At 72.1% G+C, this 225,132-nt stretch carries 213 protein-coding genes, 4 tRNA genes, 4 pseudogenes and 1 riboswitch (2 of these 222 running past the window's edge); of the genes and pseudogenes, 95 read left to right on the forward strand and 126 right to left on the reverse strand.

Features of this window, described 5'->3' with window-relative positions; all coding sequences use genetic code 11:
- Positions 1-979 carry the end of a chromosome partitioning protein gene (locus tag O7602_RS28405; protein WP_281585661.1) on the forward strand. The gene continues 1,295 nt to the left of window position 1, outside the view, so 979 of the gene's 2,274 nt are visible here — the last part of the coding sequence; its start codon lies off the left edge, out of view; the stop codon is at positions 977-979.
- A 48-nt stretch (positions 980-1,027) separates the two neighbouring features.
- On the opposite strand, the gene O7602_RS28410 is transcribed toward O7602_RS28405, so the two are convergent.
- Positions 1,028-1,456 carry a DUF3151 domain-containing protein gene (locus O7602_RS28410; protein ID WP_281585662.1) on the reverse strand — a complete coding sequence of 143 codons (429 nt, stop codon included), beginning with the start codon at positions 1,454-1,456 and terminating at the stop codon, positions 1,028-1,030.
- Positions 1,457-1,717: 261 nt separating this feature from the next.
- Between O7602_RS28410 and O7602_RS28415 the strand changes: the two genes are divergently transcribed.
- Positions 1,718-2,929: a hypothetical protein gene (locus tag O7602_RS28415; RefSeq protein WP_281585663.1), complete on the forward strand. Its 1,212-nt coding sequence runs from the start codon at positions 1,718-1,720 to the stop codon at positions 2,927-2,929.
- 98 nt (positions 2,930-3,027) lie between these two features.
- Here O7602_RS28415 and fbaA read toward each other — a convergent pair whose 3' ends face one another.
- Positions 3,028-4,050, reverse strand: a complete 1,023-nt coding sequence (gene fbaA, locus O7602_RS28420; protein ID WP_281585664.1) for a class II fructose-bisphosphate aldolase — start codon at positions 4,048-4,050, stop codon at positions 3,028-3,030.
- A 132-nt stretch (positions 4,051-4,182) separates the two neighbouring features.
- Positions 4,183-4,566, reverse strand: coding sequence for a phage holin family protein (locus tag O7602_RS28425; RefSeq protein ID WP_281585665.1), 384 nt, complete (start codon positions 4,564-4,566; stop codon positions 4,183-4,185).
- 139 nt (positions 4,567-4,705) lie between these two features.
- Between O7602_RS28425 and O7602_RS28430 the strand changes: the two genes are divergently transcribed.
- The gene (locus O7602_RS28430; protein ID WP_281585666.1) at positions 4,706-4,918 is read left to right on the forward strand and encodes a hypothetical protein; all 213 of its coding nucleotides are present in this window, start codon (positions 4,706-4,708) and stop codon (positions 4,916-4,918) included.
- 84 nt (positions 4,919-5,002) lie between these two features.
- Complete coding sequence (locus tag O7602_RS28435; RefSeq protein WP_281590590.1) at positions 5,003-5,785, forward strand: DedA family protein; 783 nt, start codon at positions 5,003-5,005, stop codon at positions 5,783-5,785.
- Between the two features lie 324 nt (positions 5,786-6,109).
- Here O7602_RS28435 and O7602_RS28440 read toward each other — a convergent pair whose 3' ends face one another.
- The 13 genes from O7602_RS28440 to clpB form a co-directional block, all read right to left on the reverse strand.
- The gene (locus tag O7602_RS28440) at positions 6,110-6,487 is read right to left on the reverse strand and encodes a metalloregulator ArsR/SmtB family transcription factor (RefSeq protein ID WP_007073957.1); all 378 of its coding nucleotides are present in this window, start codon (positions 6,485-6,487) and stop codon (positions 6,110-6,112) included.
- Between the two features lie 57 nt (positions 6,488-6,544).
- Positions 6,545-7,084 carry an orotate phosphoribosyltransferase gene (gene pyrE / locus O7602_RS28445; protein WP_281585667.1) on the reverse strand — a complete coding sequence of 180 codons (540 nt, stop codon included), beginning with the start codon at positions 7,082-7,084 and terminating at the stop codon, positions 6,545-6,547.
- A gap of 157 nt (positions 7,085-7,241) precedes the next feature.
- A complete protein-coding gene (locus tag O7602_RS28450; RefSeq protein ID WP_281585668.1) occupies positions 7,242-8,042 on the reverse strand; it encodes an SDR family oxidoreductase in 801 nt (266 codons plus the stop codon).
- Positions 8,039-8,755, reverse strand: coding sequence for a hypothetical protein (locus O7602_RS28455; protein WP_281585669.1), 717 nt, complete (start codon positions 8,753-8,755; stop codon positions 8,039-8,041). Before O7602_RS28455 ends, O7602_RS28450 begins: the two co-directional genes overlap by 4 nt.
- Positions 8,756-8,827: 72 nt before the next feature.
- On the reverse strand, positions 8,828-9,640 hold the full coding sequence (locus O7602_RS28460; protein WP_281585670.1) for a hypothetical protein: 813 nt from the start codon (positions 9,638-9,640) through the stop codon (positions 8,828-8,830).
- Positions 9,641-9,761: 121 nt separating this feature from the next.
- Positions 9,762-11,330, reverse strand: coding sequence for a polyamine aminopropyltransferase (locus O7602_RS28465; RefSeq protein ID WP_281585671.1), 1,569 nt, complete (start codon positions 11,328-11,330; stop codon positions 9,762-9,764).
- On the reverse strand, positions 11,327-12,103 hold the full coding sequence (locus tag O7602_RS28470) for a hypothetical protein (RefSeq protein ID WP_281585672.1): 777 nt from the start codon (positions 12,101-12,103) through the stop codon (positions 11,327-11,329). Before O7602_RS28470 ends, O7602_RS28465 begins: the two co-directional genes overlap by 4 nt.
- Positions 12,103-12,525, reverse strand: a complete 423-nt coding sequence (locus tag O7602_RS28475) for a DUF350 domain-containing protein (RefSeq protein ID WP_281585673.1) — start codon at positions 12,523-12,525, stop codon at positions 12,103-12,105. Before O7602_RS28475 ends, O7602_RS28470 begins: the two co-directional genes overlap by 1 nt.
- Positions 12,526-12,556: 31 nt before the next feature.
- Positions 12,557-12,982 carry a DUF4247 domain-containing protein gene (locus O7602_RS28480; protein WP_281585674.1) on the reverse strand — a complete coding sequence of 142 codons (426 nt, stop codon included), beginning with the start codon at positions 12,980-12,982 and terminating at the stop codon, positions 12,557-12,559.
- The gene (locus O7602_RS28485; protein ID WP_281585675.1) at positions 12,979-13,473 is read right to left on the reverse strand and encodes a DUF2617 family protein; all 495 of its coding nucleotides are present in this window, start codon (positions 13,471-13,473) and stop codon (positions 12,979-12,981) included. The genes O7602_RS28480 and O7602_RS28485 overlap by 4 nt, the downstream gene beginning before the upstream one ends.
- A gap of 2 nt (positions 13,474-13,475) precedes the next feature.
- The gene (locus O7602_RS28490; RefSeq protein WP_281585676.1) at positions 13,476-14,108 is read right to left on the reverse strand and encodes a DUF4178 domain-containing protein; all 633 of its coding nucleotides are present in this window, start codon (positions 14,106-14,108) and stop codon (positions 13,476-13,478) included.
- A gap of 82 nt (positions 14,109-14,190) precedes the next feature.
- Positions 14,191-14,565: a hypothetical protein gene (locus O7602_RS28495; RefSeq protein WP_281585677.1), complete on the reverse strand. Its 375-nt coding sequence runs from the start codon at positions 14,563-14,565 to the stop codon at positions 14,191-14,193.
- Positions 14,566-14,753: 188 nt separating this feature from the next.
- Positions 14,754-17,345, reverse strand: a complete 2,592-nt coding sequence (gene clpB / locus O7602_RS28500; protein ID WP_281585678.1) for an ATP-dependent chaperone ClpB — start codon at positions 17,343-17,345, stop codon at positions 14,754-14,756.
- Between the two features lie 143 nt (positions 17,346-17,488).
- On the opposite strand from clpB, the gene O7602_RS28505 reads away from it, so the two are divergent.
- The 4 genes from O7602_RS28505 (at position 17,489) to O7602_RS28520 (ending at position 20,433) form a co-directional block, all read left to right on the forward strand.
- Positions 17,489-18,049 carry a hypothetical protein gene (locus O7602_RS28505; protein WP_281585679.1) on the forward strand — a complete coding sequence of 187 codons (561 nt, stop codon included), beginning with the start codon at positions 17,489-17,491 and terminating at the stop codon, positions 18,047-18,049.
- Positions 18,050-18,106: 57 nt separating this feature from the next.
- Positions 18,107-18,607, forward strand: coding sequence for a cation:proton antiporter regulatory subunit (locus O7602_RS28510; RefSeq protein WP_091062123.1), 501 nt, complete (start codon positions 18,107-18,109; stop codon positions 18,605-18,607).
- A gap of 5 nt (positions 18,608-18,612) precedes the next feature.
- Complete coding sequence (locus O7602_RS28515) at positions 18,613-19,824, forward strand: cation:proton antiporter (protein ID WP_281585680.1); 1,212 nt, start codon at positions 18,613-18,615, stop codon at positions 19,822-19,824.
- A gap of 180 nt (positions 19,825-20,004) precedes the next feature.
- On the forward strand, positions 20,005-20,433 hold the full coding sequence (locus O7602_RS28520; protein ID WP_281585681.1) for a hypothetical protein: 429 nt from the start codon (positions 20,005-20,007) through the stop codon (positions 20,431-20,433).
- Between the two features lie 186 nt (positions 20,434-20,619).
- On the opposite strand, the gene O7602_RS28525 is transcribed toward O7602_RS28520, so the two are convergent.
- From O7602_RS28525 to dnaK, 5 genes are all read right to left on the reverse strand, one after another.
- A complete protein-coding gene (locus tag O7602_RS28525) occupies positions 20,620-20,826 on the reverse strand; it encodes a hypothetical protein (RefSeq protein WP_281585682.1) in 207 nt (68 codons plus the stop codon).
- Positions 20,827-21,032: 206 nt separating this feature from the next.
- Positions 21,033-21,473, reverse strand: coding sequence for a MerR family transcriptional regulator (locus tag O7602_RS28530; RefSeq protein WP_281585683.1), 441 nt, complete (start codon positions 21,471-21,473; stop codon positions 21,033-21,035).
- Between the two features lie 24 nt (positions 21,474-21,497).
- Positions 21,498-22,685, reverse strand: coding sequence for a molecular chaperone DnaJ (gene dnaJ / locus O7602_RS28535; RefSeq protein WP_281585684.1), 1,188 nt, complete (start codon positions 22,683-22,685; stop codon positions 21,498-21,500).
- A gap of 79 nt (positions 22,686-22,764) precedes the next feature.
- On the reverse strand, positions 22,765-23,520 hold the full coding sequence (gene grpE, locus O7602_RS28540; protein WP_281585685.1) for a nucleotide exchange factor GrpE: 756 nt from the start codon (positions 23,518-23,520) through the stop codon (positions 22,765-22,767).
- A 48-nt stretch (positions 23,521-23,568) separates the two neighbouring features.
- Positions 23,569-25,449, reverse strand: a complete 1,881-nt coding sequence (gene dnaK, locus O7602_RS28545) for a molecular chaperone DnaK (RefSeq protein WP_281585686.1) — start codon at positions 25,447-25,449, stop codon at positions 23,569-23,571.
- 211 nt (positions 25,450-25,660) lie between these two features.
- Between dnaK and O7602_RS28550 the strand changes: the two genes are divergently transcribed.
- The 9 genes from O7602_RS28550 (at position 25,661) to O7602_RS28590 (ending at position 39,196) form a co-directional block, all read left to right on the forward strand.
- Positions 25,661-27,496, forward strand: a complete 1,836-nt coding sequence (locus O7602_RS28550) for a GTPase domain-containing protein (RefSeq protein ID WP_281585687.1) — start codon at positions 25,661-25,663, stop codon at positions 27,494-27,496.
- Positions 27,493-29,178: a GTPase gene (locus O7602_RS28555; RefSeq protein ID WP_281585688.1), complete on the forward strand. Its 1,686-nt coding sequence runs from the start codon at positions 27,493-27,495 to the stop codon at positions 29,176-29,178. The genes O7602_RS28550 and O7602_RS28555 overlap by 4 nt, the downstream gene beginning before the upstream one ends.
- A 52-nt stretch (positions 29,179-29,230) precedes the next feature.
- Positions 29,231-30,457: a hypothetical protein gene (locus tag O7602_RS28560; protein WP_281585689.1), complete on the forward strand. Its 1,227-nt coding sequence runs from the start codon at positions 29,231-29,233 to the stop codon at positions 30,455-30,457.
- A gap of 11 nt (positions 30,458-30,468) precedes the next feature.
- Entirely contained in the window at positions 30,469-31,125 is a 657-nt protein-coding gene (locus O7602_RS28565) for a hypothetical protein (RefSeq protein ID WP_281585690.1), read from the forward strand.
- 611 nt (positions 31,126-31,736) lie between these two features.
- Complete coding sequence (gene pdhA / locus O7602_RS28570; protein WP_281585691.1) at positions 31,737-32,915, forward strand: pyruvate dehydrogenase (acetyl-transferring) E1 component subunit alpha; 1,179 nt, start codon at positions 31,737-31,739, stop codon at positions 32,913-32,915.
- Positions 32,915-33,904, forward strand: coding sequence for an alpha-ketoacid dehydrogenase subunit beta (locus O7602_RS28575; RefSeq protein ID WP_281585692.1), 990 nt, complete (start codon positions 32,915-32,917; stop codon positions 33,902-33,904). Before pdhA ends, O7602_RS28575 begins: the two co-directional genes overlap by 1 nt.
- Positions 33,905-33,909: 5 nt before the next feature.
- A complete protein-coding gene (locus O7602_RS28580; RefSeq protein ID WP_281590591.1) occupies positions 33,910-35,376 on the forward strand; it encodes a dihydrolipoamide acetyltransferase family protein in 1,467 nt (488 codons plus the stop codon).
- 214 nt (positions 35,377-35,590) lie between these two features.
- Complete coding sequence (locus O7602_RS28585) at positions 35,591-35,728, forward strand: hypothetical protein (RefSeq protein ID WP_176730560.1); 138 nt, start codon at positions 35,591-35,593, stop codon at positions 35,726-35,728.
- Between the two features lie 345 nt (positions 35,729-36,073).
- Positions 36,074-39,196, forward strand: coding sequence for a hypothetical protein (locus O7602_RS28590; protein ID WP_281585693.1), 3,123 nt, complete (start codon positions 36,074-36,076; stop codon positions 39,194-39,196).
- Between the two features lie 64 nt (positions 39,197-39,260).
- On the opposite strand, the pseudogene O7602_RS28595 reads toward O7602_RS28590, so the two are convergent.
- A pseudogene (locus tag O7602_RS28595) lies at positions 39,261-39,477 on the reverse strand (DUF397 domain-containing protein).
- Between the two features lie 35 nt (positions 39,478-39,512).
- On the opposite strand from O7602_RS28595, the gene O7602_RS28600 reads away from it, so the two are divergent.
- From O7602_RS28600 to O7602_RS28610, 3 genes are all read left to right on the forward strand, one after another.
- Positions 39,513-39,710 (forward strand): hypothetical protein, encoded by a 198-nt coding sequence (locus tag O7602_RS28600; protein WP_281585694.1) that lies wholly within the window; start codon positions 39,513-39,515, stop codon positions 39,708-39,710.
- On the forward strand, positions 39,707-40,111 hold the full coding sequence (locus tag O7602_RS28605; protein WP_281585695.1) for a type II toxin-antitoxin system VapC family toxin: 405 nt from the start codon (positions 39,707-39,709) through the stop codon (positions 40,109-40,111). Before O7602_RS28600 ends, O7602_RS28605 begins: the two co-directional genes overlap by 4 nt.
- Positions 40,112-40,194: 83 nt before the next feature.
- Positions 40,195-42,036, forward strand: coding sequence for an NHL domain-containing thioredoxin family protein (locus O7602_RS28610; RefSeq protein WP_281585696.1), 1,842 nt, complete (start codon positions 40,195-40,197; stop codon positions 42,034-42,036).
- A 61-nt stretch (positions 42,037-42,097) separates the two neighbouring features.
- On the opposite strand, the gene O7602_RS28615 is transcribed toward O7602_RS28610, so the two are convergent.
- Genes O7602_RS28615 through O7602_RS28625 form a run of 3 tightly spaced genes read right to left on the reverse strand, consistent with a single transcriptional unit; the run spans position 42,098 to position 44,290 of the window.
- Complete coding sequence (locus O7602_RS28615; protein WP_281585697.1) at positions 42,098-42,847, reverse strand: 5-oxoprolinase subunit PxpA; 750 nt, start codon at positions 42,845-42,847, stop codon at positions 42,098-42,100.
- A complete protein-coding gene (locus O7602_RS28620; protein WP_281585698.1) occupies positions 42,831-43,679 on the reverse strand; it encodes a biotin-dependent carboxyltransferase family protein in 849 nt (282 codons plus the stop codon). Before O7602_RS28620 ends, O7602_RS28615 begins: the two co-directional genes overlap by 17 nt.
- Positions 43,676-44,290 carry an allophanate hydrolase subunit 1 gene (locus O7602_RS28625; protein ID WP_281585699.1) on the reverse strand — a complete coding sequence of 205 codons (615 nt, stop codon included), beginning with the start codon at positions 44,288-44,290 and terminating at the stop codon, positions 43,676-43,678. The genes O7602_RS28620 and O7602_RS28625 overlap by 4 nt, the downstream gene beginning before the upstream one ends.
- Before the next feature lie 75 nt (positions 44,291-44,365).
- Here O7602_RS28625 and O7602_RS28630 point away from each other — a divergent pair, with 75 nt between their 5' ends.
- Positions 44,366-45,043, forward strand: coding sequence for a hemolysin III family protein (locus tag O7602_RS28630; protein ID WP_281585700.1), 678 nt, complete (start codon positions 44,366-44,368; stop codon positions 45,041-45,043).
- 149 nt (positions 45,044-45,192) lie between these two features.
- On the opposite strand, the gene O7602_RS28635 is transcribed toward O7602_RS28630, so the two are convergent.
- Positions 45,193-45,483: a DUF6458 family protein gene (locus O7602_RS28635; RefSeq protein WP_281585701.1), complete on the reverse strand. Its 291-nt coding sequence runs from the start codon at positions 45,481-45,483 to the stop codon at positions 45,193-45,195.
- Positions 45,484-45,599: 116 nt separating this feature from the next.
- On the opposite strand from O7602_RS28635, the gene O7602_RS28640 reads away from it, so the two are divergent.
- Positions 45,600-46,133, forward strand: coding sequence for a histidine phosphatase family protein (locus O7602_RS28640; protein ID WP_281585702.1), 534 nt, complete (start codon positions 45,600-45,602; stop codon positions 46,131-46,133).
- A gap of 104 nt (positions 46,134-46,237) precedes the next feature.
- On the opposite strand, the gene O7602_RS28645 is transcribed toward O7602_RS28640, so the two are convergent.
- The 4 genes from O7602_RS28645 to O7602_RS28660 form a co-directional block, all read right to left on the reverse strand.
- Positions 46,238-46,507, reverse strand: a complete 270-nt coding sequence (locus O7602_RS28645) for a DUF6458 family protein (protein ID WP_281585703.1) — start codon at positions 46,505-46,507, stop codon at positions 46,238-46,240.
- 159 nt (positions 46,508-46,666) lie between these two features.
- Positions 46,667-48,523, reverse strand: a complete 1,857-nt coding sequence (locus O7602_RS28650) for an acyl-CoA dehydrogenase (RefSeq protein WP_281585704.1) — start codon at positions 48,521-48,523, stop codon at positions 46,667-46,669.
- Between the two features lie 116 nt (positions 48,524-48,639).
- Entirely contained in the window at positions 48,640-49,767 is a 1,128-nt protein-coding gene (locus tag O7602_RS28655; RefSeq protein WP_281585705.1) for a PP2C family protein-serine/threonine phosphatase, read from the reverse strand.
- A gap of 68 nt (positions 49,768-49,835) precedes the next feature.
- Complete coding sequence (locus O7602_RS28660) at positions 49,836-50,477, reverse strand: septal ring lytic transglycosylase RlpA family protein (RefSeq protein ID WP_281585706.1); 642 nt, start codon at positions 50,475-50,477, stop codon at positions 49,836-49,838.
- Between the two features lie 161 nt (positions 50,478-50,638).
- Between O7602_RS28660 and O7602_RS28665 the strand changes: the two genes are divergently transcribed.
- Entirely contained in the window at positions 50,639-51,196 is a 558-nt protein-coding gene (locus O7602_RS28665) for a phosphoribosyltransferase (RefSeq protein ID WP_281585707.1), read from the forward strand.
- Between the two features lie 47 nt (positions 51,197-51,243).
- Positions 51,244-51,657: an ASCH domain-containing protein gene (locus O7602_RS28670; protein ID WP_281585708.1), complete on the forward strand. Its 414-nt coding sequence runs from the start codon at positions 51,244-51,246 to the stop codon at positions 51,655-51,657.
- A 53-nt stretch (positions 51,658-51,710) separates the two neighbouring features.
- Here the strand turns inward: O7602_RS28670 and O7602_RS28675 are convergent, their stop codons facing one another.
- The 3 genes from O7602_RS28675 to O7602_RS28685 form a co-directional block, all read right to left on the reverse strand.
- Positions 51,711-52,589 carry an LLM class flavin-dependent oxidoreductase gene (locus tag O7602_RS28675; protein ID WP_281585709.1) on the reverse strand — a complete coding sequence of 293 codons (879 nt, stop codon included), beginning with the start codon at positions 52,587-52,589 and terminating at the stop codon, positions 51,711-51,713.
- Positions 52,590-52,637: 48 nt separating this feature from the next.
- Positions 52,638-53,690, reverse strand: a complete 1,053-nt coding sequence (locus tag O7602_RS28680) for a MerR family transcriptional regulator (protein WP_281585710.1) — start codon at positions 53,688-53,690, stop codon at positions 52,638-52,640.
- A 70-nt stretch (positions 53,691-53,760) separates the two neighbouring features.
- Positions 53,761-54,315 carry an NUDIX domain-containing protein gene (locus O7602_RS28685; protein WP_281585711.1) on the reverse strand — a complete coding sequence of 185 codons (555 nt, stop codon included), beginning with the start codon at positions 54,313-54,315 and terminating at the stop codon, positions 53,761-53,763.
- Positions 54,316-54,373: 58 nt separating this feature from the next.
- On the opposite strand from O7602_RS28685, the gene O7602_RS28690 reads away from it, so the two are divergent.
- Positions 54,374-54,865 carry a GNAT family N-acetyltransferase gene (locus tag O7602_RS28690; protein ID WP_281585712.1) on the forward strand — a complete coding sequence of 164 codons (492 nt, stop codon included), beginning with the start codon at positions 54,374-54,376 and terminating at the stop codon, positions 54,863-54,865.
- Here the strand turns inward: O7602_RS28690 and O7602_RS28695 are convergent.
- Entirely contained in the window at positions 54,850-55,500 is a 651-nt protein-coding gene (locus O7602_RS28695) for a 2'-5' RNA ligase family protein (RefSeq protein ID WP_281585713.1), read from the reverse strand. The two genes, O7602_RS28690 and O7602_RS28695, sit on opposite strands and share 16 nt — an antisense overlap.
- Positions 55,501-55,574: 74 nt before the next feature.
- On the opposite strand from O7602_RS28695, the gene O7602_RS28700 reads away from it, so the two are divergent.
- Entirely contained in the window at positions 55,575-56,399 is an 825-nt protein-coding gene (locus O7602_RS28700) for a hypothetical protein (RefSeq protein WP_281585714.1), read from the forward strand.
- Between the two features lie 153 nt (positions 56,400-56,552).
- Here the strand turns inward: O7602_RS28700 and O7602_RS28705 are convergent.
- Positions 56,553-56,626, reverse strand: a tRNA-Gly gene (locus O7602_RS28705).
- 234 nt (positions 56,627-56,860) lie between these two features.
- Between O7602_RS28705 and O7602_RS28710 the strand changes: the two genes are divergently transcribed.
- Positions 56,861-57,841 (forward strand): zinc metalloprotease, encoded by a 981-nt coding sequence (locus O7602_RS28710; RefSeq protein WP_281585715.1) that lies wholly within the window; start codon positions 56,861-56,863, stop codon positions 57,839-57,841.
- A 154-nt stretch (positions 57,842-57,995) separates the two neighbouring features.
- Here the strand turns inward: O7602_RS28710 and O7602_RS28715 are convergent, their stop codons facing one another.
- Positions 57,996-58,586 carry a pyridoxamine 5'-phosphate oxidase family protein gene (locus O7602_RS28715; protein WP_281585716.1) on the reverse strand — a complete coding sequence of 197 codons (591 nt, stop codon included), beginning with the start codon at positions 58,584-58,586 and terminating at the stop codon, positions 57,996-57,998.
- A gap of 78 nt (positions 58,587-58,664) precedes the next feature.
- Here O7602_RS28715 and dcd point away from each other — a divergent pair, with 78 nt between their 5' ends.
- The gene (dcd, locus tag O7602_RS28720) at positions 58,665-59,243 is read left to right on the forward strand and encodes a dCTP deaminase (RefSeq protein ID WP_281585717.1); all 579 of its coding nucleotides are present in this window, start codon (positions 58,665-58,667) and stop codon (positions 59,241-59,243) included.
- A 75-nt stretch (positions 59,244-59,318) separates the two neighbouring features.
- On the opposite strand, the gene O7602_RS28725 is transcribed toward dcd, so the two are convergent.
- The gene (locus O7602_RS28725; RefSeq protein ID WP_281585718.1) at positions 59,319-60,353 is read right to left on the reverse strand and encodes a C40 family peptidase; all 1,035 of its coding nucleotides are present in this window, start codon (positions 60,351-60,353) and stop codon (positions 59,319-59,321) included.
- Positions 60,354-60,366: 13 nt separating this feature from the next.
- Positions 60,367-60,502: riboswitch (cyclic di-AMP (ydaO/yuaA leader) on the reverse strand.
- Between the two features lie 233 nt (positions 60,503-60,735).
- Between O7602_RS28725 and O7602_RS28730 the strand changes: the two genes are divergently transcribed.
- Entirely contained in the window at positions 60,736-62,772 is a 2,037-nt protein-coding gene (locus O7602_RS28730; RefSeq protein WP_281585719.1) for a peptidoglycan recognition family protein, read from the forward strand.
- Positions 62,773-62,856: 84 nt separating this feature from the next.
- Here the strand turns inward: O7602_RS28730 and O7602_RS28735 are convergent, their stop codons facing one another.
- The 3 genes from O7602_RS28735 to O7602_RS28745 all read right to left on the reverse strand — a co-directional run bounded on the left by O7602_RS28735 (position 62,857) and on the right by O7602_RS28745 (position 66,342).
- Entirely contained in the window at positions 62,857-63,873 is a 1,017-nt protein-coding gene (locus O7602_RS28735) for a C40 family peptidase (protein WP_281585720.1), read from the reverse strand.
- 164 nt (positions 63,874-64,037) lie between these two features.
- Positions 64,038-65,042 carry a hemolysin family protein gene (locus tag O7602_RS28740; RefSeq protein ID WP_281585721.1) on the reverse strand — a complete coding sequence of 335 codons (1,005 nt, stop codon included), beginning with the start codon at positions 65,040-65,042 and terminating at the stop codon, positions 64,038-64,040.
- Positions 65,035-66,342, reverse strand: a complete 1,308-nt coding sequence (locus tag O7602_RS28745) for a hemolysin family protein (protein WP_281590592.1) — start codon at positions 66,340-66,342, stop codon at positions 65,035-65,037. The genes O7602_RS28740 and O7602_RS28745 overlap by 8 nt, the downstream gene beginning before the upstream one ends.
- An 82-nt stretch (positions 66,343-66,424) precedes the next feature.
- Here O7602_RS28745 and O7602_RS28750 point away from each other — a divergent pair, with 82 nt between their 5' ends.
- A complete protein-coding gene (locus tag O7602_RS28750; protein ID WP_281585722.1) occupies positions 66,425-67,096 on the forward strand; it encodes a GPP34 family phosphoprotein in 672 nt (223 codons plus the stop codon).
- Between the two features lie 66 nt (positions 67,097-67,162).
- Here O7602_RS28750 and O7602_RS28755 read toward each other — a convergent pair whose 3' ends face one another.
- Complete coding sequence (locus tag O7602_RS28755; RefSeq protein WP_281585723.1) at positions 67,163-69,406, reverse strand: (Fe-S)-binding protein; 2,244 nt, start codon at positions 69,404-69,406, stop codon at positions 67,163-67,165.
- A gap of 177 nt (positions 69,407-69,583) precedes the next feature.
- Complete coding sequence (locus O7602_RS28760) at positions 69,584-69,847, reverse strand: cell division protein CrgA (protein ID WP_281585724.1); 264 nt, start codon at positions 69,845-69,847, stop codon at positions 69,584-69,586.
- Between the two features lie 230 nt (positions 69,848-70,077).
- Here O7602_RS28760 and O7602_RS28765 point away from each other — a divergent pair, with 230 nt between their 5' ends.
- Genes O7602_RS28765 through O7602_RS28775 form a run of 3 tightly spaced genes read left to right on the forward strand, consistent with a single transcriptional unit; the run spans position 70,078 to position 72,680 of the window.
- On the forward strand, positions 70,078-70,884 hold the full coding sequence (locus tag O7602_RS28765) for a DUF881 domain-containing protein (RefSeq protein ID WP_281585725.1): 807 nt from the start codon (positions 70,078-70,080) through the stop codon (positions 70,882-70,884).
- On the forward strand, positions 70,881-72,395 hold the full coding sequence (locus O7602_RS28770) for a class E sortase (RefSeq protein WP_281585726.1): 1,515 nt from the start codon (positions 70,881-70,883) through the stop codon (positions 72,393-72,395). The genes O7602_RS28765 and O7602_RS28770 overlap by 4 nt, the downstream gene beginning before the upstream one ends.
- 3 nt (positions 72,396-72,398) lie before the next feature.
- The gene (locus O7602_RS28775) at positions 72,399-72,680 is read left to right on the forward strand and encodes a hypothetical protein (RefSeq protein WP_281585727.1); all 282 of its coding nucleotides are present in this window, start codon (positions 72,399-72,401) and stop codon (positions 72,678-72,680) included.
- 138 nt (positions 72,681-72,818) lie between these two features.
- Here the strand turns inward: O7602_RS28775 and pknB are convergent, their stop codons facing one another.
- The 7 genes from pknB to O7602_RS28810 form a co-directional block, all read right to left on the reverse strand.
- Positions 72,819-74,636 (reverse strand): Stk1 family PASTA domain-containing Ser/Thr kinase, encoded by a 1,818-nt coding sequence (gene pknB, locus O7602_RS28780; protein ID WP_281585728.1) that lies wholly within the window; start codon positions 74,634-74,636, stop codon positions 72,819-72,821.
- The gene (locus O7602_RS28785) at positions 74,633-75,991 is read right to left on the reverse strand and encodes a serine/threonine-protein kinase (RefSeq protein ID WP_281585729.1); all 1,359 of its coding nucleotides are present in this window, start codon (positions 75,989-75,991) and stop codon (positions 74,633-74,635) included. Before O7602_RS28785 ends, pknB begins: the two co-directional genes overlap by 4 nt.
- A 1-nt stretch (position 75,992) precedes the next feature.
- Positions 75,993-77,498, reverse strand: coding sequence for a penicillin-binding transpeptidase domain-containing protein (locus O7602_RS28790; protein ID WP_281585730.1), 1,506 nt, complete (start codon positions 77,496-77,498; stop codon positions 75,993-75,995).
- Positions 77,495-78,874: an FtsW/RodA/SpoVE family cell cycle protein gene (locus tag O7602_RS28795; protein WP_281590593.1), complete on the reverse strand. Its 1,380-nt coding sequence runs from the start codon at positions 78,872-78,874 to the stop codon at positions 77,495-77,497. The genes O7602_RS28790 and O7602_RS28795 overlap by 4 nt, the downstream gene beginning before the upstream one ends.
- 139 nt (positions 78,875-79,013) lie before the next feature.
- Entirely contained in the window at positions 79,014-80,465 is a 1,452-nt protein-coding gene (locus tag O7602_RS28800) for a PP2C family serine/threonine-protein phosphatase (protein WP_281585731.1), read from the reverse strand.
- Positions 80,462-80,950, reverse strand: a complete 489-nt coding sequence (locus O7602_RS28805) for an FHA domain-containing protein (protein WP_281585732.1) — start codon at positions 80,948-80,950, stop codon at positions 80,462-80,464. The genes O7602_RS28800 and O7602_RS28805 overlap by 4 nt, the downstream gene beginning before the upstream one ends.
- A gap of 6 nt (positions 80,951-80,956) precedes the next feature.
- The gene (locus O7602_RS28810) at positions 80,957-81,763 is read right to left on the reverse strand and encodes a DUF3662 and FHA domain-containing protein (RefSeq protein WP_281590595.1); all 807 of its coding nucleotides are present in this window, start codon (positions 81,761-81,763) and stop codon (positions 80,957-80,959) included.
- Between the two features lie 209 nt (positions 81,764-81,972).
- Here O7602_RS28810 and O7602_RS28815 point away from each other — a divergent pair.
- The 4 genes from O7602_RS28815 to O7602_RS28830 all read left to right on the forward strand — a co-directional run bounded on the left by O7602_RS28815 (position 81,973) and on the right by O7602_RS28830 (position 84,734).
- A tRNA-Leu gene (locus O7602_RS28815) sits at positions 81,973-82,058 on the forward strand.
- An 89-nt stretch (positions 82,059-82,147) separates the two neighbouring features.
- Positions 82,148-83,239 carry an NAD-dependent epimerase/dehydratase family protein gene (locus O7602_RS28820; RefSeq protein WP_281585733.1) on the forward strand — a complete coding sequence of 364 codons (1,092 nt, stop codon included), beginning with the start codon at positions 82,148-82,150 and terminating at the stop codon, positions 83,237-83,239.
- Positions 83,236-84,042: a WecB/TagA/CpsF family glycosyltransferase gene (locus tag O7602_RS28825; protein ID WP_281585734.1), complete on the forward strand. Its 807-nt coding sequence runs from the start codon at positions 83,236-83,238 to the stop codon at positions 84,040-84,042. Before O7602_RS28820 ends, O7602_RS28825 begins: the two co-directional genes overlap by 4 nt.
- Before the next feature lie 80 nt (positions 84,043-84,122).
- Positions 84,123-84,734: a hypothetical protein gene (locus tag O7602_RS28830; RefSeq protein WP_281585735.1), complete on the forward strand. Its 612-nt coding sequence runs from the start codon at positions 84,123-84,125 to the stop codon at positions 84,732-84,734.
- Here O7602_RS28830 and O7602_RS28835 read toward each other — a convergent pair.
- From O7602_RS28835 to O7602_RS28845, 3 genes are all read right to left on the reverse strand, one after another.
- On the reverse strand, positions 84,702-85,106 hold the full coding sequence (locus tag O7602_RS28835) for a hypothetical protein (RefSeq protein WP_281585736.1): 405 nt from the start codon (positions 85,104-85,106) through the stop codon (positions 84,702-84,704). The genes O7602_RS28830 and O7602_RS28835 overlap by 33 nt on opposite strands.
- Positions 85,107-85,257: 151 nt before the next feature.
- Positions 85,258-85,479: a DUF397 domain-containing protein gene (locus O7602_RS28840; RefSeq protein ID WP_107158178.1), complete on the reverse strand. Its 222-nt coding sequence runs from the start codon at positions 85,477-85,479 to the stop codon at positions 85,258-85,260.
- Complete coding sequence (locus O7602_RS28845) at positions 85,449-86,330, reverse strand: helix-turn-helix transcriptional regulator (RefSeq protein WP_281585737.1); 882 nt, start codon at positions 86,328-86,330, stop codon at positions 85,449-85,451. Before O7602_RS28845 ends, O7602_RS28840 begins: the two co-directional genes overlap by 31 nt.
- Before the next feature lie 490 nt (positions 86,331-86,820).
- Between O7602_RS28845 and O7602_RS28850 the strand changes: the two genes are divergently transcribed.
- Complete coding sequence (locus O7602_RS28850) at positions 86,821-87,108, forward strand: hypothetical protein (RefSeq protein WP_281585738.1); 288 nt, start codon at positions 86,821-86,823, stop codon at positions 87,106-87,108.
- A gap of 98 nt (positions 87,109-87,206) precedes the next feature.
- The gene (locus O7602_RS28855) at positions 87,207-87,674 is read left to right on the forward strand and encodes a hypothetical protein (RefSeq protein ID WP_281585739.1); all 468 of its coding nucleotides are present in this window, start codon (positions 87,207-87,209) and stop codon (positions 87,672-87,674) included.
- A gap of 3 nt (positions 87,675-87,677) precedes the next feature.
- On the opposite strand, the gene O7602_RS28860 is transcribed toward O7602_RS28855, so the two are convergent.
- A complete protein-coding gene (locus O7602_RS28860; RefSeq protein WP_281585740.1) occupies positions 87,678-88,676 on the reverse strand; it encodes a PASTA domain-containing protein in 999 nt (332 codons plus the stop codon).
- Between the two features lie 132 nt (positions 88,677-88,808).
- Positions 88,809-89,489, reverse strand: coding sequence for a PASTA domain-containing protein (locus tag O7602_RS28865; RefSeq protein WP_281585741.1), 681 nt, complete (start codon positions 89,487-89,489; stop codon positions 88,809-88,811).
- Between the two features lie 112 nt (positions 89,490-89,601).
- Between O7602_RS28865 and O7602_RS28870 the strand changes: the two are divergent.
- Positions 89,602-90,474, forward strand: a pseudogene (locus tag O7602_RS28870) (hypothetical protein); the annotation flags it as partial.
- An 869-nt stretch (positions 90,475-91,343) separates the two neighbouring features.
- On the opposite strand, the gene O7602_RS28875 reads toward O7602_RS28870, so the two are convergent.
- Complete coding sequence (locus O7602_RS28875) at positions 91,344-92,822, reverse strand: glutamate-cysteine ligase family protein (protein ID WP_281585742.1); 1,479 nt, start codon at positions 92,820-92,822, stop codon at positions 91,344-91,346.
- 297 nt (positions 92,823-93,119) lie between these two features.
- A complete protein-coding gene (locus O7602_RS28880) occupies positions 93,120-93,701 on the reverse strand; it encodes a YceI family protein (RefSeq protein WP_281585743.1) in 582 nt (193 codons plus the stop codon).
- A 101-nt stretch (positions 93,702-93,802) separates the two neighbouring features.
- On the opposite strand from O7602_RS28880, the gene O7602_RS28885 reads away from it, so the two are divergent.
- Positions 93,803-94,297: a MarR family transcriptional regulator gene (locus O7602_RS28885; RefSeq protein ID WP_281585744.1), complete on the forward strand. Its 495-nt coding sequence runs from the start codon at positions 93,803-93,805 to the stop codon at positions 94,295-94,297.
- 289 nt (positions 94,298-94,586) lie between these two features.
- Here the strand turns inward: O7602_RS28885 and O7602_RS28890 are convergent, their stop codons facing one another.
- From O7602_RS28890 to O7602_RS28905, 4 genes are all read right to left on the reverse strand, one after another.
- Complete coding sequence (locus O7602_RS28890) at positions 94,587-97,163, reverse strand: helix-turn-helix domain-containing protein (RefSeq protein WP_281585745.1); 2,577 nt, start codon at positions 97,161-97,163, stop codon at positions 94,587-94,589.
- A 101-nt stretch (positions 97,164-97,264) separates the two neighbouring features.
- Positions 97,265-98,419 (reverse strand): acyl-CoA dehydrogenase family protein, encoded by a 1,155-nt coding sequence (locus O7602_RS28895; RefSeq protein WP_281585746.1) that lies wholly within the window; start codon positions 98,417-98,419, stop codon positions 97,265-97,267.
- Positions 98,420-98,537: 118 nt separating this feature from the next.
- A complete protein-coding gene (locus O7602_RS28900; RefSeq protein WP_281585747.1) occupies positions 98,538-100,070 on the reverse strand; it encodes an acyl-CoA carboxylase subunit beta in 1,533 nt (510 codons plus the stop codon).
- Between the two features lie 92 nt (positions 100,071-100,162).
- Positions 100,163-101,083, reverse strand: a complete 921-nt coding sequence (locus tag O7602_RS28905) for a hydroxymethylglutaryl-CoA lyase (RefSeq protein ID WP_281585748.1) — start codon at positions 101,081-101,083, stop codon at positions 100,163-100,165.
- A 198-nt stretch (positions 101,084-101,281) separates the two neighbouring features.
- Here O7602_RS28905 and O7602_RS28910 point away from each other — a divergent pair, with 198 nt between their 5' ends.
- Together O7602_RS28910 and O7602_RS28915 are read left to right on the forward strand one after the other, a co-directional pair.
- Entirely contained in the window at positions 101,282-101,563 is a 282-nt protein-coding gene (locus O7602_RS28910; protein WP_281585749.1) for a hypothetical protein, read from the forward strand.
- Positions 101,560-101,919 carry a ribbon-helix-helix domain-containing protein gene (locus O7602_RS28915; RefSeq protein ID WP_281585750.1) on the forward strand — a complete coding sequence of 120 codons (360 nt, stop codon included), beginning with the start codon at positions 101,560-101,562 and terminating at the stop codon, positions 101,917-101,919. The genes O7602_RS28910 and O7602_RS28915 overlap by 4 nt, the downstream gene beginning before the upstream one ends.
- Before the next feature lie 22 nt (positions 101,920-101,941).
- On the opposite strand, the gene O7602_RS28920 is transcribed toward O7602_RS28915, so the two are convergent.
- The 3 genes from O7602_RS28920 to O7602_RS28930 all read right to left on the reverse strand — a co-directional run bounded on the left by O7602_RS28920 (position 101,942) and on the right by O7602_RS28930 (position 105,267).
- Complete coding sequence (locus tag O7602_RS28920) at positions 101,942-103,279, reverse strand: biotin carboxylase N-terminal domain-containing protein (protein ID WP_281585751.1); 1,338 nt, start codon at positions 103,277-103,279, stop codon at positions 101,942-101,944.
- An 83-nt stretch (positions 103,280-103,362) separates the two neighbouring features.
- Entirely contained in the window at positions 103,363-103,977 is a 615-nt protein-coding gene (locus O7602_RS28925; protein WP_281585752.1) for a TetR/AcrR family transcriptional regulator, read from the reverse strand.
- Between the two features lie 147 nt (positions 103,978-104,124).
- Positions 104,125-105,267: an FAD-dependent monooxygenase gene (locus tag O7602_RS28930; protein WP_281585753.1), complete on the reverse strand. Its 1,143-nt coding sequence runs from the start codon at positions 105,265-105,267 to the stop codon at positions 104,125-104,127.
- An 80-nt stretch (positions 105,268-105,347) separates the two neighbouring features.
- On the opposite strand from O7602_RS28930, the gene O7602_RS28935 reads away from it, so the two are divergent.
- The 4 genes from O7602_RS28935 to O7602_RS28950 all read left to right on the forward strand — a co-directional run bounded on the left by O7602_RS28935 (position 105,348) and on the right by O7602_RS28950 (position 107,595).
- Positions 105,348-105,941, forward strand: a complete 594-nt coding sequence (locus tag O7602_RS28935; protein ID WP_281585754.1) for a TetR family transcriptional regulator — start codon at positions 105,348-105,350, stop codon at positions 105,939-105,941.
- Between the two features lie 25 nt (positions 105,942-105,966).
- Complete coding sequence (locus O7602_RS28940) at positions 105,967-106,743, forward strand: sigma factor (RefSeq protein ID WP_281585755.1); 777 nt, start codon at positions 105,967-105,969, stop codon at positions 106,741-106,743.
- A gap of 412 nt (positions 106,744-107,155) precedes the next feature.
- On the forward strand, positions 107,156-107,284 hold the full coding sequence (locus tag O7602_RS28945) for a hypothetical protein (RefSeq protein WP_281585756.1): 129 nt from the start codon (positions 107,156-107,158) through the stop codon (positions 107,282-107,284).
- Complete coding sequence (locus O7602_RS28950; RefSeq protein ID WP_281585757.1) at positions 107,281-107,595, forward strand: hypothetical protein; 315 nt, start codon at positions 107,281-107,283, stop codon at positions 107,593-107,595. Before O7602_RS28945 ends, O7602_RS28950 begins: the two co-directional genes overlap by 4 nt.
- A gap of 40 nt (positions 107,596-107,635) precedes the next feature.
- On the opposite strand, the gene O7602_RS28955 is transcribed toward O7602_RS28950, so the two are convergent.
- On the reverse strand, positions 107,636-108,538 hold the full coding sequence (locus O7602_RS28955) for a sulfurtransferase (RefSeq protein WP_281585758.1): 903 nt from the start codon (positions 108,536-108,538) through the stop codon (positions 107,636-107,638).
- Positions 108,539-108,633: 95 nt separating this feature from the next.
- Entirely contained in the window at positions 108,634-111,573 is a 2,940-nt protein-coding gene (locus O7602_RS28960; protein ID WP_281585759.1) for a hypothetical protein, read from the reverse strand.
- A 278-nt stretch (positions 111,574-111,851) separates the two neighbouring features.
- On the opposite strand from O7602_RS28960, the pseudogene O7602_RS28965 reads away from it, so the two are divergent.
- Both O7602_RS28965 and O7602_RS28970 read left to right on the forward strand, forming a co-directional pair.
- Positions 111,852-112,061: pseudogene (locus tag O7602_RS28965) on the forward strand (sigma-70 region 4 domain-containing protein); the annotation flags it as partial.
- Positions 112,054-113,262, forward strand: a complete 1,209-nt coding sequence (locus O7602_RS28970) for a hypothetical protein (protein WP_281585760.1) — start codon at positions 112,054-112,056, stop codon at positions 113,260-113,262. The pseudogene O7602_RS28965 and the gene O7602_RS28970, both read left to right, overlap by 8 nt.
- A 17-nt stretch (positions 113,263-113,279) precedes the next feature.
- Here the strand turns inward: O7602_RS28970 and O7602_RS28975 are convergent, their stop codons facing one another.
- The 3 genes from O7602_RS28975 to O7602_RS28985 form a co-directional block, all read right to left on the reverse strand.
- The gene (locus O7602_RS28975; RefSeq protein ID WP_281585761.1) at positions 113,280-113,726 is read right to left on the reverse strand and encodes a hypothetical protein; all 447 of its coding nucleotides are present in this window, start codon (positions 113,724-113,726) and stop codon (positions 113,280-113,282) included.
- 4 nt (positions 113,727-113,730) lie between these two features.
- On the reverse strand, positions 113,731-114,501 hold the full coding sequence (locus O7602_RS28980; RefSeq protein WP_281585762.1) for an SGNH/GDSL hydrolase family protein: 771 nt from the start codon (positions 114,499-114,501) through the stop codon (positions 113,731-113,733).
- A gap of 241 nt (positions 114,502-114,742) precedes the next feature.
- Complete coding sequence (locus O7602_RS28985) at positions 114,743-116,257, reverse strand: DUF1996 domain-containing protein (RefSeq protein WP_281585763.1); 1,515 nt, start codon at positions 116,255-116,257, stop codon at positions 114,743-114,745.
- 309 nt (positions 116,258-116,566) lie between these two features.
- On the opposite strand from O7602_RS28985, the gene O7602_RS28990 reads away from it, so the two are divergent.
- Both O7602_RS28990 and O7602_RS28995 read left to right on the forward strand, forming a co-directional pair.
- Complete coding sequence (locus tag O7602_RS28990) at positions 116,567-118,396, forward strand: sigma-70 family RNA polymerase sigma factor (RefSeq protein WP_281585764.1); 1,830 nt, start codon at positions 116,567-116,569, stop codon at positions 118,394-118,396.
- The gene (locus O7602_RS28995) at positions 118,396-119,007 is read left to right on the forward strand and encodes a DUF305 domain-containing protein (protein ID WP_281585765.1); all 612 of its coding nucleotides are present in this window, start codon (positions 118,396-118,398) and stop codon (positions 119,005-119,007) included. The genes O7602_RS28990 and O7602_RS28995 overlap by 1 nt, the downstream gene beginning before the upstream one ends.
- A gap of 37 nt (positions 119,008-119,044) precedes the next feature.
- Here the strand turns inward: O7602_RS28995 and O7602_RS29000 are convergent, their stop codons facing one another.
- The 3 genes from O7602_RS29000 to O7602_RS29010 are packed head-to-tail and all read right to left on the reverse strand — an operon-like array spanning position 119,045 to position 120,515.
- Positions 119,045-119,560: a putative immunity protein gene (locus O7602_RS29000; RefSeq protein WP_281585766.1), complete on the reverse strand. Its 516-nt coding sequence runs from the start codon at positions 119,558-119,560 to the stop codon at positions 119,045-119,047.
- Positions 119,557-120,135, reverse strand: a complete 579-nt coding sequence (locus O7602_RS29005) for a putative immunity protein (RefSeq protein ID WP_281585767.1) — start codon at positions 120,133-120,135, stop codon at positions 119,557-119,559. The genes O7602_RS29000 and O7602_RS29005 overlap by 4 nt, the downstream gene beginning before the upstream one ends.
- A gap of 44 nt (positions 120,136-120,179) precedes the next feature.
- On the reverse strand, positions 120,180-120,515 hold the full coding sequence (locus tag O7602_RS29010) for a hypothetical protein (RefSeq protein WP_281590597.1): 336 nt from the start codon (positions 120,513-120,515) through the stop codon (positions 120,180-120,182).
- 86 nt (positions 120,516-120,601) lie between these two features.
- On the opposite strand from O7602_RS29010, the gene O7602_RS29015 reads away from it, so the two are divergent.
- Positions 120,602-121,405, forward strand: coding sequence for a helix-turn-helix transcriptional regulator (locus tag O7602_RS29015; RefSeq protein ID WP_281585768.1), 804 nt, complete (start codon positions 120,602-120,604; stop codon positions 121,403-121,405).
- A complete protein-coding gene (locus tag O7602_RS29020; protein WP_281585769.1) occupies positions 121,396-121,587 on the forward strand; it encodes a DUF397 domain-containing protein in 192 nt (63 codons plus the stop codon). The genes O7602_RS29015 and O7602_RS29020 overlap by 10 nt, the downstream gene beginning before the upstream one ends.
- On the opposite strand, the gene O7602_RS29025 is transcribed toward O7602_RS29020, so the two are convergent.
- Positions 121,562-122,335, reverse strand: coding sequence for a class I SAM-dependent methyltransferase (locus O7602_RS29025; protein WP_281585770.1), 774 nt, complete (start codon positions 122,333-122,335; stop codon positions 121,562-121,564). The genes O7602_RS29020 and O7602_RS29025 overlap by 26 nt on opposite strands.
- A gap of 28 nt (positions 122,336-122,363) precedes the next feature.
- Positions 122,364-122,738, reverse strand: a complete 375-nt coding sequence (locus O7602_RS29030) for a VOC family protein (protein ID WP_281585771.1) — start codon at positions 122,736-122,738, stop codon at positions 122,364-122,366.
- 129 nt (positions 122,739-122,867) lie between these two features.
- On the opposite strand from O7602_RS29030, the pseudogene O7602_RS29035 reads away from it, so the two are divergent.
- From O7602_RS29035 to O7602_RS29050, 4 genes and pseudogenes are all read left to right on the forward strand, one after another.
- A pseudogene (locus O7602_RS29035) lies at positions 122,868-124,636 on the forward strand (proline--tRNA ligase).
- Positions 124,637-124,691: 55 nt separating this feature from the next.
- Positions 124,692-125,075, forward strand: coding sequence for a CBS domain-containing protein (locus O7602_RS29040; RefSeq protein WP_281585772.1), 384 nt, complete (start codon positions 124,692-124,694; stop codon positions 125,073-125,075).
- 94 nt (positions 125,076-125,169) lie between these two features.
- Positions 125,170-125,595, forward strand: coding sequence for a SufE family protein (locus tag O7602_RS29045; protein WP_281585773.1), 426 nt, complete (start codon positions 125,170-125,172; stop codon positions 125,593-125,595).
- Positions 125,596-125,615: 20 nt separating this feature from the next.
- Positions 125,616-126,248 (forward strand): DsbA family oxidoreductase, encoded by a 633-nt coding sequence (locus O7602_RS29050; RefSeq protein WP_281585774.1) that lies wholly within the window; start codon positions 125,616-125,618, stop codon positions 126,246-126,248.
- Positions 126,249-126,284: 36 nt separating this feature from the next.
- Here the strand turns inward: O7602_RS29050 and O7602_RS29055 are convergent, their stop codons facing one another.
- The 5 genes from O7602_RS29055 to O7602_RS29075 all read right to left on the reverse strand — a co-directional run bounded on the left by O7602_RS29055 (position 126,285) and on the right by O7602_RS29075 (position 129,836).
- Entirely contained in the window at positions 126,285-126,833 is a 549-nt protein-coding gene (locus O7602_RS29055) for a YbaK/EbsC family protein (protein ID WP_281585775.1), read from the reverse strand.
- A gap of 97 nt (positions 126,834-126,930) precedes the next feature.
- Positions 126,931-127,080: a hypothetical protein gene (locus tag O7602_RS29060; RefSeq protein ID WP_281590648.1), complete on the reverse strand. Its 150-nt coding sequence runs from the start codon at positions 127,078-127,080 to the stop codon at positions 126,931-126,933.
- Between the two features lie 36 nt (positions 127,081-127,116).
- Positions 127,117-127,947 carry an NAD(P)H-binding protein gene (locus O7602_RS29065; protein WP_281585776.1) on the reverse strand — a complete coding sequence of 277 codons (831 nt, stop codon included), beginning with the start codon at positions 127,945-127,947 and terminating at the stop codon, positions 127,117-127,119.
- A gap of 196 nt (positions 127,948-128,143) precedes the next feature.
- Positions 128,144-129,520: an MFS transporter gene (locus O7602_RS29070; protein WP_281585777.1), complete on the reverse strand. Its 1,377-nt coding sequence runs from the start codon at positions 129,518-129,520 to the stop codon at positions 128,144-128,146.
- A gap of 55 nt (positions 129,521-129,575) precedes the next feature.
- Positions 129,576-129,836, reverse strand: coding sequence for a hypothetical protein (locus O7602_RS29075; protein ID WP_282285726.1), 261 nt, complete (start codon positions 129,834-129,836; stop codon positions 129,576-129,578).
- A 159-nt stretch (positions 129,837-129,995) separates the two neighbouring features.
- On the opposite strand from O7602_RS29075, the gene O7602_RS29080 reads away from it, so the two are divergent.
- Positions 129,996-134,465 carry an HAD-IC family P-type ATPase gene (locus O7602_RS29080; RefSeq protein ID WP_281585779.1) on the forward strand — a complete coding sequence of 1,490 codons (4,470 nt, stop codon included), beginning with the start codon at positions 129,996-129,998 and terminating at the stop codon, positions 134,463-134,465.
- Between the two features lie 7 nt (positions 134,466-134,472).
- Here the strand turns inward: O7602_RS29080 and O7602_RS29085 are convergent, their stop codons facing one another.
- Together O7602_RS29085 and O7602_RS29090 are read right to left on the reverse strand one after the other, a co-directional pair.
- On the reverse strand, positions 134,473-135,420 hold the full coding sequence (locus tag O7602_RS29085) for an L-threonylcarbamoyladenylate synthase (protein WP_281590598.1): 948 nt from the start codon (positions 135,418-135,420) through the stop codon (positions 134,473-134,475).
- 93 nt (positions 135,421-135,513) lie between these two features.
- The gene (locus O7602_RS29090; protein WP_281585780.1) at positions 135,514-136,095 is read right to left on the reverse strand and encodes a helix-turn-helix domain-containing protein; all 582 of its coding nucleotides are present in this window, start codon (positions 136,093-136,095) and stop codon (positions 135,514-135,516) included.
- Between the two features lie 64 nt (positions 136,096-136,159).
- Here O7602_RS29090 and O7602_RS29095 point away from each other — a divergent pair, with 64 nt between their 5' ends.
- Positions 136,160-136,750: a dienelactone hydrolase family protein gene (locus O7602_RS29095; RefSeq protein ID WP_281585781.1), complete on the forward strand. Its 591-nt coding sequence runs from the start codon at positions 136,160-136,162 to the stop codon at positions 136,748-136,750.
- Between the two features lie 5 nt (positions 136,751-136,755).
- Here O7602_RS29095 and O7602_RS29100 read toward each other — a convergent pair whose 3' ends face one another.
- Both O7602_RS29100 and O7602_RS29105 read right to left on the reverse strand, forming a co-directional pair.
- Positions 136,756-137,142, reverse strand: a complete 387-nt coding sequence (locus tag O7602_RS29100; protein ID WP_281585782.1) for a VOC family protein — start codon at positions 137,140-137,142, stop codon at positions 136,756-136,758.
- On the reverse strand, positions 137,139-137,441 hold the full coding sequence (locus O7602_RS29105) for a metalloregulator ArsR/SmtB family transcription factor (RefSeq protein WP_281590600.1): 303 nt from the start codon (positions 137,439-137,441) through the stop codon (positions 137,139-137,141). Before O7602_RS29105 ends, O7602_RS29100 begins: the two co-directional genes overlap by 4 nt.
- A 141-nt stretch (positions 137,442-137,582) precedes the next feature.
- On the opposite strand from O7602_RS29105, the gene O7602_RS29110 reads away from it, so the two are divergent.
- On the forward strand, positions 137,583-138,824 hold the full coding sequence (locus O7602_RS29110; protein WP_281585783.1) for a DUF4143 domain-containing protein: 1,242 nt from the start codon (positions 137,583-137,585) through the stop codon (positions 138,822-138,824).
- Positions 138,825-138,996: 172 nt separating this feature from the next.
- On the opposite strand, the gene O7602_RS29115 is transcribed toward O7602_RS29110, so the two are convergent.
- The 3 genes from O7602_RS29115 to O7602_RS29125 form a co-directional block, all read right to left on the reverse strand.
- Complete coding sequence (locus O7602_RS29115) at positions 138,997-139,413, reverse strand: type II toxin-antitoxin system VapC family toxin (protein ID WP_281585784.1); 417 nt, start codon at positions 139,411-139,413, stop codon at positions 138,997-138,999.
- Positions 139,395-139,649 (reverse strand): hypothetical protein, encoded by a 255-nt coding sequence (locus O7602_RS29120; RefSeq protein ID WP_281585570.1) that lies wholly within the window; start codon positions 139,647-139,649, stop codon positions 139,395-139,397. The genes O7602_RS29115 and O7602_RS29120 overlap by 19 nt, the downstream gene beginning before the upstream one ends.
- Positions 139,650-139,867: 218 nt before the next feature.
- Complete coding sequence (locus tag O7602_RS29125; RefSeq protein WP_281585785.1) at positions 139,868-140,182, reverse strand: helix-turn-helix transcriptional regulator; 315 nt, start codon at positions 140,180-140,182, stop codon at positions 139,868-139,870.
- 152 nt (positions 140,183-140,334) lie between these two features.
- Between O7602_RS29125 and O7602_RS29130 the strand changes: the two genes are divergently transcribed.
- Positions 140,335-141,411, forward strand: coding sequence for a hypothetical protein (locus tag O7602_RS29130; protein WP_281585786.1), 1,077 nt, complete (start codon positions 140,335-140,337; stop codon positions 141,409-141,411).
- 185 nt (positions 141,412-141,596) lie between these two features.
- Here the strand turns inward: O7602_RS29130 and O7602_RS29135 are convergent, their stop codons facing one another.
- On the reverse strand, positions 141,597-143,459 hold the full coding sequence (locus O7602_RS29135; protein ID WP_281585787.1) for a hypothetical protein: 1,863 nt from the start codon (positions 143,457-143,459) through the stop codon (positions 141,597-141,599).
- 191 nt (positions 143,460-143,650) lie between these two features.
- A complete protein-coding gene (locus O7602_RS29140; protein WP_281585788.1) occupies positions 143,651-143,983 on the reverse strand; it encodes a hypothetical protein in 333 nt (110 codons plus the stop codon).
- Between the two features lie 70 nt (positions 143,984-144,053).
- Between O7602_RS29140 and O7602_RS29145 the strand changes: the two genes are divergently transcribed.
- From O7602_RS29145 to O7602_RS29155, 3 genes are all read left to right on the forward strand, one after another.
- On the forward strand, positions 144,054-144,302 hold the full coding sequence (locus tag O7602_RS29145; RefSeq protein WP_281590602.1) for a GntR family transcriptional regulator: 249 nt from the start codon (positions 144,054-144,056) through the stop codon (positions 144,300-144,302).
- A 252-nt stretch (positions 144,303-144,554) separates the two neighbouring features.
- Positions 144,555-145,391: an IS5 family transposase gene (locus O7602_RS29150; RefSeq protein ID WP_281585789.1), complete on the forward strand. Its 837-nt coding sequence runs from the start codon at positions 144,555-144,557 to the stop codon at positions 145,389-145,391.
- Positions 145,388-145,786 carry a hypothetical protein gene (locus tag O7602_RS29155; RefSeq protein ID WP_281585790.1) on the forward strand — a complete coding sequence of 133 codons (399 nt, stop codon included), beginning with the start codon at positions 145,388-145,390 and terminating at the stop codon, positions 145,784-145,786. Before O7602_RS29150 ends, O7602_RS29155 begins: the two co-directional genes overlap by 4 nt.
- Positions 145,787-145,841: 55 nt before the next feature.
- Here the strand turns inward: O7602_RS29155 and O7602_RS29160 are convergent.
- The 6 genes from O7602_RS29160 to gyrB all read right to left on the reverse strand — a co-directional run bounded on the left by O7602_RS29160 (position 145,842) and on the right by gyrB (position 153,093).
- Positions 145,842-145,917, reverse strand: a tRNA-Ala gene (locus O7602_RS29160).
- A gap of 9 nt (positions 145,918-145,926) precedes the next feature.
- Positions 145,927-146,055 carry a DLW-39 family protein gene (locus O7602_RS29165; RefSeq protein ID WP_013283222.1) on the reverse strand — a complete coding sequence of 43 codons (129 nt, stop codon included), beginning with the start codon at positions 146,053-146,055 and terminating at the stop codon, positions 145,927-145,929.
- A 43-nt stretch (positions 146,056-146,098) separates the two neighbouring features.
- Positions 146,099-146,172 (reverse strand) — tRNA-Ile (locus O7602_RS29170).
- A gap of 146 nt (positions 146,173-146,318) precedes the next feature.
- The gene (locus O7602_RS29175) at positions 146,319-147,233 is read right to left on the reverse strand and encodes a DUF3566 domain-containing protein (RefSeq protein ID WP_281585791.1); all 915 of its coding nucleotides are present in this window, start codon (positions 147,231-147,233) and stop codon (positions 146,319-146,321) included.
- Positions 147,234-147,236: 3 nt separating this feature from the next.
- A complete protein-coding gene (gene gyrA / locus O7602_RS29180; protein WP_281585792.1) occupies positions 147,237-151,016 on the reverse strand; it encodes an intein-containing DNA gyrase subunit A in 3,780 nt (1,259 codons plus the stop codon).
- 130 nt (positions 151,017-151,146) lie between these two features.
- A complete protein-coding gene (gyrB, locus tag O7602_RS29185) occupies positions 151,147-153,093 on the reverse strand; it encodes a DNA topoisomerase (ATP-hydrolyzing) subunit B (protein ID WP_281585793.1) in 1,947 nt (648 codons plus the stop codon).
- A gap of 548 nt (positions 153,094-153,641) precedes the next feature.
- Between gyrB and O7602_RS29190 the strand changes: the two genes are divergently transcribed.
- Positions 153,642-154,214 (forward strand): hypothetical protein, encoded by a 573-nt coding sequence (locus tag O7602_RS29190; protein ID WP_281585794.1) that lies wholly within the window; start codon positions 153,642-153,644, stop codon positions 154,212-154,214.
- 66 nt (positions 154,215-154,280) lie between these two features.
- On the opposite strand, the gene O7602_RS29195 is transcribed toward O7602_RS29190, so the two are convergent.
- The 5 genes from O7602_RS29195 to dnaA all read right to left on the reverse strand — a co-directional run bounded on the left by O7602_RS29195 (position 154,281) and on the right by dnaA (position 160,730).
- Positions 154,281-154,790 carry a DciA family protein gene (locus O7602_RS29195; protein WP_281590604.1) on the reverse strand — a complete coding sequence of 170 codons (510 nt, stop codon included), beginning with the start codon at positions 154,788-154,790 and terminating at the stop codon, positions 154,281-154,283.
- Positions 154,791-154,914: 124 nt separating this feature from the next.
- Positions 154,915-156,048 carry a DNA replication/repair protein RecF gene (recF, locus tag O7602_RS29200; protein ID WP_281585795.1) on the reverse strand — a complete coding sequence of 378 codons (1,134 nt, stop codon included), beginning with the start codon at positions 156,046-156,048 and terminating at the stop codon, positions 154,915-154,917.
- A 16-nt stretch (positions 156,049-156,064) separates the two neighbouring features.
- Positions 156,065-156,937 carry a phosphogluconate dehydrogenase (NAD(+)-dependent, decarboxylating) gene (gene gnd / locus O7602_RS29205; RefSeq protein WP_281585796.1) on the reverse strand — a complete coding sequence of 291 codons (873 nt, stop codon included), beginning with the start codon at positions 156,935-156,937 and terminating at the stop codon, positions 156,065-156,067.
- Positions 156,938-156,977: 40 nt separating this feature from the next.
- Complete coding sequence (gene dnaN, locus O7602_RS29210) at positions 156,978-158,111, reverse strand: DNA polymerase III subunit beta (RefSeq protein ID WP_281585797.1); 1,134 nt, start codon at positions 158,109-158,111, stop codon at positions 156,978-156,980.
- An 804-nt stretch (positions 158,112-158,915) separates the two neighbouring features.
- Positions 158,916-160,730 (reverse strand): chromosomal replication initiator protein DnaA, encoded by a 1,815-nt coding sequence (dnaA, locus tag O7602_RS29215; protein WP_281585798.1) that lies wholly within the window; start codon positions 160,728-160,730, stop codon positions 158,916-158,918.
- 577 nt (positions 160,731-161,307) lie between these two features.
- Here dnaA and rpmH point away from each other — a divergent pair.
- The 9 genes from rpmH to O7602_RS29260 all read left to right on the forward strand — a co-directional run bounded on the left by rpmH (position 161,308) and on the right by O7602_RS29260 (position 169,796).
- Complete coding sequence (gene rpmH, locus O7602_RS29220; protein ID WP_091061882.1) at positions 161,308-161,445, forward strand: 50S ribosomal protein L34; 138 nt, start codon at positions 161,308-161,310, stop codon at positions 161,443-161,445.
- A gap of 29 nt (positions 161,446-161,474) precedes the next feature.
- Entirely contained in the window at positions 161,475-161,885 is a 411-nt protein-coding gene (rnpA, locus tag O7602_RS29225) for a ribonuclease P protein component (protein ID WP_281585799.1), read from the forward strand.
- Between the two features lie 41 nt (positions 161,886-161,926).
- A complete protein-coding gene (gene yidD, locus O7602_RS29230; protein WP_091567651.1) occupies positions 161,927-162,166 on the forward strand; it encodes a membrane protein insertion efficiency factor YidD in 240 nt (79 codons plus the stop codon).
- A 3-nt stretch (positions 162,167-162,169) separates the two neighbouring features.
- Positions 162,170-163,159 carry a membrane protein insertase YidC gene (gene yidC, locus O7602_RS29235; RefSeq protein WP_281585800.1) on the forward strand — a complete coding sequence of 330 codons (990 nt, stop codon included), beginning with the start codon at positions 162,170-162,172 and terminating at the stop codon, positions 163,157-163,159.
- 216 nt (positions 163,160-163,375) lie between these two features.
- Positions 163,376-163,969: a R3H domain-containing nucleic acid-binding protein gene (locus O7602_RS29240; RefSeq protein ID WP_281585801.1), complete on the forward strand. Its 594-nt coding sequence runs from the start codon at positions 163,376-163,378 to the stop codon at positions 163,967-163,969.
- 374 nt (positions 163,970-164,343) lie between these two features.
- Positions 164,344-165,120, forward strand: a complete 777-nt coding sequence (gene rsmG, locus O7602_RS29245) for a 16S rRNA (guanine(527)-N(7))-methyltransferase RsmG (protein ID WP_281590606.1) — start codon at positions 164,344-164,346, stop codon at positions 165,118-165,120.
- A gap of 243 nt (positions 165,121-165,363) precedes the next feature.
- Entirely contained in the window at positions 165,364-166,710 is a 1,347-nt protein-coding gene (locus tag O7602_RS29250) for an AAA family ATPase (protein WP_281585802.1), read from the forward strand.
- Between the two features lie 27 nt (positions 166,711-166,737).
- The gene (locus O7602_RS29255; protein WP_281585803.1) at positions 166,738-167,790 is read left to right on the forward strand and encodes a ParB/RepB/Spo0J family partition protein; all 1,053 of its coding nucleotides are present in this window, start codon (positions 166,738-166,740) and stop codon (positions 167,788-167,790) included.
- Positions 167,791-168,833: 1,043 nt separating this feature from the next.
- Positions 168,834-169,796, forward strand: a complete 963-nt coding sequence (locus O7602_RS29260) for a hypothetical protein (protein WP_281585804.1) — start codon at positions 168,834-168,836, stop codon at positions 169,794-169,796.
- Positions 169,797-169,835: 39 nt separating this feature from the next.
- Here O7602_RS29260 and O7602_RS29265 read toward each other — a convergent pair whose 3' ends face one another.
- Positions 169,836-170,828, reverse strand: coding sequence for a D-alanine--D-alanine ligase (locus tag O7602_RS29265; protein WP_281585805.1), 993 nt, complete (start codon positions 170,826-170,828; stop codon positions 169,836-169,838).
- 7 nt (positions 170,829-170,835) lie between these two features.
- Positions 170,836-172,149: a PLP-dependent aminotransferase family protein gene (locus O7602_RS29270; RefSeq protein WP_281585806.1), complete on the reverse strand. Its 1,314-nt coding sequence runs from the start codon at positions 172,147-172,149 to the stop codon at positions 170,836-170,838.
- A gap of 292 nt (positions 172,150-172,441) precedes the next feature.
- On the opposite strand from O7602_RS29270, the gene O7602_RS29275 reads away from it, so the two are divergent.
- Entirely contained in the window at positions 172,442-173,107 is a 666-nt protein-coding gene (locus O7602_RS29275) for a GNAT family N-acetyltransferase (RefSeq protein WP_281585807.1), read from the forward strand.
- Positions 173,108-173,113: 6 nt separating this feature from the next.
- On the opposite strand, the gene O7602_RS29280 is transcribed toward O7602_RS29275, so the two are convergent.
- The 7 genes from O7602_RS29280 to murJ all read right to left on the reverse strand — a co-directional run bounded on the left by O7602_RS29280 (position 173,114) and on the right by murJ (position 181,261).
- Positions 173,114-174,274, reverse strand: a complete 1,161-nt coding sequence (locus tag O7602_RS29280) for an N-acetylmuramoyl-L-alanine amidase (RefSeq protein ID WP_281585808.1) — start codon at positions 174,272-174,274, stop codon at positions 173,114-173,116.
- Between the two features lie 165 nt (positions 174,275-174,439).
- On the reverse strand, positions 174,440-174,763 hold the full coding sequence (gene trxA, locus O7602_RS29285) for a thioredoxin (RefSeq protein ID WP_281585809.1): 324 nt from the start codon (positions 174,761-174,763) through the stop codon (positions 174,440-174,442).
- Between the two features lie 29 nt (positions 174,764-174,792).
- Positions 174,793-175,746 (reverse strand): thioredoxin-disulfide reductase, encoded by a 954-nt coding sequence (gene trxB, locus O7602_RS29290; RefSeq protein ID WP_281585810.1) that lies wholly within the window; start codon positions 175,744-175,746, stop codon positions 174,793-174,795.
- A gap of 144 nt (positions 175,747-175,890) precedes the next feature.
- A complete protein-coding gene (locus tag O7602_RS29295; RefSeq protein ID WP_281585811.1) occupies positions 175,891-176,856 on the reverse strand; it encodes a hypothetical protein in 966 nt (321 codons plus the stop codon).
- Positions 176,853-177,557, reverse strand: a complete 705-nt coding sequence (sigM, locus tag O7602_RS29300; protein ID WP_281585812.1) for an RNA polymerase sigma factor SigM — start codon at positions 177,555-177,557, stop codon at positions 176,853-176,855. The genes O7602_RS29295 and sigM overlap by 4 nt, the downstream gene beginning before the upstream one ends.
- A complete protein-coding gene (locus O7602_RS29305) occupies positions 177,554-179,161 on the reverse strand; it encodes a protein kinase family protein (RefSeq protein ID WP_281585813.1) in 1,608 nt (535 codons plus the stop codon). The genes sigM and O7602_RS29305 overlap by 4 nt, the downstream gene beginning before the upstream one ends.
- A 354-nt stretch (positions 179,162-179,515) precedes the next feature.
- Positions 179,516-181,261: a murein biosynthesis integral membrane protein MurJ gene (murJ, locus tag O7602_RS29310; RefSeq protein WP_281585814.1), complete on the reverse strand. Its 1,746-nt coding sequence runs from the start codon at positions 181,259-181,261 to the stop codon at positions 179,516-179,518.
- A 132-nt stretch (positions 181,262-181,393) separates the two neighbouring features.
- On the opposite strand from murJ, the gene O7602_RS29315 reads away from it, so the two are divergent.
- Together O7602_RS29315 and O7602_RS29320 are read left to right on the forward strand one after the other, a co-directional pair.
- The gene (locus tag O7602_RS29315) at positions 181,394-182,863 is read left to right on the forward strand and encodes a CCA tRNA nucleotidyltransferase (protein ID WP_281585815.1); all 1,470 of its coding nucleotides are present in this window, start codon (positions 181,394-181,396) and stop codon (positions 182,861-182,863) included.
- Between the two features lie 162 nt (positions 182,864-183,025).
- Positions 183,026-185,050: a S8 family serine peptidase gene (locus tag O7602_RS29320; protein ID WP_281585816.1), complete on the forward strand. Its 2,025-nt coding sequence runs from the start codon at positions 183,026-183,028 to the stop codon at positions 185,048-185,050.
- Positions 185,051-185,109: 59 nt separating this feature from the next.
- On the opposite strand, the gene O7602_RS29325 is transcribed toward O7602_RS29320, so the two are convergent.
- The 4 genes from O7602_RS29325 to O7602_RS29340 are packed head-to-tail and all read right to left on the reverse strand — an operon-like array spanning position 185,110 to position 188,830.
- Positions 185,110-186,615 (reverse strand): SPFH domain-containing protein, encoded by a 1,506-nt coding sequence (locus O7602_RS29325; RefSeq protein ID WP_281585817.1) that lies wholly within the window; start codon positions 186,613-186,615, stop codon positions 185,110-185,112.
- Positions 186,616-186,641: 26 nt separating this feature from the next.
- Positions 186,642-187,184: a hypothetical protein gene (locus O7602_RS29330; protein WP_281585818.1), complete on the reverse strand. Its 543-nt coding sequence runs from the start codon at positions 187,182-187,184 to the stop codon at positions 186,642-186,644.
- Between the two features lie 42 nt (positions 187,185-187,226).
- On the reverse strand, positions 187,227-188,324 hold the full coding sequence (locus O7602_RS29335) for a hypothetical protein (protein ID WP_281585819.1): 1,098 nt from the start codon (positions 188,322-188,324) through the stop codon (positions 187,227-187,229).
- Positions 188,321-188,830 carry a SigE family RNA polymerase sigma factor gene (locus O7602_RS29340; protein ID WP_281585820.1) on the reverse strand — a complete coding sequence of 170 codons (510 nt, stop codon included), beginning with the start codon at positions 188,828-188,830 and terminating at the stop codon, positions 188,321-188,323. Before O7602_RS29340 ends, O7602_RS29335 begins: the two co-directional genes overlap by 4 nt.
- Before the next feature lie 67 nt (positions 188,831-188,897).
- Between O7602_RS29340 and O7602_RS29345 the strand changes: the two genes are divergently transcribed.
- Complete coding sequence (locus tag O7602_RS29345) at positions 188,898-189,377, forward strand: methylated-DNA--[protein]-cysteine S-methyltransferase (protein WP_281585821.1); 480 nt, start codon at positions 188,898-188,900, stop codon at positions 189,375-189,377.
- Positions 189,378-189,572: 195 nt separating this feature from the next.
- Here O7602_RS29345 and O7602_RS29350 read toward each other — a convergent pair whose 3' ends face one another.
- Both O7602_RS29350 and O7602_RS29355 read right to left on the reverse strand, forming a co-directional pair.
- Positions 189,573-190,652: an inositol-3-phosphate synthase gene (locus O7602_RS29350; protein ID WP_281585822.1), complete on the reverse strand. Its 1,080-nt coding sequence runs from the start codon at positions 190,650-190,652 to the stop codon at positions 189,573-189,575.
- Positions 190,653-190,675: 23 nt separating this feature from the next.
- Positions 190,676-191,314, reverse strand: a complete 639-nt coding sequence (locus tag O7602_RS29355) for a PadR family transcriptional regulator (RefSeq protein ID WP_281585823.1) — start codon at positions 191,312-191,314, stop codon at positions 190,676-190,678.
- 176 nt (positions 191,315-191,490) lie between these two features.
- Here O7602_RS29355 and O7602_RS29360 point away from each other — a divergent pair, with 176 nt between their 5' ends.
- The 4 genes from O7602_RS29360 (at position 191,491) to O7602_RS29375 (ending at position 197,220) form a co-directional block, all read left to right on the forward strand.
- The gene (locus O7602_RS29360) at positions 191,491-191,937 is read left to right on the forward strand and encodes a DUF5318 domain-containing protein (protein ID WP_281585824.1); all 447 of its coding nucleotides are present in this window, start codon (positions 191,491-191,493) and stop codon (positions 191,935-191,937) included.
- Positions 191,938-192,131: 194 nt separating this feature from the next.
- Positions 192,132-194,999: a transglycosylase domain-containing protein gene (locus O7602_RS29365; protein ID WP_281585825.1), complete on the forward strand. Its 2,868-nt coding sequence runs from the start codon at positions 192,132-192,134 to the stop codon at positions 194,997-194,999.
- Positions 195,000-195,121: 122 nt separating this feature from the next.
- Positions 195,122-196,684, forward strand: coding sequence for a glycosyltransferase 87 family protein (locus O7602_RS29370; protein WP_281585826.1), 1,563 nt, complete (start codon positions 195,122-195,124; stop codon positions 196,682-196,684).
- An 89-nt stretch (positions 196,685-196,773) separates the two neighbouring features.
- On the forward strand, positions 196,774-197,220 hold the full coding sequence (locus O7602_RS29375; protein ID WP_281585827.1) for a hypothetical protein: 447 nt from the start codon (positions 196,774-196,776) through the stop codon (positions 197,218-197,220).
- Between the two features lie 83 nt (positions 197,221-197,303).
- Here O7602_RS29375 and O7602_RS29380 read toward each other — a convergent pair whose 3' ends face one another.
- Positions 197,304-199,652, reverse strand: a complete 2,349-nt coding sequence (locus tag O7602_RS29380; protein ID WP_281590608.1) for a hypothetical protein — start codon at positions 199,650-199,652, stop codon at positions 197,304-197,306.
- A gap of 2 nt (positions 199,653-199,654) precedes the next feature.
- On the reverse strand, positions 199,655-200,434 hold the full coding sequence (locus tag O7602_RS29385) for a deoxyribonuclease IV (RefSeq protein WP_281585828.1): 780 nt from the start codon (positions 200,432-200,434) through the stop codon (positions 199,655-199,657).
- 622 nt (positions 200,435-201,056) lie between these two features.
- Between O7602_RS29385 and rpsF the strand changes: the two genes are divergently transcribed.
- The 4 genes from rpsF (at position 201,057) to rplI (ending at position 202,707) form a co-directional block, all read left to right on the forward strand.
- Positions 201,057-201,347: a 30S ribosomal protein S6 gene (rpsF, locus tag O7602_RS29390; protein WP_088643630.1), complete on the forward strand. Its 291-nt coding sequence runs from the start codon at positions 201,057-201,059 to the stop codon at positions 201,345-201,347.
- Between the two features lie 81 nt (positions 201,348-201,428).
- Positions 201,429-201,965 carry a single-stranded DNA-binding protein gene (locus O7602_RS29395; RefSeq protein WP_175441301.1) on the forward strand — a complete coding sequence of 179 codons (537 nt, stop codon included), beginning with the start codon at positions 201,429-201,431 and terminating at the stop codon, positions 201,963-201,965.
- Between the two features lie 41 nt (positions 201,966-202,006).
- Positions 202,007-202,246 carry a 30S ribosomal protein S18 gene (rpsR, locus tag O7602_RS29400; RefSeq protein ID WP_007073789.1) on the forward strand — a complete coding sequence of 80 codons (240 nt, stop codon included), beginning with the start codon at positions 202,007-202,009 and terminating at the stop codon, positions 202,244-202,246.
- Positions 202,247-202,260: 14 nt separating this feature from the next.
- Positions 202,261-202,707, forward strand: a complete 447-nt coding sequence (gene rplI / locus O7602_RS29405; protein WP_281585829.1) for a 50S ribosomal protein L9 — start codon at positions 202,261-202,263, stop codon at positions 202,705-202,707.
- 108 nt (positions 202,708-202,815) lie between these two features.
- Here the strand turns inward: rplI and O7602_RS29410 are convergent, their stop codons facing one another.
- Entirely contained in the window at positions 202,816-204,360 is a 1,545-nt protein-coding gene (locus O7602_RS29410; protein ID WP_281585830.1) for a hypothetical protein, read from the reverse strand.
- Positions 204,361-204,754: 394 nt separating this feature from the next.
- On the opposite strand from O7602_RS29410, the gene dnaB reads away from it, so the two are divergent.
- Entirely contained in the window at positions 204,755-206,158 is a 1,404-nt protein-coding gene (gene dnaB, locus O7602_RS29415) for a replicative DNA helicase (RefSeq protein WP_281585831.1), read from the forward strand.
- Positions 206,155-207,093 carry a helix-turn-helix domain-containing protein gene (locus tag O7602_RS29420; protein WP_281585832.1) on the forward strand — a complete coding sequence of 313 codons (939 nt, stop codon included), beginning with the start codon at positions 206,155-206,157 and terminating at the stop codon, positions 207,091-207,093. The genes dnaB and O7602_RS29420 overlap by 4 nt, the downstream gene beginning before the upstream one ends.
- An 11-nt stretch (positions 207,094-207,104) precedes the next feature.
- On the opposite strand, the gene O7602_RS29425 is transcribed toward O7602_RS29420, so the two are convergent.
- From O7602_RS29425 to O7602_RS29445, 5 genes are all read right to left on the reverse strand, one after another.
- The gene (locus O7602_RS29425; RefSeq protein WP_281585833.1) at positions 207,105-207,785 is read right to left on the reverse strand and encodes a maleylpyruvate isomerase N-terminal domain-containing protein; all 681 of its coding nucleotides are present in this window, start codon (positions 207,783-207,785) and stop codon (positions 207,105-207,107) included.
- A gap of 94 nt (positions 207,786-207,879) precedes the next feature.
- Positions 207,880-208,266: a zf-TFIIB domain-containing protein gene (locus O7602_RS29430; RefSeq protein WP_281585834.1), complete on the reverse strand. Its 387-nt coding sequence runs from the start codon at positions 208,264-208,266 to the stop codon at positions 207,880-207,882.
- Between the two features lie 23 nt (positions 208,267-208,289).
- Positions 208,290-208,922, reverse strand: a complete 633-nt coding sequence (locus O7602_RS29435) for a phosphoribosyltransferase family protein (protein ID WP_281585835.1) — start codon at positions 208,920-208,922, stop codon at positions 208,290-208,292.
- 3 nt (positions 208,923-208,925) lie between these two features.
- Positions 208,926-210,263 carry a glycosyltransferase 87 family protein gene (locus O7602_RS29440; RefSeq protein WP_281585836.1) on the reverse strand — a complete coding sequence of 446 codons (1,338 nt, stop codon included), beginning with the start codon at positions 210,261-210,263 and terminating at the stop codon, positions 208,926-208,928.
- A 53-nt stretch (positions 210,264-210,316) separates the two neighbouring features.
- Positions 210,317-212,788, reverse strand: coding sequence for a bifunctional diguanylate cyclase/phosphodiesterase (locus tag O7602_RS29445; RefSeq protein WP_281590609.1), 2,472 nt, complete (start codon positions 212,786-212,788; stop codon positions 210,317-210,319).
- 849 nt (positions 212,789-213,637) lie between these two features.
- On the opposite strand from O7602_RS29445, the gene moaC reads away from it, so the two are divergent.
- From moaC to O7602_RS29465, 4 genes are read left to right on the forward strand one after another with little or no spacing between them, the layout of a single operon-like run.
- Positions 213,638-214,129, forward strand: a complete 492-nt coding sequence (gene moaC / locus O7602_RS29450) for a cyclic pyranopterin monophosphate synthase MoaC (protein ID WP_281585837.1) — start codon at positions 213,638-213,640, stop codon at positions 214,127-214,129.
- Positions 214,126-214,596: a MogA/MoaB family molybdenum cofactor biosynthesis protein gene (locus tag O7602_RS29455; RefSeq protein ID WP_281585838.1), complete on the forward strand. Its 471-nt coding sequence runs from the start codon at positions 214,126-214,128 to the stop codon at positions 214,594-214,596. Before moaC ends, O7602_RS29455 begins: the two co-directional genes overlap by 4 nt.
- Before the next feature lie 37 nt (positions 214,597-214,633).
- The gene (locus O7602_RS29460) at positions 214,634-215,890 is read left to right on the forward strand and encodes a molybdopterin molybdotransferase MoeA (protein ID WP_281585839.1); all 1,257 of its coding nucleotides are present in this window, start codon (positions 214,634-214,636) and stop codon (positions 215,888-215,890) included.
- The gene (locus O7602_RS29465) at positions 215,887-216,318 is read left to right on the forward strand and encodes a molybdenum cofactor biosynthesis protein MoaE (RefSeq protein WP_281585840.1); all 432 of its coding nucleotides are present in this window, start codon (positions 215,887-215,889) and stop codon (positions 216,316-216,318) included. The genes O7602_RS29460 and O7602_RS29465 overlap by 4 nt, the downstream gene beginning before the upstream one ends.
- 10 nt (positions 216,319-216,328) lie before the next feature.
- Here the strand turns inward: O7602_RS29465 and O7602_RS29470 are convergent, their stop codons facing one another.
- Positions 216,329-217,765 (reverse strand): glycosyltransferase 87 family protein, encoded by a 1,437-nt coding sequence (locus tag O7602_RS29470; RefSeq protein ID WP_281585841.1) that lies wholly within the window; start codon positions 217,763-217,765, stop codon positions 216,329-216,331.
- Positions 217,766-217,969: 204 nt separating this feature from the next.
- Positions 217,970-218,515, reverse strand: a complete 546-nt coding sequence (locus O7602_RS29475; protein ID WP_281585842.1) for a DoxX family protein — start codon at positions 218,513-218,515, stop codon at positions 217,970-217,972.
- 125 nt (positions 218,516-218,640) lie between these two features.
- Here O7602_RS29475 and O7602_RS29480 point away from each other — a divergent pair, with 125 nt between their 5' ends.
- The gene (locus tag O7602_RS29480) at positions 218,641-219,186 is read left to right on the forward strand and encodes an N-acetyltransferase (protein WP_281585843.1); all 546 of its coding nucleotides are present in this window, start codon (positions 218,641-218,643) and stop codon (positions 219,184-219,186) included.
- A gap of 9 nt (positions 219,187-219,195) precedes the next feature.
- Here O7602_RS29480 and O7602_RS29485 read toward each other — a convergent pair whose 3' ends face one another.
- Together O7602_RS29485 and O7602_RS29490 are read right to left on the reverse strand one after the other, a co-directional pair.
- The gene (locus tag O7602_RS29485) at positions 219,196-220,431 is read right to left on the reverse strand and encodes an ATP-binding protein (RefSeq protein WP_281585844.1); all 1,236 of its coding nucleotides are present in this window, start codon (positions 220,429-220,431) and stop codon (positions 219,196-219,198) included.
- Between the two features lie 190 nt (positions 220,432-220,621).
- Complete coding sequence (locus O7602_RS29490) at positions 220,622-221,524, reverse strand: flagellar basal body protein FliL (RefSeq protein WP_281585845.1); 903 nt, start codon at positions 221,522-221,524, stop codon at positions 220,622-220,624.
- 85 nt (positions 221,525-221,609) lie between these two features.
- Here O7602_RS29490 and O7602_RS29495 point away from each other — a divergent pair, with 85 nt between their 5' ends.
- Positions 221,610-222,608: an EamA family transporter gene (locus tag O7602_RS29495; protein WP_281585846.1), complete on the forward strand. Its 999-nt coding sequence runs from the start codon at positions 221,610-221,612 to the stop codon at positions 222,606-222,608.
- 10 nt (positions 222,609-222,618) lie between these two features.
- Positions 222,619-223,254 (forward strand): A24 family peptidase, encoded by a 636-nt coding sequence (locus O7602_RS29500; RefSeq protein ID WP_281585847.1) that lies wholly within the window; start codon positions 222,619-222,621, stop codon positions 223,252-223,254.
- A gap of 61 nt (positions 223,255-223,315) precedes the next feature.
- Here O7602_RS29500 and O7602_RS29505 read toward each other — a convergent pair whose 3' ends face one another.
- Positions 223,316-225,132 carry the 3' portion of a UvrD-helicase domain-containing protein gene (locus tag O7602_RS29505; RefSeq protein WP_281585848.1) on the reverse strand. It continues 1,366 nt past the right edge of the window, so only the last 1,817 of its 3,183 coding nucleotides appear in the window; the start codon falls outside the window, past its right edge; the stop codon is at positions 223,316-223,318.

Genomic DNA, 225,132 nt, shown 5'->3' on the forward strand with positions numbered 1-225,132 from the left:
CGCCCTGCCACCCGGGGTGTACCCGGAGCCCGGCTGGACCCCGCAGCAGGCGGTGCCCCCGACGGCTGAGGACTTCGCCCGGCGACGTCAGGTCCGGCCGGTCGACCCGGTGGCCACCATGGGCGTCCGCGCGGTGGTCAACCGGATGGGGCTGGTCCGGCTCGCGCCCGGCCGGCACGAGCAGGAGATGAAGCGCGACATCGAGATGGTCCGCCGCAACTTCGGTGGGCTGCGCCAGGTGACGGTGGTCAACCCCAAGGGCGGCGCCGGCAAGACGGTGGCCATCCTGCTGCTCGCCATGACGTTCGGCCAGAAACGCGGCGGGTACGTGCTGGCCTGGGACAACAACGAGACCCAGGGCACCCTCGGGATGCGGGCGCAGCAGGACTTCCACGCCCGCACCGTGCGGGACATGCTGCGCGACCTGGCCCAGTTCCAGGGTCCGCACGGCCGGGTCGGCGACCTGTCGCAGTATGTCCGCTCGCAGGGCGAGGGGATGTTCGACGTGCTCGCCTCGGACGAGTCGGCGACCGGCGGCGAGATGCTCACCGCCGCCGCGTTCGCCGAGATCCGCGAGGTGGTCAGTCGCTTCTACAAGCTGATCTTCGTGGACACCGGGAACAACGTCCGGGCGCAGAACTGGCAGGCCGCCATGGACGCCACCGACCAGTTGGTGGTGACCATGTCGGCGCGGAACGACTCGGCCGAGACCGCCGCCCGGATGCTCGACCATCTGGAGCAGAGCGGCCGGCAGCGGCTGGTCCGGCAGGCGGTGACGGTGGTCTCGATGCCGCCGTCCCGCAAGGAGATCGACCTGCCGGCCATCCAGGCGCACTTCGCCGCCCGCACCCGGGCGGTGCTGCTGGCGCCGTACGAGCGGCTCATCGACACCGGCGAGCCGCTGCGGTACGGGCAGCTTTCCGCCGCCACCCGGGACGCCTGGCTGAAGATCGCCGCGTCGGTGGCGGAAGGTCTGTAGGACGGCGCGACGGCCGGCCCGCGGCGGGGCCGGCCGTCGCCTGTGGGATCAGTCGCTCGCCAGCGCGTCCCCGGCGGCCGGGTCACAGTCGCGGAGGAACTGGGCGCAGCGGGCCGCCTCGTCCGCCTCGCCGATCTCGCCCGCGGCCCGGGAGAGCACGTACAGGCAGCGGAGGAAGCCCTGGTTGGGCACGTGTGACCAGGGCACCGGGCCGTGTCCCTTCCAGCCGCTGCGGCGCAGCTGGTCCAGGCCCCGGTGGTATCCGGTGCGGGCGTAGGCGTACGCCGGAACGACCTGGCCCGCGGAGAGCGCGCGGCCGGCCAGCGCCGCCCAGGCCGCGCTGTAGGTCGGGAAGCGGGCCGCGACCTCGGCGTACGCCTCGTCGGTGCCCTGCTCGACCGCGGCGGCGAGCGCGGCGTCGGCCTCTTCGGAGACGGGGAGCAGGGTGGCCGGTGGCTCAGGCAACAGGTTCTGCATCGCCCCATTCAACCCGCTTCGCCCTCGGGTGCGCGAGGGGGGCTGGCCAGCCGGTCGGCTGAACGGCTGAGGGTTTCGTCACGCCTGCGGCGGCACCACACGTACCCGCGGCCCATGCCGCGCGCGTGCATATTGCACTACAACTACAGATCCGGAGCCTCCCCAGGAACCGGTTACGCAGGAGCCCGGCGGCGTGCCCGCCGGGCTCCTGTCCGTACCGCCCGGGTTTGCGGGGTTGCCGGGGCGGGGCAGGATGGCCTGGTGCCGACCCCACCGCCCGCGGACGTCATCGAGCCGCACGCCCCCCACCTCAACGAAGTACAGACCCGGGTCGAGTTCGACCGGCGGCTGGCCGGGGGGACACTCGCCGGCCTGACCGTGCAGGGGCTGCGCCTCGACCTGGACCCGGTCCCCGACCTGCGCGACGTCGACGTCGCCGGCGCCCTCTTCGTGGGTTGCCGGTTCGCCGACCGTGAGGTGGGCGCGGATCTGGTCCGCCGGGGCGCCGACGTCGTCCCGCCCTTCTCCGAGCTGCCCTACCCGACCCAGCCGTCCCACCTCTACACCGCCGACGACCTGGCCGTCGGCTTCGACGAGGGCGGGTTCGCCGAGATGTACGACACCCGGGTGTACGCGCACTTCCGGGCGCACGGCGGCGCGCTGCCCGACGTACGCGAGGCGCTCGGCCAGCGGCTGCACGACCACGGCGTGGACAACGCGCTGGCCGACGCCACCCGGGCGTGGCTGGCCGTGCACGGACCGCAGTCCGTGGTCGGTGTGATGGGCGGGCACGCGGTGCCGCGCGGCAGCGCCGCGTACCGGATGGCCGCGGTGCTGGGCTGGGAGCTGGCGCGGGCCGACCGCCTGGTGGTCACCGGCGGCGGTCCGGGCGTGATGGAGGCGGCCAACCTCGGCGCGTTCCTCGCGGCCTGGCCGGCCGACGAACTGTCGGCGGCGATCGACGTGCTGGCCGCCGCGCCGGACTTCACCGACCACGACCGCTACACGGCGGCGGCCCTGGCGGTGCGCAAGCGGTACGCGGACGGCCCGTCGCTGCCCACGCCCCGGCCGGCAGCGCTCGACACCGGGTGGGCCCGGTCCGGCGGGCTGGCCGTCCCCACCTGGCTGTACGGCCACGAGCCGGCGAACCTGTTCGCCGGCCGGATCGCGAAGTATTTCTCCAACGCCATCCGGGAGGACACGATCCTGCGGATGGCCCGGGGCGGGATCGTGTTCGCGCCCGGCCGGGCCGGCACGGTGCAGGAGGTGTTCCAGGCGGCGACGAAGACGTTCTACGGCACCGACGGAGCGAGCGGCGCGTACGTCTTCCTGGACCGGGCGTTCTGGACCACCGAGCTGCCGGTGGAGGCGCTGCTGCGGCCACTCTTCGCCGGGTCCCCGTTCGGCGACCTGTCCCGCACGATTCACCTCACCGACGACGTCCGCGAGGCCGTCGCCCTCCTGGTGCGGTGAAGTGAAAGGCGGGGGCCCTTCTTAACGCTTCCGGTATAGGAAGGGCCCCTTCTTAACAACGAGTTGTTAAGAAGGGGCCCTTCCTTACATCCGGGATGTCACTTCATCCGGGTGCCGGTGGAACGCAGGTGCTCGCACGCCTCCACCACGCGGGCGGCCAGGCCGGCCTCGGCCAGCTTGCCCCAGGCTCGCGGGTCGTACTGCTTCTTGTTGCCGACCTCGCCGTCGATCTTCAGCACGCCGTCGTAGTTGCGCAGCATGTGGTCGGCGACCGGGCGGGTGAAGGCGTACTGGGTGTCGGTGTCGATGTTCATCTTCACCACGCCGTAGTCGAGCGCCTCCCGGATCTCCTCCAGCAGCGAGCCGGAGCCGCCGTGGAAGACCAGGCTGAGCGGCTTCTCCTTGCCGTACTTGGCGCCGACCGCGTCCTGGATCTGCTTGAGCACCTCGGGGCGGAGCTTGACGTTGCCCGGCTTGTAGACGCCGTGCACGTTGCCGAAGGTCAGCGCCGCCATGTAGCGGCCCTTCTCGCCCAGGCCGAGCGCCTCGACCATGGCCAGGCCGTCGTCGACGGTGGTGTAGAGCTTGTCGTTGATGGCGTTCTCCACGCCGTCTTCCTCGCCGCCGACGACGCCGACCTCGATCTCCAGGACGATCTTGCCCTTGGCGGCCTCGGCGAGGAGCTGCTCGGCGATCTCCAGGTTCTCCGCCACCGGCACGGCCGAACCGTCCCACATGTGCGACTGGAACAGCGGCTCCTGGCCGTTCTTGACGCGCTCCTGGGAGATGGCCATCAGCGGCCGGACGAACTTGTCCAGCTTGTCCTTCGGGCAGTGGTCGGTGTGCAGGGCGACGGTCACCGGGTACTTCTTGGCCACCTCGTGCGCGTACGCCGCGAACGCGGTCGCACCGGTCACCATGTCCTTGATCGACGGGCCGGACAGGTATTCCGCGCCACCGGTGGAGACCTGGATGATGCCGTCGCTCTCCGCGTCGGCGAAGCCCTTGAGCGCCGCGTTCAGCGTCTGGGAAGAGGTCACGTTGATCGCGGGGTACGCGTACCGGCCGGCCTTGGCCCGGTCCAGCATCTCCGCGTAAGCCTCGGGGGAAGCGATGGGCATGTCGAACGCTCCTTACTTACCGCTCTCGGCCGTGCAGGCCGCCGTCTTTCCTCGGGTGCGCCGGACCGCGCTGTCCACCGCGGGAAGTATCCCGTAGGAGCGAACGCCTGGTACAACCGACCCGGGCACCGCTCACCGTTCCTCCAGCCGGTCCGGCACGACGACGCTGATCAGCCAGCTCACCACCGACACCACGATGGCGCCCCAGAAGGCGGCCCAGAAGCCGTCGACGTGGAACGGCAGGCGCAACTGGCGGGCGATCCAGTCGGTCAGCAGGAACAGCAGGGCGTTCACCACGAGCGCGAACAGGCCGAGCGTGAGCAGGTAGAACACGCAGCCGAACACCTTGATGAGCGGCTTCAGCACGGCGTTGACCACGCCGAAGACGAGCGCTACCACGATCAGGGTGAACACGGTGTTGCCGCCGTTGCGGCCGGTCACGTTCACCCCGGGCACGATCAGCGTCGCGATCCACAACGCCACCGCGGTGATCGCCAACCGGATGAGGAAGCCCACGGCACCATCCTGGCACCAGCCGCGCGCCCGGGAGGGGCAATCGCCGACTCGCCTCGTTCCGCCCGGCGCCGAGCGGTGGCCCGGACCAGCCCGTACGGTGGTGGTGACACGATCCGCACCCCAGACGCAGGGAGGGACGATGGGACAGCCCGACGAGGACTTCGCCCCGAGCGACCACCTCGCTCCGGAGGAGCGGGACCCCGAGGCGGAGCCAGCCGACGCGGTCGAGCAGGCCGCCACGGTCGCGCCGGACGACGCCGACGGCGAGCCGCACCGGGGCCTGGAGGTCGGCGACTGGGATGCCATGGAGCAGGCCCGGGTGGTCACCGCCGACGAGGACGACTACCGCTGAGGCATTGCTCCTACCGGGGGTGGGCTGGGGGTGCAGGGCGGGCGGGTACCCTTTGTGGCCGTGGACACAGCTGAGAAGACCCGGATGATCTCCGAGAACGTGGCGTTGAATCCGCTCGACCCGAAGGACCTCATCCACACCTTCGGGATGATCGGCGTCTGGGCCATCCTGTTCGCCGAGACGGGCCTGCTGATCGGCTTCTTCTTCCCGGGTGACTCGCTGCTCTTCCTGGCCGGGGTGGCCGCCTCCCCGGTGGCGGACGCCATCTTCGGCGACGGCACCCGGCTCTCGCTGGCCGGGCTGATGATCGGCGGTCCGATCTGCGCCATCGCCGGCGCCCAGCTCGGGCACTGGCTCGGCGCGCGTTACGGCCGGCGCATGTTCGACAAGCCCAACTCCCGGCTGTTCAAGCGGGAGTACGTGGAGAAGGCGGAATACTACTTCCAGAAGTTCGGTCCGGCGAAGGCCGTGGTGCTGGCCCGGTTCATCCCGATCGTGCGGACCTTCCTCAACCCGGTGGCCGGGGTGCTGGGCATGCCGGCCCGGCAGTTCTTCGTGTGGAACGTGGTCGGCGCGGTCCTCTGGGTGGACGGCATCCTGCTGATCGGCTATCTGCTGGCCCGCCAGATCTACGACGCCATCGGCGACAAGATCGACCGCTACATCCTGCCGGTGGTCGCGTTGATCATCCTGATCTCGGTGCTGCCGATCTTCTTCGAGTTCCTCCGCGACCGGAAGGCACGCAAGCGCGGCGAAGCGGTCGCGGTGATCGCCGCGGCGACCGCCGCCGGCGCCGTGGACGCCGCCCGGGACGCCATCGACGGCGACGACCACCCGCACGGGCACGGCGGTCAGCCCCGCCGCTGACCCGCACCGAGGCCGACAGCCAGCAGACGCCAGGCGCTGGCCGACGCCGACAGCCAGCAGACGCCAAGAGCCGGCCGACGCCGACAGCCAGGACGCCGAAGGCCAGCCGACGCCGAAGGCCAGCCCCCGGGTGGGGGCCGGCCTTCGCTCACGACCTGTCGGGCCGCGGGTGACACGGACGACGGCAGCCGTCATCGCGCGGTGGTGGCGCCACCCCTGACACGCCACCGGTCACCCACACCCGGTCGACACGAGCCGCCGGTCACGGCGCGCGTGTCAGCGCGCCGTCCCCGGCCAGCCCGTCCCCGGAGGACGGGCCCGAACTCAGCGAGCCTTCTTGGTGGCCCGCTTCCGCGGCGGGGTGAGCAGATCCGCGATCGTGGCGATCGCGGTCGGCACCAGCCGGTAGTACGCCCAGACCCCGCGCTTCTCCCGCTCCAGCAAGCCGGCCTCGGTGAGGATTCGCAGGTGGTGGCTGACCGTCGGCTGCGAGAGGCCGAGCGGCGCGGTGAGGTCACACACGCACGCCTCCCCCTCGGGAGCCGACTGGATCAGGCTGAGCAGCCGCAGCCGGGCGGGGTCGGCGAGGGCCTTGAGGACCCCCGCAAGCCGCTCGGCATCGGCGCGTTCGATCGGCTCGCCGGCAAGCGGCGAGATCTGAGGCATGGTCATTTCAGCCAACGCAGTTCCCACGTATTCCATCCTTCCACCAGCAGCATCGATCCGCCTGCATATCAGCAGGACCGAATCGACAAACTTTTACGCCACAAGGCCGAGGTCAGCCAACGTATAGGCCGCCCGATAGGGCAATCCGGCGGCTCGCACCGCGTCGCCGGCGCCTCGATCAACAATAACCGCCACACCCACCACCTCGGCTCCGGCCTCACGCAATGCCTCGATGGCGGTCAACACACTTCCACCCGTCGTCGAGGTGTCCTCCACCGCCAGGACCCGACGTCCGGCCACGTCCGGACCTTCGATCCGCCGTTGGAGGCCGTGCGCCTTGCCCGCCTTACGGACCACGAACGCATCCAGCGGTCGGTCGCTGCCGCTTGAGGCGTGCAGCATCGCGACGGCCACCGGATCGGCGCCCAGGGTCAGTCCGCCGACCGCGTCGTACGCCCAGTCCGCGGTGAGGTCGCGCATCACCCGGCCGATCAGGGGGGCGGCCTGGTGATGGAGCGTGACGCGACGCAAATCGACGTACCAGTCCGCCTCACGGCCGGACGAGAGCACCACCCGACCGTGGACCACAGCCAGGTCAGTGATGAATTTACGCAGGTCGTCGTGGTCCCCCATGGCGATGAGCGTACTTCGCAAGTCTGTGCGCCGTCTGTGGGGTCCACCCGGATCAGCCCTGGGGGCGACCGATGTGTGGCAATGCTCGGCTACGCTGCGCGACCGTCCATCCCGGTCTGCCGGTGAGTCCGGGCCGGTCGGCGACACGGCCGCCGGGTCAGCCGCGGGCCCGGTCGACCTTGCCCCGGGTGTCCCGGGTGAAGCCGCGCAGCAGCCGCTTCGGCGCGTGCCGCAGCCCGGCCACGGCCAGCTTGTATTTCCAGTCCGGAACGCTCACGAGCTTGCCTTTTCGCAGGTCACGCAGCCCTTCGTCGACCACCTCGTCGGCCCGCAGCCAGGCCCACGCGGGCAGTCGCGACATGTCGATGCCGGCGCGCTCATGGTTGCCGGTGCGCGTGTAGCCGGGGCACAACGCCATCACGCGCACACCGAGCGGAGCCACCGATTGGCCGATCGACTCACTGAAATTCGTCACCCACGCCTTGCTGGCCGAATAGGTGGATCCCGGCATGGGAACGCCAAAACCCGCAACCGAAGAGACATTTATCACTGCCCCTTCGCCCCGTTCGATCATCGGGGCGAGGGCCGCGTGCGTCAACCGGAGCACCGCCAGCACGTTGAGCCGGATCAATCGGGCCTCGTCCGAGGTCGCCGACCTGACGAACGGGGTGTTCAGGCTGACCCCGGCATTGTTCACCAGCAGGTCCACCGGCGGGCCGGCGGTCAGCAGGCGTTCCACGGTCGCGCAGCCGTCGTCGGTGGACAGATCGGCCGGGACCGGCGTCACCTCCCCGCCGTGCCGGCCGGTCAGCTCGGCCGCCATCGCGTCGAGCCGGGCCGTGTCCCGGGCCACCAGGACCACATCCCAGCCGTCGGCGGCGAGCCGGTGGGCGAACGCCGCACCGATGCCCAGGCTGGCGCCGGTCACCAGGGCACGGCGTCGGGTGGGGCCGGTCATGGCATGCCCTCAGGTCGTGGCGGGGGCCCGGCCGGCGGCGGGGCCAGGCCCGCCGGCGGTCCCCACGGCGTCGGCCCGGAGACGGGAGCGCCGGACACCGAACCGCCGAAGCCGGTCACCGGGCCGGACGACGGACCCGGCACGGTCGTACGGCGGTGCAGGAAGCCGCCGGCGGACGGCAGCGTGAGCAGCGCGGCGACCACCAGGTAGCCGAGGACCTGCGCCACCGACAGCGCCGCGTTCACCGGGATCCACCAGGCCGGGTACGCGTCACCGACCAGGCCCAGCAGGTCGGCGGTGGCCCGGTCGTCGGCACCGAGCCGGAGCGGTGCGGCCCGCTGCCCCACGAGGGCCGCGAGCCCGCAGCAGCCGCAGAGCAACCCCAGCCCGGCGACCACCCAGGTGGCCATCCGCGCGCCCGGGCGACCGGCGAGCAGGCCGAGGGCGAGCCCGACCAGCAGCAGCGCGGCCAGCACGCCGAGTACGGCGGCAAGCACGGTCGAGCCGCGCAGCAGACCGGCCACCCGGTCGATGTCGCCGCCGCCCGCGCCGGTGCCCTGCGCGGCGGCCCGGAACCGGTCCACCGTGCCGCCGGCGACCACCAGGTTCGTCACCGCGTAGGCCACGGCGCCGACCGCCATCAGCAGCAGCACCGCCACCGCCGCGACGACCGTGGCCGGCCGGCGGGGCGCGGCCCGATCGGGGTACGACACGACGAGTCCCTCCGGTAGGCGTCGGCTTGCAACCTACTCGGAGGGACCGTCGGCGTCGCTGTTATCCGGTCGTCAACTTCCGGCGGGCGGCTCCGGGTCGCGGCGCTCGCCCGGCTGACCGGTCGGCCCGGCCGGCGGCTGCCCACCCGGCGCGGGCGGCGGACCACCAGCCGGCGGACCACCAGCCGGCTGGCCGGGGGTCGACGGGTACGCCGGATCGCCCGACTGCCCCGGCGTCGACGGATACCCCGGGTCGCCCGACTGGCCCGGGGCCGGCGGGTACGCCGGGTACGCGCCGCCCGGGACCGGCGGCTCCCAGCCGGCCTTCGGCTTGCGGAAGAACTCGTTCGCCTTCGGCAGCGCCAGCAGGATCAGCGCGCCCAGCAGGGCGAGCAGCGCGATCAGGCCGAGCAGCGTGCTGACCGGCGTGTGCCAGGACGGCAGCGCGTCCTCCACCCGGCGCTGGACCTCCTGCGTGCTCGGCAGGTCGCCGCTGGTGTTGCCGCCGCTGCCCATCATGCCGCCGGAGGCGCCGCTGAGCAGTCCGCCGCCGGTGCAGCAGAGCAGGATGCCGCCCACCACCCAGGTGGTGATCCGGGAGGCGTTCTTCCCCCGGTTGTTGAGCATCGCGAGGACGACCAGCCCGATCGCGAGCAGCAGCGTCAGCACGGACGAGCCGATGGTGAAGGCGTACGCGATGTCGCCTGCCGACTCGGCCGAGGTGCCGGCGTAGGCGTCCGCCATCACGTCGCGGATCTTGCCGATGACGGCGAGCGTCACGATCAGGTTCAGCACCTGGATGACGGCGACGAGAATGAGCAGCCAACTGGAAAGCGTCACCACACTGGGACGCGCGCGGGGCGTGGTGCCCGGAGCATCGACCATGATTCTCCCTCCCTGGATCAGATGACCACCGTAGCGATCTCTGGCCAGGTGGGCACGGTAGGAAGGGCTCAGTGGTCGGCGGCGCGGCGCAGCCGCCGGCGGCCGGCGCACGTTCCGAAACCTAGTAGCCCCGCCACTCCTCGCGGGCGTACTCCAGCACCCTGGGTCGCAGCAGCGTGGAGGCGGGCACGTCGATCCGGCCGCGGTCGGCGGGGAACGTGGCGGCGGCGGCGAGCACCTCCGGGGTGAGGAAGCGCAGCGGCGGCGCGTCGGCCGGCAGCCCCAGTTCGGGGGCGGTGCCGCCCGGTGCGGCGAGCACGAATCCCCAGTCACCGAAGCTCGGCACGTCGACGTGGTAGGGCACGGTGGCGAAGCCCGCCTCCCGCACCGACCGTTCGATGGACCAGTACGACCGGGGCGCGAAGTAGGGCGAGCCGGACTGCACGACAAGCCGCCCGCCGGGGGCGAGCACCGGGCGGATCAGCGTGTAGAACTCGACCGTGTAGAGCTTCGCGGTGGCCGTCTCGTCCGGGTCGGGCAGGTCGGCGATCACCACGTCGAAGCGTTGCGTGGCGGTCCGCAGCCAGCCGAACGCGTCCAGGTTGAGCACCCGCAGCCGGGGGTCGGCGAGGGACCGGTGGTTGAGGTCGCGCAGTTGCGGTTCGCTGCGGGCCAGCGCCACCACGGCCGGGTCGAGGTCGACGAGCGTCACCGAGCGCACGTCCGGATATTTGAGGATCTCCCGCGCGGCCAGCCCGTCGCCGGCGCCGAGCACCAGCACGTCGCCGTGCGGCCCGCGCATGGCCGGGTGCACGAGCGCCTCGTGGTAGCGGTATTCGTCGACGGAACTGAACTGGAGGTCACCGTTGAGGAACAGCCGCAGGTCGGTGTCGGTGTGGCCGACCTCCCGCACCGACCGGGTCAGCACGATCTCCTGGTAGCGGCTGCGTTCGGCGTGCACCACCGGGTCCCGGTAGAGCTGCTGGCGGGCGGTCACCTCGAAGTCGTGTGCGGTGACCCACGCGTACCCAAGAAGCAGACCGACCACGACGGAGCCGGCGCCCAGACCGACCCGCGCCCGGCGGCCGAGGTCGTCGCGGAACACGGTGAGGACGAGCGCCACGCCGGCGACCGCGTTCACCGCGCCGACCACGAGCGCGCCCTTGAGCTGGCCGAAGACCGGCATCAGCAGGAACGGGAAGGCCAGCCCGCCGAGCAGCGCGCCGACGTAGTCGGCGGCGAACAGGTCGGCCACCGCGCTGCCCGCGGACTGCTCCCGGATGCGTTGCAGCATCACCATGAGCAGCGGGATCTCCGCGCCGATCAGCAGGCCGAGCACGAACGCGGTGCCGACGAGCGCCGGGCCGTAGAGGTCGAGCCAGGCGAACGCGGCGTAGAGGCCGAGCACGGAGAGGCCGCCGAGCAGTGCCAGGGTCAGCTCGATCGCGGCGAACGCGGGCGCCGCGCGGGACTGCAACGGCTTCGCCACGAGCGCGCCGACGCCCATCGCGAAGACCATCACGCCGAGCACGATCGACGCCTGGCCGACCGCGTCGCCGATCAGGTAGCTGCCGAGCGCGACCAGCGCCAGCTCGTACACCAGGCCGCAGGCCGCGCAGACGAAGACCGCGAGCAGGACCGCCGCGCGGGCCGCCCGCCACCGTGGCCGCGCGGGCGCGTCGGTGGTCACGCTTTCTCCCGGGTACGCCCGGCGGCGCCCGCCCCGGCGCGCTTCGCGGGTCCGCCGCCCCGGAGCTGCCGGTTTCTCTGTCGCACGCCCACCGCGATGAACAGCGCGGCGACCAGCAGGAGGACGGCGGCGGCGACCAGCCAGCCCCAACGGTCCCGCAGCAGGTCGTTGCCGGCGTCCGGCAGCGGGGCCGCGGTGCCGGTCGGCGTCGCGGTGCCGGTGGGGACGGGATCGGCCAGCCCGGCCTCGGCGGCGAGCAGCGGCAGCACGGTCGCCGCGCGGGTGATCGCCCAGCCGGGCTCGTCGACGAAGGCGTCCTCGTTCAGCCCGAAGCGGCTCAGCCCCGAGGCGATCGGATAGAGGTCGGCCGGCTCGATGTCGGTGGAGCCGTCGACGCCGATGCTCGCCGAGTCCCGCGACTCGCTGCTGGAGGAGGTGTAGCGCACGACGGCGGAGACCTCGATCCAGCGGGGGCACCGTGGGTCGTCCCGCACCGGCACCTGCTCACCCAGGTTGGAGCCGACACTGATCTCGGTGCTGTAGTCGTGCAGCACCCAGCCGTAGCAGATGCCCTGGCCGGCGGTCGCCGCCGCCAGGAGCGGCACGGTGGCGGTCCGCTGCTCGGTCGTCGGTGTGGGAACGTCGGTGCTCTCGCCGCCGTTGATGATCCCGATGACGCAGGGCACGCCGATGGCAAGCGAGACGATGACCCAGACCAGCACCGTCGTGCCCCGCTTGTTCTTCGCCTTCGCGGCGGCGCCCTTGGCGGTCATCAGCTGATCGCGGCGGCGATGATCGCGCCGGTGGCGACGTGCACGGTGGCGGAGATCCAGACCGCCGGGTGCGGTTCCGGGTCGACCAGCAGCTCACCGAGCTTGCCGGGGGTGGCCACGTCGAGCAGCACGAAGGCCGCCGCCATGATCACCAGGCCGAGGAATCCGTACGCGGCGGAGCCGACCAGGCCGAGCACGAAGTCGTCGGCGCTGGACACGATCGCGGCGACCACGACGGTGCCGACGCCGAGCAGGTTGGAGGCGAGCAGCAGCGTCGCGTTGCGGTTGCGCTCGGCCCAGATCAGCTCGTGGAGCTTGCCGGGGGTGGCCAGGTCGACAAGCAGGTAGCCGACGGCCATCAGGACCACGCCGACCACGCCGTAGGCGAGGGTGACCAGCAGATCGGTGACGAGATGCTGCACAGGAGACTCCAGGGTGAGGGGGTCGGACGGGCTACTTGCCGGCGCCGGGGCCGCCGCCCCGGACGGTGCTGCCTCGGCCCCAGCCCCAGCTGTTGCCGACAATGCCGTGATAGCGGGGGTACGCCGTGGTCATCCGCTCCAGCAGGATCACCGAGCCGACGGCGAGCGGGAGGATCACCACCGAGTCGTCGTCGTAGCGCAGGTAGACGCCGCTGCCGTCGACGTACTGGTCGGCCGGCTGCCAGGCGTCGGTGATCTGCTTCGACACCTGGCTGGGCGACTTGTTCGAGGTGTAGGCGACCGCCTGCGAGCCGATGTCCCGCCCGGACGCCCGGGAGTAGTGGTCCTTCACATAGCCGCGGGGCGAGAAGTTGCCGTAGAAGATCGAGAAGGCGGCGACGAGCACGCCGACGACGGCGACCGCCACGCCCACCACGAACCACCGTCGGTACGTCACAGCTCTTCCACCACCGTCTCGGTCAGGACCAGCTCGTTTGTCTGCGGGTAGGCGTGCCAGGTGCGCCAGGCGACCGCGCCGTCGGGTGGGTCGGGCCGGACGGCGAGCGCGGTGACCGCGTCCTCGTCGCCGGGAAACACACCGACGAGCGCGTGCGGGTCGTCGGCCAGCTCGGCGCGGAGCGCCGCAACCCGGGCGCGCAGTCCGTCGCCGGTCGGCCGGAGCACCGTGGCGGTGAACCGGTAGCCGGTGGTCGCGTCGTGCAGCGCGTCCGGCAGGTGCGGCCGGCGGCCGGGCAGGCAGGCGACCGTCTCGGTGAGCGCGCCGGCGACGACCTGGTGGGAGGCGCCGAGCAGGCGCAACCGCAGTGGTCGACCGCCGGGCAGGTCGAGGTCGCGGACGGCGAGCGCCGGCAGCTCCGGGCCGCCGAGGGACAGGCTGAGGTCGGCGGCGCGGCTGTCGACGTACGGGGCCGCGAGGGCGATGAGCACGCTCAGTTCACCTGGTCCGCGCCGCCCTGGGGGTAGATCATCACCTCGGCGCGGCGCAGTTCCTCGCCGAGGTTGACCTCCCAGCCGGCCTCGCCGTACGCCTCGAACGACAGTCGGGCCCCGCCGGGCGCCTGGTAGTCGTGGTAACGCATGGTGCCGTGCGGGTCGAGACCGGTGCCCTCGGTCGCGGTGTAACGGGCCTGGCCGGACTCGTCCCAGTTGTAGCGGCGACCGGCGATCTCCAGCGTCGGGGCGCCGGGCGTGACGGTGGCCCCCGGCTCGCTGGCCCAGAGCACCAGCTCCAGGTCCGGATCCGCCTCGACGGAGAGCCAGCGCTTCACCCCACCGGCGTCGTCGAGCAGGTGCTCCGCCCAGCTCCAGCCGCCCTCGACCAGGTGCACCGAGCCACGCACGGTGTACGGCACCTGGCGGATCTCGACGATGTCGCCGGGCTTGAGCGCGCGCGGGTCGCCGCGCAGCACGTCCGTGTCCCGGTCCCGGAACGGGTCACCGGGTGCCGCCTTCGGGCGCGGCGTCGAGCGGGACCTGCGCAGCGCGACCACGGCGATCACCACACCGGCCACCCCGAGCAGGCACCCCAGCGTGGCCACCACGTACGCCACCGAACCGTTCATGAGCGCCTCCCCCAACGTGCATTGGCGGAGACGGTAACAACCCCGCGCACCTCACCTGAACTGCCGTTCGCTGAGTGTGGGATCAGCTACCGTCAGCGCCGGACAGCCGTGCGGCGGCGTACTCACGCAGCGTCGTCCGACCCATCACGCAACCGCTGAACGTGGTGAACTCGCCGTCGTCGCCGCGCAGCCGCTCCCAGGCGTCCCGCCCGGCGGTCGGATCGACCGCTTCGAGCAGCGTCGCCGCGTACGCCCGGCCGGCCGGCGAGCCCTTCCGGAGCAACCGCTCCACCCGCTTCCGGGCCGTCTCCGGGTGCTCGCGCAGCTCCTGCTCCAACCGCCGGTACGCCTCGGTGGCGGGCAGGATCTGCCCCGCGAACCCGACCCCACCGAAGGCCAGGGTGTCCGCGTCGTCAAGCTCCCGCACGGCCTGGTCCAGTTCCCGCTTCCCGCTCATGCCCCACTATGTGCCCACCCCACCCATCTCTCACCCGCCCTGCCCGCTCCCACCTCGGTGATCAAGGAGTTTGTGTCACCTGCCGCGTCCTCGCTGACGCGAAGTCCTTGATCACCGGGGCCGAGGGCGGGACGGGGGCAGCGCGAAGGCCCGGCCGGAGGGCCGGGCCTTCGTCGGGGTGCCGCGGGTCAGGCGCGGGTGACCGTCAGGGCGTCCTTGGTGTCCGCCAGGTCCACCCGGACGGTGTCGCCGTCGCGGATCTCGCCGGCCAGGAGCGCCTTGGCCAGGCGGTCGCCGATGGCCGACTGCACCAGGCGGCGCAGCGGGCGGGCGCCGTAGATCGGGTCGTACCCGTGCTCGGCCAGCCAGGTCCGGGCGGCCTCGGTGGTGTCCAGGCCCAGCCGGCGGTCGGCCAGCCGGCGCCGCAGCCGGTCGAGCTGGATGTCCACGATCGCCCGCAGGTCGGCGCCCTGGAGCGCGGCGAACACCACGATGTCGTCGAGACGGTTGAGGAACTCCGGCTTGAAGTGCGTCCGGACCGTCGCGAGCACACCCTCCCGGCGCTCGTCCTCGGTGAGGGTCAGGTCGCTGATCACCGACGAGCCCAGGTTCGAGGTGAGGATCAGGATGGCGTTGCGGAAGTCCACCGTGCGGCCCTGGCCGTCGGTGAGCCGGCCGTCGTCGAGCACCTGGAGCAGCACGTCGAAGACGTCCGGGTGGGCCTTCTCCACCTCGTCCAGCAGGATCACCGAGTACGGCCGGCGGCGCACCGCCTCGGTGAGCTGGCCACCCTCGGAGTAGCCGACGTAACCGGGCGGGGCGCCGACCAGGCGGGCGACGGAGTGCTTCTCGCCGTACTCGCTCATGTCGATGCGGACCATGGCCCGCTCGTCGTCGAAGAGGAACTCGGCCAACGCCTTGGCCAGTTCGGTCTTGCCGACGCCGGTCGGACCCAGGAAGAGGAAACTGCCGGTCGGGCGATCCGGGTCGGCGACGCCGGCCCGGGCGCGGCGGACCGCGTCGGAGACCGCACCGACCGCCTCGGCCTGGCCGACCACCCGGGAGCCGAGCGACTCCTCCATCCGCAGCAGCTTCGCGGTCTCACCCTCCAGCAACCGCCCGGCCGGGATGCCGGTCCAGGAGGCGACCACGGCGGCGATGTCGTCCGCGCCGACCTCCTCCTTGAGCATCGCGCCCTCGGCCTGGAGCCGGGCCAGCTCCTCCTCGGCCTGCCTCAACTCGCCCTGGAGCGCGGGGATCCGGCCGTACCGCAACTCGGCGGCGCGTTCCAGCTCGCCGTCCCGCTCGGCCCGCTCGGCCTCGCCGCCCAGCCGCTCCAGCTCCTCCTTGGCGGTGGAGAGCTTGGTGATGTGACTCTTCTCGGTCTGCCAGCGCTCGGAGAGCGCGGTGAGCTGCTCGCGCTTGTCGGCCAACTCCTTGCGCAGCCGCTCCAGGCGCTCGGCGGAGGCGGCGTCGGGCTCCTTGGCCAGCGCCATCTCCTCGATCTCCAGCCGGCGCACCGCCCGCTCGATCTCGTCCACCTCGACCGGGCGGGAGTCGATCTCCATGCGCAGCCGGGACGCGGACTCGTCGACCAGGTCGATCGCCTTGTCCGGCAGGAAGCGGTCGGTGATGTAGCGGTCGGAGAGCGTGGCGGCGGCCACCAGCGCGGCGTCGGTGATCCGTACGCCGTGGTGCACCTCGTAGCGCTCCTTGAGCCCGCGCAGGATGCCGATGGTGTCCTCGGTGGTCGGCTCGCCGACAAGCACCGGCTGGAAGCGACGCTCCAGCGCCGGGTCCTTCTCGATGTGCTCGCGGTATTCGTCGAGCGTGGTCGCGCCGACCATCCGCAGCTCGCCCCGGGCCAGCATCGGCTTGAGCATGTTGCCGGCGTCCATCGAGCCCTCGCCCTTGCCGGCGCCGACCACGGTGTGCAGCTCGTCCAGGAACGTGATGACCTGCCCGTCGGAGTTCTTGATCTCCTCCAGCACGGACTTGAGCCGCTCCTCGAACTGGCCGCGATATTGCGCGCCGGCCACCATCGCGCCGAGGTCGAGCGAGACCAGCTTCTTGTCCCGCAGCGACTCGGGCACGTCACCGGCCACGATCCGCTGCGCCAGGCCCTCGACGATGGCGGTCTTGCCGACGCCCGGCTCACCGATCAGCACCGGGTTGTTCTTGGTGCGCCGGGACAGCACCTGGATCACCCGGCGGATCTCCGAGTCCCGGCCGATCACCGGGTCGATCTTGCCCTCGCGGGCGCTGTCGGTCAGGTCGACGCCGTACTTGGCCAGCGCCTGGTAGGTCTGCTCCGGGTCGGCCGTGGTGACCCGCCGGTCCCCGCCCCGGACGGTCGGGAACGCGGCGACCAGGTTCTCCTCGGTGGCGCCGGCGTCCTTCAGCGCGACCGAGACCGCGCCGCCGACCCGGGCCAGCCCGGCCAGCAGATGCTCGGTGGAGGTGTATTCGTCACCAAGTGGCCGGGCGATCTGCTCGGCGGCGCCGATGGCGTTGACGAACTCGCGGGCCAGCGTCGGCTCGGCGAGACTGGACCCGCGCGCGGCGGGCAGCGCGTCGACCGAACGCAGCGCGACCCGGCGCAGCTCGGCGGGGTCGGCCCCGACGGCGCGCAGCAGGCCCGCGGCGGTCGAGCCGTCGGTGTCCAGCAGCGCGAGCAGCAGGTGCCAGGGCTCCACGGTGGCGTGGCCGCGCTGGTTGGCCTGCGCGACGGCACCGGTGATGGTCTCGCGGCTCTTGGTGGTGAGGCGTTCCGTGTTCATGGGCTCCCCCGGGATCGGCGTGTCCACTGGAAACGACACAACCAGAGTTGAGTCTATTCCGCTCAACTCTACCGGCGTGACCCGAGTCACACCCCCGTGGTGTCGGCATCATGGGTGATCAGAGCCGACCGGTGAGGAGAGACGTGCAGGTGGATCTGGGCAGATGGCTGTCGCTGGTGACCCGTGACTCGGTGCGGTCGGCGGTGGCCAGGGTCGAGACGGTCGACCTGACCGTGTTGTCCGAACACCGCTTGCATGCTGACGACCTGCTGCACTGGTCGTACGCCGTCAGGCAGGGCGACGACGACGTGCGACGCTCCTGCGACGGGCGGGAGTTGGTGCAGCCGACGGCCAACGGGAAACCGGTGCGATCCCAGGTGCCGACCGAGCAGATCGGTGACGATCCCTGGTACTTCTACTCCTGGCCGGGGGTCGTGGACGCCTGGTTCGTGGAGATGCTGCGCCCGGTGGACCTCCTCGCCCGGATCGTGGTGTCGGCGGTGGCCGGGCCGGACGACGCCGGGCTGATCCGGATCACGGCCACGCCGATGGGCAACGAGCCCTCGCCGTACAACGGATTCGCCGTTCCCGACGGACGGTCGTTGCGGCTGGTCCTCGATGTCGAGCGGGGCTGTCTGCTCACCGTGACCGTGGACCGGGCCGGCGGACCGACGCTCACCCACCGCCTCACCGAGGTCACGTAAGGCCATACTCCTACGCGAACCCGCCGGTCCGGAACCGCCCCGGGTAGCCTCACCGAGGTGCGAGTACGTGTCGAACAGACCGCCTTACCGGGAATCGGCGTACGTCATGACCTCATGACGGAGTCCGGCCGCCGGCTCGGCGTGGTCTCCCACCGCAATGGCCGCCGCGACCTGGTCCTCTACGACCCGGACGATCCCGACTCCTGTCAGCACGACATACCGCTTACCGACGACGAGGCGGAGGCGCTCGCCGACATCCTCGGCGCGTCGCTGATGCTGGGTCAGCTCTCCGGGCTGCGCGAGCAGGCCGCCGGGCTGCTGACCGAGCAGATCGTGATCCCGGCCGGCTCGAAGTACGTCGGCCGGCGGCTCGGCGACACCAAGGCCCGCACCCGGACCAGCGCCTCCATCGTGGCGGTGCTGCGTCAGGGCGAGGTGAACGTCTCGCCCGACCCCACCTTCCGGTTCGAATCCGGCGATGTGGTCGTCGTGGTCGGCACCCGTCAGGGTCTCGACGGCGTCACCGCGATCCTCGCCGAGACCGATCCGGACGGCTGACGCGTATGCACGAAACCACCGTCCTGCTCATCGAGGTCGGGGCACTGCTGCTCCTGCTGGGCCTGCTCGGCCGGCTGAGCCGCCGCGTCGGTGTCTCGCCCATCCCGCTCTACCTGCTCGCCGGCCTCGCCTTCGGGCACGGTGGCCTGCTGCCGCTCAACGCCAGCGAGGAGTTCTTCGCCGTCGGCGCCGAGATCGGCGTGATCCTGCTGCTGGTCATGCTCGGCCTGGAATACAGCGCCAACGAGCTGGTGGGCAACCTCCGCTCGGCAGCGCCCGCCGGCCTGATCGACGCGGTGTTCAACGCGCTGCCCGGTTTCGCCTTCGCGCTGCTGCTCGGCTGGGGCTGGGTGGCCGCCGTGGTGCTCGCCGGCGTGACCTGGGTGTCCTCCTCCGGCGTGATCGCCAAGGTGCTCGGCGACCTGGGCCGGGTCGGTAACCGGGAGACCCCGGTGATCCTCTCCGTCCTGGTGATCGAGGACCTGGCGATGGCCCTCTACCTGCCGCTGGTCACCGCGCTGCTCGCCGGGGTCGGCCTGATGAAGGGCGGCATCGCGCTCGCCGTCGCGGTGCTCACCGTGGTCGTCGTGCTGGCCGTGGCGATCCGGTACGGGCACCTGATCTCCACCGCGCTCTCCGCGAAGGATCCGGAGGCGCTCCTGCTCGGGGTGCTCGGCCTGACCCTGCTGGTCGCCGGCCTCGCGGCGAAACTCCAGGTCTCCGCCGCGGTCGGCGCGTTCCTGGTCGGCATCGCGCTGTCCGGGCCGGTCGCGCACCACGCCACCGAGCTGCTCTCGCCGCTGCGGGACCTCTTCGCCGCGGTCTTCTTCGTGTTCTTCGGGCTGGTCACCAACCCGCTGGACATGCCGCCGGTGCTGCTGCCCGCGCTGCTGCTGGCCGTGGTGACCATGGCGACGAAGGTGGCCACCGGCTACCTGGCCGCCCGCCGGGCCGGGATCGCCGAACCCGGTCGCTGGCGGGCCGGGCTGGCGCTCACCCCGCGCGGCGAGTTCTCCATCGTCATCGCCGGGCTGGCCGTCTCCGCCGTCTACCCGGTGGAGCCGAAGCTGGCCGCGCTCGCCACCGCGTACGTGCTGATCACGGTGGTGACGGGTCCGCTGCTCGCCCGGTTGCCGGACACGCCGTGGTTCAAGCAGTGGCTACGCCAGCGCGCCGCCGCCACCCGGGCCGCCACCGCGGTACGGGCGAGCGACTGACCCCGGCCGGCCGGATCGGCGACTCAGCCGGTCCGGCCCGGCGGTCCGGCCGAAGGTTGTCAAATTGATCCCGGGAAGGTCTACCACTGCTCCACCGAACCGCGTTAACGTGTCGCCCCAGCAGCCAGGATCTGCGGGTGGCCAGCGGCGCACCCGCCGGGGAATGCGGAAGGTCGGCCGGTGAGCGTGCGGGAAGAGACGTTTCACGGCTTCGCCAACCCGGTCGACCCCTCGTCCGCCGAGCTGCGGGCCTGGGCCTACCAGCCCGACTCGGTGCCGCTGACCTCGATGCCGCCGGACTGGGACCTGCTGGTCGCCGGTGACCACCTGGTGCAGACGCTGTTCGAGCTGGCCATGGATCAGAACTGTCCGGCCCGCCGGTTCGCGCTCCACTGCCTCTACATCTACGCCGCCGACGGCATCCGGACGAACTTCCGCGCCCACCCGAAGCGTCGCTTCCGGAAGCTGGTCGAGCAGTCCGAGCGGTCCGGTGACGACCTGATGCGCAACTGGGCGCACAACAGCCGGGTGCTGCTCGCCCGCCCGGATCTCTTCGTCTACCGGGACTGGTGCGAGGGCGGCCTGGTCCGCGAGAACCGCCGCCTCTGACCCACCCGCAGGGAAGGCAAGCGGATGATCATGAAGTTAGCGGCATCAGCGGAGATCAACACCGCCGCCAACCTCATGATCACGGCATCGAGGGCAGGGCGCGGGCACCCAGCGTTCCGGGCCGTCTGTGTGCGGCGTGCGGGCCGGGACCCCCCGTGGGTCCCGGCCCGCACGCCGACGGATCAGTCAGGTCGATCCGTCCTGCTTCCTGCGCCGTTCGTCGTCCCTGGCCCGGTCCACGCCGTGGTCGGTCTGGTCGGCGAAACGCCCTTCCTTGACCTTGTCGCTGAAGCGGCCCTCGGTGACCCGGTCGAACCGCTCCCGGACGTTCTCGGCCACCTTCTCCAGGCGTTCCTCCGCGCGCTCGGCCACCTTCTTCGCCGGTTCCGTCATGGCTCCCCCCGCCAGCCCGGATTCCGTTTCATGGCTTTTGTCCCTGAGTAGAAGCGTAGTGGAACTCAGCCGGCTTCACCCCACTTTCCGCAACCTCCGCGCTGGCCGGGACGGGTGGAAACGGCAGAAGGCCGGCACCGCCCCGGGAACAGCGGGGCGTGCCGGCCTTCTGCCGAGCAACGAGCGCGGGCGGCGAACGGCGCTCGTCAGCGGTCGGGAGTGCGGCGAGGACGCCACACGACGAGCGCGGTGGAGGTGCGGTTGGTGGGCACCAGGTCACCGCGGGCGAAGCCACCGAGCGACTCCAGCTCGGCGATCCGCCGGTACGCGGCGTCCAGCTCCGCCTCCAGCCGGGCCACCCGCTGGTGCGCCTCCTCCAGCAGCCGCTCCAGCCCGATGATCCGCTTGACCCCGGCCAGGTTGATCCCGTCGTCCTGGCTGAGCCGCTGCACCTCGCGGAGCAGCACCACGTCCCGGACGCTGTACCGGCGACCACCACCGGTGGCCCGGCCCGCCTGCACCAGGCCCAGCCGGTCGTACTGGCGCAGTGTCTGAGGGTGCATGCCTGCCATTCGCGCGGCCACCGAGATCATCAAGATCTTGGCCTCATAGGCCGGGTCACCCGAACCGACGTACTCCTCCGACATGCCCGCTCACCTCCGCTGCCGACGTCAACTGAATCGACGTACCCGCGCTTCGAGATGTTCCCGCGCGGCGGGCGGGGTCTGCTCCGCGAAGGTCTCCAGCGCCGCCCGCGCCTCGTCCGAGACCTTCGCCGGGATCACCACGTCGAGCGTGACCAGCAGGTCACCGGCGCGGCCGTCCTTGCGTACGACGCCCTTGCCGCGGGCGCGCAGCACCCGCCCGGCCGGAGTACCCGGCGGCACCCGCAGGGTCACCGCGCCGTCAAGCGTCGGGACCCGCAGGTCCGTGCCGAGCACGGCCTCGGCGTACGTGATCGGGACGCTCAGGGTGAGATCGTCCCCGGTGCGCCCGAACAGGTCGTCCGGGCGGACCTTCACCTGCACGAACAGATCGCCAGCGGCACCGCCCCGCTCGCCGGGCTCGCCCCGGCCGGCCAGCCGGATCCGCTGCCCGTCGGCCACCCCGGCGGGGAAGCGGACGTTGAGCGTGCGGGTCTTGGTGACGCCGCCGGTGCCATGGCACTCCGGGCACTTCTCCTCGACGACCGTGCCGACGCCCTGACAGTTGCGGCACGGCTCGGAGAAGCTGAACGACCCCTGGTTGCGGGTGGTCACCCCGGCGCCGTGGCAGACCGGGCACGCCACCGGCTGGGTGCCCGGCTTCGCACCGTTGCCGTGGCAGGTGTCGCAGACGCCGGGAGCGCGCAGCGTCAGCGGCAGCGTGACGCCGCGGACCGCGTCGCCGAAGTCGAGCGCCACCTCGGTCTCGACGTCCCGGCCGCGGGATGGGCCGCGGGCCCGGGTCCCGCCGCCGGCACCGCCGCCGGAGAAGATCGTGCTGAACAGGTCGGTGAAGCCGCCTCCGCCGAACCGGCTGTCGCCGGCGCCGGGGCCGCCACCTCCGAACAGGTCGGAGACGTCGAACGGCGCGCCGCCCGGTTGGCCGGCGCCCCGGGCGCCGCGCCGGAAGGCGCCCGAACCGAACAGCGACCGCATCTCGTCGTACTCGCGTCGCTTCTTCTCGTCGCCGAGCACGGCGTACGCCTCGGAGACGGTCTTGAACCGTTCCTCGGCCTTGACATCACCGGGGTTGTGGTCCGGATGCGACTCCCGGGCCGATTTTCGGTACGACTTCTTGATCTCGTCCGAGGAGGCGGACTTGTCCACGCCCAACGCGGCGTAGTAGTCCTTCTCGATCCAGTCCTTGGAACTCACCGGTCCACCCCCTTCCACGGGTCGAATCCCGGTCGTCCCGCCCGCCCGGTGGGGGCGGGCGGGACGTCACGGGTCGGCACTACTCCGGTTCCGCGACCGCGACCATGGCCGGCCGCAGCAGCCGCTCGCCGAGCTGGTAGCCCCGGCGCATGACCTGCACGCAGGTCGGCTCGGTCACGTCGGTGGACGTCTGGTGCGCCACCGCCTCGTGCCGGGTCGGGTCGAACGGGTCGCCCTGCTCGCCGAACGCGGTCAGGCCGAACTTGCCCAGCGCGGCGGTGAGCTGCTCGGCCACGCTGCCGAACGGGCCCACCAGGTCGCCGTGCTCGCGGGCCCGGTCCAGGTCGTCGAGGATCGGCAGCAGCGCGGTGAGCACCCCGCCGGTCGCCTGCTCCTGGACCAGGTTGCGGTCCCGGTCGACGCGCTTGCGGTAGTTGGCGTACTCCGCCGAGACCCGCTGGAGGTCGCGGGTGCGTTCCTCCAGGTCGGAGCGGAGCGACTCCAGTTCGGCGCCGAGCGGCTCCGCCTTGCCGCCGCCGGTCTCCTCGCTCGGCTCGGCCGGCGAGTCGACCACGGGTGGCCCGGGGACCTCGTCCTCGCCGCCGATCTCGTCGACCACGACCTCGGCATCTTCGACCAGGCCCTCGGCGGGCGCGTCGGCGGCGGCGTCGGCCGCCGAGGCGGCGTCGGCCGGCTCCTCGGTCACCTTGCCGAGCTTGCGCTTGTCGCGGATGACGACCCGCGGCTCGTCGCTGGCGTGCTTGCCGGCGCCCGCGGAGCCACCCGGCGCCGACCCGGTGGAGCCCGGGTCGGCCGCTCGTGGCTTGTCCGTCATGCGGTTACCTCATCCCTGTGCGGTGCGAGTCGTGTCGGGGGACCGATGTCACTTCTTGTCCTCGTCCACGATCTCCGCGTCGACCACGTCGTCGGCGCCGCCGGCCTGCGGGCCACCGGTCGCACCCGCACCCGCACCCGCGCCCGCGCCGGCTCCCGGCCCGGCCGCGCCCGGAGCACCCGGCTCGCCCTCCTGCTGCTGGGCGTAGAGCAGCGAACCGGCCTGCTGGGACACCTGGGCCAGCTTCTCGTGCGCGGCCTTGATCTTGTCGATGTCCTGCCCGCCGAGGGCGCTGCGCAGCTCGCCGAGCGCCTCGTTGAGCTGGTCGCGGTTCTCACCGGGCAGCTTGTCGCCGCTCTCGGCGAGGAACTTCTCGGTCTGCCACTGGAGCGCCTCGGCGACGTTGCGGGTCTCCGCCTCCTCGCGGCGACGCTTGTCCTCGTCGGCGTGCTCCTCGGCGTCCCGGCGCATCCGCTCGATGTCGTCCTTCGGCAGCGAGGAGCCGCCGGTGATCGTCATCTTCTGCTCCTTGCCGGTGCCCAGGTCCTTGGCGTGCACGTTCACGATGCCGTTGGCGTCGATGTCGAACGTGACCTCGATCTGCGGCACGCCGCGCGGCGCCGGCGGGAGGCCGGTCAGCTCGAAGGTGCCGAGCTTCTTGTTGTAGGCCGCGATCTCCCGCTCACCCTGGAACACCTGGATCAGCACCGACGGCTGGTTGTCGTCAGCCGTGGTGAAGACCTCGGAGCGCTTGGTCGGGATGGTGGTGTTGCGCTCGATCAGCTTGGTGAAGATGCCGCCCTTGGTCTCGATGCCCAGGCTCAGCGGGGTCACGTCGAGCAGCAGGACGTCCTTGACCTCGCCCTTGAGCACGCCGGCCTGGAGGGCGGCGCCGACGGCGACGACCTCGTCCGGGTTGACGCCCTTGTTCGGGTCGCGGCCGGTGAGCTGCTTGACCAGGTCGGTGACGGCCGGCATCCGGGTCGAGCCGCCGACCAGGATGACGTGGTCGACGTCGGAGACCTTGATCCCGGCGTCCTTGACGGCCTGCTCGAACGGGCCCTTGCAGCGGTCCAGCAGGTCCTGCGTCATCCGCTGGAACTCGGCGCGGCTCAGCGTCACGTCGAGGTGCAGCGGGCCCGCCGAGCCGGCGGTGATGTACGGCAGGTTGATGTTGCTGGTGGTGGCCGCGGACAGCTCGATCTTGGCCTTCTCGGCCGCTTCCTTGAGTCGCTGCATGGCCATCTTGTCCTGCGAGAGGTCGATGCCGTGCTCGCCGCGGAACGTCTTCACCAGGTGGTCGATGATCCGCTGGTCCCAGTCGTCGCCGCCGAGCTGGTTGTCGCCGCTCGTGGACTTGACCTCGACGACGCCCTCGGCCAGCTCCAGCAGCGACACGTCGAAGGTGCCGCCACCGAGGTCGAAGACCAGGACGGTCTGCTCCTTGGAGCCCTTGTCGAGGCCGTACGCCAGGGCGGCGGCGGTCGGCTCGTTCACGATCCGCAGCACGTTGAAGCCGGCGATCTCACCGGCCTCCTTGGTGGCCTGGCGCTGCCCGTCGTTGAAGTACGCCGGGACGGTGATCACCGCGTCGGCGATCTGCTCGCCCAGGTACGCCTCGGCGTCCCGCTTGAGCTTCATCAGCGTCCGGGCGGAGATCTCCTGCGGGGTGTATTTCTTGCCGTCGATGTCGACGGTCCAGTTGGTGCCGATCTCCCGCTTGACCGAGCGGATGGTCCGGTCGGGGTTGGTCACCGCCTGGCGCTTGGCGACCTCACCGACGAGCACCTCGCCGTTGCGGGCGAACGCGACGATCGAGGGAGTCGTACGCGAGCCCTCAGCGTTGGCGATGACGGTGGGCTCACCGCCCTCGAGAACGCTGACGCAGGAGTTCGTCGTGCCGAGGTCGATGCCGACCGCACGTGCCATGTTCGCTTCCTCGCTTCGTAACGGGTGAGCAGGTCGGATGGCCTGCCCGGCTGGGTCGCCCGGAGGCGGCCACGCCATAAGTTGAGTGAACTTGACTCAATAGTGCCACGCCCCCGGCAAACCGCAAGTCGGGGTTGAGTCGACTCGGCGCAACCTGACCGTTATTACCGTCCGGTTGTCTTACCTTGCGTCGGTCGGGCACGCTTTAGCGGTGACGACGCATGGCGATTCCGCCACCCGTGCCGGCGCGCCCGCCGTCGCAGCCCGCACCGGATCCACCGCCGGCGACGACCAGCCCGCCGAAGCCGCCGGCCTGCCCGCCGCGCTCACCGGCCTGCGGGCCGCGATCGACGCGGCTCGCTTCCCGCTGGCCCTTCCCTCGGCCGAGCCGGCCCGGCAGGCGGCCCGGAGCCTCACCGACCAGCTCGACGACTACCTGCTGCCGCGGCTGGCCCGGCTCGACGCCCCGCTGCTCGTGGTGGTCGGCGGCTCCACCGGCGCCGGCAAGTCGACGCTTGTCAACAGCCTGGTCCAGGCGCGGGTCAGCGCGGCAGGCGTGCTCCGCCCCACCACCCGCTCCCCGGTGCTGGTCTGCAACCCGGCCGACGCGGCCTGGTTCCGCCAGGGCGAGCTGCTGCCCGGCCTGACCCGCACCACCGGCCCGAGCGAGCATCCGGGCACCCTGCAACTGGTCACCGCCCCGGCGCTGCCGCCCGGCCTGGCCTTCCTCGACGCACCGGACATCGACTCGGTGGTCGACGCCAACCGGGCGCTCGCCGGGCAACTGCTCGCCGCCGCCGACCTGTGGTTGTTCGTCACCACCGCGGCGCGCTACGCCGACGCCGTTCCCTGGGAGCTGCTGCGCAGCGCCCGCGCCCGGGGCACCGCCGTCGCCATGGTGCTCGACCGGGTCCCGCCCGAAGCCGTCGACGAGGTCGCCGCCCACCTGTCGGAGATGCTGGCCGCGCAGGAGCTGGGCGCCGCGCCGCTGTTCGTGCTGCCGGAAACCTGGGTGGACGGGCAGGGGCTGCTGCCCGACCGGATGACCGCACCGCTGAGCGGGTGGTTCGCCCGGCTCGCCGGTGACGCGGAGGCCCGCTCGGCGGTGGTCCGGCAGACGCTGGACGGCGCGCTGGCCGCCCTGCACCCGGTGGTGGAGGCGATGGCCGACGCCGCCGACGAGCAGGTGGCCGCCGCCGAGGCGCTTGACGAGCGGGTCCGGGCCGCCTACCGCGGCGCGGAGCGCACCGTCGACCAGGGGCTCAAGGACGGCCGGCTGCTCCGCGGCGAGGTGCTGGCCCGTTGGCAGGAGTTCGTCGGCACCGGCGAGTTCTTCCGTGGCTTGGAGGCACGCATCGGCCGGCTGCGCGACCGGGTGGTGGCGGTGGTCACCGGACGACCCGCCCCGGCGGCGGAGCTGCGTACGGCGATCGAGTCCCAACTGGTCACGCTGTTGCGCGGGGTGGCCGCCGAGGCGGCGGAGAACGCGTACACCGGATGGAAGGCCCATCCGGCGGGCGCGGCGCTGCTCGAACCGGAGCTGGCGCACGCCTCGGCCGACCTGCCCGCGCGCGGCGAGCAACTGGTCCGCGACTGGCAGCGCGGGGTGTTGGAGCTGGTCCGCGTCGAGGGCGGCGACCGGCGGTTCGTGGCCCGGACCGCCGCGTACGCGGTGAACGCCACCGGCCTGGTCGTGATGATCGGCGTCTTCGCCTCCACCGCGTTCATCCCGACCGGGCTGGAGGTCGCCGCGGGCACCGGCACCGCGGTCGCCGGCCAGACCGTGCTCCAGGCCATCTTCGGTGACCAGGCGGTGCGCGACCTGTCCCGCAAGGCGCGGGCGGACCTGCTCGACCGGGTCGGCGCGCTGATGGCCGAGGAGGCGGGCCGCTTCCTGGCCCGCACCGAGGCGGCCCGCCCGACCGCCGACGGCGGTGACACACTGCGCCGGGCCGCCGTGGCGGTCGAGCGCGCCCGGCACCACAGCGGCCTCGCCTCCGCCGCCGGCGCCTCGTTGCCCACCACCGAGCAGGACGGTCGCCCATGAGCGCCAGCAACATCGTGGGACGGATGCGCGAGGCGTTCCGGGCCGACCAGCGGGTCGACCCGGACGTCCTGATCGCGCGCCTGCAGGCGGTCCAGCGGTTCCTCGGCGCGGTCGACGGCCAGGTGCCCGACGCGCAACTGGTGGCCGGGCACACGGTGGTCGAGCGGGCCGGTGACCGACTCGCCCTCTCCGGCCGGCACACCGTGGTCGCCCTCGCCGGCGCGACCGGCAGCGGCAAGTCGAGCCTGTTCAACGCGCTGGCCCGGATGGACCTCTCCCCGGTCGGTGTCCGCCGGCCCACCACCGGCATGGCCCACGCCTGCGTGTGGGGGCCGCTCGACGGCGCGGTCCGGCTGCTCGACTGGGTCGGGGTGCTGCCCCGGCACCGGTTCGTGCGGGAGAGCCCGCTGGACGGCGACGACGAGTCCACCCTGCACGGCCTGGTCCTGCTGGACCTGCCCGACTTCGACTCGGTGCAGCACAGCCACCGGCTCGAGGTCGACCGGCTGCTCGGCCTGGTCGACCTCGTGGTCTGGGTGCTCGACCCGCAGAAGTACGCCGACCGGGTGATCCACGCCAGCTACCTGCGCGAGTTCCACCGGCACAAGGACGTGACCGTGGTGGTGCTCAACCAGGCCGACCGGCTGCCCACGACCGAGCTGCCCACGGTCCTGGACGACCTGCGCCGGCTGCTCGACGCCGACGGACTGGGCGGGGTGCCGCTGCTGCCCACGGTGGCGGTGGACCCGGCCGGGCTGTCCGGGCTACGGGCCGAGTTGGAGAAGACGGTCGCCGAACGGCAGGCCGCCCTGCGCCGGCTCTCCGGCGACGTGGACGCCGTGGTGGCCGACCTCGAACCGCTTGTCGGGCCGGAGCCGCCTGGCACCCGGCCGGGTGACGCCTCGTCCCAGGAACTCACCCGGGCGCTTGCCGGGGCGGCCGGTGTGCCGACCGTGGCCGACGCGGTTCAAGGCGCCTACCGGCACCGGGCGGCGAGCAGCACCGGCTGGCCGCTGGTGCGGAGTTGGCGGAAGCTGCGCCCGGATCCGCTGCGCCGGCTGCACCTGCCCGGACGGGATCCGGAAGCGCCGGCCGAGAGCCTGGTCGCGGCCACCTCCGTACCCGATCCGACCGCCGCGCAGCGCTCGTCGCTCAACCTGGCCATCCGCGCGGTGGCCGACCGCTCCAGCGCCGACCTGCCGGAGCCCTGGCCGACCGCGGTGACCGCGGCGGCCCGGTCCCGGCTGGCGGAGCTGCCGGGCGCGCTCGACCACGCCGTCGCCGCCACCGACCTCGGCATGGACGGTCGTCCGGCCTGGTGGCGGGTGGTCGGCGGGGTCCAGTGGCTGGTCACCCTCGCCGCGCTGGCCGGGCTGCTCTGGCTGGTCCTGGGGTACGCGCTGCGCTTCCTCGGCCTGCCGGCGCTTGAGTATCCGAAGCTCGGCGAGGTGCCCTGGCCCACGGTGTTGCTGCTCGGGGGGCTGCTGGCCGGGCTCCTGGTGGCGGCGCTGACCCGGCCGGTGGTCGGGTGGGCGGCCGGGCGGGCCCGTCACCAGGCCGAGCAACGGCTGCTCACCTCCGTCGGCAGCGTCGGCGAGAAGTACGTGTTGGACCCGGTCTGGGCGGTGCTGGCGCGCTACGGCGCGGCGCGGGACGCGCTGCGGGACGCCGCGCGGCGCTGAACCCGGCGCGCTGGCCGATGTGATGGCCGGCGGCGCGGCGTAGGGTCGATGCATGGCCACGCCACAGACCCCCTACGACGCGGTGCTGCACGCCGCGCGCGACGTGACGAGGCTCGACTCCGCCCTGGACGCGGAGATGCTCGGCGCCGCGTTGCTGGGCAGCGTCTACGCCGTCGCGGAGCACGACCGCGAGCAGGCCGTCCGCGATTTCGTGGCCGGTTTCCTCGCCGCCACGTCCCGCCGGCGCAGCGCCGCCGCGACCACTATCCGCGCCGTCTTCGCCAGCCTGGTGCCGGACGCCGAGGGCGCCGCCCGGGTCCGGCCCGGCGCGCACGCCCCGGCGTGGGCCGGCCAGCTCGGCCGGGTGCGTCTCACCGGCACCTGGGCGTACGGCGACGTGTACGGCGACCAGACCTCCTACCTCGCCACGTTCGTCTACGACGACGAGGAGCAGGGCGGGCCGGAGCACGCCCTGGTGGCCCTCGTCGACCACAACATCGGCATCACCAAGGACGTGTTCGTCGGCGGTCCGGCGACCCGGATCGTCGAGCAGGCCCGGGAGATCTGCACCGAGGACGAGCTGACCTGGTTCCGCACCGAGGACCCGGCCCGGATGCACGCCGAGGTGAGCCGCCACCTGGCGGTCACCGACGACCTCGGTGAGCTGCCCGCCCAGGGCTCGCTCGCCACCGACCGCGCCCTGGCGGGCGCCCGGCTGGCCGTCCTGCCCGGGCCGACCCCGCCGGCCGGCCCGACCGTCGTGCCGCCGATCACCGACGAGGAACGGACCCGGCTGGTACGCGCGTTCCTCGACTCGCCCGAGTCCGTCCGGTTCGGCCTGCCCGAGGTGGCCGACGGCGAGCTGGCCTCGCTGCACTTCTGCCTGGGCCTGCTGCTGGACCACGCGGCGAGCTTCCCGGATGCCGACCCGATGCGGTGGAGCCCGATGGTCGTCGAGTTGTTCCTGCTCGACTGGGTGCACCGCCGTGCCGTGCTCGACATGGACGACGCCGCGATGCTGCCCCGGGTGTTGCGCGCGTGGGCGGCGTACGCGGCCCGGCAACGTGGGCTGTCGCAGTCCGCCGCGGCCCGGACGGACGAGGCGATCACCGAGATGGTCCCCGAGTTCGCCCGGCTCTACAGCACGGGTGAACGGCGCAGTCCGGCCACGGCGGCGGTGGCGCAGCTCATGGCGGACGGGGTGAACCCGGACGACCCGGAGGCGCTGAACGCCTGGATCGAGGCGAACCGGCACCGCCTCACCGACGACCCGGCCTGACCCGGTACGGCGTGCCGGACGGCTCGGGCGAGCTGCTGGACGGCTCGGGGGACGTGCCGGACGGCTCGGGCGCGGGTTCGGGCGAGCTTCTGGACGGCTCAGGTTCGGGCGCGGGTTCGGCGGACGTGCCGGACGGTTCGGGCGCCGGCTCGGACGAGCTCCTGGACGGCTCCGGTGTGGGCTCGACGGACGTGCTGGACGGCTCGGGGGCCGGCTCGGTCGAGCTTCTGGTCGGTTCGGGGACCGGGCTCGGTTCGGGCGTGGGCGGGCCGGATGGTGACGGTGAGGGCGAGGGCACCGGGGACGGCCGTGGTGGCCGGACCGGGGTGGGCCGGGTCGGCACGGGCGGCGGTGGCGGCGCGGTGGCCGGCCGGGACCGCCGGATCGAGCCGAGGTCGCTGTCGTCGGGCAGGGCCGGCGCGGCCGGGAGGACCGGGCGCGGGGGTTCGGTGGCGGTGGGGCCGACCGCCGGCGTGGGGGCGGGGATCGCCGGGGCCTGGGTGGTCCGCGGCAGCGGGATGACCACCGGCCCGACCGAGGGCGTCGGGATGAACGGGGTGCCGAGGTCGGGGAGCGCACTGTTTCCCACGGTGGCCGAGCCGGTGCTGATCGCGGCGAGGATCGGCATCGACGCGGTGCCGGCGAGCAGCGCCACGGTCAGCAGGTAGCCCCGGCTGGGGGCGCCGGCGCCGGGGGCGCGGTGCGCGCCGACCAGCCGGCGGTAGCGGGCGGCGGGCAGCGCCCGGTGCCGGCCGAGGAAGGGAGTACCGGGGGGACCCTCTGGCTCGGACACCGGGCACACTCCTCGTACGTGGCGGCGGGACGGAAGATCGCGCGCGGATATTTGGACAAATGACCCGAAACGGCTCGTTGTCAGCTTGCCGCAGTGACGGTCAGTTCACCAGCCGCCACCGCGTGTCGACACACAATTTGTCCGTCCACGAGGCGCGACCTATCCGACATAAGCATCGATGCGTCACGAACCCGATGGAACCTCACCGGGAGGGGAGGCCATACTGTGGGCCCGCTCACCTCCTCTGCAATCATTCAGGCACGACGGCAACGCAGCCGCCACCTCCGCGCACCCCGCGGCTGGTGCGGTACGGCGCCGGCGCTCCCGGGCCAGGGTCCCCCTACGGACCCCGGCTCACGCCGCGCGGCAACCCTCACCGGGGCTAGGCGCGGTCGCCAGGGACCGACCCGGCAGCAGCCGGGCGGGCGCACGAGGTGCGCGGCTCGGGTCACCCCCGGCGCGGCGCAGACAGACAGGGAGAGACGGATGGCAAAGGGCGACCCCGGGGCCGCCACCCGCAGCAAGCGGGCCGCACCCCGTACCAGGCGCGCCGCCGCGACCGGCGAACCGGAACTCGTACAGCTGCTCACCCCGGAGGGCGAGCGGATCGAGACCGCGCTCGGCCCGGACGGGACCGAGTACCGCGTCGACTTCACCGACGAGGAATACCGCGGGCTCTACCGCGACCTCGTCCTGGTCCGCAAGCTCGACGCCGAGGCGACCGCCCTGCAACGCCAGGGCGAGCTGGGCCTGTGGGCCAGCCTGCTGGGCCAGGAGGCCGCGCAGGTGGGCTCCGGCCGGGCGCTGCGCACCCAGGACATGGCGTTCCCGACCTACCGGGAACACGGCGTCCTCTACTGCCGGGGCATCGACCCGATCATGCCGCTCGGCCTGTTCCGCGGCGTCGACCAGGGCGGCTGGGACCCGAACGAATTCAAGTTCAACATGTACACGATCGTGATCGGGGCGCAGGCCCTGCACGCGACCGGGTACGCCATGGGCGTCGCCATGGACGGCAAGACCGGCGGCGAGGACGGCGAGGCGGTGATCGCCTACTTCGGTGACGGCGCCACCAGCCAGGGCGACGTCAACGAGTCGTTCGTCTGGGCCAGCGTGTTCAACGCCCCGCTCGTGTTCTTCTGCCAGAACAACCAGTACGCCATCTCCGAGCCGCTGGAGCGGCAGACCCGGGTCCCGATCTACCGGCGGGCCGGCGGCTTCGGCTTCCCCGGCGTCCGGGTGGACGGCAACGACGTGCTCGCCTCGTACGCGGTGACCCGGCACGCGCTCGACACCGCGCGCCACGGCCAGGGCCCGTCCCTGATCGAGGCGTACACCTACCGGATGGGCGCGCACACCACCTCCGACGACCCGACGCGCTACCGGATCGCCAGCGAGGTCGAGGCCTGGCAGGCCAAGGACCCGATCGCCCGGATGAAGGCATTCCTGACCCGGCAGAAGATCGCCGACGAGTCGTTCTTCACCGAGGTCGACGAGCAGGCCCGCGCCGAGTCGGTGCACCTGCGCGAGCGGGTGCTCGACATGCCCGACCCGCAGCCGGTCAGCATGTTCGACCACGCCTACCCGCACGGTTCCGCCGAGGTGGACGAGCAGCGGGCCCGGTTCACCAGGTACATGGAGTCGTTCGAGGGGAGCGCACACTGATGGCCACGGAGACGCTCACCATCGGCAAGGCGCTCAACACCGGCCTGCGACGGGCCCTGGAGAACGACCCGAAGGTCGTCATCATGGGCGAGGACGTCGGCAAGCTCGGCGGCGTGTTCCGCATCACCGACGGCCTCCAGAAGGACTTCGGCGACCAGCGGGTGATCGACACCCCGTTGGCCGAGTCCGGCATCATCGGCACCGCGGTTGGCCTGGCCATCCGCGGCTTCCGCCCGGTCTGCGAGATCCAGTTCGACGGCTTCGTCTACCCGGCGTACGACCAGATCGTGTCGCAGGTGGCGAAGATGCACTACCGCTCGCAGGGCAAGGTGCGGATCCCGATGGTCATCCGGATCCCGTACGGCGGCGGCATCGGCGCGGTCGAGCACCACTCCGAGTCGCCCGAGGCATACTTCGCGCACACCGCCGGCCTCAAGGTCGTCACCTGCGCGAACCCGCAGGACGCGTACGTGATGATCCAGCAGGCGATCGCCTCGGACGACCCGATCGTCTTCATGGAGCCGAAGCGGCGCTACTGGGAGAAGGGTCCGGTCGAGGTGGACGCCCCGCTCGCCGACGCGTACCCGCTGCACAGCTCGCGGGTCGCGCGGCCGGGCACGGACGCCACCGTGCTGGCGTACGGCCCGATGGTGCGCACCGCGCTGGACGCGGCCACCGCCGCCGCCGAGGACGGCCGGGAGCTGGAGGTCATCGACCTGCGTACGCTCTCCCCGCTGGACCTGACCGCCGCGTACGAGTCGGTGCGGCGCACCGGCCGCTGCGTGGTCGTGCACGAGGCCCCCGGCAACCTCGGCCTCGGCTCGGAGGTCGCGGCCCGGATCACCGAGGAGTGCTTCTACTCGCTGGAGTCGCCGGTGCTGCGGGTGACCGGCTTCGACATCCCCTACCCGGCCGCCCGGGTGGAGGAGGAATATCTGCCCGACCTCGACCGGGTGCTCGACGCTGTCGACCGCACCTTCGGCTGGTGAGCGGCATGACACGGGTCAAGGAGTTCAACCTGCCCGACCTGGGCGAGGGCCTGACCGAGGGCGAAATCCTCGCCTGGCTGGTCAAGGTGGGCGACGACATCGAGCTGAACCAGCCGATCGTCGAGGTGGAGACCGCCAAGGCGGCGGTCGAGATCCCGGCGAAGTGGGCCGGCCGGGTGCAGGCGCTCTTCCACCCGGAGGGCGCCACGGTCGAGGTCGGCGTGCCGATCATCGCGATCGACACCGACCCGAACGCCGGGCCGCTGGAGCAGTCGACGACAGGTGCGCCGACGGAGGTGCTGCCGACCCCGTCGGCCGCATCGCTGGCGGCGGTGGAGGTAGCGCCCGCCGAGGGCATGGTGGAGCCGGGCCTGATCGGCGGCGCCGCCCCGGGTGGGCGTACCGCCGTCCTGGTCGGCTACGGCCCGCGCAACGCGCCGGCCAAGCGCCGGCCGCGCAAGGGCGGCTCTCCCGCCCCGGCCGCTCCGATCCAGGCCGCGCCGATGGTCCCGACACCGGCCGCGCCCGCACCGGCCGCGCCCGCACCGGCGGCGGCGAACGGCAACGGCCGGGTCGGCGGGCCGGTGCTGGCCAAGCCGCCGGTCCGCAAGCTCGCCAAGGACCTCGGGGTCGACCTGGCCACGCTCACCGGTTCCGGTCCGCTGGGCTCGATCACCCGCGACGACGTACAGCGGGCGGCGAGCGGGACCCCGGCGGCGGCCGAGCCGCTGACTGTCGCGGCCCCGGCCGCGTCGGCGGCGAGCTTCGGGGCGGACCGCGAGCAGCGCATCCCGGTGAAGGGGGTACGCAAACTCACCGCGGAGAACATGGCCCGCTCGGCGTTCACCGCGCCGCACGTGACGGAGTTCCTGACCGTCGACGTGACCCGGGCGATGAAGGCGTTGGACCGGCTCCGGGACCGTCGCGAGTGGCGCGACGTGCGGGTCTCGCCGTTGCTGCTGGTCGCGAAGGCGGTGCTGCTGGCGGTCAAGCGGCACCCGATGGTCAACTCGACCTGGGCCGGCGACGAGATCGTGGTGAAGGAGTACGTCAATCTCGGCATCGCGGCGGCCACCGAGCGCGGCCTGATCGTGCCGAACATCAAGGACGCCGGCCGGCTCACGTTGCGCGAGCTGGCGGACGCGATGACCGGCCTGGTGCAGACCGCGAAGTCGGGGAAGACCTCCCCGGCGGACATGTCCGGCGGCACGCTCACCATCACCAACGTCGGCGTCTTCGGCGTGGACACCGGTACGCCGATCCTGCCCCCGGGCGAGTCGGCGATCCTCGCCTTCGGCGCGGTACGCCAGCAGCCGTGGGTGCACAAGGGCAAGGTGAAGCCGCGTCTGGTCACCACGCTCGGGCTCTCCTTCGACCACCGGATCGTCGACGGTGAGCTGGGTTCGAAGTTCCTGCGCGACGTGGGGGACTTCCTGGCCGACCCGGAGGCGGCGCTGCTCGCCTGGACCTGACGTACCACCGCTCCGGCAACGGCCGGTGTGCCATGGGTGAACGCCCGGCACACCGGCCGTTGCCGTTGCATCGTCGGCCGTCCCGCCGTTCAGCCTACGATCCTTAGGCAGGTGGCTCAGCTCACCTTATAATCGATGGCATTCGGCCGCGATCTGCGCTTCAATAGACACATCAAGGGGCTGACAACCGAATAGCCAGGAGGAGAGACCCAAGATGAGCATGATCGAGCGAATCCGCACCCGCCGCGACGCCAACCGCCGGGCCCGCGCCATCGAGCACGCCCTGCGTTCCGCCAACTCGCCCGCGGTCCGGGAAGAGCTTCTCGCCATCGCCCAGCGTCACCTCAGCTGACGCCACCGACCTTCCTCACCTCCTCCAGTTCGAAGACCCGTCCGGCACGCCGGGCGGGTCTTCGGCGTTCCGCGCCGCCCGGCACCGGGATTCCACCTCGCCGCACCGCCCGGTACGGTTGGCACGGTCGCCAATCGACTGTCTTCGGACCGACGTGGAAAGTGAAACTCATCGACGTCGCCCGGTGACTTTCGGTGACGGCAGAGGCTCCCCCAAGCGCCCCCGGGCGGCCACCGGATACGGTGCGGGGAGCCCGCACGGCCGGTACCCGCCGGCGACGCGGCAGCCATGCCGACGGCTCCCGACCGGCATCGGCGGCCGACCTGTGATGGAGGAGGCGCACCCATGACGTCCGAGGCTCCGCACCGCCCCGGCCAGGAGCCGGGCGAGGTGTCGCCGGGCACCGGCGGACCGGTGCCGTACGGCGATCAGCCGGCGCAGCAGGACAACGGGTACAACGGCACGCCCGACCTCGGCTGGGCACCGCCCCCGCCGCCCGGACGCCCCGCCCCGTCGGCGCCGGCCTGGGCCGACGACCAGCCACCCGCCTGGGCGCCGCCCGCGGGTCAGCAGATCACCGGTCGAGCGACCGCACAGGTGCCGCCGCCCGCCGACCAGGGCGGTCGTGCCCAACAGCCCGCCTGGGCCGCTCCCGAGCCGGGCGCACCGGCCTGGGCCGCCCCCGGGCAGGCCGGGCCCGCCTGGGCCCCGGCCGAACAGACCAGCCCGGACCGGGCCGCCGAACCGGCGCCGCCGGCCTGGGCCACCACGCCTCCGAACAGCCCCGCCGAACCCACGCCCCCCGCCTGGGCAGCCGAGCCGAACCGCCCCGCCTGGGGCGGCGGCCCGTCCGGCGAGCAGCCGGGCTGGGCACAGCCCGGCGACGCGCGCGACACCGGTTACGTCCCGGCGCCGGCCACCGTCCCGAACGAGTCCTGGGTCACCCCCGCCGGCCCGGACGACCCGGGCCGGTCCGGAGGTTTCGCTCCCGCCGCGCAGCAGGGCGACGACGCCGGCCACTCCGGCGGCTGGACCGTCGGCGCGCAGCCGGACGACCCGGGCCGCTCCGGCGGCTGGCCCCCGCGCGACGAGCAGCCCGGCGCGCAGCCGGACGACGCCAACCGCTCCGGCGGCTGGACCCCGCGCGACACCCAGCCGGCCTGGGCTCCGCCCGGCCAGCAGACCGGCGCCACGTGGCCGCCGGCCGAGCCACCCGCCCGGGCCGCCGCCAAGGTCGCCGTGCCCGGCGCCGTCCGGCCGGACCAGACGTGGTCCACTCCGGAGCAGTCCGACCAGGACACCCGCTCCGCCGGGCCCGAGGACGACGCGCACCGCTCCGGCGGTTGGAGCCGGGCCGGCGGACCGCAGCACGACGACCCGCCACGCTCCGCCGACTGGCCCGCTCCGCCGGCCGACAACCGGGCCGGCGGCTGGGACGAGTCCACCCGGGACGACGACCCGGACCGCTCCGGCGGCTGGCCGGCGGGCGGGCGCGCGCCCGCCCTGGCGGAGACGCCGCAGCCGGGCGGCTGGGCGCAGTCGGAGCAGCCGCCGTCGGGTGGCTGGGCTCAGTCGGAGCAGCCGCCGCCGGGTGGCTGGAACGACGCCCCGGCCCTGCCCCAGCGGGGGACCGGCGAGCAGCCCGGCGGCTGGAGCGGCGGCGCGGCCGTGCCGCCGCAGCGGGAGCCCGAGCGGCCGACGGACGACCCGGCGCAGCCCGGCTGGGGCTCCGCCGCGCCCGAGGCACCGGCCCGGGCCAGCGCCTCGGTGCCGACGCCGGACGCGCCGTCCGGTTGGGGCGCCAACCCCGACGAGCGGGCACCCGAGCGTCCGGCCCTGCCGGACGCCGAGCCCTGGTCCCCCGCCGAGGCGTGGGGTCGCGCCGACGAAGCCGCCCCGGCACCGTCGCGCGGCTGGCAGCCCGCCGAGGACGGCCCGGCCTACCAGCCCGCGCCCGCGCCCGGCATCTCCCCCGGCAACGTGGTGCCGCTGCCCGCGCAGAGCCAGCGGGTGCCGGGCGCCGCCCTGGCCGCCTCGCCGCCCGCCGACCACCCGGCCGCCGCGCAGTTCACGCCGGCCGAGCACGAGCCGGAGCGCGGTGACGCCGGCTGGGGCGCCGCCCGACCCGAGCCCGACGAGCCGCACTCGCCGGACGGCCCGGCCATTCCCGGCCCGCGTACGTCGCCCGAGGCGAGCGCGCCTGGCGCGGTCTCGGCGAGCGCGTCGGTGCCGGTGGCCAGCCGGGTCAGCCCGCCCTCCGACCAGCCGGTGCGTCCCACCGGTACCCCGACGCCCCAGCCCCGGGTATACGGCCGGCCGGCCCGCCCGGAGCCCGAGGACGCGGCCGGCCCGGACGAGGCACCTGGCTACCACGGCCAGGACGGTCCGTCCGCCTTCGCCGGGCCGCAGTCAGGATCGGACGACGCACCCGGCTACCCAGGCCCGTCGTCGCGGCCGGACGACGCATCCGGCTACTCCCGGCCGGACAGCCCGCACGGCTACCCGGGACCGCAGTCCCGGCCCGACGGCCCGCCCGGCTATCCCGGCCCGGCCAGTCCGTCCGCCTTCGCCGGGCCGCAGTCAGGATCGGACGACGCACCCGGCTACCCGCCGTCGCGGCCCGGCGAGGACGACCCGCGCGGGTACGGCGACGCGCCGTCCTCGCCGGCCGGCCCGTCGCCGTTCCCGGTCGGCGTGCCGTCGTTCGTGGACCCGCCCGGCAACAACCGCCCCGCCAACGGCGTACACCCGCACGACGGCGAGCAGCCCGGCGGGCCGCGCGACCCGTTCGGCGGCCCCGGCGGCCAGCCGAGCGCGTTCGGCGGCCCAGGCGGCCAGCCGAGCGCGTTCGGCGGCCCCGGCGGTCAACCGGGCACCTACGGCAGCCCGGCTGGCCACCCGGACGCGTTCCCCGGTCCCGGCGGTCGTCCCGAGCCGTTCGGCGGCCAGCCGGACCCGTTCGGTGCGCCGGCCGCCGGTGGGCGCGCCTCGGTAGCCGTGCCGGGTCAGGGTGAGCCGGGTGGCTTCCCGCCGCCCCGGCAGGCCCCACCAGCGTGGTCGTCCGACGACGACCCGGCCGATGACTCGGCGCAGGGCCGGTTCGACGCGTTCAAGCCGGAGGCCGAGCCGCAGACCGAGGCGCCGGCGCCGAAGGTCCGCAACGGCCGGGTGCTGGCCGCCGTGCTGGTCGCGGCCGTGCTCATCCTCGCCGTGCCGCTCGGCCTGCTCATGCTGCTCGGCAAGATCGACGGCGGTGACAAGCCGTCGGGCTTCGACCCGGCGGTCGGCACCTGCATCAAGCAGTCCGGCGAGAGCGCCGTCGCCACGGACTGCGGGCAGCCGGGCGCGTTCACTGTGGTGTCGAAGGTGGACAACAAAGACAAGTGCGCTGACCTGTCCCAGCCCACGGTCGTCCTCCAGGGCGGCGGCACCAACCGGGTGCTCTGCCTGAAGCCGTCCGGCCAGTAACGCTCAACGCGAAGCGCCCGTCCCCGTTCGGGGGCGGGCGCTTCGCGCTGCGGTGTGCGGTTGGTCAGCCGCGCTCGGCGACCTGGGCGACCAACGCCCGCCAGGACGCCGGCTCGAAGGCAAGTGCCGGACCGGACGGGTCCTTGCTGTCCCCGCACGCCGACGACGCCGGGGAGGTTGTCGGCCACCTCCACGCAGGCCCCCTGGTTGCTGCCGCTTGCCGTGTCGTCAGCTCTCCGTGCGGCTGATTGACGGTGGTGCTGGTGCTGACCGTGCGACAATGGGCGGCGGTGTGGGGTGCAGGAGGTGGGTCGTGATGTCGAGCAGCGCCGAGCGGATGCCCGAGTGGCCGACCGCTGAGCATGTGCCGGTGCAGGAGTTGGCCCGCCGGCAGGGTGTGCAGCCGGTCGCCTCCATTGACGACCTGGCCCGGCCGGGCCTGTTCGAGTCCGACGAAGAGTTGGACGACTTCCTCGCCGACCTGTACGCCTCTCGGCGGGCCAGCGCCGCGTGAGCCTGGTCGTCCTGGATACCGACGTCGCGTCGGCGATCCTGCGTGGTCGTCTGCCTGACCGGCTTCGTGCCCGGCTGGCCGGTAAGACCTTGTGCATCACGTTCGTCACGCTTGGCGAGCTGACCAAGTGGACCGTGCTGCGGAGCTGGGGGCCGCGCAAGCTGGCTGACCTCGCGCAGTGGCGATCCGGCGTGGTCCTGCTGCCCTTCGACGAGGCGGTAGCGACGACCTGGGGTCAGCTTCAGGCGCGGGCACAGCACCGAGGGCGGCCCCGGCCGGCGAATGACTCCTGGATCGCGGCCTGCTGCCTGGTCGACCGGCTACCGCTGGCGACCTTCAACGGCAAGGACTACGCCGACTTCGCCGAGTACGACGGCCTGCGCCTGTTCGACGTCTCGTAGCCTCACGGCCGCGCCCGCCGCGCTGAGCGCCGCCCTATCGACCCGGCGGACGTCTTCGGCGACGGCGTGACAGGCTGGCGTTCATGGCAACCTCATCCCGCGTCCGCGCGCCCGAACTACGAGGCCGCGCCTGGCTGAACACCGGCGGACGAAACCTGACATTGCGGGACCTGAGAGGTCGTTGCGTCATCCTGGATTTCTGGACCTTCTGCTGCATCAACTGCCTGCACGTGCTCGACGAGCTGCGTCCGCTTGAGGAGAAGTACGGCGACGTGCTTGTGGTGATCGGCGTGCACTCGCCGAAGTTCGAGCACGAGAAGGACCCGGACGCGCTGGCCGCGGCCGTCGAGCGGTACGGCGTGCACCACCCGGTGCTCGACGACCCCGAGATGGACATGTGGCAGCAGTACGCGGCGAAGGCCTGGCCGACCCTCTCGGTGATCGACCCCGAGGGGTACGTGGTCGCCACCATGGCCGGCGAGGGACACGCCGAGGGGCTGGCCCGGCTCATCGACGACCTGATCGCCACGCACGAGGCGAAGGGCACGCTGCACCGGGGCGACGGCCCGTACGTCCCGCCGCCCCTGCCGGAGACGGCGCTGCGCTTTCCCGGCAAGGCGGTCCCGCTCGACGGCGGCAACCTGCTGGTCTCCGACTCGGCCCGGCACTCCCTGGTCGAGCTGGCGCCGGACGGGGAGACGGTGGTCCGCCGGATCGGTGCGGGCGGCCGGGGCCGGACGGACGGCCCGGCGACCGGCGCCACCTTCGCCGAGCCGCAGGGGCTCTGCCTGCTGCCGCCGCACGTGGCCGAGGTCGCCGGTTACGACCTGGTCGTCGCGGACACGGTCAACCACCTGCTGCGCGGCGTACGGCTGTCCTCGGGCGAGGTGGTCACGGTGGCCGGCACGGGGCGGCAGTGGCGCTCGACCGTCGACGACCACGCGCACGACGCGCGTGCGGTCGACCTCTCCTCCCCGTGGGACGTGGCCTGGTACGACGACCGGGTGATCGTGGCGATGGCCGGCATCCACCAGCTCTGGTGGTTCGACCCGATCCGGCGGACCGCCGGCATGTACGCCGGCACCACGGTCGAGGCGCTGCGTGACGGCCCGCTGCCGGACGTCTGGATGGCGCAGCCCTCCGGGCTGTCGGTCTCGGCCGACGGTTCCCGGCTGTGGGTCGCCGACAGTGAGACGAGTGCGATCCGCTGGGTGGCCGACGGCGTGATGCACACCGCCGTCGGTCAGGGCCTGTTCGACTTCGGGCACGTGGACGGCCCGGCCGACCAGGCGTTGCTCCAGCACCCGCTGGGCGTGTGCGCGCTGCCGGACGGCTCGGTGCTGATCGCGGACACGTACAACGGCGCGGTGCGCCGCTTCGACCCGGCGACCGGGCAGGTCGGCACCGTGGCCGACGGGTTGGCCGAGCCGAGCGACCTGGTGGTGACCGCCGCGGGCGAGGTGCTTGTGGTCGAGTCGGCCGCGCACCGGTTGACCCGGCTGGCGCCCGGGGCGCTGACCGCGGCCGGCGCGAACACGGTGGCGGGTCCGCGGCTGCGGCTGGAGCGCAAGCCCACCGACGTGGCCGCCGGGGAGCTGACGCTTGAGGTGATCTTCACGCCGGCGCCGGGGCAGAAGCTCGACGACACGTACGGGCCGTCGACCCGGCTGGTGGTCTCGGCGTCCCCGGCGGAGCTGCTGGTCGAGGGCGCCGGCACGACCACCGACCTGTCCCGCCGGCTGGTGGTCGACGGCGACGTGGCGCAGGGGGTGTTGCAGGTGACCGCCCAGGCGGCGACCTGCGACGCCGACGTCGAGCACGCCGCCTGCCACCTGACCCGGCAGGACTGGGGCGTGCCCGTCCGGGTGGTCGACGGCGGCGCCACCCGCCTCCCCCTGGTGCTGCGCGGCCTCGACGAGGCGTGAGCGCGAGGTGTTAATAGGGGCCCCCGCCTATGCAGAATGCGTTAAGCGGGGCCCCCTCCTTTCACGCGAACGGAGTGAGCGTGACCCCCGCGTCGACGAGCGCCGCCCGCACCAGCTCCGCGCTGCGCACCGCGCCGGGCGTGTCCCCGTGCAGGCAGATCGACTCCACCGGGCACGGAACCACGCTGCCGTCGACCGCGACCACGGTCCGTTCGACGGCCATCCGGACCGCCTGCGCGGCCACCTGGTCGGGGTCGGTGACAAGCGCGTTCGCGGCGCTGCGTGGCACCAGCGCGCCGGTGGGCAGGTAGTTGCGGTCGGCGAAGCCCTCGGCCACCACCCGCAGGCCGGCGCCGGCCGCGAGTTGGGCGAGCACGGTGCCGGGCTGGCAGAGCACCGGCAGCTCGTGGTCGTACCCACTGATCGCCGCCACCAGCGCGGCGGCCTGCGCCTGGTCGCAGGCGGCGGCGTGGTAGAGCGCGCCGTGCGGTTTCAGGTAGCGCACCCGGGTGCGGTAGAGCCGGCAGAAGGCGTCGAGCGCCCCGAGCTGGTAGATGGTCTCGTCGCGCAGCTCGGCGAAGTCGTAGGCGATGTGCCGCCGGCCGAACCCGGCGAGGTCCCGGTAGCCGACCTGGGCGCCGATCGCGACGCCGCGTTCGGCGGCGGCGGCGCAGACCCGGTGCATGGTGGGCGCGTCACCGGCGTGGAAGCCGCAGGCCACGTTGGCGGAGCTGATCAGCCCGAGCAGCGCCTCGTCGTCGCCGAGCCGCCAGCTCCCGAATCCTTCGCCGAGGTCAGCGTTGAGGTCCATGGAACCTCACCGTAGTGCCTGGGCGGGCCTGGGCGAGCGGCGCCACGTCCCGCACGACCGCGATCACCGGGTAGCCGCCGGTGGTGGGGTGGTCGGCCAGGAAGACAAGTGGTTGGCCGTCCGGCGGGACCTGCACCGCGCCGAGCACCAGGCCCTCGCTGGGGAGTTCGCCGGCGACCGCGCGGGGCAGGGCGGCACCGGCCAGCCGCGCGCCGACCCGGTTGCTGTCCGGGGCGACGGTGTACGCGGCGCGGCGCAGCAGGTCGAGCGCGGCCGGGGTGAACCAGTCCTGCCGGGGGCCGGGTTCGACATCCAGCCGCAGCTCGGTGGGCACGGGCCGGGTGACGGTGAGGTCCACCGGCGCCGGCGGGCCGCTGGGGGTGCCCAGGGTCAGCCGGTCCCCGTCGCGCAGCGGCGGCGGGCCGAGCCCGGAGAGCGTGTCGGTGGATCGGCTGCCGAGCACCGGTTCGACCGCGATCCCACCGCTGACCGCCAGCCAGGTACGCACCCCGGCGCGGGCCGGACCGACCCGCAGGACCGCACCGGCCGGCAGCGACAGGGGTCGCCCCACGTCCCCGGGCCGTTGCCCGACCTGCACGTCGGCCGGGGCACCGGTGAGCGCGACGGTGACCGCCCGGGTGAGGCGCAGCGCGCAGCCGGTCAGGGTGATCTCCAGGCCGGCGGCGTGTTCCGGGTTGCCGACGAGCCGGTTGGCCAGGCGCAGGGCGGCCGGGTCGAGCGCGCCGGAGCGGGGCACGCCGAGGTGCGCCCAGCCGGGTCGGCCCTGGTCCTGCACGGTGGTGAGCGCGCCGGCCCGCAGCACCTCGATCACGACGGCTCCACGAGTCGGACCCGGGTGCCGGGGGTGAGCCGGGCCGGTGGGTCGGCGCGTACGTCGAAGAGGGGTATGTCGGTGCGCCCGACCAGCAGCCAGCCGCCGGGCGACGCGGCGGGGTAGATGCCCGCGTACGGGCCGGCGAGCGCGACCGAGCCGGCCGGCACCCGGGTACGCGGGGTGGCGAGCCGTGGCACGGCCAGCTCCGGCGGCAGCCCGGTGAGGTACGCGAAGCCGGGTGCGAAGCCGCAGAACGCGACCCGGAACTCGGTGCGCCGCAGTCGCTCGACCACGGCCGGCACGTCGACGCCCCAGTGGTCGGCGACGGCGGGCAGGTCCGCACCGTCGTACACGGTGGGCACCCGGACCTCGGCGGCGTCGGTGCCGGCCAGGGTGCTTCGGGGGTGCCAGCCGGCGATCCGCGCGGCGGTGGCGGCGGGGTCGGGCACGCCGTCGAGCAGCACGGTGACCGCGGCCGGGACGATGTCCTCGGCGGTCAGTTCGCCGGCGGCCCGGCGTCGCCACAGCTCGGCGCGCCACGCCTCGACCTGGTCGGGGTCGTCGCAGTCGAGCAGCAGGGCGTGTGCCCCGACGGGCTGGATCCGCATCCGGTCATCCTCGCGTCAGCGGACGTGACGGTCCACACTACTTGCAAGTAACCTACGGTGTCGTAACCTGTTGAGGTGACCACCTCCGCACCGCTCCGGCTCCGGCCGGTCGACATCGGAAAGCCGCGGATGCGCGGCTGGCTCCACGCGTACGCGTTCTTCGCCGCGCTCGTCTGCGGCATCGTGCTGTGCTCCGTCGCCGCCACCCGCCCTGGCTGGGCGCCGCTGGTGAGCTGCCTGATCTACAGCCTCACCGTGTGCGGGCTGTTCGGCACCAGCGCGCTCTACCACAGACGGGTCTGGTCCGAACGCGGCTACCAGATCATGCGCCGGATGGACCATTCGATGATCTTCGTGTTCATCGCCGGCACCTACACGCCGTTCTGCGTGCTGCTGCTGGACCCCCGGCACGCCACGGTCATGCTCAGCCTGGTGTGGGGCGGCGCGCTTGCCGGCGTCGCGGTCAAGATGATCTGGCCGCACGCGCCGCGCTGGGTCTCCGCCCCGCTCTACCTGGCGCTCGGCTGGGTGGCCGTGACCATGCTGCCGCAGATCCTGCACGGCGGCGGCGTCACCGCGCTGGTGCTGCTGAGCGTGGGCGGCGCGATCTACAGCGTGGGCGCGGTGTTCTACGCGCTGCGCCGGCCCAATCCCTGGCCCACCGTCTTCGGCCACCACGAGTTCTTCCACGCGTGCACGCTGCTCGCGGCGATCTGCCACCACATCGCGATCTACTTCGCGTTGTTCGCCTGACCCACCGCGCCCGACCCGCGGACGTACGTGAGCCGCCCCGCGCCGTTGGCCCGACCCCGGACGTACGCGGGCCCCGTCGTTGGCCCGACCCCGGACGTACGCGAGGGCCCCGCGCCGTTGCGGGGCCCTCGGGGTCTTGGGGGGATGGGTCAGACCGGGTAGCCCGAGCCCGGGCGGTGCACCTCGCGGTATTCCTCGCGCACGACCCGGTCGCCCTGCACCGGCACGACCGGCTCCGCGACGACCTGCTCGCGCACCGGCGCGGCGACCACGCGGCGACGGTTGTTCCAGAAGAAGAGCGTGGTGATCAGCCCGACGAGCCCGGCGAGCATGAGCACCCAGCCCACCACGTTGAGGTTCAGCCAACCCAGGTTCGCGTCGACGGCGAACGCGAAGATCGCGCCGACCGCGATGAGGAAGATGCTTGCACCGATGCCCATGACGTCGCCTCCTTGGCGTCCTGCTGGCGTTCCTGCCCGCCGCGGCCATGGATAGAGGTAGCGGCACACATCGACATACCCAGGCGGTTCGATCGCCAATCAGGCAAGCTGGGCGGATGACGGACGGCAGGAACGGACGGCGGACGCTTGTGCTGTTACGGCACGCCAAGGCCGAGCAGTCCCGCCAGGGCCCGGACGCGGAACGCCCGCTCACCGCCCGGGGTCACGCCGACGCGGCGGCGGCGGGCGCCTGGCTGGCCCGGCACGAGTTGCTGCCCGACGTGGTGCTCTGCTCGCCGGCCCGACGCACCCGCCAGACCTGGCACGGCGTGGCGCTCGGCATGACGGGCTCCCCGCCGGAGGGCGGTCCGGCGGGGTCGACACCTGTGGTGCGGTACGAGCCGACCGCGTACGACGCACACCCGGCCGAGTTGCTGGAGCTGGTCCGGTCGGTCGACCCGGAAGCCGGCACGGTCCTGCTGATCGCCCACAATCCGGGCATCTCCCTGCTCTCGGCGCTACTCGACCCCGAACGGGCCGATCCGGACGGCCTGCGCACCACAGACATCGTGGTGCACCACCCCGCCACCCCCTGGCCCGACGTCTCCCCCCACGCCCCCCTGACCGCCCGCCACACCGCCCGCGGTTGAGGTGCAAGGCGGGGCCCCCTTTTAACGCCTGCGGTATAGGCGGGGCCCCCTATTAACACCAGCCCGACTGGACGCGCGGCGTCAGCCCGGGTGGACGCGCGACGTCAGGACGGCGGGGCCGTCGGCGGCGGCGGGTCGGGTGGCGGCGGCATCATCGCGGTCGGGTGCGAGAGCCGGTTCTCCTCCACGATGAGGGTGCGGGCGCGCTTGCGGCGGTCCTGCCAGAACCACAGCGTGGTCAGCAGGACACCCAGCCCGGCCAGGATGAAGACCCAGCCGACCGCGCGCAGGTCGATCCACCAGACGTTGGCCCGGACGGCGAAGGTCATGATCGCGCCGAGCGCGATGAGAAAGATGGCGCTGCCAATGCCCATGTGCGCTGCACTCCCCCGTGCGATGGCCCTTGGGCGTACTCCGGTCGTGGTCCGCGACGGGTTACCCGCCCACCGGCCGCCCTCACCACCCGGGGTGTCACAACGACGACGGCCGGCGGGCTGTCGCCCGCCGGCCGTCGGTGAAAGGGGTGATGAGGCTTAGAACGCCTCCTCCGGGAGGTCCATGATCTCCAGGTCGGCGCCCTCGATGATCCGCCGGTCGGCGCCGATGCGGGGCAGCACCTCGCGGGCGAAGAACCGGGCGGCGGCCACCTTACCGGTGTAGAACGCCTTGTCGGTGGCGGAAACCTCGCCGGCGAGCGCCTTCAACGCCACGTCGGCCTGCTTCTGGAGCAGCCAGCCGACCACCAGGTCGCCGATCGCCAGCAGGAACCGGCGGCTGCCCAGGCCGACCTTGTAGAGCGCGCGGGCGTCACCGGCCTGGGCCTCGCCCAGCCAACCGGTCATCACACCGACGATGGTCTGGATCTCGGCGAGCGCCTTGCCGAGCGCCAGCCGCTCCTCCTTGAGCTGGCCGTTGCCGGCCTCGGAGGTGATGTGCTCCTGGATCTCGCCGGCGACCGCCATCAGGGCCTTGCCGTTGTCCCGGACGATCTTCCGGAAGATCAGGTCGAGGCTCTGGATGGCGGTGGTGCCCTCGTAGAGCGTGTCGATCTTGGCATCCCGGACGTACTGCTCCAGCGGGTAGTCCTGGAGGAAACCGGAGCCGCCGTACGTCTGGAGCGACTCGTGACCGAGCAGCTCGTACGCCCGCTCCGAGCCGACGCCCTTGACCAGCGGCAGGAGCAGGTCGTTGACCCGCTTGGCCAGCTTGGTGGCCTTCTCGTCACCGGCCGCCTCGGCGATCGCGACCTTGTCCTGCCAGCCGGCGGTGTAGCAGACGAGCGCCCGCAGTCCCTCGGCGTACGACTTCTGCATCAGCAGCGAGCGGCGCACGTCCGGGTGGTGGGTGATGGTCACGCGCGGGGCGGTCTTGTCGGCCTGCTGGACCAGGTCGGCGCCCTGCACCCGGTTCTTGGCATATTCCAGCGCGTTCAGATAGCCGGTGGAGAGCGTGGCGATGGCCTTGGTGCCGACCATCATCCGGGCGTACTCGATGATCATGAACATCTGGCGGATGCCGTCGTGCTTCTCGCCCAACAGCCAGCCCTTGGCGGGTACGCCGTGCTCGCCGAAGGTCACCTCGCAGGTGTTGGAGACCTTCAGGCCCATCTTGTGCTCGACGTTCGTGGCGTAGACGCCGTTGCGCTCGCCCAGCTCGCCGGTCTCGGCGTCGAAGTGGAACTTCGGCACCACGAAGAGGGACAGGCCCTTGGTGCCGGGGCCGCCGACGCCCTCCACACCGACCGGGCGGGCCAGCACGTAGTGGACGATGTTGTCGCTCAGGTCGTGTTCACCCGAGGTGATGAAGCGCTTGACGCCCTCGATGTGCCACGAGCCGTCCGGTTGCGGGACCGCGCGGGTGCGGCCGGCGCCCACGTCCGAGCCGGCGTCCGGCTCGGTCAGCACCATGGTCGAGCCCCACTGCTTCTCGATGAACAGCCGGGCCCACGTCTTCTGCTCCTCGGTGCCCTCGACGTGCAGCACGTGTGCGAAGGACGGGCCGGAGGCGTACATCCAGACCGGGGCGTTGGCGCCGAGCACCAGCTCGGCGAGGGACCACCAGAGGGCACGCGGGGCGTTCGTGCCGCCGAGGGCCTCGGGCAGGTCGAGCCGCCAGAACTCCGAGTCCATGAACGCCTGGTACGACTTCTTGAACGACGCCGGCAGCGGCGCGGTGTGCGTCGCCGGGTCGAAGACCGGCGGGTTGCGGTCGCTGTCCGTGTAGCTGGCGGCCAGGTCTTCGCGGGCCAGGCGGTCGACCTCGGAGAGGAAGCTGCGGGCGGTGTCGACGTCCAGATCCGTGTACGGCTCCTGGCCGAACGCCCGGTCCGCCCCGAACACCTCGAACAGGTTGAACTCGAGGTCCCGAAGGTTGCTCTTGTAGTGGGTCATGCTCGCTGGCCCCGCTTCCGGACAGGTGTTACCGATCAGTAACTCCAGACTGTATTACTGACCGGTAGGCAACGACAAGCCGACCACGGAAGTGACAGCGATTACACACCTGCGGTTCACCCGTCGGCGGCGCCGACCTCCCAGCTCGGCACCGGCGCGCCGGCCGCGCTGCGCGGCCCGGCGTACTCCATCAGGACCAGGGCGATGTCGTCGTCGAGGCGGCCGTGCACCCACTCCACCAGGGCGGTCTCCAGCGAGGCGAGCCCGTCGCCGACCGTGCCGTGGCCGAGCAGACGCCAGGCCCGGTCGGCGGTCGGGAAGAACTCCCCGTCCCGCCGGGCCTCGCCCAGCCCGTCGGTGAACAGCAACAGCCGGTCGCCCGGCTCCAGCCGCTCCACCCGGGGCCGGACCACAGGCATGAAGCCCAGCGGTGGCGCGGGTGCCGGCGGCTCCAACGGGATCACCGCGCCCCGGCGCAGCAGCAGCGGCGCCGGATGTCCACAGTTGACGATGGTGAGCGTGCCGCCGCGCTCCTCGACCAGCGCGGCGGTGACGAAGTCCTCGTCGCCGACGTTGCGGGCCACCGCCCGGTCCAGGTCGGTCACCACCGCGCGCAGGTCGGCCCGCTCGTACGCCACATGCCGGTACGAGCCGAGCACGATGCTGGCCAGCCGGACCGCGTCCAAACCCTTTCCCCGTACGTCGCCGATGATCATGCGGACGCCGTACGGGGTGTCCATCACCTCGTAGAGGTCGCCGCCGATCTCGGCGGTGGCCGTGGAGGAGATGTAGCGCGCGGCTACCGCAAGCGTGCCGACCTGCGGACCGAGCGGACGCAGCACCGCCTGTTGAGCGACCGCGGCGAGCCGGGACAACTCCTCGATCCGCTCCGCCTGACGTTGCCGGATCGCCGCCGTGGCAGCGGCGATGACAGTGGCCAGCACAACGGCCGCCCCGCTCACCCCGGTCGCCAGCGAGCATCTCGGCTCGGCCGCGGCGAAGGCGGCGGCGGCGGCCGTGGCCAGCGCCCCCACCGCCAACACCACCCGCCAGGAGGCAAGCGCGCCGGCGAGCACGGGCGCCGCGGCCATCAGCGCCAGATAGTGCACCGAACGGCCGTCGGCGGCCTCCGCGGCCGAGACGATCGCGAGCAGCACGAGAGCCGCGCCGAGGCCGGCGCGGGATCCGGGGCTCAGCGGGCCGTGGCCCGGCTGGAAGGGTCGCGTACGTACATCCGACAGCATGCCTGATGGACGTGAAGCGGAGAATGAACCCGGGCCGTCCGGCGCGGAAGTTCTGCCGGAGAGGCCGATCAGCCGAGCACCTCGTACCGGACGTTCACCTCACCGAGACCTGTCGATGCGATGGCCGCGAACGCGGCGCGGGACAGGTCGATGCACCGACCGTCGATGTACGGACCACGGTCGTTGATCCGGACCACCACGGACTTGCCGTTGGCCGGGTTGGTGACCCGGAGCTTCGTGTTGAACGGCAACGTCTTGTGCGCGGCGGTGAGCGCGTCCGGGTTGAAGGTCTCACCGTTCGCGGTCATCTGGCCCTCGTCGTAGAAGGACGCGCCGCAGGAGCCGCTGTCCACGACCTTCGGGGCGGCGGTCTTCTTCTTCGTCGCGGTGGGCTTCGGTGCCGCGGTCCGGGCCTTGCCGCGGGACGCCGGCTGCGTACGGGTCGGCTTCGGGCTCGGGCTGGCCTTCGGCGATGCGCTGAGGCTCGCCGAGGCGGACGCGCTCGGCGAGGCGGACGCGCTCGGGGAGGGCGCGGCGGAGGTGGGGGGCGGGATCTCGGCCACGACCGGCTGGGCGGGCGGCTCGGCGGCGGTGAGCTGCACCGCGCCGACGGTGCCGCCGACCGCGAGCGCCACGCCGACGGCCGCGGTGGCGGCGATGCCGGCGGGCGAGGAGAGCAATCTGCGGGTACGAAGGTGCCTAGCAGCCACCGGGCCCGGTCCTTTCGTCGGTGGAACAAAAACCGGCCCGGACCGTAACGAGAGAGGTACTTCCGAAGTCAACGTGATCATGATGCTATGCCCACATTTACCCTGTTACGTGTAGCCGATCAAGCCACCGCCATTGGGCCGAACGGTGGACGGTGTGCAGGATGGGAGACGTGCTGACGCATCGCCTGGTCGAGTCGTTCCGGTGGGCCGACCCCGGACCGGAGAGCAGCCACCTGGTCAGCGACCTCTCCGGCTGGTGGCGCGACCCCGACGTACTCGCCGAGGTCGGGCCGGCACTGGCCGGCCTCTTCCCGGACGCGCGGCCCACCGTGGTGATCGCCCCCGAGGTGACCGGGCTGCTGCTCGGCCCGCTGGTCGCGGTCGCTGCCGGCGCCGGGTTCCTGCCCGCGTACAAGGACGGCGGTGAGCGTCGCCGGATCGGGCCGATGCGGTGGGCCGAGACCCCGCCGGACCACCGCGGGCAGCGGCTCCGCATCGGCGTGGACCGCCGGCGGCTCGCGCCGGGCGACCGGGTGCTGCTGGCGGACGACTGGGTCGACACCGGGGCACAGCTCGACGCGCTGCGCCGGGTGGTCCGGGACAGCGGCGCCCACCTGGTCGGCGCAGCCACGCTGGTGGCGACCTGTCCACCCGCCGTGGTCGAGCGCCTACGGCTGCGCGCCCTGCTCACCGGCGACCAGCTCCCCGGCGAGGAGTGACCTCCGGGCACCCGATCCGGGCTCAGGCGTGCCGTAGCCTCGGCGGAATGTGGCCCCGCATCGATGGATTACGCACGCTCGCCCTCGGCACCCCCGGCGAGCTGCGCGCCCGCCTGAACGCGCTCGTGCTCTCCGGCGAGAAGACCGCCACTGCCGGCCTGACCGGCGAGTACGCGCAGGAGAACGAGGAGCTGGAGCACGTCGGCGAACGGCTGGCCCTGGTCGACGACCACGACGCGCTCGTCGGCGTCGTCGAGATCACCAACGTCGAGGTGGTGCGCTTCGCCGACGTGCCCTGGGACTTCGCCCGCGCCGAGGGTGAGGGGGACCGGTCGATCGAGGAGTGGCGGGCCGGTCACGGGGCCTACTGGGCCCGGCAGGGCACCCCCGTCACCGATGACAGCGAGATCGTCTGCCTCCGCTTCCGGCTGGTCTCCTCGGAGGGCAGCGTCGGCACCTGAGGTGTTAGGAGGGGGCCCCGCTTATGCAGAAAGCGTTAAGCGGGGCCCCCTCCTTACACCTGGCGCAGGTCGGGCAGCAGCGCCGCCGCCTCGGCCAGCACCGCCTCGTCACCGGCGTACCAACTGCTCGCCCGGGGCCAGTGCGTCATCACGTCGGTGAAACCCAGGCGGGCCGCGCGAGCCACCTGCTCCGCGAAGAGATCGGCGCTGGTCAGGGAGAACACCGGCGCCGAGTCGAGCGAGAGGTAGCGATCAAGCGTGGCCGGGTCCCGGCCCGCCTGCTCCAGCGTGCGCGTCATCCGGTCGGACAGCTCCGCCACCGTGCCCCACCAGCTCTCCAGGTCGTCGCCGCCGAGGCCGGTGGTGACCCAACCCTGCCCGAACCGGGCCACCAGCCGCATCGAGCGCGGCCCGTTCGCGGCCACCACGAACGGCACCCGGGGCTGCTGGACACAGCCGGGGTTGTTGCGGGCGTCCACCGCGGCGAACCACTCCCCGCGCCAGGTCGTGCCGTCCTCCCGCAGGATCCGGTCGAGCAGCTCGGTGAACTCGGCGAACCGGTCGACCCGCTGCCGCGGCGGCAGCGTCTCCCCACCGAGCACCGCCGAGTCGAAGCCGATGCCGCCCGCACCCAACCCGAGCAGCACCCGCCCGCCGGAGACGTCGTCGAGCGCGGTCACCTGCCGGGCGAACGCCGCCGGGTGGCGGAAGTTCGGCGAGGCGACGAGCGGGCCCAGCCGGACCCGGGAGGTCACCGTCGCCGCCGCGGTGAGCGTCGTCCACGAATCGAACCAGGGCCCGTCGACCAGGTCACGCCAGCCGAGGTGGTCGTAGGTCCAGGCGTGGTCGAAACCCCACTCGTCCACCTGCGCCCACCGCCGCCGCGCCTCCGACCACCGCTGGTCCGGCAGGATCACGATGCCAATCCGCATGATCGCCAGGGTACGGCCCGACCCGGCCCGCCGGCCCGGGCCGGCGGCTCACGTCGTCACGTCGGCCACCACGCAGGCGACGTTGTCCGGCGCGCCCGCCGCGTACGCCAGGTCGACCAACCGCCCGACGGCGGTCTCCGGGTCGTCCGCGCCGGCCAGCGCGGCGTGCAACGCGCCGGGGTCGACCACCGCGGAGAGCCCGTCCGAGCAGAGCAGGTAACGGTCGCCGGACAAGGCGGTACGCAGTGCCAGATCCGCCTCCACGTCGGCGCCCGCACCGAGCGCCCGGGCCAGCAGCGCCCGCTGCGGATGCGCCCCGGCCTCGGCCGGCGTGAGCCGCCCCTGGTCGAGAAGGGTCTGCACGTACGTGTGGTCCTGGGTGAGCCGGGACAACTCGCCGCCCCGCAGCAGGTACGCGCGGGTGTCCCCGACGTGCACCAGGGCGAGCCGGGTGCCGCGCCGCACGATCGCGGTGAGCGTACTGGCCGGCCGGTCGACGTCGGTGGCCCGCGCGTGTACCGCCCGGTCGGCCCGGGACACGGCGTCGGCAAGCGCGGACAGCAGGTCGGCGGCCGGCACGTCGGCCGACTCCAGCGACCGCAGCGCGTCCACCGCGGCGGCGCTGGCGTCCGCCCCGCCGGGACCGCGTACGCCGTCGGCGACCGCCAACAGCGCGCCGCCGGCGTACGCGACGTCCTCGTTGGAGTCACGGACGGTGCCGGTCTCGCAGCGTGTCGCGTACCGGAAGGTGTGCTCGGACATGGTGGTGCCCCTCTCGCTGAGCTGGTCGACGAGGAGCGCGACGGCCCGGCCGCGGGCCGCGGTGTCCGCACGGACCCGCCGCCACCAGGCGTCGAGCGCCTCGACGGCGGCCTCCGGCGGCAGGCCGCAGACGGTCCGGATCTCCGCCAGCGGCATCCCGGCCCGGCGCAGCGCGGCGATCAGCCGGGCCCGGTCGAGCTGCTCCGGCGCGTAGTAGCGGTAGCCGGAGTGCGGGTCCACGGCGGCCGGCGGCAACAGCCCGCAGTCGTCGTAGACCCGCAGTGCCTTGGCCGTCAGGCGGGCCGCGCGGGCGAACGCGCCGATGGTCAGCAGCCGCACGTCGCTCTCCTCCTCGCGCCGACCCGGGTGGCCGGCCCGGACCACGCTGATGCTTGCCGCAGGGGCCGGGTCAAGCCAGCTTCGCCAGCATCCGTCCGAGGTGCGGCTCGACGGTGCCGGCCGGCGCGTCGGCCACCTCGGCCGGCGTCCACCAGCGGACGCCCCGGAATTCCACCGGATCCGGGGTGAGCCGCTGGTCCCGGCCGGCGGTCAGCACATACCAGAGACTGACGTCGGTGTGCCGGCTCTCGGGCGGGCCGACCGTCTCGGTGACGGTGAGGAAGGCCGGTCGCTCCCCGAACGGCGGCGCGAAGACCGCCGGCACACCCAACTCCTCCCGCAGCTCGCGGCGGACCGTGCGCACCGGATGCTCGCCCGGCTCGACATGACCGCCGCTGGGCAGCCACATGCCGGCGTTGCGGTGGTCGACGAGCAGCACCGCGCCGTCGGACGGGTCGCGCAGCAGGAAGTAGGCGACCAGGTGCGGCGACGGGGTGCGCGGCTTGACCCGCCGGAAGATGTCCGTCGTGCCGGCCAGCCACGCCAGCGTCGCCTCCCGGTGCCGCGCCTCCCGCTCGTCACCCGGCGTCAGCCCTTCGATCAGGGCCCGGATCTCGTCCCGCATGCGCCGATAGTGCCAGCGGGGTACGACGCCGTCGGGCGCGCCCGCTTAGCCTGGCTCGGTGCCGGAACTCGAACGCCTCGCCGCCCACCACGCGCCCGCCGTGCTGCGCTTCGAGCGGGAGAACCGGGCGTACTTCGCCCGATGGGTACCCGACCGGGGCGACGACTACTTCGCCGACTTCGCGGCCCGGCACGCGAGCCTGCTCGACGAGCAGGCTCGCGGCACGTGCCGCTTCCACGTGCTGCTCGACGATGACGGCGCGGTGCTCGGGCGGTTCAACCTGGTCGACTTGGCCGACGGCAGCGCCGAGCTGGGCTACCGGGTGGCCGAGCGCGCCGCCGGGCGCGGCCTGGCCCGACACGGCGTACGGCGCGTCTGTGAACTGGCCCGAGACGAGTACGGGCTGCGCCGGCTGGTCGCCGACGCGGCGCTGGCGAACCCGGCGTCGCTTGCGGTGCTCCGGCGTACCGGGTTCGTGCCGGCCGGCGAGGTGGACCTGAACGGGCAGCCCGGCCGGCGGCACGTCCTGGACCTTCATCCCAAGTCGTAGCAGGCGATCGGCTCGGTTACCGCGCCAAGCTTGTCTGCCTCGAACAACCCGATGCGCGAGATATTGAAGGAAAGGTCGACAGGGGACGTCGGAAGGTCAGCCGTCGGTCTGGTCGCGAAGCGCGTGATCGTTACGTGCGGCCGGTAGAGATCGCCGCTCAAGTCGTACCCCGAACGCTTGGCTTGCTCCTCCTGCGCCGCAGAGTATGGAGCGAAGAAGTCTTCGACGACCGGCTGCCCGGGCGAGAAGCGAAGCGGTAGCAGAGCGTCAGAAACCTCGTTGTGCAGGGACATCATACTTGGACTCCTTGCATAGGAGACCTCGTAGTAGTTCCCCGGAGTCAGATAGTAGCCAGTGTGCTCCGAGGTGATCGGTGAACGTCGACTGGCCGCAAGCGCCTCCACACGCAGGACGATCTCATCGATCTTGAGACGCGAAAAGCGAGCCATGTAGAGCGTCATATGGGCTAGACGCTGCTGCCCATCGACGTGGATCAGACCGCCGCGGGTCTGGAGCTCACCGCTCAGCCGCTGCACCTCTGCCGCTATCGGTTGCGGCGGCAGAATCGCCACATTTAACAGCGTCGTTTCCAGACTGATATCCGACTGTCGCACCCGCACATCCACTCGTCCCACGTACTGGACTGTACCACTCTAAACCGGCCGATGCTATCATCCATCCATAACTACATGACTCTAATGGGGAAACGATGCCTGACCAGCAGGTTCACATCGGCCGACAGCTTCAGCGGAAGCAGTTCAGGCACCTGTTGCGACAACTCGGAACCCGCATCCTCGACCTCCTGCAACCCGTGATTGTGTTCGGCGGATTGATTATCATCCTGGTTCTGAATATTCCATGGATGAAGCCTGTCCTCGACCGCGTCGACCTCAAAGATACGAGCGGCTTGACGCAAACGTTGATCTTTGCCACCCTAGGCGCCGTGTTTCTGGAGGTGCGCTCCATAGCACAGCGCGTCGAAGACAATTCTTCCGAACAGAAGCATCTCGCCGACCCGTTAGATGTTTACGCGATACTTATCGATCGCATCAGGTCGATCAAGCGGCCGGAGGAGAAGTGTCTGGATGTGCTTGGCATGTCGCTCTACACCGCGTGGCCAAGTATCGGGTTCTGGCTGAACAGGACCGAGTTGCAAGATTGGAAGATACGCATGGCGGCGGTCGTGGAGAGCGACGCGGGTGGCCTGTTCCCGACGGAGTGGGTCGATGAGGGACGCAACAACCTCACGCAGATCTACGACATGCAGCAATCTCCCGCTCTCGCGCGCCGCCGCATCACGCTTGAGCCGTACGGCTACAACTTCGTACCGGTAGTGCACGGCTTTCGGCTAGGCAATGGCGACTTGTTCTACTCCCTACTGGGATGGGGCCCGGACGGTCGCATCAGTCGAGACAAGTATTCTTACGAATACTTGCCATCGGAAGACAGATCACCCTCGGCCGAGTCCATCCGGGATGTCTTTGACTCATGGTTTGTCCGCGCATGCAGGGACCGCTGGCCGAGGCCCTCATGAGCAATGCCGTAGCCGTTGCCGCCGTCAACTCGGTCGCTCGTCCCCGGAGGGCCACGCCTCCACCCGGGCCTACGTCGGACACGGCAAGCGCAAGAAGTGACCGGAACGAGTGAGGCCCAGGCCGGGAACAAACCCTGACCTGGGCCCTACTTGTGGAGCGGGTGACGGGAATCGAACCCGCACTGTCAGCTTGGGAAGCTGATGTTCTGCCATTGAACTACACCCGCAGGCGGCACCACTGTACCTGAGGTCACCGCCCCCGTGCACCCAGGTACCCCCGCGTCGCCACCACCTCGCCGAACTGGAGTGGATCAAGAACGCCCGGTGCGGACCGGCCGGGGATGTTGCATGCCGGCAACATATGGCCGTTCTCAAATGCGTCGATGGGATGTAACGTCTGCCCCACGTTTCCGACCCGACGTGACACACCCCCGGTCACGTCGTCAGAAAGAGGTGGGCCCATGGGACTTCGTCCCAACCTGCTGACCCGGCGTACCGCCGGTGTCGCGACGTCGACCCTCGCGCTGCTGCTCAGCACCGCGGCCGTCGGCGTCGTCCCCGCTGCTTCGGCCTTCTCGGCCGCCCCGGTCGGCGGCTGCGCCGAGCCGGCCGACAGCCACGCCAACGCCCGCGTCGCCAAGGGCGGCAACGTCAAGCTCGACCCCAACGAGCTGACCGCGCAGCAGGTACGCGAGCGCGAGGCCGACCTCGCCGCCGCACAACGCGCACGCGCCAACTTCCGCACCGGCGCCGTCGCCCCGCTGGCGACCGTGACCATCCCGGTCGTCGTGCACGTGATCCAGGAGAACAGCACCCGGGCCGGCGGCAACATCACCGACTCGATGATCAACCAGCAGATCAGCGTGCTCAACCAGGCGTACGCGGGCTCGACCGGCGGCGCGGCCACCGCGTTCTCCTTCTCACTCACGAAGATCAACCGCGTGACCAACACGTCGTGGTACCCGATCGTGCAGGGCTCCTCGGCCGAGCGCTCGATGAAGACCTCGCTGCGCCAGGGCGGCAAGAACACGCTCAACATCTACCTGGGCGAGCTGAGCGACAGCCTGCTCGGCTGGGCGACCTTCCCGAAGCGGACGCTCGACAAGATGGACGGCGTCGTCGTGCTCAACGAGTCGCTGCCCGGCGGCACCGCGACCAACTACAACCAGGGCGACACCGGCACCCACGAGATCGGCCACTGGCTGAACCTCTACCACACCTTCCAGGGCGGCTGCTCCGGCTCGGGCGACGGCGTCTCCGACACCCCGGCCGAGGCGTCCCCCGCCTACCAGTGCCCGACCGGCCGGGACACCTGCTCCGCGACCGGCAAGGACCCGATCACCAACTTCATGGACTACACCTACGACTCCTGCATGTACCAGTTCACCGCCGGCCAGGCGAGCCGCATGCTCACCGCGTGGAACGCGTACCGCGCGGCCTGACCTCACCCCACCACGCACCGACGCCGGCCCCGTCCTCGGACAGGGCCGGCGTCGGTCGTTTTGCGGACCGCTCGGACGCCGGAAGGGCACCTCGGCCCGCGGATCCGGTCGGCGCAGCCGGATGTGACCGCCGGCCGGAGCCGACCGGATGAGATCAGGCGGCCGGGCGACGGGTGTCGAAGCCGTGCCGGCCGCGCCGGCCCTCCGGGGCGAGCGGCCCCTCACGGAGAGCCGGCGTGGCCCGCCGCGGATCGAGCGGCTCGTGACCGAGAGCCGGCGCGGAGCCGCGCGGGTCGAGCCAGAGCCGCATCTCCGGCCGGCCGGTGCCGGGGCGGGCAGCCGGGTCGCGCCGGGTCAGCATCGCCACGTCGACGGAGAACTCGAACAGTTTCCAGTCGCCGAGCGGCGCCGCCCGGCCGACCCGGGCCAGCCGGGCCACCGTGCCCGGATCGGTCACCGGGTGGGCGCGGCCCGCGACGTACGCCTCGTCGTCGCTCTCCTCCGGCGGGAACGAGTGCAGCGCGTAGCGGCCGTCGCGTTCGAGGTCGCGGCGCTTGGGCGAGTCGATGACGAAGCACCACAGCCCGTCGTCGGTGATCAGTGGGGAGACCGGGTGCACGCGGGGCCCGCCGTCGGCGCGGACCGTGGCGAGATAGCCGAAGCCCGGCCCGTACTGCTGGATCAGAAGGCGGATCTCGGCGGCGAGTCGGGGCTCGTCGGCGGCGAATTCGGACCAGGAAGCCATGCCGACATTCTATCGAACACTTGTACGACAGCGCAGTCCGACACGCAGGTCACCCGCATCGGTCGCTATGGTGTTCCGATGCTGCTCTCCGACCGCGACCTGGTCTCCGAGATCAAGGCGGGCACGCTCGCGCTGGAGCCCTTCGAGCCCACACTGGTGCAGCCGTCCAGCATCGACGTACGCCTCGACCGGCTGTTCCGGGTCTTCAACAACCACCTCTACACGCACATCGACCCGTCGACGCAGCAGGACGACCTGACATCGATGGTGGAGGTGCCGGAGGGGCAGGCGTTCGTGCTGCACCCGGGTGAGTTCGTGCTCGCCTCCACGCTCGAGGTGATCTCGTTGGGCGAGCAGCTCGCCGGCCGATTGGAGGGCAAGTCCAGCCTGGGCCGGCTCGGCCTGCTGACGCACTCCACCGCCGGGTTCATCGACCCGGGCTTCTCCGGTCACATCACGCTGGAGCTGTCGAACGTGGCGAATCTGCCGATCACGCTCTGGCCGGGCATGAAGATCGGCCAGCTCTGCATCTTCCGGCTCTCCTCGCCGGCCGAGCACCCGTACGGCTCGGCCGTCTACGGGTCGCGTTACCAGGGTCAGCGCGGCCCGACGCCGAGCCGGTCGTGGCAGAGCTGGCGCACCTGGCCGACGCGCTGACGCCAGCCGATCGTGGTTGTTAAGAGGGGCCCCCGCCTATACCGAATGCGTTAAGCGGGGGCCCCTCCTTACACCTCAGGTGGGGCGGCCGTAGCTGTTGATGTCGCCGTCGTCCACGCGCTTCATGGTGATGGGCTTGCCGGACTGGGAGGCGTGCACCACCCAGCCGTCGCCGACGTACATCCCCACGTGGTGCAGGTCGGCGTAGTAGAAGACCAGGTCACCGGCGCGCAACTCGGCGCGGCTGACCCGCTTCGTGACGTTGTGCTGCTGGCGGGCGTTGTGCGGCAGCGAGACACCGGCCTTGGCCCAGGCGGCCATGGTCAGGCCCGAGCAGTCGAAGTGGTCCGGGCCGGCGGCGCCCCAGACATAGATCTTGCCGATCTGGGCGCAGGCGAACTTGACCGCCACCCCGGCCGCGCCACCCGGGTATCCGGCCGGGCAGGGCGCCGGGCGCAGCTTGCCACCGCCACCGTTTCCGTACACCTTGAGCCGCAGCTTCTGGAGCTTGGCGATCTCGGCGTCGATCTGCTTCTTCTTCGCCGCGAGCTGGGCCTCGGTACGGCTCAGGTCGGCGACCATCTCGTCCAGCGGCTTCTTCTTCGCCGCCAGCTCATCGCGCAGCTCGGCGATGGTGCGCACCTGCTCCTGCTGGTGGCGCGCGAAGCGGTCGAGCAGCTCCAGGCCACTCATCAGCTCGCCCGGCGAGCGGCTGCCCAGCAGGGCGTTGACGGTCGAGAGGTTGTCGCCCTTGTACGCGTCGGCGGCGAGCCCGCCGACCTGGCCGAGCGCGGCGTCCACGCGGGCCTGGAGCGGGGCGATCCGCCGACCGAGCGCGTCGGCCTGCTTGCGTCGCAGCGCGAGCTGCTCGCGTACGGCGTTGACCTGCTCGATGACGGGTTCGAGCTTGTTCCAGTCGCGGTCGATCCGGGCTTCGATCTCGGCGACCGAGGGTTCGGCGTGGGCCGCCGTCGCGCCTCCGGTCAGGACGACCGCGGCGCCGACCAGGGCGGCGAGTGTAGTGGTGAAGCGGGACCAGCGGGAACGCGGCGCGACGGCGGACCGGTCGATCGACCGGCTCGACGACGGCCGCGGGGCATGGTGTGCCACCGGGCGTCGGTACTCCTTCTTCCTGACCGCCTACCGGGTTAGCTGACGGGTTCGGGCGGGAAGGGGGACGCCCTACCGCAGTGGCTGCGGATTCACCCCAGGTACCTGGGTCCCCGATTCGCCCGGAGGCGACTCGGCGGTGTCGGACCGTCACCGGCCGGGTTGGACGGTGAACGTACGGGCCGACAATTGGCCAGAGTAGGGATCCCCGTTATCGATCCGCAACCCGAACGGCCGTGACACTCCGTACGGAATGGGCAACCCCGGACACGAGTGAAGCTTTTTTTCACATCAGATTATCCGGCGGAAAGGTATTGACCGTCACGGGTGCGCGGAGTGAGGGTGGGGACGCAGTGACCCCCATCCCTGTCCAGGAGGTTCGATGCACCTCTCGCCCCCGCCGTCGGCCGGACGGATGCTGCTCGCCGCCGCCGTGGCGACAGCCACCGCGCTGGCGACCACCGGCCCGGTGACCGCCGCGCCACCGAACACCCTATCCAGCAACGACGACAGGCAGAAGCAGTACGCCGCCGCGGCGGCCGAGTACGGCGTGCCGCAGAACGTGCTGCTCGGCGTCTCCTACCTGGAGTCCCGCTGGGACGCCCACCCGGGGCAGCCCAGCACCAGCGGCGGCTACGGCCCGATGCACCTCACCGACGCCGCGCACGTCCTCGCCTCGCCCCGCAGCGCGCACGTCGACGAGGACGAGGACCCGCGCGGCGACGACTCCCGCCCGCTCACCCTCGACCCGGCCACGACCGCCGCACCGGCCCGGGAGAAGCCGCTGCCCACGGCCTCGCTCCAGACGCTCGACGCCGCCGCGACGCTCACCGGCCTCGACGCGCAGAAGCTGCGCACCGATCCGGCCGCGAACATCCGTGGTGGCGCGGCGCTGCTCGCCGCGTACCAGAAGGCACTGGGTGGGCCGGTCGGTGCCGGCACCGACGCGGCGGCCTGGTACGGCGCGGTGGCCCGCTACTCCGGCGCGGACACCTCGGACGCGGCGGCGGCCTTCGCCGACGAGGTCTACGACCAGCTCGGCCAGGGCGCGACCCGGACCACCGACGACGGGCAGCGGGTCACCATGGCCGCCACCGCCGCCCGGCCGGACCGCGGGGTGCTCAGCCGGCTCGGGCTGCGCCACGCGCAGCGGCCGGACGGGCTGGAGTGCCCGGTGCGGCTGGCCTGCGAGTGGATCCCCGCACCGTACGAGCAGCTCAGCGCGGACCCGGGCGACTACGGCAACCACGACCTGGGCAACCGGCCGAAGCAGCAGAAGATCGAATACATCGTCATCCACGACACCGAGGGCTACTTCGACCCCAGCGTCGACCTGGTGAAGCGCGCCGACTACCTCGGCTGGCACTACACGCTGCGCTCGGCGGACGGCTACGTCGCCCAGCACATCAAGGCCAAGGACGTCGGCTGGCACGCCGGCAACTGGTACGTCAACGCCAAGTCCATCGGCCTGGAGCACGAGGGCTTCGCCGGAAACGGCGCCTGGTACACCGAGGCGATGTACCGCAGCTCGGCCAAGCTGGTCCGCTACCTGGCGCAGAAGTTCGGCATCCCGCTGGACCGGCAGCACATCATCGGTCACGACAACGTGCCCGGCATCACCGCCGCGGCGGTCGGCGGCATGCACTGGGACCCGGGCCCCTACTGGGACTGGTCGCACTACTTCGACCTGATGAAGGCACCGTTCCGGACCCTCGGCACCGCGCGTACCGGCCTGGTCACCATCGACCCGGACGTCACCACCAACCGGCCGGCGTTCGTCGGCTGCAACCAGCAGCCGCCGGGCGTCCCGACGCCCACCCCGCCGGCCGAGCCCTGCCCGTCGCACGGCTCCTCGGCGGTGCTCCTGCGGACCGCGCCGAGCGCGGACGCCCCGCTCGTCAACGACCTCGGGCTGCGCCCGGACGGCACACCGGACACGATGTACATCTCCGACCACGGCGCCCGCGCCTCGGCCGGACAGACGTACGCGGTGGCCGGCCGGCAGGGTGACTGGACGGCAATCTGGTATCTCGGCCAGAAGGCGTGGTTCCACAACCCCACCAAGGCGCCCACGGCCAAGTGGTCCACCGGCTTCGTGGTGACGCCACGGCCCGGCCGGGCCACCGTCCCGGTGTACGGCCGCGCCTACCCGGAGCAGGCCGCCTACCCGGACACCATCCCGTACCAGGCCATCTCCCCGCTCCAGTACACGTTCGCGGCCGGCCAGCGGTACGCCGTCGGCGGCGTGCTGCCGGGCGAGTACTACCGGGCGGTCTCGTTCGACGGCTCGGCCCCCGGCGACCGCACCGTGGTCCGGGGTAAGAACCGGTACGTGCAGGTCCAGTTCGGCCACCGGATCATGTTCGTGAACCTCGACGACGTGCTGATCCTGCCGTCGCCGGTCGGCGCGCCCCGGTAGGGGAACCCGGCGCGAAAAGATCCCGACGCGAGGAAGGCCCCCGGTCCAGTGGACCGGGGGCCTTCTCGATGCCTCGGGTGCGGCTCAGCCGACCCGGACGAAGCCGGCGAGCGGTTGGGTGCTGATGCTCGACACCTGCACCGGTTTGCCGGTCCGGGGCGCGTGCACCATCACCCCGTTGCCGAGATAGAGCCCGACGTGGTGCAGGTCGGCGCCGAAGAAGACCAGGTCACCCGGCCTCGCCTCGGAGCGGGAAACCTTGCGGCCCTCGTTCCACTGGGCGCCGGTGAAGTGGGTGAGCGAGATGCCCGCCGCCTTGTAGGCGTACTGCGTCAGGCCGGAGCAGTCGAACGAGTTCGGGCCGGTGGCGCCCCACACGTACGGGTCGCCGACCTGGGCGCACGCCGTCTTGATGGCGGTACGCGCGGCGCTGCTCACCACGCCGTCGATCTTCGGGCAGCCGGCCGGGCGGATCGAGGTCACCGGCAGCATCCCGGTGAGCCGCTTGATCTCGGCGTCGATCTGCTTCTTCTGCGAGGCCAGCTTGGCCTCCTGCTGCTGCTCGGTCGCGATCAGCCGGTCGAGCTTCTGCTTCTGCGCGTTGTACTTGTCGCGGGCCGCGAGCACGCTGGCGATCTGCCTCCGCTGGTCGTCGGCGACCCGGTCGAGCATGACGAGCTGCTCGGCCAGGGTGCCCGGCTTGGTGCTCACCAGCAGCGCGCCCATCTCCTGCGAGGGGCCGCGCATGTAGTAGCGGGCGGCGATGTCGCCGACCTTGTTCATCGCCAGCGTCGAGGCCAGCTCCAGCGGCACCATCTTCTTCTGCAGGTCCGCGGACTTCTTCTTGTTGACCTTGAGCTGGGAGCGGACCTTGTTGTAGTCCTCGATGGTGGGTTCGAGCTTCTCCCACTGCTTGTCGATCTGCGCGTCGATCTCGTCCACCGAGGGCGCCGCGTACGCCGGGGCCGCCACCATCCCGGCGCCGACCGCGACGGCCGCGACCAGGGTGAGGAGACGGCGTACCACCCGGTGCGACCCGGCCGGCGGGCCGGATGGAGCGCTCGGGACGTGACGATGAGGGGGCATGGTTGCCACCGGCACGGACTCCTTTGCAACCGACCGGCGGGCGCCTCGCGAGAGGGAAGATCGAGGCAGACGACCCACAGCGGTCGGTGCATCACATTAGGGAAGGCACGGGGGTGGAATCAAGGCGGCCCGTTGTTCAATCATGTTTCCGCAATCGGTTGCGCACCAAGGGTATTCACTCACTTGCCGACGATCGCCGTCAATACATCGTCGAGCGTGACCACACCCAGGGGCCGCCGGCCGTCGCTGACCAGCACCATGTGCCGGCGCTCGCGGCGCATCGCCAGCAGCAGATCGGCAAGCGTACGGTCCGGCGGCACCACGGCCAGCGGCCGGTAGACCTCGGCCGGCACCGGCGCCCGGCGGCTCGCCCCGGCGTACCCGAGCACGTCCTTCACGTGCACGAAACCCAGCACCCGACGGGTGGTCCGCTGCACCACCGGGAAGCGGGACCGGCCGGTGCGGGTCGCCAGCACCTCCAGCGAGGCCGGTGAGACGTCCTCGGCCACCGTGGTCACCGTCGACCAGGGTTGCAGGGCGTCGGCCGCGGTACGGCTGTGCAGGGCCAGCGCGCCGGTGATCCGGGCGTGCTCCTCGGCGTCCAGCAGCCCCTCGGTGCGCGCCTGGGAGACCAGCCCGGCCAACTCCTCGGCGGTGAACACGGTCTTGACCGCGTCCGTCGCCTCCACCCGCCACAGGCGCAGCACCTGCCGGGCCGCCCACTTCATCGCCACCAGCAGCGGCTTGGTCGCGAGGCAGAAGGCGAGCATGGCCGGGCCGAGCCAGAGCGCCGACGGCTCCGGACCGGCGAGCGTGATGTTCTTCGGCACCATCTCGCCGACCACCGTGTGCAGGAACACCACCACGGCCAACGCGATCACGAAGGCCACCGGGTGCACCGCCGAGGCCGGCAGGCCCAGCGCGGTGAACGGCAGCTCCAGCAGGTGGGCGAGCGCCGGCTCGGCGATCGCGCCCAGGCCGAGCGAGCAGACCGTGATGCCGAGCTGCGCGCCGGCGATCATCAGCGGGATCTGGTTCATCGCGGCGAGCGCCCACCGGGCCCGCTTCGACGACGCCGCGAGCGGTTCGATCACGGTACGGCGGGAGGCGATCAACGCGAACTCGCTGCCCACGAAGAAGGCGTTGCCGAGCAGCAACACCAGGGCCACCAGCAGCTCAGGCACCGTCGTCGGACTCCTCCGGGCGCAGCACGCGGACCTGCTCGATCCGGTGCCTGTCGACCTCCACCACGGTGAACTCGTAACCGGCCTCGTCGACCGTCTCGCCGGGCACCGGAATGCGCCCGAGCCGGGCCATCAGGAAGCCGCCGAGCGTCTCGTACGGCCCCTCGGGCAGCCGGAACCCGGTCTGCTCGACCAGCTCGTCGGCGCGCAGCACGCCGTCCACCAGGACCGTCCGCTCCCCGCCGGGCACGGTCAGCTCCGCCGGCCCCAGGTCGTCCACCGCGGCCGGGTCGAACTCGTCGGCGATCTCCCCGACCAGCTCCTCGACCAGGTCCTCCACGGTCACCACGCCGTCGGTGCCGCCGTACTCGTCGACCACGATCGCCAGGTCCGCGCCGGCGTCCTTCAGGGCGGCGAGCACCCCGTCCAGGTCCAGGCTCTCCGGCACGTACACCGGTTCCCGGGCGACCGCGGCAACCGTGGTGCCGGCCCGGCGGGCCAGCGGCACACCGAGCGCGTCGGGCACCCCGGCGACGCCGGTGACCAGGTCGAGCGTCTCCTCGTACACCGGGAACCGGGTCCGGCCGGTGCGCCGGGACGCCTCCAGCAGCTCGGCCACCGAGGCGGTGGCGCGCAGCGCGACCACGTCCACCCGCGGGGTCATCGCCTCGGCGGCCCGCTTGTCGCCGAAGCGGATCGTACGGCGCAGCAGCATCGCGGTGTCCGGCGGCAGCGCGCCGGCCCGGGCCGAGATGGCCGCCAGCAACCCCAACTCCTCCGGGGAGCGGGCGCTCGCCAACTCCTCCTGCGGCTCCACACCGAGCCGGCGGACCAGCCGGTTGGCCGAGTCGTTGAGCAGCCGGATCAGCCACCCGCAGGCGCGGGAGAAGGCGCGCATCGGCGCGGCGGTGACAAGCGCGGCCGGCATCGGGCGGGCCAGCGCGAGATTCTTCGGCACCAGCTCACCGAAGAGCATCGAGAGGAGCGTGGCCAGGGCCAGGGCGAGCAGCCCGGCGAAGCGGTCCGCCCCGCCGAACGGGTGCAGCAGCGGCGTCACGAGCCGGGCCAGGGCCGGCTCGGCGAGATATCCGGTGAGCAGCGCGGTGATGGTGATGCCGAGCTGGGCGCCGGAGAGCTGGAAGGACAGGTCCCGCAGCGCCCGGCGGACCGTGGCGGCCCGGGCGTCCCCCTCGCCGGCCCGCCTGTCGATCTCCGCGCGGTCGACGGTGACCAGGGCGAACTCGGCCGCGACGAAGAAGGCGTTGCCGGCGGTCAGCAGCACGAAGCCGACCAGGGGCAACAGCGTCAGAACCAGCAGGCCGTCGATGGGCGTGATTGTGGCACGCGGGCGCCGGTGGCGGGTCACCCGTAGCGTGGCGGGCATGGACGGTCTGCTGCTCACCGACGAACTGGTCCTGCTCGCCTACGACGACGGGGGCGCCAACCGGCTCGGCCGGCCGCACCTCGACTACGGCCTCGCCGGGGCGCTGCTGTTGGAGCTGGCACTCGCCCGCCGGGTGGAGGTGGCCGACAAACGGCTGGTGGTGACCGACCCGACCCCGACCGGTGTGCCGCTGCTGGACGAGGCACTGGCCACCGTGGGAGCCGGTCGGCCGCGCAAGCCCAAGGACTGGATCGGCAAGCTGTCCAAGGGCCTGCCGGACCGGGTGCTCGACGGGCTGGTCGGCGCCGGGGTGCTGCGCCGGGAGTCCGACCGGGTGCTGCTGGTCTTCCCGCGTACCCGCTATCCCTCGCCGACCGGCGCGGAGCCGGCAGCGGAGACCGCGGCCCGGGAGCGGATGGTGGCCGCGCTCGTCGGCAACGGTCCGGTGGACGCCCGGACCGCCGCGCTGCTCACCCTGGCCCGGGCCGTCGGCCTGGACCGCAAGCTCTTCCGCGAGCTGCCGAAGGAGCGGGTCAAGGCCCGGCTGAACGAGATCGCCGCCGGTGACTGGGCCTCCGCCGCGGTGAAGAAGGCGATCGACGAGATGCAGGCCGCGGTGATCGTCGCCACCACAGTCGCCAGCACCGCGGCGATCTCCGCCGGAAGCTGAGACGACGACGGCGGCACCGCGCGGGTGCCGCCGCCGTCGTGGCCCGGCTTCCCGCCGGGGTACGCCTCAACCGGCCGCCGGCGCGGCCTCCTTCTCACCGGACGGCGACTCGGGCCTGACCGAGCGCAGCAGCACGCTCGCCACGTCGACCACCTCGACGTCCTCGCCGGCGCCCTTGCCGTTCACCCCGTCGTTGAGCATCGTCGAGCAGAACGGGCAGCCGACCGCGATGGTCTTCGCCCCGGTGGACATGGCCTCCTCGACCCGGTCCACGTTGATCCGCTTGCCGATCTTCTCCTCCATCCACATCCGGGCGCCGCCGGCGCCACAGCAGAAGGAGCGCTCGCTGTTGCGCGGCATCTCGACGAGGCCGCTGTCGCGGCCCGCACCGGAATCGGACGCTGCGCCACCCCGGCCATCTCCGATGGCACTGCCGAGCACCTCACGGGGGGCGGCGAAGATCCGGTTGTGCCGGCCCAGGTAGCAGGGGTCGTGGTAGGTCACGCCGCCGTCGACCGGCTGCACCGGGGTGAGCTTGCCGGCGCTGACCAGGTGGGCCAGCAACTGGGTGTGGTGCACCACCTCGAACTCGCCGCCGAGCTGGCCGTACTCGTTGCCCAGGGTGTTGAAGCAGTGCGGGCAGGTCGCCACGATCTTCCGCTTGCTCTTCTCCCGGCCCTCGAACGCCTCGTTGAGCGTCTCGACGTTCTGCTGGGCGAGCATCTGGAAGACGAACTCGTTGCCGATCCGGCGGGCCGGGTCACCGGAGCAGGTCTCGCCCTCGCCGAGGATGGCGAAGCTGACGCCGGCCTCGTTCAGCAGCGTGGCGACCGCGCGGGTGGTCTTCTTGGCCCGGTCCTCGAACGCGCCGGCGCAGCCGACCCAGAACAGGTACTCGAAGTCGTCGACCTCGCCGACCCGGGGCACCTCGAACCCGAGCCCCTTGGTCCAGTCCTCGCGGGTGTTCTGCGGCGCGCCCCACGGGTTGCCCTTGTTCTCCAGGTTGCGCAGCATGACGCCGGCCTCGGACGGGAAGCTCGACTCGATCAGCACCTGGTAGCGGCGCATGTCGACGATGTGGTCGACGTGCTCGATGTCCACCGGGCACTGCTCGACGCAGGCACCGCAGGTGGTGCAGGACCAGAGCACGTCCGGGTCGATGACGCCGCCGGACTCGGCGGTGCCGATCAGCGGCCGGTCGGCCTCGGCCATGGCCAGCACGTCGACGCCGGCCAGCTGCTCCGCGGTGCCCTTCTCCTCGCCGGTCACGTCCTTGCCGCCGCCGGCCAGCAGGTAGGGCGCCTTGGCGTACGCGTGGTCGCGCAGGCTGAGCACCAGCAGCTTCGGGGACAGCGGCTTACCGGTGTTCCAGGCCGGGCACTGCGACTGGCACCTGCCGCACTCGGTGCAGGTGCTGAAGTCGAGCAGGCCCTTCCAGGTGAACTGCTCGACCTGGGCGACGCCGAACTGGTCGGACTCGGGGTCGGCCTCCTCGAAGTCGAGCGGCTTGCCCTCGCTCGTCATCGGGCGCAGCGGGCCCAGGCCGGATCCGGCGGGCTTCGCCGGGTCGCGCTTGAAGAAGATGTTGGGGAAGGCCAGGAAGCGGTGCCAGGCCACGCCCATGGTGACGTTCAGCGAGATCACGATGAGCCACGTCATCGAGATCACGATCTTGATGAGGGCGGCCACGCTGACGCCGGCCGACCAGTCGGGGAGCGCGGCGCCGACCGCGTGGCTCAGCGGGGTGGCCCACAGCGGGTACTCGAAGTGATCGGTGGCGACCTTGAAGCCCCGGATGACGAACCCGAAGATCAGGACCAGCAGCACGACCCACTCGACGAAGTAGCCCTGCCACATGGTCGACCCGGTGAATCGGGACAGGCCGCCGGGACGGGTCGGCCGGTTGCGCAGCCGGATGGCCATCAGCACCACGATGCCGACCAGACCCAGGATGCCGATCCACTCGGTCGCCAGGCCGAACACGGTCCAGTGCCCGATCACCGGCAGCCCGCCACCGGGCGAGACCACCTCGAAGTACGCCTCGAGCACCAGCAGCGACAGCACGATGAAGCCGACCATCACGAACCAGTGGGCGGCCCCGACCACGCTCCACTTCAGCATGCGGGTGTGGCCGGCGGTCTCCACCAACATCTTCGTCGTGCGGGCGCCCTTGTCGGCGAACCGTTCGGGCGCGGGCTGCCCGAGCCGGATGACGGCCGTCATCTTCATGACCGCGCGTACCGCAAGCCACACCGCGACGGCGGTGATGGCGGCCGCGAGGATCGTGGTGACGATCTGGACGCTGCCCATCGAGTTGGCCTCCCGGTCTGCTGCTTGTCAGTGCAGCCTACGCGGAAGGTTACTCGACAGTAACGTGAGTCTTCTCGCATCGGCCACGCCGCCCTGCCGCCACCTTAGGCGGATCGACGCCCGGGTGCCGGGCAGGGGCGGCGTGACGTGACGTGAGCCGGGACGGAGAGGCGCCGCTCAGCGCCAGCGAGAGAGCAGGATCAGCGAGGAGACCATCGCGCCGAAGCCCACCGCGAGGTTCCAGTAGCCCCAGGAGGCGACCGGGTACGCCTGCTCGGAAAGGTAGTAGACGACCAGCCAGCCGATGCCGACCACGATCAGCGCGACGGCGGTGACCGGCAGCCAGATCGGGCTAGGCTTGCGCGTCGACGCCGTCGCCGTCGGACGCACGTCCGTCGGCGGGGTGTACACCTTCTTCTTGCGGACCTGAGACTTGGGCACGACGCTCTCCAGAGGGGGGTACGACCTCGTCCGGCCTGACAACCGGGCGCGGGGGCGACGGTCCATGGCCAATAATGTTCGACAGCTAGCGTAGTCCGGACGGGCCGTCCAAGCCACGAATGGGGCCGGGCCGGTGCGGGGAGTTACCGAAAAGAGCGGACTTTTCGGGTCGAGCAGGTCGGTTCGCATCGACGCGGGCCGGAACGAGACGACGGGAAAGGGAACGCCCGGTGGAGTACACGTCCGGCGCCGCCTCCTGGCAGAAGGCCCTCCGCCGCGCGGTCGCCGGCCTGCTGCCCCGCCGGGCGCGCCAGCGACGCCCGGGATGGTCGATCGGCGTACCCCTGATCGCCGCCGCGGCCGGGCTGCTCTTCACCACGAGCGCGACCACCGCCGGCGGCACCCCGCTTCGGGAGGACCGGCGACCCCAGCTCACCCAGCTCATCGAAGACCGGCGCGAGCAGGTGGCGGCCAGCGAGGCCAAGGCCGCCCGGCTGCGCGACGAGGTCGAGGCCCGCACCGAGTCGCTCGCCGGCACCGACGGGCCGGTGAAGACGCAGCGCGAACGGGCCGCCGCGAGCCGGCAGGCCGCCGGGTTCACCGCGCTCACCGGCACCGGGATCACGATCGAGCTGAACGACGCCGACTGGGGCCCCGGCCAGCCGCTGCCCAAGGGCGCCAGCAACGACGACCTGGTCGTGCACCAGGGCGACGTGCAGGCGGTCGTGAACGCGCTCTGGGCCGGCGGCGCGGAGGCCATGTCAATCATGAACGTCCGCGTGCTGAGCACCAGCGCGGTACGCTGCGTCGGTAACACCCTGCTGCTGCACGGCCGGGTTTACTCCCCTCCTTTCAAGATCGTGGCCATCGGTGATCCCGCCGGGTTCCAGCGGGCGCTCGCCGCCTCTGAAGGAGTCCGGGTGTTCAAAGAAGTAGCCGATCACTACCAGCTCGGCTACACCGAGCACGTCTCCGACGTCACCGTGCCCGCGTTCGAGGACTCCACCGCGCTCCAGTCGGCGACGGTGCCCCGGTGACCGGCGACGATCCCCACGAGCGTGACGCTCGCGGTCACGGCCGACAACCGCAGGAGGACAGGACCGCGTTCCTCCCGAAGATCGACCGCCCGACGCCACCGCCCCCGCTGGACCTGCCCTGGCCCGACGCCGGCCCGTCCCACTCCGCCCCGGCGCGGCGCGGCGCCACCGCCCGCCCGACCGCACCCCCGCCGCCCGCCTGGCCGGGCAACCAGTCCCGCCCGCCGGAGACGCCCCAGGTCGACCCCCGGCGGTACGCCGGTCCCACGGCCCCCACCCCCGACCGGCGGTTCGCGCCACCGGATCGGGGGACGCACTCCCGCCCGCCCGTCGACGGCCCCTACGACCGCCGCACCGGCCCGGACCGTTCCGACATGCCGTCCGGGTGGCCCGGGGCCGGCGTGCGACCGGCCGCGCCGGGTGACGGGCCCACCGACTTCATCCCGCCGCTGACCGGGCGGTCCGAGCGGCACTCCGCCGCATCCGAGCGGCACCCCGGCGGACCCGAGCGGCGCTCCGGTACGCCCGGCGGACCCGAGCGGCACTCCGGCGTACCCCGGGCGGGTGGCCCGGTCGGACGCGGCCCGGACGTGCCCGCACCGGCCGACCCCGGCGCGACCGCGGTGCTGCCCACCGTCCCCCGCCGGCCGGCCGATCCGCTGCTGGACGCCACCGGGCTGATGGGCGCGGTGCCCCCGGCGCCGGCCACCGGCGACGGTGGTGGCGAGCCGCCGGCCGAGCCGCCGCGACCACGGCGCGGCGAGCGGGTGGTGCAACTCCGGCCGGAGCAGACCGGCGAGGGATATCGCAGCGTCTACTCCGAGCTGACCCGCCCCACCGCCGCCTCCCGCCTGCGCACGGTCGTCCGCGGCGCGGGCGAGCTGCTGATCACGTTCGGGCTGGTGGTGCTGCTCTTCGCCGGATACGAGATCTGGGGCAAGTCGGTCATCGTCGACGCCCACCAGAACGACCTGAACGGCCAGCTCGCCCAGGAGTGGGCGGCCGACCCGACGGTCGGCCCGACCACCGGCCCGAGCACGAAGCCGAAGCCGCCGGCCGAGGGGAAGCCGGTCGCCGGCCTCTACATCCCGAAGCTCGACAAGCACTGGGTGGTGGTCGAAGGGGTCAGCCCGGACGACATCCGCTACGCCCCCGGCCACTACCCGGACAGCGCCATGCCCGGCGAGGTGGGCAACTTCTCCGTCGCCGGCCACCGCATCCGGTCCACGTTCTGGCGGCTGGACGAGCTGAAGCCGGACGACGCCATCGTGGTCGAGACCAAGACCGATTGGCTCGTCTACCAGGTCTACCAGCAGCGCATCGTCAAGCCGTCCCAGGTCGAGGTGGTCGCTCCGGTGCCGGGCAAACCGGGCAGCAAGGCGACCGAGAAGCTGCTCACGCTCACCACCTGCAACCCCAAGTTCGACAACTACCAGCGGCTGATCATCCACGCCCGTTTCGACCACGCCCAGGCCAAGTCGGCGGGCCGACCGGCCGAGCTGGAGGGCTGACCCGTGTACTCGTGGATCTGGCGGAAGCTGCCGTTCGGGCTGCCCGGCAAGCTGATCGGGTCGATGCTGCTCGCCGTCGCCACCGTCGCCCTGCTCTGGCTCGTGGTCTTCCCGTGGGCCGAGCCGCTGCTGCCCTTCGACGACGTGCAGGTCACCCAGGATTCCGGCGTCCCCGGCGGCGGCAGCGGAGAGCTGACCGACCCGACCGCGCAGCCGGACGAGGACGAGGAACTCCCCTACGACATCGAGACGAACAACGCCCCACCCTCCACTCCGGGCAGGTGACCCCGTGACCCGGGCCCCGGTGGTGGCCGCCCGAGGTCGACGCGCGACGCCTGGCCGCGTTCGCCACCGCCTGAAGCCCTCCGGTACGCCACGTGGCGGCCCCCCGGGTGGGGCACCGCCACGTCGTGTCGGCCGGGATCAGCGGTCGCGGGTGGGCGGGACGGACGGGAACGGGAAACCGCCGCCACCACCGGCGCCGGGCGTGCTCGGCGACGCGCTGGGGGTCGCGCTCGGCGACGGGCTCTCGGACTCCTCCTCAAGCGGCACGTCGACCTCGATGGTCACGGTCGAGCCCTTGGCCAGTTTGGTCCCCGCGGACGGCGACTGACGGCTCACCTTGCCGGCCTTCGCCGGCTCGACCTCGTCGCCGTCCCGGACCTTCACGTCGTAGCCGGCGTCCTCCAGCCGCTGCTTCGCCTGGTCCTCCGTGTAGCCGCGGACGTTCGGCACCTCGTTGATGTTGCCCTTGGAGACCTCGAGGGTCACCTTGCTCCCCGGGGCCACCGTGCTGCCCTCCTTGGGCGTCACGTCGATGACCTGGTCCTTCGGCGCCGCGTCGCTCACGTCCTTGCGGTCGACGGTGAGCCCGAGGCTCTTCAGCTGGGCCTCCACGCTGGTGAAGGTGCCGCCCTTCAGCCCCTCCGGGATGGTGACCTCGCCCGGGCCGGTGCACATCTGGATCGTGACGGCGCTGTTCTTCTCCACCCGGAGGCCCGGACCGGGGCTCTGCCCGACCACGGTGCCCTCCTTGCACTCGGTGTTCTGCACCGGAGTGCCGGCGGCGAACCGCAGCCCGGCCTTCGTGAGCTCGGCCTGCGCGTCGGCCTGCGTGCGGTCCACGAGCTGCGGCACGGACACCTTGTCGTTGCCGGCCTGGTTCAGCCAGAGCGCCGTACCCAGCGCGATCACCGCGAGCACGCCGAGCGCGGCGAACGTGGCGATGACCCAGGAGGAACTCTTGCGCTTGCGCGGGTCACCCACCCGGGCCGGCGCCTGCTGCCGGGTCTGCGGGCCCATCATCTGGGTCTGCTGCGCCGCCTGGAAGCCGCCCGCCGCGGCCCCCATCGGCATGGTCTCCTCGGCCGGCATCACCGGAGTGGCGAGCACCGGGCGGCCGGCGGCGGCGCGGAGCAGATCCGCCCGCATTTCGCCGGCGCTCTGGTAGCGGTTGAGCGGGTTCTTCGACAGCGCCTTCAGCACGATGGCGTCGACCGCCGGATTCACGTCCGGGTTGATCGTGCTCGGCGTCGGCGGCTGCTCCCGCACATGCTGGTAGGCGACGCTGACCGGGCTGTCGCCGACGAACGGCGGGTGCCCGCAGAGCAGCTCGAACAGCACGCACCCGGCCGCGTAGACGTCGGAACGGGCGTCCACCGACTCGCCGCGCGCCTGCTCGGGGGAAAGATATTGCGCGGTGCCGATGACCGCGCTTGTCTGCGTCATGGTGGTGGCGCCGCTGGCGAGCGCCCGGGCGATGCCGAAGTCCATCACCTTGACCTGGCCGGTCTGGGTGAGCATCACGTTGCCGGGCTTGATGTCCCGGTGGATGATCCCGTGCCGGTGGCTGAACTCCAGCGCGGCGCACATGTCGGCGCAGATCTCCAGCGCCCGGCGCGGCTGGAGCCGCCCCTCGACGCCGAGGACCTCCTTCAGGGTCCGCCCGTTGACGAACTCCATCACGATGAACGGCAGCGTCTCGCCGGTCGGCGCGGTCTCCTCGCCGGTGTCGTAGACGGCGACGATGGCCGGGTGGTTGAGCGAGGCGGCGTTCTGCGCCTCCCGGCGGAACCGCATCTGGAACGTGGCGTCGCGGGCCAGGTCGGCACGAAGCATCTTGATCGCGACGTCCCGCCCGAGCCGCAGATCGCGGCCACGGTGCACCTCGGCCATGCCGCCGTAGCCCAGCAGCTCGCCGACCTGGTACCTGCCACCGAGCAGGCGGGCCTGCGCTGTCATCGCGTCTCTCGTCCTTCGCTCGTCGTCGTACCGCCGCCGGCCGGCTGGAGGCGTACCTCACGACGGTACGACGTGCGGACCGGATAGTCGTCCCCGTACGCGCGCACCGCGCCGGAGGTCACGCTCACACTCGCCGGACCGGGAGCGCCGGCCACGTATTTCCGGTACCAGAACGAAATCACGCCCGAACAGAGGATGACCAGCACCGCCACCAGTATCGCCGTCGTCCACAGCCCGGAGCGGGAGCGGCGGGGCGCTGGTGGCGGCGGCGCGGACGGGCGAGCGTACGCCAGGGGATTGTGCGGAGGGCGAGGCTGCTGCGGGACGGGCGCCGCGCCGCGCGGCCCCACCGGTGGGCGGGGCTGCGGAAGCGGATGCGCGACCATGGTCGGGCGCGGCGCCACCGGTGGCCGGGCCGGCGCCACCGGCGGCCGGGGCTGCGGGCGGGGCGCGGCGGTCGGCACCTGCGCCCGAGCGGGCGGCGCGGCCGGCGAGGCCGGTACGCCGGAGATCGGGCGCCCGCCGCGTGCCTGCTGGGAGAGCGCGAGCTTGGCCTGACGGGCGACGCTCGCCAACGCGGCGGCGCTGGGCCAGCGGGCCCCCGGCTCCTTCGCCATGGCCCGCTCGACGATGGCCCGCACCTGCGGCGGGATGTCGGCGGGCAGCGGCCGGGGAGTGTCCCGCACGTGCTTCATCGCGATCTCGAGCGGATTGTCCCCCTCGAAGGGGCGGCGGCCCGCCAGGCACTGGTAGGCGACCACGCCCAGCGCGTAGACGTCGGACGCGGGCGTGGCGACCGCGCCGGTGGCCTGCTCGGGCGAGATGTAGGAGGCGGTGCCGAGCACCGAGCCGGCGGCGGTGAGCTGGCCGACCAGCTCCGAGCGGGCGATGCCGAAGTCGGTGAGCACGAGCGTGCCGTTCGGCCGGACCAGCAGGTTGCCCGGCTTCACATCGCGGTGCACGATGCCCTTCTCGTGCGCCGCGTGCAGCGCGTCGGCGGCCTGGGCCAGCAACGCCATGGTGCGCGCCGGGGTGAGCCGGCCGACCCGGCCGAGCGTGGCGGAGAGCGCGTCGCCCTCCACGTATTCCATCACCAGGAACGCGATCTGCTGGTCGCTGCCGAAGTCGTAGACGTCCACCACGCCTGGGTGGTTGATGGTGGCCATGGTCCGCGCCTCGCCGCGGAACCGCTCGGCGAAGCCCGGCTCGTCGAGCAGCGCGGGGAGCAGGCTCTTGACCGCGACCGTCCGGCCCAGCACCTGGTCGGTGCCGCGCCAGACGTCGCCCATGCCACCGCTGGCGATCCGCTCGTCGAGCCGGTAGCGGTTGCCGAGCTGCACCCCCGGGCCGAGCACGTCAGCGCCTCCCGGAATCCGCGATGGCCGCCGCCATGATCCGGCCGGCGATCCGGGCCGCCTCGGAGCTGCCGCCGCTGCCGGCCTGCTCCAGCTCCACGCAGACCGCGGAGAGCGGCGTACCGTCCTTGTCCAGCGCGAACCCGATGAACCAACCGTGGTCCGGCGTCTCCGGGCCGGACTGGGCGGTGCCGGTCTTGCCGCCGACCACGAAGCCGTCGATGGCGGCCCGGCGGCCGGTGCCCTCCTTCACCACGTTCTGCATCATGTCGCGCAGGTCGGCGGAGACCTGGCCGCTGACCGGGCGGCGCAGCTCGCGCGGCTTGGCGGCGTCGTAGACCGTGGTGCGGTCCGGCCCGAGCAACTGCTTCACCAGGTACGGACGCATCTGGCTGCCGCCGTTGGCGACCGTGGCGGCGATCAGCGCGCCCTGCAACGGCGTCATCCGCACGTTGTTCTGGCCGATCGACGACTGCGCCAGCGCGGCCGGGTCGGTGCTGCCGTCCGGGTTCTGCATGTCGCCGGTGCGGCTGGCCGCCACCGGCAGGCCGCCCTCGCCGAGCTGGCCGACCGTGAGGTCCTCCTGCTCGAAGCCGAACTGCTGGGCCTTCTCCTTGACCTTGTCCGCGCCGAGGCGCACGCCGAGCTGGGCGAAACCGGTGTTGCAGGACTCGGTCACCGCCTCCCGCAGGGTCACCTGCGACTCCGGGCAGATCGACGGGGCCGCGTTCTTGATCGGCACCCCGGCGCCCGGCGCGGTGTAGCTCGACCCGGCCGGGATCTGGGTCTGCTGGCCGATGCCGTTCTCCAGCGCCGCCGCGGCCATGACGATCTTGAAGGTGGAGCCGGGCGGCAGCACCTCGGACAGCGCCCGGTTGGCGAGCGGCCGGTCCTTGTCCTTCTCCAGCGCGTTGTAGGCCCGGTCGGCCTCCGTGCTGGAGTGGCTCGCCAGCGGGTTCGGGTCGAAGCTCGGCATCGACACCAGCGCCTGCACCGCGCCGGTACGCGGGTCGATCGCGATCGCCGCGCCCTTCTTCGCCCCCACCTCGTTGTTGTTGAGCTGCTTGAACGCCGTCTCCTGGGCCCCCTTGGAGAGGGTCAGCAGCACGTTGCCGCCACCGGTCTCGTCACCGGTGAACATGTCCTTGATCCGGTTGGCGATGAGCGCGTCGCTGGTGCCGGCGAGGAAGTCGTTCTCCAACCGCTCGATGCCGCTCGCGCTGCCGTTGACCGGCTTCCAGCCGAGCACGTGCGCGTACATCTCCCCCTTGGGATAGGTGCGCAGGTATTTCAGCTCCCCGCCGGTCTCCTTGCTCAGCGCGTACGCGGTGCCGCCGACCTCGATGTTGCCGCGCTTGCGGTCGTACTCGGCGACCTGGACCCGGCCGTTGTAGTCGCTGGTGCGGTATTCGTCGGCCTTGTAGGCCTGGATCCAGTTCAGGTTCGCGAAGAGCAACCCGAACAGGATCATCACGACCACACCGACGCGGCGCAGGGGCGCGTTCACGGCCGGATCACCTCCGTCGGGGCACCGTGCAGTTGCTCGGGCGGGCCACCGGTGGGCCGGGCCGCCGGGCCACCGCCCCCGGTCACCGGTCGGCGGGCACCGTCGGAGACCCGCAGCAGCACCGCGATCAGCAGCCAGTTCGCCATCAGCGAGGAGCCACCGGCGGAGAGGAACGGGGTGGTCTGCCCGGTCAGCGGGATGAGCTTGCTGATCCCGCCGACGATGACGAAGACCTGGAGGCCGAGCGTGAACGCCAGGCCGCCGGCGAGCAGCTTGCCGAACGAGTCCCGCACCGCAAGCGCGGCGCGCAGGCCCCGCTCGACGATCAGGAGATAGACCACGAGCAGCGCGGAGAGACCGAACAGGCCGATCTCCTCACCGATGCCGGCGAAGATGAAGTCGGTCTGCACCTCGGGCAGCAGGTTCGGCTGGCCACCGCCCGGCCCGGCCCCGAACAGGCCGCCGGTGCCGAGCGTGAGCAGGCCCTGGACCAACTGGTAACCGCGGTCGTACGGCTCGGCGAACGGGTCGAGCCAGATCTGCGCCCGGTCGTAGAAGTTGGCGAACGGGCCCCCCACGGTGCTGCCCAGCACGTAGGCCAGGTAGGCGCCGCCGAAGAACAGGATCAGACCGATGAGCAGCCAACTCACCCGCTCGGTGGCGATGTAGAGGGTCACCACGAACATGCCGAAGTAGAGCAGCGAGGTGCCCAGGTCCTTCTCGAAGACCAGCACCATGAGGCTGACCAACCAGACCACCAGGACCGGGCCGAGGTCGCGCCCACGCGGGAAGTCGATGCCGAGCACCCGCCGGCTCGCCAGCGAGAGCACCTCGCGCTTTCGCACCAGGTAGTACGCGAAGAACGTGAGCAGGGCCAGCTTGGCGAACTCACCCGGCTGAATCGAGAACCCGCCCACCTTGATCCACAGCTTGGCGCCGTTGATCTCGGAGAATCGACCGGGTAGCACCGCCGGGATCATCACCAGCACGATGCCGGCAAGTCCCAGGGTGTACGCGTACCGCGACAGCGTGCGGTGGTCCCGCAGGATCGCCAGCAGCGCGGCGGCGAGCACCACCGCGGCGAGCGTCCAGGCGAGCTGACGGCCACCGGTGCCGGCGAAGATGGCCAGGTCCTCCCGCTCCGCCGGCGCGGCCTCGGCCAGGTCGTAACGCCGCAGGAAGCCCACCCCGATGCCGTTGAGCAGGGCCACCGCCGGCAGCAGCGCCGGATCGGCGAACGGCGCCAGCCAGCGGATCACCACGTGCAGGCCGAGGAACACCAGCCCCAGCGCGGCGGCTGGGATCCAGAAGTCCGGGGTGACCGTGTCGAGCGCCTTCGCCTCGACCATCGCCGCGTACGCCGCCACCAGCACCATGGCGAGCAGGAGCAGGGACAACTCGGCGTTACGCCGGGACCGGGCCAGGCGTACGCCGGACTGCTCGCCCGTCGAGGCGGGCGAGGCTGCCGGTGCGGCGGCTGCGGTCACGGATGAGTCCTCGGGATCGAGCCGGCGCTCACTCCGGCGACCGGCAACCGGCGGGATCGGCCGGCGGAACGGTGTCGGAGGCTACGGCGTCGGGCGTGATGGTCAGCGTCGGCGTCGGCGTACCGGCCACCGGGGTGGGCGAGCCGGGTGTCGGGGTCGGCCCGCCTGGTGCCGGGGTCGGCGGAACGGCGCTGGGGCTCAGCGCCGGGGTCGGCGTCGCCACCGGGGTCGAGCCGGGCGTCGGGTCGGGCGGGCAGAGCGGCTTCAGGTTCGGGTTGGCCGGGTCGTCGCTCGTCAGCTCCGCCAACCGACGCTCGGCGTCCGGCTCGCTCTTGGCCTGGATGCCCTGCTTCACCCGCTCCTGGGCGGCAAGCGTCAGGTCGTCGAGCCGGGACGCGCTGCGCGCGTGCACGTCCGACAGGTCGAGCCCGGCGACCTGGCCGGGCACCCCGCGGAAGACCGCGAGCTGGCCGTCGTCGGTGGCGCCGACGTAGTACTGCCGCTGGGTGTAGGTCCAGCCGCCGAAGACGGCACCGCCGACGATCACCGCCAGCGCGAGCGCCATCGCCACCGTCCGCAGCGGCTTCCGCCGACGCTGCTCGGGCTCGTCGTCGCGGTTGTCGGCCGGCTCCTCGGGGGCGGGCGTGCGCGGGGCGGACAACGCCGAGGCACGGGCCGCCGGGGTGGAGTCGTCGGCCGACGTCGCCATGCCTCGGTCCCGGGCGGCGGCGCCGCCGACGATCGGGGACGCCTCGACGATGTCCTGGTCGGTCGCGTCGGCGATGATCACGGTGATGTTGTCCGGGCCGCCGCCACGGAGCGCGAGCTGCACCAGACGCTCCACGCACTGCTGCGGGTCGGGGTATTCCCGCATGGTGTCGCCGATGGTGTCCGCGCTCACCACGCCGGAGAGGCCGTCGGAGCAGATCAGGTAGCGGTCGCCGGGCAGCACCTGGCGGACGCTGTATTCCGGGTCGATGTCGCGGCCGTCGAGCGCGCGGGTGAGCAACGAGCGCTGGGGGTGGCTGCTCGCCTCCTCGGCGCTGATCCGGCCCTCGTCGACGAGCATCTGGACGTACGTGTCGTCCTTGGTGATCTGCGCGAACTCGCCGTTGCGCAGGAGATAGGCCCGCGAGTCACCGATGTGGACCATGCCGAGCTTGCTGCCGGAGAAGAGGGTCGCGGTGAGCGTGGTGCCCATCCCCTCCAGCTGCGGGTTGGCGTCCACGGTGTCGCGGAGCTGCTGGTTGGCGGTGCCCACGGCGGATCGGAGCGCGTCGACGAGGGCGTCACCCGGGACGTCCTCGTCGAGGGGCGCCATGGCACCGATGACGATGTTGCTGGCGACGTCACCGGCGGCCATGCCGCCCATGCCGTCGGCAACGGCGAGCAGCCGCGGTCCGGCGTAGACGGAATCCTGGTTGCCGTCTCGGATCAGACCGCGGTCGCTGTGGGCCGCGTAGCGCAGGGTCAGAGTCATGGCCGTAATTCGAGGGAAGTGCGGCCGATCCGGATCGGCACGCCGAGGGGGACGGGGGTTGGTCCGGTGACCTTAGCGCGATCGAGGTACGTGCCGTTAGTCGATCCGAGGTCCTCGACGTACCACTGCCCGTCGCGGGGTACGAGCCGGGCGTGTCGCGCCGACGCGTAGTCGTCGGTGATCACCAGGGTCGAGTCCTCCGCCCGTCCGATCGTGATCTGGGCCTCCCCGAGGGTGATCCGGGTGCCGGCCAGCTGACCGGCGGTGACCACCATCTGGTGGGCGGCGCGACCCCGCTTCGCCTTGGCCGGCTTGCCGGCGGGCTGGCCGGTCGACGCGCCGACCCCGCGTGGCGCGGCCACCAGCCGACCCGACCGGGCCCCCGCGAAGAGGTCCCGGCGGATCACGCCGACCACAGTGAAGACGAAGATCCACAGCAGGATGAGGAATCCGAACCGGGCAACGGTGATGACGAGCTCCGGCAACGGGGATCAGCCGTCCACGCGGAAGGTCAGCGTCGTGGTGCCGAGCTGGATCATGTCGCCGGGGTTGAGCGCGACCGCCGACACCCGCTGGCCGTTGACCATCGTGCCGTTCGTCGAGCCCAGGTCGGTCAGCACCACCTGGCCGCCGTCGAAGTCCAGCCGGGCGTGCCGCCGGGAGATGCCGACGTCGGGCAGGCGCAGGTTGGCCTGGTCGCCACGGCCGATCACGGTCGAGCCCATCTGGAGCGGGTAGGTGCGACCGTCGCCGGAGACCAGACGGACGTTGCGCCCGCCGCCCTGGCCGGGCGGGGGGCCGTAGCCGCCGCCCTGGTCGTAGGCGGGGTACGCCGGGCCGGCGTCGTAGCCGCCGCCGGAGTCGTAGCCGCCCGGCGCGGAGACCGGGGCGACGTCACCGCCGGTGTATACCTCGGCGGTCACCCGGAACATGCCGGTGTCCAGTCCCTCACCACGTTCGACCTCGACGATCACGTCGCCGTAGACCGTCCAGGCCTGCTCGCCGATGAACTCCGCCTGCGACTGGGCCAACTCCTGGGCCAGCGCGGCGGCGTACGGCGCCAACCGACTGTGGTCGTACGGCGAGAGATCGATCACGTAGCGGTTGGGCACCAACGTGCGCCCACCGGCCAGGATCGCCTTGTGCGCCTCGGCCTCCCGCTGCATGGCGTTGAGGATCTCCACGGGGTGGACCACCCCTTTGAAGACCTTGGCGAAGGCCCCCTCGACCAGGCCTTCCAGACGCTTCTCGAAGCGTTGCAGCACGCTCACCGGCTCCTCCTCGGGTCCCGAGGCAATGATGGTATCCGGACACCGCCTCCGCAGCTCACACGCCGCTCGGCCGGCTGCCGACGGCCCGTTCGTGACCAGGCCCGCGAGCGTGCTACAGTTTCGTCCGCCACGGACGGTGATCGCCCGTGGCATGACCAGTGGACAGCGTAATATGTCCCGGCACCCGGCGCAGATGGCGGGTTCGGGATGGGATACGGTGTCCCCGGTCGCGCCACGGGGATGTGGCGGAATGGCAGACGCGCACGGTTCAGGTCCGTGTGTCCGAAAGGACGTGGGGGTTCAACTCCCCCCATCCCCACCATCACGAGGGCTCCGCAGGCTGCGGGGCCCTCGCACCATATCGGGACGCAGCGGACGTCACGCTATGCTCCGGTGGTTTCCCTGCCTCCCATGGACCAGGAGTGGCGTGTGAGTGTCGCGTTGGTGACCGGTTCCGGCGGTCTGATCGGCTCCGAGGCGGCCCGGCACTTCGCCGGCCTCGGCCTCGACGTGGTCGGCATCGACAACGACATGCGGCGATACTTCTTCGGCGAGGACGGCTCGACCGCCTGGAGCCTCGACCGCCTCGCCGCCGACCTGGGGCCCGCGTACACCCACCACGCGGTGGACATCCGCGACCGGGACGGTCTGGAAGGCGTCTTCACCAGGTACGGCCGGGACATCGCCGTGGTGATCCACAGCGCCGCTCAGCCCAGCCACGACTGGGCCGCCAAGGAGCCGTACACCGATTTCGACGTGAACGCCGGCGGCACGCTCAACGTGCTGGAGAACACCCGGCGGCACGCGATCGACGCGCCGTTCATCCACTGTTCCACGAACAAGGTCTACGGTGACCGGCCGAACACGCTTCCGCTGATCGAGCTGGAGACCCGCTACGAGTTGCCGGAGGACCACCACTGGTACGACGGCATCACCGAGGACATGTCGATCGACGAGTCGCTGCACTCGATCTTCGGCGCCTCGAAGGTCGCCTCCGACGTGATGGTCCAGGAGTACGGCCGGTACTTCGACATGAAGACCGCCTGCTTCCGCGGTGGCACGCTGACCGGCCCGGCGCACTCCGCGGCGGAGCTGCACGGCTTCCTGGCGTACCTGATGCGGTGCGTGATGGAGGGCCGGACGTACAACCTCTTCGGCTACAAGGGAAAGATGGTCCGGGACGCGATCCACTCCCGGGACGTCCTGACCGCGTTCGAGGCGTTCTTCCGCGAGCCGCGCTCCGCCCAGGTCTACAACCTCGGCGGCGGCCGGCACTCCAACACCTCGCACATCGAGGCGTTCCGGGTCGCCCAGGAGATCACCGGCCGGGAGGCGCGGATCAACTACGTCGAGCAGGCCCGCACCGGCGACCACCAGTGGTACGTCAGCAGCATGGCCCGGTTCGAGGAGCACTACCCCGCCTGGAAGATCACCTACGACGTGCCGATGATCCTCCGCGAGATCTACGAGGCGAACGTCGACAAGTGGGTGCCGAAGGCATGACCGTCGACACCAAGCGCAACGTGCTCGGCGTGCTCGTCGACGCCACCGACTACACCCGGGCCACCGAGGCGGTGGTCTCGGCCGCACGCGAACGCCACCCGCTGGCCCTGACCGCGCTCGCCGTGCACGGCGTGATGACCGGGGTGCTCGATCCGGCGCACAACGCCCGGCTCAACTCGTTCGACGTGGTCACCCCGGACGGGCAGCCGGTGCGCTGGGCGCTCAACCTGCTGCACGGCGCCGGCCTCACCGACCGTGTCTACGGCCCGGAGCTGACCCTCCGGGTGCTCGCCCGGTTCGCCGACGAAGGGCTGCCGGTCTATCTCTACGGCTCCACCGAGGAGACCCTGGCCCGGCTGATCCCGGCGCTGGAACGCACCTTCCCCGCGCTGAAGATCGCCGGGGTCGAGCCGTCCAAGTTCCGGGCGGCCAACCCCGGCGAGGACACCGAGATCGCCGACCGGATCAAGAACAGCGGCGCCCGCCTCGTCCTGGTCGGGCTGGGCTGCCCCCGGCAGGAGGTCTTCGCGTACGCCATGCGACCGCTGCTGGACATGCCGCTGATGGCGGTCGGCGCGGCGTTCGACTACCACGCCGGGCTGCTGCGCAACCCGCCGCCGTGGATGCAGCGCGCCGGGCTGGAGTGGTTCTGGCGGCTCGGGCTGGAACCGAAGCGGCTGTGGCGCCGCTACGTCATCCTCAACCCGGCCTACCTGGCCCGGCTGGCCGCGCAGAAGACCGGCCTGTGGAAGGCCACGCCGCCGGCGCCGGCCACCGGACGCCCCGCCACCTTCGACGTCTGATCCCCTACGGGGAGACGTTCGGGGGTAAGCGGGGTGCCGCCCCGGATTCGGTGCGCGTCGAAGTGGGCAAGGCTGGGGCCATGGATGACCGTCTCGTCGTGTTGCTCCCCGTCGCCGCCGTGTGGCTGGCCGCCGGCCTGGTCGCGGAGGGCCTGCCCGGGCTGGACCGCGCCCGGGCGCTGCGGCGGCGTACCGGATGGTTGTCCGCCTTGGTGCTGACCGGCCTCGCGCTCACCGCGGCGGTCCTCGCCGCGGGCCTCCAGAGCGCCGGTGGCACCGCGATCGACCGGGCCGCCGCCGGGCTCGCCGTCGCGGCGCTGCCGGCGGCGGTCGTCGGGGTCTGGACGGTACGCCGGGTCCGCCGCCTGCGGGCCGGCGCGGGCGCCTTCGCCGCCGCCCCGGAAACCCCGGCCCCGCACGCGCTGCGAGCCGCCGCCGCGCACCCGCTGATCGCGCTTCCGCTCCAGGCGACCGCGCTCGCGATGCTCGTCGCCGTGCTTCCGGCCCTCGGTGTCGACCTGTTCGCCGCGCCGGGCGTGGCCGGCCCGGCGATCACCGTCGCGGTGCTCGGCGTGTCCGCGATCGGGGTACGCCACGCGCTGCGGCACAACCGGCTCGCCGAGCGGGCCACGCAGCCGCTGACCGCCGTGTCGGCGGTCTCAGCGCGATCGGCTCGCGCCCTGCACGTATAGGAGTTCCAGGATCGCCCGGGTCGCCTCGAACCAGCGGTCGAGCCAGCCGGGCGGGGGCACGCTGCCCCTGGGCGGCAGCTCCAGCAGCAGGCCACGCAGCAGCGGATGGTCCACCAGGGACTCCGGCTGCTCCACCGGCCAGCCGCTCGGCGGAAAGGACGGCTCGGTGAGCGGGTTCGGGTCGAGCGACGGCAGGGAGAGCGCCGGGGCGGCCTGCTCCGGCGTGCCGGCGTCCCGGCCGGCCAGCTCGTCGCCGTCACCGGAGACCACCTCGGTCAGGACGGTGTCCCGCCGGGCCCCACGATATTTGCCACCGAACCGCTCGGGCTTGCCCGGGCCATTGGTGAGATTCTCTGAACCGATCGTCGTCATCCGTCTCGCCTGCCTCGTTCGGTTGCCGATCCGTGCGGTTCAACGAGGCGGAACGGAACTGGCGACGGGTCACCGGCGCGGCCGGCACACCGACGGGAACGGTCCCGCCCGGCGACGCTGCCGGACGGGACCATGCTTCCGGGGGTACGGATCAGCTTTGGCCGAAGGCCCCGCCCCTGGCGCGGGCGACGAAGGCGTGCCAGTCACCCGGGGCGAAGACCAGGGCCGGACCGGCCTTGTCCTTCGAGTCCCGGACGCCGACCGCCCCGGTCACGTAAGCGACCTCCACGCAGTTGTCGCAGTTCGGCCCGCTCTTCGAGCTTTTGAACCACGTCGCCTGCGTCAGGTCCACGGGGAACTCCTTGGTCGCCATTTCCACAGCGGCTCCTCTGCCAGTCTCGCGATGTGTGCGACGGACTCCTCCGGTCGAATGGCCGCTGCTCGAATGTGATCGAAGATGAAGCTGTACTTCTGCAGTTCGTCGCTCTTCTCCAGGAAGAGCCCACCCGTGGCGTTCTCCGCGTACACGACATCGGGATCACTGGGTTCGGGGAAGCCGAGGATCGAGAAGGTCCCGTCCATGCCGGCGTGCGCTCCCACCTCGAAGGGCAGGACCTGCACCGTCACGTTCGGCAGTTCGGCCACCTCCACCAGCCGCTTGAGTTGGCCACGCATCACCGCGTCGCCGCCAACCGGCCGGCTCAGCACCGCTTCATCGAGCACCACCCACAGATCGACCGGATCGTCCTGGGTCAACAACGACTGACGACCCAATCGGACACGCACGCGTTGGTCGATCTGATCGGCGGTGAAGTCCGGCCGGGCGGCTCGGATCATCGCGCCGGCGTACTCCTCGGTCTCCAGCAGACCCGGCACGACCTGCTGTTCGTAGGCCCGGATCGTGCTGGCCGCCGCCTCCAGGCCGACATACGCCCCGACCAGCACCGTGCTGTACGGGTGCCACCAGCCCTTCTGCCGGGCCTCGCGGGCGATCTGCACCAGCTCGTCGCTCTCCGCGCCGACCACCCCGTAGATGCGGAGCATGTCCCGCACGTCGCGTGGCGTCGCGGTGGTGTGCCCGGTCTCGATCCGGGAGACCTTGGACGCCGAGCACTCGAGTTGCTCGGCGACCGCCTCTATGGTGATGCCGGCCGCCTCGCGCTGCCGACGGAGTTCGGCCCCGAGTCGACGCCGGCGGATGGTCGGGCTGCGCCGTTCGCTCACGAGATCTCCTAGCACGGCAGGGGGGTGCCGGTCCTCGACCGGCCGCGACGGGCGAAACCGGCGTCCAGTGTGCCGCCCGGATCCCGGACGCATCAAGCGTCCCGTTCACGTGTCCCGCTCACTTATCGGCAAAAGTCGACGTGCAACTTGCATGTCGCACGTGGCTGATGCACTCTGTCCGTATGGCGCGGGTTACTCACCGTCTTCGCTTGATCTCGGGGCGTGGCCGGTGGATCGTCCCGTGCCGCGCGCGACCTGCACCGGAATGAAGACCCCGCCGCTGCACGCCAGCTGGACTGCGGCGGCGGGAGCGGCAACCGGAGCAGCCGGGTGATGGTCGGGTGGCGGTCCGCCACCGCGGGTACGGCCCGACCAGCACCGACCCACCGACCGTCGGTCCACCAGGCAGAACCCCCGTCACCGGACCGCATCCGACCCCCGTTCAACCTCGCCGGCCCCGCTCGCCGGCCGAACCCTCCCAGGAGCCCATGTGCTTCCCCGCTCCGGTGACGTACTGCATGTGACACGCGCGGCGAGTGTCCAGTTCTTCCGACCGATCATGTTCCGCATGATCCGGGTGCTCGACTGGCCGACCTACGACGGTTGGATCTGGCTCGACGGCTACGAGTTGAACGCGGCGGGGGACGCGGTCAACAGGCGGTCGATCTTCGTACAGCAGGAGGGGTTGCGGCGGATCCAGGCCGCGCCGACCCCTCGCCAGCACACCGTCCGCACCGCCCGACGTCCGGTGACCCGGACTCCGGTCCGGGTGGGCTGAACTCACGGTTCCCCGCCGGGTGGGCGTGCCGAGGCCATAGGATCAGTACGCCCACCCCGGCACGTTCCACCCCGCGCGCCATGGACCCTGAACCAGGGATGGTCATGGTCAAAATGCCCGCCGCGCGGCGGCACCACCGGTTTCGCATCGGCTACGCCCTCGGGCTCTTCGCGTTCCTCGCGATCGCGCTCGCGCTCACGGCCCGCCACCCGGCCTTCTCCGCCACTGATCCACTCGCCGACCCCGTACCGGCCCCGGCGATCACCGTAGCCGGCGAGGACGCCCACTCGGCCACCAGTCCGTCGGCGGACTTCCGGTCGCTCACCGATCCGGCGGACGAGCCCGCGCAGGCCGGGGCGGGCGAGGACGAGCCGGCACCAGCGGGTGGAGCCGACGTGCCGGCCGACGCCGACCAGGCGGGTGCCGGTGCCGGTGAGGGCACGCTTGCCGACCGGCCCCTCACGTCGACCGACCCCGGCCGGTCGCTGTTCTACTCCGGGCTGCTCGGGCTCGCCATCTCGCTGGCCGGGCTCGGTCTGGTCGGCACCCGACGGCGACAGTGGTGACCGTCAGGGCGTGGCGGAGGTGGCCGGCGCGGAACCCGGGCTGGTCCCACCGGTCGTCGGCGTGCCGGTCGTGGGAGCCGCCGCCTCGGCCACCACGAGAGTGACCCGCTCACCCTCGCCCACGGAGTAACCGGCCTCCGGATCCGTTTCGATCACGGTGCCGGCCGGCCGGTCCGACGGCCGGCGCCGCACCCGGTAGTCGATTCCGAGCTGGTCCAGCGCCGACCGGGCGACACCCTCCGGAAGCCCCACCAACGGCGGCATCGGCACCTCCGCCGCCGTTGTGGTCGGCGGTGTGCTCGACGGAGAACTGCTCGGCGACGCGCTTGTCGGCGTGGCACTCGGCGACGCGGAAGTGCTCGGCACCGCCGACGGAGACGTGCCCGGACCGGAGTCGCGGTCGGCGGCGCGCAACGCCAGCCAGACTCCGGCCGCGATCAACCCGATCAGGATCAGGGCCAGGATGCCCAGCAGGATCGGCATCCACCAGCGACGCCCGGCCTGCTCGTCGCCGTACCACTCGGCACCCGGCTCCGGGTAGCCGGCCGGCCGCGGCGGTGGCACCCCGGCCCGGCCGGACCAGGCCCCACCGCCGACCACCTCCTGACGCCCGGTGGCGTCGAGAGGCCGGGACGCGCCACCGGGCAGGGGGCGCGTGGCGTTCTCCCCATCCCCCGCCGCGTTCCGGGGCATCGCCCGGGTGGCGTCGGCGTCCTTCCGAGGCATCGCCCGGGTGGCGTCCGCGTCCTGACCAGCCGCGTCCCGAGGCACCGCCCGGGTCGCGTCCGCATCCTGACCGGCAGCGTCCCGAGGCACCGCCCGGGTGGCATCGGCGTCGGCCGCGGAGCGGTCCGACGGCATCGCGCGGGTGGCGTCCGGATCGTCGCCGGCGGCGGCCTCGCCCGGCGGCGTGCCGCGGGTGGCGTCGCGGCTCCGGTCCGGAGGCAGCGCCCGGGTCGCGTCCATGTCGCCGGCGGGTGACTGCTGACGGTCGTCGCTCATGACACACGCCCTCCCCACCGGGACGGGGCACACGGCCCTCGATCGTCCACCGTAGCGTTCCACCACCACGCCTGCCGGGATCAGCGCGCCGGCTGGCCGTACCGATCCGTCGAGGCGTGGGTTGCGGGTCCGTCAGGGCGTCGGCTGCGGGCTGGCCGTCGGCGTACCCGGAGGCGCGTCGCCGCAGGTCAACGCGACCTGGTCGTTCCAACGGGCGGTGCCCCCGGCGGCCGGATCCTGCGCCGAGACCGAGCCCTGACGACCGGTACGGTAGCGGGGATAGAGCCCTGCTTCCACCAGCTCGTCGGCGGCCTCGGAACAGGCCCGGCCGTCGAGGTCGGGCACCGTGACCGCCGGCGCCGGACCGGCGACCCAGACGGTGACGGTGACACCGCGCTTCACCGGGGCACCCGGCGACGGTGACGTGCGTTCCACCGCGCGGCCCGAGCCGCTTCCGAACACCAGCCGCCAGCCGAGCCGCCGGTCGCGCAACTCCTGTCGGGCGTGTTCGAAGTCCGCGCCCACCAGCTCCGGCACCGTGAGACCAGTCGGGGTGGCCGACCGGTTGTCCGTCGGGCCGTCCGCGGTGGGGCGGTCCTCGGCGGGCACACTCTCGGTCGGGCGGGGCGGTGAAACCGCCGTCGGCGGCGAGGACTCGGACGAGGCGGACGGCTGGTCCGACCCACCGGCCAGGATCCAGCCGGCACTTCCGCCGATGACCGCCAGCAGGACCACCGCCACGGCGCCGCCGACGAAGAGCCGGGTACGGTTCGGACCGTTCTCGTCGCGTACCGGCTGCCGCTCGTCCGTCATCGCGTCTCCCGCCTCAGTCACCGGCACCGTAGCCGGTGCCGCCAAGCCACCCACGGCCGGTCGATGCTCCCACGACTCGCCGGGCCGACCTCGGGACGTTACGCTGCCCGGCATGGCCAGACGGGGCTGGGGAGGATCGACCGCCGCCGCGCTCGGCGTGGCTGCCGGCGCGGGCGCCGCGCAGCTCGGCTTCGGCTACGGGCTCGGCATCATCAACTGGGCGCCGACCGGCGCGGTACGGATCGAGTCGGCCTGGGTGGCGAGCCTCGCCTGGGCCACCTGGATCGCCGCTACCTCGGTCATCGCCGGCGCGGTCTGCGCCCAGCGGCTGCGCGGCGGCGACGAGCCATCGGGCACACTGCCCCGGCTCGGGCTCGCCCTCGCCGCCGGTGTAGGCGCACTGGTCACCGTGCTGCTGGTGGCGGTGCCGGCCCGGGCCGCCCGGGTGCCGGACACCTCGGCGCCGCAGACCGTCGCAGCCGCGTACGCGGCTGCGGGGCTGCTGCTCGGGGTGCTGCTGGCTACCTGGGCGCTGCACACCCGTGCCGCCGCCACCAACCTGATCGCCACCACCGGCTGGCTCTGGCTGCTCGCCGTGGTGTCGGTGGTGGACGGGGTCCTCTCCGGCCGTGGCCTGACCACCGCCCAACTCGGCATCTGGCAGATCAGTGCGGACAGCGCGCGATTCTGGATCCGCGACTACTTCTACTGGCCGGGGGCGCTGCTCTCGCTGGGCTCCGCCCTGGTGATCGGGGTGCTGGCCGCCCGACGCGCGGCTCGATCGCCGCGGGTGCGGATCGGCGCGGCCGCCTCCGGTGCAGCCGGCCCGCTGCTTGTCGCACTGGCATACCTGCTGGCCGTGCCGCGGCTGGCCGGCATCGCCGCCGAGCAGTTGTCGGCCCACCTGATCGCCCCGTACGCGGTGATCGCCGGGGTGGGCGGCTCGGTCCTGGTGGCCGCGCTGGCCCAGCGAGCTGACCGTCGGACAGCCGACGGCGCACCGGTTACCGGCGGGTCCGGGGAACTCACCGGCGAGCCGGCCGCGGTCCCGTCCCAACGCGGGAAGGCGGAGCCGGCGGCGAGAACAGATGCGGAACTGGCGGGCGTAGCGGCGGAACCGGGGCGCGATGCGGAGCCGGTGGGCGCAGTGGCGGAACCCGGGAGCCCAGACACGGAGCCGGGGCGGGTAGCGGCGGAGCCGGCCGACAGCGGGAAGAAGCCGGCCGGCCGGTTCTTCCGTCGCCGCGCCGCAGCCGGGGCGGTCCTCGGCGACCAGCCCGCGGGCGAGCCTCACCCGACCGCTTCGACCGATTTCGGCGACCGGACCGGGGCGACGGACGCGACCACGACACCCGTTGGCCGCGAGCCCGAAAACGCAGCCGGCTCCGGGCCGAAGACGACGACGGCCGGCTCCGGGCTGGAAACGGCGGTCGGGCCTGGTCGGCGGGCTGCGAGGGGCCCCGGTCCGGGAACGACGGCCGGCCCACGGCCGCGGTCGACGGCAGCGGCCACGCCGGACGCAACGGTAGGTCCCACCGGCGGGGTGGCCGACGAGCCGGGCAGCGACGCGCGGTCCGGCACCGATCGTCGTGGCCGGGCGGTGCCACGACAGCGGCAGCCCGAGGGTGCCTCGATTGACGATCCTGCCGTCCGCCGCGACGAGAAGCCGCACACCGACGAGTCCGACACCGACAAGTCGGACACCGAGGGCCGCTCAATCGGAACGTCGTCCCCGCCCGTCGAGCCGAAGCCCCGCCGCCGCGCCCGCTGATCCCGCCACGGCGCACCTTGCTCCGCGCCGGTGGTTAAGAGGGGGCCCCTCCTCTACCAGAAGCGTTAAGCGGGGGCCCCTCCTTACTCGATCGGCCAGGTGTGGACGGGGTCGTTGGCACGTTGGAACTCGGCGTAGCGCTGGACCATGTGGTGCAGCGCGGCCTTCCGGTCCATGCCCCGGTGTCGCTGGGCGGCCCACACCGTCTCGGTCTGCCACACCGCGCCGTTGCGGCCGGTACGGCAGCGTCCCTCGATCACGCCGAGGAGGCGGTCGCGTTCGGCCGGCGCCACGCCGAACCGGTCCAGCCCCTGCGCGGCCACCGGCAGCAACGTGTCGAGCACGAGCGTGGTGACCGGCACGTCGCCGAGGCCGGGCCAGTGCAGCACCGCGTCGATGCCGCGTCGGGCGGCGGCGTGGAAGTTCTCCTCGGCGGAGCTGAAGGTGAGCTGGCTCCAGATCGGGCGGTCGGCCTCGGCGAGGCCGCGGGCGAGGCCGAAGTAGAGCGCGGCGTTGGCGAGCATGTCCACCACGGTCGGGCCGGCGGGCAGGACGCGGTTCTCCACCCGGAGGTGGGGGAGGCCGTTCATGATGTCGTAGACCGGGCGGTTCCAGCGGTAGACGGTGCCGTTGTGCAGCCGAAGCTCGCCGAGTTGAGGCACGCCGCCGGCATGCAGCACTTCGACCGGGTCCTCCTCCTCGCAGATCGGCAGCAGCGGCGGGAAGTAGCGGACGTTCTCCTCGAACAGGTCGAAGATCGACGTGATCCAGCGCTCGCCGAACCAGACCCGCGGGCGTACGCCCTGGGCCTTCAGCTCGTCGGGCCGGGTGTCGGTGGCCTGTTCGAAGAGGGCGATCCGGGTTTCCGCCCAGAGTTGCCGGCCGTAGAGGAATGGGGAGTTGGCACCGAGTGCGACCTGCACGCCGGCGATCGCCTGGGAGGCGTTCCAGTGGTCGGCGAAGCTGTCCGGCGCGACCTGGAGATGGAACTGGAGACTGGTGCAGGCGGCCTCCGGCGCGATCGAGTCGGTGTGCGTACGCAGCCGCTCGACGCCGTTGATGTCCAGCTCGATGTCCTCGCCCCGGGCGCCGACGATCTGGTCGTTGAGCACCCGGTAGCGGGCGTCGGTGGACAGGTTGTCGGCGACCAGGTGGCGCTCGGTGAGCGTGGGCAGGATGCCCACCATGACGATGGCGGCGTCGGACTTGGCCGCCCGCTCGTCGGCGCGGCTGAGGCTGCTGTGGAGGTCGCGCTCGTAGTCGGTGAAGCCGGTGCTTTCGATCAGCCGGGGCGAGGCGTTCAGCTCCAGGTTGAACTGGCCCAGCTCGGTCTGGAAGAGCGGGTCGGCGATGTCGGCCAGGATCTGGTCGTTGCGCATGGCAGGTTCGGCGGCGGCGTCGACCAGGTTCAGCTCGATCTCCAGGCCGGTCATCGGCCGGGCGGCGTCGAAGCCGAAGTCGTCGAGCATCAGCGCGAAGACGTCCAGGCACCGCCGGACCTTCTGCCGGTAGCGGACTCGATCCTCGCGGGTGAAGGCGCCCTGCTCGACGTCCTTGCCCATGTGTCCTCCCGGCGCCGGTGCCACGGAACCGTTGGCGTTCCGCAACGCATTGTGAACCATTCACGTGGTGTGCGTAAGTGCGTCCGGCCCGGCGAACCCCGGGTCGGACAGGTGGAGCTCCTGTACCCAGCCACCACCCGGCACAGCGCGGGGTGACCCACGAACATCACGTGACAATCCGCACCCACCCGCAGTTCCCCACTGCAGATCGCCCGAGGGCCACGCCGGCGGGGGCGGGGATGCGGGACGGGCCCGCGCCGTCGGGTGACGGTGCGGGCCCGTGGGCCTGATGTGGGCTCAGCCCTGGCGGATGGCCTCGCCCTCGATCTCGATCTTGACCTTGCGGCCGACCAGGACGCCACCGGTCTCCAGGGCGACGTTCCAGGTCAGGCCGAAGTCCTCCCGGTCGATCTCGGTGTGCGCCGAGAAGCCGAAGATGTCCTGCCCGAACGGGCTGCGGCCGACGCCCTCGAACTCGACCTCCAGCTCCACCGGACGGGTCACGCCCTTCACGGTCAGCTCGCCGGTGAGCACGAACTCGTTGCCCTCGCGCGACTTCACGCCGGTGCTGCGGAACTCCAACGTCGGGAACTGCTCGGCGTCGAGGAACTCCGGGCTGCGCAGGTGCGCGTCGCGGTCCGCCTGGGCGGTGTTGATGCTGGCGGCCTGGATGCTGGCCGTGACCGAGGACTGGAGCGGGTCGTCGGTCACGGTGATGGTGGCGGTGGCGTCGGCGAACTCACCGCGTACCTTGCTGACCATCATGTGCCGCGCGACGAAGCCGACGCGCTTGTGCGCGGCGTCCAGGAGGTACGTGCCGGGGGCCGGGATGGTGAGCCCTTCCCAGTCGCGGGTAGTCGCCTCGGTGCTGCTGGTCATGATGCGTTCCTCCGGAGAAGATTGTTTAGTAGCCCAACGGCTGACTAAGCAACTATAGCCACAGCAATATTCCCCGTGTCAAGTGCTGTTAGGATGGCGACGTGGACCAGAACGTGTTCGACGACCCTCGGATCACCGCCGTCGGCCTGCTCTACGAGGCGCATGCCGGGCTCTCCGCCCGGTTTGCCGCCCAGTTCGAGGAGCACGGGCTCTCGCCGGTCGAGTTCGAGGTGCTGACCCGGCTCGCCCGCTCGCCCAACAACCAGCTACGCATGACCGATCTGGCGGCACAGACCTCGCTGTCGACAAGCGGGGTCACCCGTGTCGTCGACCGGATGGAGCGGGACGGTCTGATCTGCCGCCGGGCCTGCCCCTCCGACCGGCGCAGCTCCTTCGCGGTGGTGACCACCTCGGGTCTGGAGCGGCTGGACGAGACGCTTCCCGGCCACCTGAAGATCATCGAGCAGTGGTTCACCGGCCAACTCGAAGCGGCTCAGCTCGCCGGGCTCCTGGACGGGTTGCGTCGGGTGCGGGACGCGGTCCACCCGGGCGCCACCGCCGGCAGCACCGAACCGGCCGGGACCGACGCCTGCTGACCCCACTGTTACCCGCCGGTCACCGGCAGAATGACCGGCAGAACCACCCGAGAACCGGGGCAGAAGCGGATATAGACGTATCAACCGGTTGACGCGCCTGGATAGGCTTTCAGGCGCGGGGGGCACCGGGGGGTGCTGGCGCGAGCGTGGAGCGAGGGGCAGCACCAGGGGGCTACTTCGCTCGCGCCACCCCCGCGCCTCTGCACCGCACCGACTCCGCCCACGCGCGGCACCGCCTTACGTCCAGGCACCGCCCCACGGCCGGCATCGCCCAAACGTCCGGCATCGCTCACGCCCACCGAGCGCGTTCCCGCAACGGCGCGAGCAGTTCCTCCTCCCGGGGCAACAGGCTGACGCCTGTCACCTGCCGCGCGCGGTCCAACCGGTCCAAGACCGTCGGATCGTCGGTGCTGGCCGCCAACCCCACCAACGCCTCGACCAGGTCCCGCCGATCCGCACCGTCGGCGGCGGCCTCGGCCGCCGCCGCGAACCACTCCGCCGCCAGCTCCCGGTCTCCCCGGTGCAACGCCACCTGACCCTCGATCAATGCGCGGAGCGCGTCCTCCCCGTGCGCGTTCCGGCCCCACCCGGGCGGGTCCCACCGCTCCGCGGCCGGCGGCCGGCGCGGGCCCGGCACCGGGCCGGACGGCCACACCTCGGTCACCACCGCCAATGCCTCGTCGTCGCGCCCCTCGATCGCGAGTGCCAGCCCGACCGAACCGATCGTCCGGCGCAGCCGCCCCGGATCACCCAACTCCACGAGCGCGGACGCCGCCCGCCGCCCCTGCTCGGCTGCCTCGGCGTACCGGCCCTCCAACCTGGTCAGCTCCGCCAGGTCGGCCCGAGCGAGCAGACGGAGTCGCTGGTCACCGGACTGCGCTGCCAAACGGTCGACGGTGGCCAGCCGGCGTCTGGCACCGGCCAGCTCCCCCACCCGCACGTCGTGCCAGGTCAGGTGGTGCTGGGCGACCGCCACCTCGCGTACCCGCTGGTGCCGGGTGGCCAGCGCCAGCGCCGCCTCGGCCTGCTCGCGGGCCTCGTCGTGCGCGCCGAGCCCGCGCAGCACCGCGCAGAGCACCGACCGGGCGGACAGCTCCCCGGTCACATCGCCGACCTCGGCGAAGGTCGCAAGTGCCGCCCGGGCCGCCGGCAGTTCCTCCGGCCCCGCCCCGTGCTCAGCGGCCAGCCGGGCCGCGCCCAGCAACGCCCAGGCCCGCAACACCGGTCGCGCGTCGGCGGTACGCGGATCGGCGAGCAGTCGCCGCAGCCAACGGCGACCGGAGACGTCCCGCCCACGCAGCCGCCACCACCGGGGCAGCGCCGCGGCCAACAGCAGCGCGGTCCCCGGCGCCTCCTGCGCGGCGTACGCCAGTGCGGCGCCGATGTCGCCGGTCGCCTCGTCGAGCAGGTGCACGGTGCCGGGCAGCTCCGCGCCGACAAGGCCGGGCGCGGTACGCCGGACCAGGCCGGCAACCACCGACGCGTGTCGCAGCCGGATGCCCTCCGTCTCGCCCTCCACCTCGGCCTGCTCGGCGGCGAAGTCACGGACCGCATCAAGCAGCCGGAACCGGAACGGACCCGTGCCTCGAACGCTGAGCAGCCCCAACTCGCGCAGCCGGTCCAGCAGCGGGGCCGCGTCCCACCGTCCACCGCCGTCGGCGAGCAACTCCTCGGCCAGCTCGACCGACCAGCGGTTCCGGAACGCGGAGAGCCGGCGCAGCGCCCGGCGTTCGGCGGGGGCGAGCAGGTGGTAACTGGTCGCCACCGCCTCACGCAACGTCACCGTGCCGGCGGCCGGATCGGCGGGCTCCCAGCCGGGGCGTACGCCGGCCAGGTCGAGGACCCGGTCGCCGTACCGGTCAAGCAGTTCGGGGACGTCGAGGATGCGGCCCCGCGCGGCCATCAGCTCGATGGCCAGGGGCAGGCCGCCGAGGCGGCGGACCAGCGCGGCGAGAGCCGGCAGCTCCGCCGGGGTCGGTGGCGCGTGCCGGGCCTGGGTGAACCGGGTCGCGAAGAGCGCCGCGGCGGGCCAACGGGCCAGCTCGGACCGGTCCGCCGGCTCGGCCCCGGCCGGCGGTACGTCCAGCGGCGCGACGGGCCGGACCAGCTCGCCGGCCAGCCCGAGCGGTCGGCGGCCGGTCACCAGCACCCGCAGCGTCGGCGCGGTGGTGGTGAGGGACCGCAGCGCCTCCGCCACCGGCCCGGGTGCCCGTTCGACGGCGTCGACGAGCAGCAGCGCCGGCCGGTCGCCGAGCCGACAGGCGAGGTCGGCGAGGCGGCTCACGCCGAACACCGCGGTCGAGGCGGCGAGCACGTCGGCGGCGTCCGAGCCCTCGCCGGCCAGCACCCCGGCCACACCGGCCGGATGCCGGTACGCGACGGCGTGGGCGACGGTGAGCGCGAGCGCGCTCTTCCCGACCCCGGCCAGCCCGACCAGGCTCACCACCGGATGCGCGGCGAGCAGGGCGGACACCTCGGTCACGTCGTGTTCCCGGCCGAGCAGCGGCACGGGCTGGGGGAGCGCGATCGACGTACCCGGATCGGGGGTGGCCCCGACCGGCGCGGAGGCCGACGGGGAGGGCGGCGCAGGGGTCGGCGCGGGGGTTGGCGCGGGACGGGCCGTGCTGACGAACTCCCGCCGGGTCGCGCCGGTCAGGCCGAGCGCGTCGGCGAGCAGGCCGACGGTGGTGCGTTGGGGCCGGGTCGCCCGGCCCCGCTCCAGATCGCGGACGGTCCGCACGCCCACGCCGGCCCGGCTTGCCAACTCGGCCTGGGTCAGGCCGGCGGCGAGCCGGTGCCCGCGCAACAGGTCGGACAGCGGCGTCCGGCCACCCGGGCTCCGTGAACGATCATGGTCCGGAGTCATGGGCACGAAGAGTACGGATGGGATCTGACGCTCCACAGTCCAGCGTCAACCACCCGACCGTCCGACGCCGATATCCGACAGACGGCTGAGTCGAGGCTCGGTCACATGCCGAGATCCCGCGCGATGATCATGCGCTGCACCTCGCTCGTGCCTTCCCCGATCTCCAGGATCTTCGAGTCGCGCCAGAAGCGGGCGACCGGGTATTCGTTCATGAAGCCGTAGCCGCCGTGGATCTGCGTCGCCTCCCGGGCGTTGTCCACCGCGACCGTGCTGGCGTGCAGCTTGGCGATCGCGGCCTGCCGCTTGAACGGCTCGCCGGCAAGCATCCGGGCGGCGGCGTCGTAGTAGGCCAGCCGGGCGGTGTGCGCCTTCAGCTCCATGTCCGCGATCTTGAACTGGATCGCCTGGTAGTTGCCGATCGGCTGGCCGAACGCCTGGCGCTCCTTGGCATATTTGACCGACTCGTCGACGCAGCCCTGGGCCAGGCCGACGGCGAGCGCGGCGATGGCGATCCGCCCCTCGTCCAGGATGCGCAGGAACTGGGCGAAGCCCCGACCGCGCGCGCCGAGCAGATTCTCCGCCGGCACCCGGCAGTCGTCGAAGGTCAGCTCGTGGGTGTCCGAGGCGGTCCAGCCGACCTTCGAGTAGCCGGGCGCGACAGTGAAGCCGGGCGTGCCGGACGGCACGATGATCGTCGACAGCTCCTTGCTGCCGTCCGGCTTGGTGCCGGTGACCGCGGTGACCGTGACAAGCGTGGTGATGTCGGTGCCGGAGTTGGTGATGAACGCCTTCGAACCGTTGATCACCCACTCGTTCGTGGCCTCGTCGAGCACCGCCCGGGTCCGGGTGCCGCCCGCGTCCGAGCCGGTGCCCGGCTCGGTCAGCCCGAAGCCGGCCAGCGCCTCGCCGCTGAGCAGCTTCGGCAGCCACCGCTCCTTCTGCTCCTCGGTGCCGAAGCGGTAGATCGGCATCGCGCCGAGCGACACCGCCGCCTCCAGCGTGATGGCGACGCTGGAGTCGACCCGGGCCAGCTCTTCCAGCGCCAGGCAGAGCGCGAAGTAGTCGCCGCCCATGCCGCCGTGCTCCTCGCCGAACGGCAGCCCGAACAGCCCCATCTTGCCCATCTGCCGGATGATCTCGTACGGGAAGGTGTGCTGCTCGTAGTGCTCGCCGATCACCGGGGCGACCATCTCGCGGGCGAACTCCCGGACGCTCTCCCGCAGCGCCTCCTGCTCGTCGCTGAGCCGGTAGTCCATCTCGATCCTCCTGGTAGGGGACGGGCCGCCGGGCGCTCGTGACGCCGGCTGCGGCTGAAGTGTTAGGAGGGGCCCCTTCCTATACCCCAGGTGTTAAGCGGGGCCCCTTCCTTACCGGTCAGACGGGGGTTACGCCGTGGCGGCGGTGGGAGAAGTGCCGCTCCTTGGTGCGGGCGGCGGCGAATCGGCGGACCAGTTCGGCACGCAGCTCGTGCGGCTCGACGATCGCGTCGATCACCAGCTCGCTGGCGAGCCGGACCACGTCGATGTCGCGCTCGTACTCCGCGCGCTTCGCGGCGACGAACGCGGCCCGCTCGGCCTCGTCCGAGATCGCGGCGATCTTGTTGGCGTAGACCGCGTTGACCGCGGCCTCCGCGCCCATCACCGCGATCTTCGCGGTGGGCAGCGCGATGGTGGCGTCGGGCTCGAAGCCGGGGCCGGCCATCGCGTAGAGACCCGCGCCGTACGCCTTGCGGACCACCACGCAGATCTTGGGTACGGTCGCCTCGGAGATCGCCGTGATCATCTTCGCGCCGTGGCGGATGATGCCCTGCTTCTCCACCGCGCTGCCGACCATGAACCCGGGCACGTCGCTCAGGAACAGCAGCGGCACGTTGAACGCGTCGCAGAGCTGCACGAACCGGGTCGCCTTGTCGGCCGAGTCGACGAAGAGCACCCCGCCCTTGAACATCGAGTTGTTGCCGATCACGCCGACGACCTCGCCGTTGAGCCGGCCGAAGCCGATGGTCAGCTCCTTGGCCCAGAGCGCCTGGATCTCGAAGAAGCTGCCCTCGTCGAGCAGGCCCTTGACGTATCGCCGCATGTCGAACGCCTGCCGCTCGCTGGCCGGGACCAGCGCCGCCAGGTCGGCCTTCGCCGGCGCCGGCTTCGCCTCGGCGGCCGGCGGCGCCTCGGTCCAGTTGGCCGGCAGGTAGGAAAGGTAGGTCCGCACCACGTCGAGCGCGTCGGCCTCGGTCTTGCACAGGAAGTGCCCGACGCCGGACTCGGCGCAGTGCACCCGGGCCCCGCCCATCGCCTCCAGGGTGGTCTTCTCGCCGGTGACCATCTCGACCATCCGGTCGGAGCCGAGGTACATGCTGGCGTTGCCGTCCACCATCGCCACCACGTCGCAGAACGCCGGAATGTACGCCCCGCCGGCCGCGCTCGGCCCGAACAGCGCGCAGACCTGCGGGACCGATCCGGAGGCCCGGACCTGGTTCCAGAAGATCTTCCCGGCGCCGCGCCGGCCCGGGAAGAGGTCGACCTGGTCGGTGATCCGGGCGCCGGCGGAGTCGACCAGGTAGACCATCGGCACCTTGGTCGTGTACGCCCGCTCGATGATCCGGATGATCTTCTCGACGGTGCGCGCGCCCCAACTGCCGGCCTTGACCGTGGAGTCGTTCGCCATCAGGCAGACCGGCCGGCCGTCGATGGTCGCGGTGCCGGTCACCACGCCGTCGGCGGGCAGCCCGTCGGCCATCGCGTTGGCGTAGAGCCCGTCCTCGACGAAGGAGCCCTCGTCGACCAGGTAGGCGACGCGCTCGCGGGCGAAGAGCTTCCCCTTGGCGGCGTTGGCCGCGTGGTACTTGTCCGCACCGCCGGCACGGGCGCGCTTGCGTAGCTGCTCCAGAGCCTCACCGTCGAGCGTCACGCCGACTCCTCACCACCCACCGACCTGAACGATCGTTAGGCTACCTCACCCCCGCCCCCTCCGGCGAGCCCGGCGGGGGCGGGGACCGGAGGTCAGCAGGGGCGGGGGGTCAGGCGGGTGCGGGGGCCGGCGCGGAGGACGCCGGACGGGAGCTTCTTGCCGACCAGGCGCTCGGCCAACTCCGCCGCCTCGATCAGCGCGTCCAGGTCGATGCCGGTGTCCACGCCCATGTCGTGCAGCATGTGCACCGCCTCCTCGGTGGCCAGGTTGCCGCTGGCCCCCGGCGCGTAGGGGCAGCCACCCAGTCCACCGACGCTTGCGTCGAACTCGGTGATCCCCAGCTCCATCGCGGTGAGCATGTTGGCCAGGGCGGTACCCCGGGTGTTGTGGAAGTGCAGCAGCACCGGGACGTGCGCGTTGCGGTCGCGTACCGCGGTCACCAGCTCGCGGACCCGGCGGGGCGTACCCATGCCCGTGGTGTCGCCGAAGGCCACCCGGTCCGCGCCGTCCCGGACCACCCGGTCCACGATGCCGGCCACCCGCTCCGGGGCCACGTCCCCCTCGTACGGGCAGCCGAAGCTGGTCGCCACGATCACCTCGGCGGTCGCGCCCGCGCCGTGCAGCAGGTCGATCAGCTCGGCGATGTCGTCGAGCGACTCCTCGGTCGACCGGTTGACGTTGCGCCGGTTGTGCGTGTCGCTCGCCGACACCACCACCTCGATCTCGGTGAAGCCGGCGTCGAGCGCCCGCCGCGCGCCCCGGGTGTTCGGCACCAACGCCGAGTAGCGCACCCCGTCGACCCGCTCCGCCCGCTGCCACACCTCGTCCGCGTCGGCCATCTGCGGGATCGCCTTCGGGTGGACGAAGGAGACGGCCTCGATCCGCCGTACCCCGGTCCGGGACAGCGCGTCGAGCAGCCGCACCTTGGCGTCGGTTCCGATGGGCTCCTCGTTCTGGAGCCCGTCCCGGGGCCCGACCTCACGGATGGAGACGGCGTCCGGCAGTTGCGTCATAAGGGGTCACCTCACTGTGACGTTGCGCGTGATCGGGGCAGACCGCGCCGCCGACTCATCCCAAGGGAATCAGAACCGAGCGCCGAAGCGCCAGCGCCCTCCGCCAAGGCAGAAGGCCGTGAACAAGGCCCAGGCCCGCATCCGTGCCTGCGCTGAATCACGCGACGTCCGTGTATTACGTCGTGTTACGGTCGTGGGGTGCCGGAGCGCGAGTACGTGTGGACCGACGAGGGCCTGGACAACGCCCGCAGCAACGGCGTCGGCGTGGACGAGACGACCCAAGCGTTGTACGCCCCTCAGGGCCTGCGCTACGAGCGCGCCCTCGGGGACCTGCTACTCATCGTCATGGGCATGGCCGACAGCGGTCGAGTCATCGCCGCGCTGTGCGACCGCATCGGCGCCACCCAAACGTACAAGATCATCGGGGCCCGCGCCCTTAAGGGCACAGACCTCGACGAGTGGAGGAGGCGAATCCTGTGACCGAGCCGGACTTCGACCGGATGACCAAAGATGAGGTCGTCGCATGGTTCCGGACCACCGACAGCCTGGCACCGGTCATCAGGTCAATGACCGAAGCACCAGCATCCCCAACCGCACCCGGGGCAGCACCCATGATGCTGGTCAGCATCCGGCTACCCGTTCCGCTCGTGGACCAACTCGACCGCCTCGCCGACCAGACCGAAGCCCGCCGCTCCGACATCATCCGCGACGCCCTGACCAGATACATCACCGCCCGCACCGCACCCGTCAGTCAGGACGAAGCCGAACACGCCCTCGACGTTCTCCGTCGCATCGTCACCATCCGCACCACCGAGGGCCGAGCGGAGGCGGCATAGACCGCCCGCCCGGCCTCCCGACTCAGCGCATCCGGCCGACGATGCCGGTGTCGTAGTCGCCGGAGCGGAACTCCGGATTCTCCAGCAGCTCGGCGAAGAACGGCAGGTTGCACTTCGGGCCGGCGATCTCGAACCGGGCGACCGCCGCCCGCGCCCGTTCGATCGCCTCCTCCCGGGTGGCGCCGCTGACGATCAGCTTGGCCAGCAGGCTGTCGTAGAACGGCGTGACCGTGTTGCCCTCGACGTAGCCGGAATCCACCCGGACGCCCTCGCCGGACGGTTCCACCCAGGTCCGGATCGCGCCCGGGCCGGGCAGGAACCGCTTCGGGTCCTCGGCGTTGATCCGCAGCTCGATGGCGTGCCCGCGCGGGGTGAGCGCGTCCGGGTCGAAGGTGGGCGCCAGGCCGGCGGCCACCCGCAACTGCTCCTCGACCAGGTCGACGCCGTAGACGTACTCGGTGACCGGGTGCTCGACCTGGAGCCGGGTGTTCATCTCCAGGAAGAAGAACTCCTGCGTGGCCGGATCGAGGAGACACTCGACGGTGCCCGCGTTGCGGTAGCCCACCGCCTCGCCGGCCCGGACCGCCGCCGCCAGGAAGCGGGATCGCAACTCCGGGGAGACCGCCGGAGACGGGGACTCCTCGACCAGCTTCTGGTTGCGCCGCTGCACCGAGCACTCCCGCTCGCCGAGCGCCACCACCCGGCCGTCGGCCAGGCCGAGGATCTGCACCTCGACGTGGCGTACCCGGGGGAAGTAACGCTCGATCAGCACCGAGCCGTCGCCGAACATCCGCTCCGCGAACGCGCGGACCTTGTCGTACTCGGTGCGCAGCGCGGTCTCGTCGGTGGCCACGCCCATCCCCATGCCGCCGCCGCCCGCCGCGGCCTTGACCATCACCGGGTAGCCGATCTCCGCGGCGGCGGTGACGGCCGCGTCCAGGTCGGCCGCCGGCTCGGTGGTGCCGGGTGCGACCGGGACGCCGGCCGCCGCCATCAGGTTCCTGGCGTTGATCTTGTCGCCCATCGCGCTTATCGCGTCCGCGCCGGGTCCGACCCAGATCAGGCCGGACTCCTCGACGGTACGGGCGAAGTCGGCGTTCTCCGACAGGAAGCCGTACCCGGGGTGGATCGCCTGCGCGCCGGTGCTCCGGGCGGCGGCGAGGATCGCCTCGACGTTGCGGTAGCTCTGCGCCGGGTTGGCTGGGCCGACGCAGACCGCCTCGTCGGCCTCGGTCACGAACGGCAGGTCGGCGTCGGCCTCCGAGTGCACCGCGATCGCCCGCACCCCTAACCGCCGAGCGGTGCGGATCACCCGTCGGGCGATCTCCCCACGGTTGGCCACGAGCAGCGCATCAAACATGTTCGGCAAGGAAGGGCCCCTTCTTAACGCCTGAGGTATAGCCGGGGCCCCTTCTTAACATGCGTTAAGGCGTACGCGGCGTGTCAGGTGGGGTCGGTGGGTGCCAGCAGGGCCGCCAGGGCGGCGCCGCGCAGCAGCTCCGCCCGGCGCCGTCGGTCCACCTCGCCGCCGAGGAACGGGGTGGAGTTCATCAGGCCGAACGCGGCGTGGGCGAGCACCCGGGCGGCGCCGTCCGGCAGCCCCGGGTGCAGCGCGGTCAGCACGGTGACCCACTCCTCGACGTACATCCGCTGGAGCCGGCGGATCCGGCGACGCGGCTCGTCGGGGAGGCGGTCCAGCTCGTGCAGGTGCAGCGCGATCACCGCCGGGTTGGCGAGCGCGAACTCGACGTGGAAGTCGATGAGCGACTCGAGCACGCCGCGCGGGTCGTCCGGGTGGCCGGCGGCGCGTTCCTTGCCACCGGCGAGCAGCCCCTCGCTGACCGGGATCAGCGCGGCGGCGAGCATCGCCTCTTTACCGGCGAAGTGATGGTAGAGCGCCGGGCCGGTGACGCCGGCGGCAGCGCCGATGTCGTCCATCGACACGCCGTGGTAGCCCCGCGCCGCGAAGAGGCCGACCGCGATCTCCAGGATCTCGTCCCGCCGGGACCGGCGCCGGGCCACGCCCGCCGCACCCCGTGCCTGCTGTTCCACCGCCACCGGGCCAGCCTAGACCTCGCGATCCAGGAGAGGCAGCCAAGGTTACCCGCCGGTTGCGTCACGGCCGGGCGGTCAGTGCCGCACGATCATGAGCTTGGCGGCGACAAACCGGACGCACCTCACCGCCAACCTCATGATCGCCGGGTGTCAGGCCGGGGACGCGGGCTCGAAGCCGGCCAGTCGGACCGCCAGCCGCTGCCGGGCCGGGGGCAACACGGAGACCGTCCGGAGCAGCAGGTCACGCACGGGGCGAAGGGCCGGCGGGGCGGCGGCGAGCCGGGTGAGGCCAGCGGCGAACCCGAGCACCTCCTCGGCCCGTGGGCGGCGGTCGGCCGCGTACCCGTCGAGGGCCTGCGGGCCGGCGGCGAGCGCGTCGCCGAGGGCGACCGCGTCCCGCAGCCCGAGGTTCATCCCCTGCCCACCGGCCGGGCTGTGCACGTGCGCCGCGTCGCCGGCGAGCAGCACCGGGCCGGACCGGTAGCTGCTCGCGATCCGGTGGTGGATCCGGAACCGGGACCCCCATGCCATCCCGGTGACCCGGTCCGGCCGCCGGACCGGGCCGCGTTCGTCGAGCAACGCCTGGAAGTGCCGCGCCTGCGGCTCCCGCGGCGCGTCGGCCACGGTCGCGACCAGCCGGACCGTGCCGTCGGGCAGCGGCGCCCAGATCAGCGGGCCGCTCCGGGACAGGAAGAGGCTGACCTGGTCGCGGGGCAGCGCGCTGTCCACCCGGACGTCGGCGAGCAGGAACGACTCGCCCGGGTCGGCCGGGCCGCCGAAACCGATGCCGGCCAGCTCGCGGACCCGGCTGTGCATCCCGTCCGCGCCGACCACCCAGCGTGCCCGGACCTCGCCGCCACCGGCGAACCGGGCGGTGGCGCCGCCGCCGTCGAGGTCGAGGCCGGTCAGCTCGTACGGCCGCAGCACCCGCCCGCCGAGCGCGGTGAGCCGGTCGGTGAGCGCCGCCTCGGTGTCGGCCTGCGAGATGAGCAGCGCGTACGGGTAGCGGGACGGCAACCTGTCGAACGGGACGGTGACCAGCAGCCGGTCCCGGTCGCGGACGCAGAACCGGGTCGAGTGCAGCCCTCGGGCGGCAAGCGGGTCGGCGACCCCGATCCGGTCCAGCACTTCGAGCGTGCCGGCGTGCACGACCGCGGCGCGGGAGGTGACCGGCGGCTCGGCGAGCCGGTCGACCACCGTGGTGGCCACGCCGTGCCCGGCCAGGGTCGCGGCCACGGCGAGGCCGGTCGGCCCGGCGCCCACCACGAGGACGTCCGTGTGTTCGGGAAGCATCACGCCACCTCCGTTTGCCAACGCTTGTTGACTAAAACCTTAGGGGCCATGTCAACACTTGTTGGCCTACAGTCGTGGACATGACTGGAACGGGCTCCCGTACCCGCCGCTCGGACGCCACCCGGGCGGCCATCCTGCGCGCCGCCCGGGCACGCTTCGCGGCCGACGGCTACGAACGGGCCACCATCCGGGCCATCGCCGCCGACGCCCGGATCGACCCGGCCATGGTGATGCGCTACTACGGCAGCAAGGAGGGGCTGTTCGCCGCGGCGGCCGAGTTCGACCTGCACCTGCCCGAGCTGGCCGAGGTGCCACCGGAGCGGCTCGGCGAGACACTCGCCCGGCACTTCCTGCGCCGCTGGGAGGCCGACGGCACGCTCGTTGCCCTGCTCCGGGCCGCCAGCACCAACCCCGGCGCGGCGGACCGGATGCGCGACATCTTCGCCGGCCAACTCGTCGCGGCGGTCACCCGCTCCGGCGCCGATCCGGCGACCGCCGCCCGCCGGGCCGGCCTGGTGGCCAGCCAGATCCTCGGCCTGGCCCTCACCCGGTACGTGATCCCGCTGCCACCGGTGACCGACCTGGACCCGGACGAACTCGTCGAATGGGTCGGCCCGACGATCCAGCGCTATCTGACCCAACCTTTCACCCCGTCCCGGGCGTCTGCCGGGTGACGGAGGGAACGGAGGGAGACGCCGGATGGGGCGCACCGTGGACCACGGGCGAGCGGACTACCTCGCCTTCGTCGAGGCGCACCAGCACCGGCTGCTACGCGCCGCGTACCTGGTCTGCGGCAACCGGCACCAGGCCGAGGACCTGCTCCAGGACGCGCTGCTGAAACTGGCCCTCCGCTGGCCCGCCGTGCGTGAGATCGAGGGAGCCTCCAGCATGCATTTACATGGACATTCGGGCCAGCACGATCAAGGGTGGCTGACACAGCCGACGCCCGAGGAAATCTACACCTGGCTCGGGGTCAAGTTCGCCACGCTGGAGGCTCCCTATTACCGCAGCCGCCTCGTCGGCCGCACCTGGGAGACCGCAGGCGACCACGGCGATCTTCATTACGCTGCGGTGCGCCTCGTCCACGAGTTGGACGAGAACACGACCATCGAGGTCACCACGGCAAGGGATGATACCGACGGCACCTCACTCGGCGCCCGCCTGCGCGAATGCCTGACCAATTACCAGTTCGGACAGCTCGGACGCTTGGACGCGCTTCCCTGGGGCGCTGGGCCTCCGCCACGCGAGTTCTTCGAACGCCTCGAAATTGACCTTCCGCACGAGCCCATCGGCACCCGCGCCATGTCCGTCGACGGTGAGCCTAGCGACTGGATTTACCTCACCTTCCCCGACATGACCACTGGACAGCATCTCGTCGCCTGCGGCGGCCATATCGGCACCTCACTTGTCATGGTCACCGGAACAGATACCTCCGTCGGAACCGCACGCCTGCGCATGTGGCCCCCGCCCACATAGCTGCCGACCCGTCCTGCGCGAGAGGGCGCATGATCACAGCCGGTGAGAACAACGCCCAGGGGGCATGATGGCCGCCGTCTACTACGGCTACCGCGGGCTGCACAGGGACCCGCCCCGGGGCGGCATCGGCCGCTGAGCGGAAGACCGTCTCGGAACACTTCAGTGAGCCATTTTCATTCGCGGGTAGCGGGCGTCCTCGGCGGCTTGAAGGACGAGGATGGCCTGAAGCGCTCCTGCACCGCGCCGGCCCGCCTCCGGACACCCCGGCCCACCCCACCGTGAGCCCGGCCACGAGCGCGTCGCCGGTGCAGCGGCCCACGGCCACGCTGGACCGCCTCGACGACCCGCCCGCCCGGTCGGCCGGGCGCTGGCGCTGTTCCAGCCGATCGACCCGGATACCGGCGAAGCCGGCGTGGTCCGGGTCCTCGGTGACGACGGCCTCGTCCGGGAACTCGACGTGGTCCCGCTCGCGCCCACCCGGGACGCCGACCGCAACGAGGCGGCCCCACTCAAGGCGGACTGCCCCCCGGTTACCGGTTGAACGAGGTCTACGGGCGGGGCTGGCAGCGCGGCGACCGGATCGCCCAGGCCGGCTGGACCACCACCGGCACCATGCGCGGGGGTGAGGGGGTGGCGGTGGTGGACGCCCGCACCGCGGCGGTGACCCACCTGCTCGACCTGGGCCGCGACGACCTGGGGAAGGGCTGCTGCCAGGTGCTCGGCTGGTCGGCCGACGGCGCGGTGCTGTTCCGCTACGACGTCCGCGGGCTGGCCCGCTGGCGGCCGGAGACCGGCGAGGTCGCCTGGGTGGCCCGCGACGTGCGCGGCCTGGTGGCGCTCGCCGCCGGCTGACCGGCCGGTCCCCGCCGCCGCGCGGGGACCGGCCGGGGGCTCAGCGGGTCAGGCCGCCGGGCTGGTCGCCCTTGACGACAGGTGCCCGGACCAGGTTGCCCCACTCGGTCCACGAGCCGTCGTAGTTGCGCACCTGCGGATAGCCGAGCAGGTGGTGCAGCACGAACCAGGTGTGGCTGGACCGCTCGCCGATCCGGCAGTAGGCCACCACGTCGTCGGCCGGGCTCAACCCGAGCTGGTCGGCGTAGATGGCGCGCAACTCGTCGGCCGACTTGAACGTGCCGTCGTCGTTGGCGGCGGACTTCCACGGCTTGCTCACCGCGCCCGGGATGTGCCCGCCGCGCAGCGCGCCCTCCTGCGGATAGTCCGGCATGTGCAGCATCTCGCCGGTGTACTCGCCCGGCGAGCGCACGTCGACGAGCGGCCGGCCGGCCGCCACGTGCGCCATCACCTGCTCGCGGTAGGCGCGGATCGGCGCGTCGTTGCGCTCCGGCACCGGATAGTCGGCGCGCGGGCGGCTCACCTTGTCCCGGGTCAGCTCCCGCCCCTCGGCCACCCACTTCTGCCGGCCGCCGTCGAGCAGCCGCACGTCGGCGTGGCCGAAGAGGGAGAAGACCCAGAGGGCGTACGCGGCCCACCAGTTGAAGTTGTCGCCGTAGAAGACGACCGTGTCGTCGCGGCCGATGCCCTTGGCCGCGCACAACTCGGCGAAACTCGCGGCGTCCAGGTAGTCGCGGGTGACCTGGTCGTTCAGCTCGGTGTGCCAGTCGACCTTGACGGCGCCGGGGAGGTGGCCGGTGTCGTAGAGGAGCACGTCCTCGTCGGACTCGACCACCACGAGGCCCTCGTCGCCCAGGTGCTCGGCCAGCCACTCGGTGGTGACCAGGCGCTGCGGGTCGGCGTACGACTGGAGGTGGGGATGCGGATCGCTCGGGACAGGCATGATCCCCAAGGTACGCCGGATCGCCCGCGGCGGATGTGACACCGGCCCCACCACCTCGGAAAGGTGGTGGGGCCGGCCTGGTCGGGAGCGAGCCGTCAGCCCTGGACCACGAACCAGTGGTACGCGTAGTTCGAGCGGTTGCCCGCCTTGTCGATCGCGAACACCGAGATCGGGTACCAGCGCGCCTCGGTAGGCGTCAGCGTCACCGAGGCGGAGCCGTCCGCGCCCGCCGGCACGGTGATCTCCGGGCCGTTGTCGAACTGGTAGACGTACGACTCGACGTCGGGCATCCCCGGTGTGAACGTGAAGACACCGGGCACGCCGACGCCGCCGCCCGGCTCACCGTAGGGGTAGGTGGTGGAGCTGATCGCCGGCGCGGTGCTGACCACGAAGGAATAGCTCGCCTCCGGGGACAGCTCGCCGGCGGCCGAACGGGCCCGGACGGTGAGCGTGTTCCGGAAACCCCGGTCCGGGGTGATGGTCAGCTCGGCCGCGGTGCCGTCGGTCACCGCCACGGTCTGCTCCGGCCCGCCGTTGAGCCGGTAGACGAACGCGATGGTGTCCGGCAGCTCCGAGTCGAACCGGAAGGCACCGGCCACGCCGATGCCGCCCTGCGGGTCGTACTCGTTGTAGAGGTAGGAGACGATCGTCGGCTTCGGCTCGCGGACGCTGAACGTGTATTCCCGCGGCTGGGTGCTGGTGCCGTCCGCGGTCTCCCCGATCACCGTGAGCTGACGCCAGCCTGAGGTCTCCGGCGTCCAGATGATCGAGGCGGTGCCGTCGGCCGCCGCGTCGACCGTTTTCGTCTCCTCGCCCCAGAACGTGTAGTGGTACTTCACCATGCCAGGGCGCTGCGGGGTGACGGTGAAGACCCCGGCCACGCCGGGCAGCCCGCTGTTCGTCTCCTTCGGGTACTGCTCGGACGAGACCAGGGGCGCGTCGTTGACCAGGAACGTGTACGTCCGCTCGGCCGACACCGTCCCGTCAAGGGTGACCCCGCGCACGGTGAGGGTGTGCGTCCCGCCCTGCTCGGGCGTCCAGCCGACGGTGGCGTACCCGTTGGCGTCGGCGTCGACGCTCTGCTCGGCGCCGCCGTCGAAGCGGTAGCGGTAAGCCACCGTGTCGGGCACCTCGGAGCTGAGCCGGAACTCGCCGGCCTGCCCGGGGCCGCCGGCCCACTGGTCCGGCCAGTACAGGCTGGAGTAGACCCCGGGCAGCAGGTCCCGGACCTGGAAGAACCAGGTCGCCGGCTCCGACTCGGTGCCGTCCCGGCTCACGCCCCACACGCCCAGGTCCACCCAGCCGGCCGCGGTCGGCGTCCAGGTGATCGAGGCGGTGCCGTCGGCGTTGGCCCGCACCGTGCCTTCCTCGCCGTTGAAGTGGTAGCGGTAGCTGACCGTGTCGGGAACGCGCGGGGTGAAGGTGAAGACACCCGGCACGCCCTGGCCGCCGCCGACGCCGTACTCCTCGTAGACGGTCGCCGAGATCTTCGGCTCGGTGGGCAGCGAGAACTCCCGCGTCGCGGTGACCTCCACCCCGGCGGCGGTGACACCGGTGACGGAGAGCGTACGGTTGCCGCCCCGGGTCGCCGTGACGGTGAACGCGGCGGTGCCGTCGGCGGCGGCGTCGACGGTCCGCTCCGGGTCACCGTCCAGGCCGTAGCGGTAGCGCACCACCCCGTCGAGCTGCGAGCGCACCTGGAACGTGGCCGGCACGCCGATCTCGTCCAGCCGGCCGTCGACGATCGGCGAGACGTCCTCGGCGAAGAACGTGTAGTCGGTGGTCGCCGAGCGGTTGCCGACCGCGTCCAGGCTCCACACGCGCAACGTGTTCCCAAGGCGTCCGGGCGTCAGCGTGACTGTGGCCGAGCCACCCGGCCGGTCCGCGTCGACCGTCTTCTCGCTGCCGTAGTTCAGGGAGTAGCCGTACGTCACGACGTCCGTCGCGCCGTTGGCCGTGAACGTGAACGCGCCCGGAAGGCCCGGGTGCAGCTCGTAGTCGTCCGGGAAGTCGGTGGAGGTCACCGTGGGCGGCGTCGCCGGGCCACGGACGTCGTAGCGGAAGTAGCAGATCGGGCTCCAGTCGCCGGTGGCCCGGCTGTCGGCCGAACGCATCCGCCAGGCGTACGTGCGGTCGTGCTCGAACGGCACCGGCCACATCTGGTCAAACCGGCCGACGGCACGCTCGCCGTCGCGGGCGTAGTCCGTCTGCTCGACCCGCGCGTCCGGCTGGTCGACCGGCCAGGCCGCGAACAAGGCGGTGAGCTGGTCGGTTCCGCCGGTGTCGTTCCGGTCCCGGTCGTGCACCACGCCGGACAGCGTGGGGGAGCGCACCACCTGGTACGGCTCGGCGGTCGTACACGCGGTGCCGGCCGTGGTCTCCAGCTCGGTCGGCACGCCCGGCCGGAAGTTGTAGTCGATGGAGATGCCGGCCTTGACCGCGTACCTGCGGGCCAACGTGGGGTCCTGCTCCGCGTCGGCCGGAAGCCGCAGCGACAGGGTCAGCGTCGACCGGCCCTCGGCGAGCGCCTGGCGCAGCCCCTCGCTCGCGTCGAACTCGACCCGGGGCGCCGGACAGACGGTCTGGTTGGTGAGCTGACGGTTGTCGACCAGGCCCAGGTCGGCCGGGGGCTTCCGCCAGCTCGACTTCGCGGTGTAGGGCGAGGTGCGCCACAGCTCGATCTTCGGACGCTTGGTGCAGTCCGCGCCGGCGGTCTCCTTGACGTCGAGCACCGCGCGCTCGATGTCGGCGCCCCGGTAGCGCGAGATGTCGAAGGTGAGGTAGGCCCGCGACGTGTGCGGGTGACCCTTGGCGTCCTTCCAGGTGCCGACCGGCAGGTCTCCCGGCCGGTTCAGGTTGTTCTTGCCCGGCGTCTTCGAGTCGGTCCAGCCCCAGGCGGTGCTGGTCTCGTAGCGCACGTCGTACGCGGCGGCCGGCGCCGCGGTGGCGACGACCGTCCCGGCGGCGACCATCATGGACAGCGTGGCGGCGAGCAGGTTCCGCCCGCCGGTCCGAAGTGGATTTCTGTCAGGCATGAGGGTCATCCCTCATCCACCTTTCCCCGATTCACCCCGTACTCGATCGACGGGGGCAGCGGATGTTATCCAGCCGGACGGACATCGGGCGATCCCGATTCGCGAGGAGCGGCCACACCGGACGGAACGGTCAGGCAGGCCGGACCGTACGGTTGATCGGGCGGACGGGAAGACCGGATGCAGCGGATCCGGCTGGTCACACGTGACAGTTGCGAACACCGCCGACCGCAGAGGACCGCGATGACCCCACGGCAACAGGCCCGGCCACCCCGGGACGGGACCGGGTGGCGTTGCTGGAGGCGCTGGCCACCCTACCCGCCGACCAGCGCCGCGCGATCGTGCTGCACCACCTGGCCCACCTGAGCGTCGCCGAGATCGCCGCGCAGGTCGGCGCGCCGGAAGGCACCGTGCGCTCCCGGCTGTCCCGGGGGCGGGCCACGCTCGCCGGCCACCTCACCGAGACCGGATCGGAGCTGCGCCGTGCCTGACGTGGAGGACCTGTTCGTCGAATTCGAGACGGCGGCGGCGACCACCTTCCGGCCACCGGGCGTGGCCGACGTGCAACGCCGGATCCGGGGCCGCAGACGGCGACGGGGCCTGCTGGCCGGCCTGCTCGCGGTGGCGCTGGCCGGGCCGGCCTCGGCGCTCGCGGTCGCCCACCGCGCCGACCGACCGGAACCGCGGCCGACGCCGTCGGTCTCGCCGAGCCCGACCGGCCGGCTCACGGTCCGCACGGTCACCCTGCCCGGGGTGTCCGGTGAGCTGGCCGAACTGCGCTTCGTCTCGGCCCGCGCCGGCTGGGCGCTCTTCGACACCTGCGCCGGGGCCGACGAGTCGGCGGCTGGTTGCCGGCGTACCGTCGCCCGGACCGTGGACGGTGGCGTGACCTGGCAGCGGTCGGCCCTGCCGGCGGTGCCGGACGGCAGGGTGCATCTCCTTCCCGTGGACGCGGGCACGCTGGCCGTGATGACCCGCGTGGGCTACCTCGTCACGATGGACGGCGGGAACAGCTTCGCCAGTCACCCGTTCGACGCGCCGCAAGCGGCGGTCCGGCGCGTCTTCGCCACCCCGAGCGGGCTCTACCTCGGTTGCCCCCCGGACGGGGTGCCGACGACGTGCGACCGGCAACGCGTGCTGCGGGTGAGCGGTGTGCTGCACTTCCACCAGCCGCCGATCACGCTGCGGTCGGACGCCGAGAACGCACTGGTCGAGGGTGCCGACGGCCGGCTCTGGCTCACGGTCGGCGACGACGACGGCCTGACCGTGGTGACCAGCGCCGACCAGGGCGCCACCTGGCAGGAGATGCCGTCGGTTCCCCGGGCCGCCCGGCAACTCGTGCTCGCACCGGACGGGCGTGACGTCTGGCTGGTCCGAACGGAGCAGCCGAACGGGGTGTGGCGGCTGGCCGGCACCGGCTGGCAACCCGGGCCGGCCCTGCCGGACGACACCGACGGGATCGCCGCGCCCGGCGCCGGCCTGCTGGTGGTCACCAGCGCGTACGGCGGGTTGGGCTTCGTGACCGGCGGCGGCTACGTCGAGGTGCCCGAGCTGCGCGGGCCGTTGCGGACCTCGGACCCGGGCACCTCGGTGAGGGTGCTGCCGGACGGCACGGTCGTGGCCCAGCACGGCCGGACGTGGTTCCTCGGCGTCGGGCGGGGGGTGGACCGTAGCTGGCTCCAGCTCTCCTGACCGCGCACCGACTGCGGTCAGGCGCGGCGGTGCACCAACCGGCCGGCGACCACGGTGGCCCGGCAGGAGCCGTCCGGGTCGAAGACCGCGAGGTCGGCCCGGCCGCCCACCACGAGCGCCGGTGGCCGGGCGGCGGGCAGCACCGCCACCTCGCTGCGGACGGCGGCGGCCCGCAACGCCGGGTCGGGGACGTGCGCGTCGAGCACCGCGGCGGCGCCGAGCCGGAACAGCGCGTGCACCCGCTCGCGCGGCGTGGGCGCCGGGGGCAGCGGACCGTCGTGCACCAGCGCGGGCCCGAGCGTGCCGGCCCACCGCCGCACCCGCACCCGGGGGTACGCGCCGGCCAGCTCACCCAGCGGCGCGACCGCCCCGATGCGGTCGCCGTCGACCAGGACCGCCAGCCCGGGGCGGGGCTCGTCGTCGGGCGTGAGCCGCAGCAGGTCCGCGACGTGGAGCGTGCGCACCCGCTCAGTCGGCGCTTACCGGCCCGAGGACCGGCCGCTTGGCGGTGAGGAAGTCGCCGGAGGAGCGGCCGGTCAGCCGGCGCTTGATCCACGGGGCCAGGTGTTGACCGGCCCAGCGCAGGTCGGCGGCGCGGGCGGCCAGCCACGGGGTGGGTGCCGGGTGCGGCGGCACCATCAGCCACTCCTCCTCGCAGCCGACACCGAGCGCGGTGAGGACCTGCGCGGCCACCCGCCGGTGCCCGGCGGCCGACAGGTGCAGGCGGTCGGTGCTCCAGAGCATCGGGTTGAGGTATGCCTGGTCGGAGTAGAGGTCGACCAGGATCGCCCCGTGCCGCTCCGCCACCTCGCCGACCACCCGGTTGAGCAGCGTCACCCGGGGAGCCACCAGCCGCTGCCCGGGCAGCCGGGCCATCACGTCGGCGAACCGGAACAGCACCACGTCGCTGCCGCCGGCCCGCAGCCGCTCGACCACCTTGTCGAAGCGCGGGACGAAGGCGTCCGGGTCGAAGGTGCGACGCAGCACGTCGTTGCCGCCCGCCGCGAAAGTGATCAGGTCGGGCTTCATGGCCAGCGCGGACGGCACCTGCTCGGCCACGACGTTCGGGAACAGCCGGCCCCGGATGGCCAGGTTGGCGTAGCCGAAGTCGGGGCCCGCCTCGGCCGCGAGCCGGGTGGCGACCAGATCGGCCCAGCCCCGGTAGCTGCCGTCCGGATACGCGTCGTCCATGCCCTCGGTGAAGCTGTCGCCCACCGCCACGAAGCTGCGCCAGCGCACGGCGCCTCCCCTCCGACGTCCCCGCGGAATTGCGTCGCCCAGTCTGTCACCGCCCGGGCCGGCCCCGCCGACCCTCCCGGCCGGACGTGGTGGACGTCTCGGCGTCCGGTTCCCGACGACCTCCCGAGCGGACCATGGGCCCGGCCGTCGGCCCCGCCCGGGCCGCACCGATCGGGTCGACGCGCTGGACGGCCCCCTCGCCGGGGCGTGGGGGCCGTCCGTGGGTGGGGTTCGTGCGGGGTCAGCCGCCGGCGAAGGTCACCTCGGTGCCGCACTTGGCGCTCTGGTTCAGGCAGGACTTGACAAGCGGTCCGATGCGGGCCGGGTCCCAGGCGTTCATGAAGTCGCCGTGCATGGAGGACGGCTTGCCGGAGGAGAGGCTGAGACCGTTCCCGCCCAACGACTGGTAGTTGACCATGAAGGACAGGTTCGGCACCGCCACCGGGTACTTGCCGGTGCAGACGCCGTTGACCGGGTCGCCCATGTGCGACTTGTGGTCGGGTGAGTCGATGTTCTTGCCGTCCCAGCAGTCCTTGAAGACGAGCTGGAAGATGAGGTTGCCGCCGGAGGCGCAGACCGGCCAGTTGCCGTCGGCGCTGCGGCCCGTCTCGGCGCTGCCGGCGCACCAGAACTGGTTGCTACCGGCGTTCTTCGGCGTGTCGACCTGCCGCTTGGCGTCACCCTCGACCATTCGCAGGCCGGGCGGGAAGGGCTTGACGGCCGACGGGTCCTTCACCCGCGAGCCGTAGTAGACCCGGAAACTCTTCATCGGTACGGGCTTGCCGTCCTTGCGCAGCTCCGGCGTCCAGTAGGCGCTCAGGTCACCGGGGGCGTTGCAGGTGGTCTTCGAGGAGAGCAGGTCGTCGGTGGTGGTGAAGGCGTCGACCTTCGGGCCGAAGAAGATGTGCATGTGCGAGGCACCCGGCAGGCCGGGCAGGACGATCGGGTCGTCCGGCGCCGAGTTGGCCAGCTCGCAGTCGGTGTGGAACTCGGGGACGCGAGTGGTTCCCGGCGTCACCGCCTTCGGCTTGATCGCGTCGAAGGCGGCAAGTTCCTGGTTCCACCTGGCCTGGTCGACCGGGACCCAACCGGCCGTCGGCGCGGTCGGGGTGGCCGGGGTGGTCGGCGGCGTCGCCGAGCTGGCGCTCGCCGTGGGCGACGCGCTCGCCGTGGGCGACGCGCTCGCCGTGGGCGACGCGCTCGGCGTCGCGCCGGTCGCGGAGCCGAACGTGAACCAGTTCAGGTTCACGAAGTCCGACCGGGAGGCGCTCTTCATGACGGCGAAGACGGTCTGCGGACCCACCGGCACGCTGGCCGCCGTGGCGCTCGCCGTCGTCCACTTCTGCCAGCCGCCGGTGTGGCTGATCGGGAAGCTGGCCAGCAGGGCGCCGGTCTGCGTGCCGAGGCGCAGCTCGACGGTGCCGCCGTCGGTGTTGTCCGCGGCGACCCGGGCCGTCAGGTCGGTGCCGACGATCGAGATGCCGTCGTACCGCAGCCAGTCACCGTTGGCGAGCCAGCCCACGTTCCGGCCGCCGTCGGCGTCGCCGGTGTTCTCGGTCTGTGCGCCGGACTGCGCCGCGAAAGCCTCCGCCTGGACCCGGCCAGGCACCACGACCTCCTCGGCCTGGGCACCGGCGACGTAGATGCCGCTGCCGGCCAGGGCCGCGGCGACCGCGGAGGCGAGCGTGATTCGAGTGAGGCGGCGGCGCTTGTGCGCCCGGCTGGACGGTGCGACATGCGCGGGGGGAGTCCGCATTGCCAGTGATTCCTTTGATTCGGTGGTGACGCTCCTGTCGGATGGAGTATGTGCACGCCCGTGACCTGCGGCAACGTTCCGGAAAAGGAATTAAGGAAGGGTGCGGACAGGTGCCCTGGTGGCCGCCGCGCCCGCTCCGGATAACAATTTTTTACCCTCGCATCCTTAATTTCTCATTAATGCCACCACCGCGGGCAGTGACGTCTCCCGGCGGAAAACCGTAATCTGACCTGCCAACCGCCGGTCTCCGATAGGAGACGGGCAGCGCGCACGGGCGCTGTTCGGGTCGAGCGCACAAGGAGTGGCACCATGTCGGCAGCCGGTCGGGCGGTACCCGATCCCGGATTGGTCGTCGCGGCCCGCCAGGGCGACCGGCACGCTCTCGACGACGTCGTGGCGGCGTCTCTCCCGCTTGTCTACAACATCGTCGGGCGCGCGCTCCGCGGCCACGCCGACGTCGACGACGTGGTCCAGGAGACTTTGGTACGGGTGATCCGGCACCTGCCCGCCCTCAACGACCCGACGGCGTACCGGTCCTGGCTGGTGGCGATCACCGTCCGGCAGGTGCGCGACTGGGAGCAGCGCCGACGGGCCGCCCTCCACCGCGATGCCGGGCTGGACGTGGTCCACGACGTGCCCGACCCCGCGGCCGACTTCGCGGGAATGACGATTCTCCGGCTCGGCCTGACCGACCAGCGGCGTGAGGTCGCCGAGGCGACCCGCTGGCTCGAACCGGACGACCAGGAACTGCTCTCGCTGTGGTGGCTGGAGGAGACCGGCGAGCTGACGCGCGCCGAGATCGCCGAGGCGACGGGTTTGCCACCGGGGCACGTCGCCGTGCGCATCCACCGGATGAAGGAGCAGATCCAGAGCGCACGCGGGGTCGTCCGCGCGCTGCACGCCCGGCCCGGGTGCCCCGACCTGCACATCCTGACGGTCCAGTGGGACGGCAGTCCCAGCCCGCTGTGGCGCAAGCGGTTGGCTCGACACATCCGTGACTGCGCGTTCTGCGGGCACCTGGGCGGCGCGTTCCTGCCGATCGACCGGCTGCTCGCGGGGATGCCGCTGCTGCCCCTTCCGCCCGGCCTCGGCACTCACGTCCCGCCCACGACCGCGCCTCCGGCTGCCCCGCAGACCGTCGGGCCGCCGCCGACCGTCGTCCACCCGGCGGTGCGCGTACCCCGGGGCCTGATGCCGTCCCTCGCCGCGACGGTGGCGGCGGTCGTCGCGATCAGCGCGGTGGTGGTGCTCCTGCCGGCCGATCCGGCCGCCGCGCCACCGGCCGTGCCGTCCTGGGCCGCCGCGCCACCCGCAGCGCCCACCGTCGTCGCGTCCCCGTCCCCGTCGCCGTCGCCGTCGGTGCGTCCGTTGCCCTCGAAGGCACCGGTGGTGCCGGCGGTGAGCTCCACCCGCAAGGGCGTCGGGGTGTGGAACTTCGCCGGCGTGAGTCAGGCGTTGGCCAACTCGAAGGCCGGTTGGTACTACACCTGGGGCACCCAGCACCCGGGGATCAGCACCCCACGGGGCGCGACGTTCGTGCCCATGATCCGTAGCGCGGAAAACGTCAACGCCGCGGACCTGGCCCGGGCCCGCTCGGCCGGACCCTACCTGCTCGGCTTCAACGAGCCGGACCTGCCCGAGCAGGCGAACATGACCGTCGAACAGGCACTTGACCTGTGGCCGCGACTGATGGCGACGGGCAGCAAACTGAGCAGCCCGGCGGTCGCCTGGGGTGGCGCGGACCCCCAGGGCTGGCTGGACAGGTTCATGGCCGGCGCCGAGGCCAGAGGTCACCGGGTCGACTTCATCGCTTTGCACTGGTATGGCGCCGACTTCACCACGGCCGCGGCGGTGAACCAGTTGCGGCAGTACCTGCAAGCCGTCTACCAGCGCTACCGGAAACCGATCTGGCTGACCGAGTTCGCACTGATCCGCTACGACGGCGGGCGTCAGATATTCCCCGGTCAGGCGCAGCAGGCGGCCTTCCTCAGTGCGGCCACCGCCATGCTCGGCCAACTCCCCTACGTGCAGCGGTACGCCTGGTTCGGCCTGCCCGCGACCGACAGGGACAGGTCCGGGTTGTTCAGCGACGGCACCAGCGCGACGGCGATCGGTCGAGCGTTCCAGGCCGCGCGTTGATGATCGGTTCCGCCCTCAGGACCCCCGCCTGGCGGATCGCCGGAGTCGTCGTGGCGCTGGCCGCGACGACGCTGGCCGTCGCCCTGACCCGGCATGCGGACCGCGTCGACCAGTCCGGCGCGCCCGCCGCGCCGGTCACGCTCAGCGGCACCGACGACGCCTTCATCCAACTGCTGCTGCCGATGGACGACGGAGTTCTCGCGCTGATCGACCACCTCGACACCCGTCGGTCGACCACCGATCCCGCGCTGCGCACCGTCCTCGGTGACGTCCGGACGGCGCACCGCGCCGAGGTGGTGGAGCTGCGAGGGTTGCTGGCCGCCGGCAACGTCCCGGAGCGGAACATCCACGAGGGGCATCAGATGCCCGGCATGGTCACGGACGAGCGCCTCGCCGACCTGCGCGCCGCCCCCGACGCCGAGGTGCCGTCCCGGGCCGTCGGTCTGCTCCGGGCGCACCTCGAGCAGACCGTCGTGCTGTGTCAGGGTGAGCGGACCGCCGGGGGCAGCCCGCAGGTCAAGGAGCTCGCCGGCCGCATCCAGGTGACGCGGGCCGCCGAGCTGAGCGCCCTGGCGGGTCGGCCCGGCGCGACCGGCGACGCGGTCAACTGACCGGTACGCCGCACCAACGAGTCGAACAGGTCCCGGCTCAGCAGTCGAACACCGACCAGCAGATGTCGTTGCGCAACCGCTGGTCGTCGAGGACCAGGTCGCGGATCGCCGCCGGGAGTCGGTCGCGCTGCCACCGGCACTCGGCCCGCCCCGCCTCGTCGACCAGACCGTCCGGCGCCGCCGCCCGGACCGCCTTGATCGCGTACGCGGCGGCGCCGAGTTCGTGCGCGGCGACGTGGGCGACGGCCCCGGCCTGCCCGGCGGCGTACGCCGCGTGCCGGGCCGCTCCACGCAGGTCCCGGGCCGCGCCCATGGCGTGACCGCCGGCCGCGCGGGACACCATCATCGTGACCTCGCCACGCACCCAGGCCCGGATGTGCTCGATCGCCGCACGTGGGCGCGGGTCGTCGGGCCGGACCGCCTCGAACAGGTCGAGGACGTGCTCCGCGCAGTCGGCGGCCCAGAGTGCGAGCAGTCGGTGGTCGTCGTCGGTGAGCGTCCCGCCGCGACGGATCGTGATGAAGCGGGGATCCCTGACCTTCGGCAGGATCACGAGTCGTCCTCCTCCTCGTCAGCGGCCGGCGTCCGCCGCAGGGCATCGTCGAGGGCGCCCATCAGCCGGGCGACCCGGCTGCTGCCACCGGTCACCGGCGGGTAGCGGCGGAGCACGTCGACGAGCGCCGGGGTGGCACGGCGTCGCGAGCGGTCCAGCAGGGCGGCACCGACCGCCGGGTCACCGTCGGCCGCCAGTTCCCCGATCCGCGCCGCGCTCGCGGCGGCCCGGAGGATGTGACCGACCTGGCTGGCCCGGGCGAGGGGATGCAGGTACGCCGCCGCGGCGGCGTCACCGGCGGATCGCGCGGCCAGGCGCGCGGCCTCGGACGGCGCGGCCTGGGCGGCTCGGTGCGCGTCCATGGACGCGACACGTTGCAGTTTCGTCCGGGCGGCACCGTCGACGAACGCCCGGGCCGCCCCGATCGCCGCGCGAGGGCGCGGATCATCGGGTACGGCCTGCTCGAAGACCGGCAGGACGTCCTCCGCGTGCCGAACCACGTAGCCCGCGACGACGCGCAACTCGTCCATGGTCAGGTCGAAGTCCCCGGACACGACATGTCTACGCGCTGCCATCACGCCGGATCCTATCGACGGGGCCGCCGCCTTGGGGCCGACGATCAGACCGCCCCGGCGACACCACGCCGGTACGGGCCCCAGCCGACGAACCGGTTGAACAGGTCACGTGGGGTCGGGCCGTCGTGCGGGTTGAGGCGGAACAGGTCGTGGGTGGCCTCGTGGTATAGCCCGGAGAGGTAGACGGCCAGGTCGACCGGGTGGTCGGCGTACTCGACGGTGAGCAGCAGGCGGGCGTGGGCGCAGGGCCACGGTGAGCCGCAGGCGCGGCAGAGCCACAGGGGCCGGATCGGCAGGTGCGCCGGCTGGTCGGGCGGGCAGGGGCGCGGCCGGTCGGGGTGCGGCCCGAGCCGGGGTACGGGAAGGTTCATGCGTGACAGTCTGCTGAGAGCACCACTACGCTCGGAAGTCGCCGGAGCCGGCCCGGGAGGGGGTCGAGAAGCCGGCCGGCGATCGAGGAGGCCGCGTGGAGAACGAGCCGACAGCCGACCTGATCCGCACCCAACTGCGGCGGTTGCGACTCAGGGCCGAGCTGAGCCAGGAAGAGTTCGGGAAGCTGGTGCACTTCTCCAACTCGCAGGTGTCGGCGGTGGAGTTGGGTCAGCGGCCGTTGGACCGGTTCTTCCTGAAGCGGGCCGACGAGGTGCTGGGCACCGGCGGGTTGTTGACGTCGCTGCTCAAGCTCGCCGAGCGGGACGGCCAGCCGAGCTGGTTCCGCCCGTGGCTGGAAGCCGAACGCCAGGCCCAGCAGTTGCGCTGCTACCAGCCGGGCCTCATCCCTGGCCTGTTGCAGACCGAGAACTACGCCCGCGCGATGATCAACACCGATGACATGCTCGCCGTCGAAGAAGGTGATCGACGCCTTGCGGTCCGGCTCGACCGGCAGTCAGTGCTCACCCGCCCCGATCCACCCAAGTTCGTCGCGGTGATCGAGGAAGCGGTGCTGCGACGGGCGGACGAATCCTTCCGCGGCTTGATGAGCCAACAGATCGCGCACCTGATCGACGCAAACGGGCTACCCCATGTCGCCGTTCATGTGATTCCGGCCGACGTCAGCCTGCACATCGGACTGACCGGACCATTCACACTTGCCCGTGGCGGCGACGGGGGTTGGATCGGTTACCTGGAGAACCAGCTCGGGGGAACGGTGATCGACAACGACGAAGGAGTGGCTATCCTGCTGTCCAGGTGGGAGAGCGTTCGGAGCGAGGCATTGTCTCGCCGCCAGTCGATCGAGCTGATGAAGGAAGTGGTCGGGTCATGGAACTGACCGGTGCGATCTGGCGCAAGCCCACCCGTAGCGGTCAGAGCGAGTGCGTCGAAGTGGCGGACAACCTGGACGGTGTGGTGGGGGTGCGCGACAGCAAGGACCCGGCCGGGCCGGTCCTCACCTTCGCCCCCGACGCCTGGCGCGCCTTCGTCCGGATCAGCGGGAGTCACGCACGGCGCTGATCAGCACAGTGTGCTTGCGTACCCGGAAGGCGCCCTCCGCCTCGATGCGGGCCTGGACCACGTCGCGGGCGGCCGACTCCTGCGCGGCGGTGAGCGGCCCGACCATGCTGGCGAGGTAGGCGAGGACCGGCGCCACGGCGGGCACCGCCAGCTCGTCGGGATAGCGCGCGACCGTCACGTCGGTGAAGTGGGCCGCGACCCGGACGGGCGCGGTCTCGGCGGTGACGCCGTTCAGGTGGAAGCCGGCGGTCATGTCGGGCCGGTCGACGACCGGGCCGAGCGCGTCCACCTCGGCGAGGTGGTCGCGGCCGTTCACCGCGACGGCGAGCCGCCCGCCGGGGCGCAGCACCCGGGCGAACTCCGCCAGTGCCGCGTCCGGGTCGTCCAGGTGGTAGAGCATGTGGTTGGCGATCACCGCGTCGAAGCAACCGTCGGCGTACGGCAGGTGGGTGGCGTCGCAGCGCTGCACCCGGGCGCCGGGCACCTCGCGCAGCCGGTCACACATGGCGGATGAGAAGTCGGTCAGGGTGAGCCTGAACCCAGTCGCGCGACGCTCCAGCCGACGCCACAGCTCACCGGTGCCCGCGCCCACCTCCAGCACGTCCCCGGTCAGCGGCAGCCGCTCACCCAGCCAGGCGAACCAGCCCTGCGGGTTGGTGCCGTGGGCGTGCAGCGCCATCCGGGCGGTGAGGTTGCCGGTCGTCGTCGCGTACTGGGCCACCGCGCGGGCAGACGGTGTGGCGGTCATCCCGGCAGCGTAGCCCGCCGGTGACCGCTCAGAGATAGAGGCAGAACGGGTGACCGACCGGGTCGAGGTGCACCCGCACGTCGTCCTGGGGCTGGAAGTCGGCCAGCGTCGCCCCCAGCGACACCGCGTACGCCGAGGCCGCGTCGAGGTCGTCCACCTTGATGTCGAGGTGGAGCATCATCGGCGGATCACCCGGTCCGGCCGGCCACACCGGACGTACGTACGCCGGCTCGTCCTGGAACGCCAGCGTGGCGCCGCCGCCCGGTGCGGCCAGCACCACCCAGTCCGGCTCGTCCTCGCGGCGCGGCCAGTCGAGCAGCCGCTCGTAGAAGACCGCCAGTTCCTGGGCGGACGGCGCGTCGAGCACGGTGGACGTCAACGAGAGCCGCGGTCGATGTTCCATCCGCCCTTCATACCCCGCGGGTGTGACGACCGCCCGGCCACGGGTGCGTCTGTCGTTGCCCCGACGACGAAGGACGCACCCGCACCGAAAGGGATCGCCCGGCCACGGCCTGTCGCATACGCTGCGGCGATGCTGCTTCGCATGTCGACCCTGCTGCTCCGGACCCTGCGCGAGGACCCGGCCGACGCGGAGGTGCCGAGCCACCGGCTGCTCCTGCGCGCCGGTTACGTCCGCCGGGCCGCGCCGGGCGGCTACACCTGGCTGCCGCTGGGCAAGCTGGTGCTGGACCGGATCACCGCGATCGTCCGGGACGAGATGACCGCGATCGGCGACCAGGAGGTGCACTTCCCGGCGCTGCTTCCGGCCGAGCCCTACCGGACCAGCGGGCGGTGGACCGAGTACGGCGACGACATCTTCACGCTCGCCGACCGCAAGGGCGCCGAGCACCTGCTCGCGCCGACCCACGAGGAACTGGCCGCGCTGCTGGTGAAGGACCTGTTCACGTCGTACCGGGACTTTCCGGTGACGCTGTTCCAGATCCAGACGAAGTTCCGCGACGAGGCGCGGCCCCGGGCCGGCCTGCTGCGCGGGCGCGAGTTCCTGATGAAGGACGCCTACTCGTTCGACCTGGACGCCGCCGGGCTCCAGGCCGCCTACGACCGGCACCGGGAGGCGTACCAGCGGATCTTCACCCGGCTCGGGCTGGACTTCACGGTGGTGCGGGCGACGTCCGGGGCGATGGGCGGCTCCGCGTCCGAGGAGTTCCTGGCCGCCACGCCGGTCGGCGAGGACACCTACGTCGGCTGCTTGGCCTGCGACTACGCCGCGAACACCGAGGCGGTGGTGACCCGCGCGCCGGCCGCCGGTGACCCGGAGGCGCGCCCGGCCACGGAGGTGCACGACACCCCGGAGACGCCGACCATCGCGTCCCTGGTCGACGTGGCGAACGCCCGCGCGCTCGCCGGCCGCACCGGCTGGACCGCCGCCGACACCCTGAAGAACGTGGTGCTTGCCGTGCGTCGGCCCGGCGCCGAGCAGGCCGAGCTGCTGGTGATCGGCCTGCCGGGCGACCGCGAGGTGGACCTGAAGCGGGTCGAGGCGGTGCTGGCCCCGGCCACCGTGGCCGTCTTCGACGACTGGGCCGCGCACCCGGAGCTGGTCCGCGGCTACCTCGGGCCGCAGATCCTGGCCAAGCACGGCATCCGCTACCTCGTCGACCCCCGCGTGGTCACCGGCACCACCTGGCTCACCGGGGCCAACGAGCCGGGCCGACACGCCACCGACGTGGTGTGCGGGCGCGACTTCGTCCCCGACGACACGATCGAGGCGGCCGAGGTGCGGCCCGGCGACCCGTGCCCGGCCTGCGGCGACGGCACGCTGACCATGCGGCGGGGCATCGAGTGGGGCACATCTTCCAGCTCGGCCGCCGCTACACCGACGCCTTCGCGGTCGACGTGCTCGGCCCCGAGGGCAAACCGGTCCGGCCCACCATGGGCTGCTACGGCATCGGCGTGTCCCGGGCGGTCGCCGCCGTCGCCGAACAGCACCACGACGACCGGGGACTGCTCTGGCCGGCCGAGGTCGCGCCGTGCGACGTACACCTGGTGTCCGCCGGGAAGGGGGCGCAGCTCGACGCGGCGCTTGAGCTCGGCGGACGCCTCGCCGCCGCCGGCCTGCGGGTGCTCGTCGACGACCGCACCCACGTGTCCGCCGGGGTGAAGTTCACCGACGCCGAGCTGATCGGCATCCCGCGCGCCGTCGTGGTCGGCCGCCGCCTGGCCGACGGGTACGTGGAACTGCGCGACCGGGCCACCGGCGAGCGGACCGAGCTGCCGGTGGAGGGCGTGGTGGAGCGCCTGCTCGACGAGATGGGCGCGACACGCCGCAACGCGGTGTAGCTAACGCGCCACCGGGTACCGCAGAAGGATCGACCGAGGCGTTTCGGAGGCTCCCATGTACCGCGTCAGCGACGTGATGACCAAGCAGGTGGTCTACCTCCCTGCGGAGACCCCGTTGGACGAGGCGGCCCGGGTGATGAAGGAGTCGGACATCGGCGACGTGGTGGTGACCGACGGCGCCACGCTCGCCGGTGTGCTGACCGACCGTGACATCGTGGTGCGGGCGGTGGCCGAACGCGCCGACCCGGGCACCACCACTATCGGATCGATCATCACGCGTGAGGTCGTCATGATCGAGCAGCACTGCACGGCGAGCGAGGCCGCCGCGTTGATGCGCGAGCGCAACATCCGGCGCGTGCTGGTCTGCGACAACGAGCGCAAGCTGGTCGGCATCATCTCCCTCGGCGACCTGGCCACCCAGCCCACCCCCACTGCGTGAAAGGCGGGGGCCCCGGTTAACGCCTGCGGTAGAGGAAGGGCCCCCGCTTAACACCCCGCCCGCCCGCGCGGGACGCGGCGGATAGCCTCGACACATGCCCGAGATGCCGACCAAGCTGGCCGAGATCGTCGACGAGTTCGCTTCCGCACCGCGCGACGTCGTGCTGGAGATGCTGCTGGAGTTCGCCGACGTGATCCCGCCCCTGCCGGAGGGGGTGAACCGGGACGAGCTGGAGCAGGTCCCCGAGTGCCAGACCGCGTTCTTCCTACGCGCCGAGGTGCGCGCGGACAAGACCGTGAGCACGGTCTTCGACTGCCCGCCGGAGGCGCCCACCACCCGGGCGTTCGCCGGCATCCTCGCCGAAGGGCTGGCCGGGGCGAGCGCCGAGGAGGTGCTTGCCGTGCCGGACGACCTCTACCAGCGGATGGGGCTGGCCCAGGCGATCAGCCCGCTGCGGGTACGCGGCGGCACCGCCATCCTGGCCCGCCTGAAGCGCCAGGTCCGGGAACAGATCTCCTGACCGGCGGGTTGTCGCTGGTCATGGAGATCGAGATCTACGCCGACGTCGTCTGCCCCTGGTGCTGGATCGGCAAGCGCCGGCTGGAGCAGGCCCTGGAGTCGTACGACGGCGAGGTGACCGTCCGGTACCGGCCGTTCCAGCTCGACCCCACGCCGGTCACCGAGCCGAGGCCGCTGCTCGACGCGCTCGCCGACAAGTTCGGCGGCCGGGACAAGGCCGAGGGCATGGCCGCCCACGTCTCCGGCATAGCCGAGGGCACCGGCCTCGACCTGCGGTTCGACCGGGCGGTGGCGGCGAACACGTTCGACGCGCACCGGCTGGTGCGGTTCGCCACCGAGCGGGGGCGGGCCGCGGAGACGGTGGAGCGGCTCTACCGGGCGCACTTCCTCGACGGCGTCGACGTCGGATCGATCGACACGCTGGTCACGCTCGCCGGCGAGGTCGGGCTGGACGAGACCGAGGCCCGCCGGTATCTGGAGTCGAACCTCGGCCGCCGCGAGGTCGCCGCCGATCTGAGCGCCGCGCACCAGCTCGGCGTCTCCAGCGTCCCGACCTTCGTGCTGGCCGGAAAGTACGCGGTAACCGGCGCGCAGGAGCCGGCCACGCTGCTCGCCGCGTTGCGTGAGGTGGCGCAGCGCGAGGCCGCCGCGTGATGTTTCACGTGGAACAAGATCGATGCGGGTGAGCGGTCAGGCCGGCCGGGCCAACTCCTCCACCACCCTGGCCCCGGGCAGCGCGCCGAGCACCGGCCCGGGCAGGGCGATCTTGCTGTGGCGTACGCCCGACCCGATGATCACGTGGGGCGTGGCGATCACCCGCGCGTCGACCAGGATCGGCCACTCCTCGGGCAACCCGATCGGCGTGATCCCGCCGTATTCCATCCCGGTCAGCTCCACCGCCTCGGCCATCGGCGCGAAGCTCGCCTTGCGTACGTCGAGCAGCTTGCGGACCACGCCGTTCACATCCGCCCGGGTGGTGGCCAGCACGATGCAGGCGGCGTAGCGGGTTTCGCCGCCGCGCTTGCCGGCGACCACCACACAGTTGGCCGACTCCTCCAGCCCCACCTCGTACGCCGCGCAGAAGGCCGCCGTGTCGGCCAGGTCGGCGTCGATCGGCGCGACAAGCACCTCGCCCACGTCGACCGGCGCCTCGTCCGGCCACCGCTCCACCGCCGCGGCAACCGGCGGCGCCAACAGGTCCAGCCGGCCCCGGGCCGGCTCCGTCTTCAGCGTCCCCATCACGGATGCGATCCTCGCACCCGTGCCGGCAATCCGCTCACCGCGCTGTTAATAGGGGCCCCCGCCTATACCGAATCCGTTAAGCGGGGCCCCCGCCTTACACCTCGGTGAGGTGCCGCCGTTGCAGCGGCTCGGGGCGGTTCGCCTCGGCGTCGGCGATCCCGTGTCGGACACCGACCCGGATCACCCCGTAGAGGAAGACGAAGCCGAACACATACAGCACCACGGTGATCGCCAAGACCAGCATGAGGTCACGGTAGGCCGCCCCGGACCCGACCGGATCTCATCTTCGGCCGGTTCCCCCGTACGTGTCCGCGAGGTAGTCGGCCCAGGTACGCGTACCTGTGGGCGTGGCGGTCGTGGTGAGCCCACCGGCGCGCAGTTCCCGGCCGAGCCGCCCGGGAATCCGCACCGGCAGCAGCGGCCGTCGCGACCCGCGGGCCGCGAGCCAGCTCCGGGCCGCCTCGTCGAAGCGGAGCACCTCCGGCCCGCCGAAGTCCTCGACCCGGCGCGACGGCCCGGCGGACAGCAGCGCCACCAGCCGGTCCACCACCTCGCCCGGGTCGACCGGCTGGGCGAGTACGGCCCGGTCCCCGATCACCGGACCCAATCGGCTCGCGCCGCCCAGCAGGCCGGCCAGGAACTCGGGGAACTGGGTCGCCCGCAGCACGCTCCAGGGCACCTCTCCGGCGGCCACCACCTGCTCGGCCGCGAGCTTGTGCCGGTAGTACGCCAGCGGCACCCGGTCCACGCCGACGATCGAGACGTATACCAGGTGTCGCACCCCGGCGTGCCCGGCCGCGACGGTCAGCCGGCGGGTGCCGAGCACGTCGATCCGGTGGGTGTCCCGGTTCGGCGACGAGGCCAGGTGCAGCACCGCCTCGGTCCCGGCGACCGCCTCCGCCAGTCCGGCGCCGGTGTCCAGATCGACCGGCAGCCACTCGACGCCGTCGCCGGCACCGTGAGCGCCACCGCCGGCACCGTCAGCGCCGCCGCCAGGGCCGCCGGTGGCGGGTCGGCGACTCACCGCGCGGACGGTGAACCCCGCGTCCCGCAGCCGCGGCACCGCCACCCGTCCGAGCCGTCCGGTCGCCCCGGTCACCAGCACCCGCATCGTCACATCCTCCCGCTCTTGCCGCCGGCCGTCGGGTCCGCACCGAAAGCCGCTCCCGACAAGGGACGGAACGCCGGCGCCGATCGTGACGGCCCGGCGGGCCGCCCGCCTAGGCAAGCGCCCCACCCAGGCATAACGCCCCCGCCCAGAAGACCGGTCCGCCCAGAAGACCAGCCCGTTCAGAAGACCGGCCCGCTCAGCCGATCGGCCGGGGCGCCACGCGCCCCGCGAGCAGCAGGCCGAGCAGGCCGCAGCCGGCCGCGACGGCGAGCGTGGCCGCGTAGCTCGCCGGACCGGGCGACGACCCGGTGGCCAGCACCGCCCCGGTCAACGCCAGCACGACGGCGGCGGCCAGCGAGTCGCCCAGTTGCAGCGCCGAGGAGTTCCGGCCCTGCTCGGCCGGGGCGGACAACTCCAGGGTGAGCACCGACAGCGAGGGATAGAGCAGGCCCATGCCGAGGCCGGCGACCGCCCAGGCGAGCACCGCCGCCGCCACCGGAACGCCCGGCAGCAGCGCCGACGCGACACCGGCCGTGCCGGCGGCGATGCAGGCCAAGCCGGCCCGGGGCAGGCTGGCCGCGGAGCGGGGCGCGCGGATCCGGCCCTGGATCCACGAGCCCACCGACCAGGAGAGCGCACCGACGGTGAGCACCAGCCCGGCGCCGGTGGGCGTGAAGCCACGCTCGCGGGAGAGCATCAGCGGGATCACCACCTCGGCGCCGACGAACGCCGCCGAGGCCAGCCCGCGCAGGCCGATCACCGTCGGCAGTCCGCGCGCCGCCCGCAGGAAGCCCGGCGGCAACAACCGCGGTACGCAGCCGAGCAGCCCGGCGAGCGCCACCCCGATCAGTCCGGCGGCGAGCGCGCCGCGCTGCTGCCCCCCGTAGTGCAGCAGCGCGGCGCTCGCCCCCGCCCCGCAGGCCCAGCCCACCCGGGCGAGCGCGCCGGCCGGCGGCCGGGTCGGCACGGTGCCGGCAAGCGTCCGCAGCCCCGGCTGGATCAGCAGCACCGCCGGCACCGCGACCACCGGCACCGCCAGGAACACCCAGCGCCAGCTGAGGTGCTCCACGATCAGACCGGCCAGCGCCGGCCCGACAAGCGACGGCACCACCCAGGCCGCGGCGAAGGCGGCGAACATCCGCCGCCGCAACCGCTCCGGGTACGCGTGCCCGACGATCACGTAGAGCGCCACCGACAGCAGGCCGGAGCCGAAGCCCTGCACCACCCGCCCGACGACGAGCACGCCCATGGTCGTGGCGGCGCCGGCCAGCATCAGGCCGGCGACGAACCAGGCCACCCCGTGCCACATGGCCGGCCGTGGTCCGCGCGCGTCGCACCAGATGCCGGAGGCGACCATCGCGACCACGCCGGAGGCGAACGACCCGCCGAAGGCGAGCGCGTACAGGCCGAGCCCGTCCAGGCTGCGCGCGACCGTCGGCATGGCGGTGCCCACCGCGAGGGCCTCGAACGCGAGCAGCGACACCAGGGCGACGCTGCCCACCGTCATCGCCCGTAGGCCCGGCGACCACAAACCGGTGGCGGCGGTCTCCGGCGGGGCGGTGGCGGTCGTCATGGGCTCCAGCCTGTGCCCTCAACCGTGGTTGAGGTCAACTGTGGGCCCGGTCTCGTCAGGCGGTCTCCAGCGCCTCGCCGATGCCCTTCGCCAGGCCGGAGGCGTGCTGGTCGGCGAGGACGTGCCCGGCGGTGATGACCAGGGCGAGCGGCCATTCGATGACCTGCAACGCGGCGAGCACCCCGATGCCGGCGTAGTAGGCCAGCTTGTCCGGCGGGGGCACCGCCACCTCGCCCAGCAGCGGGAGGTCCACCCGGCGGCTGTACGCCCGGATCGTCTCCCGTGCTCCGCTCAGGTCTCGCGTCAGCGTGCTCATCCCTGCCTCCCCCGGTTGTGACGACGGCATTCGACCCGACCGGCATTCCACCGCCCCCGGCGTCCATGCGCCGGGCAGCGGGGAAACTTCCCCCACTCCGGGGGCATAACGGACGCCGCGCCGGGAAGTCGGGCCGCCGGGACGAGTCCGGGAGGCGAGATGGCGTACGGGTTCGCCGGTCTCCTGCTGTCGCCGGCCGCCGTGCCGGACGCCGTCGCGCGGGTGGCGCGTACCGTCGGGTCGGTCCTGCCCGGGGGCGCCGTCCCGCCCGTCGTGACCGAGGCGGCCGGGAACGTGGGCGCGGCGACCACCCGGTTGGCTCGGCTGGCGAACCTGGCCCGACGTCGGGTGTGGTCCCGGGACGGCCGGCACCACATCGAGGTGCACGGCGTCTGCCAGGACGGTGGGGACCGGCTGGCCCGGCAGGTCGAGGCGGCGTTGGAGGCGGTGCCGGGGGTGACCTGGGCCCGGGTGAACGCGCCCTCCGGCCGGGTGGTGGTGGCGACCGGGGACCCGGCGCCGAGGCTGCGGGACCTGATCGACACCGTGACGCGCGCCGAGCGGGCCTGCCCGTTCGAGCCGGACCCGGAAATCCCGCCGCCGCATCCGCCGGAGGAGGGTCCGCGCACCCCCCGTACCCTCGGCGCGCTTGCGTCCGACGCGCTCGGCCTGACCATCTCCGCGGCCACCCGGATCCTGCCGTTCACTCCGGTGCCCGGCGAGGTGGCCGGCCTGCTGAACGCGGTCGACCTGCATCCGAGGCTGCACGCGCTGGCCGACCGTGGCCTGCGCGCCGACCCCCGCGCCGAGGTGCTGTTCCCGCTCGCCGAGGCGGTGGTGCAGGGTCTCACCGGCGGCTGGGCCGGCATCGTGCTCGACGGCGCGCAGCGGGTGGTGCAGTGGGGTGAGGCGCGGGCCCAGCTCGCCGCGTGGAGCCGCGCCGAGCCGGGGTTGACCGGCGACCCGGACCGGGCGGTCGCGCGGGTGCCGGACGGCGAGCGGCCCTGCCCGGTCCCGGACGGCCAGGTCGAGCGCTACGTCAAGCGGGTGCTCACGGCCGGTGCGGCGGCGGGCGCGGCGGCGATCCCGGTGGCCGGCGGCAAGCGCGCCGCCGCGCTGGCGCTGTCCGCGTTGCCCAAGGCGCCGGGCAGCGGACGCGAGGGGTACGCGGCGCAACTCGGCCGGATGCTGGCCCGGCGCGGCGTGATCGCGATGGACCGTAGCGTGTTGCGGGAGCTGGACCGGATCGACACGGTGGTGCTGGACGCCGCGGTGCTCGGCTCCGACCGGGGCGTGCTGTCCGACCTGGCGCCACTGCCCGGCGCGGACACCCAGCAGGTGGCCGCCCGGGCGTTCGCCCTGTTCGACCCGGCCCGCCCGGACGGGGTACGGACCGACGACGGCTGGCGGCTCGGGCCGCTGGACCGGCTCGACGCCTCCGATCCCGGGGACACCCCGGACAGCGAGCGGTTACGGGCCCACGGTGGGCGGCTGCTCGGGCTGGCCGAGGGCGGGCGGCTCGCCGCGGTGCTGCGGGTCGAGCCGGAACCAGCCCCGGGGGTGGACGCGCTCGTCTCCGCGGCCCGTCAGGCAGACGTCCGGCTCGTGGTCGGCGGTGCCGGGGACGGCCGGTACGACTTCGCCGACCGGCACGTACCGGGCGGGTCCCGGCTCGCCGCCGCCGTCCGTGACCTGCAACGCGAGGGCGCGGTGGTGCTCGTGGTGTCCGGTGAGCGGTCGGCGCTCGCCGCCGCCGACTGCGGCCTCGGCGTGTCCGGGCCGGACGACCTGCCCCCGTGGGGCGCGCACCTGCTGGTCGGCGACGACCTGCGGATCCCCGCCCTGCTCATCGACGCCGCCGGGGTGGCCCGCCGGATGACCGGGCAGAACATCAGGATCGCCATGGCCGGCAGCGGGCTCGGCGCGCTCGGCGCGTTCACCGCCGACCGGCGGCTGCTTCCCGGCCGGACCATGGCGGCGGTGAACGGCGCCGCCATGGTCGCCTTCGGGCACGGCGTCGTCCGGGCGCACCGGTTGCCGGACCGCGCCGGCACCCCGACGCCGGCGCTCACCGCGTGGCACCTCATGCCGGTGGAGACCGTCCTGGAGCAGCTCGACACCCGACCCGCCGGGCTGACCGACGAGGAGGCGGCCGGCCGCCGGGGTGCCGCGGCCGACGACGGGCACGGGCCGTTCGCGCTGCTCCGCGCGTTCGTCGACGAGCTGTCCAACCCGCTCACCCCGGTGCTGGCGGCCGGCGCGGTGCTCTCCGCCGCGTTCGGCTCACTCGTCGACGCGGCGCTCGTCGGCGGCCTGGTCGGCGGCTCCGCTCTCGTCGGCGCGGTGCACCAGCGCAACACCGAACGCTCGCTCGCCGAGTTGCTGTCCCGCTCGGCCGTCACCGCCCGGGTGCGGCGCGACGGCACGGAACGGGTGGTGCCCGCCGAGGACCTGGTGCCCGGCGACGTGATCAGCATCGGTTCCGGTGACGCCGTACCGGCGGACTGCCGGGTGCTGACAAGTGACGGGCTGGAGGCCGACGAGTCGTCGCTGACCGGTGAGTCGCTTCCGGTGGCCAAGAACCCCGAACCGGTGGTCGCCGCGGCGATCGCGGAGCGACACTCGATGCTCTTCGAGGGCACCACGGTGGCCGCCGGGCACGGCACCGCCGTGGTGGTGGCGACCGGCGAGCAGACCGAGTCGGGGCGGAGCCTGGCGCTGGCCAAGCAGGCTCCGCCGGCCAGCGGGGTGGAGGCGCGGCTGGGCAAGCTGACGAACGCCGCCGTACCGCTTGCGGCCGGCTCGGCGATCGCGGTGGCCGGGGCGGGGCTGCTCCGGGGCGTACCCCTGGCCGAGACGGCGGCGACCGCCGCGAACCTGGCCGTCGCGTCGGTGCCGGAGGGGCTGCCGTTCCTGGTCAGCGCCGCGCAACTGGCGGCGGCGCGGCGGCTGGCCGAGCACGGCGCGCTGGTCCGCAACCCGCGCACCATCGAGGCGCTGGGCCGGGTGGACGTGCTCTGTTTCGACAAGACCGGCACGCTCACCGAGGGGAAGCTGCTGCTTGCCGGCGTGGGCACCGGCGACGACAGGTACGCCCCGGCGGACCGCCTGGACGACCCGCTCCGGTCGACGCTCGCCGCGGCGTTGCGGGCCACCCCGGCGGCGGCCGACCCGGAGAAACTGCCGCAGCAGACCGACCGGGCGGTACGCCGGGGCGCGAACGCGGCCGGGGTGACCGAGCGCACCGGGGCGGCCGACTGGACCGCGACGGGCGGGCTGCCGTTCGAGCCGTCCCGGGGCTACAGCGCCACGGTCGGCCGCACCGGCGACGGGTTCCTGCTGAGTGTGAAGGGCGCGCCCGAGTCGGTGTTGCCGCGGTGCGCGTCCCGGCGTACCGCCGGGGGTGACCGGCCGTTGGACGCGGCGGGCCGGGACGAGGTGCAGGCCATGCTTGCCGGTCGGGCCGGCGCCGGGCACCGCGTCCTCGCCGTGGCCGAGTGCCAGGTGACCGTCGACGCGGTCACCGACGAGCAGGTCGACGGGCTGGTCTTCGTGGGTTTCCTGACCCTCGCGGACGGGGTGCGGGAGAGCGCCCGGCCGGCGGTGCAGCGGATCCGCAAGGCGGGCGTGCACACCGTCATGATCACCGGGGATCATCCGGCCACCGCCGAGGCGATCGCCGCCGCGATCAGTCCCGACCACGGGCAGCAACGGGTGGTGACCGCCGCCGACCTGGACCGGCTCGACGACGCCGCGCTCGCGGAGCGGCTGATGGCCACCGACGTGGTGGCCCGCTGCACTCCCACCCACAAGGTACGGATCATCCAGGCGTTGCAGCGCCGGGGCCGGACCGTGGCGATGACCGGGGACGGCGCCAACGACGCCCCGGCGATCCGCCTGGCCGACGTCGGCATCGCGCTCGGTCAGCGCGGCACCCCGGCCGCCCGCGCCGCCGCCGACCTGGTGGTCACCGACGACCGGCTGGAGACGATCATCGCCACGCTCGTCGAGGGACGGGCCATGTGGTCCTCGGTGCGGCACGCCCTGAGCATCCTGGTCGGTGGCAACCTCGGCGAGATCGCGTTCAGCGTGCTCTCCGCCGCCTCGACCGGCCGGTCCGCCCTGACCGGTCGGCAGTTGCTGCTTGTCAACCTGCTCACCGACCTCGCGCCGGCGCTTGCCATCGCGGTCCGCCCGCCGGCCGACGACCGCGCCGACCACCTGCTGCGGGAGGGGCCGGACTCGTCGCTCGGCGCCACCATGACCCGGGAGATCGCGCTGCGGGCCGCGGCGACCACGCTCGGCGCGACCGCCGGTTGGACGCTGGCCCGGTGGACCGGCACGCAACGCCGGGCCGGCACCGTCGCGCTCGCCTCGCTGATCGGCACCCAGCTCGGCCAGACGGTGCTGGCCGGCGGCACCAGCCCCACCGTGTTGGCCGCCACCGCCGCGTCCGTCGGCGTGCTGGTCCTGGTGGTGCAGACGCCCGGGGTCAGCCAGTTCTTCGGCTGCACTCCACTCGGTCCGGTGGGTTGGACCATCGCGACCGGCTCGGCGCTCGGCGCGACGTTCGCCAACGGCGCGTTGACGAAGCTGGTGGACCGTCTGCCGCAGCCGGGCTCGTCCTGACCGGCGCTCAGTGCCAGGTGGCGGCGGCCCGGCGCAGCCGGTCGTTGACCGCCCGGCCGACACCCGCGTCGGGCACCGCCTCGGCGACGATCTCGGTCACCCCGGCCGCGTCGAGGCGGTGCAGCGCGTCGAACAGGCGCGCGGCTGCCGCCGTCAGGTCACCCGAGGGCGAGAGCACCTCCACCGCCGCCCAGTCACCGTCCGCCGGTGGCTCCCGGAAGGCCAGGAATCCCCGCCGCCCGCCGTCGTGCGCGCCCACCGCATCCAACCGCAACGGGGTACGCGGGGCGTAGTGCGCGGCGAGCGTCCCGGGCGCGACCGGCCGGCCGGAGCTGCCTTGGCGTACCTCGACCGGACCGACCGCCTCGACCAGCGCCTCGACCGGCAGCGCGCCCAGCCGGAGCACCACCGGTCGCTCGCCCCGGGCGTCCACGATCGTCGACTCGATCCCGCACCGGGTGGGTCCGCCGTCGAGCACCACGTCCACCGCCCCGCCCAGCCCGGCCACCACGTGCTCGGCCCGGGTCGGGCTGAGCTGGCCGAACCGGTTGGCGCTGGGCGCGGCGACCGGCACCCCGGCGGCGGCGATCAGCGCCCGGGCGGACGGTTCGTCCGGCACCCGGACGGCCATGGTGTCCAGGCCCGAGGTGACGATCGGCGGGATCGCCGCGGGCCGGTCCACGATCAGTGTGAGCGGGCCGGGCCAGAACCGGTCCGCGAGCGCGGCCACGGCCGGCGGCACCGCGCCGACGAGCGCGGGCAGGTCGGCGGCGTCGGCCAGGTGGCTGATCAGCGGATCGAAGCTGGGCCGGGCCTTCGCCTCGAAGATCCGCGCCGCGGCGTTCGGGTCGAGCGCGTTCGCACCCAGCCCGTAGACCGTCTCGGTGGGGAAGGCGACCAGCCCGCCGGCGCGCAGGACGGCGGCGGCCTCGTCGATGCCGCAGTCGGCCGGCAGGACGCGCGGGGATCCGGTGCTCACGCTGCGACGCTAGCCTGCGTCGCCCGCCGCCCCCGGCGCGGCCCCGGTCGGTGTGCTCGTGCCGGGGGTTCAGTCCCGTTCGTCGGCCGCGTCGGGAAGGCTCGGCGCGTCGGTGGGGTAGAGACCGGCGGCGAAGCCGTACACCTGGTCGCCGGCGCGGGGGATCTGCGCGAACCGCCGGGCCAGCGCCTGCACCTCGGCCCAGAACTCGCGGACGTCCTCGATCGGGATCCGCGCGTGCACGAGCGTGCAGCGCAGCTCGTCCGCGGCGTGGGCGGCAGCCGCCTCGGCCGCGGCCTCGGCCAGCCCGTTGATCCGGGCGACCACCTGCTTGTCCTCCGGCCGGCTGAGCGCGCCGACGTAGAAGGTGCGGGCCACCCGGCCGTAGAAGCGTTCCTCGATGGCCCGGACCCGGCGGGTGCGGACCACGCGCAGCAGCCCGGCGTCGACGAGTTGGTTCACGTGGTAGGCCACGCTGCTCTTCGGCCGGTCCACGGCACGTGCCAGCTCGTTGACCGTGGCGGCGCGTTCCAGGAGCAGTTCCAGGAGCGTGCCGCGCAGGGGGTCGGCGAGCGCGCGCAACTGCTCCGGGGCGGTGACCACGAGCAGGTCGTCGAGGTCGTAATCGGGGACCCGCTGATTGACCGACATTTCTCGACCGTTCTAATATTCTGGTTCGTTCGATGATTCCGGTCCGACAGTCAGGAGTCTAGAGATGGCCGAGATCCTCCTCTTCCACCACCTGCAGGGGCTCACCGACGGCGTACGCGCCCTCGCCGACGCCCTCCGCGCCGGCGGGCACACCGTGCACGCCCCGGACCTCTTCGACGGCGAACGGCCGGCGAGCATCGAGGAGGGCTCGGCGCTCACCAAGCGCATCGGCCGTGACGTCCTCGACCAGCGCGCCGACCGGATCGCCGCCGACCTGCGCCCCGACCTCGTCTACGCGGGCGTCTCCTGGGGCGCCGCCATCGCCCAGCGGCTCGCCCAGACCCGGCCCGGCGCCCGGGCCGCCCTGCTCTACGAGGCGTGCCTGCCGGTCACCGGCGAGTGGGCCGTCGGCCCGTGGCCCGACGGCGTGGCGGTGCAGGTCCACGGCATGGAACAGGACCCGTTCTTCGGGCTGGAGGGCGACGTCGACGCCGCCCGCGAACTGGTCTCGATCGTCGGACCCGAGCGGGGCGAGCTGTTCGTCTACCCCGGCGACCGGCACCTGTTCACCGACAGCTCGCTCCCGTCGTACGACGCGGCGGCGACCACGCTCGTGGTGAGCCGCAGCCGCGACCTCCTCGACCGCCTGGGCTGACGCCGCTACTTGTACTGCGCGATCTGGATCAGGTTGCCGCAGGTGTCGTCGAACACGGCGGTCGCCACCGGCCCCATGTCGACCGGCTCCTGGGTGAACAGCACGCCGAGCTGCCGCAGCCGGTCGTGCTCGGCGGCGACGTCGTCCACCGCGAACTGGGTGAACGGGATGCCGTCACCCGCCAGCGCCTCCTTGAACGCCTTGGCAGCCGGGTGGGCGTCGGGTTCCAGCAGCAACTCGACGCCGTCCGGCGCCTCGGGCGAGGCGACCGTCAGCCAGCGGTGCTCACCGGTGGGCACGTCCGTCTTCGGCACGAAACCCAGCACCTCGGTGTAGAAGCGCAGCGCCTTGTCCTGGTCGTCGACGTACACGCTCGTCAGATTGATCCTCATGGCGTCTCCTGTGTGGGTGCGGACCGGAGCCATCGCTCGGTGATGGACCGCAGCGGCCGGGTGTCGAGATGGTGGAACTTGTAGCGACCCTGCCGCCGCGTGACGATCAGGCCGGCGGCCTCCAGCACGTCGAGATGCTGGGAGATCGCCTGCCGGGACGACCCGACCTGGTGCCGGGTGGCCAGCCGGCCGCAGATCTCGAACAGGGTCTGACCGTCGCGCTCGGTCAACTCGTCGAGGATCAGGCGGCGGGTCGGATCGGCCAGCGCCTGGTACAGATCGCCCACGTCAAGCACTATAGGCAAGTGCCTGCTTGCCTATCAATGGTCCAGACCAAGATCGTGCGTGCTAGACCATGGCCCGGCACTGTGCTAAATCGTGCCCAGGAGACGTGCTATCTTGTTATTGTCCGTCGTGCTAGATCCGGATTGGAAGCATCGATGAGCACCTACGTGCCTCGCTTGCTTGACTCGGAACTCCGCGAGGTGGTGGCCGCCCACCCCGCCGCCCTCGTTGTCGGACCCCGCGCCTGCGGCAAGACCACCACGACCCGACGTCACACGAACTCGGTCCTGCGCCTGGATGTTCCCGCGCAGGCCGCCGTAGTGACAGCCGACCCCGACGCCGCACTTCGCGGGCTTGACGAACCGATCCTGATCGATGAGTGGCAGTTGGTTCCGCAGGTTCTCGGCGCAGTCAAGCGGGCCGTGGACGATGCCCCCAGGCCGGGACGATTCGTGCTGACCGGCTCTTCGCAAGCCGACCTTACGACGTCAGGCTGGCCCGCTACCGGACGGATCGTCCGCCTGACGATGTATCCACTCGTCGGCCGGGAACGCCACGGCGATCCGGCCTCGACATCACTGGTCGACCGGATCCTGAGCGACGGCGCCGATGCCTTTGGCAACCCGACATCCCCCTGGGATCTGCACGACTACGTGGACGAAGCGCTCACGAGTGGCTGGCCCGAGGCTCTGCGGGTACCGGGCGATCGCGCGCGAGACCGATGGCTGACCGGCTACGTCGACCATCTCGTCACCCGCGAAGCACCCGCGCTCGGCGTCGCGCGCGATCCCGGTCGCCTGCGGAAATACCTGCACGTACTCGCTGCCAACACCGGTGGCGTTCCGACCCACAAGCTGCTCTACGACGCGGCCGGCATCGACCGGAACACCGCAGTCAGCTACGACAACCTGCTCGACAGCCTCATGATCACTCAACGAGTTCCGGCCTGGGCCGGCAACTTCATGGACCGTGCAGTACGCCTGCCCAAGCGTTACCTCATTGACCCGGGACTACTCGGCCCGCTCCTGCGAGTCGATCACCGCCGCACTCTTCGCGACAGCGACCTGCTAGGCCGAATCCTCGACACCCTGGTAGCCGCCCAGTTCCGGGCAGAGTGCGCCATCAGCATCGTTGGCGCCGACATGTACCACCTACGTGACGCCAACGGTCGTCACGAGGTCGACCTGCTCATCGAGGCACGGGACGGTCAGATCATCGCGATCGAGATCAAGGCGTCGGCGGCCCCATCCCATGCAGATGCCCGGCACCTGGAATGGTTGCGCGACCGGCTCGGCACGAGGCTCGCCATGGGGCTCCTCGTCCACACCGGCCCCCGAGCCTTCGCACTCAGCGAACGGATCATCGCCGTCCCCATCGCCAGTCTCTGGTCGAGCTGAGCCCAGGACTACGGCATCGAAGCCATCAACACTCTCCTGCCGACTTCCCTGACCAGGCATCCAGAGCGCCGCGAGACCATGCGGACCACACCGCCACGATCGCCGGTGACCCCCTACCACTCAGGTCGGCCGACCCAAGGGCGTCAGGCCGATGATCCTCGGGCGGCCACCGTCAAGACACCGCGAGCAGTCGGAACTCGCAGCGGACGCCGCTCGCCTTGGCGAGCCGACCATCACCGGTCACGAGTGGGCAGGCCAACAACTCCGCCACCGCGACGTAGGCTGCGTCATTCGTGGTGACATTGCCCCGCAACTGCCACATCCGGTCAATCAGCATCGCGACGCCAACCTCGTCGATGACCAACGAGGGCAGGGTATCGATCGCCTCCTGAGCCCGAGCCAGGCCCAGCTTCCCACCGAGGACCTTGCCTCTGATCACCGACATGACCTCGACCAGAAGATGGCTCGGCGCGGCCCAGTGCGGATCGCCGGTCAGCTCTGCCCGCGCCGCGTCGCCGACCGGCCCGTCATCGACCAGGGCATCGGCCAGAACCGACGCATCCACGACGATCACGCCGTGCTTCCCCATGGTCCGCGTTGCTCCCGCTGGTCATTCAACTCGGCCGCGCTCTCCCCCGGCAGGGAGCGAGCACCGTCCCATCGGCCGGCGAAGCGATCAAGAGCCGCAGTGTTGCGCAGCCGCCGAGCCTGCGTCTCCACCAGATCCAGCAGGTACGCCTGGAGTGACTGCCCGCGCGCCTTGGCCTGCGCCGCCAAGGCGTCTCGTACCTCTTCTGGCACGTCCCGAATCTGGAGAGCAACCATGCATTCATTATGCATGCATCATCGCTCAGCTTCCAGGAAAGACTCGGCCCTCGACCAGATGATTCGCATGACGATGGTGGTACAGCCAAGGGCCGCAGGTCAGAGAAGTCCGTGGGCCGGAGGTACCACCATACGAACCAACCGGCGACCATCGCCGGTGACCCGTTGCCGCTGCGAATGAGCAGGTCAGGAGCGCAGCTCGGTGCCCAGGTGCAGGATCAGGCGATCTGACGGAGATCGCTGCCGTAGTCGAAGATGATCCGCATGCGGGCGCCCAGCGCTCGCGCGTACCGGCCCAGGGTCGCGACCTCGTTGGCCTCCAGGTCACCGTTCTCGATCTGGCTGACCCGGCCGGGCGTGACCCCCATCAACTCGGCCACCTCCCGCTGGGTGAGCCCGAGACGCTTACGCTCCCCGGCCAGGTGGAACGCGCTGACCCACGCCTCGGTGCGGGCGCGCTCGACATCGAGCGCGTCGTCGTCCCCGTCGTGCAACTCGGCACGGATGTCGTCCCAGTCATGGAAGTCGCTCATCAGCCCAGCCAGTCTGCCTGATCCCGACCAGGCGCGTTCACGCCGACTCGCCGTGCGTGAGTTCGGCAAGCTCTCCGCCGCTGCGGCCACCGAGTTCACCGCCCGGCGATTTGCAGTGGCAGTGGGGGCACCCGCCGCGGACACTTGTGTCCGTGCTCGACGACGATCTCCAGCGGAGGCTCACGTTCCGCCTTGCCCCAGCCCTGCAGCCCATGGCGCTGCCAATGCCCGCGCTGGTCGCTGTCGTGGACACGAACGTGTTGGCGAGCCGTGCCTGCCACGCAGCTCGGAACGGCCTGGTCGGCGACGACGTACTTTCCGGATTGGCCACCACCGGCCGCTCCAACACCTTCATAGGCGCCCATGTGCCGGGTGAGCTGATCAAGCATTTAGGCACCGTCGCCGCGTCGAGCAACGTGGAGCTACGAGCCGCCGCGCGGGTGTTGGTCGGCAACATCTTACCCCAACTGCCTGTGGTCGATGTGACACCGGGCGATTGTCTTAACCCTCGCCTCCGTCAGTTCCTGCGGGACGATCTGGAACTGCCTCGCGCAATGCGAGGCGATCCCGACGACATCGAAACGGCGGCTGTCGCGGACCTCCTGGCGCCGGCCGTCATCCTCAGCACGGACAGCGTGTTCACCCGGCTCGGCATGTCCAGCTCAACGGCGGCTGAGTGGATCGGGGTCGCCCGCAACCTGCTTCAAGCAGCGGGGTTCGAGGCCAACCTTGCTGACGCAGCGTTGGTCGTCGAATTGGTGGGCCGCCTGTTGTTTGCCGCTTCCGGTGCTGTGATGCGGTTTGCCGCCCGATACCCCCTGCCGGTGCTGGCCCTGGTGGCCGGTGGCCTCTACCTCGCAAAGCAGTACGGCTACCTGGACGCGGTGCGGGTCAAGGCGGGCGTCCGTCGGCTCGGAGAGACCGTCCGGCCGATACTGGATACGATCGGCGAATCCGCGGCCGCATGGGAAGGTGCCCGCAAGGCTCTGTTTGTGGTCGAGCCGGAGGGCTCGCCGACCGTCGAGCAACTCGCGGCCCGGCACCTGGCACGGTGCGGGCGGCCCCTCACGCCGAGCGATCTCCGCGATCGGCTGAAGATCACCGGACACAAGGTCTCAGCTGCCGGCCTCAAACGCGCGATGACCGCACATCCGGCATTCCACCGGCAGCCGGGGGATCAGTATCGGATCGGACGGCTGGCCTATGGGACCCCTGAGTTGCCGCGATAACGTTCGTCAACAGGTACACCCCTCAACGATCATGGCTAACCTGCGGGCGCTTCGTCGCTCCGGATTCCCGCTGTCGAGCCACTTCTCGGCCATGTCTATGAGACGTCGCGCCTCCCAACAGGGTGTGAAAGGGCCTCCATGAGGTCCTGCCCACAACCAGTGCCGCGGGTGGCGTCACCTTGACCTCACGTTGCCAGGCGATCCCATGGGTGGTCGGCAGGTCGGGGCCCGAGCGCGGATAAGAGGCGTTGGTGCTCCTTCCGAAGAGATCTGGCGAGCAGACGTTCCTGAGGGCGTTGCTCGAGTTTCCTCAGGATGGTGCATAACGCGGTGAGGTCGAGATCTTCGGGCGCCTGAACGCCGAGGTGCGTCGCGACGGTCTGCACGGCTTGGTGTGTGCGCCGGGCGGCACGCCTGAAGTTCCGCAGCATGCTCTGCTGGCCCAATCCTCCCGCGACGACGAACTGCGGAAGGTGGGTCAGGGTGTCTCGCAGCGGTAGGTCCCAAGCCTGAGCCGCGGCCTCCTCGATCGCGACGCCATTGCGGGTCAGTGCGTCAGCCAAGAGCGGAGCAAAACTGGTCGGATACAGAAACGCAGGTTCGCCGTTAGGCCCAGGGCCGAACAGGGCGGCCGCGAGCTGAGCTGCTGTACGCCCGACCGAGAAGGCGGGAAGATCGTCAGCTTCTAAGGTCCATACGTTTACCGATGAGTCGAGCTTTGCCGCGTTGACCAGGGCAAGGCCGATACGGCTCGCCAGGCTGGTTCCGCGCAACGGCTTCAGAATCACGGTGACGTGGTCGCGGTTCCGCCGAATGTCGGACGCGATCAAGGTGAACATGCCGAATGACTTCGTCAGTTTCGTGTCTCGATTGATCGGCGAACCAGCGCCCTCAAGCTGGCTCATGGCCTCGGCGAGCGATGGGAGGACACTACGGGCAATCTGGACGCCCGCTTGGAACCCTCGAGACACGGACCAGATGAGCTCGGCTGTCGCCTCGACGTCCAGCAGATCGACAGCGGTCTCCCCGAACATTGCCACTCCGCGTTCGGGGTCCCAGTGGAGATCCTCGTGTGCTCGGGCGTTACGCCATGCCGGCACGATGAGCAAGGCGATCGTCTCGCAAAGGGGAGACTCGGAACGGTGGACGAGCAGCCGGCTCCTGATCTCGTTGAGGCCGACGGTGTTCGATAGCGTCTCACCGAGAAAACCCAAGATCTCGACAGCCGCCGACCGTAGCGGTCCTTCACACAACGCCCGATACAACTCGGCAATCTCGCGTGTCAGCGCGTCTTCATCGGCTGCAGCCGCGATCTCACGACGAGTCTTCGAAAGACCACGGTGCGTTGAGAATGCCTTTTGATCCCGGGCTACCGCGCTGACTATGACGTCGGCGGTCGCGCTCACATTCCGAGCGACAGCGGCCTGGACCATATCGCACGCATCACGAGCAGCACGATGAGCAACCAGCGGGTGCGAATCGGTGGCCAGCGCGAGCGGGTGCATCGCGCCGTCCAGCTGTTCCGAGAGCGGCTGACCTCGGCTGGCGAATCCGGCGATGCAGATGGTGATCCGCTCAAGCTCGCCCTGCCGATCGTTGAACACCGCCCGCAGACTCTGCCCGACCTGTAACGGCATACTTTCAAGATCGGCTTGCGGGATTCCGTAGACCCGCGCGGTGCGATCGTCGTCAACAACCTCCACCAGCAGCTCGGCCTCGATGAATCGCTCGAAATCGGCGATCATGCCCCACGGCACGCCGCTCGACCCGGCGTCTTCCTTCAAGTCCTCCACCAGCTGAACCATCGCAGCGGAGACCAGATCAGCATGAATATCAAACGCTGCACGCTTACCCACCTGCGGCGGATCGAACGCGAGAACATCGGCGGTCGCCACGTTCAGGCCGTGAACCGCGTCGGCCAGGTCCATGACCACAAGACGGAGCCGACGACCCACCGCACGCGGGCCACCCTTGACTGCGGCGTCGATACCGGTGAGCGCGTCACGTACCAGCTCAAGAAATCCCAGTACGTCGCTGTCCTGCAGCACCGTCTGCCACTGGACACCAGTAACTGGAATGGGAGGCTCCGTCGTGGCCACCGGCTGGGACACCTCCCACAACTCGCCCAAAGACCCGAGGCATGCCCTCACCGCTTGCAGCGTCGCGCCATCCACACCATCAGTGTGGCCGATGCCTCACACTCGTGTGCACCGGCGTGTCACGCGCGATTAGCTCGTCCTCAGTCCCCTTCGTGCGCGTCGTTTGAGGCATCCTTGGGCGGGTTCACCGGGATGTCGGCTGCATTCAGGAACGAGTTCAGGGCGGCGGCGAGTCCGTCGATCTTGTCCTGCTCGACGAAGGCGTACCCGGAGTCGGCGAAGCAATCGGCGACCTGTTCGGCGATCCGGTGAAGCGAATCGTTGACGGTCATCGTGGTGTCTCCTTCCGCTTTGCCGCCGACCCGTTGCCAGCGACTTGGACAGGCATTGACCGGCCCGGCGGCGCTCGCGCTGCGGTGCAGACCCTGGGCCGCGTCGATGATCCGGGGTCGATGGTACGACCGGTTCCCCATGCCTGTACATGGTTCACCATGGTTCGCCTTTGAGGGTCGCGGTGCACCATCGGGTGAGATGGTCAAGCTTGTGATTGACCGTGAAGGCCCGACGCCGTTGTACGTGCAGGTGGCTGACGCTATCCAGGCGCGGATCGAGGCTGGGGAGCTGCTGCCGGACCGGCCGATCCCGTCGGAGAACCAGCTGGTGCAGGAGTACGGCATCGCGCGGGGCACTGCTCGCAAGACGATCGAGTTGCTGCGCGAGCGCGGGCTCGTGGTGACCATCGTGGGTCGCGGCACATATGTCGTCTCCAAGTCGCCGCGGACCGGGCAGTAGCCTTCGCCGATCCGGGACGATGCCGGCCGTCCTCCCCTCGGCTGCCGGTGCAGAGTCGCTGCCTGGCGACCGCACTGCTTCCCTTTGGACCTGACGCGATCTGAGAGGGCGGTCCGCAGTAACTTGATCTGATCTACGCGTTGCGTCCGGTTGGCGGCCTTCCGGCTGGTTCGCTATTGATAGCGGCCAGTCGATGGGTTGAATGTGAGTTCTGGTCGTGATCGCCTGGGCGCATCGGGCGTTAGCCCGGTCATGGGTGATCGGAAGCCGTACCCGAGCGATGTCAGCGACGAGCAGTGGGAGCTGATCGGACCGTTCCTACAGGCGTGGAAGGCCAAGCGCGTCGCGGTGTCGGTGTCGGGCCGTGAGGGTGACTATGACCTGCGGGAGATCGTGAATGCGATCTTCTACCAGAACCGGACGGGCTGTCAGTGGGCGTACCTGCCACACGATCTGCCGCCGAAGTCGGCCACCTACTACTACTTCGCGTTGTGGCGTGACGACGGCACCGACCAGGTGATCCACGATCTGCTGCGCTGCCAGGCGAGGGAGAAGGTCGGTCGTCGGGAGGATCCGAGCGCGGTCGTGTTGGACACCCAGTCGATCCGGGCAGCGAACCACGTCCCAGCCGCCACGACCGGCAAGGACGCGGCGAAGAGGGTGTCGGGGCGTAAGCGGGGCTTGGCGGTGGACGTGTTGGGGCTGGTCATCGCGGTCGTGGTGACCGCGGCGTCGGTCACCGACAACGCCATCGGTATCCGGCTGCTCGACAAGGTCGTCGCGCACACTCCGACGGTGAGCCGCGCCTGGGTTGATGCTGGGTTCACACAGGACCTCGCGCTGCACGGTGCCGTCCTCGGGGTCGACGTGGAGGTCGTCAAGCGGTCCGACACCCGGCCCGGGTTCGTGCCGATCCGTAAGCGGTGGATCGTCGAGCAGGTCAACGGCACGTTGATGCTGCACCGCCGTCTCGTGCGCGAGTACGAGAGCCGACCAGAGTCGGCGGTGTCCCGAACCCTGTGGGCGTCGACGGCGAACATCGTGCGACGGCTGACCGGGACCAGCACACCCTCCTGGCGGCACCGGTGAACCTCCCCACCGTCCTCGACCTGATCACCGATCGGGAGACCACCGCACGCCGGCACGCCGACCGGCTCCGCGAGCAGATCACCGAGCTGACCGGCGAACTCGCCCTCCTCGACAGCGAGCTGGCCGACCTGGCGACCACCCGCACCACCCTGCGCACCATCGCCGCCGCCGAATTCACCGCCGACGACCCCACCATCGCCAGCTCCCCCTACCAGCAGATCCTGGCTGTCCTCGGCGCCGCGCCCACCGGCATGCGAGCCAAGGGCATCTGCCTCGCACTCGGCGTCGAGCCCTCACCGAAACACGTCGAAACGTACGGGCACGTCCTGCCGGCGCGGACTCGTCAGGCTGCCTCGGCCATCGACCGGGTCCTCGGTGAGGAGGGGTCGGCGTGACGGCTTGGCTGTACGAATGGCTGTACTCGGACCCGAGATCAACCAGTGAAAGTGCTGGTGGAGCCCAGGGGACTCGAACCCCTAACCCCTGCCTTGCAAAGGCAGTGCTCTGCCAGTTGAGCTAGGGCCCCGAGACGGCGTCAGCGCAGGTCGGGCGCCGTGGTGGCCTCGTGCCACAGGGCGCGCTCGTCGTTCGACGCCTTGACCTTCTTGGCCACCACGGCGGCCACGCCGACGATGCCGGCCAGGATCAGGAGCTTCTTGAACATGGGCTTGACCCCTCGCGCTCGACTGTCGTCGGACGATGTGCGGTGGGGCTAGCTGGAATCGAACCAGCGACCTCAGAGTTATCAGCTCTGCGCTCTAACCGACTGAGCTATAGCCCCGCGTAGCGACGAGCAAGGTTAACCCATCGCTGTCAGCGCCCCCAAATCGGGGGGCCCGTGGCGGAAACCACCCGCGCTGCCACGAACGTACCCGGACGCACGACGCCGGGGCGACCGCTTTACGCGGTGCCCCGGCGTCGTCGGAATCAGTCCCGCTCGGCGAGCGTCAGCTCGATCCCGCCGACCAGGTCGGCGCAGACGTTGTAGACGAACGCGCTCAAGGTGGCAAGCGCCGTGAACAGCACTACGTTGACCAAGCCGACCAGCGCGGACGTCATGATCACGCCCTTCGCGGTGACGCGGAAGCCACCGCCGCCCGAGCCACCGCCGGCGTTCACCAGGTCGGTCAGGCTGTCGTTGACGCTCTTGAACACGCCCATCGCGTCGAGCGCGAGGTAGAGCACCGACGTGGCCACGACCACCACGATGAAGAGCACCACCGAGACCGCGAACGCGAACTTCATCACGGACCACGGGTCGATGCGCTTCAGGTTCAGCCGGGCCCGGCGCGGTCCGCGCGACGCGGCCGAGCCGACCGAGGTACGCGCGGCGCGTACCGCCTCACCCACGCGCGCGGCGCCGACCGCCGCCGCGCCGCTGATGCCCGGCGGCAGGCCCCCGCCGTTCGCGGGACGACCCGGGTTGGCGCCGGACGGGCCGGCGGCCTCGGGCGTCGCCTTCGGCGCGGTGCCCAGGCCGGCCCCGATGCGGGGCTGCATGCCGGTCGTGCCGGTGGACGGCCGGGCGGCGGCCGTCGCCTTGGTCGGCGGTGTGCTCGTGGCGGGCTTCGCCGCGGCCGGAGCCGCGAAGCCGTCGGCCGACGTCGGCGCGTCGACCTTGGTCTCGGTCGACTCACGGGATCCCGAGTCGTCGCCGGGCTTGTCGGGCGGCGGGGCCATGCCGGGGGCCCGAGTGAACTTCGGGGCAGGCGCGTCGGCGGGAACCGTGGCCCGACCCACGGCGGCGCGCCCGGTCGCTGGTGTGCCGCCCTGCGCGGCCTCCTCCTCGACCGGGGTGGCCGAGGTCCCCTTGTTCCCCGACTTCGCCTGTGTCTCCGTCATCAACTAGTCCTGTTCGTCAGGCTCGTCGGCATTGCGAGCAATCGCCACGATAGTCACGCCGTCCGGGAGGTCCATCAGCTTGACCCCCATTGTGTTCCGGTCACGCGTACGGCGTACAGGCTTCACCGGAGTCCGGATGACGCCGCCGTTGCTCGTGATGGCGAACAGCTCATCCTCCGGATCGATCACGACCGCGCCGACCAGACCACCGCGTCGCTCGGTGATCTTCGCAGTCAGCACGCCCTTACCTCCCCGGCCCTGCACCGGGTATTCCTCGATCGGGGTACGTTTCGCGTACCCCCCGTTCGTCGCCACCAGCACGTCCAGGCCCTCCCGGACGACCTCGACGGCGAGCAGTTCGTCCTCCCCGCTGAAGCGCATGCCGATCACCCCCGAGGTGGCCCGGCCCATCGGACGCAGTGCCTCGTCCGTGGCGTTGAAGCGGATCGCCTGCGCATTCTTCGACACCAGCAACAGGTCGTTCTCCGGCGCGACCAGGACCGCACCGACCAGCTCGTCCTCATCGCGCAGGTTCACCGCGATGATGCCGCCGGAACGGTTGGAGTCGAACTCCTCGAGCCGCGTCTTCTTCACCAGGCCGTTCTTCGTGGCCAGTACCAGGTAGGGCGCCACCTGGTAGTTCGGGATTTCGATGATCTGCGCGATCTGCTCGTCCGGTTGGAAGGCGAGCAGGTTGGCCACGTGCTGGCCCTTGGCCACCCTACTGGCCTCGGGAAGCTCGTACGCCTTCGCCCGGTAGACCCGACCCTTGTTCGTGAAGAACAGGATCCAGTCGTGGGTAGAGCATACGAAGAAGTGGCTCACGATGTCGTCCTGGCGGAGCGTCGCCCCGCTCACGCCCTTGCCGCCACGGCGCTGCGACCGGTAGAGGTCGACCTTCGTCCGCTTCGCGTACCCGGTGCGGGTGATGGTGACGACCACGTCCTCGCGGGCGATGAGGTCCTCCATCGAGACCTCGCCGTCGAACGGGATGATCTTCGTGCGGCGCTCGTCGCCCCACTTCGCGACGATCTCACCCAGCTCGTCGGAGACGATCTTCCGCTGCCGCTCCGGCTTGGCCAGGATGTCCTTGAGGTCGGCGATCTCCACCTCGAGCTTGGCCAGGTCGTCCAGGATCCGCTGCCGCTCCAGCGCGGCCAGGCGACGCAGCTGCATGTCCAGGATCGCGGTCGCCTGGACCTCGTCGATGTCCAGCAGCCGGATCAGACCCTGCCGGGCGTCCTCCACCGTCGGCGAACGCCGGATCAGCGCGATCACCTCGTCCAGCGCGTCGAGCGCCTTGCTCAGGCCGCGCAGGATGTGCGCCCGCTCCTCCGCCTTCCGCAGCCGGAACGCGGTCCGCCGGCGGATCACCTCGATCTGGTGCTCCACGTAGTAGCGGATGAACTGCGCCAGGTTGAGCGTGCGCGGCACGCCGTCGACGAGCGCCAGCATGTTGGCGCCGAACGTCTCCTGGAGCTGGGTGTGCTTGTAGAGGTTGTTCAGCACCACCTTGGCGACCGCGTCGCGCTTGAGCACGAGCACGATCCGCATGCCGGTACGCCCGGAGGACTCGTCCCGGATGTCGGCGATGCCGCCGAGCTTCCCCTCCTTGATCAGCTCGGCGATCCGCTCGGCCAGGTTGTCCGGGTTGACCTGGTAGGGCAGCTCGCTGACCACGAGCGCCGGCCGACCGCGCTTGTCCTCCTCCACCTCGACCACCGCGCGCATCCGGATCGAGCCGCGCCCGGTCCGGTACGCGTCCTGGATGGCCTGCTGCCCGACGATCAGGCCGTGGGTCGGGAAGTCCGGACCCTTGACGATCTCCAGCAGAGCTTCCAGCGTGTTCGCCTCGTCGACGTCCGGGTTCTCCAGGCACCACTGGACCGCCGCGCCGATCTCCCGCAGGTTGTGCGGTGGGATCTTGGTGGCCATGCCGACCGCGATGCCCTCGGAGCCGTTGATCAGCAGGTTCGGGATCCGCGACGGCAGGATGGTGGGCTCCTTGGCCCGGCCGTCGTAGTTGTCCTGAAGGTCGACGGTGTCCTCGTCGATGTCCCGCAGCATCTCCATGGCCAGCGGGTCGAGCTTGCACTCGGTGTTGTGGCTGACGAAACCGTCGGAGACGAAGGAGTGGTCGTCGGTGTCGACCCGGATGCTGTAGACCGGCCGAACCCCGGCGTCGGTGACGTCGGTCACCTCGGCGTAGTAGAACCGACCGTCGACCAACGGCTCGACCACATCGAGGATCCCCGGCTCGGTGATCCGTGCGGCGATCTCGTCGCGGTCCCGCTCCCACCGCTCCACCCGGTCGACGTTGTGCCGGCGCAGCCAGTCGCGCTCGGTCCAGCGCGTCGCGCCGTGCTCCCGGATGAAGTCACCGACGAACGGCACCATGTCGCCGGAGAGCGCGGTGCTGCTCGCCGGCACCTGGGCCAGCTCCGACTCCAGCTTGGTCTGCTTACGATCAAGGAAGCCGACGTGGGCGGCGAAGATGCGCGCGTCCCGGCGGTTTGTCACGACGACCTTGATCTCGCCGTCGTCGTACCGGCACTGCTTGCTGACGACGCCGAACTCCAACAGGAGCTGCTGCACCTCGCGGGCCAGGCGCTCACTGCGGGTGGAGTACGAGATCTGGATGGTGTTGCGCGGCAGCAACGACGAGGAGCCGTCGCCCTCGAACAGCGCCTGGAGGAAGGCTCGTTTCACCGCGGCCGGCCCGCGCCACACGAACTCCGGCACGAACTTGGCGGCGCTGCGCGCACCCACCATCTCGCCCAGCACGCTCGCCCGCAGTGCGGAGAGGTTCTGCACGTCGAGTTCATACAGCGTGCTGCCAGAGGCGATGACCCGCTCGGCGACATACCGGGGACCGCCGACCGCGAGGTCGTAGGCGGCGAGGACCCGGACGAAGAACTCCCGGTCCACGTTGTTGAAGCCGGCTCGATCCTCGGAGACCCAGCCTTCGGACACGAACGCGCCAGCCAGCACGGCCGCCTCGACGTGCTCCAGCATCGGGTAGCCGATCTCGTCCGGCACGCTGCGCTGGAGGACCACCCGGTCACCGGGAGAGACCTCGGCGAGCAGCTTCCAGAGCAGGGTCGGCACGCTGGCCACGTTCACCAGGCAGAGCACCGGGTGGTTGTGGGTGCCGGTCAGCTCGTACCCCTCGCGGGTGCGCAGCCGCAGCGTGGGGTGCTCGCCGGAGTGGAAGAACTTGCTGGCGCGGACCAGGTCGCCGTTGCGGTCGCGGACCTTGAGATCGACGTCGGTCTCGCTGCTCGGCGCCGCGTCCAGCACGACATCGCCGATCCGGACGCTACCGTTAAAGGTGCGAATACGGACATCTGCCGTAATGCAGTATCTCATGGCCGCAGCCGGATCGTTTCCGGGCGAGCCGAAGTTGCCGTTGCCGTCGACCAGCGGGTAGCGCAGCGCCCAGGACTGCGCCATCCGGACCAGCGCGTCGTAGATGGCCGAGTCGCCGTGCGGGTGGAACTGGCCCATCACGTCGCCGACGACCCGGGAGCACTTCACGTAGCCGCGGTCCGGCCGGTAGCCGGAGTCGAACATGGCGTAGAGGATCTTGCGGTGGACCGGCTTGAGCCCGTCCCGCACGTCCGGCAGGGCCCGCCCGACGATGACGCTCATCGCGTAGTCGAGGTACGAGCGCTGCATCTCGACCTCGAGGCCGACCGGCTCGATACGGTCGTGCTGGACGACCGCGGCGAGTGTCTCCGGCGTCTCCGGCTCGTTCGGGGTGGACTCGGGAGTATCCGTCACTGTTAACCCTTATCAGACTCAGAGTCGTGATCTAGCTGTGGATAACCGCTGTGGAAAGCGGCCCGACTGTGGATAACTCTGTGGATGGCCGGGTCGGCCGGTGGATCTCCGGCCGACCCGGGCACGTCCGTCAGATGTCCAGGAACCGCACGTCCTTGGCGTTGCGCTGGATGAACGACCGGCGCGCCTCGACGTCCTCACCCATCAGGACGCTGAACAACTCGTCCGCGGTGGCGGCGTCGTCGAGCGTGACCTGGCGCAGGGTGCGGGTGGCCGGGTTCATCGTGGTCTCCCACAGCTCGGGGTAGTTCATCTCGCCGAGACCCTTGAACCGCTGGATGTCGTCCGGCTTGGCGTTGGCCTTCTTCTGCTGGCGCAGCAAGATCAGCCCGTCCCGTTCCCGGTCCGAGTAGGCGTACTGGGCGTCGTCGCCCTTCTTGTTCCACTTGATCTTGTAGAGCGGCGGGGCGGCCAGGTAGACGTGACCCAGCTCAACGAGCGGCCGCATGAAGCGGAACAGCAGGGTGAGCAGCAACGTCTGGATGTGCTGGCCGTCGACGTCGGCGTCGGCCATCAGCACGATCTTGTGGTAACGCAGCTTCTCGATGTCGAAGTCGTCGTGGATGCCGGTGCCGAGCGCGGTGATCAGCGCCTGCACCTCGTTGTTCTTCAGCACCCGGTCGATCCGGGCCTTTTCCACGTTGAGGATCTTGCCGCGGATCGGCAGGATCGCCTGGACCCGGGGGTCACGGCCCTGCTTGGCCGAACCGCCGGCCGAGTCGCCCTCGACGATGAAGACCTCGGACTCGCGCGGGTCGGTGGACTGGCAGTCGGCCAGCTTGCCCGGCATCGAGCCGGACTCCAGCAGCGACTTGCGCCGGGCCAGCTTGCGCGCCTGCTGGGCGGCGATGCGGGCCCGGGCGGCCTGGGACGCCTTGGTGATGATGGTCTTCGCCTCGGCCGGGTTGCGGTCGAACCAGTCGACGAGCGACTCGTTGCAGACCCGCTGGACGAAGCCCTTCACCGGGGTGTTGCCCAGCTTGGTCTTGGTCTGCCCCTCGAACTGCGGGTCGGTCAGCTTGACCGAGATGATCGCGGCCAGGCCCTCGCGGATGTCCTCCCCGGAGAGCCGCTCGTCGCCCTTGAGCAGCTTGCGCTCCGTGCCGTAGCGGTTGACCACGCTCGTCAACGCGGCCCGGAAGCCCTCCTCGTGGGTGCCGCCCTCGTGGGTGTTGATGTTGTTGGCGAAGGTGTAGACCGACTCGCCGTACGACTCGTTCCACTGCATGGCGATCTCGGCCGACATGCCGGTCTCCTCGGCGCCGAACTCGACCACCGTCTTGTGGATCGGGCTCTTCGAGGCGTTGAGGTGCCGGACGAAGTCGGCGATGCCGCCGTCGTAGTGGAAGGTGACCTCGCGGAGCTTGCCGTCCTCGTCCTCCGCCACCCGCTCGTCCAGCAGGTGAATGGTGAGGCCACGGGTGAGGAAGGCCATCTCCTGGAGACGCCGGTAGATCGTGTGGAGATCGAAGTCGACGGTCTCGAAGACGTCCGGGTCGGGCCAGAAGGAGACCGCGGAACCGGTCCGGTCGGTCGGCTCGCCCTTCTCCAACGGGGTCGGCTTGGAGTGGTCGTAGCGCTGCCGCCAGACGAAGCCGTCCTTGTGGATCTCCACGGCCATCCGGGTGGAGAGCGCGTTGACCACGGAGACGCCGACGCCGTGCAGGCCGCCGGAGACCGCGTACGCCTTGCCGTCGAACTTGCCGCCCGCGTGCAGCACGGTCAGCGCGACCTCGACACCCGGCTTCTTCAGCTTGGGGTGCAGGTCGACCGGGAAGCCACGGCCGTTGTCGGTGACCCGGACGCCCCCGTCGGCGAGCAGGACCACGTCGATGGTGTCGCAGTAGCCGGCCATCGCCTCGTCCACCGCGTTGTCGACGACCTCCCACACCAGGTGGTGCAGGCCGCGCTCGCCGGTGGACCCGATGTACATACCGGGCCGCTTCCGGACCGCTTCCAGGCCCTCGAGCACGGTGATGGACTCGGCACCGTACTTCTTGTTGTCCTCCGCTGCCACGCTCGGCCACTTTCTCGCGCCGACCGCGCGTGGGCGCGGGGGCGCGGGTTCGGCGGACAGGACACGACGTCGGCGCACGCAGGCCGCCCCCGGGATCGCCAGGTCACGGATCGTGTACGCCAGGCGCCGCGGTTGCCCGCGGATCGCGATCGGCTCGGACCCGATGCGGGACAATGATCAAGGGCCCTGGGGGCCCGTGTCCGTCGCTCCGTGCCGGGTCTTTCGTCTCGTCTCCAATCTTACTGTGCGCAGCCGACCAAACCGCCACTCGGCACCCCCTGAAGGCGGCTGAGAATGCCGTAGCCGGACGAATATCGCTGCCCGCGACTCCCCCTACACGCCAACGACACCGTGCCGCGCCACCGGCCCGCGTGAGCGGTGGGCGCCTCCGGGCTCGATCACCGGCGTCCGGCCGCCCGGGGGTCGCGGTGGAACCCGACGTGCCGTACCTTTTGGCGGCGCCGCCGTTGCGGTCTTGATCTTTCGCGCCCACAACGGGGACCATCGCCGGGGAAGTCCGACAATCGCTTGGTGAGAGGTGACACCAGATGGGGCTGGACAACGTCGCGGTGCACTGGCCGCGGACCGGCCGCTTCTACGATCCGGTCGCACCGGCCGAGTTCGTGGACTTCGGCGACATCGTGGACGTACCACGCATCTCGGCGCCGACCGCCGCGCTGGCCGAGCTGATCGCGAAGACCGGCACGGTGCGGGCCACCGCGTACACGGAACTGGTCGACCTGATCCTCGGGCTGGAAAATGTGCTCTACGCCACGGAGAACGCGGCCGAGGACGAAGATCCGGTGATCGACCCGGACGGCTGCTCGTGGATCGCCGAGGGGGTGGAGAAGTTCATCGCCCGGCACCGGCCGCACGGCGAGGCCGTGACGTTCGAGTCGGTGAGTGAGGTCCTGCGCGCGCTCCTCGGCGACGGCCGGCTGGCCGAACAGCAGCTCCGCTGGCTCGACAGCCGGCTGGACAAGCTGCGGGACGAGAACGGCGATCCGCCGCAGTGGAACTTCACCTGCGCCGAGCTGAGCGTGCTCGCCGCGTTCTACCGGCGTTGCGCCGAGCGCGGCTTCGCCGTCTACGCCGACGTGGAGCCGACCCGCCACGTCTGAGCCGACCCGCCACGTCAGGCGACCCGCCACGTCAGGCGCCGACCCGCCACGTCTGGGCGGCCACGCTCACCCGTAGGTGTCGCGCGGGCCACGGCCGCGCACCCGGCGCGGACCGCGCGACCACGACGGCGCGGCCGGGCCGTGGATGTGCAGCTTGCGCACCACGTTGTGGCCGACCTCGCTGGCGATCTGCTTGAGCAGCGAGCCGGCCAGCAGCCGCAACTGGGTGGCCCAGGCGGTCGAGCGGGCCTCGACGGTCAGCTCGCCGTTCTCCAGCTTGACCGGGCGGCTGTGCTGCGCGACGTCCGGCCCGACCACCTTCTCCCAGGCGCCGAAGACGGTCGCCTCGGCGGCCGGCTGCTGCCAGCCACGCGCCTTGACCAGCTTGTCGAGCACCGCGCCGAGCGGCTGCGGGTCGCGAGGGTCCGGGCCGGCCCCGGAGTAGCCGCGCAGCCGCTTCTCGCCGTCACCGCGGACCGCGGAGCGCCGTCGCGGGCCGGCCGCGGCCTGGCGCCGGGCCTTCGCCGCGTCCAGCACCGCCCGGGCCAGCTCCGGCCCGGCCGGGCCTTCCGCCACGCCTGGCTCGCCGTCCGCCGGCTTTCCGGGGGTACGCGCGGCGGGCGCGCCCCGGTCGGCCCGTGCGGTCGGTCCGCCGTCGCGTCCCGGGCCCAGCCGTGCGGGCGGGAGCCGCACCTCCTCGTCATCCGGCACGTCGCACCGTCCCCTCACCGACCGTGTAGCGGGTGCCGCGCAGGGTCGCCGGCACGTCCTCGTCCACCGCACAGGTGACCAGGAGCTGGCTGGCGCCGCCGACCAGCTCGGCCAGCCGTTCCCGCCGGCCGGCGTCCAGCTCGGCGAAGACGTCGTCGAGCACCAGCACCGGCTCGATCCCGTCGGCGCGCAGCAGGTCGTACCCGGCCAGTCGCAGCGCCAGCGCGTACGACCAGGACTCGCCGTGGCTGGCGTACCCCTTGGCGGGCAGCGGGCCGAGGGTGAGGGCCAGGTCATCGCGGTGCGGGCCGACGAGCGTGGTGCCGCGTTCGATCTCGGCGGTGCGGTTCGCGGCCAGGGCGGCGCTCAGCGCCTCGGCAAGCGTCGCCCGGTCGGCGGTCGGCTCGGGCAGGTCGACCGACGGCCGGTAGGTGATGCCGGCCGCGCCGCGGCCGGCCGCCACCGCGTCGTACGCCTTCGCCACGTGCGGGGTGAGCGCGGCGACCAGCTCCAGCCGGCCGGCGAGCAGGTCGGCCCCGTGCTGGGCCAGGTGGGTGTCCCAGACGGCGAGCGTGGACAGGTCGCCGCCGCGCGAACCGCCGGTCTTGCGGGCGAGGTACGCGGTGCGCAGCAGCGCGTTGCGTTGCTTGACCACCCGTTCGTAGTCGGCGCGGACGCCCGCGTAGCGGGGCTGGCGGTTGACGAGCAGGTCGTCCAGGTAGCGGCGGCGTTCGGCCGGGTCGCCGCGGACGAGTTCCAGGTCCTCCGGCGCGAACAGCACCAGCCGCAGCGCGCCGAGGACGTCCCGGGCGCGGCGGGCCGGGGAGCGGCCGAGCCGGGCCCGATTCGCCTTGCCCGGGACGATCTCCAGCTCGACGAGCAGTTCCCGGCCCTCGTGCACCACGGCGCAGCGGATCACCGCCGAGGTGGCGCCCATCCGGACCAGGGGGGCGTCCGTGGCGACCCGGTGCGAGTCCAGGGTCGCCACGTAGCCGAGCGCCTCGACCAGGTTGGTCTTGCCGACGCCGTTCGCGCCGACGAGCACGTTCGGGCCCGGCTCCAGGTCGACGCCGACCCGCTCGTACGAGCGGAAGTCGACGAGTTCGAGCCGGCGGACGTACACAGCCTGTGGATACCGGTCAGCGCTTGTGGACGGCGTGGCCACCGAACTGCTGGCGCAGCGCGGCGACGGCCTTCAGGGCGGGCGACTCGTCCTGCCGGGAGGCGAACCGGGCGAAGAGCGCGGCGGTGATGACGTTGAGCGGCACGGCGAGGCGGATCGCCTCGTCGACCGTCCAGCGGCCCTCGCCGGTGTCCTCGGTGTAGTCGCTCAGGTCGGCCAGCTCCGGATCCTCGTCGAGCGCCCGGTCGAGCAGGTCGAGCAGCCAGGACTGCACGACGGTGCCCTTGCGCCAGGACTTGACCACCCCGGGGACGTTCGTCACGAGCTCGGACGCGGAGAGCAGCTCGAAGCCCTCGGCGTAGGCGTGCATCAGGCCGTACTCGATGCCGTTGTGCACCATCTTGGCGTAGTGGCCGGCGCCGACCGGGCCGGCGTGCACGAAGCCGAAGTCGCCCTCCGGCCGGAGCGCGTCGAAGATCGGCATGAGCCGCGCCACGTGTTGCTCGGCGCCACCGACCATCAGCGCGTACCCGTTCTGCCGGCCCCAGACGCCGCCGGAGACACCGACGTCGACATAGCCGATCCCGTGCTCGTTGAGGCGCTCGGCGCGCGGGGCGTCGTCGGTGAACCGGGAGTTGCCGCCGTCGATGATGATGTCGCCGGAGCCGAGCACGCCGACGAGGTCGTCGATGGTGGCGTCGGTGACGCCGGCGGGGACCATGACCCAAACGGCGCGGGGCGCGTCGAGCTTCTCGGCCAGCTCCGCGAGGCTCGCGGCGTCGCTGAGCTCCGGGTTGCGGTCGTAGCCGACCACCTCGTGCCCGGCGGCGCGCAGTCGTTCGCGCATGTTGCCGCCCATCCGGCCGAGTCCTACCAGGCCGAGCTGCATCTGCTCCTACCTCCGTACGTCAGGGTGGTGCCGCCCGCGATCAGCGCGACACGCGGATCGGCATGATGAGGTACCGGTACCCCGGAATGACCTCGCCATCCTCGCCGGCCGGAGAAAGGACCGCGGGTTTGAAGGCGTCGACGAAGCGCAGCAGGGCGTGCTGGGAGCCCAGGTTGGCCAGGCCGTCGATCAGATATTGCGGGTTGAAGCCGATGGTGAGCGGGTCGCCGCTGAAGGTGGCCTCCATGGCTTCGCTGGCCCGGGCCTCCTCGGTGCCGCCGGCCTCCACCACGAGGCCGTCGGAGCTGAAGCTGAGCAGCACCGGGGTGGTGCGCTCGGCGACCAGGGCCACCCGCTTGACCACCTCGATGAGGGTGGCGACCGCGACCCGTGCCTCGGCGTTGTGGTCGGCCGGGAACAGCGATCGCACCGGCGGGTAGTTGGCGCCGTCGAGCAGGCGGCTGGTGGTCCGGCGGGTGCCGCCGGAGAAGCCGATCATGCCTTCGCCGGCGCCGCCGGCCGAGAGCGCCATGGTGACGTGCCCGCCGAGCGGACCGAGCGCCTTGGCGGTGTCGTTGAGCGTGCGGGCCGGCACCAGCGCGTTGAGGCTGATCTCCGGGTCGTCCGGGTTCCACTCCATCTCCCGCAGCGCGAGGCGGTAGCGGTCGGTGGCGAGCATGGCCATGGTGCCGCCGGACAGTTCGAGCCGGACGCCGGTCATCATCGGCAGCGTCTCGTCGCGGCCGGCGGCCACGGCGACCTGGGCCACCGCCGCGGCGAAGGAAGCGGCGTCGACGGTGCCGGCGCTCTCCGGCATCTCCGGCAGGGTCGGGTAGTCCTCCACCGGCATGGTGGGCAGGGTGAACCGGGCACTGCCGCAGACCAGCTCCAGGTGGGCGCCGACGGCCGCGATGTCCACCGGCTTGGCCGGCAACGCCTTGGTGATCTCGGCGAGCAGGCGGCCGGAGACCAGGGCGGCGCCGTCCGCGTCCCCCTGCACCTCGACGGTCACCTGGCTGGAGACCTCGTAGTCGAAGCCGGAGACATGCAGGTTGCCGTCGGTCACCCGCAGCATCACCCCGGCCAGCACCGGCACGGAGGGTCGGTTGGGCAGGCTCTTGGCGGTCCACGCCACGGCCTCGGCGAGCGCGTCGCGCTCCACTCGGAACTTCATCAATGCCTCCGCGTCGACGTCAGCGACAACTCTCTCATGCCGACCGCTGCCACCCGTCCCGCCCGACCGTGCGGGTTCCCATCGCACCTTAGGGCGCGTGGGCATCGGCTGTGCGCCCGACCCCGTGGATCCAGGTGCCCGGGCGACTGCTGACGGCAGCGCCGCGGCCCGATCCACAGAAAGCCCAACGGTGATGATTGGTTTTTGTTGTTTAGAAGAGATAACTCATCGTCTTCATCGCACCTGTGCAAACTGTGGAGAACTTACGTCTGCGCAGCTCAGACACGTTATCCACCGGTGGTTTCGCTGTGGAGAACCCGGGGTACAACTCGCGTCCCGATCCACAGCCGTCGCCAGCCGCCGGGTTATCCACCGTTGTTCACAGGTTGTCCACCGGTAATCCACCGGTTTTCTCCCCAGCTCTGTGGACGACGCGGACGGCTCCGACCGTCGTCATCCCCAGAACCTTCAACAGGCGGTCCACAGGTAGATCGTCATCGGTGGACAACGCGAGGGTTGTCCCCAGGCGTCCACAGGCTCGTCCCCAGTACTTGTCCACAGTCTGTGGGTAACCGGCCATATGCAGAGGGTCGTTATCCACCGCCTGTGACACAGGGGGTGTGGACAACCGGTGCGGCTTGTGGACGAGCACGGCACCGATCCTGCCCCCTCGACCGGGTCGAGGGTCAAGCGACGGCGTCCACGGCGGTCGGTCGGCGCGGGACGGGGCACCCGGATCCGGCCACGAAGAAGCCCGGCCGGGGATCCGACCGGGCTGTCATGACGGGGTACGAGACGTGCGTCTCAGGTGTTCTGCTTGATCCGGTTCGTCAGCTCGGCGATCTGGTTGTAGAGCGAGCGCCGCTCCGCCATCTGCTGACGGATCTTGCGATCGGCGTGCATCACCGTGGTGTGGTCACGGCCACCGAACGCCTGGCCGATCCGTGGCAGCGACAGGTCGGTCAGCTCGCGACACAGGTACATCGCCACCTGGCGGGCGTTCACCAGCACCCGGGACCGGGAGTGGCCGCGCAGGTCCTCCAGGCTCACCCCGAAGTATTCAGAGGTGGACGCCATGATCTGGTCGGCGTTGATCTCCGGGCCGGCGCCGTCGGGCATGAAATCCCGCAGCACCTCCTCGGCCAGTGACAGCTCGACCGAGGAGCGGGTGAGACTGGCGAACGCGGTGACCCGGATCAGCGCGCCCTCCAGCTCCCGGATCGAGTTCGACACCCGGGAGGCGATGAACTCCAGCACGTCCGGTGGGGCGTACATCCGCTCCTGCGCCGCCTTCTTCTGCAGGATCGCGATCCTGGTCTCCAGGTCCGGCGGCTGGATGTCGGCCAGCAGTCCCCACTCGAACCGGGTCCGCATCCGGTCCTCGAGCGTGGCGAGCTGCCGCGGCGACCGGTCGGAGGTGATCACGATCTGCTTGTTGGCGTTGTGCAGCGTGTTGAACGTGTGGAAGAACTCCTCCTGGGTCCGTTCCCGGTTCTCCAGGAACTGGATGTCGTCGATCAGGAGGATGTCCACGTCGCGGTAGCGGCGCTGGAACGCGCTTGTCTTGTCGTCCCGCAACGAGTTGATGAAGTCGTTGGTGAACTCCTCGGTCGAGACGTACCGGACCGAGCGGGCGTTACCGAGCGTGGTGGCGTAGTGCCCGATGGCGTGCAACAGATGGGTCTTGCCCAGCCCGGAGTGACCGTAGATGAACAGTGGGTTGTACGCCTTGGCCGGCGACTCGGCCACCGCCACGCTCGCCGCGTGGGCGAACCGGTTGGACGAGCCGATGACGAACGTCTCGAACATGTACTTCGGGTTGAGGCGGTTGCCCCCGCTCTCCGCCCCGCCCGGCAGCCGGCGATCGGGCTGGCCACCCGGGCGGTGGAGGTCGGGAGCACCCCGGCCGGGCCCGTTGTCGGTGGCGCCGTCGCGTGGCAGGCCCCGTAACGGCGGGGCGTCGGCCGGACCCGGGGCCTCCCGGTAGCGCGGCTCGTATCCGAGCGGGTCGGTGGACGGCTCGGCGCCGGGACGCTCGTCGAAGGACCGGCGCTCGGGGGCGCGCAGCGGCTCGGCGAACGCGGCGCCGAAGAGCGTGTCCTGACCATCCCGACCGGCCGGGATCAACTGCGGCCGGCCGCCGTCCGCGTTCCGCTGCCGCGGCGGGTGCTCCTCCGTCGACGGGTCCGGCCGCGTCTCGGCGTACCCCGGGTTCGGGCGGGGGACGGGAAAGGTCGGCTGCGCCGGCGGTGGGCCGAGCCGGTCGAACCCGGGGAGCGGATCCGCCGGGCCGTCCGGCTCGGGGAGTGGTTCCGGGCTGCTGCGGTAGACCGTGCCGGCCGGGCGCCCGCCCGGGTCCTCGGCGACCCGCACGGTGACGGCCACCTGGATCGGCCGGCCGAGCCGACGGCTCAACGCCTCGGTGATGGCCGGGCGGAGCCGGGACTCGATCACGTCCCGGGTGAAGGCGTCCGGCACGGAGAGCAGCGCGGTGTCCTCGACGATCGCCCGCAACCGGGTGAGTCGGAGGTAGGCCCGTTGCTGCGCGGAGATGATCTCGTCGGCGAGTTCCTCGGTGGCCGCCGCCCACACCGCGGCAAGGTCTGTCTCTCCGGTCACGTCGTGCCACCCCCTCGCCTGATCCTCACGCCCGCCCGGACGGCTGACCGGTCGCGTCATCCACAAGTTATCCACAGCCTGTGTGTACGGACCGATTGTGGCCGCCCACCGGACGTGGGTCGGACCTGCCCCTGATTCGCGGAGGCGCTGAAGCGGGTTCACCGTGCCGAACGATTCAACAGCTTGTCCGGTCTTGCCGGTCGGCGACAAACCTGGACCACCGACACCGACCGCAATCGCGCACGCTAACAGCGGGGACCCCGCGCCATCAACCGCCGACACCCTCCGGGTGTCCGACACAGCAGCGGAAACACCCCTCCGGTCACCGCTGCGGCGCAGGTCGGGGGCGGGAGTGCGAGGTTTGACGGTCATTGTGCCCCTGCGTAGGGCTGGAGCGGATGCTCTCTCGCCCTCTGCTAGGGTGATGGATGCTCGCTGCCTCGTGACCACCTCCCCGCACCGCCGGGGCCGGGTCACACGGGCGGCGTCGATCAGCGGTCACCGCCGAGGTGATCTGGACCAGCACAGGACCCCGGGCGATCCGCCGCGCGGGGCGTACGACAACGGAGAGCCTGACGTGAGCAAGCGCACCTACCAGCCGAACAACCGCCGGCGCGCGAAGACCCACGGCTTCCGGCTGCGCATGCGCACCCGTGCCGGCCGCGCCATCCTTTCGACCCGTCGCGCCAAGGGCCGCACCCGCCTGGCGGCCTGAGGCCGTCCGGTCCGGGGACGTGAGCTGTCGTGCTGGCCGCCGCACAGCGACTGCGGCGCAGTAGCGACTTCGCCGCAGCGGTTCGTGGTGGCCGACGTGTCGGCCGCGGTGCCGTCGTGGTCCACCTGACGCTTCCCGAGCCGGCCACCGCCGGAACGACCTCGCCGGAGCCGGCGCGGAGCAGCGGCGCGGAAACACCCGCGCCGAGCCGCGCCGGCTTCGTCGTGTCCAAGGCCGTCGGCGGCGCGGTGGTCCGCAACAAGGTCCGCCGCCGGCTCCGACACCTGGTCCGGGACCGGCTGACCGAGCTGCCCGCGGGCACCACCCTGGTCGTACGCGCCCTGCCCCCGGCCGCCGACGCGACGTACGCGCGGCTCGGGACCGACCTGGACGCCGCCCTCGCCGCCGCGCGGGCGGCCCGGGGACGTCGGTCGCGATGAGCGGGGGGACCTCGACTCCGTCGCCGACTACCGGTGCCCGCATGCTGCTGGCGCCCATCATCGCGTACCGTCGGTGGATAAGTCCGGCGTTGCCGGCCCGCTGCCGGTTCTACCCGTCGTGCAGTGCCTACGCCGTGGAGGCGGTGTCCCGGCACGGCGCGTTGCGGGGAGCCTGGCTGACGGTCCGGCGGCTGTCGCGCTGCCACCCCTTTCACCCAGGTGGTCACGACCCGGTGCCGGAGCCGGGCGATCGCCGCCGTGCCGACGTGACTGGAGCCTGAGAATTGAGTCTCGACTGGATCTACTACGCGATCTCGTGGATCCTGCTGACCTGGCACTCGGCCTGGGACGCCATCGGGGTGCCGGTCGGCGCGGTCATCGGCACGAACTGGGCCTGGATCCTCGCCATCATCTTCCTGGTGGTGACGGTCCGGGTGATCCTGTTCCCGGTCTTCGTCAAGCAGATCAAGTCGCAGCGTGCCATGCAGGCGCTCCAGCCGAAGGTCAAGGAGCTCCAGGAGAAGCACAAGGGTGACCGGGAGACGCTCCAGAAGGAGATGATGGAGCTCTACCGGAAGGAAAAGGCCAACCCCCTGATGGGCTGCCTTCCGATGTTCCTCCAGATCCCCGTCTTCCTGGGCCTGTTCCACACCCTCAAGCGGCTCAACCCGGAGAACCAGGGCAAGACGCTCTACGGCTGGACCGTCGACCAGTTCAACAGCGCCTCCAGCGCGAAGCTCTTCACCGCTCCGATCTCCGGCCGGTTCGGCTCCACCGCCGCCGACCTGGCGCCGCTGGGCGCGAACACCAACACGGTCAAGCTGATCGCCGGCGTCCTGGTGCTCATCATGATCGCCACGACCTACCTGACGAGCCGTCAGATGATCCTGAAGACCGGCTGGGCCGAGGACCCGCAGCAGCGCATGGTGCAGCGGCTGATGCTCTACGGCATCCCGGTCTCGCTGCTGGTCTCGGGTTCGATCTTCCCGATCGGTGTGATCATCTACTGGGTCACCAACAACCTCTTCACGCTCGGCCAGCAGCAGTGGGTGCTGCGGAAGTTCCCGCCGCTGGTGCCGCCGAAGAAGAACACCACCACCGGCGGCAAGAGCCCGGTGCAGCCGGCCAAGACCGGTGGACTGCTCGGCCGCAAGACCGCGCAGCCGGCGGCGAAGGCCCCGGCCGCCGCGCCGAAGGTGGCCGGGCCGAAGCCGGGCGCCAAGCCGGTCAACCCGAAGAAGAGTGGTGGGCGCCCCGCCAAGCGACAGGGCTGAACACCCTCCCGGGCCACCGCCGCGAACGGCGGTGGCCCGTCCGGTCCCCGAGCTGCGACCGAGAGTCGGCGCCGGGCCGGAACCGCCGCGCACCGCGCGGTCAGGGGCGGAACGCCCGTAGGACGTGCCCGAGGGGCATCCGGCGAACGTCCCGCCGGCCCTCGGGAGACCAGCGGACCCTCGACGGTCCGGCCGAGCGAGTACGGAGATGAGACCGTGACCGACACCAGCATCCCCAGCGCTGACCAGCCCGTGGACGAGGAGACCGTCGAGGCGACCTCCACCGGGACCGAGGAGGACGTGCCCGAGGAGGACGCGACCGAGACCCGGCAGAAGAAGGCCCCGGCCGACAGCGACCTGTTCCGGCAGAGCGAGATCGCCGCCGACTACGTCGAGGGCCTGCTGGACATCCTCGACTACGACGGCGACATCGACGAGCTGGTCTCCGGCGGCCGGCCGGTCGTCGAGGTGGTCGGCGGTCGCCTCCAGAGCCTGGTCGGCCAGCGCGGCGCCACCCTGGAGGCGCTCCAGGAGCTGACCCGCCTCGCGGTGTTCCGGCAGACCGGCACGCCGAGCCGTCTGCTGCTCGACGTCGGCGGCTACCGGGCCGCGCGCCGCAAGGAGCTGGCCGCGGTCGCCAAGAACGCGGTCGAGAAGGTCAAGGAACACGGCGAGGCGGTACGCCTCGAGCCGATGTCCGCGTTCGAGCGCAAGTGCGTGCACGACGTGGTCAACGCGATGAGCGGCGTGGAGAGCGAGTCCGAGGGCGTGGAGCCGAACCGTCGTATCGTCGTCCGGCCGGTGGACTGAGGTCAGTGGTCTCCGACGACACGACGGCGGACGCCGTGGCCGGCCCGGGTGGTACGCCGCCCGGGCCGTCGGCTGTACGGCCCGACGCGACTCCCGAACCGGTCTTCTCCGACGAGGACTCCCCGGACGGTACGCCGTATCCGCCCGGGACCCCGGCCGAGCCCGACTTCTCCGGCGAACCGGCGGAGGTGCCAGGCGTGGAGCCCGCCGGGGCCACCGTGGTGGCGCCGGCCTTCTCCGCCGAACCGCCGGCGATCGCGGAACCCGCCGGACCGGAGACGCCCGCGGGTGCGGTCGACCCGGTCTTCGCCGAGCCGGACGCCGTGACCGAGCCGTCCTTCGCCGGGCCGGAGGCGGTCGCCGAGGTGTCCACGATGGATGGTTCGTCCCCCTCCTCCGGTCCGGTCGACCCGGCCGCCGCGTCCCTGCCGCCCGAGTTGGCGGAAGCCGCCCGCGCGCTCTTCGGCGACCGGCTCGACCTCGCCGCCGCGTACGCCGAACTGCTTGCTACGGAGGGCGTGCTCCGGGGCCTGATCGGTCCCCGCGAGACGCCCCGGCTCTGGGACCGGCACCTGCTCAACTGCGCGGTGATGGCGGAGCGTATCCCGGAGGGTGCCAGCGTGATCGACGTGGGCTCCGGGGCCGGGCTGCCCGGCCTGGTGTTGGCGATCGCCCGACCCGATCTCACCGTGACGCTCGTCGAACCGCTCGCCCGACGGGTCTCCTTCCTGGTCGAGGCGGTGCAGCAGCTCGGGCTGACCCGTACCGTCCGGGTGTTCCGTGGGCGGGCCGATGAAGCCGCGGCCGGCTCGCGGGACCGCGAGCCGCTGTCCGCCGACATCGTCACCGCGCGCGCCGTGGCCGCGCTGGACCGGCTCGCCGCCTGGTGCCTGCCGCTGACGGTGCCCGGCGGTCGGTTGGTGGCGCTCAAGGGCGCCTCCGCGGCCGAGGAGATGACCGAGCACGCCGAGGCCGTGCTCCGGCTCGGCGGTGGCGAGCCCGAACTGCACCGCTGCGGCGTCGGGGTGATCGAGCCCGCCGCGACGGTGATCGAGGTGGTGCGGGAGCGGGTGGTCAACCCACGCAAGCCGAAGAAGCCGAAGCGTTCGCGCGGCGGTCGCAACCGCGGCGGTCGCAACCGGGATCGCTGACCGGCCACGCCGCCCGAAGGCCCATCCGGTCGTTGGACCGGTGGGACGTGACCGGATCGATCACAACCCGACATGGACCCGCCGCGCCCGTCGGCCGTAGGCTGACCGCGCGTCGATAGTGTGGAGCGGCGGTGCCGGGCGGCACCCGACCCGATCGTTCCCGCCGGGCCGATGACACCGCGCACCGCGCGGAGGCCGATTGACGGGTGCGGACCGACCATCCGGAGCGGGTAGGGATGACAGGTGCATGACGACGGCAGGTACGACGATCCACGGCTGACCGGAGCCGACGGGCGTTCACCCGACGATTCCGTTTCACGTGAAACCAGCTACCAGGAGTGGGCGGTGAATCATCCCCGTGACGAGTCCTCGCACCGCCCCACCGAGCCGGCCCGCCGGCCGGAGGCGCTACCGGCGGGTGCCCTGCGGCCGACCTCGTCCGTGCCGGCCAACGTGCCGCCGGCCCGCGAACCGCGCGATCCGAGCGACGGCCCGGTGAACGCCCCGACTCCCCGGCCCCCGGCGGCCCGCGCGAACGTCGCGGTCCCCGCTCGTTACGAACCGCAGCCGCCGGTCTCCGCCGTACCGCACCAGGCCGCCCCCGACACCGGCGAGACGACGGCACCGCCGTCCGACACGCCACCGACCGACGGGTACGGGGAAGAAAACCCGGCCAGCACGTACGTTTCACGTGAAACCCCGACGCGCGAAGAGGATGACCCACCGTTGGCTATGGAGGCGATGCGCGCCGTGCAGATCCTGAATCCCAGTGGCGAGGTTTCCATGCCCCGCCCCGATCGGACCCGGGTGATGTGCGTCGCCAACCAGAAGGGTGGCGTGGGCAAGACCACCACCACCGTGAACCTGGCGGTGGCGCTCGCGCTGCACGGCAACCGCGTGCTCGTGGTCGACCTCGATCCGCAGGGGAACGCGTCCACAGGTCTGAACGTGCCGCACCACACCGGCGTGCCGGACGTCTACGACTGCCTGATCGACAGCGTGCCACTCGAAGAGGTGGCCCAGACCGTCGAGGGCATCCCCAACCTGTGGTGTGTGCCGGCGACCATAGATCTGGCCGGCGCCGAGATCGAGTTGGTCTCGGTGGTCGCCCGGGAGTCGCGCCTGTCGCGCGCCATCGAGGCGTACCCGGGCCACTTCGACTACGTCTTCATCGACTGCCCGCCCTCGCTCGGCCTGCTGACCGTCAACGCGCTCGTGGCCGCGCAGGAGGTGCTGATCCCGATCCAGTGCGAGTACTACGCGCTTGAGGGCCTCAACCAGTTGATAAACAACATCAACCTGGTACGCCAGCACCTGAACCCGAAGCTCGAGGTGTCCACCATCCTCCTGACCATGTACGACAGGCGTACCCGGCTGGCCGACGCGGTGGAGCAGGACGTCCGGAACCACTTCGGCGACAAGGTGCTCCAGGCCGTGATCCCCCGCAACGTGCGGGTCTCCGAGGCACCCAGCTACGGCCAGTCGGTGATGACCTACGATCCCGGTTCGCGGGGTGCCACGAGCTACTTCGAGGCCGCCCAGGAGATCGCTGAGCGAGGGGCCAAGGAGCCGGTGAGCCGGAATGCGTAGTGCGCAGAAGTCGCTGGGAGGCGTCGCATGAAGAACCGTCCTCGGGGCGGTCTGGGCCGAGGGCTCGGCGCCCTGATCCCCACCGGGCCGGCACCGGGCACCGATCCGGCGACCGGCGAGGGGGAAACCACCCGTACGACCGTTCCGGCTCCTGCGGTCGCCGGCGCGACCGCCGCCGTGACCGGTGCGGTCGGAGGCGGCGGGACGGCCCCGGCCGCCGAGCCCGAGCCCGCGTCCGGGTACGAGCTGAGCCCGGTGCCCGGCGCCCGCTTCGCCGAGATCCCGGTCGACGCCATCGTGCCGAACCCGAAGCAGCCCCGACACGTCTTCGACGAAGAGGCGCTGGAGGAGTTGAAGACCTCGATCCAGGAGGTCGGCTTCCTCCAGCCGATCGTCGTCCGGCAGCTCGACGAGGAGAAGTACGAACTCGTCATGGGCGAGCGGCGCTGGCGTGCCGCCCAGGCGGTCGGCCGGGAGAACATTCCCGCCATCGTCCGGGACACCAAGGACGACGCGATGCTCCGGGACGCCCTGCTGGAGAACATCCACCGCGCCAACCTGAACCCGCTCGAAGAGGCGGCGGCCTACCAGCAGCTCCTGGAGGAGTTCGGGGCCACACACGAGGAGCTGGCGCGGCGCATCGGCCGCAGCCGGCCGCAGATCTCCAACACGATCCGGCTGATGAACCTCCCCGGCGCCGTGCAGCGCCGGGTCGCCGCCGGGGTGCTCTCCGCCGGTCACGCCCGGGCGTTGCTCAGCCTCGACGACTCCGAGTCCCAGGAGAAGCTCGCCACGCGGATCGTCGCCGAGGGCATATCGGTACGCGGGACCGAGGAGTTGGTGGCTCTGGCGCTCGCTGAGGGGCCGGCAAAGGCGCCTGCCGCCCAACGCCGGACCAAGGCCCACGCCCCGGCGCTCTCCGATCTCGCGGACCGGCTCTCCGACCGGTTCGACACCCGGGTGAAGGTCGACATCGGCCGGAGCAAGGGAAAGATCACGATCGAGTTCGCGACCGTCGACGACCTGGAGCGGATCGTCGGCATCATCGGGGTGGGCCAGGAGGAACAACCCGAGGGCTAGTTGTCCCGCACCGCCGTCCCGGCCGCGCCGCCCGCAAGGGGGTGCGGCCGGTGCCGTTCCGGTCCGATGCCCCGGTACCTGCCGGTTCGATGGCTCGACCGCATACCGGGCGGGGGGCCTTCGTTTCACGTGAAACGAAGGCGAGCCGTGCGGGTGTCGTGGGTCTTCTCCTAATCTCAGCGACGCGCCGTCGCCGTCGCCAGCGGCCTCGCGCATCGGCGGTATCCGAGCCACTGGGGTGGCCGGGCACGGCACATCTTCGGTCAGTACGACGGAATATGCGGAGTGCCGCTGGGGTTGCCGGGGGCGACGGCAGGTGCAGTCAAAGGGGCGTGGGCGGGCCGCTGCGGGGATCCGGCCCAGCTCTCGCGTGGCCGGGCCGGCGAGGCGTGAGGATGCGTGTCCAGCCGTCGTAGGGCGGATCAGCGAGCCGTCGAGTCGGGGCCTGCCCCGCCCGGTGCTTGTGACCGACGAGCGAAGGAGTGCCCACCGTCCTGGATAGGGGTATGGCTCAGGGCCGCATCGGCATGGACGCCATCCGGCCGGCAGCTATGTGGGGCCTGCCGTTCGGAACGGACACTCCCGCCAGGTGATCCACACCGGCTCGGGGAAGTGGCTGCACCCCGATCCCCAGGATGCAACGACTTCGGCGTGGTGGAGTGGATCAAGGCTCAGCTTTCCGCACCTGTCCTCCGGTTGCTGAGCGAGTGGGAGGCGTGAACACGAGCCTGGAGCGCCGCGCGTTTCACGTGAAACAAAGTCGGGGCCGCCCCGATGCGGATCGGCGGCTCAGTCGTTGGACAGAAGAGCCAGCACCGGGAAGCCCGGGAAGTTATCCACAGCGGTTGTCCACAGGGCCGCGTCGTTTCACGTGAAACAACTCGCGGAAACCCTTGCTGAGCTGTGGATGACGCGCTGTGGTGGTGATCTCGGCACCCTGTGGACAACTCGGTGGACAACCGCTGTGGATTGTCTGGCCCCGAGCCGATCCGCAGCGGGTGCGGGTAGGGACAGGCGTCGCCAACTCGGTTAGGGTCAGCGTCGTGCAGGACACCCCTCCCTCAGTCCCGGACTTCACCCAGTGGCCCTCCTTCCCGTTCGAGGGCGATATCCGCGTCAAGCAGCTCGACGACCCCGTACCTGTCGAACCTCCTCGCCGGGGCGAGGCGGACCGGGAGTGCACCGCCTGCAATGCGCCCGACGAGGCGTACATCTGGGTCGGTGAGCGCTGGCGGGTCCGCACCATGGACCGGCCCACCGGGCTACCGATGGTCCTGATCCTGGAGTCCCGCTCCCACCTCGACCTCGGCGACCTGCCGAATCTGCTGGCCGCCGAGCTGGGCGTGATGACGGTCCGCCTGGAGCGGGCGATCCGCTCGTTGGACGGCGTGGCCCGCGTACACGTGAACCGGTGGGGCGACGGCTCCGCGCACCTGCACATGTGGTTCCTGGCCCGGCCCTACGGGCGGTTGCAGCTGCGGGGCACGTTCCTGTCGCTGTGGGACTCGATCCTGCCGCCGATCTCCGAGGAACGGTGGCGGGAGAACCTCGCCATGGTGGCCGCGTGGCTCGCCGAGTTCGGTGGTCGCCCGCTCGCGGAACCGCCGCGCATCCAGTGGCAGGCGCCGTCGAGCCTTTCCTCGCCGTCGTCAGAGAGCGCGGCCGAGGAGCCCGAGGAGGAAGCCGCCTCGGTGATCGAGGCAGCGGACGAGATTCCGGAATCCGATCCGGCCGAAGCGGTGGAGACCGTAGGGGACACGGAGAACGGGTCGACTACCGACGACGACCCGTCCGACGACGGCCGCGCTCGGGCGGAGGAAGACGCCGAGGACGCCAGCGGAGAGGACGTCCCGGACCCGGACGACCGTGGCGGGCGCGGGCGGCACGACGAGTCCGCGTCCGAGGACGCGAACACGAGCGCGGAGCGCGCCACCGGCGAGGACGACGGGACGACGCCCAACGCCGTCGGGCGCCCCACGGCGTCCGGGCCAGGCAGCGCCGGCTGAGGGCGGCCGACCCGGCAGAGGGCGGGTGACCCGGCAGAGTCAGGCCGAGCGGCGGGCGGCGGCCCGGTTCACCAAGGTGCCGAGGACCCGGCCGAAGTCGAGCCCGGCCGCCTGGATGGCCAGTGGCAGCAGCGACGTCTCCGTCATGCCGGGAGAGACGTTCACCTCCAGCACGTGCGGCTGGCCCTCCGCGTCGACGATCAGGTCGACGCGGGAGACATCGCGCAGGCCGAGCGCGGTGTGCGCGGCGAGCGCCACCTCGGTCAGCCGCGTGGTGGTCGCGTCGTCGAGCCGGGCGGGCGCGTGCCAGGTGGTGCGGCCGGCCGTGTAGCGGGCGGCGTAGTCGTAGACGCCGTTGCGGGGCACGATCTCGACCGGGGGCAGGGCCCGGGGGCCCTCGCCCAGGTCGAGCACCGAGACCGCCACGTCCATCCCGGGCACGTAGCGTTCCACAAGCGCCGTCTGGTCGTACGCGAAACAACCGACCATGGCGGCCGGCAGGGACGCGGCCTCCCGGACCACGGCGGCGCCCAGGCCGGACCCGCCCTGCGCCGGCTTGACCATCAACGGCAGGCCGAGGCGGTCGACGATCCGGTCCAGGACGGCGACCGCGCCCAGCTCGGAGAAGCGGTCGTGCGGCAGCGCCACCCAGTCGGGCGTGGGGATGCCGGCCTCGCGCAGCACGGCCTTGGCCGACGGTTTGTCCCAGGCCAGCCGGGAGGAACGGGCGTCGCAGCCGACGTAGGGCGCGTCGCAGAGGTCGAGCACACCCCGCAGCGAGCCGTCCTCGCCGGTGGCGCCGTGCAGGGCGATCACCACCGCGTCCGGTGGGTCGGCGGTCAGTGCGGGCAGCAGCGCGATGTCGGCGTCGCGCAGCTCCGCTTCCACACCTACCGTGCGCAGCGCGTCGAGTACGCGGCGGCCGGAGCGGAGCGACACGTCCCGCTCGTAGGAGAGGCCGCCGGCGAGCACCAGCACGTGCAGCTCGTCGGCGGCGGGATCGGTCACGGGTGTGGCAGGGCTGACGGCCATGCGGGCATCATGCCAAGTCGGGACCGGGCGCGTCGGAGCCGCCCTGCCGCCGGCGCGGTCCGGTGCCGGCGACCGCCCCGAAGACCTTCCGCATGGCGATCTCCTGTTCCATCACCCCGGACAGCCGGCGGACGCCCTCCCGGATCCGCTCGGGCGGCGGGAAGGAGAAGTTGAGCCGCATGTTGCCGGTGCCCGTGCCGTCGGCGTAGAAGCCGGTGCCCGGCACGTACGCGACCCGGGCGGCGACGGCCCGCGGCATCATCGCCTTGGCGTCGAGCCCGTCGGGCAGGGTCGCCCAGACGAAGAGGCCGCCGCCGGGCGTGGTCCAGGTGGTGCCGGACGGCATCAGGTCGGCCATCGCGTCGAGCAGCGCGTCCCGGCGCTCGCGGTAGACCTCCCGGTAGATCTTGAGCTGCTCCCGCCAGGGCATGGTGCCCAGGTAGGTGGAGACGGCGGCCTGCGCGAAACCGCTCGGGCAGAGGATCTGCGCCTCGCTGGCGATGACCAGCTTGTCGCGGACCGCGTGCGGGGCGAGGATCCAGCCCACCCGCAGGCCCGGGGCGAAGGTCTTGGAGAACGTGCCCAGGTAGAAGACGCCGTCGCGCCGCCGGGCCCGCAGCGGCGCGGGCGCCTCGCCCTCGAATCCGAGCTGACCGTACGGGTCGTCCTCCACCACGAGCAGGCCGGCGCGTTCGCAGATGTCGAGCACCCGTTCCCGCCGCTCCTCGCTCAACGTCACGCCGGTGGGGTTCTGGTAGGTCGGGATGGTGTAGAGGAACTTCACCCGCCGGCCGGCGCGGGCCAGGTCGGCGATGGCCACCTCAAGTGCCTCCGGGATGAGGCCCTCGTCGTCCATCGGCACGTGTGCCACCTGGGCCTGGGCGGCCTGGAACACCCCGAGCGCGCCGACGTACGTCGGGCCCTCGGCGAGCACCACGTCGCCCGGGTCGAGGAAGAGCCGGGCGACCAGGTCGAGCGCCTGCTGGCCGCCGACGGTCACCACCACGTCCTCCGGGGAGGCGCCGCAGGACGCGTCGATTCCGGAGAGGGACATCACCTCGCAGATCCGCTCGCGCAGCTCGAGGGTGCCCTGACCGATGCCGTACTGGAGGGTGGTGGTGCCGTGTTCGGCGCCGAGCCGACCGAGCATCTCGCCCACCGCGTCGAGCGGCAGCGCGGCGATGTAGGGGGCGCCGCCGGCGAGGGAGACGACTTCCGGCCGGCTGGCGACGGCGAACAGGGCCCGGATCTCGGAGGCGGTCATCCCCCGGACGCGCCGTGCGTACCGGTCGGTGTAGTCGTCGAGCGTCGTGCCGGTCATGACATCACCTCGGTCGGGTGTCGGCGGGGCTGCCGCCCGGTGTGGTACCCGCGATGCCGGCGTCCAATGGCGGCGCGCGGCCGATTGGTCGATCGTAGTCGCAGGTGACCGGGGTGGAACCCCACCATCCGGACACGTCCACATCCCGGACCGCGGTCCGCCGGTGGCGTGGGTGTCCGCGCGTTCCACTCCCGTAGCGCCGGGCGGGGGCGTACGATCGCTCGTCGGGAGCACGAGGGCGGCGGGACACCGCGGTGGCCGGCGCTCCGAGACTGTTGGGTGGGGTGCGCTCATGTCGCGACGTCTGGTCAGCCTGACCCTGGACACCCTGGAGGACCTTCCCGGATCCTGCCGGCGGTGCGTCTACTGGGAGCTGGATCCGGTCTCCGCGGAGCGGGCCTGCGCGGCCGGTGACCCCGGGCTGGAGAAGGAGGCCTGGGTCTCCCAGACGCTGCTGGAGTGGGGTTCCTGCGGCAAGCTGGTCTACGTCGACGGCATGCCTGCCGGTTTCGTCATGTACGCGCCGCCCGCGTACGTTCCGCGTTCGATGGCCTTTCCCACGTCGCCGGTCTCCGCGGACGCGGCGTTGCTGATGACGGCGCACGTGGTCCCCGCCTTCGCCGACGGCGGCCTGGGCCGGATGCTGGTGCAGGGCGTGGCCCGGGATCTCACCAAGCGCGGCATCAAGGCGATCGAGGCGTTCGGCGACGCGAAGTTCGGCGACGACGGGGACGGGCCGGTCCGGGCCTGCGTCGCGCCGGCCGACTTCTTCCTGTCGGTGGGCTTCAAGACGGTCCGCCCGCATCCGCGCTACCCGCGCCTGCGGCTGGAGTTGCGTACTGCGTTGAGCTGGAAGTCCGACGTGGAGTACGCGCTGGAGAAGCTCCTCGGGTCGATGAGCCCGGAAACGTTGCTGCGGCCGGTCCGTCCGGCGCCCGCCACCCGCTCGATGAGCTGACCCGGCTCAGTCGACCACGGTGCCGGCGGCCACGGCCGCCCGCAGCTCGCTCACGTCGATCGAGCCGGTCGGCACGTCCCGCTCGATCGGCAGGTACATCCGCTGCACCCCGGCCACGATGGCCTCGACGACCCGGTCCCGGAACCGGGGGTCGACGAGCCGGCTCCGGTCGTCCGGTGAGGTCAGGTAACCCACCTCGACGCGGACCGCCGGCATCCGGGTGAGCCGGAGCAGGTCCCACGCCTTGGCGTGGGTGCGGCAGTCGCGCAGCCCGGTGCGGGCCACGATTTCCCGCTGCACCAGCCCGGCCAGGCGTTCCCCGGTGGCCGAGGTGACGCCGTTGTCGGTGCCGTAGTGGTAGGTGGCGACCCCGTCGGCCTCCGGGTTGGCGTGCCCGTCGGTGTGCAGGGAGATGAACACGTCGGCGCCGAGCGAGTTGGCGAGTTGGGCGCGGTCCGCGTCCGGCAGGCAGGTCCGGGGCGCGGGCCCCCGGGTCAGCTGCACCCGTACGCCGGCCGCCGCGAGCCGGCCCTCCAGTCGGCTGGCCAGGTCGTGCACGAGGTCGGCCTCGCTCCAGCGCAGCGCCCCGTCGGGCACCACCACGCCGGGGTCGGTGCCGCCGTGGCCCGGGTCGATCACCACGGTCCGGCCGACGAGCGTCGGTCCGGCCTGGCGGATGGCGTCGGACTCGCGGAGCCACTGCGGCCGGCCGCCGACCACCTTGCGGCCGAGGCGGCGCAGCGCGTTGACGGTGTGCGGGCCGCACGCGCCGTCCGGTTTCAGGCCCATCTCGCGCTGGAACTGGGCCACCGCGCGGGAGGTGCGCAGGCCGTAGATGGCGTCGGCGCGGCCCACGTCGTACCCCATTTCCAGCAGGCGTTCCTGGAGGGACCGGACGTCCTCGCCGGTGAGCGGCTCGGGCACGGCGTGGTAGAGGGCGCGGGCGCCGAACCGCCAGCGGGCCGCGTCGAGCGCCCGCCAGGTCTCCGCGCCGACGCGCCCGTCGACGCTGAGGCCGCGGGACTGCTGGAAGGCGCGGACCGCGCGTTCCGTCTCGGCGTCGTAGGCGTCGGCCCGGCCGTCCGCGGGGAGGAGTTCCAGGCCGGCGAGGACGGTGCGGACCTCGGCCACCGCGGGGCCTCGGTCACCGGGTCGGATCGGACGCACGACGACCCCCTCTGTACGGGCGTCGGCGGAGGCGGAGCTCCGGCGGACGCCTACGGAGCGTACCGTGGCCGGTTACCCTCAGGGTTCGTCTTCGCGCAGGTCAGGACGCCGAAGCCCTCGTCACCCGGGTGGGGTGACGAGGGCTCCGGCGGTGTCGGGTGCGGCTCAGAGCGCCGACTCGATGAGCTTGACCAGCTCACCCTTCGGCTTGGCGCCGGCGATCGACTGCACCGGCTCACCGTCCTTGAAGATGGTGAGCGTCGGCACGGACATCACCCGGTAGGTGCGGGCCGTCTCGGGGTTCTCGTCGATGTTGAGCTTGACGATGGTGACCTGGTCACTCATCTCGCCCGCGATCTCCTCCAGCAACGGCGAGACCTTGCGGCACGGACCGCACCATTCCGCCCAGAAGTCGACCAGAACCGGCTTGTCGGACTTCAGCACGTCGGCCGCGAAGCTCGCGTCCGTGACCGCCTTGGTTGCTCCCACTATGAACCCTCCTCCGAACCGGAAAAATTTCAGTCTTGCAGGGTGGCGATGAAACGCTCGGCGTCGAGCGCGGCGGCACAGCCGGTGCCGGCCGCCGTGATGGCCTGCCGGTAGGTGTGGTCGACCACGTCGCCGGCGGCGAAGACGCCGGGCAGGCTGGTGCGGGTGCTCGGCGCCTGCACCTGTACGTACCCCTCGTCGTCGAGTGCCACCTGACCGCGGAACAGCTCGCTGCGCGGGTCGTGGCCGATCGCCACGAAGACACCCGTGACGTCGAGCACCTTGGTCTCGCCGGTGTGCACGTCGCGCACCCGTACGCCGCTGACCTTGCCGTCGTCGCCGAGGATCTCCTCGACCGTGGTGTTCCACTCGACCTTGATCTTCTCGTTGCCGAGCGCCCGCTCGGCCATGATCTTGCTGGCCCGGAACGAGTCGCGGCGGTGGATGATCGTCACCGACTCGGCGAAGCGGGTGAGGAAGCTCGCCTCCTCCATTGCCGAGTCGCCGCCGCCGACCACCACGATGTGCTGGTTGCGGAAGAAGAAGCCGTCACAGGTGGCACAGGACGACACGCCGTGGCCGAGGTATTCCTGCTCGCCCGGCACGCCCAGCGGGCGCCAGGCCGAGCCGGTGGAGAGGATGACCGCCCGCGCCCGGTAGGCGGTCTCGCCCACCCAGACGGTGCTCACCGCGTCGGAACCGATCTCGCCGGTGTCCTTCAGCTCGACCCGGGTCACGTCGTCGGTGAGGAACTCGGCACCGAACCGCTCGGCCTGCTTGCGCATGTTGTCCATCAGCTCGGGGCCGAGGATGCCGTCCGCGAAGCCGGGGAAGTTTTCCACCTCGGTGGTGGTCATCAGCGCGCCACCGGACTGCACGCCCTCGATCACCAGCGGCTTGAGGTTGGCGCGCGCGGCATAGACCGCCGCGGTGTAGCCGGCCGGGCCGGAGCCGATGATGATCAGGTTGCGGACCTCGTCCACTGCCGTCTCCCGAAGTGTGTGTTCGCCGGCGACTCAGCGACGCCGACAACTGACTTGCAGAACGTCATCGTACGAAGGGGGGATTCCCGAGCCGGTCATCCGGTGGGTCACGTCACGTCGCGGGACAAGCCGGTGACCGCGGTTTCACCCTACCCGCGTACGGAAGCGGGTGTCCGCGCCGGACCCGGGTACACCGCATTCCGGGCCGCTCACCCACCCCCAGCGGGTGCCACCGGCGTCGGAGAACGTGACCACGAGCGCCGGGCGGCCCTGGAACCGGGCGTAGTCGACCAGGTCGACGGTGAGCGGAGCGCCGCCGTGCTCGACGCCGATCGCGGTCAGGCAGGCGGCCAGCGCCTCGGGCCGGTCGAGCCGGTCCAGCCCGCCGACCTCACCGAGGCGGTATTTCTGGTTCGTCCGGGGCGCGTCCGCGCCGCCGGCCGCCGAGGCATCCGACGGGCCGGCGACCTCCGGCCGGTTCGCCTTCGGCGAGTTGCCGCCGGCGAGGCGTTCCGGGGTCCAGTCGGCGCCACTGTGTAGGGCCGGTCCGGTGGTCCGGTACGGCGCGGCGGCCATCGGCGCCGCCTCGCCGGCCGTCCGGTCCGCCGTACCGCTGTCGCCGCCCGAGTCGGCCAGCCGGCCGACGCCGAGACCCACGGCGGCGACCGAGGCCGCGGCCAGCGCCACCGGCCCGGCGAGCCGGGCCCAGCGCCGCGAGCGTCGCCCCGGCCCGGTGTGCCCCTCGGGTTGGGTCGCCGCCCCGGGCGGGCGGGTGGCCCGGCCCGGTTGCGCCGGTACGACGACCCGCGTTCCGTCCCGGTCCACCGGGGTGGGCCTGTGGTCGGCGGCCGGGCCGGCGCCGGCGAGCGCGGCCGTGATCCGCTCGGCAACCGTCGCCGGCAGTTCCGGCGCGGGCGCCCCGGCGAGGCCGGCCAGATCGGCGTGCACCAGGTCGAGTGCGCGGGTCAGGTCCGCGTAAGCGGCTCCCCAGGCCCGGTCCCGCTCGACCAGCCGGGCCACCGTCACCTGCTCGGGGGTGCCCTCCAGCGCCCCGCCGAGATAGTCGGCGAGCAGGTCGTGGTCGACCTCGCTGAACTCCCGGGAACTCACGGCTCCTCCTGGCTGGCGTCCGGCCGGGCACGTCCCGACGAGGATCCGACGCCCTGGGACGGCCGGTGGTTCCCCGCGGTGACGCGGGGCACGTCCGGGGCGTCGTCGGACCCGGTGCGCAGGTGCCCCAGGAGCACGGCGAGCCGAGCACGGCCGCGGGCGCACCGGCTCTTCACCGTCCCCTCGGCGACACCGAGGATCCGGGCCACCTCGGCCACCGGATAGCCCTGCACGTCGACCAGGACCAGCGCGGCCCGCTGCTCCGCCGGCAGGGCCGCGAGCGCCTGCCGGACCACGAGCGCGGTGTCGTGGTCCTGGACCGGCGCGGCCGGTTCCACGCCACCTGTGTGTCGTCCCCCGTCGCCGTGCGCGCCGTCCGGCAGCGGGACGGTGGCGTGGGTCTGCCGCCGCCGCATCCGGTCCAGGCACGCGTTGACCACGATCCGGTGCAGCCAGGTGGTCACCGCCGAGTCGCCCCGGAACCGGGCCGCGGCGCGGTGCGCCGACAGCATCGCGTCCTGGAGCGCGTCGGCCGCCTCCTCGCGGTCACCGATCGTCCGCAGGGCCACCGCCCAGAGCCGGTCGCGGTGCCTGTGGAACAGCTCGGTGAAGGCGTCCCGGTCGCCCGCGACGTGGGCCCGGAGCAGTTCCAGGTCGGAACCGGCCGGCGGGCCGTCGTGGATCGCCGGCGTACGGCTCACGAGCCCTGGACCGTGATCTCCTGGACCCCTACCTTCCAGCCGCTGCCGTCGTCCTTCTTCGGCAGCTCGGTGATCCAGAGGAGGAGGTACTGGTATTTCTGGGCCGGGTCGAACCCGTTGAAGATCATGGTGGTGCCGGAGTCCTCGAACGGCTGCCCGATCACGGTGGAGTAGGCCGCGACGAGGTCCTTGTCGCCCTGCGAGGTGGACGGGAAGTCCTTGGCGCCGGCGCGTAGCTCGGCCGAGGCGCCGGAGGTCGACAGGGTGGCCTGGAGCGACTTGACCGTGCGGGGCGCGCCCAGGTCAACCCAGACGCCCATGCCCTTCTTGAAGTTGCCGAACTTGGCCGCCGTGTAGGTGTCGGTCTCCCAGCCCTTGTCGGAGTCGCCGTCGATCACCTTCTCGACGTCGTTCAGCTCGTCCCGTTTGCTGCTGTCCGGGTCGATGATCCGGACGTCCTGGATGACGAGCTTGCGGGCGGACGGCGTCGCGGGCTCGCTGTTGCCGCCTTCGGCGGGAGCGCTGCTGGACGGCTGGCCCACCGGCTCCTTGTCACTGTCGCCACCACCGAGCACGCTGATGCCGACCAGCAGCCCGACCAGGGCCACCGCCAGCAGGCCGGCGATGCCCAGCGCGACCTTGCGGCCACCGGCGGCGGCCAGCGGCGACGGCTCCTCGCCGGGTTCGGCCGTGAAACGCAGCGGACCGGCCTGCTCCAGGAACTGCTCGTCGGCCGGGATGTCCAGCCGGCTCAGCTCCGCCGACAGCACGTCCGACGAGGGCGGGGCGATCTCCGGGTCGAGCAGGTCCATGGTGAGGTCGTCGAGGTACGCGGGCACGCCGGCGCGCACCTGCCGCGGCGCGGCGATGCCACCGCCGGCGTCCCGGACCGCGTCGGGGAGAGCGGCCCGGCCGTGGCCCGCGGTGGCGCCGTGCAACGGCGCCTCGCCGTGCGGCCAGTGGCCGGTCAGGGCGAAGTAGAGCACCCCGCCCACGGCCCGCAGGTCGTTCTCCTGGCTGTCCGCCCCGTCGGTGCGTGCGTCGGCCAGCACCACCCGGCCGTCGTCGCTGATCATGACGGTGCCGGGGTGGAGGTTGCCGTGCACCATGCCGGTGGCGTGCACCGCGGCGAGCGCGCTGGCGACGGCGTTGCCGATCGCGGTCGCGCGGGCCGGGTCCAGCGGGCCGTCGGCGGCCACCATCTCGCGCAGCGACTGGCCGTCCACCCACTCGCGGACCACGTACGCCCGGTCGTCCTCGTCGATCGCGTCGTAGACGCCGACCAGGTTGGGGTGGATGACCCGGCTCGCCGCGACGGCGGCCTGGAGCATCTCGGTGGCGGAGTCACCGCCCGGGTAGCGGAGGACCACCGCGACGGGACGGCGCAGCACCACGTCGACCCCGCGCCAGACCAGCCGGCCGGCACTGTCGTTGTTGATGTGCTCGACCAGCTCGTAGCGCTCGGCGAGCAGCTCACCGACGGTGGGAGCACCGAGGGTCACGACCGCGGGAGAGGTCTCCTCCGCTTCCTGACCCTCGCCGACCTGGGTCACCCGTCCTCCCTCGGTGATCGTGTCGATCGATGGACCCGTGCTGCTGGGCATGTGTTTCCCGCTCTGGCTTCGGTGGAACCGGCACGGTCGGCGACGCCGGACGTACCCGTCGAGAGCGACCTTACCCGGGATGCCCGGTTCTCCGACATGTCATCTTCCCGCTGCGGCCGGCGACAAGCCAGTCACGCGGACACGCACCGCCAATCTAGAGGTTGACGGCAAGTGATCGACGTAGGGGCGTACCGGTGTGGCGTGCCCGTGGTTTCCCCCTCTCAGCCGGGGCACCCTCGTCCGTACGGTTGGTTATCCACAGGCCGAGGGGTCCACTGGACGGCGGAATTCCGAGTTATCCACAGCCGTATCCCCAACCTGGTGATCCTCGTTCACCGTCGGTCACCGATGGTTTCAGCGCCCGAGTCGCCGCCGCACCATCCCCACCACTTCGGTGATCTCACCGATCCGCAGCAGCATGGCCAGCCCGAGGTAGGTACCGCCGATCACCGCGCCGCCGATCACGAGTTGGGCCGCGGCGGCGAACCAGCTCAACTGCTCCGGGTCGCCCGGGAGCACCGCGACCACGAGCACACCTGCCAACGCGGCGCCGAGCGCGGCCACCACCACCCGACCGAGGGTGCCCATGATCCGGCCCAGGCCGATCCGGCCCACCCGGGGCCGCAGCAGCATGGCCGAGATGATCGCCGCGGCCAGGTACGACACGGCGTTGCCGAGCATCATCCCGGACGCCGCGAACGTGTTCGAAAAGATCAGGAAGAGGCCCACCTGGAGCAGTACGCGCAGGATCACCACCGGGATGTTGATCAGCGCGGGGGTGCGGGTGTCCGGCAGCGCGTAGAAGGCGAACGTGAAGAGCTGGCTGACCGCGAACGGCACCAGCGCGAGCGCCGCGACCAGCAGCACCGTCGAGGTGGCCACCGCGTTCGCGCCGGTGAAGGCGCCGTAGCGGAACACCACGACGGAGATCGGGGCGGCCAGCACGGCGTAGCAGACCGCGATCGGGGCCAGCACCGCGGTGACCATCCGGGTGCCCCGGGACAGGTCGGCGGTGAGGTCACCGAAGCGGCCCTCGGCGGCAGCCGCGCTCATCCGGGGCATCAGCGCGGTGATGATCGACACCGCGATGATGCCGTTCGCCATCATCAGCAGCAGGAAGACGTTGTTGTAGATCAACAGGCCGGCGTTGTCGCCGCCGGCGGCCCGGGTGAGCAGGTTGACCACCACGAAGAGACCGAGCTGGTTGACCCCGACGTAGCAGAACATCCAGCCGCCGAGCCGGGCCAGCTCACGCAGGCCGAGCGTGCGGAAGTCGAACCGCCACCGCCACCGGAAACCGACCTTGCGCAGCGCGGGCAGCAGGCCGGCGGTCTGGACCGCGACGCCGAGCAGCATGCCGCCACCGATCAGCAGGATCCGGCTCCAGCCCATCTCGTCGGGCTGGATCAGTTTCGCGCCGAAGACCGCGATGTAGAGCGCGCAGACGCCGATGACCACCAGGTTGTTCAGGATCGGCGCCCACATCGGGGCGGCGAAGTGCCCACGGGTGTTCAGCACCGCGGCGATCAACGCGCTCACGCCGGTGAAGAACAGCATCGGCAGCATCAGGTACGACAGGCCGGTGACCAGGCCGCGGTAGTTCTCGTCCTTGCCGCCCGCGTAGATCGCGGTCAGGGCGGGGGCCGCGACCAGGGCGATCAGCACGGTGGCGGCCAGCGCCAGCACGGCAAGCGTGAGCAGCCGCTGGGAGTATGCCTCGCCCCGGTCCGGGTCGGTCCTGCGCCGTCGGACAAGCACCGGGATCAGCACGCTCGTGAGCACGCCGCCGAGCAGGAACTCGTAGACCTGGTTCGGCAGGAACTGAGCCGTGGTGAACGCGTCACCGACGAGCGCGCCACCGAGCGCGGCCCCGATCATCAGGTTGCGGATGAACCCCGTACCCCGGCTGACCAGGCTGCCGACCGCCATCACCGCGCTGTTCGCGGCGGCGCTGGTCTCGGCGACCACCTCCTGGGGCGGCGCGACCGCCTCGACGCCCGGCTGGTTCAGCGGCTCCGCCGAGATGAAGGTGGCGCCGTCGTCCGGCGGCAGGCCGCCGTCGTGCGCGTTCGCGCTGCGGTAGAGCCCGCCGCCGCTCATCTCCCAGCCTCCAAGGGGTACGTCGGAGCCCGGCCCCGCCGACCCCGCACAACCGGAACCTTAGTCAACCTCGGCCCGTTACCCACGCCCGGCGCGGTCGATCCACCCCGCGACCGATAGGCTGGCGATCCCATGTCCGAAGCCTCCGCCGCCGCTTCCGCCGCCGCTCGCCCCGAGCTGACCGCCGCGCAGCGCAACGCCGTCGCCGAACTGCTCCGCGTCTCCCCGGTCGCCGACGAGTTGGGCCGGCGTTTCGCCCGAGCCGGTCACGAACTGCACCTGGTAGGCGGTTCGGTCCGGGACGCGTTGCTCGGCCGGCTCGGCAACGACCTGGACTTCTGCACCGACGCCCACCCGGACGACACCGTGAAGGTCATCCGGGGCTGGGCCGAGTCGATCTGGGAGACCGGCCGCGAGTTCGGCACCATCGCCTGCCAGCGCGACGGCCTCAACCTGGAGATCACCACCTTCCGGGCAGAGGTCTACGACCAGGTGAGCCGCAACCCGGTGGTGCGGTACGGCACCAGCCTGACCGAGGACCTGAAGCGCCGCGACTTCACCGTCAACGCGATGGCGGTGAGCCTCCCGGAGCACCGGTTCACCGACCCGTACGGCGGCCTGGCCGACCTCGCCGCGAAGATCATCCGTACCCCGGGCACGCCTGAGGAATCGTTCCGCGACGACCCGTTGCGGATGCTGCGCGCGGCCCGGTTCGCCGCCCAGCTCCGCTTCGCCGTCCACCCCGACGTCCGCGCCGCGATGGCCCGGATGGCCGGCGACCTCGACCGGATCACCGCCGAGCGGATCCGGGACGAGTTCACCAAGCTGCTGTGCGGAGCCGATCCGGTGACCGGGCTGCGCCTGCTCGTCGACACCGGCCTGGCCGAGCGTTTCCTGCCGGAGCTGACCGGTCTCAAGCTCACCATCGACGAGCACGCCCAGCACAAGGACGTCTACGAGCACACGCTGACCGTGGTCACCAACGCCATGTCGATGGAGTCCGAAGGCTGCGACTTCGTGCTGCGGATGGCCGCGCTGATGCACGACGTCGGCAAGCCCGGCACCAAGGCGGTCGGCTCGGACGGCCGGGTCAGCTTCCACCACCACGAGGTGGTGGGCGCCCGGCTCACCAAGGCCCGGATGAAGGCGCTGCGCTATCCCAAGGACGTCACCTCCCAGGTGGTCAAGCTGGTCGGGCTGCACCTGCGCTTCTATGGGTACGGTCGGGGCGAGTGGACCGACTCGGCGGTGCGGCGGTACGTCACCGACGCCGGTGACCTGTTGTCCCGGCTGCACAAGCTGACCCGTTCCGACTGCACCACCCGCAACCGTCGCAAGGCGGCCCAGCTCGCCGCCGACTACGACGCGCTGGAGGAGCGGATCGCCCGGATCGCGGCCGAGGAGGACCTGGCCCGGGTCCGCCCCGACCTGGACGGCAACGCGATCATGGAGCTGCTCGGCGTACCGCCGGGGCCGGTGGTCGGCCGCGCCTGGCAGCACCTCAAGGAGTTGCGCCTGGAGCGCGGGCCGCTGGACCGCGACGAGGCCGAGGCGGAGTTGCTGCGTTGGGCGCGCGTCGAGGGCATCCTCGACCGAGAGTGACGACGATACGGCGGCGTGTCGACCGAAAGGTTGACGCGTGTCGGTCGATGTCTCCCGCATGATGAAGGTCATCACCAGCCCACCCGGATCGACGGGTGCGGCTGTCCTGATCGCATCCGCCCGTCCGCATCGGACGGTCGCTGGACACGGGGAGACTATTCAGTGTCACGTCACGGCGTGCTGCGCCGCTCCGCGCTGGTGGGGCTCGCTCTCACCTCCGCCACCTCCATCATCTGCGCCGCCTCGGGCGGCGCCGCCTCGGCCGACCCGGGTCCGAAGCGGGCCCCGGTCCGGGGCACCGACACGGCCGGGGCGGTGCCCGGCCGCTACATCGTCGTCCTCAAGGATGGCAAGGTCAGCCCGGCCAGGGTGAAGTCCGCCGCGTCGGCCCTGGCCGGTGAGCACGGCGGCACCGTCCGCCGGGTCTTCGGCAAGGCCTTGAACGGCTACTCCGCCAGCATGAACAGCCGGCAGGCCGAGCGCCTGGCCGCGGACCCGGACGTCGAGTTCGTCCAGCAGGTCCAGCGCTGGCAGGCCAACGGCACCCAGGACGACGCGCCCTGGGGCCTGGACCGGATCGACCAGCTCGGCGCGAAGGCCGACGGCACGTACACCTACTCGGCGACCGGTGCCGGAGTGACCGCCTACGTCATCGACACCGGCATCGACATCGACCACCAGGACTTCGGCGGGCGGGCCAGCTACGGCTACGACGCCGTCGACGACGACGACGTCGCGCAGGACTGCGACGGGCACGGCACGCACGTGGCCGGCACCCTCGGCGGCACGAAGTACGGCGTCGCCAAGGACGTCGCGCTCGTCGCCGTCCGGGTGCTCAACTGCGAGGGCACAGGCACCAGCGAGCAGATCGTCGCCGGCATCGAGTGGGTCACCGAGCACGCCACCGGCCCGTCCGTGGCCAACATGAGCCTCGGATTCAACGGCGTGGACGAGGCGGTCGACGTCGCCCTGACCCGGTCCATCGCCCTCGGCACCACCTACGCGGTCGCGGCCGGCAACAGCATGCAGGACGCCTGCGGGGTCTCACCGGCGCGGGTGGCGCCCGCCATCACGGTCGGCGCGACCGACCAGATCGACTTCCGGGCCTGGTTCTCCAACTACGGCAGTTGCCTCGACACGTTCGCGCCCGGCACCGCCATCGTGTCCGCGAAGGCCGGCACCACGAACGGCTCGGTCTCGTTCAGCGGCACGTCGATGGCCTCTCCGCACGTCGCGGGCGCCGCCGCGCTGGCGCTTGAAGCACACCCGACCTGGACCCCGCAGCAGGTGCGCAACTCGCTCGTCACCACCGGCGTCAGCGGCGCGGTGCACGACACCATGGGCTCGCTCGACCGGCTCCTGCACGTCGGTACCCCGGCCACGGTCCGGTCCGCGTACGGGCTCAAGGCCCGGATCAACGGCCTGCACGTCACCGCGGACAGCGCCGGCAACAAGGCGCTCGTCGCGCGCGGCACCTCGGTCGGCGCCTGGGAGAAGTACGACGTGGTCGACGCCGGCGACGGCCTGTACGGGCTGCGCGCCACCGTCAACAACAAGTTCGTGACCGCGGACAGCGCCGGCAACAAGCCGCTGATCGCCCGCGCCGACACCATCGGCGCCTGGGAGAAGTTCCAGATCGCCGACAACAACGACGGCAGCGTCAGCCTCAAGGCGGCGGTCAACGGCAAGTACGTCACCGCGCCGAGCGCCACCTCACCGCTGATCGCCAGCAAGGCGGCCATCGGCACCGCCGAGAAGTTCGACTTCGACGCGCCCGCCCCGGTCGTCGGCATCAAGGCGGTGGCCAATGGCAGCTACGTGACGGCGGAGAGCGCCGGCAGCAAACCGCTGATCGCCCGCAGCGCCACGGTCGGCGCCTGGGAGAAGTTCGAGGTGGTGAGCGTCGGTGACGGCTTCTTCAGCCTGCGGGCGCTCGTCAACAACAAGTTCGTGACCGCGGACAGCGCCGGCAACAAGCCGCTTATCGCCCGGGGCACGGAGATCGGCAACTGGGAGGTCTACGACTTCCTCGACTACAACGCCGACGGCTCGGTCTACCTGCGGGCGAACGCCAACGGCAAGGCGGTCACCGGCGGCGGCGAGCTGATCGCCAGCCGCACCATCGACTGGGACAGCGAGACCCTGGGCCTGGGCACCGACGAGAAGTTCATCTTCGCCGCGCTCTGACCCGTACCACGCACGGCGCCCGCCGGCTCCCCTCGGGAACCGGCGGGCGCCGTCGTACGTCACGGGTTGACCGTGCTGCCGTCCACCGTGGTCTTGCCGTTGGTGTGCGCGCTGCCCAGCCGGGCGAGCAGCCCGGCCAGGTCGATGCCGGTCAGGTCGCTGCCGAGCTGGAGGCCCTGGGCGACGTTGCCGGCCACCGACTTGGTGAGCGACGAGGCGCCGTCGGTGGAGATGACCGTCATCTTGTCGATCGCGCCGATCGGGGCGCTGGCCGCGCCGACCACCTCGGGCAGCACCTTGACCAGCAGGTCCAGCACCGCGGCCTCGCCGTACGCGGCGAACGCCTCGGCCTTGCGGGCCATCGCGTCGGCCTCCGCCTGGCCCTTCGCCAGGATGGCCGCGGCCTCGGCCTGGCCCTCCCGCTCGACCGCCTCGGCGATCGCGGAACGCCGGCGCTGCTCCGCCTCACCTTCCTTGGCGCCCTCGATCGCGTTCGCCTCGGCCAGCGCGGCGCGGCGGGCCCGCTCACCCTCACCGGTGAGCCGGGACTGCTCGGCGACGGCTTGGGCGGCGGCGATGGTGGCCTGCCGCTCCGCGTCGGCGCGCAGCACCGCCGCGTTGCGGTTGGCCTCGGCCTCCTGCTCCACCTTGTACCGCTGCGCGTCGGCGGGCTTGCGCACCTCGGTGTCGAGCTGACGCTGCTTCAGCTCGGCGTTGCGCTCGGCCACCTTCTGCTGCTCGGAGAGGATGGCCTGGTCCCGCTCGGCCTGGGCGAGCGGACCGGCCGCCGCCGACTTCGCCTTCGCCGCGTCGATCTCGGCCTGGATGCCGGCCTGCTTGAGCGACAGGTTGCGGTTCGCCTCGGCGATCGCCTCCTCGGCGAGCAGCCGTTCCTGCTCGGCGGCCTGCCGGGCGCGGGCCTCGGCGATGGCCGCGTCCTTGAGCACCCGGGCGGCCTCGGGCCGACCCAGGTCGGCCAGGTACGACCCTTCGGCCAGGATGTCCTGGAGCTGGAACGTGTCCAGCACCAGACCCTGGTTGGTCATCGAGTGCTCGGCCTCCTCGGCGACCGCGCTGGCGAACGCGGCCCGGTCCCGGATGACCTCCTCGACGGTGAGCCGGCCGACGATCGAGCGCAGCGCGCCGGCCAGCACCTCCCGGGTGAAGTTGTCGATCTCGTCCTGCTGGTGCAGGAAGCGCTGGGCGGCGGCCCGGATCGCGTCCTCGGTGCCGCCGACCTTGACGATCGCGACGCCGTGCAGGTCGGCGCGGATGCCCTGCTTGCTCACCGCGCCCCGGATGCCGACGTCGATGCGCCGGCTGGACAGGTCGAGGGACTGGAGCTTCTGGACCACCGGCAGCACGAACACCGAGGCGCCGAGCACGACCTTCTGCCCGGACATGTCGGTGGATCGGATGCCCTCGGCGGTCTGGGTGGTCCGGCCCTTGCGGCCGGTGACGATGAACGCCTCGTTCGGCCCGGCCACCTTGATCCGGGAGAGCACGAAGAAGATGAGCAGGACGGCGAGGAGGACCGCGCCGCCGATGGCGACGAGCAGGGGCATGGGGGTTCCCGTCTGTGCTGAGGGTTTCAGTAGGTCTCGACGTGCACGCTGGTTTCGCTCAGTGCTTCGACCACGAAGATCCGGGCGCCGACCGCGAGCGGCCGGTCGGCACGGGCGTTGAGTTTGACCGGCTGGCCGGCGAGCCGCACCCGGACCTCGCCGTAGCCGCTGGCGGGGATCGGGGTCACGACCAGGCCGACCGCGCCGGCCAGATGGTCCCGGGTGGGGGTGGGATCGGTGCGCATGTTGCGGGCCGCGCGGCTCAGTCGGGCCGCCAGCCAGGCGGTGGGCACGGCGGCGAGCGCGCCGCCGGCCACCGCCGCCACGATCATTCCGGGGGTACGCGCCCCGAGCAGCTCGTTGACGATCGCGGCGCCGAACCCGAACGCTCCGGTGAACCCGGCGACCGCCTCCAGCGACACCGGCCCGTCCACGTCCGGCTGGCCGAGGTGCAGCACTCCCGAGCCGAGCAGAGCGAGCGTCAGCACGCCGACCCCGGCTCCGCCGATGATCAGGAAGATGAGCGTCCCTGTGGCCACGACCTGCACGGTAGCCGGGTTGTGCAACATCCACTGCGTCCAGCGGCCGTTCAGCTTCGGCTGAGCGTGCGCTCAGCGCGGCGCGATCGTCACCGCCAGGTCGACAAGTTGTCTCGGCAGCGGCTGGCGGACCAGTACCCGGCCGGTGGTGTCGGCGAGCGCGAAGTCACCCGACCCGTACGGCAGGCGGTAGAGCAGTCGATCGCCGGTGACCCAGACGACGTCGGCGCTCGGAAGCGGGTTCACCACCCGGCCGGTCGCCGTCTCCACCAGCAGCGGCTCCTGCTGGCCCTGCACGACCGCCAGCTTTGCGTCCGGCGACCAGGACCACGGCCCGGCCGGGTCTCCGGGCAGCGGCTCGAAGCGGGTCGGGCGGCCGGTGTCGGCGGAGAAGAACTGGACTCCCCGCCGGGGGTGCCGGACCGCCTCGGACCGGGGGCGACTCGGATCGGTCTGCTGGAGCAGCACCTCCCGACCGTCCGGGCTCCAGAGGAAGAAGCAGTAGTCGGTGCAGAGGAACCGCTGACTGTCGACGAAGTGGTAGCGCTTCGCGCCGTCGGTGCCGAGCACGATGAAGCCGAAGCGGTCGAGTTGGTCGGTGGTGAACAGCAGCCGCCGGCCGTCCGGCGACCAGCTCGGCGCCGACAGCGCGCGGCCCACCTCGTACCACCGGGTCTTTCCGGTGGTGAGGTCGAACAGGCCGATCTCCCGGGGGCGGTCGTCGTCCCGGACCGCGACGAGGGAGCCGGTCGGCGCCGGGTAGATGCCGTCGTAGCGGTCGGTGGCGAAGTATCGCCCGCGTCCGCGGTCGAGCAGGAACCCGCTGCCGGAACCGCCGGTCACCTGCGCCCGGGTGACCACCCACTCGCCGGGTAGCACCAGCGGGCTGTCCGCCCAGTCCGCGCCGGGTTCGGTCCGGAGCACCGGCGACGGGGTGACGGTGACCGGCGGCGTGGTCGGCGGCGGGGTGGGGGCGGGCCGGAGCAGCACGAACGGCAGGGTCACCGCGACCACCGCGACAAGCACGGCGGCGGCCGTGGCGACCCGCCGCCGGCGACGCAACCGGCGACCCCGGCCGATCGCCCGCCACGCCAGGTCCGGCGCGGGCGTCGCGTCGGCGGCCAGGTCGCGTACGGCCGTCCGCAGCGTCTCGTCCAGGGACGTGCTCATCGGGTCACCTCCGCCGGGGTGGTCAGCTCGTCGAGCGCCGGCACGAGTTGCCGGAGCCGGGCCAGCGCCTTGGCGCTCTGGCTGGCCACGGTGCCGGGGCGGCAGCCGAGCAGCGCGGCGGTCTGCTCGACGCTGAGATCCTCCAGGTAGCGCAGCGTCAGCACCGCCCGCTGGCGGGGCGGCAGCGCGCGCAGCGCGTCCCGCAGCAGCAGCCGCAGGTCACTGTCGTCACCGGCGGCCGGCCGCTCCGGCAGGTCAGCCACCGGCACCTCCGCGCGCCGCGCCCGCCGCCGCCAGCCGGAGACCTGGTCGTGGTAGAGGATCCGTTTCACGTACGGCTCCGCGTCGCCGTGGATCCGGGACCACCGGGCGTACGTCTTGGCCAGCGCGTTCTGCAGCAGGTCCTCCGCCGCGTGCTGGTTGCCGGCCAGCGCGTACGCGACCCGCAGCAGGGCCGCTCCCCGCTCGTTGACGAACGCGGTGAACTCCCCGTCGACCTCGGCCACCGTCCACCTCCGTCTCTCAGACGCCCGGTGCGCGAGAAACGTTGCCCGCCGCGCGACAATGGGCGGCATGCGCTGGACCGTGCTCGACTCGCCGATCGGGGAGTTCTCCGTCGGCACCGACGCCGACGCGGTGCGCGGCGCGCACTTCGGCCGGGTGCCCTCCGCCGCCGACGAGCCCGGCGACGACGCGTCCCGGCTGGCCGTGACCGAGCTGCGGGCCTACTTCGCCGGTGAGCTGACCGCGTTCACCGTGCCGGTGTCGGCGCCGCGCGGCTCCGAGTTCGAGCGGGCGGTGTGGCGGGAGATGACCCGCATCCCGTATGGGGAGACGACCACCTACGGCGAGGTGGCGCGGGCGCTCGGTGACCCGGGCGCGGCCCGCGCGGTCGGGGTGGCGTGCAATCGCAACCCGGTGCCGGTGATCGTGCCCTGCCATCGGATCGTCGGCGCGGGCGGCAAGCTGGTCGGCTTCGGCGGCGGGCTGCCCCGCAAGGTGACCCTGCTGGAGCTGGAGGCCGGAGTCGCGCTGCGGCACGCCTGGTCCTGACCGTCCTTCCCACCCACCCACCTCCCTCGGGCCCCCAGCGCGGTGATCATGAGGTTGGCGGCGCTTCGCCGTCCGATTTGTCGCCGCCAACCTCATGATCACCCTTCTCCGGCGGGACGCCCGGAAGGGCTCACCAGAACCAGCGAGGGCCGGGTCCCGACGGACCCGGCCCTCCGATGTGCTGGCGTCAGCGCGTCAGCGCTCGACCTCGCCCTTGATGAAGGACTCGACGGCGGCGTGCGCGTCGTGGTCGGCGTACTGCTCCGGCGGGGACTTCATGAAGTAGGACGAGGCGGAGAGAATCGGGCCACCGATCTTCCGGTCCAGCGCGATCTTCGCGGCCCGGACGGCGTCGATGATGACGCCGGCCGAGTTCGGCGAGTCCCACACCTCAAGCTTCAGCTCCGCGTTCAGCGGGGTGTCACCGAAGGAACGGCCCTCCAGACGGATGTACGCCCACTTGCGGTCGTCCAGCCACGGCACGTGGTCGGACGGGCCGATGTGCACGTCGCTCTTCTGCATCTCGTGCGGGATCTGGGACGTCACCGACTGGGTCTTCGAGATCTTCTTCGATACCAGGCGGTTGCGCTCCAGCATGTTCATGAAGTCCATGTTGCCGCCGAAGTTGAGCTGGTACGTGCGCAGCAGCTCGACCCCACGGTCCTCGAAGAGCTTCGCCAGCGCGCGGTGCACGATGGTGGCGCCGACCTGGCTCTTGATGTCGTCGCCGACGATCGGCAGGCCGGCGTCGGTGAACTTCTGCGCCCACTCCGGGTCGGAGGCGATGAACACCGGCAGGGCGTTGACGAACGCGCAACCGGCGTCGATCGCGGCCTGGGCGTAGAACTTGTCGGCCTGCTCGGAGCCGACCGGCAGGTAGGAGACGACCACGTCGACCTGCGCGTCGCGCAGCGCCTGCGCCACGTCAACCGGCTCGGCGTCCGACTCCTCGACGATCTCGCGGTAGTACTGGCCCAGACCGTCGAAGGTCGGACCGCGCTGGACGCTGACGCCGGTGGGCGGCACGTCGCAGAGCTTGATGGTGTTGTTCTCGCTGGCGACGATCGCCTCCGCGAGGTCCATGCCCACCTTCTTGGCGTCCACGTCGAACGCCGCGACAAACTCCACGTCCGATACGTGGTAGTCGCCGAAGGTGACGTGCATGAGACCCGGGACGCGGTCGGTCGGGTCGGCGTTCCGGTAGTACTCCACGCCCTGCACGAGGGACGAGGCGCAGTTACCCACACCGACGATGGCGACGCGGACGGAGCCCATAGCGTCTGCCTCCTTCTTCTTCATCACGGCCGCTCTGACCTGGACGTTCCAGGCGTGGGCGGGCTGTCGTTGTCTCCTCGGCCGCCGGCCGTCCGGGGTTCCGGGGTGGTCGGGGCCCGGCCGGAGCGCTCGTTGGCGATGAGCTCCTCCAGCCAGCGGACCTCGCGCTCGCAGGCGTCGAGCCCGTGGCGCTGCAGTTCCAGGGTGTACGCGTCGAGGCGCTCGGCTGCCCGGCCGAGCACGTCCCGAAGACCTTCGCGACGTTCCTCGATCTTGCGACGGCGACCTTCCAGGATCCGGAGCCGGGTGGCCTGGTCGGTCCGGGCGAAGAACGCGAAGTGCACGCCGAAGCCCGTGTCGTCGTACGTCTCGGGTCCAGCCTGCGCTATGAGCTGGGCGAAGCGTTCCTTGCCCTCCGCGGTGATGGTGTAGACCACCCGACCACGTCGGCTGGTCAACGCGGGAACCTCCTCGGCGGTCGCGGGTGTCTCGGCGGCCTCGGTGATCCATCCCGCCGCCTGCAACCGGCGCAGGGTCGGGTAGAGCGAGCCGTAGCTGATCGCCGCCCGGATGGCGCCGAGCTTGGCGGTCAACTCCTTGCGCAGCTCGTAGCCGTGCATCGGAGCCTCCTGCAGGAGGCCCAGGATGGCGAACTCGAGCACGGGCGCCGTCCCTTCTTTCCCCCTGCGCGGAGCGCTAACCACCGCGATGTATCGGGCCGATACATCGAACCGTAGCGGAGACGGGTGGCCAGGGCAAACCCCCGGTTACGCGACGCGATCATCACCGATCGTGACCATGGTCGCCCCGGTTCGACGGAGCGCGTACCCTTCTCGGCATGCGTACGCAGCGCCAGGTGGTCGACTACTCGCTCCAGAAGCGAGCGGTGCTGCGTGAACTCCTCGCCGGGCGGATCGGCACGTACGACGTCTGCGACGCCTCGCCGTACCTGAAGAATGCCGCCCGCTTCCACGGTGAGCCGACCGACCGCCGCTGCCCCATCTGCCGCAGCGAGAACCTGATCCACGTCCACTACATTTACGGTGACGAACTCAAGCAGTCGGCCGGTCAGGCGCGTACCCGGGCGGAGTTGCCCGTCCTGGCCATGACGCTGCGTGAGTTTCAGGTGTTCGTGGTGGAGGTCTGCCCCGGCTGCGACTGGAACCACCTCGTCGAGCAGTTCCTGCTCGGGCGGGACGGGCTCGCGGGCGAGGCGCCGGACGCGACCGGATCGGCCGTCGTCGACGGCTCCACCCCTCGGCGAAGGCGAGAGGCGCAACGGTGAACGCGGCTGTCCCGATCGTCGCCGGCCCGATCCCCGGGCGGCACGGCCGACAGTCATTAAGCGTAATTGATCCGAATAGGTCGGATTTGACGGGTGCGCGCCGGCACGGCCGGCAGGTAGCGTCCCGTGTTCCAGCTCACGGCAACCCGGTGGCGACGCCCCCGCGTCCCACCGCGACCGGCAGGGTGTGAGGAATGAACTACGGCGATTCCAGTTCTTCGCGTGGGCGGGCCCAGATCCCGGGCCCGAACGGCGACCCGGGCTCCGAGCGGAGCCCGCGAGGGAACGGCTGGTCCGGCGCGCCGGAGGGCGGTGCCGCGGCACGCGCCTCGGTCACACCGCGCGGCGCCGGCGGCCGGGCCTCGGTCGGCGGCGCCGCTCCGGCGCCGCGCGGAGCCGCGGGTTCGGCCTCGGTGGGCCGCGCCGGAGCCGGCCGCGCCTCGGTGCCGGTCTCGCCGGCGCCCGGTGCCGCCGGGCGTGCCGGCGCCGGCCGGGCGTCGGTCCCGGTCTCCCCGGCCGGACCGGCCGGACGCGCCTCGGTGGGCGCGGCGAGCGTGGGCGCGGCCCGGGTCGGCGCGGGCGGCGCCGGGCGGGCGAGCGTCGGCGCCGCGCCGGTGGGCGGTCGTGCCGCCGTGGCCCGGGCCGGCGTGCCCGGCTACTCCGGCGGCGGGCCGGGTGGCCCCGGTGGCCCCGGTGGCCCCGGTGGCCCGACCGGCCCCGGCCGCGGTGGTCGAGGCGGTCGCGGCGAGGACTCGGCGCGGGCGAAGAAGCGCCGGCGGCTCAACATGCTGATCGCCGGCTTCGCCGTGTTCATCATGCTCGCCGGCATGGGCGTGGTCACCTTCACCTGGTATTCCACGAAGGTGGTGCTTCCGGAGGACACCATTCCGCCGCTGTCCACCACCGTCTACGACTCGACCGGCAAGACCGCCATCGCCCGGATCGGCGACCAGAACCGGCAGTTGGTCACCATCGACCAGATCCCGGAGCACGTCCAGCACGCGGTCGCGGCGGCGGAGGACCGAAACTTCTACCGCCACTCCGGCGTCGACTACAAGGGCATCGCGCGGGCCGCGTGGAACAACCTCAGCGGCGGCGACAAGCAGGGCGCCTCGACGATCACCCAGCAGTACGCCCGCAACGCGTTCGACAACCTGAACGAGGACTCGTACGGCCGCAAGGTGAAGGAGGCGATCCTCGCCTCGAAGCTGAACGACCGCTACGACAAGCAAGCGATCATGCAGCACTACCTGAACGTGATCTACTTCGGGCGCGGCGCGTACGGCATCCAGGCGGCGGCGCAGACCTACTTCAAGAAGAACGTCGACAAGCTGACCGTCGCCGAGGCCGCCGTGCTGGCCGCGCTGATCAAGCAGCCCGAGCCGAGCGCCACGCACCAGGGCTACGACCCGGCGGTCAACCCGACGGACGCGCTGGACCGGTGGAACTACGTCGTCAACGGCATGATCAGCGAGAAGTGGCTGGACGCGCCGAACATGCCGGCGCACCCCACCGAATACCCGAAGAACATCGCGAAGCCGTCGAAGAACAGCGCCGGCGGCTTCGGCATCGACACCCCGTACGGCAACGTCGTCAACTACGTCTCGCAGGAACTGCGCGAGATGAACCTCTGCACCGACGACGAGGCCAAGGTGACGAACGACACCCCGCTCTGCGCGAAGGCGCTGAGCCGTGGCGGCTACAAGATCACCACGACGATCGACAAGAAGATGCAGGACGCGGTGCTCGACGCGGCCCAGCGGGCCAAGAAGGGCTCCGCGCTCGACGGGGAGCCGAAGAACCTGATGGCCGCCGTGGTGTCCATCGACCCGAAGACCGGCGGCGTGCGCGCCTACTACGGCGGCGACAACGGCACCGGCACTGACTACGCCGGCAAGAACGTCGACAACGGCGTGGTCAGCGGCGGTCACTCGCCGGGTTCGAGCTTCAAGATCTACACGCTGGCGGCGGCGCTCAAGGCCGGCATCTCGGTCAAGTCGCGGTGGAAGGGCTCGGCGTTCACGCCGAAGGGCACCAAGTTCAAGGTGAGCAACGCCGGCGCCGACAAGGTCTCCTGCGGCGACTCCTGCACGCTCGAAGCGTCGACGCTCAAGTCGCTCAACGTGCCGTTCTACTACATCACCGAGGAGATCGGCCCGGACAAGGTGCTCGACATGGCCAAGCAGGCCGGCGTCACCACCATGTGGCGCACCGACACCAACCCGGCCAAGGCGTACGACCTGACCGACGCCGACCCGAAGGACCTGGCCCCGTCGCCGTTCTTCAACGTGATCGGCTACGGCCAGTACCCGATCACCGTGCTCGACCACGCCAACGGTGTCGCCACCTTCGCCAACCAGGGCGTCTACAACAAGGCGCACTTCATCAAGAAGGTCCAGAAGCAGAACCCGCAGACCGGCAAGTGGGACACGGTCGGCGGCGAGAAGCTCAAGCCCCAGCCGCGGATCGACAAGGACATCGTCGCCGACGTCACCTCCGTGCTGGAGCAGTACCCGGCCCACGTGAACCGCCGGCTCGACGACGGTCGCAAGGCCGCCGAGAAGACCGGCACCTGGGAACTCGGCGACGGCAGCACCCGCAACGGCGACGCCTGGATGATCGGCTACACGCCGCAGCTCGCCACCGCGGTCTGGGTCGGCAACCTGGGCGACCGCAAGGCGATCAAGACCAAGGGCGGCGCGGACATCAGCGGCGCCCGGATGCCGGGTGAGATCTTCCAGCGCTTCATGAACGACGCGCTCAAGGGCAAGGACAAGGAAGACTTCCCGCCGGCGGCGAACATCGGCAAGGACGACGCCGGCAACGGTGAGATGCCGGCACCTCCGCCCCCGCCGCCGGGACCCGGCGGTCAGAACTGCGACCCGCTGGGCCTGTTCTGCCCCGACGGTAACCAGGGCGGCAACCAGGGTGGAAACCAGGGCGGCAATCAAGGTGGCAACCAGGGTGGCAACCAGGGTGACGGTCCGCCCAACGGCCCCGGCGGCGGTGGCCGAGGCGGCGGAATCCTGCCGAGCACACCACCGACACGACAGACGAACTGACGCGTACGACCTGACGGCGGCGGCCGGACCCGAGTGGTCCGGCCGCCGCCGCGTTTCGCGTACCGGAATTTTCCCGCGCGCGGCGGGACGCCGAGCCCTCGGGTACGGCAGGATGCGTCTCCATGAGCACCCAGTCGACCGCAGGCATCGATGAGCCCGGCGCGTCCGGGGAGGCGCCCCGACCCGGAGCGACCGCCGACCACCCGTCCCGTTCGGACTGGTTCGTGCGAGGCACGTCCGGCCTGATCGGCGGGCCGCTCGGTGACCACGCCGTCGCCCTGGACCGGCCGGCCGATCGCGAGGGCCGGTTCTGGACCGCCGCGCGGATCGTGCTGGCCCTGGTCTGCCTCACGCTCGCCCTGCACTGGGTGCAGAAGTCGCCCTGCCAGGACGGCGCCTGGCAGAACAACGTCCAGTACACCCGGATGTGCTACACGGACGTGCTGGCGCTCTATTACGCCGAAGGGCTCAACGAGGGCAAGGTGCCCTACGCCGACCACCCGGTGGAATACCCGGTGCTGACCGGATACTTCATGGGGGCGCTCGGCCTGCCGGTGCACTCCCTCGGCGTCGACAAGCCGACCATCAACCAGGGGCAGTGGTTCTACAACCTCAACGCGCTGGTCCTGGGCGCGCTCGCGGTCGCCACCGTCGCGGTCATCCTCAACCTGCGCCGCCGACGACCATGGGACGCGGCGCTTTTCGCCCTCGCCCCGGCGCTGGTGCTCACCGCCACCGTCAACTGGGACCTGCTCGCCGTCGGCCTCACCGCGTTCGGGCTGCTGGCCTGGGCGCGCACCCGATCCGACCGGCGTGAGCTGCTCATGGCCGGCGCGGCGGGCGCGCTGCTCGGGCTCGGCGGCGCGGCGAAGATGTGGCCGCTGTTCCTGCTCGGCCCCATCCTGGTCCTCACGCTGCGCGCCGGTCGACTGCGGGCCGGGCTCACCGCCACCGCCACCGCCCTGGTGGCGCTGGTCGCGGTCAACCTGCCGGTCGCCATCCCCTACCGGGAAAGTTGGGGCCGCTTCTTCGATTTGAACACCACCCGCCCCATCGACTGGGGCACGCTCTGGTACATCGGCCGCTACCTGGACGGCCGGATCAGCCCGTCCGCGCCAGGCGAACTCGGCCCGTTCGAATGGCTGAACGCGAACATCGCCACCCTCAACTGGGTGTCGTACCTGTTGTTCGGGCTGGCCTGTCTCGGCGTGGCCGCACTCGCGCTGCTCGCCCCGCGCCGACCTCGGCTGGCCCCGCTCGCCTTCCTGGTGGTCGCCGCCTTCCTGATCTTCAGCAAGGTCTGGTCGCAGCAGTTCGTGCTCTGGCTGCTGCCGCTCGCGGTGCTCGCCCGACCCCGCTGGGGCGCGTTCCTGGCCTGGCAGTTCGCCGAGGTCTGCTACTTCGCCGCCTTCTACGGCGAACTGCTCGGCACCGCCACCTCCCGGCCGATCTTCCCCGAGGGCGTGTTCGTGCTCGCCTCCAGCCTGCGCCTGATCACCGTGGCGGTGCTCTGCGGCTTCATCATCCGGGACATCCTGCGCCCGGAAGAGGACGCGGTCCGGCAGACCTACGCCGACGACCCCGACGGCGGGGTGCTCGACGGCGCGCCCGACGCGCCCTGGTTGACGCGGAGGCGGCAGCGGGCCGCACCTACGGCGGCCACCCCGGCCGACGCGACCGCCTGAGTTGACGTCGGCCCGCCATCCGGGGGAGTGGTGATGGGCCTGTGACCGGAGACATCCGGGTGACGCCCACGAGGAGCACGTCGATCCTCGTGGGCGTTGCCCTGTTCTGCCTGGCCGGATGCTCCGTGGTGGACTCCCACGGGACCGCCACGGAGGTCGCGACCGAAGCGGTCCGCTCCCGGGCGGCACTCGCCCGCCGCGCCGCCGACGCCGTGCTTGCCGACGCGGACACGGCGGCACTCGGCCCGGAAGGGCGACTGGACGCGCTCGCCGAAGCCGCCGCGTCCGCCGACCGCGACGGAACGGTCTTCGCCCGCCGGGCCACCCCGGACGGCCGGTACGAGGTGGACGTCGCGTACGACGGCGTCGGCAGCGGCGGCGGATTCGTCGCGGCCGAGGTGCACATCCGGCTCTGCGTACGGCTGGCCGGCGCGGTGGACCCGAACCCCGGCGTCACGATGGTCGACGTGACCTGCGGCGCGGAACTGGACCGGCGGCCGGGACGAATCGACAAGGTCGTCCGTCTGAGCGACTGAGTCGACGCGCCTCCCCGCTCCTGCCGGCCAGGGACGCCCGGTCCCTTCGCGTGACCGCAACGCGCAGCCGTGAGGCGCAGGCGTCACAACCGGTAGACCACCGAGCCGTCGACCTGCTCCCGGGTCACGCCCAGCCCGTCCACCGGCCGGTCGAGCATCCCCTCCCACGGGGTGCCGCCGAGCTGTTCGGGGAGCACCACCACGGTCTTGACCCCGATCCGCCGCAGGTAGTCGATGCTGGCGTAGTCGGGAAAGCTGACCGTGGCGTCACGGGTCCGGGCCTGCGAGTCCGGGGTGAAGCCACTGCCGCCGTTCACCATCGGCTGGAACCGGTCGGTGGACCAGAGCATCACCGGCTGGTCCAGATTCGGGCTGCTGGGCAGCACCAGCATCGGCCCGTCGACGGTACGCATCACCGCCGGCTGCTGCGGCACCACCGGGTGCGGGGTGACGTTCAACCCCTCCACGAGCACCAGCAGCAGCGGCAACAACGTGGCCAGCCGCAACCACGGGCCGGGCCACGGCGGAACCCGCTCCGCGGCGAGCTCGCGCACCCGGGCGCAGAACGCGGTGACCGCGCCGGCCGCGAGCAGCCCGAGCAGCAGCGTGGTCCACAGCATCATCCGACCCGGCGTACGCAGACCGTTCCAGCCCGGCAGGTAGTCGAAGAGCGGCACGTAGGTGAACCGGCCATCGAAGAACCGGGTGCCCATGGCCAGCGCCATCGTCACCAGCACCCCGGCGAGCAGGAACAGCCGGTGGCGGACCCGCCAGACGGAGAAGAACAACCCGCCGGCGGCGAGCGCGTACAGCGCGAAGCCCGGCAGCAGCGTCATCTCCGGCGACCAGGGCAACACGGCCCGCGCACCCTCGTGCAGCTCGCCCCACACCCGGGACTCGGCCGGCGCGGTGAAGAAGCCGCTGGCCGGCGGCGAGTAGAGCTGGACCTCGGCGAGCGAGCGCGCCGCGTTCGGATGCGCCTCGGCGACCGTGAAGAACGGAATCGCCAGCAGCACGCCCACCGCGGCGAAGACGAGCCCACCGGCCAGGTCGGCCAGGAGCAGCCGCCGGCCGAACGGACGCTTCACCGAGCGCCGCCGCACGAACCACACCACCACCGCGACCAGCCCGACGCCGGCCAGCAGGTAGACGAACGGCAGCCCGATGCCGAAGCCGAGACTGAGCTGCCACGTGGCCACCAGCCAACCGGCGAGCGCCCAGCCCACGTGCCGCCGCCGCGGACGGTAGCCGTACCGCAGCGACCAGCCGTGACCGCGGGCGAGCATGGCAAGCGCCAGCGGGATGCCGCCGTTGGAGATGATGTGCAGGTGCCCGGCCTGGGCCAGCAGCCACGGCGCGTACGCGAAGCTCGCGCCGGCCACCGCGCCGCCGATCCGGCCCGCGCCGAGCTGCCGGGCCAGCGCGTACGCCCCGAACGCGGCGAGCGCGTGGGCCAGCACGAACATGATGTTGTAGCGCAGCACGGCGTGCTCCGGGCCGACACCGATCAGGCCGGCCGGGGCGTAACCGAGCAGCGTGTCCGAGAAGGCGAAACTCCAGTTCTCCGGGAAGAACGTGTTGGAGTGCCAGAGCATCGCCGGGTCGGTCCGCAGGATGTGCCCGGACCACGCCATCTGCCACGCCTGAAGGCTCGGGTCCCAGTAGTCCTGCGGCAGGGTGTAACGCGGGTAGCGCAGCGTGGGCCAGGTCATCGCCGCGGCCACCGCCAGCGCGGCGACGGCGGCGAGCGTCCACTCGTGCGCCAGGAACCGGCCCACCGCGCGGACCGCCCGGCGGGCCCGGCCCAGCACCGGCTCGGGCGCCGGACCGAACGCGGTCCAGGGATCCACCGGCCGCTCGCCGTCCGTACCGTCGATCCTGCTCTTGTCGCTGTCGTCCGTACCGTCGGGCTTGCTCTTGCCGCGGTCGCCGTCGCTCTTGCTGGCGGGCTTGCTCTCGCCATCGGTCTTGCCAACTGGCTTGCTCTCGTCGCGGTCGCGGTCGCGGTCGCCGTCGTTCTCGCTCCTGGCGTCCGCGTGGTCGGCCTCGTCCCCGTCGGCCTCGTCCCTGTCGGCGTCGCCGGTGCCGTCGGTCGCCGCGCCGGCCCTGTCGCCAGCTCCGACCTCGTTGTTCCTCCCGGCGTCGCGGCCCTTCCGGGTGCGGCCTTTCCTCCCGGCGTCGTTGCCCTTTCCGGCGCGGCCGTTCTTCCCTGCGTCGCGGCTCTTTCCGGCGCGGTCGTTCTTCCCGGCGTCGGTCCGCGCGGGGGCGGCCGGCGTGGTCTTTCCGGCGTCGGCCGATGGACCGTCCGCGCGGGTCTCCTGCGGCTTGTCGTCCGCCCCGCCCGGCGTCGGCTTCTGCTCGCCCACCGGGGTGCCCCCGGACGTCGATCGCGAAGCGGCGTCGGACCGGTCGGTCGTGCCGGAGTGCTCCATGCTCACGCCGTGCCCAACTGGCCGCGCAGGAACGAGATGTCGGCGCTCTGGCCCTCGACGCCGCCGGGCGTCTCGACGATCACCGGCGCGCCGGCCGCCCGGATCACGGCCACCAGCAGATCCGGGTCGATCGTGCCGCCGGTGAGATTGTCGTGCCGGTCCTGACCCGAGTTGAAGGCGCCCTTGGAGTTGTTCGCGTGGATCAGGTCGATCCGCCCGGTGATCGCCTTCACCCGGTCGACCAGGCCCAGCAGTTCCTCACCGCCGGCGTACGCGTGGCAGGTGTCGAGGCAGAATCCGACCTCGTGGCCGTCGAGCGCGTCCCAGAGCCGGGCCAGCGCGTCCAGGTGCCGGGCGCAGGCGTTGTCACCGCCGGCGGTGTTCTCGATCAGGACCGGCAGCGGGAAGCCGCCGGCGTCCGCCGCGTACGCGAATGTCTTGCGCCAGTTGTCGAAGCCGACGGCGCGGTCGTCCCCGGCGTTGACGTGGCCGCCGTGCACGATCAACCCCTTGGCCCCGACGGCCGCCGCGGCGGTGGCGTGGCCGAGGAGCAGCTTGCGGCTGGGGATGCGGATCCGGTTGTTGAGCGTGGCCACGTTGATCACGTAGGGCGCGTGGACGTAGAGGTCGACGTCGGCGGCGCGCAGGCGCTCGGCGTCCGCCCGCGGCTTCGGGGCCTTCCAGCCCTGCGGGTCGGCGAGGAAGAACTGCGCCGCCTCCGCACCCCGGGCGTTCGCCTCGGCCAGCGGGTCGGTCGGATCGACGTGGGCTCCGATTCGCATGCAGGGCAGCCTACGTCGCGACGGTGACACCCGCCGCGCCGCGCGCGGGACGGCCGCGTCACCACCCGGCCCGGCGGTCGTTGTCCGAGGTGGGATCGATGGTCGACGCTTCACCCGGACGTGGTCCACAGCACGGGACGGGTGAGGCGGGCCCCCGGCGACGGGACGCCCCGCCGTGCGGCCCGGCACGACGGGGCGGGATCTCCCGTCATCCAGGCTCGGCGCGCCAGTTGGACGAATTCCTGCATTTACCCCAAGTGGTGACGAGAGCCGTTGTATGGTCAGACCAGGTGACAACATGATAAAGCTCCGCGGGGCGTCCTCGATCCAACCTCATCGGTGTGGTCGTTCCTCCCCAGGTCCCACCCAAGGAATGCGGACGGGACGCCCCGCGGCCCCGTGGACAGGGGCCCACCTGCCCGGCGCCATGCCGGCGGTGGGCCCCTTGTCGCCGCGTCCCGGGCCGTCCGGACCACCGGCCCGGGCATGATCGTCCGGACCGGCTATCCTGGTGCGGTTGTCCGCGTCCGGCCGGGTTCCCCCGGCGTCGGGCGGGCCACGACGCACGACCTCCTGCCACGGAAGGACCGTGGCCGCCTAGCCCACAGGAGGTGAGCACGTCTTGCGTCACTATGAAGTCATGGTGATCCTCGATCCCAGCCTCGAGGAGCGCACCGTCGCCCCGTCTCTCGACACGTACCTGAACGTGATCCGGACCGCGGGTGGCTCGGTGGAGAAGACCGACGTGTGGGGCCGCCGGCGCCTCGCGTACGAGATCAACAAGAAGGCCGAGGGCATCTACGCCGTCGTGGACCTCCAGGCGACGCCGGAGGCCGTGGCTGAGCTGGACCGTCAGCTCCGACTCAACGAGTCGGTGCTGCGCACCAAGGTCATTCGCCCGGAGATGCGCTGAGCATCTAGGACCCGACACGTCCGGATCAAGCCTCATCCGCGATGTCGGAGGGCTCTGAGAGCCTGTACGACACAACGATGAGTGCGCGAGGAGATGGTCATGGCAGGAGACACCACCATCACGGTCATCGGCAACCTGACCGATGACCCCGAGTTGCGGTTCACCCCCTCCGGCGCGGCGGTCGCCAAGTTCCGGGTCGCTTCCACGCCCCGGTTCATGGACAAGGCGTCCGGCGAGTGGAAGGACGGCGAGCCGCTGTTCCTCTCGTGCACGGTCTGGCGCCAGGCCGCCGAGAACGTCGCCGAGTCGCTGCAACGCGGCGCCCGGGTGATCGTGTCCGGCCGGCTGCGTCAGCGGTCGTACGAGACCCGCGAGGGCGAGAAGCGCACCGTCATCGAGCTGGAGGTCGACGAGATCGGCCCGTCCCTGCGCTACGCCACGGCGAAGGTGCAGAAGATGTCCCGCTCCGGTGGCGGAGGCGGCGGCTTCGGCGGTGGTGGCGGTGGTGGCCAGGGTGGCGGCGGAGGCAACTTCGACGACCCCTGGGCCTCGGCTGCACCGGCCCCCTCCCGCGCCGGTTCGGGCGGCGGAAACTTCGACGAGGAGCCCCCGTTCTGATGGCGCCGAGCGCCCGCGATCGCAAACCAGGAGCAAGAGCAATGGCGAAGGCTGCGGCACTGCGCAAGCCGAAGAAGAAGGTGAACCCGCTCGACAAGGACGGGATCACCTATATCGATTACAAGGACACCGCGCTGCTGCGCAAGTTCATCTCCGACCGCGGCAAGATCCGCGCTCGACGGGTGACCGGCGTTACCTCGCAGCAGCAGCGGCAGATCGCCCGTGCGGTCAAGAACGCCCGCGAGATGGCGCTCCTGCCGTACACGGCCACGGCCCGCTGAGAGGGGGGACGGACATGAAGATCATCCTCACTCAGGAGGTGTCCGGCCTCGGCTCTCCGGGCGACATCGTCGAGGTCAAGGACGGCTTCGGCCGTAACTACCTGCTGCCGCAGGGCTTCGCGATCGGCTGGACCAAGGGCGCCGAGAAGCAGGTCACGGTCATCAAGCGGGCCCGCTCGGCCCGGGACGTCCGCGACCTCGACCACGCCAACGAGATCAAGGGCCAGCTCGAGGGCCTGAAGGTCAACCTGAAGGCCCGTGCCGGCGACGGCGGTCGACTCTTCGGCTCGGTCACGCCGGCCGAGATCGTCGACGCCGTCAAGGCCGCCGGCGGTCCGACCCTGGACCGTCGCCGGCTGGAGACGCCCGGCCACATCAAGTCGCTCGGCGCCTACCCGGTCAGCATCCGGCTGCACCCCGAGGTGACCGCCAAGTTCGACCTGCACGTGGTCAAGGACTGACGCGACACACCGCACCACGGAACGGCCCGCACCGGACAACCGGCGCGGGCCGTTTTCGCTCTCGACGACGGACGCCGCGTCCCACGTGAGGGACCGCCGCGCCCCGCGTCAGCCGATCGCCTGACCGGTCACCGCGCTGATCACCACCGTGGACAGTCCACCACCCACCACGGCCGCCGCCAACGCCACCGTCGCCGACCGCCACGTCGTCCCGACCTGACGCAACAGCACCGCCACCACGAGGCTGCTCACCAACGCCAGCCCGAACCGCGGCACCGCCGCCGACAACGACGCGAACGCGTGCGCCCGGGGCGAGTCGCAGCCACCACCGCTGATGTCCGTCACACACCCCGGCGGGGCCGCCCCGTCCAGAAACACCAGACCGAAGAAGAGCAGCACCGCCGGCACCAGATAGCAGGCGGCCGTGTAGACCAACGGCCGCAACGGCCCACCCGGATCCGGATCCAGCAGGTCGTCCTCGATCCGCCGGCTCCACGAACCGCCGCCGGCCGTACCCGCCCCCCACCGGCCGGCCGAACCACCGGACCCGACCGGCTCCGCCGACCGACGCCGAGGCGCGCTCTGCGGACGCGGAGCGGAGTACGCGACCATCGGCGACCGCGGCGCCGACGTCGGCGTCTCCATCCACCGCGGGTCGTCCCCCGCCAACCGGGTGCCCGACCAGAACTCCTCGACCTGCTCCGGCGACGCCCAGCCCTCCCGCACCGGTGGCGACGTACGCTCCCACGGGTCGACCGCCGGATACCGGTCGCCGGTGTCGCGCACCCGGTCCAGGTGCCCGGTGTCGGTGAACCGGTCCCACTCGCCGGTGTGCTCCGTCCGGTCCCACCCGCGCTCCGCCTGCTCCCACCGGTTGCCGGTGGACGTCCGACCCCACGCGTGCACGCCCGACGCGTCCCACGGATCGACCGCCGGCTGCTCCGCCGGCGGCGGCTCGACGGCCCGACTCCGGTCCCACGGATCCGGCTCGGCCGAACGGCCCCGATCCCACGGGTCCACCGCCGGCGGCGGCCAGGACGAACCCGTCGTCGACCGCGGGCTCCGCCGGGTCGGCTGCTCGGCCGCCCACCCGCCGGTGTCACCATCCGAGCCCGCCTCCTCCGGCAGCCCCGACCAGGTCACCTGCGGTCGCCGGGTGGCCGCCCGTCGGGGACGGCTCCGCGGCGCCGTCCCCGACACCGGCTCGTCCTCCGACTCGGCCCGCCGGCTCCCGACGTACCCCCGCTCGTGCGGGGCGTCGATGGTCCACTCGGCGGTGTGGTCCGGCACCGGCCCGGCGCCGATGGCCCGCAGCTCGCGCCGGCCCTCGTCCCGACGCCACCCGACGTCACCCCGCCAACCGCCGCCCGAGGACGGCGACTCCGCCTCGACGTCGGTCTCGTCGTCGTCCGGCGCGGCGTGGCGCCCGCCGCCGTCCGCCCGGCTGATCCCCGACTCCACCGCCCAACGCGGAAGATAGGCGTCGACCGGCTCGTCCTGGCCACGCTCGATCGCCCGCCGTCGGCTCGGGGTGCGCTGGCGCTCCGGCACGTACGAGTCGACCCGGCGCGGACCGGCGGAATCGTCCCAGGAACCGCTCGGCCGGCGCTCGCGCGGGCTGTCCTCCCCGCTTCCCCAGTCCCGGTGTCTCACGGCCGGAGCGTGACCTCTCTCAACCCGAAAAGTGCAATCCGCTGTCAAGGTGCAGCCGTTCGCAGCGATAGTACGGGACGAACGGCGCAAAGGCTCGACCTGAAATCTTCCGTCCACAGGGTGGGGACGGGAAAAGCCCAGCTCAGAAGCGATTGGCCCGGAATTCCCCATCACTTTTCCACACCCTGTGCACACCCTGCGCACATGCCGACCCCCCTGCGTCCACAGGTTGTCCCGAGGCTCGTCCACCGGCCCTGTTGGTGGCTGACCTCGGGTTCCGTATCGTGGCCAGCGACCGCCGGGCGATGACCCCCGATCGACCGGAGGGTCGGCGGAAGTTGTCATACCCCGGCGATAGAGCTGGACACGATCCGACGCAGCAAGGGGGGAACCCGTGTCGGTCACCGACGAGACGCGCGCGGACCGGACCGGGGGGCAACCGTCCGAGCCGCCACGGCGGGATGCGTCCTTCGAGAAGACACCACCCCAGGACGTGGCCGCCGAGCAGTGTGTCCTCGGCGGCATGCTGCTCTCCAAGGACGCCATCGCGGACGTCGTGGAGATCCTCAAGACCAACGACTTCTACCGCCCGGTGCACGCCACCATCTTCGACGCGATCCTCGACATCTACGGCCGCGGCGAGCCCGCCGACCCGATCACGGTCGCGGCGGCGCTCGCCGACGCCGGCGACCTCGCCCGGATCGGCGGCGCGCCCTACCTGCACACCCTGATCGCCAGCGTGCCCACCGCCGCCAACGCGGCCTACTACGCCCGCATCGTCGGCGAGCGGGCCGTGCTCCGCCGGCTGGTCGAGGCCGGCACCCGGATCGTGCAGCTCGGCTACGGCACCGGCCAGGGCGGCAGCCGCGACGTCGACGACATCGTCGACCTCGCCCAGCAGGCCGTCTACGAGATCACCGAGAAGCGGGTGAGCGAGGACTTCGCCATCCTGGCCGACATGCTCCAGCCGACGCTTGACGAGATCGAGGCGGTCGGTGCCCAGGGCGGCGTGATGACCGGTGTGCCGACCGGCTTCACCGACCTCGACCGCCTGCTCAACGGCCTGCACGCGGGGCAGTTGATCATCGTGGCCGGCCGGCCTGGTCTGGGCAAATCGACCGCATCAATGGATTTTGCCCGAAATGCCGCCATTCGCGCCAACCAGGCCGCCGCCATCTTCTCGCTGGAGATGAGCAAGGTCGAGATCGTCATGCGACTGCTCTCGGCCGAGGCTCGCGTGCCACTGCACGTGCTGCGCAGCGGGCAGCTCTCCGACGACGACTGGACCAAGCTGGCGCGCTGCATGGGCGAGATCAGCGAGGCGCCGCTCTTCGTCGACGACACGCCGAGCATGAACCTGATGGAGATCCGGGCGAAGGCGCGCCGGCTCAAGCAGAAGCACGACCTGAAGCTGATCGTCGTCGACTACCTCCAGCTGATGACCTCACCGAAGCGCACCGAGAGTCGGCAGCAGGAGGTCGCGGACCTCTCCCGTGGCCTGAAGCTACTGGCCAAGGAGGTCGAGTGCCCGGTGATCGCGGTGAGTCAGCTGAACCGTGGTCCGGAGCAGCGCACCGACAAGCGCCCTCAGTTGTCCGATTTGCGTGAATCGGGATCTATTGAGCAAGATGCGGACGTTGTAATACTTTTGCACCGTGACGACTACTACGACAAGGAGTCGCCCCGGGCGGGGGAGGCGGACTTCATAATCGCCAAACACAGGAACGGTCCGACCGACACGGTGACGGTCGCAGCCCAGCTACACCTGTCGCGATTCGTGGACATGGCGATCGTATGACCAACGTTGGTCACCGGCTGACTCCTATCGAGCGGAAGGAGATCATCAGCCGCGCGGCCAGTGGTGAAAGCCTCACAGCTATCGGCCTGCATTTTGGCGTCACAAGGCAGGCGGTTCGGGCGGTGCTCCGCGCCAACGGAGTAGCGGGGCGTCGCACGGGCAAGCTGACGGACGCCCAGCGAAACGAGGTCGTGAGCAGGTTCGTCGGTGGAGCCTCACTCAGCCGAATCGCTGCCGAGTTCGGTGTGACGGCACCGTCGGTGCGTGGCCTGCTCTTGCGCAGGGGCGTGGAGATCCAGTCCGTGTCGCACGGCTTGCGGCACGACGCCTTCGACAGCTTCGAGCCAGATACCTGCTACTGGCTCGGGTTCCTGTTCGCCGATGGGTGCGTCAGCTACCGGGCGGGTCACCTGCCGCAAATCTCGGTCGGTCTAGCCGCACGGGACCGGGAACACCTGGTCGCGCTCCGGAACTATCTCGGATGTCAGAACAGCATCTCGCCGACGAGTCCAACTCACGGCTCGTGCCAGTTCTCCGTGCGCTCCCAGCGGCTGGCGGACCGGCTCATCGAGTTGGGTCGGTATCAGCAGACGCTCGATGAACGGCTGGTGGCCTCACGGGACTTCTGGCGCGGCGTTGTCGATGGCGACGGCTCGCTTGGCATCTATCAGCGGCCTGCCCCGAGCACTGCCTCGCTTGCTCAACTCAGGGTCGTGGGACGGCGGCACCTGCTGGAGTCGTTCGTGGCATTCCTCGAGTGTGAAGGAATCGTCGGACTCTCGGTGCGACCGCACCGGAGCATCTTCAGCGTGGGGACTACGTGCGGACCGGCCGAGCGAATAGCCAAGTTGTTGTATGAGGACGCCGGCACGGCGCTGGCCCGTAAGGCGGAAATCGCAGCCCGAATGATCACACGGCAGTGCGGAAGAGCTTGATCTGAGCCCGGTCAGCCCAGGAGGGGGAACCAGCCCGCCGCCTCGCCCAACTCGAACCGGTCCCGGTCGGTCAGCGGCACCCGGCCGGTGGCCTTGAGCAGATATTCGTGGTCGTCCCAGCCGGCCGGTCGCACCGCGTCGTCGCAGAGCAGGCCGTCCATCGTGGTCACCGCCACCCGGGTCGGGTCGGCCGCCGGGAGCGGCGCGTCCGGCAGGTCCAGCACCAGGTCGAGGTGGTGCACGACCGCCTCGGTGGTCAGGGTCGCCAGCAGATCGGGTACGCGCAGCACGTGCCCCTGGGTGGTCACGTACCCCTCCGGGTCCGCTGCGGCGGCGGCGCGGACGGCGGCCGGGGCGGTGTCGGACCAGATCCGGACCACGCCGCTGGGCCGGTCGAAGGCGGTGGCCGAACGGCGGACCCACCAGGCGTGCTTCGCGCCGGCGTCGTCGTCGCCGGGGGTGAACCCGCGCCAGTAGCTGACATCGTCCACGTCGGCCGGGCCGGGCACCGGGCTGGCCAGCGCCACGAGCGCGCGTTGGGCGTCGCCGAGCACGTGGACGAGCAGATCGGCGACGAGCCAGCCCCGGCAGCGGGTCGGTCGTTGCAGGCCGGCGTCGTCGAGCGGGGTGACGGCGGCGGTGATGCCGGCGTACGCCTGGGCCAGTGCCTCGTGCGGCCGGATCGGGCTCATGTGGGTGAGCCTGCCACGGCGCGCGGTGGTCGGCACGGTTAGGCGGGGCCCCTTCCTATCGCCTAGGCGTTAAGAAGGGCCCCCTCCTTACCCATCAGTCGAAGAGTTCGCCGAGGAAGCCGTGCTTCTTCTTCTTGCGGTAGTGGCCGTGATAGCCGTAGTGCTGCTGCCCGTGGCCGTACGCGGGCTGCGCGTAGCCGTGACCGGGCGGCGGCGGAGGTGGGGGCGGGGGAACGGCGCCGTACCCGGGCTGTTGCGGTGCGGCGGTGGGCGGGGGCGGCGGGTAGCCGGCCGCGGTGGGCGTCGCCACCTGCGGGGCGTTGCCGTGCTTCTGGTTCCAGTTCGCCTCGGCGTCGAACAGCTTCTCAAGCTCGCCGCGATCGAGGAAGATGCCGCGGCATTCGCCGCACTGGTCGATGATCACTCCGCTGCGCTCGTACTGGCGCATGTCTCCACGGCACTTGGGACAGGTGAGCTGCATGACACCGACGGTACCGGGTGATTTCACGCGGTGGCGGTCAGCGCGTGCGTCACCTCGTCGTCGGAAACCTCGTGGAAGTCGTCGTAGTAGGCGCCGACGGCCGCGAAGTCGGGCGGGAGTTGGCTGCTCACGACCGTGTCGGCGGTGGCGGTGAGCATGTCGTACGCCTGCTCCGAGCCGACCGGGACGGCGACGAGCACACGGGCGGCGCCGAGGTGGCGGGCGACCTGCACGGCGGCGCGTGCGGTGGCGCCGGTGGCGAGCCCGTCGTCGACGATGACGGCGGTGCGGCCGGTCAGGTCCAGTGGCGGGCGTCCGTCCCGGTAGCGCTGTTCGCGGCGGTCCAGTTCGGCCTGCTCGCGGCGGCGGACCTGGGCGCGGTCGTTCTCGCTGATCCGGCCGGCGACCATGTCGTTGAGGACCTGCACGCCGCCGGGGCCGAGAGCGCCGTACGCCACCTCGGGCGCCCAGGGCACGCCGAGCTTGCGGACGACGAGCACGTCGAGGGGGGCCTGGAGCCGGTCGGCGATCACCCGGGCGACGGGCACGCCGCCGCGGACCAGGCCGAGGACGATGACGTCGGACCGGCCGGCGAGGTCGGTGAGGCGTTCGGCGAGGTCCCGTCCCGCCTCGGTCCGGTCGCGGTAGGTGGTCATCCCTCAGGTGTACGCCTTCCGACCGGTTCCCGCCCGGGGGTTGCCGGGAATACCGGGCCCGTTCCGGGTGTCGGCGAGTGCCAACGCCGGGGCGGCGACGAGCAGGGCGATCGGGTAGAGCAGGTAGCCGAAGCGGGTGGTGGGCATCAGCAGGATCGCGGCGAGCAGCCCGTACCCGCAGATGAGCGCGGTGGCGGCGGCGGTCCGTGGCGGGCGGCGCAGCAGCCGGACGGCGATCGTCAGGCCGACCGCGACGAGCAGGGCGGCGGCGACGGCGCGACCGGCGGGGACCGTCTCGGCGATCAGGTGGCCGGGGAACGGGGACTGGGCGGGGCTGGTGACCAGGCCGTGGCCGAGGGGGAAGCGCAGCACGTTCTCGACCAGGGCGTCGGAGTCGACGAGTAGCACCGGGAGCAGCGCGAGGAGGGGCAGGCCGAGGGCGCCGAGCGCGGTCCGGGACCCGGACCGCCGGGTCGCGGCCCAGCAGATCAGCACGATCGCGACCGGCCAGGCGAAGAGTTTCAGGGCACCGGCGGCGCCGACCGCGAGGCCGGCGCGGCCGGGTCGGCCGGCGGCGGCGAGGGCGAGGGCGAGCAGGCAGAGCGCGAGTACGGGGAGGTCGTCGCCGCCGGTGGCGAGCGTGAGCGCACCGACGGGCAGGACGGTGGCGGCCTGGACGGCGCGCAGCAGCGCGGCGGCGCGGCGGGGCGGGGCCGGGGCGGCGGTGGCACGCAGCGTGGTGACCAGGGCGGCGAGGGCGAGCGCGGTGGCCACGGCGAACCAGACGCGGGCGTCGGTCCACCAGGCGTCGACGGCGGCCCGGGGCAGCCCGAACAGGGCCATGCCCGGCTGGTACGGGGTGTAGCCGAGGAGTTGTTCGCCGGGTGGCAGGGCGGCGATCGCGTCGGGTCCGAGGTAGGGGGTGCCGTGTTCGGCGAGGCGGGCGCCGGCGTGTTCGACGACGATCACCTCCTCCTGGGCCCGGTCGGTGCGTCCGCCGGCGCGTTCGATGCTCTGCGTGACGACCGGCAGCAGGGCGGTGGTGGCCCAGGTGAACGCGGTGATCGTCCAGCGGGCGGGCAGCCCGGCGAGGGGAGTCCCGGGGGCGCGGTGCCGGGCGAGGAGTTGGGTGGTCGCGGCGAGCGTGGCGAGGGCGTACCCGATGGTGGCGACCGCGCCCCACGCGCGGTGCGGCGGCAGCGTGGAGGTGACCGCGGTGATCGCGGCGAAGGCGGTGGCGGCGGCGTAGAGGCCCAGGTCGAGGGCGAGGCCGCCGGCGGCCGTGTCGAGCGCCGCCCAGCGGCGGGCGGCGGGGGTGGCCGGGTCGGTGTGGGCGGTCACGCGGGCCAGTCTCGCAGACCGGGTCGGCGGCACGGCCCGGTCGGTGCGGCTGGTCAGGTCTGATGGGCGTCGGTGGCGGTGGGCGGGGCCGGGCGGGTGCGGGCGGCACCGGCGCGGCGGCCGGGTAGCCGGATGACGGCGCCGGTGTCGTGCAGCGGCGAGGCGAGCGCGCCGGGCTGGCCGCCGGCGCCGCGTTGGAGGGCGGCGAGCAGGGTACCGGCGGGCAGCGGACGGGCGAACAGATGGCCCTGCCCGGCCGCGCAGCCCAGTTCCCAGAGCGCGCGGCGTTGCGGTTCGCTCTCCACGCCCTCGGCGACCACGGTGAGGTCGAGGCTACGGCCGAGGTCGAGGGTGGAGCGGATCACGGCGGCGGCTTCGGGCGCGGTTTCCATGGCGGTGACGAAACTGCGGTCGATCTTGAGTTCGTGGACCGGGATGCGGGAGAGCAGCGAGAGTGACGAGTAGCCGGTGCCGAAGTCGTCGAGGGCCAGCCGGACACCGGAGTCGCGGAGCCGGCTGAGGACCCGGTCCACCACGTCGAGCTGGCTGAGGGTGAGGGTCTCGGTGAGTTCCAGCACGAGCCGGTCCGGCGGGAGGTCGTGGGCGCGTAGCCGGGCCAGCACGGCGCCGGGGAAGCGGGCGTCGAGGAGGCTGCGGGGTGACACGTTAACCGAGACGGGCAGGTCGAATCCGGCGTCGTGCCAGGAGCCGGCCGCGATCAGGGCCTGGTCGAGGATAGCCTCGGCGAACGCGGGGAGCAGCCCGGAGCGTTCGACCGCTTCGAGGAAGCGCAGTGGGTCGATCAGGCCGTGGGTGGGGTGGTGCCAGCGGGCCAGCGCCTCGGCGCCGATGACCTTGCCGCTGCCCAGGTCGACGATGGGCTGGAAGTTGACGGTGAACTCGTGGTCGGCGACGGCCCGGGGCAGTTCGCCGCCGAGGGTGAGCCGGTGCAGGTCGGCGGTGTCGCGGTTCGCCGCGTACGTGGTGACGCGTTGGCCGGCGCGCTTGGCCTGGTACATCGCCACGTCGGCGCGGCGGAGCAGTTCGGCCATCCCGCCGGTGGCGGGGGCGGCGGCGATGCCTCCGCTGGCTTCCACACTGATCCGCATGCCGTCCAGGTCGAGCGGGTCGTGCAGCGCGGCGAGCAGGGCCTCGGCGCGGTGCGCGGCGACCGCCGGGGCGGGCAGGCCGCGCAGGAGCACGGCGAATTCGTCGCCGCCGAGCCGGGCGACCAGGTCGTCGGGGCGGGCCGCGTCGCGTAGCCGCTCGGCGACCTGGATCAGCACCCGGTCCCCGGCAGCGTGCCCGAGCGTGTCGTTGACCTCCTTGAAGTGGTTGAGGTCGATCAGCACGAGGGCGGTGACGCCGTCGGCGTGCCGGGTGGTGAGCTGGGCGGTGCCCTCGTCCAGCAGATGCCGGCGGTTGGACAGGCCGGTGAGGGCGTCGTGGGTGGCGGCGTAGGCGTTGTCGTCGGCGATCCGGGCGAGTTCGGCGTACGCCTGGGCGTTGCGGACCGCGGTGCAGAGGGCGGAGGCGAACGTACGCAGGGTGTACTGCTCCCGTTCGGAGAGGTCGATCGGCCCGGCGAAGCGGAGTCGCAGCATGCCGATGTCTTCCGCGCGGTCGTGTCCTTCGAGCGACACCGGCACGATCCGGCCGTCGGTGTCGCTGGGCGGCGGCGTCGTCCCGTCGTACCCGACCCCGGCGGCGCCGCCGCGGACGGTGCGTCCGCCCTCGCGCAGCTCGATCTCGACCTCGTCGGCGGAGAAGAGTTCGGCGGCCTCGGTGACGGCGGTGGTGAGCACCTGGTCGAGGTCGACCACGTTGAGCGCGTCGGTGGCGCGGGCGAGTCGCTGCCAGGCCTGCTGCTCGGTGCGGGTGCGGATCCTGGCGGAGTAGGCCAGGTGGAGGCTGAGCACCAGGGGCGGCACGGCGAGCAGCAGGCGGGGGTCGACCCGCAGGATCAGCACGGTGAAGGCGGCTACGAGGAATCGCACACCGAAGCCGGCGATCCGCAGGTCGAGGTCATCGCGGAACTGGCGGAGGATCGGCGTTCGGGAGGCGAGCGCGATAACCGGAATCGCAAGGACGTCGTCGAGGATCGCGGCGACCAGATAGACGATTCCCAGCAGCACGACGATGCGGAGTGGCTCATGAGGTGGCCAGGCGCCGCCGAGTAACAGCGTGGCGACCGTGGCGCCGCCGGCCACGAGGGTGTGCTTGGCGACGGCGAATATCACCTTGATGGGTGCCAGGCGGGTCACCGATCCGCAGGCCACTCCGAGGCCGGTGGCCAGCACGACCCAGGCGGCTGGAGCGACAGCGAGGCCGATGACGATTGCGGTTTCCACCCACGCGAAGTAGAAGGTCGTCGACCGGATCCGGAGCCGCGTCTTGATGACGGTGGCCAACACGACGGTCACCACGAGCGTTGCGGCGGTGACGAAGTCGCGTACGGATTCAGGGTGTTGCCTGCGTGCGGTGGAGAACGCGATGAGCGCGACGAGCGACGCCCCTGCCGCCAGTGTGTAGACGAGGCCGCGCAGGGTGGGGTCGACAGCCGTTCGGCCCTCTGTCGTCCGGCTCAACCCGGGTCACCCGCCGCTCACCGTCGGTACGTGATGAGCGGCAGCCTACCGCTTCGCTTCTGTTCCGGAAACTCTCATCCCCATTCGGTGCTGCGCATTGCTCATCCCTCCTCCAATATCCCGGTGGGCCGTAATCGCCGCCGACCGAAGTGGTAACTCGTAATCGGTGGCGCATTGTCACGACCCGTCGCAGAGACCGCTTGTGCGTGTATCCGCGCTTGCCGACTGGAGAGAAGGCTAAGGGGAAGAAGGAGTGGTAAGGAAGAATTAATGTCGGTATGCGCAATATGAGTAATAATTGTCGCTTAAATGACGTTCTGTCCACAAGTTGTATGCGGAGCGGAGCCGATCGTCTCCTTGTTGTACCCGCGCCGTCGCTCTGGGCCATCCGGAAAGGTTCGAGGTGGCATACCGTTCGTAGCGTCGTCTCGGCCGGGAAACATTACAACCCTGCTTCGGTCGGCTTCGGCCGCCGGGTCGGAGAGTCACGTCTCCGGCCCGACTGTCACCGATGACTCGGGGATAGGTGGATTAGGCCGTCGTTTCCGCCGGGACAGGTGCCAACAAAGGCCCGAACAGCAGCATGGAAATCCGAGTTGTCGGGGGGCTGTCAGCACGAGTCAAGAAGGGCGACCTCCCGCTCGGAACGGGGCGGATCCGGCCGACGAGCCCCATCGTCGAAATCCCCGGCGAATCGACGGACGGAGGGTGCGGGAGGGGCGGGGTGCAGATCATCGGCACCCGACACGAGCCGCGCCCGTCGTACCCGGCGGATAAGGTCGGGCGGTGACCGAACCCGCGCAGCTCACCCACGTCGATCAGGCCGGCGCCGCCCGGATGGTCGACGTCTCCGCCAAGCCGGTCTCCGGCCGGCTCGCGGTCGCCGCCGGCCGGCTCCGCACCACCGCCGAGGTGCTGGAGCTGCTGCGCCGCGACGGCCTGCCCAAGGGCGACGCGCTCGCGGTCGGGCGGCTCGCCGGCATCATGGGCGCCAAGCGCACCCCCGACCTGATCCCGCTCTGCCACCCGATCGCCCTGCACGGCGTGACCGTCGACCTCGACCTGACCGACGACACCGTGGAGATCACCGCCACCGCCCGGACGGCCGACCGCACCGGGGTGGAGATGGAGGCGCTCACCGCGGTGGCCGTCGCCGGGCTCGCCCTGGTCGACATGGTGAAGGCCGTCGACCCGGCCGCCTCGGTGGACGCCGTGCGGGTGCTCCGCAAGGAAGGCGGCAAGACCGGCGAGTGGGTCCGGCCGGAGGACCGGCCGTGATCCGGGCCCGGGTGATCGTGGCCTCCAACCGGGCCGCCGCCGGAGTGTACGAGGACACCAGCGGCCCACTGCTCGTCGCCGGTCTGTCGGAGCTGGGCTGCATGGTGGACCCGCCGGTGGTGGTGCCCGACGGCGACCCGGTCGGCGAGGCCCTGCGCGCCGCCCGTGACGAGGGCGTCGACGTGGCGCTGACCAGCGGTGGCACCGGCATCACGCCGACCGACCGCACCCCCGAGGTGACCGGCGCGCTGCTCGACTACGAGATCCCCGGCATCGCCGAGGCGATCCGGGCGCACAGCCGCGACGCGGTGCCCACCGCCGCGCTGTCCCGGGGCCGGGCCGGGGTCGCCGGTCGGATGCTCGTGGTCAACCTGCCCGGCTCGCGCGGCGGCGCGCGGGACGGGCTGGCCGTGCTCGGGCCGATCCTGCGGCACGCGGTCGACCAGCTCCGCGGCGGCGACCACTGAGCCCGCGGGCCGGGTGCGCCGGCGCTAGGCTCGCCGGATGAGCACGGAAACCGAAGCCGCCGCGGTCGACGTGGGCACGCCCCCGCCGGCCGGGTGGGAGGAGGCCCGCGCCCGGGTGTACGCGGTGGGCCTCTCCGCCGCGCTCCCCGCGGTCGCCCGGCCGCTTGCCGACACCGACGGGCACACCCTGGCCGAGCCACTGACCACGCGCACCGACCTGCCGGCGTTCCCCACCTCGAGCGTGGACGGCTGGGCGGTGCGCGGGGCCGGGCCGTGGCAGGTGGTCGGCCGGGTGCTCGCCGGGCACACCGCGCCCCCGCTGGCGGCGGACGGCACCACCGTGGAGATCGCCACCGGCGCGATGGTCCCCGCCGGCACCACCGCGATCCTGCGGATCGAGGAGTCGACCCGGGCGGCGGACGGCCGGGTGGCCGGCACGCCCCGGCCGCAGCCGGAGTGGCGCGAGCCGGGCGAGGAGGCCCGCCTCGACGAGGAGTTGCTGCCCGCCGGCACGCCCGTGGACCCGGCGGTGATCGGCCTGGCCGCCTCCTGCGGCCACGACACGCTGCGGGTCCGCCGCTCGCCGCGCGCCGCGCTGCTGGTCTTCGGCGACGAGCTGCTCACGTCGGGCCCGCCGGGGGCCGGCCGGGTGCGCGACGCGCTCGGCCCCTCGGTGCCCGCCTGGCTGCGCCGCTACGGCTGTCAGGTGCGGGGCGGCGACGTGGTCGGGCCGGTCGCCGACACCCTGCCCGCGCACGTCGCGGCGCTGCGCGGCGCGCTCGCCAACGCCGACCTGGTCTGCACCACCGGCGGCACCATGCACGGGCCGGTCGATCACCTGCACCCGGCGCTGGAGGCGCTGGGTGCCGACTACGTGGTCAACACCGTCGCGGTGCGCCCCGGCTTCCCGATGCTGCTCGCCCGGCTGGCCGACACCGACGGCCGGGTGCGCTTCGTGGCTGGCCTGCCGGGCAATCCGCAGTCCGCGGTGGTGGCCCTGGTCTCGCTCGTCGCTCCCCTGCTCGCCGGTCTCACCGGCCGTGCGATGCCGGTGCTGCCGCAGGTCATGCTGGCCGAGCCGGTCGCCGGGCGGGGGGATCAGACCCACCTCGCCCTGGTTCGCTGGGACCGGGTCGCCGGCACCGCGCACCCGGTGCGGCACGTCGGTTCGGCGATGCTGCGCGGGCTGGCCGGCGCGGACGGCTTCGCGGTGATCCGGCCGGGCACCAGCGGCGCGGCGGGTGACCGGGTGCCGCTCGTACCCCTGCCGCTGACCTCCGGGGAGCGGCCGTGACGACCGAGACGCGCGTGGTCCTGGGTGCGGTCACCGACCGGCCGCTCGACCTAGCCGCGCACGAGGCGGCGGTCGCCGACCGCCGGGCCGGCGCGGTGGTCTCCTTCCAGGGCGTGGTCCGCGACCACGACCACGGACGGGCGGTCACCCGGCTGGAGTACGAGGGCCACCCCACCGCCGAGGCCGTGCTGCGCGAGGTGGCCGCCGAGATCGCCACCGATCCGGCGGTGCACGCGGTGGCGGTGTCGCACCGGATCGGCCCGCTGGAGATCGGTGACGTGGCGCTTGTCGCGGCGGTCAGCACCGCGCACCGGGCGGCGGCGTTCGCGGCGTGCGCCCGGCTGGTCGACGAGGTCAAGGCGCGACTGCCGATCTGGAAGCGGCAGGTCTTCGACGACGGCACCGAGGAGTGGGTGAACTGCCCCTGAGCCGGGCGGGTCAGCGCCGGGCGGCGAGCTGGGTGGTGCGGCCCAGCCGGTCGGGATAGAACGCCGGTTCCGCGCCGGGCCGCCAGGGCAGCGCCGCGACCAGCAGGATCAGCGCGATCGCCAGGGAGTTCTCCATCAGCGCGCCGAACAGGCCGTCCTGGTAGTGGGACACCTCGGGGAGCTGGTGTTCGTACGGCCAGATCGGCGAGATCAGGAAGAGCAGATAGAGCCCGAGCGCGCCGGCCGCGTGCCGGAGACCGGTGAGCGCCGGATACCAGATCGGCGGGCGCAACGGGGGTACGCCGTTGGCCGAGGGCAGCCCGGTGCCGCGCAGGGGCAGGCCGCGGCTGGCGTCGCGTCGGCGTACCGCGGCGTCGGCCAGCACGATGATCGCCGGGATGACCCAGACCAGGTGGTGCGACCAGGAGATCGGGCTGATCACGTTGGCGGTGAGCCCGACAAGCGTGAACGCGGTCAACTCGTCGCCGTCGGTGCGGGCGCTGACCGCCCGGGACAGGCCCAGCGCCAGCACCAGCACCGAGAAGGCGAGCCAGAGCAGCCCGGGTGTCTCGATCGAGTCGTAGAGCCGCGCCAGCAGGCCGGCGAGGGACTGGTTGGCGGTCATGTCGGCGGCGCCGACCCGCTCGGTCTGCCACAGCACACTCGTGAAATAGGCGCGGGACTCCTCGCCGATCGCGCCGAACGTCGCGAGGGTCACCCCGATCGTGGTGGCGACCGCGATCCACGCGGCCCGCCACTGCCGGGTGAGCATCAGATAGCCCACGAACAGCGCCGGGGTGAGCTTGACCGCGGTGGCGAGCCCGATGCCGACCCCGGCCCAGGCGCCGCTGTAGACGAAGCGGGCCAGCGGCGTCTCGGCGCTCTCGTGATGGGTACCCCGCCTGGCCCGCCAGCGCAGACCCACCAGATCCGCCATGATCAGCGCGAACAGCAGCAGGTTGACCTGGCCGTAGCCGAGCGTCTCCCGGGACGGCTCGATGGCCACGGCGAGCGGGGTGGCGATGCCGACGATGAACCAGAGCGACCAGCCGAGCCGGTCCACGATCGGACGCAGCAACGCCGCCAGCACGACCGCGAGCGCGCCGATGCTTGCAAGCGCGTTGACCGAACCGGCGAGGTCCACCGGCAGCCAGGACATCGGCAGCATGACCAGGGCGGCGAAGGGTGGATAGGTGAAACCGAGCGTCGTCGAGGGGGCGACGAAGTCGTACAGCTCGTTGCCGCCCGCCCACCACAGCACCGCGCCGTGGTAGATCTTCATGTCGAAGAAGTTGTACGGCCGGCCGAAGGCGCCGATGGCGAGCCACGCCGCGTACCACACCGCGGCCACGACGCCGACACGTACGGCGATCCGCTGGTCGACCCCGAGGACGACGCGGGGGGTCGGGGTGAGGCGGTTGGTCCGTCTACCGACTGTCGTCGGCATGGCGTGGCCACCCCCGTACCAAGGTCGTCGTGCCCGTCCAGGTCCAGAACGGAGCCTAGAACGGTGCCTCACGATGCTGCCTCCCGCGTTACATGACCGTGTCCGATCCCACACGTGTTTGCGACATTTCAACCGCGTTAACGGGTGTCGGACGGTTCAGGTGATTGGTGGCCTTGCGGGGGGTGGGTGTCGTGCAGGTGGACGTCAGCCGGGCATCCGGCGTGCGGTCGCCGCGGAGCGTACGGCGATTCTCGCCTCCCGGCGGGCGGTGCGGACCGCGCGCTTCACCGACCGGCGCGAGTGGTGGATCCGGTGGCCGGCGCGCCAGCGCAGCCCCGGCTTGCCCTCGGTGTCCGCGGCGGCGAGGAGAAGACCACCGAGCAGGCCGAGATTCTTGAGGAAGTGGATCTGGTTGTTGTTGCGGACGGCCGGGTCGTCGTTGTTCCAGAAGGGATGACCCGCGGCCGTCGTCGGCAGCAGCGTACCGGCGAGGACGAGCGCGGCCGGGCGGCTGAACCGGCCGGTGGCCAGCATCAACCCGCCGACCAACTGGGTGGCGGCGTTGGCCCGGATCAGCGTCTCGGTGTCGGTCGGGATGCGCGGATGCAGGTTCTGGATCAGCGGGGTGACCCGGTCGGTGACCGGCTTCGCGGCGGGCACCAGCCGTTCCGGGTTGCGCAGGTTACGGGCGCCGCTGACCACGAAGATGCCGCTCAACATGACTCGGGCGAGGGAGCGCACGGGCTTCATGCTTCAGTCTTACCCCCTCGAAGGCCCGATCACCCCTGCAACACACAAAAGGTATCGACGTCCGTCCGGTATCGATTTCAGCGACCGTCGCGGATGGACCGGCCGTGTTCGGTAAGGTCGCGCGGGTGACGACGCTGCGACTTCGCCCCGAGGAGCCGGCGGACGAAGCGCCGGTGGCCCGGGTGCTCGCCGCCGCGTTCGCCCGCCCCGACGTGACCACCCCGCCCGAGGTCGGCCTGGTCGAGGAGCTGCGGCACAGCGCCGCGTGGATCCCGGAGCTGGCCATGGTCGCCGAGTACGGCGGCGAAGTGGTGGGCTTCGCGCTGCTCAGCCGGGTGCGGGTACGCACCGACGGCGGCTCCTGGCCGGCGCTGGCACTCGGGCCGGTGGCGGTGGCCCGGCACCGGCAGCGCGTCGGGCACGGCACGGCGGTGGTGCAGGCGGCGCTGGACGCCGCCACCGAGCTGGGCGAGCGGCTGGTGGTGGTGCTCGGTGACCCGGCGTACTACCGGCGGTTCGGCTTCGGCCCGGCGGACCGGTTGGGGCTGAGCAGCCCCTGGTCCGGGCTGGGGGAGCCATGGCAGGCGTTGGTGCTGCCGCCGTCCACCGCCGAGGAGCCACCGCCCCCGGCCGGCGAGGTGGTCTTTCCGCCACCCTGGTCGCGGGTCTGACCGGCTTTTTCAGGCGGGTTGGGTACGCAGGTAGCGGCCGAAGTGCGGGACGGTGAACGCGACAGTTCCCCGCTCACCGGAATAGATCAGACCCTTCTTGATCAGCGCGTCCCGGGCCGGGGAGAGGCTGGCCGGCTTACGGCCGAGCGCGCGGGCGATCTCCGCGGTGGGCACCGCGGCGTCCATGTCGTCCCGTGCGCCATCCTCGCCGTTCACCAGCGCCAACGTGGCCATGGCCCGCATGTATTCGCGTTCGGCCGGAGTGGCCCGCTCGAAGCGGGAGCCGAAGAAACCCACCGCCAGCTCCGCCTCCGCCTCCGGCGCGGCGACCCGCACGTCCGCCGCCGTGATCGGCGACCGGGGCGCGTGATCCCAGGTCGCCTTCCCGTACGCCTGGACGAAGTAGGGGTAACCGCCGGACTTCTCATAGAGCAGGTCGAGGGCCTTCTGCTCGTACTCGACCTCCTCCCGCTCGGCCGGCGCGCAGAGCGCCTGGTCGGCGGCGATCCGGTCCAGCCGGTCGATCCGCTGGTAGCGGTAGAGCCGTTCGGAGTACGACTTGGCGGCGCTGAGCACGGCTGGCAGGTGCGGCAGGCCGGCGCCCACCACGATGAGCGGCGCGCCGAGCTGCGACAGCTCGTGGCAGGCGGCGCAGAGCGCGGAGACGTCCTCGGCACCGACGTCCTGCATCTCGTCGATGAAGATGGCGATGCCGGTGCCCACGTCGGTGGCGACCGCCGCCGCGTCGCTGAGCAGCTCGACCAGGTCGATCTCGATGTCGCCGGAGTCGGCCCGGCCGCTGGCGGCCGGCACGTCGATGCCGGGCTGCCACCTGTCGCGCAGCTTCGGCGCCGCGCCACCCCGCCCGGCCGGCGCGGAGCGCTGCGCGAACGCCTTGAGCACGCCCAGGAAGGCGTCGATCCGGTCCGGCGCGCGGTGCCGGGGGGCCAGCTCCCGGACCGCCATGTGCAGCGCGGCGGCGATCGGCCGCCGCAGCGACTGGTCCGGCCGGGCCTCGATCTTGCCGGTGCCCCAGAGGTGGTTGATCGCCTCCGAGCGCAGCGTGTTGAGCAGCACCGTCTTGCCCACCCCGCGCAGCCCGGTGAGCATCAGGCTGCGTTCCGGGCGGCCCCGGGCGATGCGCTCCAGGACCACGTCGAACACGTCCAGCTCCCGCCCCCGCCCGGCGAGTTCGGGCGGGCGCTGGCCGGCACCCGGGGCGTACGGGTTGCGGACGGGATCCACGCATCGCACCGTATCGGGTTGTCTAGCGGACAGGCTAGACGTGCGTAGAGGTGGCTACCGCGTGTCGGCCTCGACCCAAAGCTAGGGCTGTCTAGCATCCATGCTAGACAGCCCTAGTTTTGCCTACCGGCCGATCGTCGCCTCAGCGCCGCCCTCAGCAGCGCCCTCAGCGCCGCCCTCAGCACCGCTCTCAGCGGCGCTTCAGGCAGAGCACGAAGTCGAGCGTGTCCAACTCGCTGTCGAAGAAATACCAGTCGGTGTAGCCGGCCACCTTGCCGCACTTCGCCTCGGCGTCCTTCTTGCCGCTTGTCGCGCCGTCCACCCGGCGCAACACCTCGTACGTCTTCGGGGCACAGTCGGCGATCACCAGCTTCGGCTGCCCACTGCCGCCCTCGTTGGCCACACACTGACCCGCCTTGACGAAGCGCGGGTCGGTCGACGAGGCCGGGGCCGCAGACGAGGGCGTCGCATCCGCCGCGTCGCTCGGCGTCACCGCCGCCGTCGGATCCGCCGCGTCCGGATCCGCCGCCGGCGCGGTGGCGGCCGTCGTCCCGGACGTCGGGCTCTCCCCGTCCCGGCCGAACAGCCAGTACGCCCCGGCGCCGCCCAGCAGCACCGCCAGCACGATCACCACCAGCAGCAGCACACCCTTACCCCGCCGCCGGGGCGGCGGCTCGTCGTACGGCTGTGGCCCTGGGTACGGCGGTTGCCCGCCCGCGTACGGCTGTTGCTCGGGGTACGGGGGCTGCCCTCCGGTGTACGGCTGTTGCTCGGGGTACGGGGGCTGCCCGGCGTACGGGGACTGCTCCCCGGTGTGCGAGGGCTGCCCGGCGTACCCGCGGTCGGCCGGGTAGCCCTGGTGGGGGGCGGCGGACGGGGGTGGGCCGGCGGGCCATCCCGGCGTCGGCTCGTACCGCTGCACCGGCGGCCCGTACTGCGAAGGCGGCCCGCCGTACGGCTCGGCGCCGACCTGTTCGGTGGGTGGCGCGTACTGCTGGCCGGGGTGGTGGGGTTCGGGCGGATAACCGTCGCCGGGGCGCCGTCCACCCCACGGCTCGGATGCGCCGCTGCCCGGTGGTCCGAAGTTCGACATGAACGCCTCCTGCGTACGACAATGCTGAGAGGCCGGCCACCGAGGGGCAACGCCGACGCCCTGGCCACCGTAGCGTGGTCCACAAATGAGCTCACGCCCATCGAGTGCGACGGACACCGCCGACACCTCGACGCCCGCCGCCCTGATCTGGACCGCCCTGGCCCTGGTCTACCTGCTCTGGGGCTCGACCTACCTGGGCATCCGGATCGCGGTCGAGTCGTTACCGCCGCTCACCTCCGCCGCGATGCGGTTCGGCGCCGCGGCCGGTGTGCTCGCGCTCGTGCTGCGGCTGCGGCACGGGCCGGGAGCCCTCCGCGTGCCGGCGCGTCGGGTCGGCTCCGCCGCGCTTGTCGGCGTGCTGTTGCTGGCCGGGGGCAACGGGTTGGTGGTGTTCGCCGAGTCGGGCCCGCCCCGGAGCGCGGTGCCCTCCGGCGTCGCCGCGCTGCTGGTGGCCACCGTGCCACTCCTGGTGGTGGTGCTCCGTACGGCCGGCGGCGACCGGCCCCGTCCGTGGACCTTCGTCGGCGTGGCGCTCGGCTTCGCCGGTCTCGTCCTGCTGGTGCTGCCCCGGGACGGGGTGGACGGGGTGCCGTTGGCCGGTGCGCTGACCGTGGTCGTAGCCGCGACGAGCTGGTCGGTCGGCTCGTACCTGTCCGGGCGGATCCGGATGCCCGCCGATCCTTTCGTGGCGACGGTCTACGAGATGGTGGCCGGCGCGGTGGCGCTCGCGGCGGTCGCGGCCCTTCGCGGCGAGCTGCGCGACTTCGCCCCCGCCGAGGTGACCGGGCGGTCCTGGGCGGCGCTGGCCTACCTGATGGTGGCCGGGTCGCTTGTCGCCTTCACCGCGTACGTCTGGTTGCTCGCCCACGCGCCGATCTCCCTCGTCTCCACGTACGCGTACGTGAACCCGGCGGTCGCGGTGGCGCTCGGCGCGTTGTTCGTCGCCGAGCCGGTCACCGCACAGGTGCTGCTCGGCGGCGCGGTGATCGTGGCCGGCGTGGCCGTGGTGGTCAGCATGGAGCGTCCGCGCCGGACCGCGCCGGCAGCCGGAAGCGGGACGGTCGTGTCGCCGGACGGGCGGTAGCGTCCCGCCCGTGTCCGTGGCGTCGGTGGCTTCGGTGGCGGGGGCGGTGCTGCTCGGCGCGCTGGCCGGTCTGGTCGCGGTGCCGCTCGGCCGCCACGTCGTCGGCGTCGGGGGCGTCCCGCCGCGCCGGGCCAGCATGACGGTCACCGGAGCCGTAGTGTTCGGCGGGTTGGCCGCCACACACGGCGCCGACCCCGCGCTGCCGGTGCTCCTGTTGATCGCGGCGGCCGGCCTGGTTCTCGCGGTGACCGACCTGATCGCGCTGCGCCTGCCCGATCCGCTTGTCGGCGTGGTGGCGCTCGGCGGCGGGCTCGGCCTGGTCGGGACGGCGGCGGTCACCGACCAGCCGGGCCGCGCGGCCACCGCCGTGGCCGGCGCGGGCCTGTCCCTGTGCGGATACGTGCTGCTCGCGCTGCTGCCGCGCGCCCGGCTCGGTTTCGGCGACGTGAAGCTCGCCGCCGCCCTCGGGTTCCCGCTGGGCTGGCTCGGCTGGCCGACGCTCCGACTGGGCCTGCTTCTTCCGCATGTGGTCGCCGGGGTGGCGGTGCTCGTGTTGCTCGCCGCCGGCCGGGTACGCCGGGACACCCCGCTGCCGTTCGGCCCGGCGATCCTCGCGGGCGCCTGGCTCGCCGCCGTGCTCACCTGAGCATGCGGTTGTAATAAGGGGCCCCTCCTATACCGGAGGCGTTAATAGGGGCCCCCTCCTTTCACATCAAGCGGAGCTGGTGATCGCGCGGGCGGCGCGGCTCGGCGGTGCCGAGCCGGTCGAACAGGCCCGCGTCGATCACGTCGAGGAACGGCGTCGGACGGGTCTGGCGTTCCGTGCCGTGCCGGGTGCGACGGGCGGTGTGGCTGACGTAGAGCCGGTCCTGCGCCCGGGTCAGCCCGACGAAGAAGAGTCGGCGCTCCTCGGCCACCGCGTCCTCGTCCGGCTCGGAGCCGGGCCAGCGCAGCGGCAGCAGGCCGTCCTCGGCCCCGACCAGGAACACCACCGGAAACTCCAGGCCCTTGGCCGCATGCAGCGTGAGCAGCGTGACCGCCTCGGCGCGCGGGTCGAGCGCGTCCACCTCCGCGCCGGTCGCGAGCTGGTTGAGGAAGAGTTCGAGGTCGCCGTCGCAGCGCCGGGCCAGCGGGGTGAGCAGGTCCACGGCCGCGCGGACGTCCTCGGGGCGTACCGCGCCGGAGCCGTCGAGCGTCGGCACGGCGAAGCGCTCGGCCACCACCCGACCGGCTTCGCGTACCCGGGTGGTCAGGGAGCCGTCGAAACCGGCGTGGCGCAGCTCGCGGGCGATGGCGGCGACACCCGGCCGGTCACGCAGCCGGTCGTGCGAGCGTTTCTGCACCGGAATGTTCGCCCGGGCCAGCGCGTCCACGAGCGGCGCGGCCTGCGAGTCGGTGCGGTAGAGCACGGCGATGTCGGAGAAGGACAGCGACGTCGTCCGCCCGTCGATCCGGCCCGTGTCCAGGGACCGGTGGGACAGGCCGCCGACCAGCTCGTCGACGGTACGCACCACGAAGTCGGCCTCGTCGGACACCGACGTCGCCGCGTACCGGCCGACAAGCGGGGCCTCCGGGTCGAGCCGGGCCGGGTCGAGGCGGCGGCCCCGGACCAGCGACGACGGCGCGATGGCCTGCACCGCGGCGGCCAGGATCGGCGCGGAGGAGCGGTAGTTGCGGTTCAGCCGGACCAGCCGGGCGTCGGTGAAGTCCTGCGAGAAGCGCAGGAAGTAGCCGACGTCCGCGCCCCGGAACGAGTAGATCGCCTGGTCCGGGTCGCCGATCGCGCACAGGTTGCCGTCGGCCGGGCTGAGCAGTCGCAGCAGCTCGTACTGGACCGCGTCGACGTCCTGGTACTCGTCGACGAAGATCCACTTCCATCGCTCGCGGTATTCCCGGACCAGCTTCCGGTCCCCGTTGAGCAGCGCCACCGGCAGGGTGAGCAGCTCGTCCAAGTCGACCAGATCCTTCTTGCGCAGCAGCGCCACGTACCGCTGGTCGTCGTCGCCGGCCTCCGCGCGGGCCGCCGCCCGGTCGGCGTCGTCGGCGATCCGGAAGTCCGCCGGCAGCCCGGCCGCCGCCGCGTTCTCCCGCAGCATGGTCAGCCCGAGCGAGTGGAACGTGCCCACCGTGACGTCCTCGGCGACCGGCCCCAGCAGCCCGTCCAGGCGGTGCCGCAGCTCCTCGGCCGCCCGCCGGGTGAACGTGATCGCCAGGCACTGGTCCGGGAAGACGTTCAACTCCGCGCACAGGTAGGCGATCCGGTGGGTGAGCGTCCGGGTCTTGCCGGTGCCCGGACCGGCCACGATGAGCAGCGGACCACCGGGCGCGGAGGCGGCCACCCGCTGCATCGCGTCCAACCGGTCCAGCAGGCCGGTGCCGACCTCCTCCATGCCGGCGAGCATCGGCTCGAACGGTTCGTGCGGCGAGGGCTGCGGCGCGAGCGGCGGCACCGGCGGCGGCGTGCGACTCGGCTCGGGGCGGACCGCCGCCGGGCGCTTGGCCTTCGGCTTCGGCGCCGGCTCCG

The organism is Micromonospora sp. WMMD1128, from assembly GCF_027497235.1.
GTDB lineage: Bacteria > Actinomycetota > Actinomycetes > Mycobacteriales > Micromonosporaceae > Micromonospora.

What these genes read in the sequence shown, in the direction of transcription:
- O7602_RS28410 (WP_281585662.1), bottom strand. Translation starts at nt 1,456, where the DNA reads ATGCAGAACCTGTTGCCTGAGCCACCGGCCACCCTGCTCCCCGTCTCC.
- fbaA (WP_281585664.1), bottom strand. Translation starts at nt 4,050, where the DNA reads ATGCCCATCGCTTCCCCCGAGGCTTACGCGGAGATGCTGGACCGGGCC.
- O7602_RS28430 (WP_281585666.1), top strand. Translation starts at nt 4,706, where the DNA reads ATGGGACAGCCCGACGAGGACTTCGCCCCGAGCGACCACCTCGCTCCG.
- O7602_RS28435 (WP_281590590.1), top strand. Translation starts at nt 5,003, where the DNA reads ATGATCTCCGAGAACGTGGCGTTGAATCCGCTCGACCCGAAGGACCTC.
- O7602_RS28440 (WP_007073957.1), bottom strand. Translation starts at nt 6,487, where the DNA reads ATGGAATACGTGGGAACTGCGTTGGCTGAAATGACCATGCCTCAGATC.
- pyrE (WP_281585667.1), bottom strand. Translation starts at nt 7,084, where the DNA reads ATGGGGGACCACGACGACCTGCGTAAATTCATCACTGACCTGGCTGTG.
- O7602_RS28450 (WP_281585668.1), bottom strand. Translation starts at nt 8,042, where the DNA reads ATGACCGGCCCCACCCGACGCCGTGCCCTGGTGACCGGCGCCAGCCTG.
- O7602_RS28460 (WP_281585670.1), bottom strand. Translation starts at nt 9,640, where the DNA reads ATGGTCGATGCTCCGGGCACCACGCCCCGCGCGCGTCCCAGTGTGGTG.
- O7602_RS28470 (WP_281585672.1), bottom strand. Translation starts at nt 12,103, where the DNA reads ATGACCGCCAAGGGCGCCGCCGCGAAGGCGAAGAACAAGCGGGGCACG.
- O7602_RS28490 (WP_281585676.1), bottom strand. Translation starts at nt 14,108, where the DNA reads ATGAACGGTTCGGTGGCGTACGTGGTGGCCACGCTGGGGTGCCTGCTC.
- O7602_RS28495 (WP_281585677.1), bottom strand. Translation starts at nt 14,565, where the DNA reads ATGAGCGGGAAGCGGGAACTGGACCAGGCCGTGCGGGAGCTTGACGAC.
- clpB (WP_281585678.1), bottom strand. Translation starts at nt 17,345, where the DNA reads ATGAACACGGAACGCCTCACCACCAAGAGCCGCGAGACCATCACCGGT.
- O7602_RS28515 (WP_281585680.1), top strand. Translation starts at nt 18,613, where the DNA reads ATGCACGAAACCACCGTCCTGCTCATCGAGGTCGGGGCACTGCTGCTC.
- O7602_RS28525 (WP_281585682.1), bottom strand. Translation starts at nt 20,826, where the DNA reads ATGACGGAACCGGCGAAGAAGGTGGCCGAGCGCGCGGAGGAACGCCTG.
- O7602_RS28530 (WP_281585683.1), bottom strand. Translation starts at nt 21,473, where the DNA reads ATGTCGGAGGAGTACGTCGGTTCGGGTGACCCGGCCTATGAGGCCAAG.
- grpE (WP_281585685.1), bottom strand. Translation starts at nt 23,520, where the DNA reads ATGACGGACAAGCCACGAGCGGCCGACCCGGGCTCCACCGGGTCGGCG.
- dnaK (WP_281585686.1), bottom strand. Translation starts at nt 25,449, where the DNA reads ATGGCACGTGCGGTCGGCATCGACCTCGGCACGACGAACTCCTGCGTC.
- O7602_RS28555 (WP_281585688.1), top strand. Translation starts at nt 27,493, where the DNA reads ATGAGCGCCAGCAACATCGTGGGACGGATGCGCGAGGCGTTCCGGGCC.
- O7602_RS28560 (WP_281585689.1), top strand. Translation starts at nt 29,231, where the DNA reads ATGGCCACGCCACAGACCCCCTACGACGCGGTGCTGCACGCCGCGCGC.
- pdhA (WP_281585691.1), top strand. Translation starts at nt 31,737, where the DNA reads ATGGCAAAGGGCGACCCCGGGGCCGCCACCCGCAGCAAGCGGGCCGCA.
- O7602_RS28575 (WP_281585692.1), top strand. Translation starts at nt 32,915, where the DNA reads ATGGCCACGGAGACGCTCACCATCGGCAAGGCGCTCAACACCGGCCTG.
- O7602_RS28580 (WP_281590591.1), top strand. Translation starts at nt 33,910, where the DNA reads ATGACACGGGTCAAGGAGTTCAACCTGCCCGACCTGGGCGAGGGCCTG.
- O7602_RS28585 (WP_176730560.1), top strand. Translation starts at nt 35,591, where the DNA reads ATGAGCATGATCGAGCGAATCCGCACCCGCCGCGACGCCAACCGCCGG.
- O7602_RS28590 (WP_281585693.1), top strand. Translation starts at nt 36,074, where the DNA reads ATGACGTCCGAGGCTCCGCACCGCCCCGGCCAGGAGCCGGGCGAGGTG.
- O7602_RS28600 (WP_281585694.1), top strand. Translation starts at nt 39,513, where the DNA reads ATGTCGAGCAGCGCCGAGCGGATGCCCGAGTGGCCGACCGCTGAGCAT.
- O7602_RS28610 (WP_281585696.1), top strand. Translation starts at nt 40,195, where the DNA reads ATGGCAACCTCATCCCGCGTCCGCGCGCCCGAACTACGAGGCCGCGCC.
- O7602_RS28615 (WP_281585697.1), bottom strand. Translation starts at nt 42,847, where the DNA reads ATGGACCTCAACGCTGACCTCGGCGAAGGATTCGGGAGCTGGCGGCTC.
- O7602_RS28625 (WP_281585699.1), bottom strand. Translation starts at nt 44,290, where the DNA reads ATGCGGATCCAGCCCGTCGGGGCACACGCCCTGCTGCTCGACTGCGAC.
- O7602_RS28635 (WP_281585701.1), bottom strand. Translation starts at nt 45,483, where the DNA reads ATGGGCATCGGTGCAAGCATCTTCCTCATCGCGGTCGGCGCGATCTTC.
- O7602_RS28640 (WP_281585702.1), top strand. Translation starts at nt 45,600, where the DNA reads ATGACGGACGGCAGGAACGGACGGCGGACGCTTGTGCTGTTACGGCAC.
- O7602_RS28645 (WP_281585703.1), bottom strand. Translation starts at nt 46,507, where the DNA reads ATGGGCATTGGCAGCGCCATCTTTCTCATCGCGCTCGGCGCGATCATG.
- O7602_RS28650 (WP_281585704.1), bottom strand. Translation starts at nt 48,523, where the DNA reads ATGACCCACTACAAGAGCAACCTTCGGGACCTCGAGTTCAACCTGTTC.
- O7602_RS28655 (WP_281585705.1), bottom strand. Translation starts at nt 49,767, where the DNA reads ATGCTGTCGGATGTACGTACGCGACCCTTCCAGCCGGGCCACGGCCCG.
- O7602_RS28665 (WP_281585707.1), top strand. Translation starts at nt 50,639, where the DNA reads ATGGGAGACGTGCTGACGCATCGCCTGGTCGAGTCGTTCCGGTGGGCC.
- O7602_RS28670 (WP_281585708.1), top strand. Translation starts at nt 51,244, where the DNA reads ATGTGGCCCCGCATCGATGGATTACGCACGCTCGCCCTCGGCACCCCC.
- O7602_RS28675 (WP_281585709.1), bottom strand. Translation starts at nt 52,589, where the DNA reads ATGCGGATTGGCATCGTGATCCTGCCGGACCAGCGGTGGTCGGAGGCG.
- O7602_RS28685 (WP_281585711.1), bottom strand. Translation starts at nt 54,315, where the DNA reads ATGCGGGACGAGATCCGGGCCCTGATCGAAGGGCTGACGCCGGGTGAC.
- O7602_RS28700 (WP_281585714.1), top strand. Translation starts at nt 55,575, where the DNA reads ATGCCTGACCAGCAGGTTCACATCGGCCGACAGCTTCAGCGGAAGCAG.
- O7602_RS28710 (WP_281585715.1), top strand. Translation starts at nt 56,861, where the DNA reads ATGGGACTTCGTCCCAACCTGCTGACCCGGCGTACCGCCGGTGTCGCG.
- O7602_RS28715 (WP_281585716.1), bottom strand. Translation starts at nt 58,586, where the DNA reads ATGGCTTCCTGGTCCGAATTCGCCGCCGACGAGCCCCGACTCGCCGCC.
- dcd (WP_281585717.1), top strand. Translation starts at nt 58,665, where the DNA reads ATGCTGCTCTCCGACCGCGACCTGGTCTCCGAGATCAAGGCGGGCACG.
- O7602_RS28730 (WP_281585719.1), top strand. Translation starts at nt 60,736, where the DNA reads ATGCACCTCTCGCCCCCGCCGTCGGCCGGACGGATGCTGCTCGCCGCC.
- O7602_RS28750 (WP_281585722.1), top strand. Translation starts at nt 66,425, where the DNA reads ATGGACGGTCTGCTGCTCACCGACGAACTGGTCCTGCTCGCCTACGAC.
- O7602_RS28755 (WP_281585723.1), bottom strand. Translation starts at nt 69,406, where the DNA reads ATGGGCAGCGTCCAGATCGTCACCACGATCCTCGCGGCCGCCATCACC.
- pknB (WP_281585728.1), bottom strand. Translation starts at nt 74,636, where the DNA reads ATGACAGCGCAGGCCCGCCTGCTCGGTGGCAGGTACCAGGTCGGCGAG.
- O7602_RS28795 (WP_281590593.1), bottom strand. Translation starts at nt 78,874, where the DNA reads ATGGTGCTGGTGGCGGCGTACGCGGCGATGGTCGAGGCGAAGGCGCTC.
- O7602_RS28800 (WP_281585731.1), bottom strand. Translation starts at nt 80,465, where the DNA reads ATGACTCTGACCCTGCGCTACGCGGCCCACAGCGACCGCGGTCTGATC.
- O7602_RS28820 (WP_281585733.1), top strand. Translation starts at nt 82,148, where the DNA reads ATGGACCAGGAGTGGCGTGTGAGTGTCGCGTTGGTGACCGGTTCCGGC.
- O7602_RS28825 (WP_281585734.1), top strand. Translation starts at nt 83,236, where the DNA reads ATGACCGTCGACACCAAGCGCAACGTGCTCGGCGTGCTCGTCGACGCC.
- O7602_RS28830 (WP_281585735.1), top strand. Translation starts at nt 84,123, where the DNA reads ATGGATGACCGTCTCGTCGTGTTGCTCCCCGTCGCCGCCGTGTGGCTG.
- O7602_RS28835 (WP_281585736.1), bottom strand. Translation starts at nt 85,106, where the DNA reads ATGACGACGATCGGTTCAGAGAATCTCACCAATGGCCCGGGCAAGCCC.
- O7602_RS28840 (WP_107158178.1), bottom strand. Translation starts at nt 85,479, where the DNA reads ATGGCGACCAAGGAGTTCCCCGTGGACCTGACGCAGGCGACGTGGTTC.
- O7602_RS28855 (WP_281585739.1), top strand. Translation starts at nt 87,207, where the DNA reads ATGGTCATGGTCAAAATGCCCGCCGCGCGGCGGCACCACCGGTTTCGC.
- O7602_RS28860 (WP_281585740.1), bottom strand. Translation starts at nt 88,676, where the DNA reads ATGAGCGACGACCGTCAGCAGTCACCCGCCGGCGACATGGACGCGACC.
- O7602_RS28865 (WP_281585741.1), bottom strand. Translation starts at nt 89,489, where the DNA reads ATGACGGACGAGCGGCAGCCGGTACGCGACGAGAACGGTCCGAACCGT.
- O7602_RS28875 (WP_281585742.1), bottom strand. Translation starts at nt 92,822, where the DNA reads ATGGGCAAGGACGTCGAGCAGGGCGCCTTCACCCGCGAGGATCGAGTC.
- O7602_RS28880 (WP_281585743.1), bottom strand. Translation starts at nt 93,701, where the DNA reads ATGACCAGCAGCACCGAGGCGACTACCCGCGACTGGGAAGGGCTCACC.
- O7602_RS28890 (WP_281585745.1), bottom strand. Translation starts at nt 97,163, where the DNA reads ATGACTCCGGACCATGATCGTTCACGGAGCCCGGGTGGCCGGACGCCG.
- O7602_RS28895 (WP_281585746.1), bottom strand. Translation starts at nt 98,419, where the DNA reads ATGGACTACCGGCTCAGCGACGAGCAGGAGGCGCTGCGGGAGAGCGTC.
- O7602_RS28905 (WP_281585748.1), bottom strand. Translation starts at nt 101,083, where the DNA reads ATGACGCAACTGCCGGACGCCGTCTCCATCCGTGAGGTCGGGCCCCGG.
- O7602_RS28920 (WP_281585751.1), bottom strand. Translation starts at nt 103,279, where the DNA reads ATGTTTGATGCGCTGCTCGTGGCCAACCGTGGGGAGATCGCCCGACGG.
- O7602_RS28930 (WP_281585753.1), bottom strand. Translation starts at nt 105,267, where the DNA reads ATGCTTCCCGAACACACGGACGTCCTCGTGGTGGGCGCCGGGCCGACC.
- O7602_RS28935 (WP_281585754.1), top strand. Translation starts at nt 105,348, where the DNA reads ATGACTGGAACGGGCTCCCGTACCCGCCGCTCGGACGCCACCCGGGCG.
- O7602_RS28940 (WP_281585755.1), top strand. Translation starts at nt 105,967, where the DNA reads ATGGGGCGCACCGTGGACCACGGGCGAGCGGACTACCTCGCCTTCGTC.
- O7602_RS28955 (WP_281585758.1), bottom strand. Translation starts at nt 108,538, where the DNA reads ATGCCTGTCCCGAGCGATCCGCATCCCCACCTCCAGTCGTACGCCGAC.
- O7602_RS28960 (WP_281585759.1), bottom strand. Translation starts at nt 111,573, where the DNA reads ATGCCTGACAGAAATCCACTTCGGACCGGCGGGCGGAACCTGCTCGCC.
- O7602_RS28985 (WP_281585763.1), bottom strand. Translation starts at nt 116,257, where the DNA reads ATGCGGACTCCCCCCGCGCATGTCGCACCGTCCAGCCGGGCGCACAAG.
- O7602_RS28990 (WP_281585764.1), top strand. Translation starts at nt 116,567, where the DNA reads ATGTCGGCAGCCGGTCGGGCGGTACCCGATCCCGGATTGGTCGTCGCG.
- O7602_RS28995 (WP_281585765.1), top strand. Translation starts at nt 118,396, where the DNA reads ATGATCGGTTCCGCCCTCAGGACCCCCGCCTGGCGGATCGCCGGAGTC.
- O7602_RS29005 (WP_281585767.1), bottom strand. Translation starts at nt 120,135, where the DNA reads ATGGCAGCGCGTAGACATGTCGTGTCCGGGGACTTCGACCTGACCATG.
- O7602_RS29020 (WP_281585769.1), top strand. Translation starts at nt 121,396, where the DNA reads ATGGAACTGACCGGTGCGATCTGGCGCAAGCCCACCCGTAGCGGTCAG.
- O7602_RS29025 (WP_281585770.1), bottom strand. Translation starts at nt 122,335, where the DNA reads ATGACCGCCACACCGTCTGCCCGCGCGGTGGCCCAGTACGCGACGACG.
- O7602_RS29030 (WP_281585771.1), bottom strand. Translation starts at nt 122,738, where the DNA reads ATGGAACATCGACCGCGGCTCTCGTTGACGTCCACCGTGCTCGACGCG.
- O7602_RS29040 (WP_281585772.1), top strand. Translation starts at nt 124,692, where the DNA reads ATGTACCGCGTCAGCGACGTGATGACCAAGCAGGTGGTCTACCTCCCT.
- O7602_RS29045 (WP_281585773.1), top strand. Translation starts at nt 125,170, where the DNA reads ATGCCCGAGATGCCGACCAAGCTGGCCGAGATCGTCGACGAGTTCGCT.
- O7602_RS29050 (WP_281585774.1), top strand. Translation starts at nt 125,616, where the DNA reads ATGGAGATCGAGATCTACGCCGACGTCGTCTGCCCCTGGTGCTGGATC.
- O7602_RS29055 (WP_281585775.1), bottom strand. Translation starts at nt 126,833, where the DNA reads ATGGGGACGCTGAAGACGGAGCCGGCCCGGGGCCGGCTGGACCTGTTG.
- O7602_RS29060 (WP_281590648.1), bottom strand. Translation starts at nt 127,080, where the DNA reads ATGCTGGTCTTGGCGATCACCGTGGTGCTGTATGTGTTCGGCTTCGTC.
- O7602_RS29065 (WP_281585776.1), bottom strand. Translation starts at nt 127,947, where the DNA reads ATGCGGGTGCTGGTGACCGGGGCGACCGGACGGCTCGGACGGGTGGCG.
- O7602_RS29070 (WP_281585777.1), bottom strand. Translation starts at nt 129,520, where the DNA reads ATGACGACCGCCACCGCCCCGCCGGAGACCGCCGCCACCGGTTTGTGG.
- O7602_RS29075 (WP_282285726.1), bottom strand. Translation starts at nt 129,836, where the DNA reads ATGAGCACGCTGACGCGAGACCTGAGCGGAGCACGGGAGACGATCCGG.
- O7602_RS29080 (WP_281585779.1), top strand. Translation starts at nt 129,996, where the DNA reads ATGGCGTACGGGTTCGCCGGTCTCCTGCTGTCGCCGGCCGCCGTGCCG.
- O7602_RS29090 (WP_281585780.1), bottom strand. Translation starts at nt 136,095, where the DNA reads ATGTCGGTCAATCAGCGGGTCCCCGATTACGACCTCGACGACCTGCTC.
- O7602_RS29095 (WP_281585781.1), top strand. Translation starts at nt 136,160, where the DNA reads ATGGCCGAGATCCTCCTCTTCCACCACCTGCAGGGGCTCACCGACGGC.
- O7602_RS29100 (WP_281585782.1), bottom strand. Translation starts at nt 137,142, where the DNA reads ATGAGGATCAATCTGACGAGCGTGTACGTCGACGACCAGGACAAGGCG.
- O7602_RS29110 (WP_281585783.1), top strand. Translation starts at nt 137,583, where the DNA reads ATGAGCACCTACGTGCCTCGCTTGCTTGACTCGGAACTCCGCGAGGTG.
- O7602_RS29115 (WP_281585784.1), bottom strand. Translation starts at nt 139,413, where the DNA reads ATGGGGAAGCACGGCGTGATCGTCGTGGATGCGTCGGTTCTGGCCGAT.
- O7602_RS29120 (WP_281585570.1), bottom strand. Translation starts at nt 139,649, where the DNA reads ATGGTTGCTCTCCAGATTCGGGACGTGCCAGAAGAGGTACGAGACGCC.
- O7602_RS29125 (WP_281585785.1), bottom strand. Translation starts at nt 140,182, where the DNA reads ATGAGCGACTTCCATGACTGGGACGACATCCGTGCCGAGTTGCACGAC.
- O7602_RS29140 (WP_281585788.1), bottom strand. Translation starts at nt 143,983, where the DNA reads ATGGGGAACCGGTCGTACCATCGACCCCGGATCATCGACGCGGCCCAG.
- O7602_RS29150 (WP_281585789.1), top strand. Translation starts at nt 144,555, where the DNA reads ATGGGTGATCGGAAGCCGTACCCGAGCGATGTCAGCGACGAGCAGTGG.
- O7602_RS29165 (WP_013283222.1), bottom strand. Translation starts at nt 146,055, where the DNA reads ATGTTCAAGAAGCTCCTGATCCTGGCCGGCATCGTCGGCGTGGCCGCC.
- O7602_RS29175 (WP_281585791.1), bottom strand. Translation starts at nt 147,233, where the DNA reads ATGACGGAGACACAGGCGAAGTCGGGGAACAAGGGGACCTCGGCCACC.
- O7602_RS29190 (WP_281585794.1), top strand. Translation starts at nt 153,642, where the DNA reads ATGGGGCTGGACAACGTCGCGGTGCACTGGCCGCGGACCGGCCGCTTC.
- gnd (WP_281585796.1), bottom strand. Translation starts at nt 156,937, where the DNA reads ATGCAGCTCGGCCTGGTAGGACTCGGCCGGATGGGCGGCAACATGCGC.
- dnaN (WP_281585797.1), bottom strand. Translation starts at nt 158,111, where the DNA reads ATGAAGTTCCGAGTGGAGCGCGACGCGCTCGCCGAGGCCGTGGCGTGG.
- yidD (WP_091567651.1), top strand. Translation starts at nt 161,927, where the DNA reads ATGCTGCTGGCGCCCATCATCGCGTACCGTCGGTGGATAAGTCCGGCG.
- rsmG (WP_281590606.1), top strand. Translation starts at nt 164,344, where the DNA reads ATGGATGGTTCGTCCCCCTCCTCCGGTCCGGTCGACCCGGCCGCCGCG.
- O7602_RS29255 (WP_281585803.1), top strand. Translation starts at nt 166,738, where the DNA reads ATGAAGAACCGTCCTCGGGGCGGTCTGGGCCGAGGGCTCGGCGCCCTG.
- O7602_RS29265 (WP_281585805.1), bottom strand. Translation starts at nt 170,828, where the DNA reads ATGGCCGTCAGCCCTGCCACACCCGTGACCGATCCCGCCGCCGACGAG.
- O7602_RS29270 (WP_281585806.1), bottom strand. Translation starts at nt 172,149, where the DNA reads ATGACCGGCACGACGCTCGACGACTACACCGACCGGTACGCACGGCGC.
- O7602_RS29275 (WP_281585807.1), top strand. Translation starts at nt 172,442, where the DNA reads ATGTCGCGACGTCTGGTCAGCCTGACCCTGGACACCCTGGAGGACCTT.
- O7602_RS29305 (WP_281585813.1), bottom strand. Translation starts at nt 179,161, where the DNA reads ATGCCCAGCAGCACGGGTCCATCGATCGACACGATCACCGAGGGAGGA.
- murJ (WP_281585814.1), bottom strand. Translation starts at nt 181,261, where the DNA reads ATGAGCGGCGGCGGGCTCTACCGCAGCGCGAACGCGCACGACGGCGGC.
- O7602_RS29315 (WP_281585815.1), top strand. Translation starts at nt 181,394, where the DNA reads ATGTCCGAAGCCTCCGCCGCCGCTTCCGCCGCCGCTCGCCCCGAGCTG.
- O7602_RS29325 (WP_281585817.1), bottom strand. Translation starts at nt 186,615, where the DNA reads ATGCCCCTGCTCGTCGCCATCGGCGGCGCGGTCCTCCTCGCCGTCCTG.
- O7602_RS29330 (WP_281585818.1), bottom strand. Translation starts at nt 187,184, where the DNA reads ATGTTGCACAACCCGGCTACCGTGCAGGTCGTGGCCACAGGGACGCTC.
- O7602_RS29335 (WP_281585819.1), bottom strand. Translation starts at nt 188,324, where the DNA reads ATGAGCACGTCCCTGGACGAGACGCTGCGGACGGCCGTACGCGACCTG.
- O7602_RS29345 (WP_281585821.1), top strand. Translation starts at nt 188,898, where the DNA reads ATGCGCTGGACCGTGCTCGACTCGCCGATCGGGGAGTTCTCCGTCGGC.
- O7602_RS29350 (WP_281585822.1), bottom strand. Translation starts at nt 190,652, where the DNA reads ATGGGCTCCGTCCGCGTCGCCATCGTCGGTGTGGGTAACTGCGCCTCG.
- O7602_RS29360 (WP_281585824.1), top strand. Translation starts at nt 191,491, where the DNA reads ATGCGTACGCAGCGCCAGGTGGTCGACTACTCGCTCCAGAAGCGAGCG.
- O7602_RS29365 (WP_281585825.1), top strand. Translation starts at nt 192,132, where the DNA reads ATGAACTACGGCGATTCCAGTTCTTCGCGTGGGCGGGCCCAGATCCCG.
- O7602_RS29370 (WP_281585826.1), top strand. Translation starts at nt 195,122, where the DNA reads ATGAGCACCCAGTCGACCGCAGGCATCGATGAGCCCGGCGCGTCCGGG.
- O7602_RS29380 (WP_281590608.1), bottom strand. Translation starts at nt 199,652, where the DNA reads ATGGAGCACTCCGGCACGACCGACCGGTCCGACGCCGCTTCGCGATCG.
- O7602_RS29385 (WP_281585828.1), bottom strand. Translation starts at nt 200,434, where the DNA reads ATGCGAATCGGAGCCCACGTCGATCCGACCGACCCGCTGGCCGAGGCG.
- rpsR (WP_007073789.1), top strand. Translation starts at nt 202,007, where the DNA reads ATGGCGAAGGCTGCGGCACTGCGCAAGCCGAAGAAGAAGGTGAACCCG.
- rplI (WP_281585829.1), top strand. Translation starts at nt 202,261, where the DNA reads ATGAAGATCATCCTCACTCAGGAGGTGTCCGGCCTCGGCTCTCCGGGC.
- O7602_RS29420 (WP_281585832.1), top strand. Translation starts at nt 206,155, where the DNA reads ATGACCAACGTTGGTCACCGGCTGACTCCTATCGAGCGGAAGGAGATC.
- O7602_RS29425 (WP_281585833.1), bottom strand. Translation starts at nt 207,785, where the DNA reads ATGAGCCCGATCCGGCCGCACGAGGCACTGGCCCAGGCGTACGCCGGC.
- O7602_RS29430 (WP_281585834.1), bottom strand. Translation starts at nt 208,266, where the DNA reads ATGCAGCTCACCTGTCCCAAGTGCCGTGGAGACATGCGCCAGTACGAG.
- O7602_RS29435 (WP_281585835.1), bottom strand. Translation starts at nt 208,922, where the DNA reads ATGACCACCTACCGCGACCGGACCGAGGCGGGACGGGACCTCGCCGAA.
- O7602_RS29460 (WP_281585839.1), top strand. Translation starts at nt 214,634, where the DNA reads ATGAGCACGGAAACCGAAGCCGCCGCGGTCGACGTGGGCACGCCCCCG.
- O7602_RS29470 (WP_281585841.1), bottom strand. Translation starts at nt 217,765, where the DNA reads ATGCCGACGACAGTCGGTAGACGGACCAACCGCCTCACCCCGACCCCC.
- O7602_RS29475 (WP_281585842.1), bottom strand. Translation starts at nt 218,515, where the DNA reads ATGAAGCCCGTGCGCTCCCTCGCCCGAGTCATGTTGAGCGGCATCTTC.
- O7602_RS29490 (WP_281585845.1), bottom strand. Translation starts at nt 221,524, where the DNA reads ATGTCGAACTTCGGACCACCGGGCAGCGGCGCATCCGAGCCGTGGGGT.
- O7602_RS29495 (WP_281585846.1), top strand. Translation starts at nt 221,610, where the DNA reads ATGAGCTCACGCCCATCGAGTGCGACGGACACCGCCGACACCTCGACG.